Below are 224,550 nucleotides of genomic sequence, written 5' to 3'. Positions count from 1 at the left end.
GCGTGGCACCGGCAAGACCTCCAGCGCCCGCATCCTGGCCCGCTCGCTCAACTGCATTGCCCATGCGGGGCCCACACCCGAGCCCTGCGGCGTCTGCGAGCTGTGCGTCTCGATCGCCGCGGGCAATGCTCTGGATGTGATCGAGATCGACGCCGCCTCCAACACCGGTGTCGACAACATCCGCGAGCTGATCGAACGCTCCCGCTTCGCCCCGGTGCAGGCCCGCTGGAAGGTCTACGTGGTGGACGAGTGCCACATGCTCTCCACCGCAGCCTTCAACGCCCTGCTCAAAACCCTCGAGGAGCCGCCGCCACGGGTGGTGTTCGTGCTCGCCACCACTGACCCCCAGCGGGTGCTGCCCACGATCCTGAGCCGCTGCCAGCGCTTCGATTTCCGCCGCATCCCCCTGGAGGCCCTCGAGCAGCACCTGCGCTGGATTGCCGAGCAGGAGTCGATCGGCATCACCCCCGAAGCGCTGCATGTGGTGTGCCAGCGGGCTCAGGGGGGATTGCGGGATGCGGAAAGCCTGCTCGATCAGCTCAGCCTGCTGCCCCCACCGATCGAGGCCGGTGCGGTCTGGGAGCTGCTGGGGGCCGTGCCCGAACAGGAGCTGCTGGAGCTGGCCGGTGCCATGGCGACATCGGAGCCGCTGGGGGTGATCGATGCCAGCCGCCAGTTGCTGGAACGGGGCCGCGAACCGGGGGCGGTGCTGCAGGGACTGGCCGGCCTGCTGCGTGATCTGGTGCTGGCCGGCGTGGCGCCGGAACGGCTCGAACTCACCAGTTTCTCGCCCCAGTTCCGGCCCCGGCTCCCAGAGCTGGCGCGGCAGATCGGCAAGGCCCGCCTGCTGCAGTGGCAGGCGCAACTGCGCGGCAGCGAACAGCAACTGCGCCAGAGCGTGCAGCCGCGGCTGTGGCTGGAAGTGCTGCTGCTGGGTCTGCTGGCGGAGCCCACCATCACCGCCGCCGCAGTGCCCCCAAGGCCGGCCGTGGCCACGGCGACCGCGACGGGCACGGGCGCGGGCACGGGCACGGGCACAGTCGCAGGGAGCCGCACGGGATCAGCCAAACCAGCCTCCACCTCCGAGCGCCCGACCCACCCCACGGACCAGCCAGTCGCCAGCCCGACACCGGCACCCGCGGCAGCAGCCACTCCACCCCAGCCGATCGACACCACGACCGCCTTGCCGGAACTCTGGCAACAGATCCTGGCGGGGCTGGAACTGCCGTCGACCCGCATGCTGCTCTCCCAGCAGGCCCAGCTGGTGCGCCTCGACGGGCAACGAGCCGTGGTGCGGGTGGCCAGCACCTGGATCGCGATGGTCCAGAGCCGCCTGCCGCTGCTGGAGCGTGCGATCACGTCCGTTGTGGGCAGTCCGCGCCAACTGGTGCTGGAAAGCAGTGATCAGGGTCCGGCGGCCGGCGCCGAAACCAACCCGGCGGCCGCCGCTCCTTCACCGGCCCAGTCCTTCCACACCAGCGGCCGCTCCGTTCCGGGCCCATCCGCTGCCAGCGTGTCAGCAGCGCCTCGTCCCGAGGCGCTGCAAGTAAGGCCTGCGGCTCAGCCGGTTCGAGAGCCAGCTGGCTCACTGGCCCCTGATCCACAGCCGCAGGCCGCCAGCCCGGTGCCTCAGCCAACCTCACCCTCCCAACAAGCAGCGACTCCGACGCCACCCCACACTGATCCTGGTGCTGGCCGACTGGATGAGAAGGCACGGCGACTGGCCGACTTCTTCCAGGGGGAAGTGGTGGAGTTGGACGCCCCCCTCGAGAGGGAGGAACCCTCGGTTGAACGTCTGGCGACAAGCCCCTCTGAGTTGACAACCTGAGCTGCGCTCCGAGGTTGCTCGCGTCGGGTTCAAGGCCGCGCTGGAGGTGCTCTAACTGCTGACGGCCTCTTCGACACTGGCGTCATCGCCGAGGTGCAGGGTCTTGACCCAGACCAGGCGCTTCGGCAGCACAGCCATGCGCAGGGTCACCCAGGGGATCACCACGAACCAGTGCACCAGATAGAGGATGCCCAGACCCATGGCCAGCGGACCCATGGCCGGCAGGGCAGGCCCCTCGCTGGGACGCCGGCAGCCGCTCACGATCGCCAGGCCGGAGAGACCGAGGGCCACGATCGAGAGCGGCCAGATCGTGGGCAGGGTGCGGGTGATCAGAGCGCCGGCCAGATCCGCGATCGAGACCACCGGCAGCATGTACTGCAGGAGGAAGAAGCAGGTCAGATCAAGTTTCTGGCTGAAACGGAGCGGCCCGAACACCAGGCCCTGGCCGTAGTCGAAGAAGCGTTGCAGGCCCCCTTCCGCCCACCGCTGCCGCTGGCGCCAGAGGGCGGCGAGGCTGAGCACCGCCTCCTCCTCCACCGGCGGATCCCAGAACACGCCGATCGGCTGGTTGGCCAGCAGCAAGCGGAAGCTGAGATCGAGGTCGTCGGTCACCGTGGCCTCGTTGAAGCCGCCGCAGGCCTGCACGGCTTCGCGCAGCAACAGCTGGCCGTTGCCGCGCAGCTCGGGCACACCGCCCACCGACAGGCGCCCCTCCTGGATCACCGCATCGAGTGCCATCTCCATGGCCTGGGCGCGGGTGAGCAGGTTGACAGGGCCATTCACCACCGCCTTGCGCAGCTGCACCGCCGACCAGCCACCGGCCTCGGCGGCGGGAATGACCCTCTCGAGCAGGTCAGGCTGCAGGCCGGCATCGGCATCGAGCACCAGCATCCAGCGGCCCCGCAGCTGGGTCATCACCTCGTTGAGGGCGCCCGATTTGCCCCCACCCGCATCGCGGGGGCGCCGCAGCACCCGCAACAGCGGCGTGGTCTGCTCCAGCTCCCGTAGCAGCTCGGGAGTGGCATCGTCGCTGCCGTCGTCGATCACCCAGAGCCGCAACTGGCCCTCCGGATAGCGCAGCTGCCGGATCCGATCCACCAGACGACCGATGACGGCCTGCTCGTCGCGGGCGGCCACCACAAGATCCACTGCCGGCAGATCGATGGCTGGCAAGTCCCCCGCAGACGCGTCCACACTGCGGCGAGCCTGACGCAGAGCCTGGAGCAGCACCGTGCGCAGGCTGTAACCGCCCAGCAGCACCGCCAGGCTGAGCGCAGGCAGAAGGCTGCGCTCAGCTGCCAGCCAGTGGGGTGCGAGCCCGGCCCAGGTGCAGCCCAACAGGAACAGTGCCGATTTGGCGCGGCGATCTCTGCCAGTGCTGGCAATGCCAACGCCGGCATTGGCACTGTCGCTGGCAGTGGCGCTGTCGCCGGCAGCCATGGACACCCCGTGAGTGGCCAGACTTTAAGGGTGACGCTCCGGAATCACAGGCGGAGCCTCGGACTGAAGACCCGTCAGCGGCACCAGTGCCGTGCCCGGGTAGTAATGCTGCAGGATCCGCTGCAGGCCCCAGCCACGGCGCGCCAGATCAATGGCGCCGGCCTGGGACAGGCCGGCGCCATGGCCGAAGCCGCCCCCCACGACACGCCACTGGCCCGCCGCCACGGGCCGCACCTCGAACAGGGTGCTGGGCAAGGTGCGCAGGGTGCGGCGGATCGCATCGAGCCGCAGCACTGTGGAGTCGCCACTGCCGACAATCTCCAGGGCCAGCACCCGGCCACTGGGGCCCCGCTCCAGCACCCGCACACTGCGCGGCTCACCGAGCCTTGGGGCCACTCCGCGCAGAGCCGCACTGATCTGGGCGGCGGTCAGCTGGCGCTGCCAGCGGAAGACGGGATGGCTGGCTCCATAGGCGGCCCCTCCCTGGCGCAGCAGCAGGGCAAGGCCCTCCTGCTGAAGAGGCAGCGGCAGTGAGGCCTGCAACGCGGCTGGTCCATCCACGAAAGACTGCAGATACGGGAGAGGCTCTCCACTCCACCCTTCCTCGAAGCCTGCCGCTACCCCACCGTTGGTGGCGTGATAGACGGCATGAATCGGCCGGCCGGCGTAACTGAGCACCTGGTGGCGGGTGCTGGCGATCGCCTGGCGAACCGCCGCGCCGGCCTGGCGTGGATCGCTGTAGACCTGGCACTGGGTGTCAGCACAGAGGTGATAGCCATCCACCCCATAGCGATGCTGGTTGCGCAGCGCCCAGGTGCGCGCCAGCACGGCCTGGGCCGCCAGGGCTGCTGCCGGCGAACCGGCTCCGATTTCATGGGGCACCACGCCCTCGAGATAACGCTCGAGCGGCGCCTCCTCCAGCAGTGACCAGCTGCCGTAGGCATCGGGTTGCAGGCGGAAGGGACCGCCGTACACGCCGTTCTGCCAGCGCAGCCCACCAGGCGCCTCGATCCGGATCGGCTCCTGAAGTGGCCGTGCACCGTCGGCCGGCCGCAGCTCCGGTACCCAGCGACCCGGCAGCCGGCGTTCCTGCAGCCGGGGCTGCAACCCCAGGGGTGGCAGGGCGGAGGCGGGTGCCCACACCTCCCAGTCGCCCGGGTGCGCGATCACGGCTGCCACACCAAGCTGGCGCCACTGGTCAGCAGCCTGCTCGGCACTCTCGAAACTGGCGAACGGCCCGAGCACCTGGCGCCGCCAGATCCGGGGCTGGGCCAGGGGCTGCCAGCGCCAGTGCACCAGCAGATCGGCCCCCTGGACTCTGTGGCCGGCCGCATCGGTGAGGATGAGGCCACCGCGGGCGCTGCGCAGCCGCAGCGGCGGTGGCACCGGGCCAGCAGCCTGGCTTGCGGGGGCGAGCCGGGCGGCCAGGGCCACCCAGAGACGCGGATCCCGTGGATCGGGTTTTGGCGGCGGTGGCACGGGCCAGTGCAGTTCCGACTCCATGGCCACAGCCCCCGGCGGGGGTGGAGCCGCCGGGACCGCCATGGTGGGACCTGCTGCCGGGGTTGATGCGGATGAGGCGTGATCGGTGGGAAGCGAGGCCCGGCAGCCCCCTCCAGCCAGCATCAGGGGCACCAGTGCACTGACCGCGAGACCCCGCAACGGCGGTGAAGAAGAGGCAAGGAGACGGGGGGCTGCAGCCATGGATGAGTTGGGTTGCTTGGCGAATGGGAGGTTCGCGTCGTACTTTGCTTGTTTGCGTCCGCGCCGCGAGACATGCCGAAGCTCAAGACCCGCAAAGCTGCCGCCAAGCGGTTCAAGGTCACCGGCAGCGGCAAATTCATGCGCCGGCGCGCCTTCCACAACCACCTGCTCGATCACAAGAGCCCGAAGCGGAAGCGTTATCTCGGCACGATGGCCGTGGTGGATGAGCGCGACGCCGAAAACGTGGCCCGCATGATGCCTTACGCCTGAGCCAACTGCGCTCGGCTCGCCTGATTCCTGATCCTTTTCAACCCGATTCCTCCCCATGGCCCGCGTCAAGAGGGGCAACGTAGCCCGCAAACGTCGCAATAAGATTCTTCGCCTGGCCCGGGGTTTCCGCGGCGGTAACGGCTCGTTGTTCCGCACCGCCAACCAGCGGGTGATGAAGGCCCTCTGTAACGCCTATCGGGATCGCCGTCGCCGCAAGCGTGATTTCCGTCGTCTCTGGATCGCCCGCATCAACGCCGCCGCCCGCATCAACGGCCTCAGCTACAGCCGCTTGATGGGTGGTCTCAAGAAGGCAGACGTGCGTCTCAACCGCAAGATGCTGGCCCAGCTTGCTGTGGTCGATCCCAGCAGCTTCTCCAGCGTCGCCAGCGCCGTCAAGGCCTGACGGCGGCGGTCGGCCCGATGGATCTTCTTCTGCCTCAGGCTTACCTGCTCGGTCTGGTGGTGCTGCTCGGAGGTGCCGCTGTCGTGGTGACCCGCCAGATCCTGCGGGTCCGGCGGGATGAGTCAACCCTGGCCCGGCTTGAGGGTGCGGGAGTCGAACAGGATGCTGCCAATCTGTACGAGCTTGGCTCCGTGCAGCTGCGCAAACGGCTCTATGGCCAGGCGGTTGACACCCTGAAGCGGGCCCTCAAACAGGTGGATGGCGAACAATCCCCCGGTGAGGCCAGGGCTCTGATTGCCAACGCGATCGGCTTCGGCCTGGCTGCTCAGGGACAGTACAAATCCGCGATTCGTCATTACGAATCTGCTCTGCGTGCCAAGCCGGATTATCCGGTGGCACTCAACAATGTCGCTTTTGCCCTCGAGAAGCAGCAGAAACTCGAGGAAGCCTGCGAGGCCTACAAGCAGGCCCTCACTCTCGATCCCTCCAACAAGACGGCCCTGCGCCGGTTGAAGCGACTGGAGCGCAGTCAATCAGCTCTCAAGACCAGCGTTCCCAATCCAGAAACCTGAAGCTGTCACTCCCTCAGTGCAGCCGTCGGGACTGCTCATCTGTCTGCGGCCACAGAATCCAGGCGCTGCCCACAGAGTCCAGTCACCGAAGTACTCGCCCAGGGGTCGACGAGGCCACGGCCACCCCATCAGCAGGGCAGCCTGGGCCTGCGCTCTCGACTTCAGTCAGTCACCAGAGTCCGCGGATCGGCGTCCTTACGGCGGCAGGGGCTGCAGGCATGGAAACGTTGTTCACGGCAGGCTGCAGCTCTAAGCGACCTCCCATGCCGGTGAGGCGGGGGGCGTTCCATCCACTCAGCTGAAGACCCTGCAGCCCCTGGAACTCGCCACCGGCCTCCAGGCCGGCAACGTCGCATTTGCTGCAGAGCAGCAACAGATCAATCTGATCAGACTTGGCATTGAGATTCCCCTGCACAGGCCAGGTGACGGAGCCCACGGTGATCTGGCCACGCAGGTCGACCATCTGGCCGATGGCGGTGGTGGAGGCCAGGCGCAGATCCACGGAAACCGGAGCACCGCCGAAGGGCTGGTAGCTCCCGACCCAGTCCCGCGGCATCTGCTGGGCCATCACAAGGGCCCGGGCGATCGGATCAAAGGTCTCCACCGGCTCAAACACACCCAGGACCGGGGAGGACCCATAGGGCGCGGGCGTGGTGAAGGGAACGAAGTCGTTCCGGGGCGGGGCCGGCGTCGCCGTGAGAGGCATGGCGGCCAGCAACAGGGCGAGCGGCATGGAATGGGGTGGATCGTGTGGTCCAAGGCTATAGGCGGGAACCCCCTCGCGATACGGTCGATGGACCAGCTCGCCTGTTTGATCCGGCCGTGTCCCAGCCTGAGCCCAGTAACCCTCCGGCCGATGCCCTGGTGATCGGCGGGCGCACGTTCCGCAGCCGCCTGATGACCGGCACCGGCAAATATCCCAGCCTGGCGGTGATGCAGGCCAGCCTCGAAGCCAGCGCCTGCGACATCGTGACCGTCGCCGTGCGCCGGGTGCAGAGCGTGGCTGCCGGCCATGAGGGGCTGATGCAGGCGATCGACTGGCAACGCCTCTGGATGCTGCCCAACACCGCCGGCTGCGCCACCGCAGACGAGGCGGTGCGGGTGGCCCGTCTGGGCCGCGAACTGGCCAAGCTGGCCGGCCAGGAAGACAACAATTTCGTGAAGCTGGAGGTGATTCCAGACCCGAAACATCTGCTGCCAGACCCGATCGGCACCCTGGAGGCCGCCGAGCAGCTGGTCAGAGAGGGCTTCACCGTGCTCCCCTACATCAATGCCGATCCTCTGCTGGCCAGGCGGCTGGAGGAGGCCGGTTGCGCCACGGTGATGCCACTCGGGTCACCGATCGGTTCCGGCCAGGGCATCCGCAACGCTGCCAACATCGCCCTGATCATCGAGAACTCCGGCGTTCCGGTGGTGGTGGATGCCGGCATCGGAGTTCCCAGCGAAGCCGCCCAGGCCATGGAGATGGGGGCGGATGCCCTGCTGGTCAACAGTGCCATCGCCCTGGCAGGGAATCCAGCGGCGATGGCGAGGGCCATGGCCATGGCCTGTGAGGCTGGCCGGGTTGCCCATGCCGCCGGCCGGCTGCCGGTGCGGCCGGACGCAAGGGCCAGCTCACCACTGCAGGGCCGGGTGGGCAGCTGATGCCTCGACTCGCACCGACTCCAGGTGCCCCGGGGTCAAGAGCCGTGAAGTTCCATAGAGGAAGCGAAGATCCTCCCGTCGCGGTCCATAGGGTGAGTGCTCTTACCTACTCGAGGGCGTCATGCAGGTCACGGAAGAAGACGGTGGGCGACTCAACGCCTTCGCCAAGGAGCCGCGGATGGAGGTGATGGAAGCGGGGGAGGGCACCAGCCGCAGCTCCATGGCCCTGATCGTGGGTGGCAGCGTTCTGGTGCTGTTGCTGGTCGCAGTCGCGGTGGGCATCAGCTGATCCGTCACCACGGACCGGCGAGTCGGGATCCGGGCCGGATGCCTGTAGTAGCTTGCCATCCGGAGCACGTGCTCGTTCAGCAGGAGTCTGGCGTGAAGGTTTTCGTTCTCGGTGGCGACGGCTTCTGCGGTTGGCCCTGTGCGGTGAACCTGGCTGACGCCGGCCACGATGTGGTGATCATCGACAACCTCAGCCGCCGCAAGATCGACATCGATCTCGAGGTGGAGTCGCTGACGCCGATCGCGACGATCGGCGACCGCCTCAAGGCCTGGCAGCAGGTGGGCGGCAAGGCGATGCGGTTCGTCCACCTCGATATCGCCCACGAGTACACCCGGCTTCTGGATCTGCTGCGTGACGAGCGGCCGGCGGCGGTGGTGCACTTCGCCGAGCAGCGCGCCGCTCCTTATTCGATGAAGAGCAGCGCTACCAAGCGCTACACGGTCGACAACAACGTCAACGGCACCCACAACCTGCTGGCCGCCATCGTTGAGAGCGGCCTCGACATCCACATCGTGCACCTGGGCACGATGGGCGTGTACGGCTATGGATCCCACCGCGGTGCCACCATCCCCGAGGGTTACCTCACGGTGGAGGTGCCCCAGCCCGATGGCAGCCGCTTCACCGAGAAGATCCTGCACCCTGCCAGCCCCGGCAGTGTGTACCACATGACCAAGACGCTGGATCAGCTGCTCTTTCTCTACTACAATAAAAACGATCAGATCCGCATCACCGATCTGCACCAGGGCATCGTCTGGGGAACCAATACGACCCTCACGGAAAAGGATCCGCGCCTCACCAACCGCTTCGATTACGACGGCGACTACGGCACGGTGCTGAACCGTTTCCTGATGCAGGCAGCGATCGGCTACCCCCTCACCGTGCACGGCACCGGCGGCCAGACCCGCGCCTTCATCCACATCCGCGACTCGGTGCGCTGCGTGCAGCTGGCCCTGGAGAACCCCCCTCAGGTGGGCGAGAAGGTGAAGATCTTCAACCAGATGACCGAGAGCCACCAGGTGGGCGAGCTGGCTCGCAAAGTGTCAGCGCTCACCGGGGCGGAGATCAACTACCTGCCCAATCCCCGCAATGAGGCGGTGGAGAACGACCTGATCGTCGACAACCGCTGCTTCATCGAACTGGGCCTCAAGCCCACCACCCTCGACGATGGCCTGCTGGCGGAAGTGGTGGATGTGGCGCGCCGCTGGGCGGATCGCTGCGATCGCAGCCGCATTCCCTGCGTGTCCGCCTGGACCCACAAGCAGGCTGAGGCCATCCACAGCGTGCCGGTTGCCTGATCCCTTGAAGATCGCCTTCTTCACCGAAACCTTCCTGCCCAAGGTGGACGGGATTGTCACCCGCCTCACCAAGACCGTCGAGCACCTGGTCGCGGCCGGCGACCAGGTGGTGATCTTCTGTCCGGAGGGAGCACCGGAGTCCTACAGGGGAGCCCAGGTGGTGGGGGTGCCGGCGATGCCGTTGCCGCTTTACCCGGAGCTGAAGCTGGCCCTGCCGCGGCCAGCCGTGTCGGAGGCCCTGGAGAGCTTTGCGCCCGATCTGGTGCATGTGGTGAACCCAGCCGTGCTGGGGCTGGGCGGCATCTGGCTCGCCAAGACCCGGGATATCCCCCTGGTGGCGAGCTACCACACCCATCTGCCCAAATACCTCGAGCACTACGGCATGGGCATGCTCGAGCCCTTGCTCTGGGAGCTGCTCAAGGCGGCCCACAACCAGGCCCGTCTCAATCTCTGCACCTCCTCGGCCATGGTGGAGGAACTGAGCGAGAAGGGGATCCAGTCCACCGCCCTGTGGCAGCGGGGTGTGGATACGGACCTGTTCCGTCCCGCGCTGCGCAGCCCGGCGATGCGGCTCCGGCTGCTGGATGGCCGAAGCGATACTGGCCAGCTTCTGCTCTACATCGGCCGCCTCTCGGCCGAGAAACAGATCGAGCGCATCAAGCCGGTGCTGGAGGCTCTGCCCGACGCACGCCTGGCGCTGGTGGGGGATGGCCCCTACCGCAGCCAGCTGGAGCGGATCTTTGCCGGCACCCCCACCAGTTTCGTCGGCTACCTGGCTGGGGAAGAGCTGGCCTCTGCCTATGCCAGCGGCGATGCCTTCCTGTTCCCCTCGAGCACCGAAACCCTGGGACTGGTGCTGCTTGAGGCCATGGCCGCCGGCTGTCCGGTGGTGGGCGCCAACCGCGGCGGCATTCCCGACATCGTGACCGACGGTGAGAATGGCTGCCTCTATGAACCGGAGGGCGCCGACGGGGGAGCCGCCAGCCTCACCGCCGCGGTGCAACGCCTTCTCGGCGATGCAAGCCGACTGGAACAGCTGCGCCGCAACGCTCGCCAGGAGGCGGAGCGCTGGGGATGGGCCGGTGCCACTGCCCAGCTGCGGGCGTACTACCGCCAGGTGCTCGGACATCCGCAGCTGCAGCTGGTGGCCTGAGTTTCAGGAGTTCTGGTGAGACTCAGCTCTTGCGGCCGGTTGGCTGGGGAGCCGAACCCTTGAACCAGGTGGTCATCAGCGCCTTCACCATCGGAGCCGCCACAGTTCCGCCATAACCACCGCTGTTCTGTCCAAAGGCAATGATCACCAAGGTGGGCTTGTCGGCGGGGGCATAGCCACCGAACCAGGCATGGTCAGGACGGGGGGGATCTTCACCGGTGCCGGTCTTCCCGGCCACCGGAGGCAGGGAAGGGTCATTGAGGAGCGTGGCGGTGCCACTGGTCACCACATCGCGCAGCCCCTGCCGCAGCACCCGCAGGGTGTCGGGCCGCAGGCCGATCCAGGTGCGTGGTGTGGAGCGCTCCACCAGGTGGGGCGTCACCAGCCAGCCGCCATTGGCCACCGCCGCATAGAGCCGTGCCATCTGGATCGGCGTCACCGTCACCGCCCCCTGGCCAATCGCGGAGGTGATCGTGTCCACGGGGGTCCAGGGTTCGCCCAGCACCTCCTTCTTCCAGGCCTGGTCCCCCAGCAGGCCCGGGGTATCTTCTTCGATTAATTCCACGCCGCTGAGACTGCCGAAGCCCATGCGGCGGGCCGCCTTGAACAGCTCATCGGGTCCCACCTTGAGGCCCACCTGGTAGTAAAAACTGTTACTGCTCACTGCCAGGGCAAAGGGAAACCCGATCGCCCCGAAGGCGCCATGGTCGGCGTAACACTGCCCGTAGTAGCAGAACGAGTTCATCGTGGGCACCTTGGAGGCCGCGGTGTACTTACCCGATTCGATCCCGGCGATCGTGGTGACGGTCTTGAAGGTGCTGGCCGGGGGAAATCCCTGGAAGGCCCGGTTCAGCAGTGGCGCCTCCGGACGGTTGAGCGCATTCCACTGGGCCGTGGTGGGCCCATCCGAAAACACGTTGGGATCAAAGGTGGGCCGGCTGGCCAGGGCACGGATGGCGCCGGTCTGAGGATCCATCGCCACGATCGCCCCCTTGCGCACGCCGTCCAGGGCCCGTTCGGCGGCGCGTTGGAGGTCGAGATCCAGGGTGAGGCGCAAGTCCTTGCCTGCCTTGGCGGGCTTGTCTCCGAGCACGCGCTGCACCTGACCGGCGGCGTTCACCTCCAGCTGCTGGCCACCCCATTCGCCGCGAAGGTGCGACTCATACACCTTCTCGACACCGCTGCGGCCGATGCGGTCGCGGATGCGGTATCCCTCGCTGCGCAGCCGGTCGTATTCCTCGCCGGTGATGCCGCTGGTGTAACCCAGCACATGGGCCGCCAGGCTGCCATTGGGATAACTGCGCAGCACGTCAACGTCCACCTCGGCGCCGCGCAGCCGGTCAGCCTGTTCGCGGAAGCGCAGCACCTGCTGGGGGGTGAGCGGACCGGCCAGCTCGATGCGGTAGCCCTCCGGGTTGGCGCCACTGCGCCGATTCTCATCGAGCTCAGCGGCGCCAACACCCATCACCTGCACCAGCTGATCGCGCAGCGCCGGCCACCGGTCATCGTCCACCTCCCGTGGCTGGATGTAGAGGTTGTAGGTGAGGCGGTTGGTGGCCAGGACGCGGCCATGGCGATCCAGCAACCGACCCCGCATCGGGCTGCGGGGCATCAGGCGGATGCGGTTTTCATCAGCCATCTCGCGGAATTCGGGGCCGTGGAGCAGCTGCAGCCACGCCAGCCGGGCCCCCATGGCGCTGCAGCAGGCCAGCACGAGCAGCAGCAGCCAGAGGGGCTGCTGGCCCATGCCGGAATGGCGTACTGAAGCCGGACCCATCGCCATCGATCAGGAGGCCGAGTCGTCAATCCTCTGCTCCAGCAGCCGCAATCGCCCGGAGATCCGCTCCAGGGTGCGGGCCAGAGCTGCATCATCCACCGCCGTGGCCGCCGATGGCTCGGTCGGCACATCCCGCACCTCCACCTTCATCACCGGATTGCCGAGGCCAGGCTGGACGCGGTCGAGACCCTCACGCACCTGGCTGGCCACCGGCTCCCCCTCTTCGCGCAGCTGGCCAAGCGGGTCATTGGTGTCGTTGAAGGCGGCCATCACCTCAGCCGGACCGCCCTTGCGGGCCCGCTCCACCACGGCCAGGCCAACCGGCAGCACGTCCTGCATCAGGGTCAGCCGCAGCGCGTCGAAGGGATCGGCAGCCATTGCGGGTGCGGACAGAGGGCACATGCCACAGTCTGCCCCGCAAGCTTCCGCTATGGGGGCATCAGCTCAGGGCGTGGGCCGTTGCACGCCTGGAGTCACGACCACCTGCCGGCAGCTCTGCTGACTGCCCCACCACCAGCCGGCACCCACGGCCAGCACGAGCAAGGCCATCAGGGGCACCAAGGCCTGACGCGTGGTATCCAGCACAATCCATTCACTCCAGCCCCGCCAGAAGCGTTCGCGATCGAAACGGCGACGCTCCTTCTGCTCGGCCTGCTCGCGGCGACGCAGGGCCTTCTCGACCCAGCGCTCGAAACTGCGCTTCTTGGTGACGGCCATCTTGCGCTCGACCTCGAGCAGGTGGCCGGAGCCGAGCTCGGGGTTGAACGTGGTGATCAACTCCATGGTCTTGAGAAACATCTCCACCGCCCCTTCCTTGATCCTGACCTCGGCCGGATCGAGCAGGTCCCAGTCGAGCTCGGGATAGAAGCGGCTGCGGTTGACCCGGATCTGCTCCTCGGGAAGCTGGCCGGGCTGCCGCAGCCAGCGGTCGGTGTTGGCGTCGAATCGGCGCCAGTACAGGAAAGGGTTGAGGTAGACCACCTTGCCGGCCAGCAGGATGCTGTCCTGCTGCAGCCGCCGCTGGGTCTGGGAATCCGGCTCGGCAGCGGCGCCTGCAGCGGTCACACCGGAGCTGGTGACGGTCAAGGGAAATCAGCCGGGGCCCGATGCTATCGGAGCTCCCCCGCGGCGACCAGTCACCCCTATTCCCATTCGATCGTGCCGGGGGGCTTGCTGGTGATGTCGAGCACCACCCGGTTGACTCCCTTGACTTCGTTGACGATGCGGTTGGAGATGGTTTCGAGCAGGTCGTAGGGCAGGCGCGACCAGTCGGCGGTCATGCCATCTTCCGAGGAGACGCAGCGCACGACCACCGGGAAGGCATAGGTGCGCTTATCGCCCATCACGCCGACACTGCGCACCGGCAACAGCACCGCGAACGCCTGCCAGATGTCGTGGTAGAGGCCGGCATTGCTGACTTCCTCCCGCACGACGAGATCCGCATCGCGGAGGATGTTCAGCTTCTCGGCGGTCACCTCGCCGAGGATGCGGATCGCCAGGCCAGGTCCAGGGAAGGGGTGACGGCGCACGATCTCTTCAGGCAGGCCGAGGCTGCGACCCACCTTGCGCACTTCATCCTTGAACAGCCGGCGCAGGGGCTCCACCAGCTTGAACTGCAGATCCTTGGGCAGGCCACCGACGTTGTGGTGGCTCTTGATCTTCACGGCGACCCGTTCGCCGGTCTTGGGGTCGACGTTGGTGCCGGCACTTTCGATCACGTCGGGGTAAAGAGTGCCCTGGGCGAGGTAGTCAAAGGGGCCGAGGCGCTTGCTTTCCTCTTCGAAGACCCGGATGAATTCAGCACCGATGATCTTGCGTTTCTGCTCCGGATCGGTGATGCCGGCCAGCTTGTTGATGAAGCGTTCGCGGGCATTGATGTATTCGACATTGATGTGGAACTGCCGATCGAAGAACTCCACCAGGAACTCAGGCTCGCCCTTGCGCATGAAGCCCTGGTCGATGAACATGCAGGTGAGCTGATCACCGATCGCCCGGTGCAGCAGAAACGCCAGGGTGGAGGAATCAACCCCGCCCGAGAGGGCCAGCAGCACCCGCTTGTCGCCAACCTGGGCGCGGACATCGGCGATGGCTTCGTCGATGAAGGCGGCGGTGGTCCAGTCGGGCTCGCAGCCGCAGATGTGATACACGAAGTTGCGGATCATCGCCATGCCGCAGGTGGAATGCACCACCTCGGGATGGAACTGCACGCCGTACAGGTGCCGTTGGTGATTGGCGATCGCCGCTTCCGGCGTGTTGTCGGTATGGGCCAGGCGCACGAAGCCTGCGGGGAGGCGCTCCACCGAATCGCCATGGCTCATCCACATGGTGGAGCCCTGGTCCACGTTGGTGAGCAGGTCGGTGGGATCGTCCACCTGCAGCGGCGCCTTGCCGTATTCGGCCCGGCCAGCCGCCACGACGGCGCCACCGAGCTGCTGCACCATCAACTGCATGCCGTAGCAGACGCCCAGCACCGGAATGCCGAGATCCCAGATGGCGGGGTCGCACACCGGCGCCCCCTCTTCGTAGACCGAACTGGGGCCACCGCTGAGGATGATGCCCTTCGGAGCCATGGCGCGCAGCTCCTCGGCGCTGGTGGCATAGCCGAGCACGAGGGAGAACACCTCCGTCTCCCGGATCCGGCGGGCGATCAGCTCCGAATACTGGGAGCCGAAATCGAGGATCACGATCGCCGGATAGCGGGACGACTGGGAGGACTCGGACATCGGGGCCTGCGGCCGTTTGAGCATTCGGGCCAGCCTAGGTGTCGCCGCCGTGGGCACCCACCCGTTCCGGCGCCAACGGCGTTGCTCCAGCCCGCGCCCAGTGCATCGCACCCACTGGCCCCGCCGCCACGATCTGCCGCCCCCGATCGAACAGCACGGCCCCCACGGCCATGGAGTGGTGGCCGTAACGGGCCAGGTAGGCGCAGCTGCGCTGCTCCACCGTGGCGGCGATCCGCCGCCGCAGCCGGCCGGCCACGCCTGGATCCACCGCCATCAGCTCGACCAGGGCCGCCTCCACGGTGGGCGCGGCGTGGAGTGCCTCCAACTGAGGCCCTGGCAGCCCCTCCAGGGCCGCCAGGGCCGTGAGCACCTCAGCGCGTCCATCGGCCAGGTGGTGGTGGGTGTGGAAGATGCCGCCGGCCAGTTTGATCAGCTTGCCCTGGTAGCCGAACAGCAGCAGCCGCTGCGCACCCCCCTCTGCCGCAGCCACCAGCAGGGGGCCGAGCCAGTTGCCGGCCTTGATCACCTGGGCCGCGGGAAGACCCAGCCGGACGGCCAGATCCAGTCCGTTCTCGCCGATCACCAGCACGAGATCGCCGCCGCAATCAGGCGCTGCCAGGCGCTCCGCCAGTTCGGCCAGGGCCTGCTCGAGCCGATCGGGGGCGGCACTGCGCTGCACCTGGGCCTGGGTGCCGATCAAGGCGAGACCGTCCACCACCCCGAAGGCGGCGTTGCTGGTGCGCTCGGCCAGGCGCCGGCCCTCCGGCAGCACCACCTTCAGCCACAGCCCCTGCCCCTCGGGCACCAGGGGCCGCAGGGTGCGCTCGAGCAGGCCCTGGGCATAGGCCGACAGACAGAGGCGGCCACTGACCTGTTCCACCCCGGCCCCCTCACCCGCCTCCAGCCGCAACCAGTGGGGGTCGGGGGCCGTTGCGCTCGGATCAGCAGAGGCGACAGACCCTGGCTCCCACCAGCGCAGCAGGGCCCAGACGGCCAGACCACGGGTGAGATCCAGCACCTCCTCGCCGGGGTCGCAGCGGCTGATGCCCAGGGCCCAGCCATCGGCCAGCAGGGCTGCCGACTCCACGGGAATTGCCGTGGCCACGGCGACCTGATCGGGTTCCTCGAGCAGAAGCGGCTGATGAGGGCAGAACGTCTCCTCCCTCAGGGCCACCAGAGCTGCCCTGGCGGCGGCAGCAAGCCACACCGGCAGCGTGTAACCCGTGGCGGTGCCTGCAGGGCCGGCTGCATCGGCGTCAGCTGGTCTGGGAGCTGTGAAGCCAGTAGCGGTGAAGCCAGTGGCGGTGAAGCCGGCGGCCGAGGGGAGCATGGCCCTGGGAGAACGTTTTTTTACAGTGATTGATTGCGCCGCTGTCGCGTCGCGCCGCGTTTCGCCCCAGCCCCATGCAGGACAAGCTCACTCTGATGATCCCCGGCCCCACCCCGGTGCCGGAAACCGTCCTGCTGGCGATGAGTCGCCATCCGATCGGGCATCGCAGCGCCGACTTCCAGAAGATCGTCAAGCGCACCACCGAGCAGCTGAAGTGGCTCCATCAGACCAGCGGCGACGTGCTGGTGATGAGCGGCAGCGGCACCGCCGCCATGGAGGCCGGCATCATCAACGTGCTCAGCCGGGGCGACAAGGTGCTCTGCGGCGACAACGGCAAGTTCGGCGAACGCTGGGTGAAGTTGTCCAGGGCCTTTGGCCTTGAGGTGCAGGTGATCAAGGCCGAGTGGGGCCAGCCCCTGGATCCGGAGGCGTTCCGTGCCGCCCTGGAGGCCGACACCGCCAAGGAGATCCGGGCCGTGATCCTCACCCACTCCGAAACCTCCACCGGGGTGATCAACGACCTGCAGACCATCGCCGGCCACGTGCGTGCCCACGGCACCGCCCTCACCATCGCCGACTGCGTCACCAGCCTGGGCGCCTGCGATGTGCCCATGGACGCCTGGGGCCTGGACGTGGTGGGCTCCGGTTCCCAGAAGGGCTACATGATGCCTCCGGGCCTGGCCTTCGTGGGCATGAGCGATCGCGCCTGGACGGCCTACGAGCGCTCCGATCTGCCGAAGTTCTACCTGGATCTGGGCAAGTACCGCAAAGCGGCCCATGCCGACAGCAATCCCTTCACCCCGCCGGTGAATCTCTACTTCGCCCTCGAGGCAGCCCTCGAGATGATGCAGGCAGAGGGCCTGGAGGCCATCTTCGCCCGCCATGCCCGCCACCGCGCCGCCGCCCAGGCCGGCATGACGGCCATGGGCCTGCCGCTCTATGCCGCCGCCGGCCATGGCAGCCCCGCCATCACCGCCGTGGCTCCGGAGGGGGTCGACGCCGAGGTGCTGCGCAAGGCCGTGAAGGAGCGTTTCGACATCCTGCTGGCCGGCGGCCAGGACCACCTCAAGGGCAAAGTGTTCCGCATCGGCCACCTCGGCTTCGTGTGTGATCGCGACGTGCTCACGGCCGTGGCGGCCATCGAGGCGACCCTGCAGGGCCTGGGGCTGCACAAGGGCACCCCTGGGGCAGGGATGGCGGCCACGGCGGCGGCCCTGGCCGGCTGACGGGGTGCATCAGGGCGGTGGGTCCCCGGGAGGGGTCCACCTACCGTTGAGGGCCATGCGTGTTCGCGATGCGTCGCACAATGCTGGCCCTTGGGGCCGTTCTCAGCCTGGCTCTGGCCGCCTGCCAGAAGCAGGACACAGCCAAGATGGAGCAGAAGACCGAAGGGGAGATCTGCACCCAGCTGGCAGCGGTCGGTGCGGCCCTTGAGAAGACGGCGGCCCTCACCCCCCAGTCGACCGTCGGCGAGGCCGAAGCAGCCAACAAGGAACTCGGCGGCTCCCTCAAGGCCCTGGCTGACGAAGAGAAGAAGCTCCAGGAACTCCGCCTGCAGGACTTCCGCAAGCAGGTGAAGACCTTCAAGAAAGATGTGGCCACGGTGGCCAACAGCAAGAAGCTCACCCTGGAGGAAGCCGCCGGCCAGCTGAAAGGCAAGGCCCAGCCCCTGCTTGCCGCCCACAAGCAACTTACCGCCGAGGTGAACTGCAGCCCCGCCAAGCCCTGAGGCTGCAACAGCAAGCCGGGCGCCCAGAGCCAATCGATGCACGGCTTGCTAGGATTTACTCGTGCGGGTGTAATTCAGTGGTAGAATGTCAGCTTCCCAAGCTGAACGTCGCCGGTTCGAGTCCGGTCACCCGCTTCTGGTCCAGGCCTGAGATTTGCTGACCCGCCGACGATCATCTTGCTTGGTATTGGCTGGCAGCATGCCAGATCTTGACTGCGGATGACATGGGATGCCCGCCATTGGCGAAACCTTCTCACAGGGTTTCTCACCGCTGGGTCATTTCATGGCCTGATCGACCGTCCTTGATCGGTCAGAATCGCAGCAGTGGGTCGACCGAACCCGAGGTCTGGTAAGCGACCTAAGTTGAGGTAACGCTCTCCGCGTAGCGGTTGGCCCCCGGCATGCCCCAGACCATGTCGGAGATGATTAACCCCTCGAGCGGCTGCTGGTGCTGCTGCTTATGTTCGATGGCCAGGATGCCGACCCAGGAGTGGCTGAGCAGGAGGAAGTTGCTTGCATCGAGGGCAAGGGCCTGGCGCACCTGCTCCACACCTCATCAACGAAGCGCTCGCTCTTTCAGAGATCGGGATGGTTGAGGTGGGTGCTGTGATGCGAACCCAGCTGGTCGTAGCAATGGAGCTCAATGCCCGCCTGAGGCAGAACACTGTCGAACACCTCGAAAGTCTCACAGGTGCAGCCCGGTCCGCCATCGAGCAGCAACAGCTTGATGGTGGGACTGGTGCCGCTGCGCCGCATCCACACCTCAAAGGTGCCGGGGGCGGTGCACACCGGAATCCGGAGCACGCCAGCAGGACTCGGATCGGCATCAAAAGCCATGGACACTCCCGGGGATAGGCAGTGGTTCGGGAAAAGTCTGCGCCTCAACCCTCGAGGCGGAAACCGGCGGGATCCGGCAGGGCTTGCCAGGCCTCGATCTCCAGGGCGTAGGCGGCATGACGCTGGATCGCATCGTCCATGAGCAGCGCCGCCCGGATCAGCATCTCCGGGTTCAAGGAGAAGCCATGCATCGCCAGGCCGGCGGTGATGCTGTGCAGCGCCGCCAGCTGCAGGTCATGGCGTGCCTCGCTGAGCGGATAGTCGCGCACGCCACGCTGCACCAGCTCCCGGTGCCAGGCGAGAAGCAGCTCCTCGTGGTGGCTGCCCAGCCGCTGCACCTAGGGGGGCGGTTTGGCGTTCACGAATGCTCAGGTAGGCCGTGCCTGCTGGCCGTGGCGAATGGCCACGGCCCGATACTCCGACTTGGGGGCATCGGCTCGCAAGGTCGCCAGGTCCCGGTACATGGCCGCAGCCTGCCTGCCAGAGGTGAACGAAAGGAATTCTCCTTCCACCTCGAAGCGCCACCAGTGCCGCTCACCCCCCGGCACATGCAGAAGCGTGCCTGCTTCGATCGGCTGCTCCTGATGCCCCAGGCCGAACACCACCGGCCCCCTGATGACGAAGAACGTTTCATCCCAGGGATGGCAATGGGGTGCCGGTCCGGTGCCATTGTTGCCGCTGGTGTAAAAGGCCTCGAACGCCTGGGCCTCGTCTCCCGAAATCAGGGCCTGGATGTCAAATCCTGCAACCCGGTTGGGCGCTGGCCGTTGCGAGGGCGTAACGATGCGCGCACAGGTCATGGTGATCAGCCCTCTGGTCCGTTGAACCTGGTGCAGCCGGCAGCTGCCGTCAAGCGGATCGGCAGAACGACTCAGGGCGGCATCAGCGTGACGGCCTGGCCGTGACGGCGGTCCGAAGGCACTCACTGATTTCTAGGGTTCCTGGCGACGAGCCTGGAGCCTGGGTCAATGACCGAACTGCACGCCCGGCTCAGGGCCTTCCTGCGCCACCGGCGGATTCAGCTGAACGTGGTGGCCTCCAACCCCCGCCAGGGGGGCACGATGCTGCTGATCGCCCTGGGCTGCGCCCACTTGGCCGAAGGACACCAGGCGATCGGCCTGGTGAATGAGCCCGGCAATCTCGGGGTGCTGCCCGGCTGTCGTCACGACCAGGCGGATAATCCGCGCCGCGACGTGGATATGGAGCGGCTGTTGCTGATCACAGCCCAGCTGGCCTGGCTGCAGTGGCGCCTGCGGCAGCAGATGCGCACCGGCGGCTGTGAGGTCGGCTGGATCGAACGGCAGCGCGAACTGGCCCAGCGCCTGTGCCAGCCCAGGATCCATGACGCCGAGGGCCGCTACGACCCCGGCTTCGATACGAGGCTGCTGGCCGATGTGGAAGCTCTGCTGCAGAGCCTGGATGGAGGGGATGGCGGCCACCGGATCCCAGCCACCGAGCAACCGCCCCTGATCCTCACGGTCAAGGAGCACACCTACAACCGCAACGAGGCTGAGTTTCTGCGTCTGCTGACGCTGGTGCAGGAGAGCGGCGGCAGCCTGCTGTTCACCACAAGGCGGCCCAGCGACTGTTTCCACTCGTTTCTGCTGCGCCGCACCGTTCACTTTCTGAGCGCGGCCGGCACCATCACCAACCGGGAGATCGCCGCGGTGGTGAGGAGGCTGCTGCCCGCAGGGCCCGAGGCCGCTGATCCGGGGCCCGCGCTGGAGGATCTGGAGCGCTGGGCAACCGCCGGCTTCAGCAGCAGCGGCGACCGGATCGATCGGCAGCGCCTGCTCGCCTTTGTGGGCAAGGCGCCCGGCGACAGCATCGCTGCGGACGATCTCCAGCAGGCGGGCCAGCGGATCTGGGCGCACGGCCTGGACATCATCCAGATCAGCTACGCCAACACGGAGCGCTACCTGCGGCTTGCCCGCGAACGGCTGCCCGCTTCCACCAATCTGGTGGATTTCGACGCGCTGCTGGAGCAGCCGGATGCCACGCTCAGCGCGCTGGCGCGGACGATCCCCTGGATTCAGGCTTTTCGCAGCCGCGACTGGGATCCCGAATGCCTGAGGAACGTCGTGAACATCCCTGAAGCCTTCGTGCTGCCGGGCAGTGAGATCGAGCGCAACGTGTGGTTCAAGGACACTCTCTGCGCCACGGGCATCCGCCCCCGGACGGATCGGCAAACCGGGCTTGAGCTGCTGCAGGTCCTTGACCCTCAGGCCGCGGCCGACCTGGAGCGCGCCCATCAAGCCGTGCTGGCCCTTGGCTGAGGCCCCCGGCTTCCGGACGCTCAGCGCGGCATCAGGGTGACCGTCTGGCCGGTGCGTACCGACTCCACGATCGCCTCGGCGATGCGCAGACCCTCGATTGCCTGGCTCAGGGAAGCGGTGGCCGAGGGGATGCCCGAGCGGGCTGCGGTCACGAAATCGCGCAGTTCCTCCCGCAGGGCGCCCAGCACCCGGCCCTGCCGCTGGGGCCAGAGCAGCCCGTCGGGGCAGTGCTGCCGCTGCTCGCCCCAGATCTGCAGGGGACCATCCAGCAGGCGCAGCTGAGCGGTGCGGCGCGTTCCCACCACGGCCAGCTCGGCATCGATCGTGCCCTGCCACGTCTCCGTGATCACGTTGGCCGGGGCCTGGGCAGGCACGAACCAGCTGGTTTCCACAATCCCCACGCAGCCGCTGGCGAACTGGATCAGCGCGAAGCAGCCCTCAGGGGAAAGGTGGCTCCCGAAGCGCCGCTCCATCGCCATCACGCGGCTGGCCTGGCTGCCGCTGAACCAGAGCAGCAGGTCGATGTCGTGGATCAAGGTTTCAAACACGGTGTGGGCCCGATCGGCCACACTCTCAAACCAGGCGGCGCTGCAGTTGCGCTTCGCCCGCAGCGACACCAGCTCACCGAAGCCCCCCGTCGCCAGCTGCTCCTGCAGCAGGGCATGCTGCAGCTCGTAGCGCAGGATCAGGCCGGTCTGCAGCAGGCTGCCGGAAGCAGTCGCTGCCTGCCGCAGCTGCTCGGCCTCCTGCCAGGAGGCCGCCAGGGGTTTTTCGATGAACACCGGCCGGCCAGTGGCCACGGCCTGAAGGCCCTGGCTGCTGTGCTGTTCATCGGGGGTGACGATCACGAAGGCATCCAGATCCGGATCAGCGAGGAGCTCTTCGGCTGCGCTGTAGCGCCTGGGCACCCGATGCCGATCGGCCACTTCGCACCGCCGTTCGACGTTGGTATCGGCGATGGCCGCCAGTTGCACCTCTGGGAGAGCAGCCAACACCGCCGCGTGGAGCTGGCCGAAGCGGCCGACACCGAGCAGTCCGACCCGCAAGGGCGCAGAAGCGTCGATCACAGGAAGCCGCGGAGATCCAGCACCATCCATCAGCGCCATGCTCCTGGCATTCACCGGTTGGTGCTCCTGTTGACTCAGGGTGTGGAGACCGGAACGATGTCGACCACCAGAGCCCGGGCTGGGGTGGTGCCCTGATTGCGCCACCAGTGGCTGACGCCGGTGGCTTCGAAGACCGCCTCTCCAGGGCCGATCACCCTGGGGGTAAACCCAGGACCACGCCATTCCGTCATCTGGCCCTCGAGGATGTAGGCGACCCCGGGGCGCTGGTCATGGCGGTGCAGGGTGATGCTGCCTCCCGGGGCAATGGTCAGTTCCCGCAGGCGTAGCTCCCGCCCCTGCAGGGCAGGGAAGTCGTGATCGAGCGGCTGGCCGCCGAGGCGCCTGACCGCCACCCCTATCTGGGCGGTCGGAGCTCCCGTCGCCGGGGCTAGCTGTTCGTGACTTGGAGCCACGACGGGAACCTGCTGGCTGTGGGCCGGAGCGCCGCTGACGACCAGGGCGGCAACGGGCAGAAGCGCGGCGTAGAAGCCGAGCGGGCATGATGGCTGGATCATCGAACCTGCTTCCAGGCAAAGAGCCGCAAGGCCAACTGTTCCGGGACCCGGCAGCCTCGGGACGCAGGTTACGCCGCCGCTGCGGGGGCCATGCCTCCGGGATGCTCTCGTCAGGCCGTATGGAAGCTGGGGGCCAGGCCGTACACCGGCGTGTCGAGGCCGGCCAGGCGCGCCTTGAGCTGCAGGGCCAGATACAGGGAGTAGTGGCGGCACTGGTGCAGGTTGCCGCCGTGGATCCAGAGGTTGTCCACCTGGGTGGGCTTCCACATGTTGCGCAGCTCCCCCTCCCAGGGGCCCGGATCCTTGGGGGTGTCTGAGCCCATCCCCCACACCTTGCCCACCGTGTCGGCCACCTCGGGGGAGATCAGATCCGCCAGGAAGCGGTTCATCGAGCCGTAGCCGGTGGCGTACACCACCAGATCGGCCTGCAGTGCGCTGCCGTCGCTGAGCACCACCGTGTGGGGCGTGAGCCGCTCAATCTGCACGCCGCTGCGCAGCTTGATCCGGCCATCGGCCACCAGTTCCGAGGCGCCCACATCGAGGTAATAGCCCGAGCCCCGCCGCAGGAACTTCATGAATACGCCCGAGTCGTCGGCGCCGAAATCGAGCAGGAAGCCTGCTTTCTCCAGGCGCGCATAGAGATCGGCGTATTCGACGCGCATCGCGTCGTAGATCGGCTTCTGCCACTGGGGCAGCAGCTTGTAGGGAATCGAGGCGATCGTCATGTCCGACTGCTCAGGGGTGATGCCCCGCTCCAGCGCCTGCTCCGAATAGGAACCGGCGAACGCCAGCTTCTCCAGCGCCGGCACCGGCGCGATCAGCGTCGAGCTGCGCTGCAGCATCGTCACCTCCGCGGCCCCCGCTTCCCAGAGGCCGGCGGCGATGTCGTGGGCGGAGTTGTTGGAGCCCACCACCACGCAGCGCTTACCGCGATAGGCATCGGGGCCGGGGTGGGCACTGGAGTGGTGCTGCTCACCGGCGAAGCTCTCCGCCCCCGGCAGCGACGGCATCAGCGGATAGCCCGACACACCCATAGCGAACACCAAGTGGCGGGGGCGAAGCACCACCGGCTGGCCATCGCGCTCGGTGCTCACCTGCCAGCGACCTTCAGCCGGATCGAAGCGGGCACTGCGGACCGGCGAACCACCCCAGACGTTCAGCCCCATCACGCTCACGTAAGCCTCCATCCAGTCGGCCAGCTGATCCTTGGGGGTGTAGAGGGGCCAGCCCTCGGGGAAAGGGAGATAGGGGAAATGGCAGTAGTGAACGGGATCGTGCAGACAGAGGCTCTTGTAACGGCGTCGCCAGTGGTCACCCGGGCGGGGCTGCTTCTCCAGCACCAGGGCCGACACCTCCAGGTGACGGAGACGGGCGGCGAGGCTCAGGCCGGCCTGGCCGCCGCCCACGATCACCACATCCGGTTGCTCCGTCACTCCCAGGGCCTGCCGCTCCCCCTCGCGGCGCTCAGCCCACGACTGCCGCCCGGGATGGACGCCGTGCTGGGCGCCGGCCGGCCGCCGCTCGCGCACCCGCTCCTCGTGGCCCTTCAGTTCATCGAGGGCGGTGAAAAGGGTCCAGGCGCGGCCATCGCGCAGGCGCAAGTGGCCGCTGCAGCGCCCCACCCGCGTTTCGAAACCGAACCAGGCCTCCACCCGGCCGCCGGCCTCGCTGGCCTCGCCCCTGAGCTGGAAGCCATGGGGCGCCACATCCGCCAGGCGGGCCGCCAGCATGGCCGCGATGGCCTCGGGCCCCTCCTCGGTGCGGAGGTTCCAGGTGAACGCCACCAGATCGCGCCAGAAGCATTCCGGGCCAAACAGCGCCACCACGGCCTGGGGGTCGCCACCCGCCAAAGCAGCCGCGAACGAACTCAGCCACGCTTCGGCAGTGGTCGTGGGAGACGGGATCGGCGCCATTGAGAACGGAAGCGGGATGGACCAAGCCTGAACCGCCCCGCTGGTGAGATCGCCCGATGCAACCGTTCCACACAGTGGGGAAGGCGACGGATACCGGCTCCATGCCGCGGATACCCTGGCAGGCCTGAGGCCGGGGATCTGGGCACCATCGCCAGCCGCGCCCGATCGAGCATCGCAGGCTTCGGCATTGGCCCTGAGCCCACTCCCCGCACGGTGGCCACGCCGCCGCCGGGGCCGGAGGAGCAGCTGGTGGCCGAAACCCGACGGATCGAGGCGCTCTTCGCCCGAGAGAAACCCTTGGCAGCGGAGACGAGCATGGCGAAACGCCACCGCCCGGACAACCTGGCGCTCAGCCCCACAGCTGCACCAGTACCTCCCGCTGGCGCGGGCCATCAAGCCCCACCAACAGCACCGCCTGGTAACCCCCCAGCCCCAGCCGACCCGCCACCACCGGCAGGCTGAGGTGGTTGCCCAACAGCAGGGCGATCAGGTGGCTGTGGGCGTTGCGCGGCTCATCCGGGGCGATGTCGGGCCGCAGGTGCAGATCGTTGTGCAGCCAGGGCCGATCGGCCGGAACCAGCTCCAGGAAGAAGCGTTCGATATCGGCCAGCAGCCGCTCCTCGTTCTCGTTCACCACCAGTGCCGCCGAAACCCGACGGGTGGTGGTGTGCTGCCCGGCCGCCACCAGCAGGCCGTCACCCAAATCGGCGCGCTCCACCAAGGGCCTGAAGCGCGGCGGTGATGTCGTGGCAGCGGAACGGGCCGGCGGTGACCAGCTGCAGCCGGTGGGTGAGCAGGGTGGCCATGGGATGTCGCTGGTAGGCGGCATCCTCACCGGGGGAAGGCCGCGGCATCGCCGGCACGACGAGCATGGACCAGGGTTATCACAGAGAAACCGGAGAACCGCACGATGTCGCAGACCGTTCGCGTTCCTGGTCGTGCCTGCCTGCTGGGTGAACACTGCGACTGGTGGGGAGGAGCCAGCCTGACGGTGCCCCTGGAGCAGGGCATCCGGGTGAACGCCAATCCCGCCGAACGCGGCCTGCACCTGAAGACAACGCTTGAGGGCCAGACACTGGAGGGGCACTGGCCCATCGATGGCGGCGTCGATCCCGCAGGAGGTGCCCTGCGGTTCGTACCGGCAGCCGCCGCAGCGCTGCGAGCAAGGCAGATTGCCATCCCTGCCGTGCAGCTCACGGTGGAAGCCGATCTCCCCGCCGGGAGGGGGTTGTCGTCATCGGCGGCGTTCTGTGTGGCCGTGCTGGATGCCCTGGTCCGGCACGCCGGCTGCCGCCTGGAGGGTCGGGAGCTGGCGGCGCTGGCCACCCATGTGGAACGGGATCTGCTCGGCGTGGCCTGTGGCCCCCTCGATCCGATCGCCTGCGTGTCGCGCGAACCGATCCTGCTGCGCTGGGGGAACGACGGAGCCGTGTCGATCACAACGATCCAGCCGGCGCAGACCCTGCATCTGGTTGTGGCCTCTTTTGCAGCACCGCGAAACACAGACGCCATCCTGCAGGCGTTGCAAGACCACGCACGCGGCCAGGCAGCGTCAGACCTGGATCCCCAGGCGGTTGCGGCCGTGCGGGCAGCCTTGGCCACCTTTGCCGCTGAAGCCGAACAAGGAGCGGTGGCCCTGCGTGGCGGCGAGGCCACGGGCCTCGGGCGGGCGATGGATCGCTGTCAGCAGGCCTATGACCACATGGCTGCGCTGCTGCCAGCCCTTGCACGCCCCGGCCCTGGCGCGGGCCGTGCAAGGGTTGAAGGCGGGCGGAGCGCTGGGGGCGAAGTTCAGCGGAGCGGGCGGCGATGGCAGCGTGATCGCCCTCTATCAGGACCCCCACGCAGCCCGAGAGGGGCAGGCGTGGATGGGTGGGCTGGAGGGCGTGCAGGCCTGGATCTGCAGGATCCAACGCCGGCCTGGGGCTCATGCAGCGGCAGCAGGCTGACAAAACCAGCGCGCGCACCATCGGCTGGCTCGATCTCAGCCACCCCGTGCCGCAACGGATGTGGGAGCGACGGCTGCGGGGCCATCGGGCCATGGACTATGCGCAGCTTGCAGATCAGCTATCGATGGCAAGAGCCTGGTCGAAACCTTCTCACAGACCTTCTCACATCCAAGGATGAAGGAGCATGAGACTGACTGCGGCACAGTCAGTTCAGCCCATCAATCGAGAAGCTTCCCAAGCTGAACGTCGCCGGTTCGAATCCGGTCACCCGCTTCTAGTCCAGGCCTTGAAAATCTCCCGAGAAGCCAGTCAGGCACTGGCTTTAGGAATTCCAGCGGCTGACCGCGCCTGACAGGCCGTGCCAGGGTGTAGGCCCAAACATCTCACCAAACGTCTCACATGGCGCCGACCCGTGAATGGGAGGGGACGTTCCGAACCGTGCTCCCCATTCCATGGCAATGCGATCAGGTCGATGAAATTCGGGATGCAGTTGTCTAGTATCCGTTCAGGGGGCGTGACAGCTCGCGGCGAACATCGGCCCTGCTGAACCCTTGACGACAGCTTGATTTCCGGTTGCATCTCAGGTAGAGACCCGCCTGTGATGACCGCACATCCGGCTGGAATTCCAGAAGCCGACTGGCTGGAAACTCCCGCCAGCGTCAGAGCGCTGATCAACGCCCAGCAGCAGGAGATCGAGCTGTTGCGCGGCCAACTCACCTCCTTGGCCACCGAGTTGGCAAACCTGCGTGAGCGGATCGGACGCAGCTCTCGCAACTCATCCAAACCTCCCTCCAGTGATGGTCTGGGTTTTAAGCCGCCAGAACGGCGCAAGGGCAGTGGCCGCAAGCGGGGCGGCCAGCAGGGCCATCCCGGATCCGGACCAGAGCTGCTGTCGATCGAGCGGGTGGATCAGGTGGTGGATCACCACCCTGATGCCTGCCGCCGCTGTGGCACCTTGCTCCAGGGAGAGGATCTCGATCCCCTGCGCCATCAGGTGATCGAGATCCCGCCGATTACCCCGCTGGTGATCGAGCACCGGCTGCATCGCCTGGTCTGCCCCTGCTGTTCCACCAGCACCTGCGCCTCGTTGCCGGCGGATGTGGAGGCCAGTCACTACGGCCCAAGGCTCAGTGCACTGGTGGGCCTGCTGGGCAGTGCCTTTCCGTTGAGTTTCAGCAAGACCCAGGCCCTGCTCCAGCAGCTGGTAGGAGTGGAGATGAGCCGCGGCGCGATTGCACGGGTCCGCCAGCGCTTGAGTGCAGCACTGGAGCAGCCCATGCAGGAGGCCCTTGCTTTTGCCCGCGTGCAGCCGGTGGCCTACGTAGATGAAACTGGCGCCCCCACCGGCAATGCCGACGGCAACAATCCCACTGGAAAGCGGGGCTGGCAGTGGGTCATGGTCACCGCCGTGGTGACGGTATTTGTGCAAGGGCTGAGTCGATCGACGACCGCTGCCATCGAGCTGCTGGGGAACGCCTTTGGCGGGATTGTGGTGAGCGATCGCTTCTCGGCCTACAACCACCTGCCCACCAAGCAGCGCCAGCTGTGCTGGGCGCACCTGATCCGCGACCTGACGGCCATCGCCGAACGCCCGGGCGCCAGCGCTGAATTCGGAGCCCAGCTGCTGGGCCTGCAGCAGCAGCTGTTTGGCCACTGGCACCGCTACAAGGAGGGAAAGATTGACTGGCCCGCCTTGCAGCAAAGCTGCCGGCCGATCCGCCAGACCTTTGAGACCACGCTGCAGCGGGTAGTAGAGCTCGGCTACCAGCGCGGCGAGCGAACGCCTTGGGCCAGCACAGTGCGCACGTGCCAGCAGCTCCAGAAGGTGACAGGTGGGTTGTGGACCTTCCTGGAGAACGAGGGAATAGAGCCCACCAACAACGCCGCAGAACGTGCCCTGCGCCAATCGGTGATTCAGCGCAAGATCAGTCAAGGAGTCCAATCCCGCCAAGGTGCGATCTGCCGGAGCCGCCTGCTCACGGTCACCACTACCCTCAGGCAACAGGGGCGGGATGTCTGGGAGTTCCTGGAGCAGGCCTGGATCGCCCATCACCGCGATGGGGTGATGCCGTCACTGCTGAGCGATCCCTGAAGGCAGAAGAAAGGACAAGGAAGAGTCTCTGATCGCTCAGCGGTGAGCGATCAGGCTTGCATTCGTGCGGTGGGGCGTCCCGACCCCTGAACGCATACGTTGTCTATGTGTTTGATGAATTTCAGAAGGGCGTTGATCCGGATCTCTGCGTAACTCGCATCCACCGGCCGCACCATGCTGGAACCGGTGCGAGATCAGCTGCAGAAGCTCTAGGCTTGTCCACCAGCACTGGTGGTGGCTCAAAGCTCAGCGCTCCTGCCGCAGCCCTCTCGATTGAGGACTGGTCCGAGCTGATCGAAGCCTTTCGCGACTACAAGCTGATCAGCGGTGAGATCAAGGGCTCGACCTGGGAACGGGTCTATCGCCACCACATGAAGCACGTGCTGGGAGCCATGGCGATGCCCGCTCCACCGCAGAACGCCAAGCAGTTGCTTGAGGGGCTGGCAAAGATCTGGGCGGACAAACCGGGAGGCCGCACCCGCCAGATCCAGATGCAATGCACCACTGCCCTGCTGCGCTGGGCCCGTGAGGAGGAGCGGCTGGGCGAGGAATGGGATCCCCCGCAGAATCTTGCGACCTATGTGGGGCGCTCCAGGACCCCACAAGCCATCACAACACCCCTGCAGGTGGAGGACATCCTGGCTCTGGTGGATGCACTCCCTGATCCTCGCTGGCGTTTTGACTTCCAGTTGATGGCGGCCTACGGATTGCGCCCTGAGGAACTGCACCACCTTCAGCTCCGTGATGGCCGCCTCTGGTGCACCTATGAAAAGGTGGCCTCACGCGGCAAGACCAAGCCCCGCACCCCGCGCCCTGAGGCTGCTGCCCTGTGATGACTGGGCTACCCAGTGGCAACTCGCCGAGCAGTACGCCCCCGACCGGCTTCCACCCATGCGAGTGGGCTTCGCAGGAAACGACATCAGGCAGTATCTGCACCGACGCCCTCTCTGGAACAAGCTCCGTCAGGACTACGAGGCCAAGGGCGAGAAACTCGTTCCTTACTCCTGCCGTCACGGCTACGCCCACCGGGCGCACGTGATCTGCGACCTGCCACCCAAGGTCGTGGCCGCGGCGATGGGCCACAGCGTGCAGACCCACCTGGCGGCTTACAGCCGCTGGTGCGGAGATGACGTGGTCGATGACGCCTTCGCCAAGGCGGAGCAGCGTTTTCTGGCGGCATGAGGATCACTGCCTCCGCCTTCTCGAACGCCTGGGCCCAGTCCGGCCCAGCCCCTGAGGGTTGCTCAGGGCCCCATACCGCGATTCAGACTGGACCGAAGAGCTGAGCTGGGTTGTCCATGGCGCATCGCGTGTTGACCGAGATCGCCGTGAGCATCTCGGCGCACAAGAAGAACCCCATGGCCACCGTGGCAGCGGGAGATGGGATGGCCGTGGCTGTGCTCAACCGCAACGAACCAGCGTTCTACTGCGTGCCGGCCAAGACCTACGAGGAACTGATGGACCTGGTGGAAGAGCTGAAGCTGAATCGCCTCGCTGATGCTCGCCTGGCGGATGGGCACGAGCCGGTGCAGGTCAGCCTTGATGCCCTCTGACGTCGGCTTTCCTCTGCAGGCCCTGCCTCGGATTGTTGGCTTACTCCAGTGCCGGCCTCATCCCGAGGGCAGTCGCGGCTTGCTGCATCCGACTATCGAAGCTGGCCAGATGGGTGCAACGGCTGTGCAGCGCCACCGCCAGATGCAAGGCGTCACCCGGGCGCAGGCCGAGCCCCGGATCCTGGAGCAGATCCGCTGCCTGGCGAAAGCGGTCGCGATCGAGGGAGCGAAGTTCCACACCGCCCTGCAGCAGGCGCTCGAACTGCTCCCCAGCGGCCTGGCGTACTTCAGAACTGAGGCCGTGATGGCGCTGCTTGATCCCCAGGGCGCTGTGGGTCTCGGTGATCAGCCAGTCGCTGCTGATCAGGAAGTCGCGGGATTCCGCAAACCAGTCGAGCGCTTGGGCACTGCGTTCTTCCGGGGTCAGCAGAGCCACCACCACGCTGGTGTCGAGATAGATCATCGAGGGCTCAGCGTCACCAGCGTTCACCGCCGCGGCATTCCTCGATCACCGAAGGGGTGAGAGGCATGGTGGCCTGAAGCTGGCGCAGATCAGCGGCCAGGACAGAGCGATCCAGCTTGCGCAGAGGCTCCAGGCTCAGTCGGCCATCAGGGCCAACCACGATCTCGATCTGATCGCCTTCCCGCAGGCCGGCCTGACGCAGGCAATCCGTGGGGAGCCGAACGGCCAGGCTGTTGCCCCAGCGGCGGATCGCCTGCTGGAAGTGCCTACCTGGATCCGGGGAAGAGCCCTGAGGCCCGGAAGAAGTCACAGAATCCCCTCGCTGTAGATACACAACTCTACATCTGGTGGGTGCTTCCGTTGATGCAGTGGCTCATCGCAGAGGCCGGCCCGCCGAGCCACGGCACAGCTGAGCGGCAGATCGACATCCGCCAGACGATGGAGGGCCATGGCGTAATTCTCAACGACGGAACGGGCGTGTTGCAGTTTTCCCAGCCTGCACTTGGTCGCGATCTCCCAGGCGAAGGCGGTGCTGACGACGAGCGTGTTGTCACTGTCCTCCAGGGAGTTGCGCAACTCCAAGGAGAGCTTCTGAGGCTCCAACAGAGCCCAGAGCAGCACATGGGTGTCGAGCAGCAGCTTCATGAGCCCCAGCGCTCCAGCTCGTCGTCGGGCAGGGGGCCCGAGAACGCCTCATCCACGCTTCCCTGCAGGAATCCGAGTTGCCGGCGCGGGCTGGGATCGAGGGGCACCAGCTGGGCGATGGGCTTGCCATGACGGGCCAGAACGATGCGCTCACCGGCCGCGACCCTGGCAGCAAGTGCTCGAGGGACTGGCGAAGATCTGGGCAGACAAACCCGGGGGACGCACCCGCCAGATCCAGAGGCCCAAGGCCAGCAGCAACTGCTCCGGCGTCTCCGAGGGCCATCCCTCGTAGGTATACAACTGGCAGAAGGTGGAAATATGCCGATCAAGGGCTTGATCAGCCAGCATGCAAATCAGCCACAGCGGATGACTGGCCGAGATCCGCCATGCTCGGGGTACCGCGTGTTATCAGGAAGGCCTCCAGCCAGGAGACTGAAGCACCCACTAGAGGCTACTGACAACCTGATTGGCAAGAAGCAAGTGTGAAGCCTCCTACCCGGCATGTGAACACAAAACCTGGGAAAACACAAAGTAGACTCATAACTTCATCAAGCATATCTTGGAAATGATGACAGAAAACCGTCGCCCAACATCGTGACGGCTCCATCGTTAGAGGCACCATGCCATTGGCGAGCCGCACAATTTCCGGGCTCCCGATCAAACCCTTCGGTTCATGGAGCTGCATAGGGAAAGTCTGCTCCCTCAGCCAGCCAAAGCGGCTGATACTCTCTCTCGTAGATGCACCATGGCTGGGCTCGGTTGAACGCTTCTGCTGTGGTCTGAGTCAACACCCAATAGCAGAACTGTGCCGCCACATCACTTGGAATCAGGTTGATGCGGTTGCCTCGAAAGAAGGGAGCGAGGGGGAACTCTTCAGGATCCGGATCGCGCAGGCTAGCCTGCATGCCAGTGTCCACCTCACCAGGAATCAACTCAGCCACCACGATCCCCGGACCCAGATCATGCCGCAGGCTTTCTGTGACTGCATGCAGCGCCTGCTTACTCATGCAGTAGGCACCCAGACCCGGCAAGGTGGACTGCGCTGATCGACTGGACAAGTTGAGAATCCGGCCGCCTGAAGACATCAGAGGCGCAATAGCGGCAGCCAACTGCGCCGGAGCCACGGCCATAAGGCAGAGCGCCCGCAGCAAATCAGACGCGGACTGGCGTACAAGAGCTCCAAGCGGCTCAACAACTCCTGCTCCATTCACAAGAGCCGCCACCGGTCGGCCATCAAGAGCGAGATTCAGCTGCTCTACAGCAGCGCCAAGCCCTGCCTCGTGGCTGAGGTCCACGCCCAGTGGAATGAGATTCTCGGCATCGGCGCAAGGCTGTCGCGAGAGCGCAACCACCCCCCGTCCGGAGCCAAGGAAAAGCTTAACGAGCTCATGACCGATTCCACGGCTGCCGCCGGTCAGCACAACAATTCCCTCCGGTAGCTGCTTGGGATGATTCAAACGCATCACTGCCAGGAATAAAATTGAGTGTATCGGGAATCTGGAGGAACTTAGTGCTCTGTCTCAGCAGGTTGTTCAGCTGACACAGGGGGGGTGAGGCCGCAAGCGCAGCAGAGGCGCCTGATCACACCGGTTAAACAGGGGCCCACAAGAAGTCCATAGAAATTACATCAAGCCAGCGTATTAATTGCCCTGGCCAGAATCACAATAAACACGACAATCATAGCAATGTCATGCGCAATTTGGAGTAGCTTGATTGACCGTCCCACCAGCAGATGCCCCTCTGGAGGCCCAAAGCAATTGCTGCTCAAGATGGCGAAATAGGCGTAGTCCACGAAGCCCGGCTGCCACCGATCCGACTGCGATAGCTCGCGCTCCAGAGTTTCCTCTGGAAACACGATTCCGTAAGGCATGCTGAGTGTCCCTGACTCAGCATGCCGCTGCTCCCAAAGCAGACCGCGACGACGCGGCAGATTATCGACGAACCAGTACCAGAACAGAAAAATGAGGCAGATGCTCAAATAGAGCATCAACGAATCCATCAGCAACGTATAGGAAGACAGATTGACCCGATAGATCGCCAGATTCTCGGAAAGCAGATTAGCAACAGCCATTCCGGAGGCCAACTGCACCATCCGGCCCAGCTGACGCCTGGCAAGAGCAGCTCCCCGGCGCCAGACTGGGAGCACACGCAGCAGCACTAGACCACAGAACGCCAGAAAAAAGGCTGAAAACACCATCAACAGGCTGCGCTGGATGAGCAGCAGCAACCAGTGGCTATTGTCTTGAACCCGCAGCACATGCTCGATGATGCGCAGCCGCAGCCCCAGGTTGAGGACCACCGCCACCAACAGGGAGATCAGATACGGCAAAGATGAATGAAAGCTAGCGCGCACCCGGACATTAAACGCACCCACCATCCGGCACGGACACCGCTGAATGAGTCAAGTCTAGTTGACTGATCGCGATGCGGCCGCGGTAGTGCATGATCTCAGTTGGCTTCTGCTCAGCCGCCCGGATCTCAACGTCTCAGAACGCGTACCTCTCGGGTCGACAGCCAACCGAATGGCGTCGTCGGCGGCTACATGGACTTTGTCGAAGCCGACGCCATACCTACGCAGCTGACAGCAGACGAATTCTCGGCAAGACTTGCCAAGATGAACACCGTAAATTTTAAGATTGCCGCAATGCATATCCTTTAGGCGTTACAACCACAATCCTGTGCTCTCATCAAAGCAAAACAATGTCACCCGCGAAGCAAGTAGATTCACAACTGGATTACGATCCTTCGCAAGAATGTGCCGACATCCTGATAATGACTGGCCTGCATGAAGAGCTAAAGTGGCTCCAGAGAATATTCGGAGTTGAGTTTACACGCCAAGCACGTCACGGGACATCCTACATGGTCTGCGATGTGAAGCGAGCCCTGCGAAAGGTAAGGATTGTTGCACTCCGTCAGCAAGAAAAAGGGCTGACCAGCGCGGCCATCACCGCCACCAAGGCTATGTGCATTTGGAAGCCGAGATTGGCTTTGATGACCGGCATCTGTGCTGGCGTCAGAGGATCCGTGAATCTGGGAGATCTGGTCATAGTCAGCCAATGTTTTGAGCACTCCAGTGGCCAGCTCAGGGATGGGGAACTGATTCCGGTGCAGAATCGCATCTCAACACCGCCATGGGTTCTTGATTTTCTGACGTCGGTCACGGATACTCACGTTCTGCAGGAGCAGATTCCGGTAGACTTTGGCCACCCGATGCCATCTGATTCGAAACCAATCATTCATTATGGTTCGATGGCTTGCGGCCCACAGGTGATCAAAGACAAATCCTATATCGACCAGCTTAAATGCAAGGAGCATTCTCTGCTGGCCATCGACATGGAGTCTTATGGTCTTGCACTCGCCGCCTCGATGTGTAGCACGTATTCACGCTCCATTATTCCACTGGTCGTAAAAGGCGTCTGCGATTTCGCTGATTCAGAAAAAAAGATGACTGGCATGATTATTGCTCTTATGCCAGCGCTGCGTTTGTGCGTGCTTTGCTAGAACAAGCCATGGGTCGCGATAAGGTCTATAATTGGATTAAAGGTGCTCCTGATCATGAGTAATCAGCAATCCGTCGACACCCTCATTTCAGGTGGCATCGTCGTCACCATGGATATTCATCGACGCGTCATTGCCGATGGGGCCGTGGCCATTAAGGCAGGCAGAATCGTTGCCGTCGGGGAGCGTGCATCCGTCGAAGCGAGCTGCAGCCCCCAGCAGCGCATCGATGCCATCGGGCGCGCCGTCATTCCAGGGCTGATCAATGGCCATGCCCATCTGCCGATGACTCTGTTCCGTGGCCTGGCGGATGACCAGGACCTCGACGACTGGCTGCAACACACGATCTTCCCTGCCGAAGCGATGAACGTGGATGAAGCCTTCGTGCGCTGCGGCACACGCCTCGGACTCGCTGAGCTGATTCGCGGCGGTATCACCACCGTCTGCGACATGTATTACTACGAAATGGCCGTAGCCGAGGAGGTGGCAGCCGCCGGGCTGCGCGGTCTGCTTGGGCAAGCTCTGATTGACTTCCCAGCTCCCGACGCCGCCGACCATGCCACGGCGCTCAACACCATCCATCGCTTCGTGGAGCGCTGGCAGGGTCATGCCCTGATCACTCCGGCGATCGCCCCGCATGCCCCCTACACCGTGGGAGATGAGCATCTGATCGAGGCTCACCGATTCGCCCTTGAACGCGATTGCCCGCTGATCATTCACCTGGCGGAAAGCCGCCATGAGGTTTCAGAGAGCCTGCGGCTCAAGGGGGCCAGACCCGTGGAACATCTGGCGCGCCTCGGGGTGCTCAGCGAGCACATGGTGGCGGCTCATGTCGTCTGGGCAGAAGCCCATGAACTCGATATGCTGGCCCACCATGGCGTCGGCGTGGTGCATAACCCTCAGTCGAACATGAAGCTCGCCTCCGGTGTAGCACCGCTACCGCAGATGCTGTCGCGGGATATGGCGGTTGGACTAGGCACTGATGGCTCGGCCTCCAATAATGATCTTAGCCTCTGGGAGGAAATTGACACGGCAGCCAAGCTGCACAAGTTGATCACGGCTGATCCCAAGGTGGTCTCCGCACAGCAAGCGTTTGAGCTCGCTACGATCCGCGGGGCGAGAGCCCTGCATCTGGAAGCCCAGATCGGCTCTCTGGAAGTGGGCAAGCGGGCGGATGTCGTTGTGCTGGAAATGGAAGCGATCGACCAGGTTCCTCTAAGTAGTATCTATTCGGCTCTGGTCTATGCCACCAAGGCCAATGATGTCTGCGATTTATTAGTGAATGGCCGTGTGTTGATGCGTGATCGCCAGTTAATCACCATCGACGAAGCACAGGTCAGAAATGCTAGCCTTGTTCTTAGACATCAGATCATCGAACGGCTTCAAGCCGTTGCTTGACTGCCCTCTCACAGCCTGTTGATCCTGAAAGTCACTTAGGCGGCCTGAGCCGCCTTATTGCTTCCTTGGCCGGCGATCACATTGGAGCCTTTAATGAATCGAAGGGGTTGCTTCTGAATCAAGCCGTGAAGACTCGCTTCCTAGGTGTTACCAATCGGCTGGAGCCATCGCTGGGGGTGAAAGGTTTGGCCTAAGATCGACACAAAAAGCCAATCTATTCAGGATGTGGGTATCCGCCAAAGACCCACATCGACAAGCGGCAAGAGAATGAAGAGGAAGTGTGCTGGGGAGAACTGCCCGTCTTGTACCCATCGAGCTCATCGAAGCCATCGGCTGGATCGTCCTGCTCGTAGGGCACGAACTCAAACACCTGAACTACGCGTAGCTGGAAGGTCATGCCACAGCCTTTCTCTCCGTCCCAACCGTAGATGTTGAATATGACGACCACGTTGGAGCCGTTGCCGATGGCCGCGCCATCCAAGTGCTGCTTTTTCTGATCGACGATGCGGGGACCCTCGGACAGGGAGCCATGGCGCCGCTGAAACTGAGGCACCTTGACTCGAGACGAACGGTGATCTCGCTCGGCTTCTCCTTGTCGGGCTTCCAGGGGAAGCCCAAGTTTCATTGCCGCGATGCAGAGTGGCCCGAAGAGCTGGGCTGGTTGAAGACGTGGAGCTGAATCGCCTCGCTGATGCTCGCCTGGCGGACGGGCAAGAGCCGTTGCAGGTCAGTCTTGCTGCCCTCTGACTTCGAGTTTCCTCTGGAGGCTCCGCTTCGTATTGTTGATTTACTCCAGTGCTGACATCATCCCGAGGGCAGCTGCAGCCTGCTGCATCCAGCTATCGAAGCTGGGCAGATGGGTGCAGCGGCTGCGCGAGGCCACCGACTGATGAAAGCGGTCGCGATCGAGGGAGCGAAGTTCCACACCGCCCTGCAGCAGGCGCTCGAACTGCTCCCCAGCGGCCTGGCGTACTTCAGAACTGAGGCCGTGATGGCGCTGCTTGATCCCCAGGGCGCTGTGGGTCTCGGTGATCAGCCAGTCGCTGCTGATCAGGAAGTCGCGGGATTCCGCAAACCAGTCGAGCGCTTGGGCACTGCGTTCTTCCGGGGTCAGCAGAGCCACCACCACGCTGGTGTCGAGATAGATCATCGAGGGCTCAGCGTCACCAGCGTTCACCGCCGCGGCATTCCTCGATCACCGAAGGGGTGAGAGGCATGGTGGCCTGAAGCTGGCGCAGATCAGCGGCCAGGACAGAGCGATCCAGCTTGCGCAGAGGCTCCAGGCTCAGGCGGCCATCAGCTCCAACGACGATGTCGATCTGATCGCCTTCCTGCAGTCCGGCCTGACGCAGGCAATCGGCCGGGAGCCTGACCGCCAGGCTGTTCCCCCAGCGGCGGATCGCCTGCGGGAAGTGCTGGCCAGCATCAGCTGAGCGATCCTGAGGCCTGGACTGTGTCAAGGAGCATCTGCGGCCGATCACGGCCGCCTGTAGAGACATGACTCTACGTCCGACTTGTGGCATTCTGGGCTGTAGATGCCGCCGGCTCCAGCCGGTGATCCTGGCTTCCACGTTCTCGAGTTGCCACTGCAGGGGCCCCCGGCCTTGGGTGCAGCCGCAGCTGGCGGAGTGTTTCGCGGCTTATGCCCAGGGCAGCGCATGCCTCGGCGGTCGTCACCCAGACCCGGTGACGACCAGACGGGGTGGGGTCGTCTGGTTCTCCATCAGCCCAGCTCCCGCACCACGTCGACAACGGCCGGGTTCCAGAGGATCTGCTAGCCGCTATGTCCATGCCGCCAGGTGCCAGGGCTGACTGAGCCCAGGATCCCCGCGAGCAAATTGCGTAGATCCTCCAACCGCTACAACATCAAATGTCGTGCCTCCGGGTACTGCCTCGTCTACGAGGTGCGTGAGCACGAGCTGCTGGTGCTGGTTGTGGCGGTTGGCAAGCGGGAGCGTAATGCTGTCTACCGACAAACTGCCCAGCGCTGAGGCCCTGCCTCATGGCCGACTCGATGCACCCCGAGCTGGATCAGCTGCGCCGGGAGAACGCCCGCTTGATTGGGCTTCTGGAGGCCCACGGCATCGCCTGGCGATCCGGCGGCCCTGCCCCAACGGAACCCGCGCCGATTTCGCAGGCAGCACCTGCCAACGGCCCCAGTTCCACGCGGGAGAAGGTGGCGCTGTTCCGGCGCCTGTTCCGCGGTCGCGACGACGTGCATGCCCTGCGCTGGCAGAGCAACAGCAGCGGGCGCTCGGGGTATGGGCCGGCCTGTGCGAATGAATGGAAGCCGGGGATCTGCGAGAAGCCTCGTGTGGCGTGCCGCGACTGCAGCCACCGGGAGCTATTGCCGCTCAGCGATGCGGCGATCTACGGCCATCTGGCCGGAGACCACACCATCGGCCTCTACCCCCTGCTGGAGAACGACCACTGCCACCTGCTGGCCGTCGACTTTGACGAGCAGGACTGGCGTGATGACGCCCGGGCCTTTCTGGGCTCCTGCCGGCAGCTGGGCGTGCCAGCGGCCCTGGAGATCTCCCGTTCCGGAGAGGGCGCCCACGTGTGGGTGTTCTTCGAGGAGGCGGTACCGGCCCGAGAGGCCCGTCAACTCGGGGCAGCCCTGATCAGCCACACCTGCGCTGCGTCATATCAATTGCAGCTGAGCTCCTACGACCGGCTCTTCCCCAATCAGGACAGCATGCCCAAGGGGGGCTTCGGCAACCTGATCGCCCTGCCGCTGCAGAAGGAAGCCCGGCAGCGGGGTTGCAGCGTGTTCGTGAATGACGACCTGCATCCCTATCCCGATCAGTGGGCCTATCTGGCAACCCTGCAGAGGTTGCCTGTGGCGGGGCTGCAGACCTTGATCCAGAGCGCCACGTGCGGTGCCCATCCTCTCGATCTGGCGTTCATCGACGAGGAGGACATGGCGACTCCATGGAAGGCAGCGGTGCCGCTTTCGCGGCTCAGGGGACCGCTGCCCACCTCCCTCACGCTCACCCTGGCTGATCGCCTCTATGTGGAGCGCTTGGGCCTACCGCAGCCACTACTCAATCGCCTGATTCGCCTCGCCGCCTTCGCCAACCCGGCCTTCTTCAAGGCCCAGGCGATGCGACTGTCGGTGTGGGACAAACCGCGGGTGATCGGCTGCGCCGAGAACTTTCCTCAGCACATTGCCCTGCCTCGGGGCTGCCTGGAACCCGTGCAGACCCTGCTGCAGGAGCAGGGGATCAGCTGGGAGCTGGTGGATGAACGTCAGAACGGCTCACCGCTGGAGATGGCGTTCACGGGCCAGCTGCGCGCTGACCAGGAGGCCGCCGTCGAAGCGATGCTGCGCCATGACATCGGCGTGCTGCAGGCACCGACGGCCTTCGGGAAAACGGTGGTGGCGGCAGCGATCCTGGCCCGGCGGGGTGTGAACACCCTGGTGCTGGTGCATCGGGCGGATCTGCTGCGCCAATGGCAGGAGCGGCTCCACACCTTTCTGGATGTCGCTCCCGAGGCGATCGGTTGCATCGGTGGAGGCAAAGCCAAGCCCACCGGCCAACTCGACATCGCCGTGATGCAGTCGCTGGTGCGCAAGGGCGAGGTGAATCCCTTGGTGCAGAGCTACGGGCAGGTGATTGTCGACGAATGCCACCACATCGCGGCGGCGTCCTTTGAGGCCATCCTGCGCCAGGTGAAGGCCCGCTACGTGCTGGGGCTGTCGGCCACCCTGGTGCGCCGCGACGGTCTGCAGCCGATCCTGTTCATGCAGTGCGGCCCCATTCGCCACACCGCCCAGCGGCCTGCCGGAGCGCCCCAGACCCTGGAACTGGTGAGCCGCACCCATCAGCTCGAGGGGCTGCCAACCGATCTGCCGATCCAGGAGCTGATGCGCCGCTTGGCGGAAGACCCACGCCGCACCGAGCGGATCGTGGAGGAGGCTCTCGCCTGCTGGGGTGACGGCCACCGTTTGTTGCTCCTGAGCGAGCGCACCGATCACATCACGACGATCGCCGCCGCTCTGGCTGACAGGGTGGCAAACCTGTTCCTGTTGCATGGGCGGCTGAGCGCACGCCAGCGCAGCGCCACCCTGGCCGCGCTGGAAGCGTTACCTCCTGATGCACCCCGCATCGTGCTGGCCACCGGCCGTCTGGTGGGTGAAGGTTTCGACCATCCGCCGCTCAACACGCTGCTGCTGGCCATGCCCGTGTCGTGGCAGGGCACATTGCAGCAATACGCCGGCCGCCTGCATCGGCAGCAGGCTGGCAAAACCAGCGTGCGCATCATCGACTGGCTTGATCTCGGCCATCCGGTACCGCAACGGATGTGGGAGCGGCGGCTGCGGGGCTATCGGGCCATGGGCTATGCGCTGCGTGCAGATCAGCTATCAATGGCAATCACCTCATCGAAAGCTTCTCACGGACCTTCTCACATCCAAGCCTGAGGGCTTGCGAGACTCACCGCAGCGCAGGCAGTTCGGCCAATCCATCGAGAAGCTTCCCAAGCTGAACGTCGCCGGTTCGAGTCCGGTCACCCGCTTACCAGTTCAGGCCTGAAAATTTGTTGTTCCTCAATCGATCATCGCGATTGGCACTCGCTGGCAGCACGCCAGAAGCTGACTGTGAATGACAGGTAATAGCCGCGATTGGTTCAACCTTCTCACAGGGCTTCTCACCTCCGGGTCGTTTCATGGCCTGATTTGACCGTCCTTGATCGCCCCGGGTTGTCGCCGTGGATCGACCGAACCTGAGACCTGACTGGCGACCCAAGATGCGGTTCTGACCCGGACTGACCCTGTGATGGCCCACCGCGTACTCACCGAGACAGCGGTGAGCATCTCGGAACACAAGAAAAACCCCATGGCCACCGTGGCGGCAGGAGAGGGAATGGCCGTCGCGGTGCTCAACCGCAACGAGCCGGCCTTCTACTGCGTGCCGGCCAGGGCTTACGAAGAACTGATGGATCTGGTGGACGACCTGGAGCTGGGCCGCATCGCCGATGCCCGGCTGACGGACGGCCAGGAGCCTGTGCGGGTCAGCCTCGATGCTCTTTGAGCTGGCCTTTCACCCGGAAGCCCTTCGGGAGTGGCGGAAGCTGACGCCAGGAATCCGGGAGCAGTTCAGGAACAAGTTGGCCGGGCGGCTGACTGAGCCCAGGATCCCCGCGAGCAAATTGCGTGGATCCTCCAACCGCTACAAGATCAAGTTGCGGGCCGCCGGGTACCGTCTGGTCTACGAGGTGCGTGACCATGAGCTCCTCGTCCTTGTCGTGGCGGTGGGCAAGCGGGAGCACAATGTTGTCGACCAGCGTGCCGATCAGCGCTGAAGCCGACCGACGGACCCGGCCGCGCGCATCACGCCGTGCATGACAGAATGGATGACAGATCATCTGTTCATGTTGCATGCCGGCCTTCAGTCTTCGGCTCCCCCAGGACCTGGAGCGCAGACTGGGCGAGGAAGCCCTCCACTGCGGCCAGCCCCGCTCGGAGCTGATCCGCGAGGCACTGGAGGAGCTGCTGCGCCGCCGGGAGCAGCAGCGCTTCATGGCCGGGCTCGTCGCCGCCGCCGAAGCGCTGGTGAGGGATCCTTCAGCCCGCGCTGAAAGCCTGGATGTGGCGGCAGATTTCCTGCCGGCCGACTGCGAGGCTCTGGCGTTGGCGGAGGAGACGACCTCCCGGGAGCTGACCGGCCAACCGAGCCCCCAACCGTGGTGGCGCTGATGCGTCGGGGTGAGATCTGGGTGGCGCGTCTGAATCCCAACCAGGGCGCGGAGGTGGGAAAGCTGCGTCCCGTCGTGATCCTTCAGGCCGATCCGATCACCCAGGCCGGCCTGGCCACGGTGATCGTGGTGCCGCTCACCACCCAGGACCGGCCTGGCACCCGGGCGCTGCGGGTCCCGATCCGTGCCCGCGACCGCCTGCTCTGCGACTCCTTCGCCATGGCGGATCAGCTCCGCTCCCTGGATCGCTCCCGCCTTGGCGACGGCCCCCTCACCACCCTCGGCGGGGACGAACTGGCGGAGCTGGAGCGAGCGCTACTGGGGGTGCTGGGCATTGGGTTCGCCTGAGTGAGCGCATGCCGTGGCTGACTCCAGTCCCTCCGAGCTGAACCAGCTGCGCCGGGAGAACGCCTTCTTGATTGGGCTTCTGGAGGCCCACGGCATCGCCTGGCGATCCGGCGGACCTGACCCAACGGAACCCGCGCCGATTTCGAAGGCAGCACCTGCCAACGGCCCCAGTTCTACGCAGGAGAAGGTGGCGCTGTTCCGGCGCCTGTTCCGCGGTCGCGACGACGTGCATGCCCTGCGCTGGCAGAGCAACAACAGCGGGCGCTCGGGATATGCACCGGCCTGCGCCAATGAGTGGCGCCCAGGCATCTGCGAGAAGCCCAGGATCAGCTGCCGCGACTGCCATCACCGCAAGCTGCTGCCCCTCACCGATGCGGCGATCTACGGGCATCTGGCCGGCGAGCACACCATTGGCCTCTACCCCCTGCTGGAGAACGACACCTGTCATCTGTTGGCAGTGGATTTCGATGAGCAGGACTGGCGCGACGACGCCAGGGCCTTTCTGCAATCGTGTCGGGAGCTGGCAGTGCCCGCAGCGCTGGAGATCTCCCGCTCCGGGGAAGGTGCTCACGCGTGGGTGTTCTTCGAGGAGGCGGTACCGGCCCGGGAGGCTCGCCAGCTCGGGGCAGCCCTGATCAGCCACACCTGTAACGCCACGCGTCAGCTGCAGTTGAGCTCCTACGACCGGCTGTTTCCCAACCAGGACACCCTGCCGAAAGGCGGCTTCGGCAACCTGATCGCCCTGCCGCTGCAGAAGGAAGCCCGGCAGCGGGGTTGCAGCGTGTTCGTGGATGACGACCTGCAGCCCTATCCCGATCAGTGGGCCTATCTGGCAAGCCTGCAGAGGTTGTCGGTGGCCGGGCTGCAGACCTTGATCCAGAGCGCCACAGGCGGGGCCCATCCACTTGATCTGACGTTCATCGACGAGGAGGACCTGGCGACTCCATGGAAACCGCATCAGGCGGCTCCAGCGATCAGGGGACCGCTGCCCACCTCCCTCACGCTCACCCTGGCTGATCGCCTCTATGTGGAACGCTCGGGCCTGCCGCAGCCACTACTCAATCGCCTGATCCGCCTCGCCGCCTTCGCCAACCCGGCCTTCTACAAAGCCCAGGCGATGCGCCTGTCGGTGTGGGACAAGCCGCGGGTGATCGGCTGCGCCGAGAACTTTCCCCAACACATTGCCCTGCCTCGGGGTTGCCTGGAGCCGGCGCTGGCCCTGCTGCAGGAGCTGGGAATTGGCTGGGAACTGGTGGATGAACGCCAGAACGGCTCACCGCTGGAGCTGGTATTCACGGACCAACTGCGTGCTGACCAGGAGACCGCCGTGGAGGCGGTGCTGCACCATGACATCGGCGTGCTGCAGGCGCCGACGGCCTTCGGGAAAACGGTGGTGGCAGCAGCGATCCTGGCCCGGCGGGGTGTGAACACCCTGGTGCTGGTGCTGGTGCATCGGGCTGAGCTGCTGCGCCAATGGCAGGAGCGGCTCCACGCCTTCCTGGATGTCGCTCCTCAGGCGATCGGTTGCATCGGTGGTGGCAAAGCCAAGCCCACCGGGCAACTCGACATCGCTGTGATGCAGTCGCTGGTGCGCAAAGGCGAGATGAATCCCGTGGTCCAGGGCTACGGGCAGGTGATCGTTGACGAGTGCCACCACATCGCGGCGGCATCCTTTGAAACGATCCTCAGGCAGGTGAAGGTCCGCTATGTGCTGGGGCTGTCCGCCACCCTGGTCCGCCGCGACGGTCTGCAGCCGATCTTGTTCATGCAGTGCGGCCCCATTCGCCACACCGCCCAGCGGCCTGCCGGAGCGCCCCAGATCCTGGAGCTGGTGAGCCGCACCCATCAGCTCGAGGGGCTGCCAACCGATCTGCCGATCCAGGAGCTGATGCGCCGATTAGCGGAGGACCCACGCCGCACCGAGCGGATCGTGGACGAGGCTCTCGCCTGCTGGGGTGACGGCCGCAATCTGTTGCTCCTGAGCGAGCGCACCGATCACATCACGACGATCGCCACCGCTCTGGCTGGGGAGGTGCCGAACCTATTCCTTTTGCATGGCCGGCTGAGCGCACGCCAGCGCAGCACCACCCTTGCCGCGCTGGAGGCGTTGCCTCTCAACGAACCCCGCATCGTCCTGGCCACAGGCCGTCTGGTGGGAGAAGGATTCGACCATCCGCCACTCAACACTCTGCTGCTGGCGATGCCCGTGTCCTGGAAAGGCACACTGCAGCAATACGCCGGCCGCCTGCATCGGCAACAGAGCGGCAAGACAAGCGTGCGAATCATCGACTGGGTCGATCTCGGCCATCCGATCACGCAACGGATGTGGGAGCGACGGCTGCGGGGCTATCGGGCCATGGGCTACGCGCTGCTTGCAGATCAGCTATCGATGGCAGGCGTCTGAGCGAAAGCTTCTCACAGACCTTCTCACGTCCAAGCCTGAAGGCATAGGAGACCCACAGCGGCGCAAGCGGTTCGGCCGATCAATCGAGAAGCTTCCCAAGCTGAACGTCGCCGGTTCGAGTCCGGTCACCCGCTTTTAGTCAAGAACTGAAAAGCGCCGAAGATCAAGCGTGCGGCCTCTCTCCCATCGGCTGGCAGGAGTCCAGTCGGAGCTTGGCAATGACCGGCAGTGCCAAGGGGTGACATCGACCTTCTCACAAAGCTTCTCTCGCGACTGCGCCATTGATTGGTCAGGCATTCATCTGCGCGGGGTGAACTCATGGTCCGCCCAGCACTGGATCGTCCGGAATCACGACTGGGCGGAGGTTGCCAACTGAATTCGGCCCAACATCATGCCCGGAGGTGATCAGGGCAAGCCGCTTCAGCATCAACGACCGATCGCCTGACGCTGCAATAACAGGGAAAAAATGTCCCAGGACGGTCTCCAGAATCGCTGGAGATCAGCCGGGCGCCACCCATTCGATCCAGACCCGCCTAGCGACCTGTCCAGAGACCTGACTGGAGACCTAGAATGTGGTGCATTGCCTTCCTGCTCCGCTGATGGTCCACCGCGTTCTCGCTGAGACAGCAGTAAGCATCTCGGAGCACAAGAAAAACCCCATGGCCACCGTGGCAGCCGGAGAGGGGATGGCCGTCGCAGTGCTGAACCGCAACGAGCCGGCCTTCTACTGCGTGCCGGCCAGGGCCTACGAAGAGCTGATGGATCTGGTGGACGACCTGGAGCTGGGTCGCCTCGCCGATGCCCGGCTGACGGACGGCCAGGAGCCGGTGCGGGTCAGCCTCGATGCCCTTTGAACTGGCGTTTCATCCCGAGGATCTGCGTGAATGGCGACAGCTGAGCGCGGGGATTCGCGAGCAGTTCAAAAAGAAGCTGGCTGAGCGGCTGGTTGTCCCGCGAATTCCCGCCAGCAAGCTGCGGGACTCCAGTGATCGGTACAAGATCAAGCTCCGCTCCGCCGGCTTCCGCCTGGTCTACGAGGTGCGTGACCACGAGGTGCTGGTGCTGGTTGTGGCGGTGGGCAAGCGGGAGCGCAATGCTGTCTACCGCCAGGCCGATCAGCGCTGAAGCCCTATGGCTGGCTCCATGCCCTCTGATCTGGATCAGCTGCGCCGGGAGAACGCTCGCTTGATTGAGCTGCTGGAGGCCCACGGCATCGCCTGGAGATCCGGCGGACCTGCCCCAACAGAACCCGTGCCGATTTTGGAGGCAGCACCTGCCAACGGTCCCGGTTCCACGCAGGAGAAGGTGGCGCTGTTCCGGCGCCTGTTCCGCGGTAGCGACGACGTGCATGCCCTGCGCTGGAAGAGCAACAGCAGCGGGCGCTCGGGCTATGCACCGGCCTGCGCCAATGAGTGGCGGCCAGGCATCTGCGAGAAGCCACGGATCTCCTGCCGCGACTGCAACCACCGCGAGCTGCTGCCCCTGAGCGATGCAGCGATCTACGGCCATCTGGCCGGAGACCACACCATCGGCCTCTACCCCCTGCTGGACAACGACCATTGCCACCTGCTGGCCGTCGACTTTGACGAGCAGGACTGGCGTGACGACGCCCGGGCCTTTCTGCGCTCGTGCCGGGAGCTGGCGGTGCCGGCAGCGCTGGAGACTCGCCAGCCGGGGGCGGCCCTGATCAGCCACACCTGCAATGCCACGCGTCAGCTGTAGTTGAGCTCCTACGACCGGTTGTTCCCCAACCAGGACACCCTGCCGAAAGGCGGCTTCGGCAACCTGATCGCCCTGCCGCTGCAGAAGGATCCCAGGCAGCGGGGCTGCAGACCGTGATTCAGACCGCCACCAGCGGCGCCCATCCGCTCGATCTCAGCTTCATCGACGAGGAGGACCTGGCGACCCGTCAACCAGGTTGTCGCCGGATAGCCTTGGCAAACCCGGCCTTTTACAAGGCCCAGGCGATGCAGCTCTCGGCGTGGACAAGCCGCGGGTGATCGGCTGTGCGGAGAACTTTCCCCAGCACACACCGGGCCAGACTCAAGGGCAGAGGCAGGACGATCCCATGGCATGGGCCAACCGAACGGGCAGTTTGATCGCCGCTTTCGCACTGTTCTCAGGACTGGCTGGGTGGGCGCAACCGCTCACCACGCCGCAGCAGAAGGAGACGCTGCAGCAGGAGACCCTGCAGCAATCCATCCAGCGGCGCCAGGCCTTCCCCTTCCGTCCCGACTGCAACGGCAACACCCAGGAGATGGCAGCCTGTCTCTGGCAGGAGCGGGACCAGGCCGATCAACGTCTGTTGCCCCTGCTGGGCGGCAGCCTGCCGCTGGAGCGCTGGAGAAGCGTCCGCCATTCAGTGTGTGAGCGCTCGGCCCAGCGGAGTCAGGGGGGCAGCATCCTGCCGATCCTCTGGCTCACGTGTGAAAACGAGCTCAACGCATCCCTGCTCCAACAGCTGACCACCCCCCTCGGCCGCTGATACCGGCCCCGGTTCTTGCCTCCACCACCTGCGCGTACGCAACACCATGGATGAAGCCAGCCTGCGAGCCCTGTTCACCAAGCCCTACGGCACACCAGCCCCGGCAGAAGATCAATGGCGCGCCCTCTATGACGATGATGTGCACTTTCAGGACCCCACCCAGGAGCGCCAGGGGATCGCGTCGTATATCGAGGCTCAGCAGGGTCTGGTGAAACGCTGCGATGACGTTTACCTCACAGCAGGGGCGATCGCGATTCAGGGCAAGACCGCGTTCATCGAATGGGAGATGGGCCTGATGATCAAGGGCATCGAATTCATCTATCCCGGCACAACCCGCCTGTACCTGAACGACGCCGGCAAGATCATCGACCACCGTGACTACTTCGACTTCGTGGGGCCGACCTTTGCGCCGGTGCCTGTGGTGGGCGGCTTCGTCCGCTGGCTGTACCAACGCTTCGTCGACTGAGGGTGGCGCTCAGGCTGCGGCTCCGTCCGGTCCCACGGTGGCTGGCAGGTGGCCTGTCTTCACCCAGATGGTGCAGCCCGAGTCACTCCAGGGCCGATGCGCACTGCCCGGTGGATTGCGCAGCCAGCTGCCGGCCGGATAGGTGCCCTGTTCGTCCTGAAACACGCCCTCCAGCACCAGGATTTCCTCGCCACCAGGATGGCCGTGCGGTTGGAACACCGTGCCGGGCGCCCAGCGAACCAGGGCCACATGCTCCGAGCCGTAGGCGTGCAAGGGCATCACCTCCAGCCCCGGCACCAGGCCAGGCAGCCAGTCGCGGCTGGGGGTGGCGATCCCCACGGTCTGCTGATCGGCCGGGTGCATCTGGTGCAGCTTGACCAGCAGCGTGCAGCCCTCTGCGCTGAAGGGCGCATGGCTGGAGCCGGCGGGGTTGCGCAGGTACGTGCCGACCGGATGGTCGCCGGCCTCGTCGGAGAAGGTACCCTGCAGCACCAGAATCTCCTCGCCACCGCCGTGGCTGTGGCGATCGAAGTGGCTGCCGGGGGCGTAGCGCACGATTGAGGTGGCGCGGGCCACCTCGCCGCCAAGGCGATCGAGCAGGCGCCGCTCGACTCCGGCCAGGGGTGATGGTGTCCAGGGGAGGCTGGTGGTGTCCAGCATCACCCGTTGGCTCAGATCGGCACGGAGCTCCATGGGGTGATTCTGCTCAACGGCGGATCCGCAGCAACTGAATGTGAGGAGGCAACCGCGTCACACCGCCTGGGCTTGCCGCCGGCTGAAGGCAACGACTCCAGCAGCAAGGGCTGCCACCCCCAGGGCGCCACTGGCGACCAGGAACACCAGCGTCTGCAGGGCCAGCAGGAACACCCCCAGAGCCGACGCCGCCTTGATCTGAATCCTGGCCTTGATCAGCAGGGTGAGCAGCAGCAGCACCGTGGCCCGCAGCCCGGCGATCCTGGCGGCAGACAGGGGACAGAGAGGGCAGGGCAGCAGCATGGTGGAAGTGCGATGCTTCAATCCTGGCGAAGCGGTGGATGGGGTGTGGATTCGCTGCTGCCCTACGACGTGCAGTAACTGTCACTTGTATTCGTGATGGCTGAGCCCCATAGCTTCCGATGTCCCCGTTGCGGTGGTCATGACCATGGCTTGGTCTATGGGCGCCTGCTCCAGCGTTACCAGTGCCGATTCGACGGAGCATGACGTTGCAGTTTGAGGTGGTCTGGCTTTTCTGGACAGGTCCCATCGTTAACCTCTGAGGCGGGGCACCGCCCCTGAAAGGGGCTCCCACCGATGAGCAAGCGCCGTACCCACAGCCCCGAGTTCAAGGCCAGGGTCGCCATGGAGGCGATCAGTGGCCTCTATCTGAATCCACCTGACAAGGCGATGGTGCTCTGCGTTGACGAGAAGACGCAGATCCAGGCTCTGGACAGGACTCAGCCGCTGCTGCCCATGGGCCTCGGTTACGTCGAGGGCGTCACCCATGACTACATCCGCCACGGCACCACCACCCTGTTCGCCGCCTTGGACGTGGCCACCGGTGAGGTGATCAGCCAGTGCACGACCCGGCACCGGCATCAGGAGTTCCTGGGCTTCCTGCGGCAGATCGAGACGTCCGTCCCCGAGGACCTTGATGTCCACCTGATCGTGGACAACTACTGCACGCATAAGCACGCCAAGGTGAGGGCCTGGCTGGCACAACGGCCCCGCTTCCACGTTCACTACACACCCACCTACGCCTCCTGGCTGAACCAGGTGGAGCGCTGGTTCGGGATCATCACCCAGCGGGCGATCCGGCGCGGCAGCTTCTCCAGCGTCTAGCCGCAGGCTTCCGCGAAGCGGTAGGAGCTGATCGCCAAGATCGAGCAGTTCGTGGCGGCCTACAACAAGACCAAGGCCCCGTTCAACTGGACGGCGACAGCAGATTCAATCCTGGAGAAGCTCAAGCGACTTTGCTCGCAAATCTCCGGGACGGCACACTAGGCGTAAGTAAGCATAATTGCAACAATCAACGAGCGTATCCGTTCAGGGGGCGTGACAGCTCGCGGCGAACATCGGCCCTGCTGAACCCTTGACGACAGCTTGATTTCCGGTTGCATCTCAGGTAGAGACCCGCCTGTGATGACCGCACATCCGGCTGGAATTCCAGAAGCCGACTGGCTGGAAACTCCCGCCAGCGTCAGAGCGCTGATCAACGCCCAGCAGCAGGAGATCGAGCTGTTGCGCGGCCAACTCACCTCCTTGGCCACCGAGTTGGCAAACCTGCGTGAGCGGATCGGACGCAGCTCTCGCAACTCATCCAAACCTCCCTCCAGTGATGGTCTGGGTTTTAAGCCGCCAGAACGGCGCAAGGGCAGTGGCCGCAAGCGGGGCGGCCAGCAGGGCCATCCCGGATCCGGACCAGAGCTGCTGTCGATCGAGCGGGTGGATCAGGTGGTGGATCACCACCCTGATGCCTGCCGCCGCTGTGGCACCTTGCTCCAGGGAGAGGATCTCGATCCCCTGCGCCATCAGGTGATCGAGATCCCGCCGATTACCCCGCTGGTGATCGAGCACCGGCTGCATCGCCTGGTCTGCCCCTGCTGTTCCACCAGCACCTGCGCCTCGTTGCCGGCGGATGTGGAGGCCAGTCACTACGGCCCAAGGCTCAGTGCACTGGTGGGCCTGCTGGGCAGTGCCTTTCCGTTGAGTTTCAGCAAGACCCAGGCCCTGCTCCAGCAGCTGGTAGGAGTGGAGATGAGCCGCGGCGCGATTGCACGGGTCCGCCAGCGCTTGAGTGCAGCACTGGAGCAGCCCATGCAGGAGGCCCTTGCTTTTGCCCGCGTGCAGCCGGTGGCCTACGTAGATGAAACTGGCGCCCCCACCGGCAATGCCGACGGCAACAATCCCACTGGAAAGCGGGGCTGGCAGTGGGTCATGGTCACCGCCGTGGTGACGGTATTTGTGCAAGGGCTGAGTCGATCGACGACCGCTGCCATCGAGCTGCTGGGGAACGCCTTTGGCGGGATTGTGGTGAGCGATCGCTTCTCGGCCTACAACCACCTGCCCACCAAGCAGCGCCAGCTGTGCTGGGCGCACCTGATCCGCGACCTGACGGCCATCGCCGAACGCCCGGGCGCCAGCGCTGAATTCGGAGCCCAGCTGCTGGGCCTGCAGCAGCAGCTGTTTGGCCACTGGCACCGCTACAAGGAGGGAAAGATTGACTGGCCCGCCTTGCAGCAAAGCTGCCGGCCGATCCGCCAGACCTTTGAGACCACGCTGCAGCGGGTAGTAGAGCTCGGCTACCAGCGCGGCGAGCGAACGCCTTGGGCCAGCACAGTGCGCACGTGCCAGCAGCTCCAGAAGGTGACAGGTGGGTTGTGGACCTTCCTGGAGAACGAGGGAATAGAGCCCACCAACAACGCCGCAGAACGTGCCCTGCGCCAATCGGTGATTCAGCGCAAGATCAGTCAAGGAGTCCAATCCCGCCAAGGTGCGATCTGCCGGAGCCGCCTGCTCACGGTCACCACTACCCTCAGGCAACAGGGGCGGGATGTCTGGGAGTTCCTGGAGCAGGCCTGGATCGCCCATCACCGCGATGGGGTGATGCCGTCACTGCTGAGCGATCCCTGAAGGCAGAAGAAAGGACAAGGAAGAGTCTCTGATCGCTCAGCGGTGAGCGATCAGGCTTGCATTCGTGCGGTGGGGCGTCCCGACCCCTGAACGCATACCAGGCAACAGGGGCGGGATGTCTGGGAGTTCCTGGAGCAGGCCTGGATCGCCCATCACCGCGATGGGGTGATGCCGTCACTGCTGAGCGATCCCTGAAGGCAGAAGAAAGGACAAGGAAGAGTCTCTGATCGCTCAGCGGTGAGCGATCAGGCTTGCATTCGTGCGGTGGGGCGTCCCGACCCCTGAACGCATACCAACGAGCGAGGGAAGCGCAAAACCGATCAGGCGAGATAGTATAGGCAACAGCATATTTTTCGTCGGCTCATGGAGCGGGTTACATTGATTATGACTGTAAGAGAGCGCTATGAAACCACGCTCAGATCAATCATCGAGACATTGAAGACGCTGCCCCCAGGCTGCAAGCTGATTTTTGCAGATGGTGCAACGCCCAAATATGTTCGGGAGCAGATAAAACCGTACAATAAAGAGGGAGTTCTCGAGGCAATCTACTTCAAGACAAGAAAGTGGCCCAATCAGATCAGGAAAAGAGTAATAGGAAGAATCAAATCAAAGTATGTGATATTTATTGACAATGATGTTATTCCTTCAGAGGGATGGATTGAACATCTGATTGATTGCGCTGAGGTCACAAGTGCAGCAATAGTTGCCCCGCTTTATTTAATTGGCAGAGACCCATCCACCGATACTATTCATATGGCAGGAGGAAGGCTGTCGTATCAAGGATTGGGTCACACAAGATCCCTGTACGAGGAGCATAGGCTCTCAAGCTCTTCGTTTTCAAAGCATGCGCCTCATCTTTTGAGAGAAGAGGTTGACTTTGGCGAGTATCACTGCCTCTTTATGCGCACTAAGTTTGCAAAGACTGTTGATGTCTTTTTTGATGGAATTTACGCTGTGCATGAGCATATACATGCATCATTGATGGCCAAAAAGCATGGCATGGCGACATATTTTGAGCCAAAGTCAGTTGTCACTTACTGTGCTTATCAACCTCTTCGAATTCAGGATAGAAAATATTTTGTTGAACGATGGGACCCAGCCAAGGCCGATCACTCACTGGTCAAGTTTTGTGAATATTGGCATCTCGTCGATGATGGACACTGCTTTGAGGGTATCCGTGGCTTTGTCAAGCGCCATCAGCGAATGGGACAGATTTTGAATACAGAGGGCGTAGTACCTGAGTCAAGGGCATTCGTCGCTAAGATCAAGGCAAGTGATGTGGCCAATTCAAGAAGCGAACTTTTTGCTCTTGCTATGAGTTTAGGCCTCACGGAAATTGAGAGACTAAGAATTGATAGGTGTTGTGAGCTGTCTACTGTATTTATGAATGGTGGGTACAGACCCTGTGGTCGACCATTCGTGAATCATCTTATTGGTGCGGCCTCAATTCTTGCTTGGCACGGAGTGAGTACTGAAATAATCTGCGCAGGGCTAATGCATTCTTTGTTGCAAGCCTCTCCCCTTAGAGGAGACAATGAGTTCAGCAAGACTGTTGCCGCAAGTATTAGTAGACTTGCGCCGGACTCCGCCCATATAGTTGCTATTTATTCGCAATGGCAGCGCCGACTAAAGAGATATCCCTACAAAGATCCTTTAGAGGTAAAGCGAATTGTAGATGGATTGACTGTTCTGGAGGCCAAGGCGACGATTGTTTTGGCCGCAGACTTTCTGGAGATGTGTTTAAGCGGAGAGTATCTCTATAGTCGCAGAATCAACGAATTTCCCGACGAAGGATTTATTTTGTTTCTTGTTGAAACCTTGAAAGCTCTAGAGATGTTTCAATTTGCCCAGAGTTTAATCGAGATTCGTGCTGATACTGCGAGAACGCTGCGCAAGGCTAGCCCTATTCATTGCGATGCTCGCAATCTTGATCAATTGTATTCGTATAGATATGATGGTGCTACGAAGTCGCCTATGATCGCGCTGGATGTTTAGAATTTAAATTGGGTGCCTACTTAGGGACTCCTGAAAAAGATTCTCGGCCCATCGGCGCCGGATTCGTCCGTTTGCTTCGCGTTAATCAGGCCGGCAAGCGCGGTGACATCAAGTGGGCCAGATCTCAAAAGGCTGGCTTGCAGATGCCCTCAGGCGCTCTGATCGCTGACCAGGCCATAAGAAAGCTGTAGATCCACCCAAAAAGAACGACAAAAAAGAGGCGCAGCAGCCTCAAGACCTTCTCCGCGCACATCACGACAAAGGCCATCGAGATGGAGGATTCGGCACCAGCTGGTAGACGAGCCTTGATCAGATCCAGCGAATACTTGCGCTTTCCAGAGCCAAAGACGCCTTCCACTTCATTGCGTCGTGCTTGATCAGATCGGAGCTGCTGCTTGTGTGTAGTAGTGACATCAGGATCCTTGGGCGGGCGGCCCAATCGCTTGCCGGAGAGGCGAATGCCGTTCCTCGTGCAGAAATGCCTATTCTTGGCCGTGATGTAAATCCGGTCGGCGCAGATGCGCTCTGGGTATGATCCTGTATCCAGCTTGTATTTTTCCGCCTGAGCGATCAGGTCTTCTCCTTCGTTGTAGGGGTTCCAGCTGATGCGGTGCAAGAACGGAAAGCCGTTTTGAACCGAAACGCTGATCTTGGCACCAAACTCCACCGCAGCACGTGCCTTGCCTCGCACCATTGGGCGGATATGGGTCTGCACAAGATTCACCAGGCGATCTGGAATGCTGTTGGTCCGAGAGTCGAGCAGAAGGCTCTGCTGCCGCTCCAGCTCGCTGCAGGCCAGTAACTTCTGCCACCAATGCCTCTTGAGCTCGGAAAGCCTTGCCCCACAGTCGATCAGAGCGTCAATAGCCTTGAGATTCTGGCGCACATAGCCAAGCTGATGTTTAATGGAAGCCTTCACCTTGCGTCGGCGTGGCCGTTTCTGCTTCGCGACTCTGAGGAAATGAGCACGAGCAAGGCCACGGTCGTAGCGCGGTCGATGTCTCCTGAATCCCGATGACTGACTGCACAGATTATCAATGACTCGCTCGGTCGTTGTGCGAGCCTCGTTGAGGAGCTTGAGGTCTCTGGGATAGGTGATGTCGGCAGGAGTGCAACTGGCATCAATCGTGAGAGTGCCCCAATTCTTTCCTTCTGGCCAGTCAGCAGGCTTGATCAACGCATCAAGTTCTAGCTGAGCGCCTCCTCCACTCGAATCACGATCATCATGGTCGTCATCGTCTGCTGCCTGAGCAAGTGCTTCCAGAAGGATCTCTTTGCCGCGCTGCACTACCAGCTCATTGATACGGCGCAGATCCTCATCAGAAAAGCGTTTGCGAAAGTGCACCATCATCGAGGCATCAAACGGTGCTTTGGCTGTGTAGCCCGCAAAGCCGAGAAAGAACTGCACATAGGCGTTCTCTCTGATCTGATGGACAGTCTCCTCGTCGGTGAGCCCTAACTTCTGCTTGATGTAGAGAGCACCAAAGGCCATCCTCACTGATTTGGCTGGAGCGCCAATTGTGGAGCTGAATTGAGTGGCATAGGTTTCTTCCAGCTCATCCCATGGGATCAGCCCCTCCAGTTGAACCCAGCGGTTCTCGGGATCAAGTGTGCCGCCAAATGGCAGGTGGAACTCCTTGATTGAGATCTGACCGTTATTGTGCCTCCGGTACATTTGGAACGATCAGGAGTAAAGGCAATCACGGATTGCCTGATTCACGGCCACTTTAGCGGTTTCTCATGCTTGAGACAAGCTGCGGCGCAATGGATCTGGATTTTTCAGGAGTCCCTACTTAGGGCCTCCTGAGAAAGTAAGAACCAGCCCCAGGTCAGCAAAGTGGGGAGGCCCCGGCCCAACACTGAGTGTTGCTCAGGCTGCAGCCGGTTGATTGCTCAGGAGCCGCTCCTCGCCTCTTCGGATGGATTCAGTGCCGATCAGTAGCTGAAACAAGAAGGCAAAAAGAACCAAAAGAAGCCCCAGCAGCTTCTCGAGGTTCATTACCAGTACAGCCAATGCAATGGCTGATCCTTGGGTGGCAGCGAGCTTCTCACGAATCAAACCCAATCCAAATCGCCGCTTCCCCTGTCCGATTTTGCCTTCTACCGCGTTACGTTGCCGTTGATCATCAAGACACTGTCTCTTCTCTTCTGCCACAAGCTTAGGATCGCTCTTGGGCCGACCAAGGCGAGGTCCACTCAGGCGAATCCCATGACGCTGACAGAAAGCGCGGTTCGCTCGAGTCCGATAGATCTGATCGGCACAGATCACTTCTGGATAATGACCATGACGACGGCGATAGGCTCTTGCTTGAGCCTTTAGATCTTCTCCTTCATTGTAGGGATCGTAGCTCAGGCGATCTAGGTAGGTGAATCCATCACCCGTAACTGAAATTGAGATCTTGGCTCCGAATTCGACATTACATCTGGCGTAAGCATTCAGGGGTCGGGACAGCACGCGGCGAACATCGTCTCTGCTGAACCCTTGACGGCGTCCTGATTCCCGTTTGCATCTCAGGCAGAGACTGCTTGAGATGGGCGCCCCTCCTGCTGGCATTTCCGAGGTGGACTGGTTGTCGTGGCCAGCTGGTGCCAGGGAGTTCATCCTGGCTCAACAGGAGGAGATGGTGCAGCTCCGCGTCCAGCTCACCGCCCTGGCGACCGAACTGGCCCATCTGCGCGAGCGGATCGGCCGCAGCTCCCGCAATTCTTCCAAGCCTCCCTCCAGTGATGGCCAGGGGTTTAGGCCGCCCGAACGACGCAAGGGCAGTGTCCGCAAGCGCGGCGGCCAGCCGGGCCATCCCGGATCTGGGCCGGAGCTGCTGCCGATCGAGCGGGTGGATGAGGTGGTCGAGCACCACCCCCAGGCCTGCCGCCGCTGCGGCACGTTGCTACAGGGTCAGGATCCCGAGCCCTTGAGGCACCAGGTGATCGAGATTCCACCGATCACGCCTCTGGTGATCGAGCACCGGCTGCACCGCCTGGTCTGCCCCTGCTGTTCCACCAGCACCTGTGCCTCGTTACCGGCGGAGGTGGAAGTAAGCCATTACGGTCCCCGGCTCAGTGCTCTGGTGGGTCTGCTGGGTAGTGCCTTCCCGTTGAGTTTCAGCAAGACCCAGGCGCTGCTGGATCAGCTGCTGGGGGTACAGATCAGCCGGGGAGCGATGGCCACTATCCGCCAGCGCTTGAGTGCAGCACTGGAGCAGCCCATGCAGGAGGCCCTTGCGTTTGCCCGTCAGCAGTCGGTGGTCTATGTCGATGAAACCGGTGCCCCCACCGGTAATGCCGATGGGGGCAACCCCGATGGCCGGCGCGGCTGGGAGTGGGTCATGGTGACCGCCATGGGGGTGACAGTGTTCTTGCAGAGCCTGAGCCGCTCGGCTGCCGCCGCGATCGACCTGCTCGGGAATGCCTTTGGCGGAATTGTGGTGAGCGATCGCTTCTCCGCCTACAACCATCTCCCGCTGGAGCAGCGCCAGCTGTGCTGGGCGCACGTGATCCGCGATCTCACCGCCATCGCTGACCGTCAGGGCGCCAGCGGTGAGATTGGAGCGGAGCTGCTGGGCCTGCAGCAGCAGCTGTTTGCCCAGTGGCACCGCTACAAAGACGGAACGATCGACTGGTCCACGTTGCAGCAGGGCTGTCGGCCGATCCGCCAGGCGTTTGTGGGCACGCTGCAGCGGGTTGTGGAGCTGGGCTGCCAGCGCGGCGAGCGAACGCCGTGGGCCAAGACGGTGCGTACCTGCCATCAGTTGCTGCAAGTGAGCGATGGCCTCTGGACCTTCCTGGAGATTGAAGGGATCGAGCCCACCAACAACGCAGCCGAGCGTGCCCTGCGCCATTCGGTGATTCAGCGCAAGATCAGCCATGGCGTCCAATCCCGCCAGGGTGCGATCTGCCGCAGCAGGCTGCTCACGGTCACCACCAGCCTGCGGCAACAGGGCCGTGATATCTGGCAGTTCCTGGAGCAGGCCTTGATCGCCCATCATCGCGGCGGTGAGATGCCATCGCTGTTGCCGAATCCCTGAGCCGGCCGTCATCGATCGTGGTGTCTGTGGTTGCTCGTTGATCAGCGATCAAGGGTGGAATGCTGCGCTGCTGCGTCACGGCCCCTGAACGGATACCATCTGGCTTTGCCACGAACTATGGGCCTGATGTGAGCCTGGAAGAGGCTCACGATCCGATTGGGGATGCTTCTGCTGTCTGAGTGGTAGAGAATCTTCTGCTGGCGAACCAGCTCGCTGACCACCAAGAGTTTGTGATACCAGTGTCTTCCTGCGGCCAAAAGGCAGGCACTGCAAGCGATCAGGGCATCAATACTGCCAAGATTCCGTTGAAGATGGCCGAGCTGCTGCTTGATCGCTCTTCGAATCTTGCTGATGCGAGGGCGCTTCTTCTTTGCCACTGCCAAAAACTGCTGACGGGCTTTCTTTCGATGCGTACGTGGCTTCTGGCCAAACGCCTCTCTGATCGGCTGATGCATCGCATCAATCAGTTTTTCTGTAACTTCTCTGGCTTTATTGAGCAGAGATAAATCAGTCGGATAGCGGATGTCAACCGGTGCGCATGTGGCGTCAATCAAGAGTGTGCCTTGGTTGGCCGATGGCATAGACGTGTGATCATTGCTGCCATGTCCCGTGGAAGAACCGTCACCTTTGTCTGCACCTTGATCATCGTCGGCATCTGCGGCCTGGATCACATGCAGCCCATGGCGCACGATCCGTTCGTTGCAGTCGTTGATCACTGACTCCGGCAGGCGCTTCCGGAAATAGACCATCATCGATGGATCGAACGGTGCTGAGAACTGGAACGCTTCTAATCCAATGAAGAATTGCAGGTACGGATTTTCCTTGAGTTGCTCAACCAGCTCCTCGTCTGTGATCGCCATGCGAGCCCTGATGATCAGGGCACCCAATGCCATTCGAAATGGCTTGGCAGGTGCCCCAAAGCCTTTGCAGAACTGCGACGAGTACAGATACTTCAAAAGAGGAAGAACTATTTGCCCAAGAGGATCTCGGCAAGCCGCGAGTCAAGCACATTGACACAGTAATTATTGTCAGCCTCGTCTGTCGCGTTGAAAGCAGGGATAGAGAAATTGACAAAACAGGGCAGCTCAAGAAAGTCTGCTATAGGCTTGACCGAATCCTCTTTGGTCAGATCAATCACGAGGAGGTCTTGCTCTCTTCTTTGAAAATACTTCAAGATCTGATCTCGCCTCTCTATATAAAGGTGGATATAGTGTTTCTTATCATAAAGCAGAGACCAGTCGTGCACAACTCTTTGCAGTCTATCGTCGACCCTTGCAAGCCAGAAATATTCGGTCTTTGTTTTTAGGAAACCACTCCTCAAGAAAGAGAAATCCGCGATGTCCTTAGGGGACACTTCGCCCACTGCTTTTCCGATATTCTTTGCTTGAAATCTGACTAGAGACTCAAACCAAGATTCAGGATCTCTATATGTATAAATAAACTTACTCCCAGGAAAGGCTGAGTCTAGCGCAACCCATGTTAGACCGTCTGAAAATGGTGAATCCTGGAAGAAGTCGTATTGCCTAATCTTTTCGAATAATTCTTGATACAATCCATGCTGAAGCTGTTCTGAGGTTGACATCGCCATCTCCAGTTCAGGTGCGCAATCATAGCCTAAAAGATTCATGAGCGCGTTCATTGTTGTAGTACCTGTCTTGTGAGAGCCGATACAAAAACACTTGTTCCATTTCTTTGCCTTCGCATAAGGGCGCAACTTAAGCCGGACGCCTGCAACGCTTAGGCTCATTTTATAGCTAGCGATTATTGAGCCTGCAGTATACATCTTATAGCCGCTAACGGTGACTTTCAGGGAAGGTGTCACTCCTTGGCTGCCATTCAGGCGGCCTCGATTAAGGGTAGCGCGAGGATCGGATCTGGTTCCTCTGGTGGCTTGTTGATCCACACGTCTTCGGGTTGGCGCCAGCAGCGAGTGGATCGGCTCCAGCGTCTTGGATGAGCCTGGCGGGCCTTCTCGTAGACATCGGCTCGGATGAGCTGAAACGCACCAACTCCTTCCTCGATCTACACGAATCCCCTCGATCGCTGAGTTGCACATTCAGCGATCAGGGTTCATAGTGGAACGATGGAGCTGCGCAATCAGCTCCCAAGCAGTCATCCCCTGACTGCTCCTGATCACCCTCCTGAAAGGGTCACAGGACCTCCTGAGTTACACCACTCGAAGGGGCGCTATCCTGTGGTCGGCAGATAGGTGATGTCCCAGCTCCAAACCTGGTTTGGCCCATCCGCCCTGAGGCGCGGTACGGAGCGCTGTTCCTGCGGCAGCCGGGACCGTCCACGGCGGTGGCACTGTCCCGCCTGGTGCAACACCCGATAAAAGCTGCTCTCCGAACCGATAAACAGGCCCTGATCAGCCTGAGGGCATCGAGGTTGCGCCGGCGGAACTCGCTGATTCGGCTGTGGTCCGGCTGCTGGTTGCCGGTCAGCACGCGGAAAGCCAGATCCTCGTAGCAGGCCCGCTCGATCTTCCTGGAGGAGACGATGCCCACGCAGTAGGCGTAAAGCAGCAGCATCGTCATCATGCGTGGATCGAATCCCTTCTCTCCGCGGGGATCCTTGGCCTGAGCGGGAATCAGGATCTCCGAGAGATCCAGCTCATCCACCAGGTCCAGCAGGAAATACACCTGATGGTCATCGGCCAGCCACTCACGCGGCGAGGGAGGCAGCAAGGTGGTCTGATCCGGCTGCCAGGGGCGAAAGGTCTTGCGTTTCTGCATGCCCCATTCTCTCGTCCAGATCTATTGCAGTCACTGGGATCTGGGCAGATTTATGGGCGTCTGTAGGGAGGCTGGACGCTGATCTATGCGCGACAGGCTCCTAGTGTTAACGATGTCAGGGAGCAAACCTGTCCAAGAAAGGGCGCCCACCTAAGATACACTGCGGCACAGCCGCTCTGCCCTTTCTCAGGAGGCCCTTAAATAGAGATTCAGCGACCATAAAGGACATGTTGATAGAGTTGGATCTGCTAGCAAAGCAGAAATGAGACTTTCAAGTCAAGATTTGATGACAGCCAGCCCTAGGCAAGTGTATTACCTTCATGTCCCAAAGTGCGGGGGCAAGACAATAAGAAGGATCATGGGTGATCTATTCGTTGATAATTCCTTGGTGAAGAGACTTTGCGGTGATGTGAGAATGCATATGCATTTCCATGAGGCTGCTTGGGTGATGATCAGAAGCAAAGAGAGTGGAGAATGGGAAAGGACTCGACAGCTAGTCTCCTGTCGAAGTCTACTGGCTTTGGCACCAAACATCGTGGCGACGGTGAGGCACCCGCTAAAAATCTTGGTATCCGTTCAGGGGCCGTTACGCAGCAGCGCAGCATTCCACCCTTGATCGCTGATCAACGAGCAACCACAGACACCACGATCGATGACGGCCGGCTCAGGGATTCGGCAACAGCGATGGCATCTCACCGCCGCGATGATGGGCGATCAAGGCCTGCTCCAGGAACTGCCAGATATCACGGCCCTGTTGCCGCAGGCTGGTGGTGACCGTGAGCAGCCTGCTGCGGCAGATCGCACCCTGGCGGGATTGGACGCCATGGCTGATCTTGCGCTGAATCACCGAATGGCGCAGGGCTCGCTCTGCAGCATTGTTGGTGGGTTCGATGCCCTTGATCTCCAGAAACGTCCAGAGGCCATCAGCCACCTGGAGCAACTGCCGGCAGGTAGGGACTCCTGAAAAAGATTCTCGGCCCATCGGCGCCGGATTCGTCCGTTTGCTTCGCGTTAATCAGGCTGGCAAGCGCGGTGACATCAAGTCGGCCAGATCTCAAAAGCCTGGCCTGCAGATGCCCTCAGGCGCTCTGATCGCTGACCAGGCCATAAAAAAGCTGTAGATCCACCCAAAAAGAAGGACAAAAAGGAGGCGCAGCAGCCTCAAGACCTTTTCCGCGCACATCACGACAAAGGCCATCGAGATGGAGGATTCGGCACCAGCTGGTAGACGAGCCATGATCAGATCCAGGGAATACTTGCGCTTTCCAGAGCCAAAGACGCCTTCCACTTCATTGCGTCGAGCTTGATCAGATCGGAGCTGGTGCTTGTGTGCAGTGGTGACATCAGGATCCTTGGGCGGGCGACCCAATCGCTTGCCGGAGAGGCGAATACCGTTCCTCGTGCAGAAATGCCTATTCTTGGCCGTGATATAAATCCGGTCGGCGCAGATGCGCTCTGGGTAAGATCCTGTATCCAGCTTGTATTTTTCCGCCTGAGCGATCAGGTCTTCTCCTTCGTTGTAGGGGTTCCAGCTTATGCGGTGCAGGAACGGAAAGCCGTTTTGAACCGAAACACTGACTTTGGCTCCAAACTCCACCGCAGCACGTGCTTTGCCTCGCACCATTGGGCGGATATGGGTCTGCACAAGATTCACTAGGCGGTCTGGAATGCTGTTGGTCTGCGAGGCGAGCAGAAGGCCCTGTTGCCGCTCCAACTCGCTGCAGGCCAACAACTTCTGCCACCAATGCCTCTTAAGCTCGGAAAGCCTTGCCCCGCAGCCGATCAGAGCATCAATGGCCTTGAGATTCTGCCGCACATAGCCAAGCTGATGTTTAATGGCAGCCTTCACTTTGCGGCGACGTGGTCGTTTTTGCTTCGCCACTCTCAGGAAATGAGCACGAGCAAGGCCACGGTCGTAGCGAGGTCGATGTCTCCTGAATCCCGATGACTGACTGCACAGATCATCAATGACTCGCTCGGTCGTTGTGCGAGCCTCGTTGAGGAGCTTGAGGTCTCTGGGATAGGTGATGTCGGCTGGAGTGCAACTGGCATCAATCGTGAGAGTGCCCCAATTCTTTCCTTCTGGCCAGTCAGCAGGCTTGATCAACGCATCAAGTTCTAGCTGAGCGCCTCCTCCACTGGAATCACGATCATCATGGTCGTCATCGTCTGCTGCCTGAGCAAGTGCTTCCAGAAGGATCTCTTTGCCGCGCTGCACCACCAGCTCGTTGATAAGGCGCAGATCCTCGTCAGAGAAACGCTTGCGAAAGTGCACCATCATCGAGGCATCAAACGGTGCCTTGGCTGTGTAGCCCGCAAAGCCGAGAAAGAACTGAATATAGGCGTTCTCTCTGATCTGATGGACTGTCTCTTCGTCGGTGAGCCCTAACTTCTGTTTGATGTAGAGAGCACCAAAGGCCATTCTCACTGATTTGGCTGGAGCGCCAATTGTGGCGCTGAATTGAGGGGCATAGGTTTCTTCCAGCTCATCCCATGGGATCAGCCCCTCCAGTTGAACCCAGCGATTCTCGGGATCAAGTGTGCCGCCAAATGGCAGGTGGAACTCCTTGATTGAGATCTGACCGTTATTGTGCCTCCGGTACATATTGAGCGATCAGGAGTAAAGGCAATCACGGATTGCCTGATTCACGGCTACTTTAGCGGTTTCTCATGCTTGAGACCAGCTGCGGCGCAATGGATCTGGATTTTTCAGGAGACCCTACGTTTGCTTTCGGGGTCAGGCCTCCAAAGATTGAGGTGGTCTGGCTTTTCTGGACAGGCCCCATCGTTAACCTCTGAGGCGGGGTACCGCCCCTGAAAGGGGCTCCCACCGATGAGCAAGCGCCGCACCCACAGCCCCGAGTTCAAGGCCAGGGTCGCCATGGAGGCGATCAGTGGCCGCAAGACGATCCAGGAGATCGCCGCCGACCACGCCATCCACCCGATCCAGGTGAGCCAGTGGAAGCGGCAGCTCCTGGACGGTGCCAGCGAGCTCTTCACCCGAGGCAAGAAGACCAAGGACAAGGAGGAGGGGCAGGCCAAGGAGGCGGAGCTGTTCCAGCAGATCGGACGGCTGCAGATGGAGCTGGAGTGGCTCAAAAAAAAGTCTCAACTGCTCTGATGCCCGTGAACTGCGCAAGCTGGTCGATCACGACCACCCCGAGCTCAGCATCAGCAGGCAGTGTGCGCTGCTGGGGCTGCCTCGATCCACGCTGTACTACCGGCCGACACCGGTCCGTGTATCGACGCTGCGGATCATGGCCAGGATCGATGCTCTCTACCTGGAGGATCCCTGCAGCGGCAGCCGCCGGATGGTGGACTATCTGGCCCAAGATGGTATCCCGATCAGCCGAGATCGAGTGCGAAACCTCATGCGGCGCATGGGATTACGGGCGATCTACCAGAAGCCCCGGACGACGGTTCCAGGTGATCCGTCCGTGCGGTTCCCCTGCCTGGTGGACCTCACGCAGGTCACGTCGGTGGATCAGGTCTGGGCGACCGACATCACCTACATCCCTCTGCAGAAAGGGTTCCTCTATCTGGTGGCGATCATGGATCTCCATTCCAGGCATGTGCTCAGCTGGAGGCTCTCCAACAGCCTTGACACGAAGTTCTGTCTGGAGGCCCTGGAGATGGCCTTGGGAGGCGGCCGTAGGCCAGAGATCTTCCACTCCGATCAAGGCTGTCAGTTCACGTCCGCTGACTTTGTGGCCAGACTCAAAGGGGAGCGGATCCAGATCAGCTGGTCCGGCAGAAAGCGGTGCTACGACAACATCCTTGTTGAACGGCTGTGGAGGACTGTCAAGTACGAGGAGGTCTACCTACGGGCATACAGCGATGGCTGGGACGCTGAAATCAGCCTGGCCCGCTTCCTGTGGCGGTATTGCCATGTAAGACCTCACAGTTCCCTTGGAGGCAAAACTCCCCACGCGGTCTACACTGAGGCCGAACCATGTTCCACCCGTCCTGGGTTAACGATGTCAGGGGCCGGAACTGTCCAATAAAAGGCACCCACCTCAGATGTCATCGGCCATGGCCCGATGTCCTCATGACCAGAGTGGCAAGGGCGCTCTGGCCTGGCCGTGGGTGTTTCGGGCGCGAGGGCGTACGCGCGTACTGGTTCGTTTGCTGGGGATTGAATCTGCCGCGTAGCAGCTTCACCCAACATACGGAATAACTAGCCCTCAGATTTCTCTAGACATATTAAAAAATATGATCAACATTATCCCTTACTCGTTCTTCTAGCGAAGAACAAAGAGCGGCCACCCATGCCTGGTGCTCTCTTGCCAGATCAGGGACTCTGACGCCAATCCCTCCTTTGTGGCTAGGGCCAACTATCTTCCAGTACCGCTCATGCAAAGGCTGAAAAAGGGCGTATAGATAGGCGTATTCACCGGCCGTCATGAAGTCAGTTGGATTATAGGAATGTGCACTATGGCTGATGGCTTTTTGAAGGCTATTCTTCTTCCATGGCTCATCATTTACTGTCAACTCAAAAGCAAGGCTGTCATCTATCGACCTCAGCTCTTCCTCATAGATAGTAGTCTTGGCATCGCCTAAGCACTCCAGTAGCATAGTCGCTTGATTCTCGTTTCTATTGTTTGCGAATTGTCGAGAATCCAGAAGAAATCTGGCAATCTTAAGAATTGATTCCTCTCGATTACGAACAAATCCTTCGTGACTCACGATAATAAGTCGATTAGGCGGAGCTGCAATTAGGGGATTAAGAATTCGTATTATATATTGAAATGCTAGGGTGTCAATTGTGCGATGCGGCTCTTGCCATGAGCCTGGCTTTTCTTGTGAGATCTTTCTCATCGCACAAATTTGGTCAATAGGGTTGCGCATAGAGAGAATGCACTTAACACTTGGAACGGCCTTGAGCAAGTGATGTGCATATTCGCTTGACGTTATTGTCTTGTCTATGACAAATCCCGATCCCGTGCGGGCAATGAACTCCTTAGCCCTTCTCGATAGAGTTGATTCGACAACCGCGATATATAACTCAGCCAGATTATAGTTCTTTTGCGGGGAGACTATGGGCCGGAGATCTACAACGTGCTTAAGGACCCATTCAAACCTTGGATCACTCTTTCCAATGCTGTCAAATCTTTCGAGGAGGTAGCTTCCTTCATGCCTGACCTCTGGATCATGCCCAACTAACTCTGCATACTGACTAATTAAAGAGTGCTCCGGTATGCCTACGAATGGATAGTGAAGGCAAAGACTTCGCTGCAGCACTGAAGTTCCGGATCTTGCTGGGCCCATGATTGCTGCAATACCTATGCTTGGCGCCTCATGAATGATGGGCCCAGCAAATGAAGCTGCTCCGCGTGATTGTTGTTTATATTGCCTAATTATAGCTTCCCACTCTAGTGCTGAGCGCCTCGGCACGAACTTGGCGTTGATTGGCGGACAGCGACCTATCAGATAAAAATGGCCGAGGTACCAGCTTTCAAATAGAACTGTCGCATCTTCTAGCCATGCACAGGAATGATTATGAATTAGATGGTGAAACATAACGCGATCGCAGATCGGCCCATATTTCGATGGCATCTCGCTCCAAATAGAAAGTGCGGAGAAAGCAGGTCGAAAGAGTACCATGCAACTGGTGTCGACATGCGCCTTGTTTGTATCTTCTTCTAGCAGAGTTGGGATTACTTGCCCGTCTGGAAAAAATACATGTCGATAGGTAAATATAACATCCGCTTGTGTTTCTTCTCTGCGCGCAAGTGCTAGCCTGATATGGTCATCTTTGTATAGATTGTCGACATCGAGGTAAGCGATGGCATCATAGCCCTCGTTCATTGCGCAGAGGCTGCCTATCCCTCGAGGAGTATTGCCATTATCGCGATGTCCTTTGCCAAGAATGATGTGCCGGCAGTCCCAGCTATCAAGCTCTGGATTGCCAGGGCCATCGGCAATGAAAAAGTGACTACAAGAACTACTCTGTCTCAGCACGCTTTCATGACAGCGTCGCAAGATTGGTGTTGGCTCGTTGTGATAGGGAGTGATAACTGCAACTCTTGTAGACCGTTGTGATGAGCTATATCCTCTCGCAGGCTGAATAGTTCTCTCTGCAAGAGTCTTCCTAGGACTCAATAGTTGATCCATGCCTTGACTCTTGGCGAATTGTCGGCTCGTCGCTAGTGAGATCTGGTACTCTTCAAGTCTGGCGCTTGAAATAATTTCTTTCAAAAGGCTATCATCTGCTTTCTTCGGCTTGAGACTATATCTAGCATGAGTCAGTTCTCCATTTGGGAATATACTCGATTGATATTCAACGCAGGCAATGGTCTTGATCGGATCAAGCTGCGCCAACGGAAATGAGTGATTCTGCAAAATATACTCTTCTTCATTAGTCGCAGAATCCTGCTGGTCCCCGCGGATTTTGTTTAGGTGAGCCCGTTTGAAGGCTAGTGTATTGGCAGTGACCTGGTTGTGGTTGAAGGGGCCTAGTAGCCAAAGTTCTCGCTTCGGCATATTGATGATGGGTAAAGTGTCTGCGCCAGCTACGTCGTGGTCAGTGTCCATGAGGCGCTTGACTGCGTGCTCAACTCGTGATGGTGGATAATATGCAGTTTCATCCATATGAATAATGATATCTCCATCGCAATGATCGTAACTAATACTTCTTTCCCTGCCTTGGGGCTGCTTGTTTTTGGGTCGGATCAACTTTGTCTTGAGACCCGTATTTGGAGTTGGCGAAAAGATGGGCCCATCAAGATCTGAGTCATCAATGATTACCCATTCTGTAAGGAGTCGTGAATATGTCTGACTGAGAATGCATTTTTCAAGAAGCGGCAATAGGGTCGATCGATTGTGTGCTACAGTAAATAGACTAACTTTGATTTCCTCGCTTCCTTCGTCTGGAAAATTCTTCATTGTCTTATTGTGCCGAAGTCGTTCCGCTGACTGCATTGGCTCGTGTGATCTACCTGTGTAGGCGAAGCCCTTGCTACTGGAGCCAACTCGATTTTCTGATTTGTGCGTGACTGTCTTCTGTTGTTGTCTTGTAGTGCCTGCTGCAGAAACAGGTGTTGAATGGCCGATGATACTGTCTTCTCGGACATCCTGCTTTCGTGTCTTTTCTGATGTTAGAATGTATCCTTGGAAGATGTGCCTCAGTTCTTTTTCGGATATAAGGCGATTAGGGAAGCATCGAGAAGCAGTGTTCGCGCGGATGATATGCAAGCAGATTCCAATATCATCTTGGACAAAGCTGACTGATCCTTTTCTCTGTAAGACTCTTTCGACGAAATGCGAATCCTCTTCCAATTCTTGGTCTGGAAATCGAGTTTGTTCCCAGCATGACTTTCTGTACATGCATGAAAAACCATGCCCTGTTTGGAATGAACGATAGGCTGCAGCTGTAAATCTTTCAAGTCTCTTGCCAACTGGCTCGGTGCCACAGAAATTAAAATGATCGGATTCATGATCTGCTGTATCCCAGTAGCCAAGTCTCCCGCTCGGCTCATGCAGACAAAACCAGCCGGCTAACTTCACGACATCACAGCCACTGGTGCTCATCGCCTTCCACATCATCTCAAGATAATTCGCCGCGTAATAATTGTCTTCATCGAAGTGCGCAATTATATCGCCGTTGCTTCGACTGGCAAGCAGGTTGCGCTTCTCACCGATGCTTAGTCTCCTACTCGTATGCCAATAAAATGCATCACTTCGATGCTCAGCCTTGTCACGAAAAGCAGAGTCAGGGTTGTCGCTGTCATCTAGAACTAGAATCTCCTTATTGGACCAGCTTTGTCGGTCATAAAGCATTAGAAGCTGAGGCAGAGAGTGGGCTCTGTGTCTTGTTGGAACAATGACGGAGATCTTTGGTATTTCTTCGACATTTCTTGCGGGGTCGATTGGCTGCCTGCTGGGGCTGAGGTGCGATGTTTGCTGGTGTGATCTATCCCTACTCATGATCTTCCATTACGATGTCCGGACATTCGCCAGTCTGCCTTGTCGTGGCTGTGGTGTCTTCTGGGCTCGAGAAAGGCTCATTTGCCTCTGACACTCTGAGAGGTCGAATCAGTCTAAATTGTCTCGGTGTGCCACGGCGGCTATCAGGGTGCATCGACACTTCTTCGGCCAAAATGGAAAGAGACTAGCATAGATAAGTTGATTTATACTCTTGTGCAGTGCGTCGTTAGAATGCTCAAGCGGCATGGAAAGCCAAGCTAGTGTCTCAGCTTCGCCATTAGAGGACCAGGAGCCTGTCGCGCATAGATCAGCACCCAGTCTCTGCACAGCCGCCCATCAATCTGCCCTGATCCCAGTGACTGCAATGGATCTGGGCGATACACTCGGGCATGCAGAAGCGCAAGACCTTTCGCCCCTGGCCGCGGTAGCGCCCCTTCGAGTGGTGTAACTCAGGAGGTCCTGTGACCCTTTCAGGAGGGTGATCAGGAGCAGTCAGGGGATGACTGCTTGGGAGCTGATTGCGCAGCTCCATCGTTCCACTATGAACCCTGATCGCTGAATGTGCAACTCAGCGATCGAGGGGATTCGTGTAGATCGAGGAAGGAGTTGGTGCGTTTCAGCTCATGGCTACTGCCGCCCGCTTGGCCGGATCACCATCGGTGGGCTCCAACATTGCCTCGAGCTCGGGGATTTTGGCCATGGTGGCCTCGGAGAAGAAGCGGCGGCGCTCCAGCTGCCATTCCTCCTGCTGCTCCAGCAGCTGACTGCCCACCAACCGCACGATCGCGGCATCTTCCCCAATGACGGTGACTTTCAGGGAAGGTGTCACTCCTTGGCTGCCATTCAGGCGGCCTCGATTAAGGGTAGCGCGAGGATCGGATATGGTTCCTCTGGTGGCTTGTTGATCCACACGTCTTCGGGTTGGCGCCAGCAGCGAGTGGATCGGCTCCAGCGTCTTGGATGAGCCTGGCGGGCCTTCTCGTAGACATCGGCTCGCTGCTGGCACATTGCGGTGGCAGTACCGCTGTGACGCTGATGAGGCGTGACGAATTTGATGCCGCTGTGGCGGTGCCGGTGGTTGTACCAGTCGACAAACGCCGCCACCCACTCACACGCCCCCTCTTTGCTGGCAAGCGGCCTACTGGGGTAGTCGGGCCGGTACTTGACCGTGCGGAACAGGAATTCTGAGTAGGGATTGTCGTTTGAGACCCTTGGCCTGGAGAAGGATCTGAGCACACCCATCTCCCGATGGGACCTGTCCAGAAAACCAGACCACCTCAACGTGCCGCCAAATGGGACATGGAACTCTTCGATTGAGAGCTGCCCGTTATGGTGTTTTCGGTACATCTGCAGCGTTCAGCAGTTGTAGCAATCGTCAATTGCCTTGATCGAGCCCAGTTCATCGGGTCTCGGTCACTGAAACAAGTTGCGCCGCAGTCGTTCTGACTTTTTCAGGAGTCCCTAACTGGTGCGAGACCGCTGGAGCATCGAGGGCTGGCACTGGATTCCGGGCAATGGCGCCGGCGCGATGGCCACGCTGCGAACCGCAGCGATGAACCTGCTGAGGCTGGTCGGATGTCGGGCGATGCGTGCCGGGATGCAGGCGGTGATGTACGACAACATCACGGCATTGCTGGCGATGGCCACGCGCCAGCCATCCCCGGACCTATGGTGAGACTTTGAATTAGCCCTGGCTACTCATCGGCACTGAATCCATCCGAAGAGGTGAGGATGGACTCCTGAGCAATCAACCGGCTGCAGCCTGAGCAACACTCAGAGTTCAGCCGGGCCTCCCCACTTTGTTGCCCTGGGTGTGGTTCTTACTTGATCAGGAGGCCCTACTTAAAATTCTTAGTCGGGAATCGCCTTGCCTGACAAGGGCAAGGGCCATAGCCTGAAGATTGACTCCATCACACGAATCAGCAAAATACTCATGAAACATACTCCTAAAAACCAGTAATGTATCACTATAGAATATATCTTTTAGTTGGTCAACGGCTTTGACGGCAATCTCCGTATCAGCCTCAGTTATTCCAAGCCTAGAGAGCAATAGAGTGGAGAGTGCTGTATTGACCTTTGGCAGGGGAAAGTCATCAATAACTGTCGTACCTTGCATTAAGGCCAAGACCAAGGCAGTCGCCGCTATCCGAGTCAGAGTCCCTGAAGGTTGATGTGAGCCAAATTCTTCCCAGATTCTTCCAGTGCGAATTGATTCAATGACTTGCTCAGACTTTTGACTAAGTCCATAAAGCCTTGAGTATGTCCCCCCAGAAAGTGAGAACTTCACTAGTAAGTCTTCAACACCCCTGCAATAGTAATGCCTTAGTGGAAGACTCTTGCCCTGCTTTAGGGTGATGCGTGAACCCAGCCTGGACATCGTAGATGTGTGCGGCTTGACTTCCTGGACATCCGCAACTCGGACAATCTCTTTTCCGCGCGGAAACAATATAAACTGCTTCTTGTGACTTTCAACTCTGGAAAAGTCAAGCGTTGCTGTCAAGGCCCAAGGCATTGAAAGGGTCTGAATATCATGCGAAAGCAACAGCTTGACAGTGCCGGGATGGAGGTACTCGTCAGCATCAATAATTGCCGAATACTTAGTGACTATGCGTGGAAGCGCCGCGGTCATATTCTGTGAATCAATGTCCAATGGCGAAATTAGGTTGTCGACCAAGATCTGTCTGCAAAGTAGCGATTGGCCTGGTTCGAGAATAAAGTAGAAGCTTTCGATTCCAATGGACCGATGATAATCTATAAATCCTTGCAGATAAGGAGCTTCTCCATCATATAATCGCGTTAGGACTGAGAGATTGCAGGTCACGGGCGGTGAAGGCGATTGGAGGAGCAGTCGCCACAAAGGTGCTGCACTTTGTGATTTTAGAGTGAATTCTTAATTGTCGTCAAGACTTCTCTTGATTAGGAGTTTGCTGAAAACCCCGTCAAGGGCCATTCAGCTGAGGTGGTAGTACAGCGTGGATCGAGGCAGCCCCAGCAGCGCACATTGGCGGATGACACTGAGCTCAGGGTGGTCGCGATCGACCAGCTTGCGCAGTTCATGGGCATCAGAGCAGCTGAGACTTTCCTAAGAAGCACAGCGTTGCGGCGGGAATCTATGTTTGCTCTATTCACGCTTGAGTGAGCGTTAGGCCAAGGCGCTGAGCTCGTCTCTTTATGGCATTGATCTGTATCTGCCGCTGCTCAGCTTCGTAATGGCTCAGACCAGGATCAACAAGGGATATGCCATCGCGTAATGCTCGGTAATAGAGTTCGGCCAACTTGCGTGCTGTTGCAATGATTGCCTTTGGGCGACCAATCCTCGCTGCTAAACGTCTTTGAAATCCACCGAGAGATGTCTGCGTACGCGCCAAAACTTGCGCGGCCATCCAAATAGTAGTCCGGGCAGGATTGGCTCCCCACCGCTGTACCTGATGACAGAAGCCTTCCACCAGATACCTTGTTCCGCGGGGCCAGGCCAAGCCATGACGTGAAATGCTTGGCCGTTGGCCATCGCCTCATATCAGTCCCACACTCACTAATCACAGTCAAAAGAGTTCCATGGCCCATTCCAGGTAGGGACTCCTGAAAAATCCAGATCCATTGCGCCGCAGCTGGTCTCAAGCATGAGAAACCGCTAAAGTAGCCGTGAATCAGGCAATCCGTGATTGCCTTTACTCCTGATCGCTCCATATGTACCGGAGGCACAATAACGGTCAGATCTCAATCAAGGAGTTCCACCTGCCATTTGGCGGCACACTTGATCCTGAGAATCGCTGGGTTCAACTGGAGGGGCTGATCCCATGGGATGAGCTGGAAGAAACCTATGCCCCTCAATTCAGCGCCACAATTGGCGCTCCAGCCAAATCAGTGAGAATGGCCTTTGGTGCTCTCTACATCAAACAGAAGTTAGGGCTCACCGACGAAGAGACAGTCCATCAGATCAGAGAGAACGCCTATATTCAGTTCTTTCTCGGCTTTGCGGGCTACACAGCCAAGGCACCGTTTGATGCCTCGATGATGGTGCACTTTCGCAAGCGTTTTTCTGACGAGGATCTGCGCCGTATCAACGAGCTGGTGGTGCAGCGCGGCAAAGAGATCCTTCTGGAAGCACTTGCTCAGGCAGCAGACGATGACGACCATGATGATCGTGATTCCAGTGGAGGAGGCGCTCAGCTAGAACTTGATGCGTTGATCAAGCCTGCTGACTGGCCAGAAGGAAAGAATTGGGGCACTCTCACGATTGATGCCAGTTGCACTCCAGCCGACATCACCTATCCCAGAGACCTCAAGCTCCTCAACGAGGCTCGCACAACGACCGAGCGAGTCATTGATGATCTGTGCAGTCAGTCATCGGGATTCAGGAGACATCGACCTCGCTACGACCGTGGCCTTGCTCGTGCTCATTTCCTGAGAGTGGCGAAGCAAAAACGACCACGTCGCCGCAAAGTGAAGGCTGCCATTAAACATCAGCTTGGCTATGTACGGCAGAATCTCAAGGCCATTGATGCTCTGATCGGCTGCGGGGCAAGGCTTTCCGAGCTTAAGAGGCATTGGTGGCAGAAGTTGTTGGCCTGCAGCGAGTTGGAGCGGCAACAGGGCCTTCTGCTCGTCTCTCAGACCAACAGCATTCCAGACCGCCTGGTGAAGCTTGTGCAGACCCATATCCGCCCAATGGTGCGAGGCAAAGCACGTGCTGCGGTGGAGTTTGGAGCCAAAATCAGTGTTTCGGTTCAAAACGGCTTTCCGTTCTTGCACCGCATAAGCTGGAACCCCTACAACGAAGGAGAAGACCTGATCGCTCAGGCGGATAAATACAAGTTGGATACAGGATCTTACCCAGAGCGCATCTGCGCCGACCGGATTTATATCACGGCCAAGAATAGGCATTTCTGCACGAGGAACGGTATTCGCCTCTCCGGCAAGCGATTGGGTCGCCCGCCCAAGGATCCTGATGTCACCACTGCTCACAAGCACCAGCTCCGATCTGATCAAGCTCGACGCAATGAAGTGGAAGGCGTCTTTGGCTCTGGAAAGCGCAAGTATTCCCTGGATCTGATCATGGCTCGTCTACCAGCTGGTGCCGAATCCTCCATCTCGATGGCCTTTGTCGTGATGTGCGCGGAAAAGGTCTTGAGGCTGCTGCGCCTCTTTTTTGTCCTTCTTTTTGGGTGGATCTACAGCTTTTTTATGGCCTGGTCAGCGATCAGAGCGCCTGAGGGCATCTGCAAGCCAGGCTTTTGAGATCTGGCCGACTTGATGTCACCGCGCTTGCCAGCCTGATTAACGCGAAGCAAACGGACGAATCCGGCGCCGATGGGCCGAGAATCTTTTTCAGGAGTCCCCAGGTAGCTGCATCATGTCTCTGCCACAAAGAGCAGCGCACAGTGGCCTGGGATTGAAGTTCAGAGATCGAACCCGATTTCGACCGTCAAGCTTCGCACTTGAGAGCTTCTTGTCACCTAAGAAATGCTTGTTCTCCTGGCCCGTTGACTCAACCAAGGTCTGCAACAGTTCATTGATTCTATCTTCGCATCTTGAGATTCTCTCCGAATAGTAGTTGAACTAAGCCGCTTCGCGGCAGATTACAAGAATAATCATAGTCAACTTTTGTCGATTCAAGGCTCTGCGCCTTGCGGGGATGACACAGGGTGATGCTCAGGGCGAGAGCTGAGCAGTCCCCGCTGGGTTGCGGCTGGCGACTGATTCCGGGAAGACACTGAGGGATGCGCATCTACTGATGCGCTGATTCCCTTCATCTTCCCAACGGGAAGCCAGCTCAATGAATAGTACCGAACAGGAGCGCTTTGATCGCCTCTTTGACGCTAACGTAAAAGCGATGGTATCCGTTCAGGGGCCGTTACGCAGCAGCGCAGCATTCCACCCTTGATCGCTGATCAACGAGCAACCACAGACACCACGATCGATGACGGCCGGCTCAGGGATTCGGCAACAGCGATGGCATCTCACCGCCGCGATGATGGGCGATCAAGGCCTGCTCCAGGAACTGCCAGATATCACGGCCCTGTTGCCGCAGGCTGGTGGTGACCGTGAGCAGCCTGCTGCGGCAGATCGCACCCTGGCGGGATTGGACGCCATGGCTGATCTTGCGCTGAATCACCGAATGGCGCAGGGCACGCTCGGCTGCGTTGTTGGTGGGCTCGATCCCTTCAATCTCCAGGAAGGTCCAGAGGCCATCGCTCACTTGCAGCAACTGATGGCAGGTACGCACCGTCTTGGCCCACGGCGTTCGCTCGCCGCGCTGGCAGCCCAGCTCCACAACCCGCTGCAGCGTGCCCACAAACGCCTGGCGGATCGGCCGACAGCCCTGCTGCAACGTGGACCAGTCGATCGTTCCGTCTTTGTAGCGGTGCCACTGGGCAAACAGCTGCTGCTGCAGGCCCAGCAGCTCCGCTCCAATCTCACCGCTGGCGCCCTGACGGTCAGCGATGGCGGTGAGATCGCGGATCACGTGCGCCCAGCACAGCTGGCGCTGCTCCAGCGGGAGATGGTTGTAGGCGGAGAAGCGATCGCTCACCACAATTCCGCCAAAGGCATTCCCGAGCAGGTCGATCGCGGCGGCAGCCGAGCGGCTCAGGCTCTGCAAGAACACTGTCACCCCCATGGCGGTCACCATGACCCACTCCCAGCCGCGCCGGCCATCGGGGTTGCCCCCATCGGCATTACCGGTGGGGGCACCGGTTTCATCGACATAGACCACCGACTGCTGACGGGCAAACGCAAGGGCCTCCTGCATGGGCTGCTCCAGTGCTGCACTCAAGCGCTGGCGGATAGTGGCCATCGCTCCCCGGCTGATCTGTACCCCCAGCAGCTGATCCAGCAGCGCCTGGGTCTTGCTGAAACTCAACGGGAAGGCACTACCCAGCAGACCCACCAGAGCACTGAGCCGGGGACCGTAATGGCTTACTTCCACCTCCGCCGGTAACGAGGCACAGGTGCTGGTGGAACAGCAGGGGCAGACCAGGCGGTGCAGCCGGTGCTCGATCACCAGAGGCGTGATCGGTGGAATCTCGATCACCTGGTGCCTCAAGGGCTCGGGATCCTGACCCTGTAGCAACGTGCCGCAGCGGCGGCAGGCCTGGGGGTGGTGCTCGACCACCTCATCCACCCGCTCGATCGGCAGCAGCTCCGGCCCAGATCCGGGATGGCCCGGCTGGCCGCCGCGCTTGCGGCCACTGCCCTTGCGTCGTTCGGGCGGCCTAAACCCCTGGCCATCACTGGAGGGAGGCTTGGAAGAATTGCGGGAGCTGCGGCCGATCCGCTCGCGCAGATGGGCCAGTTCGGTCGCCAGGGCGGTGAGCTGGATGCGGAGCTGCTCGATCTCCTGTTGCTGCCTCTGGCACTGACTGACCAGCTCAAGAAATCCAGCCTTCACTCCCACCGGGGTAGCGGCCCAATCGGCTTCTGAAATCCCGGCCGGTGGGGTGGTCATCGCAAGGAGTCTCTTACTGAGATGCAACCAGGAATCAAGCCACCGTCAAGGGTTCAGCAAGCCCGATGTTCGTTGCGAGCTGTCCCGACTCCTGAACGGGTACGGACCTTCTGAGTTACACCACTCCACGGGACGCTGCTCTTTTCGGCGATATCGAGCCGAATTGAGCACATTCTACAGTTGAAAACTGCTCGGATCCATTGCGGCGCAGCCGCTTTCCCCTTTCTCAGGATGCCCTGATTAGATGCATCGCATCTCTTGAGGGAAGCATAGTTATCCAGTGGACACTAAAGAGAAAGAAACGTGTTTGGTAAAGGGAGAATGCTTGTCATCTTGGTGAGATTCTGCTCCAAGATCAAGTGCTGAGCAAAGCAGGATGAGGTATTGCCTCCATGAATAATGTGAATAGCAAGTCCCCTGTAATCGTCGACAAGGCCAATGCTTGCCCCGGCTGATATGCAGTCCATGGCAAGCTTGATGTCTTCGCCGTGGTTGATGTCTTCCGGGTGGTTGACTTTATTGAGAAGATCGCTCCGATAAAAATACGAAAAGCCATATCCGTATAGCGATCGATCCTTTTCTTCGCTAGAAAACAGCCTGGGAAACCTTTCGATTCCGGAAGATGATATTCGATAGGAGCAGGAGCTGTCTAGCAGGGCTGTATTGCAAAAGCCGTAAATCCTCGTTGGCGCGTGGAGCGAACACCAGCTTCGGAGCTTAACGAAGTCGTACCTGCCTGCCAAGAGGCTATTCAGCATTGTCTCAAGATAATCAGGTGCGTAATAATCATCATCGTCAAAATGAGCGATGTACTCGCCTTTGGCAGCAGCGCAGAGTCTCTTTCGCTTAGTGCCGATACTATCTCGGTGATGCTGGTGGATATAGCAGATCCTCGAATCACTCTGCGCGATTGCTTCGGCTTCAGCGCATCGTTCTCGGCTGTCATCCAAGATCAACAGCTCTTTGTTGGGCCATGTCTGAGACTGAAAACATCGGATAATATTGATCAAGTGCCTTGGTCTTTCCTTGGTGGGAATAGTAACTGAGATCATGGATAAATCTTGAGTTGCCTTGCAAGTGCCAGGCATTTGAGGTGTCCTCAGCTGAGTGGTAGTGCTGTGCCCACTCCCGATTGGTGGACTGTATAGGGTGATAAATGGAGCATGTGCATAGGATGCTCTCTGCCTAATCTGTATGGACGTCTGGGCTTGACTCTGATGATTAACTTTGTGCACATTGATTGGGTTCTGATCGTTGTAGAGATGAATCGCGGAGGGAATGTGGACAGCTCTGTGCCCAGAAATCTCCAGTAGTGGATGCATCAACGCAATATCCCCGGCCTGTTTTATAATGTTCCCATGTTCATCGCTCAGGTCGCCAATACTAAGTAGCTCCAGCAAGCCAGCCTTGAAAGTGCGCAGGTGCGATGCTCGCCAGGGTGCTTGGCGAAAGCTGTTTGTGATCACTGTCCGAGTGTCGTAAGCGCCACCAATGTGTCGTTGATCGCTGGCGCGAATGAAGCTTCCATAGGTGAGTAAGCATTGCTGGCTCTGATAAGTAAATGCCACGATCTGTAGTGCATCTTTCCCTAGCAACTGGTCATCACCGTCAAGCGTAACTAATACATCGTCGAGAGACGGCCTTAGCAATCTTGTGCCTTGAAGAAAACTTTGCAATGAGCTACCACTATTTGTGGTATTGCTGGTTATTCGAAATCGTGAATCCCCCTCGATTGCAGCACTTGCGATTGCCGCCGTGTTGTCGGTTGATCCATCATCAATAATAATCGCTTCAAGATTTCTATGGTTCTGCTCTTGAAGCGACCGAATGCAGGCTTCTATGTACCTCTCGGCATTAAACGATGGGATCACTACCTTAAAATGAATGTCCTGATCATCAAGCTCAATGATGGATCTTGCTGGGAGTCTGAGTTTCTCCTCGTCCATAGGCGGGCTCAGCTGTTGTGCGGAAGAAACTGGTCTTGTTGCTCCTGGCTGTGTCATTTCAGTCGATGTCTTGCTATTTGCATTCCCATAAGCTTTGGCGAGCTGCCTGATCAACCCGATTTGATTCGGGTCTTGTGTGGGGACACGCTGAATGCGCGTGTTTTCTACCTGTTGAATCAACTCTCGCTTGTCAATGATATTGCCGCCATGGAAGATGCTGATTATTGTGAATCTTGGTTCCAGCTGGGCCATTGGTATGGAATAGTCCTTGAGAAAACTCTTCTCTTCAAGGCAAACGGCTTCATCGTCATGGCTTGTTTGTTCCAGCAGTGCTCGCCTGAATGCGAGCGTTCCTGAGGTTGCATGATTGGGGTCATAGGGTCCCTCGACCCACAGCTCTTCATCTGGCAGAAATAGAATGGGCAGCACTGTGGATCCGGCCACCATGCATCCACTCTGCTCCAATTGGTTGACAGCGTGTTCCACTCTTTCGGGCGGATAGTAATCGTCATCATCGAAATAGATGATGATGTCTCCGCGACAGAAGGTGTGGCTGAGATTTCTTTTTTCCCCAAGTCTGAGCTTTTTTGGCAGCCTCTGATAGTTGATCGTTAGGCCGCTCTGCTCGATTGGATGGAAATCAGGGTGGTCTTCAGAGGAGTCATCCAGGATTATCCATTCAATCTTGGTAAGTGGGTAGGTTTGGTTGAGAATGCACTGTTCTACAAGCGTCAGATAAGCTTGTCTCTGATGCGTGACTGTACAGATGCTGACGCTGGGCATCATTGCTTCTGCTTGATGCCTCTCTGCCTGCGTGTTGGCCTCGGCGCTGTCATTCCTGTTAAGAGTTGCTTCTTGCTGATTCATCTCCATTGGCTTGTGCTTTTTGCGCTTTGCCACGGCCTTTGGGGATCATCACGCTCTATGGGCAGTCTACCGATCAGTCATGGCTTTGTCACTGTCCTTCTCCAAGTGCTTCGTTGGGATGATCTTCCCAGATCCGGTGAAAGCTTCTTTGTGGATGTTCCCCTGCGGATCGTTAGCTGGCCACGACAACCAGTCCGCGTCGGAATTGCCAGCCGGAGGGGGCGCCCAACCCAAGTGGTCTCAGCCTGGGATGCAGGCGGGAATCAGGACATCGTTATGGGTTCGGCCGAGGCCAAGTGCGCCGTATGCTGTCCCGCCCCCTGAAAGCTTACATTTTGCGAGAGATCTATGCTGCCTGATTGGCGTTTTCTGACTGGTCAGCGCAATGATTTCTTCGCTAAGCATGCCCTTGCTTTGTTCTAGCTGGCTGTTATCTGCTGTGATGGGTTGAGTATTCGCTGATTTGCGAGAAAGCCTGATCTCCTTCATCAACTCTCATGATACTGTGAGCCCTGAATGCATGGGCTGATGCGCTTTACGACGATACGACTATCTGGAGGCAGATGGATGGTCGCGGGTGGATTCGCGGACCGAATCCGAGGCTTGTGCTCTTGCTATTGGGTTGGCAGGATGATTGGAGAGCCTCTCGAAGTGATTTGGCCCGATCCAGACCCAATTTCAACTTATTATGCTGCTAGGCATGGGCTGGGCCTGCATTTGAGTGGGGCCATTACTTCGGAATCATTGTATCCTTTTTGCCAGTCAATTGATTTGGTTGATGGCAAGTGTGATCAGTTTCTCGGGCAGCTGGTGTCTCAGATTCCCCTTGAGACTGACTCGGATGATGTGCTGCGAATCTTGCGCCAGACATTTAGCTGCCAATCTCTTGCGACCAATATGGGTTTTGATTTGCTCTTCAATCATCCGCTGGTTCATCGACTTGTTCGGGATCAGTTGCTGTTGGCCAATCGGATCATTGCTCCTTGGCCCGCCGATGCCTGCCTCAATCTGTTTAACTCGCCAGGGAGGCGACCGTTCAGGCGTTCAAATCTGACTGGCACAACATTTGGAAATTTATTTTGCTTGCGTGAGCCATCTGAATTGCCCGCCCCGCTTTCTGCTGCGTTGGCGTCCTTTCGGGCATGGGCTTCCCGTCATGCTGGTCACAATGTGATTGGTGTGCATGCACGCCTTGGCGGCGACTCTGTTTCTTGGCAGGATCCTGCATTGAGCTCTTTGGACGAGGCTCTGGACTCACTGCAGGCGAAGTCGACTCGGTGGCTTGCCCAGCAGAAGCGGCCAGCTGTGTTTCTGTGCAGCGACTCTGAAGCCTTCAAGACTCGTGCTGCCGATATCCTCTCTTGCCATTCTATTCCTGTCTTTATGCATAGGCTAGAGCCGATTCATATTGAAAGAAGCCGGGATAGGGGGCCGGGCATGATCGGTGTTGTTGCTGATTTTGAGTCGCTTCGCCTGTGCTCTACGATTCAATACACGGCGGGTGGCTTTTCGATGCTGGCGGCAGGTGCCTCTGGTGTTTCAATTGAAAGGCTTGTTCCCGGTAGGGCAGAATCAATCTGAGGGATTGGCGCGAGTGCTGTAGCTGTTCCTCGGTGGCTGCTTGGTCTTGTGATGCACCAGATGCGGGAATGGTCTCCATGCTCCTCGGTTCGAGGATGTATCGCTGTCGTGTTCATTTTGTCAGTCAAGCAGGCCGTGCGTTCGCTGATCACGACGAGCTTGTTGTCGTGACGACGGCTGTACGACCTGGAGGGGCGCCAGTCTTTCAATGGATATCCGTTGCTTCTGTTCTCCATTGTCTCCCACCCTCCCGCTGTGATGGACCCCCATGTCCCTGGAACCAGGCCAGCATCTGCTTCCAGCCATCCTTGGCCGCGTCCGGCCGGTAGCTGGGGCGGTATCGGGTGTGGAAGCCATGGGGCGCTTCAGGAGACACCACAATCCGGCTGCGGCTGCTCGCAGCCTGGAGTGCTGCCTGCATGTGCACCTCCGTTTCCAGCTTGATGCCGTCGTCCAGTTCACCGTAGAGCCCCAGTACGGGAATCGTGCCCCCGTCCTCCGGGATTTGCATGAAGCCGGCGGTGAGGGTGCCGAGCAGCAGATCGCGGCGCCGGATCCTCCGGGCGCTCCAGGGTCGGAAGGGGTCGGGGCTATCGAAAGGAGTCGCCGGGCAGGGCAGGGTGGCACCCACGCTTCGGCTGCCGTGGATCGCGGGTGCGTTCAGGTGTCGGCCGTGATCGCCACCACCTGATCGCGGCCGCTCTGCTTGGCGTCGTACATGGCGGCATCGGCGCGGGCGATCAGGGCATCGAGTGATTCACCCTCTTGGGCCAGAGCCACACCCACACTGATCGTGATGCTCACCTCACTGTCGGTGATCGGCACCGGTTGGCTGGCCAGACGCCGCAGTTTCTCGGCGATCGTGATCGCATCGTTGACCCCCTGCACACCTGGCAGCACCACCAGCAGCTCATCGCCGCCGATGCGGGCTGCCAGATCCGACGACCGCAGGCAGGAGCGCACCCGTGCCGCCATCGCCTGCAGCACGGCATCACCGGCGTTGTGTCCGTAGGTGTCGTTCACGGTCTTGAAGTGATCGAGATCGCAGAACAACACCGCCAGTTCCTGCCCCTTGCGCTGCTGCTGGACCGTGAGGCGCTGGATCTGGCTGAACACCTCCTCGCGATTGAGCAGGGCGGTGAGGCTGTCGGTGGCGGCGCGGCGTTCCAGCTCTCGCTCGGTGGAGACCTCCACATCGATGATCCGGAAGGTGCACACTTCGCCGTCCGGTTCTTTGGCGGCGTTGAGGAAGGAGCTCCAGCGGCTTTCGATCCAGTGGCTGTGTCCATCCCGGCTGCGGATCTGATCCCGCCGGATCAAGCATTGTCCAGGCCTGGCCTGGTTGGTCAGGGGCTGGCATGGGCGGTTGCCGAAGCTCGGGATCAGCTCCCCGATCGGGTGACCGATCCAGTCCCCTGGCTCCCAGCCCAGCACCGTCTGCACCGACGGCGAGACCCACAGCACCATGTCATCGGCGGCCAGATGCACCACCACGTCAGTGGAGTTCTCGGCCAGCAGGCGGAACTGCAGCTCGGAGGCGGCCAGCTGTGCCATGGCCGTGGCCCGCTCGGTCACATCGCGCCAGGTGATGCTGAGGTTGTTATCCACCATCACGGCACGGATGTCGAAATGGCGCGATTGGTCCTGGATGTCGTGGTGGAAGATATAATCGTCCAACACCAGTGGCTCGCCGCTGATCAGGACCTCTAGATAGCGATCGAACAGTCCGCTCGTGACATGCCCGGGCCAGAATTCCCTGATTGTGGCGCCCACGAACCTGTCCAACGGCATCTGGTTGTAGGCCGCGGCGGCCGGGTTGGCCCTAAGGATGCGGAGATCGGTGATCTGGCCATCTGCGTTATGCACAGGCCCAAGGATCAAATGGGGGTCGAGCAGGGAATCGAGGGTGGTGCGGAGTCGCTGGCGCTCTGTGATGAGTTTCTCCTGCGTCTGCACAAGATCCGTCACCTCGTAGTTCACGCCCAGCATCCGCAGCGGCCGCCCCTCCCGATCGAAGCTGGTGTGGGAGGCCAGGGTTGCCTGAAAGTCACTCCAACCTCGCTCCCGCGAGCTGAACCCCGCCCAACGCCAGCATCCCTCTGATGTCGTAAGCCAGTTCCCGGAGCCCCCGTCGGATCGAGCGGTAGCCGCCGCGCCGCAGCAGGTTCATGACCACGGTCCGCAGGAACGCAAACACCGGTGCACCGATGCGATGGGTATAGCGGTGGGCGTCCTCACCGAGCTGGGTGTCGCGGGCCCAGTGCCATTCGTTTTCAATGCTCCAGCGTTGCCGGATCAGGCGCAGCAGGCCTTCTGGAGCTGTGCGAACGGTCGTGATGAACAAGTGCCTGGTGACACTGTGCTTGCCGTTGCGCTTGGTGGTCGTGGTGATCAGCTCCACGATCCAGGCGCTGCCCGGCCAGGCTTCCTTGATGTGATCGGGGGCTTCCTTGGCCCTGAGCTCCCAGCGCGTGTCACGCCCATGGCGTTTCTCCTGATCCGTTGCAGTGAAAGGGATCCGACGTTTTCCCTCGAACTGGCGGCTGATCTGCCGATGGAGCCTGGGCTGATTCGTTTTGACGGTCAGGGCGACGTCGGCTCCCTGCTCGAGGCACCAGCGAAAAACGCCTGCGTCGTGTGCAGGGCATCCGCCTGGATCAGCTTGCCCTCTAAATCCATCGTGCTCAGCAGCTCTTTGAGCGCTGCTCGCTCGCTCGATTCATGGGTGTCGTAGGCCTTCTGAGCCAAGGCGACACCGAGGGCTCGGGCGTAGACCGTCACCTGGGCGACAAAGCGGTGGTTGCCGTCATCGGTCTCGATGGCTGAACCCTTCAGGGTCTTGCCATCGCACACCAACTGCTCCACAGCCGTTGTACCGCCTGGGATATGGCTGATCATCCAGGCCTGGAGCACCTCGCCGAACTGCTGCAGGTGCGCCTTGTTGAACAGGTAGAGGAAGGTGGCGTCCGAAGGCCAGCGCTTGAAATTCAGCCCCAGGGCCTGGTTCAACACCTCCCGGTGCCGCCTGGCGAACGCCTCCAGATCGCGGGAGCTGCGGCAGTCGCTGAGGATCCCAAGCACCGCCACCAGCAGCAGGTACCACTGCGGGTAGCGCACCCCGCGGCGGTAACGGCCATCGGGGATGGCCTTGAGGAAGCTGATCAGGTCGGCATCGGCGTTGAAATCAACAGCGGGAGCAGCGGTCTGGGGCATTGCTGAGGGGCTGGTCCCGCGAGCAAACCAGGCCGCGGCAGGGGCGCCAAGGGCAAGCTGGACGGACTTTCAGGCGGCCCTGTGTGGGAGGCCGACTTGAGGTGGTGGACAGAGCCATCGGGCCAGATCACCCGAAACTGGGCTGCATAGACAGACTCACCCCGCAGGGCTGATTGGACAGCTGCCTCCGTAGCGGCCTTGTCCTGCGGATGAACCGCATCGGCCCAGACTTCATAGGCGCCAGCAAAGTCGCTGGGACTACGGCCATAGAGCCGGTACATCACCGGGTCCCAGTGGAGGACGTTTCTGGGCACGTCCCAGTCCCAGATGCCCACCACCCCTGCCGCTGCAGCGGCCTGGAGGTAGTCGGTCTTGGCCTTGAGCTCGGAGATGTCGATCAGCTCCACCAGCACCTGCTCCACCGTTCCCTCGGAGCTCTTCAGGCTGCTCACCTGCAGATCTCCCCAGATCACCGAGCGGTCGGGTCGGGTCAGGCGCAGGCGCATCTGGCAGAGGCTCTGTTCCCCGGCCAACACAGCGGCCACCTGTGCCATGGGATCCGTGTCCTGAGCCGCCGCCGCCTCAGGCTCCTGTTCGGCTTCGGCGGTGGGATCAACGATCCGAAGGGCCTGGAGCAGGCCTATGGACTTCAAGGCGGCCTCGTCCTGGCCCAGCAGGCAGCAGAGCGCTGGACTCAACATCAGGAACTGGCCGGTGCCAGGGCTGCAGATCGCCACCCCCACCCTGGCCGCCTCGATGCTGATGCGCATCTGCTCTTCGGAGCGAGCCTCGGCCAGCTCAGCTTCGACCTGCCGGGTGATGTCGATCGCCTCGCCGATGCAGAAGTCCACGCCTCCCTCGCTCCGGCGAACGCAAGCCACGCTCAGATCGATCCAGCCAGCTGTGCTGTCGGCCTTCAGAAAACGCTTTCGGAGTCGATAGCTGCTGCGCCGATTGGCAACCAGCTCCTCAAACAGGGGGAGCTCGAGCTGGATGTCGTCTGGATGGGTGAGCTCTCTCCAGTTGTGGTTTTCCAGGGTGTCGGCATCGCGACCGAACATCCTGCACAGAGCCGGATTCACCCGAGTCAGCTGTCCGTCGGCATTGGCCAGGGCGATACCGACGGAGGTGTTGTCGAGGGTGAGGCGCAGGGTCTCTTCACTGCGTTGCAGTCTGGCCAGCGTCTGGCAGCGCTGGGCCGAGAGTCTCACGGCCATCAGCGCCACGCCCGAGAGGCCCAGCAGCCGGATGACGAAATCGATCGAGGGGAAGAAACCCCAGTAATAGCCCGAGCCGATCGCCAGCACGTAGGCCTCCGCGATCAGGGGGGCCATCTGGCGCGGCGTGGCGAAACTGGCCGAGAGCACCACCACCACGAAGTAGTAGGGCAGCAGCGGGAAGGTGCGCGGCGTGAGCAGATCCAGCGGGAAGATGGCCGCCATGGCCAGCGCCAGGATCCAGAGCAGGCGGTGGTTGCGTGTCGCTGGTAACGCTGGTTCCGAACGCACTTGCCCTCTAACACCCGACGGGAATCGCTGGGATTTTCTATGGGGTCATCCTGCTACCGCTGAGGACGCATCGTGGGTGCCGATCGAGGTCTGCATCGGGCTGTCACAAAAACGCGTCTGCGCCGTGGCTTCACTGGGCAGGGGCGGGCACGGTGGCCAGCCGCTCAGCAGCCGGATCCCAGAGGATGTAGTCGAAGCAGATGGGGATGTCGCCCAGCCGCAGGCGCCTGACGCCGTTGAGCAGATGCTGATTGCGTTGCTGGCAGGCCCGCAGCCGGTAGTTGGGGATGGCGGAGCTGAGGTGGTGGATGGCGTGGCAGCCGATGTCTGCCGAGAACCAGTTGAACAGGGCCGGCAGGTCCAGATCGCTCGTGCCTTCCAGGCAGCCGGCCATTTCGCTCCAGCCCTCGCTGGCATGGGCATAGGAGCCCGGGAAGTTGTGCTGCACGAAGAAGATGCAGATGAAGATGGCGGCGGCGCAGGCCATCACCGGTGAATAGATCAGCCAGAAGGGCCCGGCGCCGATCCACCAGCCCATGCCGACCCACAGGCCGACCACCGCCAGGTTGTTGAGGGCCAGATCGCGGCATTCCTCGGGGCTGTGCCAGTGCCGGGTCGACCCCTGACGGGCGACATCCAGCAGACCCAGCAGCAGGGCCACGCGGGGCTTGATCACCAGATAGAAGAACCCGCCGGGAAACAGCATCAGCGGCTGGCGAATCCGGCCATACCAGCGCTGCTGCGACGGACTGAGCGCGCCGTAGGCCTCGGTGGTGATCAGGGCCGACGGCCCCTGATAGCGCTCCCAGTTGCCGTTGTGCCGGTGGTGAAAGGCATGGCCGCGCGACCAGGGCAGCTGCGGGATGCCGCAGACGATGCCGAGCAGAAAACCAACGGCGCGGTTCACCCTGCGGCTGCGGAACAGGGCGTTGTGGCCGCAGTCGTGCATCAGCGAGAAGCAGCGGGCCAGCAGCAGCACCATCAGGGCGATCACCGGCAGCAGCAGCAACGGCGCCTGCTGCAGGCTCCACACCGCCACCCACCAGAGCAGGCCAAGTGGCACCAGGGTGTTGAGGATCTGCCAGCTGGCGATCCAGTTGGAGGGCGTCATGAAGGGCTTGAGCTCGAAGTCGGCCCTGGTGATGCCCGTGGCGTGTGCGCTTGGCTTGGCCGGCGGCGTCTGCGCTGGCGGCAGGGGGGAGCTCAGAACTGGAGCCGTCGCGGGGCCATGGGTCAAGCGTTCTTACCGAAAAGTCCGATCCATCAGCCTAGGCAGGATTCCAGGGTCGCGTCAGTGGGGTGAGAATTGGCTCAGACCGGTGTGGCGTCGCGCACACTTTCGAACAGGTCGATGTCCCAGGCCACCAGATCGCGGCGGATCGCATCGGCGCGGGGGCGGGGCAACCGCTCGGCCAGGTCTTCGCCGGTGATCACACCGCGGAGCTCGCCGCCGTCTTCCCGCAGGAAGGCCAGGGCATGCCAGGTGAGGATCGCGGCCCCCACGGCGGTGGGATAGGAGATGTAGGTGGCACCGGCATAGGGGCTGTTGAGTAAACCGCGGTAGCGGAGATAGCTCACCCCAACAGTTTCGATCGTGCTCTGGCGATCGTTGCGCACATTTTCGGTGTAGCGGATTTCGGCGGAAGCGGCGAAGTGGGCCCGGCGAATCACCCCCTCGCGCAGATAATCCTCGATCCGCCGCGGTTTGTTCATGCCCGGCAGGATGGCGCGCACCATCGCTTCCACGGTGAGTTCGCTCTGCTGCGGCAGGGTGCGTTTCGACAGCAGATTCAGCTTGAACAGGGCCTTGACCAGCTCCACTTCCGACCCACCGGTGTAGATGCCGATCGAGTCGATCTCGGGGAAGGAGCGATGCAGCGACAGCAGTTCCTCCTGATAGAGCGGGTACTGCCGGGTGGCTGTCACCTCATGGGGAAAGCTGTGCTCGCGCGCGGCGCTGAACGGCTCCAGCACCTGCAGGCGCCCATCCCGCAGCAGGCGAGGCCGCGCCGCCAGTTCCTCCAGGGCCACCAGCGGCGACCAGGAGAAGACGATCTCGTCGGCGTCGATGTCTTCGAGCAGATAGAGATCCACGCTCTCGATCCGCAGATCCCGGCGCCGGGCGGAGCGCAGCTCGTGCAGACGCAGACCGACCAGGAAATTGGTCACCCCCGGCGAGATGCCCAGATTGATCAGGGCGGCCCGGTTGGCGGCGCGGAAGGCGTGATCCAGCCCGTATTGCGCAAAGGTGAGGCTGCGCTCGGTCTCGGCGTCGTACATGTCCGAGGCCAGATCCACGGTGTGGGCGCCCAGCCGCAGGCCCAGCTCCAGCATTGGCAGGTTGAAGATCGGGTTGGCGGCATTGACCAGCAGGTCGATGCCGGCGAAGCGGGCGGCGTGATCGCCTGCCAGGGCAAAGACCGGCGCGAAATCGCTCACCTCCAGGAAGTCGATCCGATCGAACAGGCGCTCGGCGTGGAACAGCGCATCGCGGGCCAGCTCCGTGTTCAGCACCACCACCAGGAACTCCAGCTCCACGCCATCCCGCTCGGCCAGCTCCGCCAGGCAGATCAGCAGGGAGGAGCCCACCGCCCCCAGCCCGAAGAAGGCGATCCGCAGGGTGGGGGCGGCAGGGGTGCTGGTGCCGGAGGGGAGGCTGGTCATGGAACGCTCTGCCACTGGCGCAGCAGGTCTTCGAGGGCTCCGGGGGAGGGGGGCGGCAGGCGGCGCACCCGATCGCCGGCGGGGCTGCCGCCCTGACCGGCCGCATCCCGGAAGCCATGGCGGTTCAGCACGGCACGACCCTCGGCGCCCAGAAGAAACGCCACGAAGCGGCTGCCGTCGGCTTCCCGCCCCTGGCCTTCGCCCCGGCGCACGCCTGCGGCCAGCACCGTCTCCATGGTGGGATCGGGAAACAGCATCCGGTAGCCCCCCGGCCAGCGCCCCTCGGCTTCGCCCTGGCGCTGCAGGGCCGGGGCCTCGTACACAAAGGCGAGATCCCCCTGGTTGGGTCCGCCACTGACGAACTCGCTCAGCAGGATGTCGGTGGAGCGCGCCGGCCGGTAGATGGCCCGCTTCAGCAGCGCCACCGCCTCGCTGCCCGGTTGGTCGCGGGCCCAGAGCGCCAGGGTGAGCTGGCCCGAGTTGGAGCGGAGCGGATCGGTCATGCGCAGATCGATGCTGCCCCAGGCGGGCGGACCGCCGATCGCCTGCCAGCGACCGGCCCGCGCGGCAGCCCGCAGCCGCTCCCAGGAGAACCGGCCATCGGGGAACAGCCGCTTGGCCCGTTCCGGCCAGGCCACCGCCACCAGCAGCGTGCGGGCGATCGGCTGCGGGCTGCCGCGGAAGGCCGGTCCTTCGCCCCGGGCCTGCACCGCCCCGGCGTAGCTCTCGAGCTGGTCGCGGTTCGAGGGGATCAGCACCCGCGGGCGCTCCGGGCCGCCATCGATGCTGGCGTTGATCATGTCCTGGGCACCCAGCACCCGCCAGCGCAGGTCGATGTCGCCATGGCGCGTCTCGAACAGCGGTTCGATCTGCCGCAGCGAGGCCTCCAGCTCCGATCCCACCACCACCAGCAAGGGACGCCGCAGACCCGGCACCGGGGCGGCAGCCAGCAGCACCGCCACAGCGCCGATGCCCAGGGAGAGGAAGCGGCGTCGGCTCAGACGACTCACCGGCTGATCCGGAGATGCCCGGTCAGTCTGCAGCAGAATTCCGCAGCAGAATGGGGGGCAACGGGCCGGGATTCGATGCGCTTCTCCAGCCTGGTGCCCTGCGGTGTGGTCCGCCGCCGCCCCTACTGCCACCGCCACCGCCACCGCCACCGCCACCGCCACCGCCACCGTTGTACCGCCGCCGCTCTGCTGCTGCTGGCTCCCCTGGCGGGCTGCGGCAGCGGGCCGGGGCAGGAGATCGCCATCCCGATGCTGGTGGGCAGCGCCCTGGGCGGCTTCTGCGAGCAGGCCGCCGCCGCCATCGCCCGCCAGCCGCCCCGGCTCGACGACGGCACCCGGGTGCAGTTGCGCTGCCGCGCCGCCGGCAGCGGTGATGTGGTGAGCGAGATCGAGCGCCACGCCCGGGCCGTGCTGCAGGGCGGTGCTCCGGCCGATGACCCGTCGATCCCGGTGCTGCTCTCGGTGGATGGCGAGATCTACCAGGAGCTGCTGCGCTACCGGCTGCAGCAGCTGGCCCCCAGCCGCGATCTGATTCCGGCTCCGGCCGATGCCCCGGCCCTGGCCAGCAGTCCGATGGTGTTCATGACCACCCCGGCCCTGGCGAAGGGACTGCAGCGCTCCGATCCCTACCAGGCCCTGGCCCGCAGCACCGACCACCGCCAGCTGGATCCGGCGGGGCCGTCGCAGCTGATCCGCTTCGTGCACACGGCGCCGACCCGCTCCAATTCCGGCCTGCAGACCCTGGTGGCGATGTTCGCGGAGGTGGCCGGCAAGCCCCCTGAAGCACTCACCCTGGCGGACGTGAGCCGCCATGCCGCCGGTGTGGCGGCGATCCAGCGGCACATCACCCGCTACGGCAGCTCCACCGATGAACTGGCCGGGCGATGCAGCGCAACGGCCCCTTCTGGGCGTCGGTGGCCTCGGTCTATGAGTCGTCGGTGGTGGGGGTGAACAGCCGACGCAGCGGCAGCGAGGAGGTGCTGCAGGCCGTGTACCCGGCCGCCACCTACGCCAGCACCATGCGGGCGATCCTGCCGAACGCGCCCTGGGTGTCGCCCCAGGAGAAGGCGGCGGCAGAGCTGCTGATCGAGCGGCTCCAGAGCCCGGAGATCCAGAAGCTGGCGGCGGATCAGGGGTTGCGTCCCGCCAATCCGGCCGTGCCGGCCTCCCGGGTGGTGGCGGCCTATGGCGCCGATCCGCGGGCGGTCTACGACTCCCTGCGGGCGCCGCGCCCGGCGGTGGTGGAGGCGATGATCCGCACCTGGCGGGATCTGGTCAAGAAACCCTCGCGGGTGGCCCTGGTGGTGGACAGCTCCGGCTCGATGAGCGGCGAGAAACTGCCCTCCGCCCAGCGCAGCCTGCAGGCCTACCTGGCCGCCATCGGCCCGCGCGACACCGTGGGTCTGTTCGACTTCGACAATCGCCTGCCGGAGCCGGTGGTGATCCGTGGCGGTCCGGCTGATGCCGCCAAGGGCCAGGCCTTTGTGGCCGGGCTGGTGGCCGATGGCGGCACCCGCCTGCACGATGCCGTGTCCGGTGCCCGCGACTGGCTGCGCCGCAGCCACAAGCCCGGCGAGATCCTGGCGGTGGTGGTGCTCACCGATGGGCGTGACCAGGGCTCGCGCCTCGGCCTCGACGCCCTCAAGGCCGAGCTGAAGCGCAGCGGTTTCGGCGGCGACGAGCGCATCGGTGTGTTCACGATCGGCTACGGCAACCCCGGTGATTTCGACGCTGACGTGCTGCGCCAGATCGCTGAGAGCAACGGCGGCGAGTTCACCCAGGGCAATCCCGAGAGCATCCTGCGCCGGATGGAGGATCTGCAGATGGCCTTCTGAGCCTGGATGCCCCCGTGACCCGCTCTGCCCTTCTGCCCAATCCCCTCGACGATCCCGCGGCCGTGGCCATCGCCTCAGTGGCACTGGTGCTGCTGGTGCGGCTCGGTCTGCTGCCCCTGGCACCGGCCCTGGCGGTGGCGGCGCTGTTCGGCTGGGGCCTGGCCACCCTGCGGCATCGGCGGCGCCATCGCGGCAGCCGCCTGCTGGATGCCCGCCTGCGGCTGCGGATCGATGCAGCGCTGGCGCGCTGCCGGGAGCTGGCGGGGCAGGCGGCGCTGGTGGGTGGCGAGGCGATGGCGCGCTTTCAGGATGCGGCTCACCTGGAGGCCCTGGGCCTGGTCCAGCTCTGCTGCGAGCGGCTGCAGAGCCTGCCGGAGCGGATCGAGCAGCGCCGTCCCCTGCTCGAATCCGGTGGCGGCGTGCTGCTCAGCGCCGAAGACCTGCAGCGGCGCCTCAGGCAGGAGGAGACAGCCCTGCGCCGCGAGGAGGCCGGCCCCCTGCGGCTGGAGCGCCAACGGCTGGTGGAGCAGTTGCGCCGCAACCTGGAGGCGGCCGAACAGGGGATGGACGAGCGCGAAGCCCGGTTGGTCGCCCTCTCCACCCGCCTTGAGCAGATCGATGGCGGCCTGCGGCATCTGCGCCGCCAGGTGGATCGCCAATGGCCCTCCAGCCAGGCCACCGATGCGGCGATGGCCGAGGCCCTCAGGCCCCTCGATGCAGCCCTCGATCAGATCGAACGCCTGCTCGACGAAGGCTCCCGCTGAGCGGGTTCGTCCCTCAGGATTCGGCCTTGGTCGGTGCTGCTGCCCCTTGCCGATTGACGCGGCGGCCTGCGGGACTCACCCTGGCGTTGATGGCGCCGCCTGCAATTCGTCCGTGATGCCGCCGCAACTCCCGACCCTCCAGACCGGCCTTAACGTCTGGATCAGGCGCGGGATCCGGTGTGGGATCAGGGTCTCGGCACTCAGCCTGGCCCTGGCGGCCGTCTCCGCAGCCGAGACCGTTGCGGCAGCCAAGGCCCGCCCGGTGCCAGTGCCGCTGGTGGTGCAGCCAGCCGGCTCCCGGGCGAAGACCCAGCCCCCCACCGCGTCCAAGGCGGAGCTGCCGGGCCTGGGTGCCCGTCAACCGGAGTGGCGCCTCTACGGCCCCCTGCGGGTCGACTGGTCCAGCTGGACCTCGATGGGGGGCAGTGTGGTGGCGCCCACCATCAATTCCAAGGGGCAGACCATCCATCTGTCGGTGAACTGCTCGGTGGGCAAGATCAACGTGGCCGGCGCCAATGGCGTCTGGAGGGGCTGGCAGGCTCCTCAGGTTGATTTCGAAAGACAGCTGGTGAAGGATGCCTGTGCCGCCCGGCGCAGCTGATCCCGATGGGGCGGCTGGGTCTAGGCCGACGGCCCAGTGGCTGACTCCAGCCAGCCCAGCAGTTCCGGCAGGGGCATGGGTCTGGCGATCGCGAAGCCCTGCAGGTAATCCGCCCCCAGCTCCTGGCAGAAGGTGGCCATGCTTGTGTCACTGATGCCTTCCACCACCACGGCGGCCCCGAGGCCATGGGCCATTTCGATGGCGGATCGCATCAATTGCCTGCCGCGATCATCCTCGAGGCTGAGCAGCAGCAGGGAGCGATCCAGCTTGATGAAGGCGGGCTCCAGTGTCTTCAGCAGCCTGAGGTTGGAATAGCCGGTGCCGTAGTCGTCGATCGAAATGGCGGCGCCGTGATCGATCAGGCCATGCACCACCTTCAGGGCCGCGCTGTTGTCGGGCAGCAGGATGGATTCCACCACTTCCACCACAAGGCCCTGGAGGCCGTGGACCGCGGGCCAGCTCTGCAGCAGGGAGGCGAGCTGGGGATCTTCCAGCTGCTTCACCGACATGTTCAGGCTCACCGACAGATCGCTGCGGCCGGTGGCGCTGAGGCGCTCCAGATCGGCCCGCAGCAGGCGCAGGGTGAGGGGCCCGAGCTCGCGGATCAGACCGCTCTGCTCGGCGAACGCGATGAAGTCGTCCGCATGCACCACCTGCCCGTCGCGGTGCCAGCGAATCAGCGCTTCCACCCCCCAGAGCGTTCCCTCTTTGGCCGCCACGATCGGCTGGAAATACAGCTCAAACGACTCTGCGGCGATTGCCTCCGCCAGCGCGCGCCGCAGCAGGCGCCGCTGCTCGGCGGCGGCATTCATTGAATCGGTGAAGTATTGAAAGGTGTTGCCGCCCTGGCTCTTGATTCCATACATCGCCGCATCGGCGGCACGCAGAAAGTCGTCCACCGTGGTGGCGTCTTTGCCGTAGATCGCCACCCCCACACTGGTGCCCACCTTGAGTTCCACATCCGCCGCCTGAATCGGATGCCTCAATTCCAGCATCAGCCGTTCCAGGATGGCATCGAGTTCGTGATGGTCGCTGTAGCCGGCGATGATCACGCCAAATTCATCGCCGCCCAGCCGGCCCACGTAATCCCTGCCGCCGCGGATTTCTTTCTGCAGGCGCTTGCCGATCGCGCACAGCACCTCATCGCCAGCGGCATGGCCGTATTGGTCGTTGATGTCCTTGAAGTGATCCAGATCCACCCAGGCCAGGGCCAGGGGCAGAGTCTCCCGGGAGGCCCTGGCGATCTCGCGATCGAGGGCCTCCGAGAAGCTGAGTCGGTTGAGCAGTCCGGTCGCGCCATCAAAGCGGGCCATCTGCTCCAGCTGCAGGGTCGATTCCCGCAGGCTGGTCACATCCTGCAGGATCACCAGAACCACGGCCTTGGCGATCGGTCGCGGCAGCCGCCGCACCTCGGCCGTCACCCAGGGGGTGTGGCCATCCTTGCCCTTGAGTTGCAGGGTCCGGGTGGCGGCACGGTCGTTGCCACTGAGCACGTCTGCTGCGGCGGAGACGATCTCCTGCTCGAACCCCGCCGCGGCGATCAGGCCGATCGGAATGCCCTGGATCAAGGTGGAATCCAGGTTCACCAGATTGCAGAGTGCCTCGTTGCCCATCACCACCCGATACTGGTCATCGAGGATGGCCACACCGAAGGCCTGGGTCTGGAACACCGCTTCGAAGATCGCGGACATGTCATGGGCCCGTTCTTCGGTGGCGTGCTGTTCGCTGATGTCGGCCAGGGTGCCCACCACGAAGGTGTCGCTGATCACCTTGGCCGTCTCCAGCACCCAGATGGGCTGGCCATCGCGACGGATCAGCTGATAGCGAACGTTCCACGCATCGGCCGCTTGCCTGGCCTGGTTGACGCGGTCGCGGTCGGCTGGATCGATCGCCTCATCCAGGAGTTCAGGCTGCTCGAGAAGCTCGGCCAAGCTCCAGCCGCTGAGGCTCTGCATGCGCTGGCTGACATAGACAATCTCCTTCATATTGCGGGCTCTCTTCCACACCGCCTCCTGCAGGGCATCGGCGAGCTGGGTGAAGTCCTGCAGCGCTGATTCGGCGTTCTGGCGCAGACTCACCAGCTCCGTGACATCGGTGAGCGTCACGATGGCGCCATGGCGGTCGCCGCGGTGGTCCTGATAGGGGAGGATCTGGGCCAGGTAGGCGATGCCGTCGCCTCGGGCCTCAATCGCCTCCCTGACGCCTCCCCGGATCACCCGCTCCAGGGCCTCCCGCAGGTTCGGCAGGTCCACCGTGGTGGGCACACCGGGCAGCATCTGGCCGATATCGCTGTCCACCAGGGCGAACACCCGAACGGCCAGCGGGGTGAAGCGGGTGACGCGCAGATTCTCGTCCACGATCACCATCCCCTGGCTCAATGACGACTGGATGTTCTCCATGTCGCCGTTCAGCGCCTGCAGTTCATCGGTGCGGGATCGCAGCTGCTGGTTGAGGATCCCCAGGGCCTCATTGGTGGCCTGCAGTTCCTCGTTGGAGGCCTCCAGCTCCTCATTGGAGGATTGCAGCTCCTCCGACGACGCCTGCAGTTCCTCGGAGGAGGCCTCCAGCTCCTCGTTGGCGCTTTCCAGTTCGCACAGGGAGCGGCGCAGCGAGTCCTGGCTGCTGAGCAGCTCCTTCTCCAGCCGCTCCACCTCCTGATCGAAGCTGGTGTCCCGTTCGATCAGGCGGCTCGGCAGCGGAGCCGTGGTGCTGGCGGTGTTGCTGTCGCTGGGATTGACCGCGATGAAGCTCAGAATCGTGAGGTTGCGATCACCCGCCGTCAGGGGCCGGGCTTCAAGGCGCACCTTGCCCTCCAGTCCCTCCAGCTGCAGCGGCTGGCCCATCACCGGCATGCCGTCGGCGCGGACGATCAGGAACAGGGCCCGCGCTTCGGCCTGCAGCTCCGGCCTCAGGTAGGAGCTGGCGGCGGAGGTGACCTGGCCCTCTGGCAGACGGCAGTAGGGGGTCACGTTCCCCTGCACCTCCACCAGGTCGTGGTGTTCGTCGAGGATGAGGCAGGGGTGGCACAGCTGGCGGATCAGGGCCTCCAGCAGGGTGACGTGCTGCTCCGGCACGTTCTCGCGCATGATCGCGACCCGGTTGCCCGCCGCCCCGCTGAACGCCGTCAATACCCGAGGCTGGGCTCTGCTGGCTAACGGCGGCAGCAGCCGCGTCGGGCTTTCTCCTTCCAGGGTGCGGACATAGAGGTGCTGTTCAGCGCTGGCCACCCCAAATCCCGGCGTGCGGCTGCTGAGCGATTCGGAGCCCCCCAGAAACAGCAGGCCGTCGGGCAGCAGGCCGTAGCGAAACAGGCTCAGCACCCGATCCCGCAGGGGGGTCGTGAAATAGATCAGCGTGTTGCGGCAGGAGATCAGGTCCAGCCGCGGGAAGGGCGGATCTTCCCCCACGTTGTGACGGGCGAACACGGCGCATTCGCGCAGCGTTTCGCTCAGCCCCATCTCGCCGTTGGCGAGGGTCACGAACCGCTGGCAGAGGTCCTCCGGGATCGCCTTGGCGGCCGAGACCGGATAGGTGGCCCGGCGGGCGATCGAGAGGCTCGCCTCGTCGAGATCCGTACCGAAGATCTTCAGATGGCGTGACAGATCGGCGGGATGATCCAGCACCTGGCTCACCACCATGGCGATGGAATACACCTCTTCCCCGGTGGCGCAGCCCGGCACCCAGACGCGCAGTGGATAGTTGTCCACCTGCTTGGCGAGGTACTGCCGCAGCTGACGGCCGAGCTCGGTGAAGGCGGCGGGGTCCCGGAAAAACGCCGTCACCGTGACCAGGAGGTTTTCCGCCAGGGCGTGCGCCTCAACAGGATCGGAGCCCAGCAGAGGGAGGTAATCCTCGATCGAGCTCACCTGCCGGATCGCCATGCGCCGCCGGACCTGCCGGCGCAGGGTCGATTCCTTGTAGAGGGAGAAGTCGATGCCGATGGCGTGCTTCAGCTGCCGGCTGATGGTGGAGAGCATCACAGGCTCCGGCTCCGGCAGGGCGCGGCCGATCCAGTCGGCGCCGCTGCTCACCAGGGCGGCGAGGCGCTGGCCGATCTCGGTGGCGCTGAGCACCAGCTCGGCGCCACCGAGGGAGATGGCGGCCCGCGGCATGCCGTCGAAGCGGGCGTTGTCCAGGGTCTGCACCAGGGTGAGCCCGCCGGCGGCCCGCACCGCCCGCAGCCCGCGGGCGCCATCGGAGCCGGTGCCGGAGAGCACCACCCCCACGGCCCGCTCCCCCCAGTGCTCGGCCAGGGATTCGAAGAGCAGGTCCACGCTGGGGCTGGGACCGAAGCGCGGCAGCGGCTCGGTGACAACCAACCGATTCTTCTCCACCGCCACGTCGTGGTTCGGGGGGCAGATGGCCATCGTTCCGGCCTGCAGCGGCATGCCGTCCACGGCCGCGACCACCTTGAGGCTGGTGGTATGAGACACCAGATCCACCAGCAGGCTGCGGTGGTCGGGGGCGAGGTGCTGGGCCACCACGTAGCTCACGCCCCCGCCCACCAGCAGGTGTCTCACCAGCTCCTGCAGCGCTTCGAGGCCGCCGGCGGAGGCGCCCAGGCCCACCACATAGGCAATCTCGTCGTCGGCTGGCGCGGGTTGGGGCTCTGTGGCGTCGGTGGCGCCTGGGGATCCAGCTGCTTCTGGCGGGTCAGCGGTCTCTGAAGCGCCAGGTGTGGGCGACGAGCCCGGCCGATCAGGTGGGTTGGCTGGCTGTTGGGACGCGGTTGGCTCGGCTGGCTGCTCGGGCGAGGTTGGATCGGCTGGCTGCTCGGACGAAGTTGGGTGCTCCTTGGGTTCAGATCTCTGCTTTGATCCCAACGACTGCATCCGATCCCTGCAAGAAGCTTATGCAGGGTTTCCGAGGCTGGCTTGGAGTTGTTGCCGTCACTCAGATCAGGGCCGGATCGGCGCCATCGGGGCGCTCGGCCAGCGGCAGATCAGCCAGGAGGTCGAAGTCGGCGAAGTCGAATCCCGGTCCCACGCTGCAGTAACTGAGGCTCCAGGCCCCCAGGCTGCGCGCCGCCTGCCACCAGTCGGCCGGGATCAGCTGCACAGGCTGCTGCTGGGGGTCTGCTGGATCGAGGGGGCCGAGCCGCAGGTGCTCGGTGCCGCCGCCCTGGGGTGGCAGGCGCAGCAGGTCGAGCGGTGCGCCGCCGCCGTGATACCAGAGCTCATCGGCCTGGCGGACCCGGTGCCAGCGGCTCGATTCGCCCGCCTGCAGCAGGAAGGCGATCAGGGTGAGGCCGGCCCGCGGCTGGCCGTCGTCCTGCCGCACCACCCCCACGGCGGAGCGGTGCAGTTCCCGGTACCAGCCCCCCTCCGGATGGGGTTGCAGCTCCAGCTGGCGAATCAGTTGTGCTGGATCGGAGGCCATGGGCGCCGGGTTGTTGCCCTGCCTAGCTTGCCGGGAAGGCCCCAGGTTGCAGGAGCGTTCCATGCCCGCACTCCCTCGTCCCGCTTGGCGGCTCCACGGCGCGTCAGCTGCGGTCTCAGGGGCCGTCGCTCCGATCGCCAGGTGGTCTGAGGCGTTGGACGGTGGCCTGGCTGCGCTGCGGCGGCTGGGGGGTTTGCTGGGGCTGGTCGTCCTGGTGGGGCCGCTGGCCGCAGCGCCCGCAGCGGAAGCGCAGGTGCAAGCGCAAGCCCAGGCGCGCCTGGTGGCCGCCTTGGCCCGCCTCGACACCCTCGCGGCCGACACGCTGCGGCGCACCGGCGTGCCGGGCCTGGCGGTCGCCGTGGTAGCCGATGGCGAGGTGGTGGTCGCCAAGGGCTTCGGGCGGCGCCAGGTGGACCGGCCCGATCCGGTGGATGCCGACACCGTGTTCCAGCTCGCCTCCCTCTCCAAGCCGTTGGCCACCACCGTGGTGGCGGCCCTCGTGGGAGACGGGCCGCTCGCCTGGGATACGCCCGTGCGGCGCTATGTGCCGGAGCTGCGGCTCGGCCCGCCGGCCATCGCCGATTCGGTGACCCTGCGGGATCTGTTCAGCCATCGCAGCGGCCTGCCCGACCATGCCGGCGACGACCTCGAAGACATCGGCTTCGGCCGGATCGCCGTGATCGAGCGCCTGCGGTTCCTGCCCCTGGACAACCGCTTCCGCGCCAGCTACGCCTACACCAACCTCGGCTTCACCGCAGCGGCGGAGGCCGCGGCCCGCAGCACCGGCCGCTCCTGGGAGGAGATCTCCGCCGAGCGGCTCTATCGGCCCCTCGGCATGGACCGCACCAGCTCCCGCCATGCCGACTGGCTGGCCCAGCCCAACCGGGCCGTGCTGCATAGGCAGCAGGGGGAGCGGTGGCAGGCCCTTCCAGCGGTGGTGATCCCCCAGCGCCCGCAACCGGCGCGGCCGCCTGCGGCGTACACCGGCAGCTACGCCAACGATTACGTGGGTACCGCGGTGGTGCGCCTGGCGGGCAGCGGTGTGGCGCCTGGTGGTGCTGCTGGCGCAGGCAGCAACCTGGTGCTGGAGCTCGGCCCTGCCCGCCGGCCCTTTGCCCTGGAGCACGTCAGCGGCGACACCTTCCGCTATCAGCCCACCGGTGAGAACGCCGACGGGGCCAGCGCCGTGGTCTTTGCGCCCGGACCCGGCGGCCGTGCCACCAGCGTGCGGATCGACAACCTCAACCTCCAGGGTCAGGGGACCCTGCGGCGCCAGGATCCCTGAAGCGCCGTGCCCAGCCGCCGTGACCTCCTCCTCCGTTCTGCAGGGTCCGCCCCTGGCCTGCCACACCCCGCTGGAGCAGTTGCTGCACCGCGGGCTCCAGCACCCTGATCCCAGGCGGCCGGCCCTGATCAGCCGGCGGGGGGTGATCGGCTGGCAGGAGCTCGACAACCGCAGCGCCCACCTGGCCGGCCACTACCTCCGCCTCGGCCTGCAGCGCGGCGACCGGGTCGCGTCGCTGCTGCCGAACCGGCTGGCGGTGATGCTGCATCTGCTGGCCTGTCTGCGGGCCGGCCTGGTGGCCACCCCTCTGAACTACCGCTACACGCCGGCGGAGCTCGATTACGCCCTCGAGCTCAGCGGCGCCCGGCTGCTGCTGTTCCATGCCGAGCGGCTCGCCGATGTGGCCGCCAGTGCCCAGGCCGCTGCCCTGCCCCTGGGCACCCTGATCTATGGCGCTGAGTCGGCTGGACTCGTTGGCGGTCGAGGTTGCGGTGGCGAGCCGCTGGTGGTGGAAGGCCTGAGTCGGCCGCCCCGTTGCTTCGAGGATCTGCTGCTCCCTTCGCCGGCTGGCCTGCCGCCGGAGGTTGCTGGGGCAGGCCTGGCGGATCCCACGGAGCACCACGACGACGACCCGGCCATCCTCTACTTCACCTCCGGCAGCACGGCCCGGCCCAAGGGCGTCACCCACAGCCGCCGCAGCCTCGCCGCCGTGCTCTCCAGCACCGCCCAGGGGCTGGGCTTCACGCCAGACGACAACTACCTGGCCGGCACCTCCATGGCCCACATCGGTGGCTCCACCAGTGCCCTGGCCGCCCTGCTGGCGGGCAGCACCGTGGTGCTCGCCCGCAGCAGCGACAGCGAAGAGATCCGCTGGCTGCTCGAGCAGACCAACCCCACGGTGCTGAAGCTGCTGCCGGCGGCCCTGTTCGCCCTGGTGCGCGATCCGGCGATCCGGCCCGCCGATTTCGCCAGCCTGCGGTTGTGCGTGTCCGGCGGGGATCACATCCCGTCGGAGCTGCAGACGGAGTTCCGCGCCGTGGCCGGCTTCCCGGTGAACGAGCTCTACGGCATGAGCGAGGTGGGCATGGTCATCCTCAATCCACCCGGTCAGGCCCTGCGGCCGGGCTCCCTGGGCAGGCCCGGTCCAGGCGTGGCGATGGACCTGCGCCGGCCCGATGGCAGCTCCTGCGCCCCGGGAGAAGCCGGCGACCTCTGGATCCGCACCGACGGCTGCATGAGCGGCTACTGGAACAATCCCGAGGCCACCGCCGCCGTGCTGGTCGACGGCTGGCTGGCCAGCGGCGACGTGATGCAGGCCGACGCCGACGGCTACCTCTGGTTCGACGGCCGCCGCAAGCAGATCATCGTGCACGACAGCTCCAACATCTGCCCCCAGGACGTGGAGGACGTGCTGCTCGAGCACCCCGCCGTGGCTGGCGCGGGCGTGGTGGGGATCCACGATCTGGTGCACGGCGAAGACGTGCGCGCCTACATCTGCCTGCGCGGCCCCGTTGCGGATCGGCAGGCCCTGGAGCGGGAGCTGATCGGCTTTGCCCGAGATCGCATCGGCTACAAAGCCCCTGAGCAGATCGTGGTGCTCGACGACCTGCCGCTCAACGCCACCGGCAAGGTGGATCGCCTCGCCCTCAAGCGCCTGGCGGACAACCAGACGGCCCCCAGATCCGGGGCCACTCCCATGGATCAGGTTGCACCGACGGACCTAGCCTCCACCTAAACGCCCCTTCCATGCGGTTTCTGGCCCTGGCCATCCTCCTGGCATTGCTGGCCTTTTTTGCTGCCGGGGAGCTGGCCCTGATCCGTCTGCGGCCCAGTCGGGTGCAGCAGCTGGTGGAGGCCGGTGAACCGGGCGCCGCTGCCGTGGCGCGTCTGCAGCACCGGTTGCGCCGGGCGCTGGTCGCCACCCAGCTCGGCACGGCTCTGGCCCTGGTGGCCCTGGGCTGGACCGGCCGCGATCTCGTGGATGGGATGCGGCCCTTCGCCGCCGCCGCGCCGGAGCTGCGGCCCTGGCTTCTGGCCTTGGTGTTTCTGGTGCTGGTGCTTCTGGCCACCCTTCTGGGCGGCCTGGTGCCGAAGGCCTGGGTGCTGCATCAGCCCGAGCTTTCCGCCCTTCGCCTGGCGCCGTTGCTCGAATCGGTGAACCGCACCCTGGGGCCGCTGCTGCTCCTGATCGAGCGCCTGGGAGGCCTGCTGCTGCGCCTGTTCGGCCTGCCCCGCAACTGGGATGAGCTGGTGCCGGTGCTGTCGGCAGGGGAGCTCGAGACCCTGATCGAGAGCGGCAGCGTCACCGGTCTGCAGCCCGATGAGCGCAACATCCTCGAGGGTGTGTTCTCCCTGCGGGACACGCTGGTGCGGGAGGTGATGGTGCCCCGCTCCGGCATGGAGACCCTGCCGGTGGGCGTCACCTTCGCCGAGATGATGGACGCGGTGCATGCCACCCACCACGCCCGCTTCCCGGTGATCGGCCAGTCGCTCGACGACGTCCATGGAATGCTCGATCTGCGGCGCCTCGCTGAACCGATCGCCCGAGGGCTGCTGCAGCCCGATTCGCGGCTGGATCCCTTCGTGGTGCCCGTGCAGCTGGTCCAGGAAAGTGCCTCCCTGGCTGACTTGCTGCCGCTGATCCGCAGCGGCCATCCGCTGCTGGTGGTGGTGGATGAGCACGGCGGCACCGAGGGGCTGGTCACCGTCGCCGATCTCACCGGCGAGATCGTGGGAGAGGAGGACGGATCCCAGGCCGATGCCAACGACCTGATGCAGCTCCAGGACGACTCCTGGTCGGTGGCGGGAGACCTGGAGATCTTCGAGCTCAATCGCCAGCTGGGGCTGCGACTGCCCGAGGCGGAGGGGCATCACACCCTGGCGGGCTTCCTGCTGGAGCGGCTCCAGCACATTCCATCCCCCGGGGAAGGTCTGGGTTGGAAGGGCTACCAGTTCACCGTGGTCACCATGGATGGCCCGCGCATCGATCGGGTGCGGATCAACCAGCGCCCCGGCTGAGGACTCGATGCCTGTCAGATCCTCGTGAATCCCTGCAGATCGCGCACCGTCTGCTCTCCCGGGGCCCGGGGGCCCGGTCGCGCTGCGATGATCCCGCTGTGGTGAGGCCTGCCGACATGAAGCCCGTCAAGGTTGGTGTGATCGGCATCGGCAACATGGGCTGGCATCACGCCCGCGTGCTCAGCCTGCTGCGCGACGCCGAGCTGGTGGGGGTGGCCGATCCCGATGAGGCCCGCGGACAGCTCGCTGTGGAGCAGTTCGGCTGCCGCTGGTTCGCGGATTACGCCGACATGATCGAGCACGTGGAGGCGGTGTGCATCGCCGTTCCCACCCTGTTGCACCACCGGGTCGGTCTCACCTGCCTGGAGGCGGGGCTGCACGTGCTGATCGAGAAGCCGATCGCCGCCAGCCAGGAGGAGGCGGCTGAGCTGATCCAGGCAGCCTCCGCCACGACCCGCCTGCTGCAGGTGGGGCACATCGAGCGCTTCAACCCCGCCTTCCGCGAATTGCTCAAGGTGGTGGCCGACGAGGAGGTGGTGGTGCTGGAGGCCCGCCGCCACAGTCCCAACGCCGATCGGGCCAATGATGTGTCGGTGGTGCTGGATCTGATGATCCACGACATCGACCTGGTGCTGGAACTGGCCGGGGCTCCCGTGGTGCGTCTGGCGGCTGCCGGGGGGCGCAGCGCCGATGGCCCGATCGACTACGTCAACGCCACCCTCGGCTTCGCCAATGGCGTGGTGGCCAGCCTCACCGCCAGCAAGATGGCCCATCGCAAGATCCGCAGCCTCAGCGCTCACTGCCGCTGCAGCCTGATGGAGACCGACTTCCTCAACCACAACCTGCGCATCTATCGCCGGTCCCACGGCTCGGTGAGCGCCGACCACGGCGAGCTGGTGTATCGGAACGATGGCTTCATCGAGGAGGTGAGCACCACCTCGATTGAACCGCTCTACGCCGAACTCGAGCACTTTCTCCAATGCGTGCGAGGCGTGGAAATCCCAGCAGTCGATGGCCTTCAGGCTTCCCGTGCCCTGCAGCTCGCCGACCTGATCGAGCAGTGCGTTGAGCAGCCCAACCTCTGCATGGCGCTGGATGCACCGATCTGATCCTCAGGCCGGCTGTCTGGCTTCAGCCGGCTGCTCCGCTTCGGTGAGCTCCCGCAGGGCCTGCAGTTGCCAGCGTCGGCAGGCGGCCGGCGAGGCGTTGTAGAAGCGATCCCAGGCATCAGCCTTGTGCAGGCCGTAGTCCGTGGCCGGCACATCGGGATGGTTCTGCTGCCAGCCGACGCGCACCGCATGGCCGATCACCACGTCGAGGGCGAGGTCGTCGTCGAAGTGAACCTGGGGGTTGGCCCCCACAAAGGCCATCAGGGTGATCAGGGTCTCGATGCAGAGGCGCCGGTACTCGGAGGCCTCGATCTTGCTGAGCAGGTGTTCGACCAGGGTGGCGAAGTTGCGTTCGCCGGGGGTCTTTTCACTCAGCAGCGGGGCGCTTTCCAGCCGGTTGCGGCGCTCCAGCTTGTCGCCAATCACCAGGCCGTCGCAGTGGTGCAGCAGATCCCAGATGCCGGCATAGAAATCGCGCGGCACCCGCTGCAGGGTGCCCATCCGCTGGCGGTGCTGCAACCAGCTTCCGCCCTTGGGCAGCTCCTCGAGCGGATCGGGCACTTCCCAGCGCACCCGGCCCCGAACATGCAGGTGTTCCTTGCGTTGCAGGGAGGCGCGGGCGTGCTCCACATCGGCCAGCAGGTCCCGCAGGCGGCGACGCAGGCCGTGGGGCGGCAGGCTGCAGAGCGCCTCGAAGGCATCGCTCTGGCTGAGCTCGTGTTCCGTGGCCAGCTCGCCGGTGAGCAGCAGCAGCAGCTGGCCCAGCTGCAGGGTGAGGCTGCCGCTCAGCAGGGTCGGCTCCAGCCGTGCCAGCCCGTCGAGGGCGAGCAGCAGTTCCTGCTGCAGCATCCATTCGCGGCCGTCGTCGCCGCTGTAGCGGCGGATCCGCTCGCCGATCACCAGGCTGCTGGCTGGTTCGGTGATCAGGGAGTCGTGGGTGTAGTTGCGCCCCACCACCAGTTGCTTCTGCCGCACCAGCAGGTCGGTGAGGGCATCTTCGAGCTGGGGGTGCACCAGCCCCATCACGCCGGCGCATCGGCGCACCACATTCCAGTTGCCCTCGGCCAGGGCCCGTCGGTACACCTCATCCACCAGCAGGGGCAACCGCAGGGGGGCGCCGCGGCCAGGCCCCTGCAGCACCGCGTGATTGCCGAGCCGCCGTACCAGCTGCTCCAGCACCTCACTCTGCTCCTCCAGGGAGGTGCTGGCCCAGAGACGCTCCGCCAGGCTGGAGATCGGCGTCTGCTGCAGTTCCAGCTCCTGCTCCTGCTGGGCGGTGAGCGGCTTCTGGCTGGTGCTGGCCCGCAGCGGCAGCTGGCTCGGGGGCGCCGGTGCCAGGGGGGCGGGGAGATCGGCGGGGAGCTCCACCAGGTTGAGCTGGTCCAGCACGGTCTCCAGGGGAGCCAGCTGCACCGGAACCCCCTCGATCTCACCGGACTGGAGGGCGCGTCCCAGCCGCAGGAAGGCCTCCGGGTCGCGATGGAAGGGGCCGGCGGCGACGGGTACCAGCAGCAGCGGCAACCGCTGGCTGCGCCAGTTGCGCTGCAGCAGCCGCAGCTCGCTGCACACCGCATCGGCCAGCTGCTCGGGATCGTCGGCCAGGTAGAAGGTGCCCTCCTCCAGCACGGCCGGCAGGTAGGCGTGCAGCGCGCCGGCCTGCCGGTAGAGCCGGGCCGTGGCCATGGTCTCGATCCGCACCGGTGGATGGCCGCTCAGCCCCAGCTGCGGGTTGGCACCCACCGCCGCCAGCTGGCGGCCCAGCTCCCGGGAGCTGCCCACCTGCACGCTCTCGTTGCTGCGGGTGATCGGCAGGCCCGCCTGCTCGAGCGCGGTCGCAATCGTGGCGTCGGCCGGCACCAGGCTGACCAGCACTCGATCGGCTCCGAGCTGCTGCGGCTGACGGCGGCCGCTGGGGTCGAGGTCGGCGGGGGTGATCAGCCCGTGCAGCAGCAGGTCTCCCAGCCAGGTGAGGCTCTGGGTCCAGAGCAGGGGCACATTCTCGTTCGGTTCGCGTTCCTGGCTGCCGGGAATGGCCCGTTCGGCCTCGATCGCCTGCTCCGGCACCAGGTACAGCTCCGGCAGCAGCAGCACCCCGTCCACCTCCACGCTCACGGCCCGCAGGCGCTCACGCCAGCTGCGGGCCTCTTCCCAGCGGCCTTCGCAGCAGGCCGTGACCAGCTCGTAGGCGAGGAACAGGGGCCACTCGGATTCGATGTGTTCGAACTGGGCCAGCTCCTCCCGTTCGTAGTGCAGGCGGGTCACGTCTTCCACCACCGTCTGATGGCCGTCGCGGCGGAAGCGCTTGTAGCCGTAGGCGCCGCCCAGATCGCGGCGGATGCGGTGGCGGGTCCGTTCCACCAGGTCTGGATCCTCCACCGCCCAGGCGGGGTAGCCGATCACCGACAGGCAGGCGCTGTCGGCCTCCTTGCTGGCGGATTCGCGCGGCAGCAGGTTGAGCAGCGCCTGGCGCAGGCGCACGATCGCATCGTGGGGAATGGTGAGGCAGCAGCTGCCGTCGCCGTGGGGGCCGTACAGATCGAGATCCTCCAGGGCTTCGAGGGCCGCCTTGACCAGGCCGATCGAGCTGGCGTTCCGTTCCGGCAGGCCGTGATTCCCCTTGTCACCCCGCTCCCAGATGCCGTAGTCGGCCACGCGGTAGGCCCGTGCCACGTAATACACCAGGTTCTGGATGAAATCGCGCTCGTGGCTGGTCTGCACGATCACCAGGCCGGAGCGGGTCAGCTGGGCCAGCTGCAGCAGGAACAGGGCGGTGGCGTCGAGCTGCAGATGGCCCCAGCCGTCGTCCGGCACCACCGGCTCACCGCTGTTGGTATCGAACTTGGCGTGGATGGCGTCAAGCCGGTCGAGGCTGGTCTTGAAGCGCTCCACTTTTGCCGCTTGCCGCAGCATCACGTTCAGCAGGCCGCGCATCAGCTGCAGCACCCGCTGCTGGAGTTCGTGGCCGCGGCGGGTGCTGCCGTGCAGGCGCTGGTGGGCCAGGGCCAGTCCCCAGACGCATTGGATCGAATAAACGCAATCGCGCACCCAGGCATCGCCGTAGTTGCCGTGCACCGTGTGGGCGGTGCTGGCCGGCAGCAATCCGGTGATCGGATGCTGCCGCCGCAGCACCACCTGTTCGATCTGCTGATCCAGTTCTTCGAGAAAGGCCAGAGCCTCGAGGCTGGTCTCCTCGCCGTTCGCGTCCGGCGGCAGGGGCTCCGGCATCAGGAGCCGGTCGGAGGAGGCGCTGGAGATCGTCATGCTGGGCCCTCAGCGGGTGCCGCCTCTGAATCCCCACAGGTGGGTTTCAGGGTTGAGCCATAGATTCTCTCGCGCAGCGAACCCGGCCCATGGCAGCGAAGGCGACCGATCCCCGCCGCACCCGGGTGCTGGACGTGCCGGTGGATGTGTGCCCGGATGTGTTTGAGGCGGCCCTGGCGCTGCTGCCGCGGGGCGGCGGCCAGATCGTCACCCTCAACGCCGAGATGACGATGGCGGCCCTGGCGGATCCGCAGCTGGGGGCGGCGATCGAGGCGGCGACGCTGGTGATCCCCGATGGCGCCGGTGTGGTCTGGGCGCTGGGGCGCCAGGGCTTGCGGGTGCGCCGCGCCCCGGGCATCGAGCTGGCCTACCGCCTGCTCGTTCACGCCTCCACCCACGGCTGGCGGGTGGCCCTGGTGGGCGCCAGCCCGGAGGTGATGGAACGGCTGCGAGAGCGGCTACACCGCGACCTGCCGGCTCTGCAGCTGGCTTTTTCGGTCCATGGGTTTCAGAGCACCGAAGCGTGGCCGGGCCTGCAGCAGCAGCTGCTTGATGCCAGGCCGGATCTGGTGTTGGTGGCCCTGGGGGTACCGCGCCAGGAAACCTGGATCCAGCACTTTCAAGGCCGCAGCGGTGGCCTCTGGATGGGCGTCGGCGGCAGTTTTGATGTCTGGGCCGGGGTCAAGACACGTGCACCCCGGTGGATGGGAGCGCTTCACATCGAATGGCTCTACCGGCTGATTCAGGAGCCGAGCCGCTGGCGGCGGATGCTGGCGCTGCCGGCCTTCGCCTGGGCCGTGCTGCGCCATGGAGTGAAGCGACCGCCTCAGTACTGAACGCCACCGGAGGTCCCAGGAGATGTTGGGATCACGACCGCCGGGGCGAAAGGACAGGTGCCAGAGGGGCGGCGAGCCTCCGGATCAGCGGAAACCCAGCGGGTCAGCCCAAACCCAGCCGATCAGCCGAAATCCACAGGATTCAGCGGAAACCCACCGAGGCTTGCCACACAAAGGCGAGCAGCAGGAAGAACAGGGGGATGATCGGCAGGATGTCCACCAGGGGACCGAACGCCTGGTAGGCCTCGGGCAGCTGGGCCATGGTGTGGAGGGCGGAGCCGGCCAGCAGCGAGGAGAGAGCCATCCCTGAAACAGTGTGGTGGTCGGAACCTACCACGTGTGTGCGGCCGGAGAATTCGGCTCCCACGGAGCGAAATCCTCTGAAAAACAACCGTCCTGGATCGCCTTTGCCATGGCGGAGGTGAAGCGGATCAAGGTGGTGATGTTGTGCAGGCTGAGCAGCGTGCGGCCCAGCATCTCGCCGCTCCGGATCAGGTGGTGCAGATAGGCGCGGCTGTGCTGGCGGCAGGCCAGGCAGCTGCAGCTCGGATCGAGGGGGGTGTGGTCGTGGCGGAAGCGGGCATTGCGCAGATTCCAGCGCTCGCCTCCCACCAGGGCGGTGCCGTGCCGCCCCAGCCGGGTGGGCAGCACGCAGTCGAACAGATCGAAGCCGTGGGCCACCGCGATCGCCATTTCCCGCAGGCTGCCCACGCCCATCAGGTAGTGGGGCTTGGCTTCCGGCAGCAGCGGCGCCACCAGCCGCACGATCCGGTGCATCTCCTCGGCCGGCTCGCCCACGCTCACCCCGCCCACGGCGATGCCGGGCAGGTCCATCGCCGCCACCACCCGGGTGGAGTCCTGGCGCAGGTGCGGGTAGCAGCCCCCCTGGGCGATGCCGAACAGGGCCTGATCGGCTCGGTTGTGGGTGCTCAGGCAGCGCTCCAGCCAGTGGTGGGTGCGGCGGCAGGCCGCGGCCACCTCGGTTTCACTGGCCGGATAGGGAGGGCATTGGTCAAAGGCCATGGCCACGTCGGCGCCCAGGGCCATCTGGATCTCGATCGCCCGCTCGGGGGTGAGCTGGATGCGGGCTCCGTCCCGGGGGGAGCGGAACACCACGCCGCTGTCATCGATCTTGTTGATCGCCCCGAGGCTGAACACCTGGAAGCCGCCTGAATCGGTGAGCAGCGGCCCGTCCCAGGCCATGAAACGGTGCAGCCCACCGGCCTCGGCCACCACCTGCTCGCCCGGTTGCAGGTGCAGGTGATACGTGTTGGCCAGCACCATCTGGCTGCCGGTTTCGGCCAGCTGGGGTGTGGTGACTCCCTTGATGCTGGCGGCGGTGCCCACCGGCATGAACCGGGGCGTCTCCACGACGCCGTGGGGGGTGTGGAAGCGGCCGCAGCGGGCCCGGGTGCACGGGCAGCGGGCGGTGATCGCGAAGGAGAATGGGGGCTCGATGGCGCCGTGGTGGTGCTTCGCCGACGCTACGTGCCGCGTTCTTCACCTTCTGCCGCGCCACCACCGCCCCACCCCCTCGGTCCCAACCCCGACGGACGAGACGGCTGGCTGCCGGATCTGGCCGGCGCCTGGGTCTTCTATTCGGTACTGCCGGCCTGGCCGTGGCCGCGGCCCCGCTTCAGCCGGATCGCCCGCTTCGCGTCCTGGATCGGCCTGGTGCTGGGCGGGCTGCAGGCGATGGTGTGGCTGCTGCTGGCGGGGCGAGCGCCGGCCTTCACCCAGGCGGCCCTGGTGATCGTGCTGGGCCTGGCCCTCAGCGGCGGCCTGCACAGCGATGGCGCCATGGATACCGCCGATGGGCTGGCGGCCGGCGATCGCTGCCTCGAAGCCATGGCCGACAGCCGGGTGGGGGCCAGTGGCGTGCAGGCCTTTGCCCAGTTGCTGCTGGTGCGGCTCGCCGCCCTCGTCTGGCTGGCGGCCGCCGCCGCGGCAGCCGCTCCGGCCGCCCTGGTCTGGGCCGCCTTCTGGGCGCGGCTGTCCCCCCTGATCGCCATGGACCGCTTCCCCTACCGCAGTGCCCGCGGCACGGGTGCGTTCCACCGCCATCACTGGCGCGGCCTGGCGCTGGAACTGCGTCCATCGCTGCTGGTGCTGGCCGGGGTTGTGCTGCTGGTGGCGGCCGCTGGGGCGGCGGGATTCAGCCCCGGCGCGGCCCCGCAATCCTGGCTGTCCCTGCTGGCCGGAGCGGTGGGGGTGCTGCCGGCGGTGCTGGTGCCCCTGTGGCTGGGCCGGCGGCTCGGCAGCCACAGCGGCGACAGCTACGGCGCCTGCGTGGAGTGGGTGGAGGCCCTCAGCCTGCTGCTCACGGCTGCGCTGCTGGCGCTTCTGCCGCTGCAGGCAGGCTGAGCCGGAAGCCGTTGCCCTGCGGCGGCAGGGCTGGATCGATACGGGATGGCGGGATCAGCAGCTCCAGGTCGCCGCCGATCTGGCGGGCCAGGTCCCGGCCCAGGGCCAGGCCGAGCCCGGTGCCGGCGAGTTGCTGACCGGCCGTGCCCCGCACGCCGCGCCCGAAGATCGCCTGCCGCTCCGGCTCTGGAATCGCGGGCCCGGCGTCCCACACGGTGAGGCTGAGCCGCCCGTCGCTGCGGCCGACCAGCAGGCCCACGGCCGCTCCGGCGGGGCTGTAGCGGAAGGCGTTCTCCAGAAGGTTGGCGAGGATTTCGGCCACCGCACCGCTGTCGCCACGCCAGCTCGGCAGCGACGACGGGCCCTGCCAGGGCCGCTTCTGCAGTGCCGCAGTGGCGGCGGCCCGCTGCAGAAGCGGCTCCAGGACCTCCTCCAGGGGCTGGCCTTCCGGTCCGGCGAGCACCGGAGGCAGCAGCAGGGGCGTGGTGCCGCTGCTGCCCGTCAGGGCCTCCGGCGGCGCCAGGGCACTGATGGCTTCCACATAGCGGTTCAGCTGGCGTTCCTCCGCCAGCAGTCCGTCCACCAGGGGACGGCTGCTGCTGTCCTGCTCAAGCCGGCGCCGCAGCAGCTGGGCGAAGGTGCGCAGGGCGGCGAGGGGATTGCGCAGCTGATGGATCAGCAGCCGCAGCTGTTCGTCCTGGCGCTGCTGGCGCTGCAGGAGATGTTGCCGTTCCAGATCGATCCGCAGGGCCTCGGTGAGGCAGTGGGCCACCGCCTCGAGCCGCTCCACCAGCGGCATCGGCCAGCTGAGGCTGCGACTCTCCACCTGCAGGGCCCCCAGCAGGGCCCGGTCGTGGCGCAGGGGCAACCAGCGGCGGCCTTCGGCGGGCATCTGCAGGGTGCGATCCGAGGCCACCGCCGGCAGGGCCCTGCCATCACGGGGCCATTGGCCCACCGGCATCAGGCTGAGGCGTCCGTCTGCCCCAGGCAGGGCCAGATACACCACCACAGACTTCAGGTCTTCGCGGTCGGCGAACTGGGCCAGCTGGCTGGTCAGCAGGGCCAGAAACCGCTCGGAGACCTGCATCAGCAGAGACGGCGAGGGAGTTCGCGGAAGAAGTCCGGGGAGGGCGTTGAAAATTCCAGAAAAAGTCTTAAGATCCTGGTATCGACCAATACTTCCCAGTCCGCGAGCGGACGGTAAGTCGCAGTCGTCACGGCCAACATGTTGCGCTTCTCCGCAAATGAGGCTACAGCAGAGCCAGGTTCGCCTCCCTCTCCTGGTCTGAGCTCCGCCGCCGCGGGTTCAGACGTTGTTGATGACGCGGCCACCGCAGGCGTTTTTCCGAAAACGTCTGCGGTGATCCGTTCCGGACGACAGACGTTTGGGCGTCTTCCGTGGCTTCTTTGCTGGAGCCGCGGATGACACGGTTCAGCTCGGCTTGCCGGCTGAATCTGTCGTCCCTCCTTCCCTCCTCTCTCAGCCTCCCGCCCGCGGGAGCCGTGTCATGTCGAAAAAGCGCAAGCGGATCAGCCGTCGCCGCCTCGCCGGCCAGCGTGTTCTGGCCCATGTCTCCACCCACAACCTCGAAACCGGCTCCCACAAGCCGGTCACCGCGGCGCGTCGCTACATTGCCGAAGTGGGACTGGAAGCTCCGGCCATCCTCAACGTGCGCCGCAACGAGCACACCACGGACCGCTTCTTCTGGGGTGAGAAGGGCCTGTTCAGCGCTCAGTACGCCGAAGAGAACCACTTCCTCTTCCCCTCCCTGCGTCTGATTGTCGATCAGATCGGCGAGGAGGTGCTGTTCGAAGGTCTGGAAGCCATGGCCTCGGACGACTGGGAGGAAATGGAGGAATACGAGTACGCCTTCGTTTGAGGGCGGCAGCGGAACGGAGCCAGCGGCCACGGCACCTCACGGGTCGCTGGGCTCGCTGGCTCCTGCATCACGATCCCTGGCGCTCATCACGTCCTGCATCGCGTTCTGAATCTCGGGGGCGGCTGAAGGTCACCCAAGATCACGCATGCCTCAACAGCCAGCTGTCGAGGCTTGCAGGTGCTGGGCCAGAAAGGCGCGGATCCGCGGCAGCAGGTCTTCATCGATCGTGTGGCCGCCGGCGAAAGCCAGGCGTTGCACCGGATGTTGTGCCTGTGCAACGCCGGTGAGCTGGCGCTCCAGCTCGAGGCTGGCCGCGAAGGGCACCACCGGGTCCTGTTCGCCATGGGTGAGCAGCACAGCCATGTGCAGAGGGCCTGGCTGCCAGCCGGGATGGGGGTAGCCGCTGCAGCTCACCAGCGCCGCCAGTGGCAGCCCCTCGCTGTCAGCGCTGGTGCCCACATCGATCGCCATGGCGGCTCCCTGGGAGAAGCCCAGCAGCGCCGTGTTCGCCAGGGGAACACTGGTCGCCAGTTGCTCGAGCCGCTGGCGCAGATCCCGGCGGGCCTGGGGCAACTGCGGCCATTCCGGCTGCTGCAGGTCGTACCACTGCCGCCCCTGGCCTGCGGGATGGGGATCGGGCGCCCGCAGTGCCACCACGCTCACCTCCGGGCCCACCAGCAACGCGCCCAGATCGAGCAGGTCGTCGGCATCGGCCCCCCAGCCATGCAGCAGCACCAGCCGCGTGGCCGCCTGGTCCGGGCCGAGGCGGATCTGCTCAGGGTCCGGGGAGAAGGGGCTGGTCATGGCGTCGACGGCAGGAGCGTTCCAATCATGCGGAGAGGCCCTGCAGGGCTGTCTGCACCATGCAGGGGCCGCAGGACTGGACCAAGCGATAGCGGGGCCGTGGCACCGGTGGAGCAGCCCAGGGTCTGCTGCGTAGGTTGGGCCTTACGCCCCCTCATCTGCCGCCATGGCGCCCACGGCCCTCCTGAGTGTGTCCGACAAGCGGGATCTGGTGCCCCTGGCTCAGGGCCTGCTGCAGGCCGGCTACCGGCTGATCTCCAGTGGCGGCACCGCCGCGGCCCTGGCCGCCGCTGGCCTGAGCGTCACCAAGGTGGCTGAGCACACCGGAGCTCCCGAGATCCTCGGCGGCCGGGTCAAGACACTGCACCCCCGCATCCATGGCGGCATCCTGGCCCGCCGCTCCGAGGCCTCGCATCTTGCCGACCTGGCCGCCCAGGACATCGAGGCCATCGATGTGGTGGTGGTGAACCTCTATCCCTTCCGCGAAACCGTGGCCGATCCGGCCGTGGCCTTTGAGACGGCGATCGAGAACATCGACATCGGCGGGCCGGCGATGGTGCGCGCCGCTGCCAAGAACCACGACGACGTGGCGGTGCTGACCGATCCGGACCAGTACCCCAGCTTCCTGGAAGCCCTGGCCGCCGGCCGGGTGGACCGGGCCCTGCGCCGGCAGCTGGCCCTGGCGGCCTACCGCCACACCGCTGCCTACGACGCCGCCATCAGCACCTGGCTGGCGGAGCGTCTGGCGGCTGAGCAGCCTGCGGCAGCGACCTCCGGCACGGGCGAGTCTGCGGTGGCCGCGCCCCTGCGACTGGACCTGCCGGCGCGCCAGAGCCTCCGTTACGGCGAGAATCCTCACCAACGTGCCACCTGGTACAGCGCGCCTGCCGCCGGCTGGGGCGCGGCAAGCCAGCTGCAGGGCAAGGAACTCAGTTACAACAACCTCATCGACCTGGAGGCCGCGCTGGCCACCGTGCGGGAGTTCGGCTACGGCGAGCAGCGCCAGCAGCCGGCGGCGGTGGTGGTGAAGCACACCAATCCCTGCGGCGTCGCCACCGGCAGCAGCAGCGCCGAGGCCCTGCTGCGCGCCCTGGATGCGGATCGGGTGTCGGCCTTCGGCGGCATCGTGGCGCTGAACGGCCCGGTGGATGGCGCGGCAGCGGCCCATCTCACCGGCCTGTTCCTGGAGTGCGTGGTGGCACCGGCCTACGACGCCGACGCCCGCGCCGCCCTGGCGGCCAAGGCCAACCTGCGCCTGCTGGAGCTCAGCCCAGCCGCCATCGCCGCTGCGCCGCACCAGCAGTTGCGCAGCGTGCTCGGTGGCGTGCTGGTCCAGGCGTTCGATGATCAGCCCGTGGAGGAAGACGCCTGGCAGGTGGTGAGCCGCCGCCAGCCCACGGAGGCGGAGCTTGACGACCTGCGCTTCGCCTGGCGGGTGGTGCGCCATGTGCGCTCCAATGCCATCAGCGTCGCCCGTGGCGGCCAGAGCCTCGGCATCGGTGCCGGTCAGATGAACCGGGTGGGATCGGCGCGGCTGGCCCTGGAGGCGGCCGGCGAACGGGCCCAGGGTGCGGTGCTCGCCAGTGATGGCTTCTTCCCCTTCGACGACACGGTGCGGCTGGCCGCGGCCCACGGCATCAGCGCCGTGATCCAGCCGGGCGGCAGCGTGCGGGATGGCGACTCGATCAGCGCCTGCGATGACCTCGGCCTGGCGATGGTCTGCACCGGCCGGCGCCACTTCCTGCACTGAGTTGGCGGTGAGTTGTAGCTTCGCTGCCATCCCCCGAGCCGCCCCTGAGCGGCCGAATCCCGCCATGCCCATCGCCCTTCCCAGCTCCCTGGCCTTCGGCCTCAACTTCCTGCATCCCCTGATGATGTGGGGGCTGCTGGCCCTCTCGGGCTACGCCATGCTGCTCGGCATCAAGGCCAAGAAGACCCGCACCGCCGCGGCCGAAGATCGCAAGGAGCTGATCAAGGGGCAGTTCGCCCGGCGCCACTACCAGCTCGGCAGCGTCGTGCTGGCGGTGATGGTGCTGGGCACCTTCGGCGGCATGGCCGTCACCTACCTCAACAACGGCAAGCTGTTCGTGGGGCCGCACCTGCTGGTGGGCATCGCCATGACCTCCCTGATCGCCCTGGCTTCGGCGCTCTCGCCGCTGATGCAGCAGGGCAATCTGATCGCCCGCAAGGTGCACGTGGGTCTGAACATGAGCGTGATGACCCTGTTCCTCTGGCAGGCGTTGAGCGGCATGCAGATCGTCAACAAGATCTGGACCAGCCGCTGAGACGGATCCAGATCCTGCAGGCCCAGCCCGATTCTGAGCCGGTGTGCTGCCGCCTCAGAACTGGGCACGGCGCCGCGGCGGACAGGCGAGCCCGTGGGTGGCGTGGAAATCCTCCTGCACCTTCCAGGTGAGGCGACGTGAGATCTGCCGCACGATCTGGCGGAGCAGATGGTCGCCGCTGCTCTGCACCAGTGAGTCCGGCAGCAGGGTGATCACCTTGGGCAACCGGATCCAGACGCTCAGATCCAGCTCCCAGCGCACCAGGGTGAGTGGACCGTCTTCCTCGTTCTCTGGCGTGGTTTCATCAAGCCGCAGGGCGGCGTTGAAGTCGACGTCGTAGAGGCCCTCCAGCCCTGTTCCGGCCATCACCTGCGGTGGCAAGGTCACGATCCGGTAGACGCCTTCAGCCTGGGGGAGCAGTTCCAGGCCGATCGTGGGCTCCACCTCAAAGCCGAAATTGCCGAAACGCCCCAGGGTGAGCACATAGCCGTTGCTGCCATGGGGCTGAACGGTCATCGGGGCGGCGCAGCGCCGGAACCAGCCTTCGTGGCGATCCAGGTACTGGCCCACCTGCTCGGCAGGAGCCCGCATTTCCATCAGGTCGGCGAAGGTGGAGGCATAGCGCCGCACCCGATCATCGTCGCCATCCCGCAAGCTCACCTCTGGGGCCATCGGCTCGAAACCCTCGGCGGCAGCGGCGTCGCTCATGGGGTTGGAGTGGAGATCGCTCAGGGCGGTCGTCGTCAAAGCGGGACAGGCAACGGACGAAGCGGCAGCCCCACCGGCCAAGCCATCAAACAATGTAAAGGAATCCTTGCCATCGAGGCCCTTCTGCGGTGGTTCCCCGATTTCAGAGGCTGCTGCCGCTGCAGAGGCAGCACGGTCATCGGGTGATTCAGGTGATCAGGCCTGTGGGTGATTCAGGAGGTCAGGCCGATCAGCCGCTCGATCACGTCTTCCACCACCCGGTCCGGCGTGGAGGCGCCTGAGGTGATGCCCACCCGGATCGGCCCGTCCGGCAGGAAGGGATCTTCCACCGCCAGCTCGGCGCCGAGGGGCATGTGCTCGATCCGGTTGCCCGGTCCGATCCGCTCGGGGGTGTCGATGTGGAAGGAGCGGATGCCGCGGCTGACCGCGATCTCCTGCAGGTGGGTGGTGTTGGAGGAGTTGTAGCCGCCGATCACCACCATCAGATCGAGGGGCTCATCCACCAGGGAGAACATCGCGTCCTGCCGTTCCTGGGTGGCGTCACAGATGGTGTTGAAGGCCAGAAAATGCTCGTTCAGTTCCACCGGACCGAAGCGCTCCAGCATGGTGCGCTCCACCAGGCGGCCGATCTCCTCGGTTTCGCTCTTGAGCATGGTGGTCTGGTTGGCCACGCCCACCCGGAACAGGTCACGGTCGGGATCGAAGCCGGGGGAACAGGCCTTGGCGAAGCGGGCCATGAAGGCGTCGCGGTCGGCGGTGCCGCGGCCGAGGATGTAATCGCAGACCATCTGGGCCTCGGCCAGGTCGAGCACCACCAGGTAGGTGCCCGCAAAGGAGCTGGTGGCGAGGGTCTCCTCGTGTTTCACCTTGCCGTGGATGATCGAGGTGAAGGCGTGCTTCTTGTGCTTCTCCACCGTGTTCCACACCTTCGAGACCCAGGGACAGGTGGTGTCCACGATGTGGCAGCCGCGCTCGTTGAGCAGCTGCATCTCCTGCACGGTGGCGCCGAAGGCGGGCAGGATCACCACGTCGCCACGGGCCACGTCGGAGAAGTCCTTGACGCCACCCTCGACCGGGATGAACAGCACGTTCATCTGCCGCAGGTGATCGTTCACCGAGGGGTTGTGGATGATCTCGTTGGTGATCCAGATCCGTTCGCTTGGGTAATGGCGCCGGGTCTCGTAGGCCATGGCCACGGCCCGCTCCACCCCCCAGCAGAAGCCGAAGGCTTCGGCCAGCCGCACCGTCAGGCGGCCGCGTTGCAGGGTGTGGCCGTTCTCGCGCAGGGTGGCGATCAGATCGCTCTGGTAAGCCGTCTGCAGGCTGCCGGCCACCTCCTCGCCGAGGCCGAAGCCGCGGCGGTTGTAACGCTCCGAGTGATGCAGCGAGCGTTTGAAGGCGCGGGTATCCACAGCGGCCTGGCACGGGTTGGGCAACTCTATGGGGGGTGCCGCGGCTGGTGGGGCCGGCAGCGGGGCCTCACCCCCCGTCGTCGCTGTGGGGCTGTACCGCGGCCAGGCCGCGCCAGCGCACCCCATCGGCCTGCACGTCGTAGATGCAGGGCAGCACCTCCACCCCCGCCGCCAGGGCCTGGCGGAACAGCTCGCCGTAGCGGGGATCGGCTGAATCACCCGGCGCGAAGCGACGCACGTCGGAGCGGCTCAGGCAGGGCAGCAGCACGGCCCGCGCCTCGGGCAGCACCCCGATCAGTTCCTCGAGGTGCTTCTGACCCCGCTCGGTCACGGTGTCGGGGAAGAGGGCCAGATCGCCGCGGGTCCAGGTGGTGTTCTTCACTTCCAGGTAGATCGGGCGGGGATCGGCGCTGCCCTCGGCCGGGGTGAGCAGCAGGTCGATGCGGCTGCGCCGCCCCTGGCCATAGGGCACCTCGGCCCGTACCGATGCGATCGGCCCCAGCCAGGGCTCCAGCAGGCCCGCTTCGATCGTGGCCCGCACCAGGCGGTTGGGCAGGGCCGTGTTGATGCCCACCCAGAGCGGCGTCCCCTCGGCCCCCGGCACCTCCGCCTGCTCCCAGGTCCAGGCGAGCTTGCGGCTGGGGGAAGGGGCGTAGCGCAGCCGCACCCGGCCACCGGGATGGAGCACGCCGGTCATCGGGCCGGTGTTGGCGCAGTGGGCCGTGACCACGGTGCCGTCGTCGAGCTGCACGTCCGCCAGGAAGCGCTTGTAGCGCTTGAGCAGCACCCCCTGCCGCAGGCCCTCGAAGGGCAGCACCAGCTGGTCCAGGCCCCGTGTTGGCAAGGCGGGCGACAGGTCAGGCGGCGTGGCCTGCGACACCGATTGCTTCGAAGCCAAGGGTTGCGCCGCCACTACCGGGATTCTGTGCCGGCCCCGTCGCCGGCGCGGTCAGGGGGGGCGGCACAGGACAGCGGTGGAGAATCCCCCGCAGTTCTGGCCCTGGATCGAACCGGATGGCGAAATCCCTGCGCCGCATCGCCCTGATCGTGGCCGTGGCCACAGGCCTGAGCAAAGTGGCGGGGCTGGTGAGGCAGCAGGTCATCGCCGCAGCCTTCGGCGTGGGGGCCGCCTACGACGCCTACAACTACGCCTATGTGTTGCCCGGCTTCCTGCTGATCCTGCTGGGGGGCATCAACGGGCCTTTTCACAGCGCCATGGTGAGCGTGCTGGCGCGTCGACCCCGCCAGGAGGGCGCCCACGTGCTGGCGGCGATGAACACCCTGGTGGGCGTCGGACTGCTGGGGGTGACCCTGATTCTGGTGATCGCGGCCAATCCCTTGATCGACCTCGTTGGGCCGGGCCTGGAGGCCACCCGCCACGACATCGCCGTGCAGCAGCTGCGCTGGATGGCGCCGATGGCCCTGTTCGCCGGTCTGATCGGCCTTGGCTTCGGCGCCCTGAACGCCGCCGATGAATTCTGGCTGCCGGCGGTGAGTCCGCTGCTCTCCAGCGTGGCCGTGATCGGTGGCATCGGCCTGCTCTGGTGGCAGCTGGGGGCGGCAATCACCCTGCCGGCCACGGCCCTGATCGGCGGCATCGTGCTGGCGGGCAGCACCACGCTGGGGGCGGTGTTGCAGTGGCTGATTCAGCTGCCTGCCCTGGCCCGCCAGGGCCTGGGCCACTTCCGCCTGGTGTGGGACTGGCGCGATCCGGGCGTCCGCGAGGTGCTCCAGGTGATGGGGCCGGCGACGCTCTCCTCGGGAATGCTGCAGATCAATGTGTTCACCGATCTGTTCTTCGCCTCCGGGATCGTGGGGGCTGCAGCGGGTCTGGGGTACGCCAACCTGCTGGTGCAGACGCCCCTGGGCCTGCTCTCCAACGCCCTGCTGGTGCCGCTGCTGCCGGTGTTCGCCCGGCTCACCGCTCCCGCTGATCGGCCTGAGCTGATCGCCCGCATCCGCCAGGGTCTGATGCTCTCCAACGCCAGCATGCTGCCGCTGGGGGCGCTGATGGTGGCCCTGGCCGGGCCGATCGTGGCGTTGATCTACGAGCGTGGCGCCTTCGATGCCGGCGCCGCCGCCCTGGTGGGTGGACTCCTGATGGCCTACGGCGTGGGCATGCCGGCCTATCTGGCCCGCGATGTGCTGGTGCGGGTGTTCTATGCCCTGGGCGACGGCACCACGCCGTTCCGCTTCTCGATGGCCGGCATTGGCCTCAATGTGGCGTTCGACTGGCTTCTGGTGGGTGGCCCCAGCCCCTGGGGTCTGCAGCTGCCGGCCCTCAACTTCGGGGCACCGGGCCTGGTGCTCGCCACGGTGGCGGTGAATCTGATCACCTGCGCCGGCCTGCTGCTGGCCCTGCAGGCACGGCTGGGGGCGATGCCGCTGCGCCTCTGGGCGCGAGACACCCTGCTGCTGCTGCTGGCGGCCCTGGCTGCTGCACTGGTGGCCTGGGCCCTGTCGGTGTGGGTGGCCTGGCCGGCGGGCCTGTTGGGACGCCTGCTGCAGACCAGTCTCTGCGCCGGGCTGGGGCTGGCGATCTATGGCCTCGCTGCCAGTGCCGCTGGGGTGCCGGAGGCGCGCCAGATGCAGAGGCAATTGCTGGCACGCCTGCCCGGCGGGGGGCGTTAAGAGCTTGCTGAAAAACCCCGTCAAGGGCCATTCAGCCCGGGAACGCCTGACTTCGAGCCCAGTGTTCACGGGCGCTGCGCCCAAAGGTCAGGCTCAAGGCATGACGGCCTCGGGGCTTTTTCAGCAAACTCTTAAGAGTTTGCTGAAAAACCAACCCACGAGCCAGTTTTCCACAGGCATCAGTGGATTTCCGGCTCAAAAAGACGGATCGGCGGCTATCAGAGCCGCAAACAGCCCGATTTCGGCATCGTTGGCCTCTCTGCAAGGCATTGGTTGAGGCCTATTGGGCACACCTCTGGACAACGGGCTGTTCATGCCGCCTCCATCGCGGGCTTGAGCAGGTTGCCCAGGCGGATCAGGTTGTAGGCGATCACATGCAGGCCAAACACGGCGCCGACCTTCTCGGTACCGCGCAGTTTGAACTGGCGCAGCCCTCCGAACGCCTTGATCCAACCAAACACCTTTTCGATCCCCCGGCGGGCGTTGATCGATTTGGAGTAGCCCACGTGACGGGTGGTGCGGCCATCAATGGCTGAGCCACCGCTGCGGGCCGTGTTCTGGGCCACGTGGGGCGTGACACCGATCCGCCGCATCTCAGCGACAAACCCTTTGGTGTCGTAGTTCTTGTCGGCGCCGACGGTCTTCTGGTGGGCACCGGTGAGGTCTGCTGCCATCTCTTTGGCGGCATCCCGCTCACCGGTGCCCGTGGCCTGGGTGACGCGGCAATCGACGATCAGGTCGTGGCGGTTGTCCATGAGGACATGGCCCCGATAGCTCAGCTGCGCTGGATGGGCATTCGATTTCCGGGCCAGCCGTGCCTCAGGATCGGTGCTGGAGCGGTGGGTCTCGTTGCTGAGCTTGATGCCGCGAAAGTCCCCTTTGGCGCGCTTCTTTCCCTCTTTGGGAGCACCGAATCCTTCGCCAGGACCTGTGGGCGGAGGCGGAGGATCCTCCTGGCCATCGATCCGCTCCAAGGAAGCGTGTGACGCCCAGGCCTGGAGCAACGTGCCGTCCACCGAAAAGTGCTCGTCACTGAGCAGCGGTTTGACCTCGGGTGCTCCCATCAGCTTCTCCAGGAACAGCCCCATGACGTCGTCAGTGAGGAGCCGATCACGATTCTTGGTGAATGTGGTCGGATGCCAGATCGCATCGTCAGGGCTCAAGCCCACAAACCAGCGGAACAGCAGGTTGTAGTGGACCTGCTCCAGCAGCAGCCTCTCGGAGCGGATGCCGTAGAACGCCTGCAACAACGAGGCCAGCAGCAGCTGCTCTGGCGGCACCGATGGTCTCCCTTCTGAGGCATACAACCTGCAGAAGGTGGGATTGAGTCGATCGAGGGCCTGATCCGCCAGCTTGCGAATCCGCCTGAGTGGATGGCTGGTCGGGATCCGCTCCTCGATCGAGACGTAGGAGAACAAGGAGCCGCTGCGCTCCTGCTGACCTCGCATCAAACCTGGGGCAGTTGCCCTATTTTCGCAGAGGCGGCGGGGTTTTTCAGCAAACTCTTAAGCGTTCGCTGAAAAAAACGCCAGCTCCGCGCCTGAATCTGCTCAAGGATTACTTGCGACGAATCGGGCCGGAAGTCTGGGCGTCGGAATCAAACCAACGGCTCTCATTCCTGATCTTTGGATCGCCTTGAATCGTGAAGGTGATGAAGCCGGTTTTGAACACCAGGGCCCCATCACTGAGCCTGCTGGCCACAGGCTTGCCGTTGACAACCACCTGATTCTTGTTGTCGATTTGGATGGCGGCGACGGTCTGTCCAGTTCCGCTGTTCTTGGCGACCCAGCGACCGGCGTAGGTCGATGCTGTGGCAGCCGGTGCCGTTCCGAAGCCCGCTTTGGCGTTTTCGGCCTTGGTCTTGTTGATGTCGCAACCCTGCATTTCTGTGGCCTGGGTGCAGCCTGATTGTTCGAGCTTCTTCGCATACGCCGGGTCCATCGCATGGGAGGCAAGCGGAAGCAGAACGGCTATGGCGGCGACGCTGCAGGCGACACGATGGTTTGTGCGGTTCATTCGGAGCTTCTGCGCGTTGCGCGACACAATGTTGTGATCGGAGGCGTTGAGCGCCGCGGGCACGATTGCCATTCTGACGGACAGATTTGTTAGTCTGCCATGGCTACTGCTGTCAGTCGGCAGCCACGGCTCCGGCAACGGCCTTCAAGATCCCGACGCCATGGATCTGCTCGTGCCGCTGTTCGTCGGCAAGCCCCAGGCCATTCTGCTGGTGGCCGTGGTCTTCATCGCGGTTGATCTTGCCCTGCGGTTCCGCTGGCCCGGTCTTGCCCGCCATCCTGGCGCGCTGCGGATCGGGGCCATCGCCTGGGGGGTTTATGCCGGCTGGGAATGGCTGGTGCAACTGAGAACGCCGGAGGCGAACATCAGGGTCGATCTCCTGCTGATCTGGCCCGCGTTGATGATCCTCTCGGCCTGGGCGCTCCTGCGCACATTGCGAGCGTGAGCGCCGCCGCCTTTCGGATCTGCTGTTCCGCGCTGTGCTTCTTCTCTCGCTGGGTGGAATGGGTCTTCTGGGACTGGACAGCTATCGCTTCCACACGGTGCCCGAGCACAGGCAGGTGCAGCGGATGACGATCATCCTGGTGCCGATGCTGCAATCGACCCTTGCGATCGCGATCGGTCTGATGCTGCAGACCAGTCGGATCGTGTGACACTGACTGAAGCTCCTGGCCCTCATACCGCATGAACCGCTCAGCACTCGCCGCGCTGGCCGTCGTCGTCAGCACCACCCCGGCCTTGGCCGACTCGACAGTGGCGTATTGCGAGATGGTTCGCGACAACGGCGAGATGCTCAAAGGACGCTGTATCTGGTCTCAGATGCAGGGCAATGTCTACATCAACGATTTCAATCATTATGCCTTTGCCTTTCCTGCCGCTGAGCAGGGCAAGACCTATGAACGCACCAACCGTGAGGGTGCAGGTCCCTCCTTCAAGCGCCCTGGCTACGTGATCAATGTGTACTGGGACAAGCCGGCCCGTGAGCCTGGCGGTCTCTGAGGGGGTCTCCAGTTCCCCGGCTTCGGTGGTGCATGAGGGCGGTTTCAGCTGGGAGAGGCGGCCTGTTTGTAGGGCTGTTGGCCGGGCGTTGGTCCGGACGTCCCAAGGCTCCCTGTGGCTGATCACCGCACGAGCAGTGTGATCACGCTTGCCGCACAATGCCTCTTGCGAAAACGCTTGGCCCTCATTCTGGATCCGGCAGTCGCACCTGCCGCTCCTCGCGTACGTGCAGGGGGATCTCGAGGCGGGAGCGCCCCACCATCTGGGGCCCGTCGATCGAGAAGATGCGCGCCTCGATGCCGAATTCCTTGAAGGCGCTCTCAAGTTCCTGGATCAGCACCTTCTCCACCTGGGCCTCGGCATCCACCACCTTGCCGATCAGACGGCTTCCGAGGCGGCCGATGCGCTGCCGCACCACGTCGCGGGCGTTGGTGACCTCAATGACCAGCACGTCCCGTCCGCAGGAGCGGCAACCCTATCGGCCTCGCCAGCATCAGCCAAACTCCTGCAGCACGTCTTCCAGGTCGCGCAGCTGGCCGGGGGGGATCAGGCGGGCCAGGGGCAGGCGGGTGCTGCCGCCGCCGATCGGTACCTGCACGGCCTCCAGGGCCTGACGGGCACAGACGCCGGGTCCCTGCTCCAGCCGGGCCACGCATTCGATCGCCAGGGTCTCGGCCAGGCCCGCATCGCCCAGATAGAGGTGCCAGCCGGCCACCTGCAGGTAGAGCCGATCGGCCAGGGCCTCAGTCAGCTGTCGGATCGTGGCGGCGTCCATGCCCATGGCGGTGTCCGGAATCGGTGGGGGGATCTGAAGCAGGTGGAGCAGCAGCCGGGTCCGCTCAGGCCGGATCCTGGCGGGGCGGGCGCAGGGCGATCACCACGCCGCCGTGCACCAGCAGCATGGCTCCCCAGGTGAGGGTCACCAGGTCGAGGTGGCTGAAGGGATGGCGCAGCTCCTGCAGGAACCAGAGGCCGCTGTTCACCGCCGCGAACACGGCGCCGTGCAGGGTGAGATTCACGATCCGCTCGAAATGGCGGTAGGTGGGGTCACCCGGGTCGGCGGGGCCGTACCAGCGGATCGGCATGGGTCTGGGGGAGGGCGAGGTTCCGCCGCGGCGGGTCGGAACGGGATGGCCCGATTCTGGGGGGCGCCCTTGCACTCCGCTCCGGCGCCGCGGCGGGGCCGCTGGTTGGGGGCGGCTGCTGGAGGCGGTTGGTTGACGGAGGGGCCCCCCGTGCGGTCAAAATGCCTGCACACGCGCTTGTAGCTCAGCGGATTAGAGCATCTGACTACGGATCAGAGGGTCGGGAGTTCGAATCTCTCCAGGCGCGCTTCTTCACCGTCCCAAAAGGGCGGTTTTTTTTTGGCCGGCCTCCGCGCCTGGCTTGGTGAGGGTCTGTCGCGCCAGGACTGCCGCTGCAGGTTTGTGACGGCAGACGAACCCCTCCGTTTCATTACGATGAGCAACCCCCGCATCCGGCCCATGGCGGACACCTCGGCAGCGCTCAACCAGCCCCTGGTCGCCGGGGATCCGGCCGTGGCGGCCCTGATCGGCAAGGAGCTCCAGCGCCAGCAGACCCATCTGGAGCTGATCGCTTCGGAGAACTTCGCCTCCCGCGCTGTGATGGAGGCCCAGGGCTCGGTGCTCACCAACAAGTACGCCGAGGGGCTGCCCCATAAGCGCTACTACGGCGGCTGCGAGCACGTCGACGCGATCGAGGAGCTGGCGATCGAGCGGGCCAAGCAACTGTTCGGTGCCGCCTGGGCCAACGTGCAGCCCCACAGCGGCGCCCAGGCCAATTTCGCTGTCTTCCTGGCCCTGCTCCAGCCCGGCGACACGATCCTGGGTATGGACCTGAGCCATGGCGGCCACCTCACCCACGGCTCGCCGGTGAATGTGAGTGGCAAATGGTTCAAGGCGGTGCACTACGGCGTGGATCCCGAGACCCAGCAGCTCAACTACGACACGATCCGCACCCTGGCGCTGCAGCACCGGCCGAAACTGATCGTCTGCGGCTACTCCGCCTACCCCCGCACGATCGACTTCGCCGCCTTCCGCGCCATCGCCGATGAGGTGGGTGCCTGGCTGCTGGCGGATATGGCCCACATCGCCGGTCTGGTGGCGGCCGGCGTGCATCCCAGCCCGGTGCCCCATTGCCATGTGGTCACCACCACCACCCACAAGACCCTGCGCGGTCCGCGGGGCGGCCTGATCCTTACGGGCGATGCCGAATTCGGCCGCCAGTTCGACAAGGCCGTGTTCCCCGGCAGCCAGGGCGGCCCGCTGGAGCATGTGATCGCTGCCAAGGCGGTGGCCTTCGGTGAGGCGCTGCAGCCCGAGTTCACCGCCTACAGCAAGCAGGTGATCGCCAATGCCCAGGCCCTGGCGGAGCGCGTCCTCGAACGTGGCATCGATGTGGTGAGCGGCGGCACCGACAACCATCTGGTCCTGCTGGACCTGCGCAGTATCGGCATGACCGGCAAGGTGGCCGATCTGCTGGTCAGTGACGTGCACATCACAGCCAACAAGAACACCGTGCCCTTCGACCCCCAGTCCCCCTTCGTGACCAGTGGCCTGCGGCTCGGCACCGCCGCCTGCACCACCCGAGGCTTCGATCAGGAGGCCTTCCGGGAGGTGGCTGATGTGATCGCTGATCGTCTGCTCAGTCCGGAGGATGGCGCCATCGAGCAGCGCTGCCGCGACCGGGTGGCCGCGCTCTGCGATCGCTTCCCCCTCTACGCTTCCGAGCGTCAGCTGCAGCACGCCTGAGCAGGCTCTGAGTCCATAAGGTGGCCCGCGAAGGCCCGCTCCTGGCACCCCCACCGGCCCCGTTGCTGTGACCCTCGCCTACAGCCCCAACGCGGCGGCCCTGCTCACCTTCTTCGCCGCGTCGGTGCTCACGGCTCTGATCGTGCCCGTTGTGCGGCGCCTGGGTCTGCGCTGGGGGCTCACCGATCAGCCTGATCCCCGCAAGCAGCACACCACGCCGATGGTGCGCCTCGGCGGCATCGGCATCGTGGCTGGTTTCAGCCTCGGGCTCATGCTCACCTGGGCCTTCGGTGGCTTCGCCGAGTTGCCCGTCAGCAAGGACACGGCGATCTGGACCACCCTGGCCGGCTCGCTCTGCTTCTTCGTGATCGGCCTGGCGGACGATCTCTTCGCTCTGCCGCCCCTGCCGCGTCTGGTCGGTCAGGTGGCCGTGGCCACGGTGGTCTGGGGTGAAGGGGTGCGGATCGGTACGATCGAGCTGCCCTTTTCCTTCGGCGATGCCCTGGCGCCGGTGCTGGTGCTGCCCGAACCGCTGAGCCTTTTGGCCACCGTGATCTGGCTGGTGGGGATCACCAATGCGATCAACTGGCTGGATGGCCTCGACGGCCTGGCCGCCGGGGTGAGTGGCATCGCCGCCGTGGGCCTGCTCTCGGTCAGCTTCAGCCTGCATCAGCCGGCGGCGGGCCTGCTGGCTGCGGCCCTGGCGGGGGCCTGCCTGGGCTTTCTGCGCCACAACTTCAACCCCGCCCGCATCTTCATGGGCGATGGCGGCTCCTACTTCCTCGGTTTCGCCCTGGCGGCGATCAGCATCGTGGGCCCGGCCAAGGGCCTCACCAGCGTCAGCCTGCTGCTGCCTCTGCTGATCCTGTCCCTGCCGCTGGCCGACATGTCGGCCGTGATCATGGGACGCCTCAGCGAGGGGCATTCGCCCTTCTATCCCGATCGTCGCCATCTGCACCACCGCCTGCTCAGGGCCGGCTTCAGCCATCGCCGCACCGTGGTGCTGATCTATGCGTTCACCCAGTGGCTGGCTTCCCTGGCCCTGGTGCTGGCCAATGCCGAACTGCGCTTCCTCTGGCTGGCCCTGGCCACCGCGATCCTGATCGGGGTGGTGGTGGCCAGCCGCCGCCTGCAGGAGGAACCGTGGGATGGGGCGGAGCCGGGCGAGCCCTCCTCTCTCCCCGAACGTCCTTCCCATGGCCAGCGCTGAGGTTCTCTGCGTCGGGACCGAGCTGCTGCTCGGCAACATCACCAACGGCAATGCCCGCTGGCTTGCCGAAGCCCTGGCCGGCCTGGGAATCCCCCACTTCCGCCAGGGGGTGGTGGGTGACAACAGCGAGCGCCTGATCGCTGCCGTGCAGGAGGCGGCGGGTCGCTGCCGGTTGTTGATCACCACCGGAGGTCTCGGTCCCACCCCCGACGACCTCACCACCGCCGCCATCGCCGCCGCCTTCGGAGCACCGCTGATGGAGCATCCCGAGGTCTGGGATGACATCCAGGCCAAAGTGGCCGCCCGTGGTCGGCCCCTGTCGGACAGCCTGCGACGCCAGGCCCTGCTGCCCGAGGGGGCAGCTGTGCTGCCCAATCCCACCGGCACTGCGCCGGGGATGATCTGGACCCCCGATCCGGTCGGGCTGCCGTTCCCCGTACAGCCGGGTTTCACGCTGCTCACCTTCCCGGGTGTGCCAAGCGAGCTCCACGCGATGTGGCAGCAGACCGCCGTTCCCTGGTTGCGGCAGGAGGGCCTGGCCGCCGGGGTGTTCGCCAGCCGGCTGCTGCGCTTCTGGGGGATCGGTGAATCCACGCTGGCCGAGCAGGTGCACGACCTGCTGGCCCTGGAGAACCCCACGGTGGCCCCCTACGCCGGCACCGGTGAGGTGAAGCTGCGGATCACGGCCTGCGCTGCCACGGCCAGCGAAGCCGAAGCCCTGCTGGCGCCGGTGGAGGCGGAGTTGCGTCAACGCACCAGCACCCTGTGCTATGGCGCCGACAGCGACAGCCTCGCCTCGGTGGTGCTGGCTCTGCTCCGCAGCCGCGGCGAGACCCTGGCCGTGGCTGAATCCTGTACAGGCGGCGGGATCGGCGCGGCCCTGGCGGCGGTGCCGGGGGCGTCTGAGGCCTTCCTGGGTGGGGTGATCGCCTACGCCAATCGCGTCAAGCAGGACCTGCTCACGGTGCCCGCCGCCACGCTGGAGGGTGATGGGGCGGTGAGCGATCCGGTGGCGATCGCCATGGCCGAGGGGGTGCGCCGCATCACCGGGGCCACCTGGGCCATTGCCGTGAGCGGTATCGCCGGTCCGGGCGGCGGCAGCGTCGACAAGCCCGTGGGCCTGGTCCACATCGCCGTGGCCGGACCGGATGGCAGCAGCAGCGAGGGGGTGCGGTTCGGCGCCAGCCGCGGCCGCGGCTGGATCCAGGCGCTCACCGCCGGCGAGGCCCTGAATCGTCTGCGGCTGCGGCTGGAGCTGCCCGGGGATAGAGCCAGCGCTTCAGCAGGCGCGTGAGCCGGGGCATGACGCCGTAGGTGAGCAGCAGCACGGTGAGGCCGCTGGTGATCAGCAGGGCCAGCCAGGCCGGCAGGGGATGGAGCAGCGGGGCCAGCACCTGGCTCAGCAGGCGGATCAAGGTGTACACGGCCACCCAGGTGACCAGGGCCATCTTGTGGCGCGACGGCGGTGGCAGCACCTCCCCCGGCAGCGAGAACCAGGCCTCCAGCCCCGAGATGTGTCGGACCTGGGGATCGCTCGCCACCAGCGGCTCGGCCCGCTCGATCCAGCGCCGGCGCGCCTCGGAGGTCATCCAGGCGCGGAAGTGGTCGTCGGTGTCGAAGCGGAAGATCACCACGTACTCCGGCCGCACCCCGGGCTGGGGCCGGATCACGTGGGTTCCCATGTGGCCAGTCCAGGCGCTGCTCTCGCGGATGATCCCGCTGATCCAGGCCTCGTAGTCGTTCTCCCGACCGGGCCGCACCCGCTGGGCGATCACGGTGGTGATGGGGTCCTGCGGCTGCACCGGCAGGCGGCTCCGATGACCAGTTGAATGGCGGCACCGTACCGCGACAGACTGGGCCGCAACTGCTCTGCGAGCCCTTGGAGCGTTGATGGACAGTCCTTCGCCGCGCTGGGTCCGCTGGCGGCATGGATGGGCCCCCTGGGCCCTGCTGCTGCTGTTGCTGCTGCTGGTGGCGCTGATTCTGCTGACGCTGCAGGGTGAGGCCCAGGTGCCGCTCGGGCCGGAGGGCCGCAGCCACATCCAGCGGCTGGCCCAGGTCCGCCGCTACCGGCATTTCGATCTGATCGGCACCGCTGCCTTTGCCCTCGCCGGTTTTCTGCGGGCACTGCAACGTCGCTACGACCTCTGGGGCACCTTTGTGCTCACGCTCCTGCCGGCCGTGGGCGGTGGCGTGATCCGGGATCTGCTGATCGGCGGTGATCGCCTGCCGCTGGGTCTCTTCCGTGAGCCCGTCTATCTCGTGATCGTGCTGATGGTGCTGCTGCTGGGCACCGTTCTGTCCAACCTGATCAGCCCCAGCCGGCTGGCGTCGCCGGTCTGGGGTGCGGTCTTCACGGTGTGCGACAGCATCGGCCTGGCCACCTTTGCCGTGATCGGCACCCGGGTGGCATTGCTGGCCCAGCTCGACTGGTGGTGGCTGCCCCTGTCGGCGGCCCTCACCTGTTCTGGCGGCGGGGTGATCATGGATGTGGTGAGTGGCCGCGAACCGCGCAGCTTCCAGGGTGAGCCCTACGAAGAGCTGGCGATCCTCGGCAGCCTTGTGCTGATCCTGCTCTGGTCCTTCGCCGGCCGCTTCGAGCCGCTCACCTGGCCGATCACCGCGGCGATGGGATGCACCTGGTGGCTGGTGTTCCTGTTGCGGTTGCTGGTGGTGCGCTTCGGCTGGCGTTCCTGGCGCCTGGGGCCGGCCCGCTGATCTCGCACCCGCCCGTCTTAGGCTGGACTTTCGATGGAAACAGGCACACCCTTGAGCGCCGGCACCCTCTACGACAAGGTCTGGACCCTGCACCAGGTCGCCGAGCTGCCCGGTGGTTCCACCCAGCTGTTCATCGGTCTGCATCTGATTCATGAGGTGACCAGCCCGCAGGCCTTCGCCGCCTTGCGGGATCTCGGTCTGGGCGTGCGCCATCCGGAGCGCACCGTTGCCACGGTGGATCACATCGTGCCCACCACCTCCCAGGCGCGGCCCTTCGCCGATCCGCTGGCCGAGGAGATGCTCGCCACGCTCGAGCGCAACTGCGCCGAGCACGGCATCACCCTGCACGGCCTCGGCAGCGGCCGCCAGGGGATCGTGCACGTGATCGCTCCGGAGCTGGGTCTCACCCAGCCCGGCATGACCGTCGCCTGCGGCGACTCCCACACCTCCACCCACGGCGCCTTCGGGGCGATCGCCTTCGGGATCGGCACCAGCCAGGTGCGCGATGTGCTGGCCAGCCAGAGCCTGGCGATGGGCAAGCTCAAGGTGCGCCGGATCTGGGTGGACGGAGCCCTGCAGAACGGTGTGTATGCCAAGGATCTGGTGCTCCACATCATCCGCAGCCTCGGCGTCAAGGGCGGCGTGGGCTACGCCTATGAATTCGCCGGTCCGGCGATCGCGGCGCTCTCGATGGAGGAGCGCATGACCCTCTGCAACATGGCGATCGAGGGCGGTGCCCGCTGCGGCTACGTCAACCCCGACGCCACCACCTTCGCCTACCTCCAAGGCCGTCCCTGCGCCCCGAGCGGCGAGGCCTGGGATCGGGCCGTGGCCTGGTGGAGCTCCCTGGCCAGCGGCCCTGATGCCGTCTTCGACGACGAGGTGCGCTTCGATGCCACCAGCATCGCCCCCACGGTCACCTGGGGGATCACGCCGGGCCAGGGCATCGGCGTGGATGAAGCGGTGCCCACCCTGGAGCAGACCGAACCCGACGAACGCCCCCTGGCGCAGGAGGCCTATCGCTACATGGACCTCACCCCCGGCGCCCCGATCGCGGGCCTGCCGGTGGATGTGTGCTTCATCGGCAGCTGCACCAACGGTCGTCTCAGTGATCTGCAGGCTGCCGCCGCGGTGGCGAAGGGACGCCACGTGGCCCCCGGCATCAAGGCCTTCGTGGTGCCCGGCTCCGAGCAGGTGGCCGCCGCAGCCGAGGCCGAGGGCCTCGATCGGGTGTTCCGCGAGGCTGGCTTCGAGTGGCGCGAGCCCGGCTGCTCGATGTGCCTGGCCATGAACCCCGACCGGCTGGAGGGCCGCCAGATCAGCGCCAGCTCCAGTAACCGCAACTTCAAGGGGCGCCAGGGCTCGGCCTCCGGGCGCACCCTGCTGATGAGCCCGGCGATGGTGGCCGCTGCCGCCATCAGCGGCCAGGTGAGCGATGTGCGCACCCTGCTGGACACGGCCGGCACCAAGGCGCCGGATCGGGCACCGGTTCCGGCGGCCGCGGGCTGAGGTGATCCGGCCGGAGTGCTGCCGCGCCGGCCCGCTCCAGCCGCCTCCCCTGCTGCCGCTGGCCGTTCTCCTGTCCCTGCCGCTGCCCCTGCGCCGCACCGTTCCGCCTTCCCCTGTCCCCAGGCCTCTGGCGGGCACCCTTGTTCCGTCCTGTTCCGCTTTCGCTCGCTTCGCCTGCCGCCATGACCAGCATCAGTGCCCCCTTCCCCTTCGGAGCGATCGCCTCGGTGGTCGGCACCGCCGTGGCGGTGCGCGGCGACGACATCGACACCGACCGGATCATCCCGGCCCGCTTCCTCAAGTGCGTCACCTTCGAGGGCCTGGGGGAGCAGGCCTTCGCGGACGACCGCGCCGAGCTCAAGGGTGCCCATCCCTTCGATCGCCCCGAGCACCAGGGGGCCACGGTGCTGGTGGTGAACCGCAACTTCGGTTGTGGCTCCAGCCGTGAACATGCTCCCCAGTCGCTGATGCGCTGGGGGATCCGGGCCGTGATCGGTGAGAGCTTCGCCGAAATCTTCTACGGCAACTGCCTGGCCCTGGGGATTCCCTGCCTCAGCGTCAGCCACGCCGATGCCCTGGCTCTGCAGGCCGCGATCGAGGCCGATCCAGCCTCGAGCGTCGTGGTGGACCTCGACACCCTGAGGGTCAGCCTGAACGCAGCTGCCGACTCCGCTGCGGTGATCTCGGAAGGCGCTTCCTGGCCCCTCACCCTGGCCGATGGACCCCGCCGCATGCTGCTCAGCGGCCAGTGGGATGCCACCTCCCAGCTGCTCGCCCACGATGACCAGCTGCGGGCCACCGCAGCCCGGCTCCCTTATCTCACGTCCTTCTCGGCGGCCTGAGCCGCCCCTGGTTCCGCGAGACGTCTCTGCATCCCGAGCCGTTGATGCTCAGTGGGCCGGTGTTGTTCAGGCGATCAGCAGCTCAGGCGATCAGCAGCTGATAGGCGGCATGAATCCGCTGGAAGGACGCGGCGTTGCCGCCCCGATCGGGGTGATGGGTCTTCACGAGCCGGCGGTGGGCCTGCTTCACCGCTTCGCGGCTGGCACCCCACCTCAGCCCCAGCAGATCCAGGGCCTCAGCCCTCTGCCGATCCATGCCGACCCGGTTCTCCGCCGGTGGCCTGTGCGTCTGTCTCTGCTCTTCCTGGTGCCGCTGTTGCTTCTGCTTGGTCTGCGTTTGCTGCTGCCGCGCGTTCTGTTTCTGCCTTCGCGTCTGTTCCTGTTTGTCCTCCTGCCGCTGCCTCTGCGTGTGCTGCTGCGCTTGCTGCTCTGTGCGCGCGGCGGCCTCCAATCTGGTGATCCGATCCAGGAGGTCGTCCACCACCCGCATCGGGGCTTCGTTGAGCCACTCCGGCGCGCGCACGCTGTAAAGCGCGAAGGCAGCCTTCACCGCCAGTCGGGCCTTGCTCTGGGGCCCGCGCAGGGCCTGGCGCAGCTCGGTGCCGAGCCCTGGCGAGCGGCGATTGAGCTCCTGCTCCAGATCGGCGCGGGGAGCCTGCCCGTGGCGGCGACGCTCCTCGATCAGGCCCCTCAGGCCGCTGAACACCAGGGTGTCGGGCTGGCGCAGAGAGGTCCCGACGCGCAGCGCGCTCCAGCGGGGATGGTCTGCCATGGCCTCGCCCCAGCGCCGCACCTGCTCCACCGTGATGCGGGGTGATGGGCCGGTGGTCTCCTCCGGGCGGGATGGCTTCACGCCGGAGCGGAATCCCCGGGTCTGGAGCTGGGCGAGCTGCTGGCGTAGCTGCAGCACCTCCTGCCGCAGGGCCTCGTTCTCGGCCAGCAGGGAGTCGATATTGCAGGTGACCTGACGGCCCGGAGATGGTGTGCGGGCCCAGCTGCGTGGATCGAAGCCCATGGGTCAGGGTTCGTGGGGGCGGTGCAGACGGGATTCGAGCAGTGCGGACGGGCTCAGAAGGGTCTGCGCGGAGTGGCCTGGGCTGGATGGAAGGGCACGAAGGGTGTGCCGGGGCCCTTGAAATTGAAGTCGTTCAGCTTCACCCGGATGCCGCCCAGCTGTTCGTAGGGGCTGTAGAACACGCCAATCTCATAGGCCCGCCGCTGCCAGCGCAGTTCCACGTAGGAACCGGTGACATCGCCGTAGAACTCGGAGTTTGGGTCCACGTTGAGGCCGATGCCGCCACTGAGCACCAGCGGACCCACCAGCTGCTGGGTGAGGCCCACGCCCAGGGTGCCCAGGTCTACGGCCCGATCGAAGCTCAGGGGGCTCACCCCCTCCCGCAGGGTGCCGCCGCCGGTGATCGAGAACACGGTGTAATCGAGGAAGGGCTTGCTGAAGTGCCCCAGGGTGAACGTGGGGCCGCCGGAGAGGGACAGGGTGTTCTGGTTGGTGCCGTCGCCGAAGTAGGCCACCGTGCCCGTCAGGTTGGCGTTCAGCCGCACGCCCGGCACCACGGGCGTGGCGGAGTAGGGGTTGGCCTGACCCTCCAGCGGGCCGGGCGGAAGGGCCTGGCCGGTCCAGAGGGGCAGGCTGGCGTTGATGGCCACGATGGCGTTGCCGCGCCAGAGATCCAGCAGGTTGCTGCTCTGGAAGGCATTGGCCTGGTAGCGGCCCACGCCGAAGCGCCAGAAGTAGTTGCCGCTCAACTGTCCCCAGGCGGGCAGCTTGCCCTTGTCCTCCAGGGAGATGCCGTAGGCGCTGTAGATGTCCTGCTCGCCGAGGGAGCCGTTCCAGACGCGGTAGCGGTAGGCGCCGAACAGCCGCAGGGTTCCTTTCCCCACCAGCGGCAGGTCAAGCTTGCGGCTCAGGTCCCCCCAGCTGCGGGTGCCGTCGGGGATGTTCTCCGGGTTGAAGGTGGACATGTCGAGGTTGGCGTTCACCCCGAAGCCGAGCAGCTTGCTTTCGAGCTGGGCCTCGAGGCCGAACATGTCGGCGCCGGTGATCCCCTGCTCTTGGGGGGAGGCGCCGGCTGGCTCACCGGGCAGGGGATAGCTGTCGGTGCGGCCTTCGATCGCCCGCTGCACCAGGAACTGGGGCTGAAGTGTCAGGGTGGTGTCCGTGCCGATCTCCAGCGGCCGGATCTTGTAGCCGATGAAGAAGCCGTCGCGATCCTCGCCGTCGTTGCCGAGTACCCAGCGGTTCTGCACCTCCTCCTGCTTCTGGATCCGGGTCTCGCGGGTCACCGGGATCGGCAGCCGGTCTTCCAGGATCAGCCGGTTGCGGCCCGCGCGGATCAGGGTGTCGCCGTTCGGCTGCAGCGTGGCCACCACCTGCTCGGAATCCAGCCAGTTCTGGGCCGGCGTGTAGGGGTCGTTGGTGAAGGAGGCCCGGTCGGCCCGCAGTTCGCCGGGGGCCAGGCGCACCTGCTTGGCCTGGAAGCGCCAGCGCGTGATCGTGCCGGTTACCAGCTGGCGGTTGCTGCGTGCGTTGAGATCCTGAAGCTGCGGAGGACGGACGGCGCCGAAGTCGTTGCTCAGCTGGGTCGTGCCCTCGCTGTCGGTGTCGCCGAAGGAGCGGCGCCGCTGCGCCGTGAAGCTCTGCTGGAACTGCACCTCGCTGACGCGCTGATCGATCCCGGCGATCACCTGGCGCCGCTCTGCCTCCCGTTGCCGTGCCTCCTGCCAGACATTGGCCGGCGCCTTTCGGCGCACAGGCGTGGAGGGAGGGCCTTCGGGCTCGCTGGTCCCCACATCCTTGACCTGGGTGGGGCCCATGGCCACGTCTTCCAGGCTTTCGGCCAGGCTGGGCGATTGATCGCCAGTGGGTGGAGCGCTGCCCGGGCAGCCCAGGGAGGGCGGCATCGGCACATCCAGCCGGGCGAACTGGCGGGAGGGATCCCGCTGGCCGAAGCGATAGCGGAAGCCCAGCAGGTAGGCGTTGCTGCCCTCCTTGACGCCGCTGTAGGTGCCGTAGGCGCCGGAGCGGTGATGGATCCGCCCCACCACCGACCATTGGGGATGGACGAGGGCCTCTGCCTCGAAGGCGAGGTAGTTGAGGAACTGGGCGAAGTTCTCGCGGAAGGTCTTCTCGTAGTTGCTGACGCTGGTGTTGAAGCTCACCCCTTCCACGAAGTAGAGGTTCAGCCAGGGCCGCAGCCAGAAGCGCAGGCCGATGCCGGCTGTGATCTCGCCGAAGCTCTGGGAGGGCGTATCGGCGAAGGGCACGGCCTGGTTGAAGCCGCCGCCGGGCTGCTGGGCGGCGCGGTGGCCCATCAGGTTGGTGTCCAGCTCGAGGGCCAGCGGGCCGCCATCCAGGAGGCGCCGCTGCAGCCCCAGGCCCATCAGGTACTCGGGCCGCCAGTTGCCCTGAAAGACAAAGGTGTCGCCGAAGTTGGCATCCACCATCTGGCCGCCCCAGGCGGTCACGGCCCAGGGGTAGGGATGCCAGTCCGGCAGCGGCGGCATCTGGGGCGTGCAGCTCACCGGCTCCGGCGGTGGCAAGGGTGCAGCCGGCGCCGTTTCCAGGTCGAGATCCTGCTGGGTGCTGTCGAGATCGAGAACGCCGTAGACGTCCTCCAGATCGCCGACCAGCTCCAGCAGGTTGTATCGCAGCCGGCTGGCCTGCAGATACTGCTGTCCTCGCTGGAAGCGAACGCTGCCGATCGCGTAGAGAGTGCGGCCGTCGATGTCGTATTCGATCCGATCGGCGAGCACCCGTCCTCCGGCGATCAGGGCGCTGGCGTTGCCGATCGCCACGAAGCGGTTCAGACGGGAGTCGTAACCCTGTTCATTGGCGCTTACCTGCAGCTCGAGGGGAGGCTCCTGTTCGGCACCGGCGGGGCCGTCGATGCGAGCGGGTCTGGGGGCGGCCGCGTCGGGAGGAGCACTGATTGCCTGGGCGGCGGGAGCCAGGGAGGCGGCAGGATCCCGTGCGGCAGAGGACTCTTCGGGATCGCCAGGCAGGCCGGTGGTGGATGGTTCGGAGGACTGCCCAACCGGTGCGGCCGGAAGTGCCAGAGGCTCGGCGGGCAGCCGCGGGCTCGCTGCTGGTTCAGCGGCCAGGGCGGCGGGCAGGCCGGCACTCAGCCACAGAACCACCGCACCGCTGGCGCCACGGGCCCATTGCACTGGCCGGGGGGTGGGCGCCACGGGGTGATGCGAAACGGGGCAGATCCTGACACGGGAGACTGGCCGCTCAGGCTTCGCGGCGGCCGGTTGGTGTCACGGCAGGAGGAGCGGCCCCAGGGCTCGGGTCAATCCTCGAGGTCCTTGCGGCTGGGGGTACGGCTGGGATCGCTCGCCAGGAAACCGAACACGAAGATCCCGATGAAGAAGAAAACGACGGAGTAAACCGAGATCTTGAGGGCGAGCATGGTCTGACCTGCTGGGGCAGGGGCGAGGGAGACAACGGGTGACAGGGAGTGACAGGCTCCGGGAGGTGCCTCGCAGGCCCTGCGGCAGCCGCATCATCCTATGGGTCCTGGCCGGCCATCCAAAATGCCCGAGGGCCCTGAGCAACAGGAATCCCCCCGGATTGAAACGTTTCAGTCATGTTCGCGCCTGGAGCTTCAGCCCCTCTGGCTCTGCCCCTGGCCCGATGGCTCTGAAGCTCCGGCCCTGGCCCACCCGTGGGCGCCGCAGGCCCGGCCCGACTGGACAGCCCGCGGCCTGATCGTCTGGCCGCGGGGCCAGCAGTGGTGGCGGCTGCGGCTGCGCCTGAGCTGTCCTTCCGCCTGGGTTGACCTGGCTGGGGCGGCGGAGGCCCGTCTGGTCCTGCGCTGGTGGGCCGATCGCGCCGAGCTGTGGGTGAACGGCACATGCCGGCACCGCGGTGATCTGTTCGACACCGCCTGTCGCTGGCTTCTGCCGCGCTCCTGGTGGCAGGGCGAGCCGCTGGAGCTGGAGTTGCGGCTGCGCAGCCCCCTCCACGACGACGGCGCCCTGATGCACAGCCGCCTTGAACTCGAACCGACCGACCCGGCCGATCCCCAGGGGCTGCTTGCCGAGACGGCCGCCGCTCTGGTGAAGCTGCGCCAGGGGCGGACGCTGCCGCTTGCCGCCCCAGTCTCCCTGGAGCCAGGCCAGCCGGGGTTTCATGTGCTCGGCCATGCCCACCTCGACCTGGCCTGGCTGTGGCCCGTGGCGGACACCTGGCAGGCGGCCGAGCGCACCTTCGCCTCGGCCCTGGATCTGATGCAGCGCTTCCCGCAGCTGCATTTCGGCCATTCCACCCCGGCGCTCTACGCCTGGTTGGAGCGGCACCGCCCGGCCCTGTTCGAGCGCATCCGCGCCGCCATGCGGGCCGGTCGCTGGGAGCCGCTCAACGGTCCCTGGGTCGAGACCGATTGCGTGCTGGTGAGCACGGCCTCCCTGCTGCGCCAGTTCCAGGAGGGGCAGCACTACAGCCAGGCCGCGTTCCCCGAGTGGGAGCACAGCCTCGCCTGGTTGCCGGACAGCTTCGGCTTCGGGGCCGGTCTGCCGGCGGTGGCGGCCGCCACCGGAGTGCGCTGGTTCTGCACCCACAAGCTCGCCTGGAATGCCTCCACTCCCTTCCCCCACCGACTGTTCCGCTGGCGCAGCCGCGGCAGTGGTGAGGTCCTGGCGCTGATGACGGCGCCGATCGGCACCGATGGCGATCCGGAGGCGATGGAGCGCTACCGGCTGGAGTGGCAGCAGGCCACTGGCCACGCGACCGCCCTGTGGCTGCCGGGGGTGGGTGACCACGGCGGCGGCCCCACCGCCGAGATGCTCGAGCAGCTGGCCCTCTGGCAAGCCCAGCCCGAGGCGGCGCCCCAGCGCCACGGCAGCCTGCGCCAGTACCTGGCGGATCTGGCGCCGTTGGCGCCGACGCTGCCGGTGTGGCGCGACGAGCTCTACCTGGAGCTGCACCGTGGCTGCCCCACCAGCCGGCCAGACCAGAAGCGCCACAACCGCAGTCTGGAGCGCCTGCTGCGGGAGGCGGAGCTGGCCCAGGCGCTGCTGCAGGGTGGCAAGGCAGACGGAGTTCAGACCGAACGAAGCCAGCTGGCGGGGGCCGAAACGGACCTGCCGGACTGGCGCGACCTGCTGTTTCAGCAATTTCACGACATCCTTCCCGGCAGCTCGATCCCGGAGGTGTTCGAGCAGGCGGAGCCCCAGTGGCGCCGCGCCCGCCGCAGGGCGCGCCGGCAGCGGGATCAGGCCCTGGGGCGCTGGCTGGGGGCTGCAGTGGCGGGGGAGGCTGGGTCGGTTGGCTCGGCCACTGGAGCAACGAGTCAAGATTCGGCGGCGGCCGGCCAGAGGGACGACCAGGCGTCCGACCACACGGCCGAACAGAAGAATGACCAGAGGTGGTGGATCGCCCAGCTCCAGCCCCTGGCTGCGGCCTCTTGCACCGTGCGGTTGCCTGCGGGCCAGTGGAGCCTGCCGGGGCCCGCAGGCGATCAGCCCATCACCAGCCAGCCGGCCGCGTCCGGTGGGGTGTGGGTGCAGCTGCCCGTTCCGGCAGGTGTGACGGCCCTGCCCCTGTGGCGAAGGCCACCGGGGCGAAGCACGGTCGGACCGGACCCCGCCCCGCGCCCTGTCGCCTCCGGTGTCGAGGCGCTAGCCCTGCGGGATCCTGTACGGCTGGAGCCCGATCCGGAACGGGGGAGCGACCGCTGGCGGCTTTCCAATGGACTCCTGAGTGTGGCGGTAGGGCCCGCGGGTGTGGAGCAGCTCTGGGATGCCAGCGGCGCGGCCCAGCTCGCTGCGCCGCTGGCCTGGCGGCGCTATGGCGATCGCGGTGAGTTCTGGGATGCCTGGGATCTGGCGGCCGACTACCGCGACCATCCCCTGCCCTGGATCTGGGACGGGCCGCCGCAGTGGCTGGAGCGGGGGCCCCTCTGCGCGGCGTTCCGCTGGCGGGGCCGCTGCGGTACCAGCCCACTGCGGCTCGATGGGCGCCTGCGCGCTGGCAGCCCCTGGCTGGAGCTCAGCCTCGCGGTGAACTGGCGCCAGCGCCATGAACTGCTGCGACTCGAGGTGCCGCTGGCCTGGCCTGCCGTTCGCTGGGCCACCGACACCAGCGGCGGCGTGATCGAGCGTCCAGCCGAGCCCCAGACCAACCGCGAGCGCAGCCGCTGGGAAGTGGCGGCGATCGGCTGGCTGGCGGCGATCGGTGCCTCGGCTGCTGGGGGGGGCGAGCCTGGGATGGCGGTGCTCCTCGATGGACCTCAGGGGGTATCGGCCAGCCAGCAGGCGCTGGGGGTGTCGTTGCTGCGGGGCCCCACCTGGCCCGATCCATCCGCCGACAACGGCTGGCAACGCCAGCAGCTGGCGCTGATGCCCTGCGCCGGAGGCTGGCGCCGCGGAGGAGTGCCGGCGGAGGCCCTGCGGCTGCGCGAGCCCCTCTGGGGGCGCCCCACGGCTACGGCCGGAGCCCCCAATCCGCCACCCGGTTTTCCCGCCCTGGCCGAAGATCTGCAGATGATTGCCTTGGCGCCCGATCCGGAGCTCGGCGTGGTGCGCCTCACAGTGCAGAACCTGGGCCCTTGCCGGCGCTGGCTCGATGTCGGGCCCGACTGGCAGCTGCTGGAGCGGGGCGACGGTCTGTTTCAGCCGCTGCCGCAGGAAACGGGAGATTGGGTGCAGGCAGCGGTGCTGGGGCCCTGGGAGTTCGGCTTCTGGCGAATCCGCCGGCGGGCCTGAAGGTCAGGGTTGGCGCTGAGCTGAGAACTGCACTGGCGACACCGGTGACGATTCCGGGAACCGGTGTTCAGTCCTCGTGATCGTCGAAGGGATCGGTGAGTTGCTTCGAGGGCGGCCCGAAGGCCTGGTAGACGCCGAAGCCTGTGAGGGCCAGTAACACTGCCAGCACGGTGAGGGCAATGGAGAGGGCGGGCGAACCTGTGGATTCCATACGAGTCTCGAAAGCTGTCGCAGGCGGCCCTGGTGTGACCTTTAGAGTACCCGTCACGATTCCTTGATCGAGAGGACTGAGCTCCATGGCCCAACGCACCCCCCTCGGAAATCTGCTGCGACCCCTGAATTCCGAATACGGCAAGGTCGTTCCCGGCTGGGGCACCACCCCGGTGATGGGGGTGTTCATGCTCCTCTTCCTGGTCTTCCTCCTCGTGATCCTGCAGCTCTACAACAAGTCGCTCCTGCTCGAGGGCATCACCGTCAACTGGAACGGCGTCGGCTGATTCCTGACCCAGCCGCTTTTCCTGCATGAATTTCTTCGGTATCGGCTTGCCCGAACTTGCGGTGATCGCCGCTATTGGCCTGCTGGTGTTCGGGCCCAAGCGGCTGCCTGAACTGGGCAAAACCCTGGGTCGGACGCTCAAGGGTTTTCAGTCGGCCTCCCAGGAGTTTGAGAAGGAGTTCCGCTCCGCGATCACCACCGAGCCGGAGCCGTCTGCGACCCCGGCGTCACCGGCGCTTCCTGAGGGGTCTGCGCCTGCAACGGCCAGTGGAGAGGTTGGGTCTGCCATGGCCAGTGGGGAGTCAGCCACGCCAATGGCCTGAAGCCTTGCCACTCCTTGTCACAAGCCTTTCGAAAGGTTGTGCTGTCTTCTCGAGGGGCTGAGCGGTGTTGCCCATCCCCCGCGCCGTAGCCTCGGGCAGACTTTTTCGGGGGATGTTTCCCTGCAATCCGTGAGTCCAACGCCTCCGGTGACCACCGAGACCACGCTGCCCGGAGTGGACCTGCGGCTGCTGGTCGGCTTGGGAAATCCGGGTTCCAAATACGTCGACACGCGTCACAACGTGGGCTTTATGGCCCTCGAACACCTGGCACGCCAGGAGGGCGTCGGGTTTCGCCAGCAGGCCAAGCTTCACGGCTTGCTGGCGGAGGTGGGCCATGGCGATCGGCGCCTGCGGCTGCTCATGCCGCAGACCTTCATGAACGACAGTGGACGCTCGATTCGTGCAGCCCTCGACTGGTTCGACCTGAAACCCTCCCAGATGCTGGTGGTGGTGGACGACATGGATCTGCCCTTCGGTCGTCTGCGCCTGCGTGCCAGCGGAAGCGCCGGTGGACACAACGGCCTGCGCAGCACGATCCAGCACCTCGGCGCTCAGGAGTTTCCGCGGCTGCGCATCGGCATCGGCGCTCCAGCGGAGCATCCCGTCGAGCGCCGGGCCCGCACGGTGTCCCACGTGCTGGGGCGCTTCTCGGCGGACGAGCAGCCTGGCCTGGCCGCAGTGCTCGATGAGGTGGTGGCCGGCATCGACCTGATCCGCCGGCTCGGGATCGAGCGGGCCGGCAACCGCCTGAACAGTTTTTCGCTTCAGGCTGCGGCAGCCTGATGTCTGCCATGGGCTTTTGTCAGCCTTGATCTGCCTGTCGTGAGCCCTTCGCCGTGATGTATCCCTCGTGAGCCGCCTGCCCGCCACCACCGCCCAGCTGCGGGTCCTGCGCCAGAGTTTCAGCCAGCGGGTGCTGGAGGGTGAGGTGTCCGCCGGCGGGTTCCAGTGGACCTTCTGCTGGGCCTTCGATCGTGGTGAACTCAACGTGGAGCCCTCCCTGGGCCGCGCCCTGATCCAGGACGCTCTGCTGCGCTTTCTGCTCCAGGCCGATTACCAGCTCGAGGCCGGCGGCGACTACGCCTTCACCGTGCGCGCCAGTCTCTGAAATCGGGCTGGGCATCCCGGGCTCAGCGCGGAGCCGGACCTCCCCTTCTGGATCAGGAGCGCGGCAGGGTTCGACCCAGGAACCGTTCGAGCAGCAACTGTGCCACCACATCATCCCAGTCGCGGGGCGGCTGCCGCAGCCCTCGGGGCAGGCAGCGCCGCCAGCCCCGAGGCGGGAACAGCTCCCAGAAACGCTGCCGCGCCGCCAGGGTGCTGCCATGCTCCTCCACCACATGCACAGCAGCGATCGTCGCGAGTCTTGTCTGCCAGTGCCGGCAGCCGGTGCCGTTGCCCAGCACGATCTCAGCCACCAGCCCCTCGGCGCACCAGCTGTTCAGTTGGTGCCAGGTCGCTTCCGGGGTCAGCACCGCCGCCGCCACAATCCGCTGCCCCGTGGCATCGGTGCACACCAGGCCGCACTTGCTGCGGCCCGGATCCAACCCCGCCAGTCCGGCTCGCTGCTGCGGTGCATCGCCGTGAGGGATTCGATCACTCGGCTCGGGTGAGGCGTGGGTGGCCATGGCACGGCGTTCAGGGGCGTCCGTTGCGTGGCCGGATCCAGCGGAGCTCCACCACGATCGGATCGGGAGTGTCGGCATCCTGCACGGCCACGGCTTCCAGCTGGGCCGCCTGATCTTCCGGTCGCTCGCTCAGGGAGCGGGCCAGCTGGTTGAGCAGGGCCGCGTCGAACTGCAGGCCATCGGTGATCGAACCCTGGCGCTGCACCTTGGCGTAGGCGGCAGCGAGCAGCAGGTTCAGCCGGCTGTTGACCTGCTGGGGGCTGTGCACCTCCGGTTCGAGGCTGGTGGTGGCCAGCACGTCGCCCGCCCGCGCCACGGGGCGGTTCGGCCGCAGGTCTGGAAAGGCCAGCACCTGCTGCTCACCGCGCAGCACGTTGGCGGCCGAGAGCAGGCTCACCACCCAGGAGCCGGGGCGGGCCAGCAGAGTCTCCAGTTTGGCGATGTCGTTCCTTGGCACCAGAAGGATCTGGCGGTCCGGCGGCTCCCCCGGCAGCACCCGCTGGAACGCGAGCCGGTTGGCCTGCTGCAGCAAGGTGTTGATCACGTCCCGGGCCTGTTCCGGTCGCTCCAGAGTCACCTTGGCGGTGGCCAGGGGCTGGCCGCTGCTGATCACCACATCGCCGCGGCGCAGGGCGATGATCTTGGTTTCAAGGCCCTGGAGTTCCTTCTCCCCTTCCTTGATCTGCTCCTGCACCGCCGCCAACTCGGTTTCGGTGCGGCGGATCTCCTGGTCCCGGTTAGCCACATCGCGGCTGAGGCGATCGCGCTCGGCCTCCAGCCGGGCACGCTGCTGCTGCAGGGGCAGCAGTTCGCGCCGCAGTTGTTGCAGCCGCTTCTCCGCTTCATCCCGCTGGGCCTGGGCCCGTTTTCGCTCCCCTTCCACCCGCTTGGTGGCCGCCTGGGCTCGGCGGCTGGCCTGCTGGGCGGTGGCGCTGGCGGCCTGGGCACCGACCAGGTCGCGGCGGCTGCGTGCCAGATCGTCGCGGCTCTGCTGCAGCCTCTGCTCCAGCTGGTCCAGTTCGAACAGGCCCACCCGCAACCTTTGGCTCACCAGAAGCATCAGGCCCAGGGACATGGCACTGATCAGCGATCCGGTGAGCACCGTGATCAGCACGGCGGTGCGGCGCGGTCGCAGGTTGAACAGGCTGAGGCGCGCCTTGCCCACGCGGCTGCCGAGCCGATCACCGAGGGTGGAGAGCACGCCGCCCAGCACCAGCAGGACCAGGATCAACAACCAACCCGTCATCGCTGCCTCACCACGCCGTCGTTCCGCTGTCAGCCTTCGGATCCGGGGGATCCGAAGGCTGCATCCTGCAGCACAGACCCCGTCGTCCGACACGGTGCGGACAGTCTGGGGAGGCGTCCCGCCGGGTCTGATCCTTGGCCTGTTCCGGTGTCTGTGGTCCGGTCGGTGCTTCTGGGTCGTTTAATGTCTGGCCCGCCCGGCTTGCACCGCGATGGTTCCGGACTTCATGGTGATCGGGGCCCAGCGTTCCGGCACCACCTGGCTGCACAGGGTTCTCAGCCAGCATCCGGATCTGTGGCTCACGCCGGTCAAGGAGCTCCACTACTTTGACAAGCCCCAGATCCGCTTCGGCGTGTTCGACGCCGATGAGCGGCGACGCGCCAGGTTCTGGGACCTGAAGCGTTTCGCCCGCGATCCCCGCTGGTTCGGCCGCTACTGGTTCCTGCCGCGCAGTGATGCCTGGTATTGCCGCCTGTTTGGTCAGGGACGTCGCCAGGGCAAGCGGGTCGGCGAGATCACCCCCGCCTACGCCACCCTGGAGCGGCCGGTGTGGGAGCGGATGCAGCGTCTGGCACCGGAGCTGAGGCTGGTGTTCGTGATGCGCGATCCCGTGCTGAGGGTCTGGTCGGCGATCCGCAACCGGGTCCGCAAGGGCCAGTTCGACGGTGAGGCCGACATTGCCGCTCTGCTGGAGCAGGCCCGCATGCCCGGCGCCGTGAGCCGTTCCAACTACCTCCGCACCATCGAGACCGTCGAGGCGGTGTTCCAGCCCGCTCAGTTGCACTGCTGCTTTTTCGAACAGCTCATCAGTGATCCTGCAGCCTTCGCCGACGACCTGTTCGACTTTCTGGCCGCGCCCCCTTTGAACGAGCGACTGCGTCTGCCGCCGGCCGTCAACGTGGCCGCCGGCGGCCGGGAACCCCCCTTGGGCTTTCAGCGGGAGATGGCGCGCGACTATCTACCGATGGTGGAGCGTCTGGCAGAGCGTTTCGGTGCGGTGCCGCGGGGCTGGCTGGATCGCTACCGCAATCTGCTCAGCTGACCTGGTTGGAGTGGAGGCGGTCAGCTGAAGCGTTTGGCCAGGGCGATCGGGTCGAAGACCGTGATCTTCTTGCGATCCACCTGCACCAGCCCGTCGTTGCGCAGGTCGCCCAGCAGCCTCGTGATCGTCACCCGGGTGGAGCCGATCGCCTCGGCGATCGCCTGGTGGGAGAGGCGCAGGTCGATCGTGATCCCCTCCTGACTGGGCACACCGAAATCGCGGCAGAGCACAAGCAGAAAGCTCACCAGCCGGGAGGACATGTCCCGGTGGGTGAGGGTTTCGATCATGGTTTCGGTCTGCAGGATGCGGGAGGACAAGCCCTGCAGCAGCAATAGCCCGACGCTGGCATCGCGCTCAATGGCCTGGCGGACCGAGGTGGCGGGAGCGGTCACCATCTCCACGCGGGTGAAGGCGATGGCGTGATAAAAGCGATCGGATCGCTGCCCGGTGAGCAGCGACAGCACACCGAACAGACTGTTTTCCCGCAGCAGTGCCACGGTGATTTCTTCACCGGATTCGTAGACCCGCGATAACCGCACGGCGCCGCGACGCAGCAGATAGACCCGTTCGGCCGGATCTCCGGGAAAGAAAATGGTTTTGCCACGCTCCACGGTCTCGACGCTGCTGCCGCCGAGACCGCGCATCACTTCGAGAAGGGTGGCTCCGGCTCCGCCGGACACACCCGACCCGGTGCCAGCGGAGCCGCTGGGGGGAGGGGGGGCGTAACGGCTGAAGCCGCGAGTAGCGCCGACCATGACGGCGGGGCAGGAACTGGGAAGCTACGGAGCGACCCTGCTCTTTCTTGTAGCAACCAACACGGTTGCTGTCAGGGCCTCCGCTTCCGCTCCCGCTCGCCAGCCCCTGGCGCTCTGGGCCTGTGCGGCTGTTGACGCCTGTCGCAGCCTGTGCCGCCGTTTCTGCGAAACCGTCTGTTCCCACCAGGGATGGTGTGTGTGGCTTGTCCAGGGCGCAGATGCCGCTACATTCAGGTTTCAGCGCAGCGTCCGATCCCATCGCTTCGGTCCCTGTCCAGGTCGGCCGGAATGATCCGCTCGCCCGGCCCCATCGCCCTCCGGGATGTCCATGACCGCCAGTCTTGCCAGCCCCCAGGGCAGCCATCGCCCCTCCCAGCGGGGTGACATCTCTGTTCGGGGTCAGCGGCTGGAGGCCCGGCCTGAGCAGCGAACTGACCCTGTCCGCCCAGCGACTCGCGCTGTAGTGCCCCTTCGGCCCGTGCCTCAGGCCGAAGGGCTGCTTCAGGTGCACACAGCCCCTTTCCGCGGCAGCTTCGGCGCCGTGTTCAGCCAGGCCCTGCGCACGGCGGGTCTGGGCAGTCGCGTCCTGGTGAGTCAGTTTCTCAAAGGTGGCGTGGATCAGGGGCTGGGCCGCAGTCTCTGGCTTTGCGGCCGCCTGCAGTGGCTGCGGCCGGCGGTGCCCGCCTGCCTTGCGGCTCCCCTGCAGGCTGAAGCCGAGCAGGACCCTGCCCTGGCGGCTGTCCGGGAGGTGTGGGATTTCAGCCGCCAGCAGCTGCTGGCGGGCGCCGTGGATCTGATGGTGCTTGATGAACTGGGGCTGGCGATCGAGCTGGGTTATCTGTCTCTTCTGGATGTCACCGAGGTGCTGGAACAGCGGCCGGCTCAGCTGGATGTCATCCTGACGGGCCCGGCGATGCCCGCCGCTCTGATGGCCATGGCCGATCAGGTCACCCAACTGCGCCGCGGCTGATGCTCAAGAACGACCGCTGGATCAAGGAGCGGGCCGATGCCGGCATGATCCAGCCCTTTGAGGGCCATCTGGTGAGGCATCTCGAACCCGAGACCTCCAGCGCGCCGGTGCTCAGCTTTGGTTGTTCCTCCTATGGCTACGACCTGCGTCTGTCGTCGCAGGAGTTTCTGATCTTTCGCCATGTCCCCGGCACGGTAATGAACCCGAAGCGGTTCAATCCAGCCAATCTGGAGCCGGCCCCCCTGCATGAGGACATCGATGGCGCCTTTTTCATTCTGCCGGCCCATTCCTATGGCCTTGGCGTTGCGATGGAGAAGCTGAGGGTGCCGCCCAACATCACGGTAATTTGCCTGGGAAAGAGCACTTACGCCCGGCTTGGCATCATCGTCAACACCACACCCGCTGAAGCGGGGTGGGAGGGCCATCTCACGCTTGAATTCAGCAATTCTTCCGGCGCAGATTGCCGCATCTATGCCAACGAAGGTATCTGTCAACTGCTGTTTTTCGAAGGCGATCCCTGCGACACCACCTACCAGGATCGTGCCGGAAAGTATCAGGATCAGCCCGAGCGGGTCACCCTGGCCAGGGTCTGAACCGACTGGTAGCCCGGGCAATGAAGAGCCCGTCATCCTGCTGCTCTGCGGTCCTCATGGCCTGGCAGTCCATGAGGATCAATGGCGCCATTCTCTGTTCCGTGAGCGTCCGTTCAACCCCATGGCTCGCTGAATAGCGCCCAGGCAGGGAAAACCGCTGCTGCACAGGAGGACGGGCTGGTCGTTGATCCAGAACACTGGATCTGAGCCTGTGGTGGGTGCTGCCACTGCCGCCCCGGAGGTCTCGACCGGGGGGGTGCTGCTGCTCCCTGAGCTCGCGGCACTCTGTGAATTTCTGAGTGTTGCCCCGGACTCGTTGGAGAGGCGCTGGCGAATCTTGTCCAGGACTTGGCCATAGACTGCCCCACCCTGCTGCTGCAGAATGCCTTGGACCGATCCGGCTCCTGCCGCATCCAGAAGCATCTGGGCATGGCCTGCCGATCCGGCCAGCCCGCCTGTGGCCACAGCCATCCCGAGCAGGGTCAGGAGCAGTGAGTCGCGGACGGGAGGGAACACGGGAGCTGCCAGGTAGAGAGGCGATCAGGCAACTTCAAGTTTGGCGAAGGATCGCTGCTCAGGGGGCAAGACGGGCCTTGTGCAGCCGGCTTTTCGCGTACCAGTCAGCAAATTCAGGTGCCCATCGCTCCAGGTGGGGCCACATCAGATCGCAGAGGGCGCGGATTTCCTGTTGGGCATCGAGCTTGGCCCGCAGATCGAGAAAGTGGAGGAAGGCCCGCAGCGAAAAGCTCACCACAAAGTGCTGGCGGTAATCGAACGGCAGGATGCCGCGGGCATGCTCTTCGGCAAAGCCAGACGCCAGCAGGTCGCGGTAGCGCTCAGCGGCCTGCTGGCAGAGGTGCAGATCGATCGCCCGCTGCTCCTCGCTGTAGAGGTAGCGCTTGCCCTGACGGTCGCTGTAAGAGCCCACCGGCCGCAGGTAGAACACCTCCTCCAGCTCCATCGCCCCATCGGCGGCGCGGCAGATGCGTTCGCCCGTGTAACGCATCGATTGCACATCGAAGCTCACACCCACCCGATGGGTGCGGGCCTGCTGCATCACCGAGTGGGGGAACCAGCCCACATTGAGAACAATCTGCGCATGCTCCAGTGGTCCGAAGTGGCCGCGCTCACCTGCCAGCAGACGCTTGATGCAGATCTCCCCGGCCTTGGCCTCCTCGGGCCAGCTGCCGGGGTCGGCGGCGACGAAGCCCTCGCTGTAGTCCTGATGCATGGCCGCATAGACGCACCGCTGCGGCTCGGGAGTGGCGGCGATCAGGGCGACCCGGAAGCGGGGATCCATGGGGAGGGGCGTGGGTGCTTGGGTGGGCAGGGCGTCAGCCGTGGCTGCGGGGATCCGCCATCACGGCCGGTGCCTGGGCCGTGTCGGCCAGAGTGCTCACGGCGCCGACGCCGGCCAGGCGCGGCAGCGGCGTGCCATCGATCAACGCCTCGACCAGGGCGTTGAGCTCAGGGGCGCTGCGGGCTCCGAGGGAGCGGCCCACGGATTGCCCGTTGTTGTCGAACAGTTCCAGCTGGGGAATGCCATTCACCTCGTAGCGCTCGATCTCCGGCAGCCAGCGCGGATTATCGACATTGAGCAGCACCACGTTGAGGCGATCACGATGCTGCCGCTCCACCGCCTCCATGGCCGGCGCCATCGATCGGCAGGCCTCGCACCAGTCGGCGTAGAACTCCACCAGGCTGGGCCGGCCATTGCTCAGGGCCACCGGCAGATCCAGCGACCGGCGGGCCAGCTGCTCCAGCGGGGCTTCCGGATGGAGACCTCCCCTTAACCACACTAACGCCACCGCCAGTGCCGCGGCGATCATCGCCAGCAGCACACGCTCGCGTCGGCCCAGGGGGATCGAGGGCGGGGAAGGATCGCTTGGGTTCGCCATCTGCCGCAGGGAGCCGACCGGCACTCTGGCAGTTCAGCGTCAGCCCTGACCTGAAGACCTTGCTAGCGTCCGACTCGAAGGATGCGGCCCCGTGAAACGACGTCTCACGCTGCATTTCCCGCGGGAAGCGGTGCACCAGCCGATCACCTACCGGCTCGCTGTGGATTTCGACATCGCCGCCAAGATTCTGCGGGCCCAGATCGCGCCCAACCAGAGCGGCACCATGGTGGTGGAGCTCTCCGGCGACATCGACGAACTGGAGGCTGCTGAGGTCTGGCTGGAGAGCCAGGGGCTGGCGCTCAACCGTGCCCCTGGGGAGATTCGGATCGACGCGGATCGTTGCGTCGATTGCGGCATCTGCACCGCCATCTGTCCCAGTGGTGCCCTGCGCTGCGAAGCACCGGCCTGGAGGCTGAACTTCGAGGCGGACCGCTGCCTCGTCTGCGAGCAGTGCATCCCCAGCTGCCCGCTCGAGGCCATCGCCCTGGTGCTGGATCAGCCATGACCCTGGATCGGCCATGAATTCAGTGCTGCGCCTGATCGCCCTGCCGTTCCGGGCTCCCCTCGTGCTCCTGCTGATCGGGGTGAGTGTCTATCTCGGAATGCACTGGACCCTTACCCTGCCGGAATTGAGCCAGCGCTTTTCAAGCCCCGGCCATTTCATCCTGCTGGTGGAGTACCTGCACGCCGTTGTGGTGGTGGTGATCTGCACGATGCCGGATCTGCTCCTGTTCCGTCTGTCGCAGCTCATGGCCGCCAGCCGGGTGGTGAGCCTGGTGGTGAGCCTGCTGCTGGTCACCCTGGCCGGTCTTTATCTCCTGCACCTCAACATCCTGGCCAACGTGCTGATCCTGGCGCCGGCCGTGCTGCTGGCCCGTCTGGATCTGGTGCGGATCCGGGTGGTGCCCTCCTCCACCACCATGGTTCTTGTGCTCAACATCCTGGTGCTGGGAGGGCTCATGGCAGGACGCTGGCTGAGCACCCACGGCCAGGCGTTGGGGGCTTCGGCCTGATCGTGGCAGTCCCCTGGCTGTAACTCCAGAGGTTGCCCAGCACCTTCTTCACGTAGAGCCGCGTTTCCGGATAGGGGATCGCCTCCACCCAGAGTTCCGGTTCGTCCCGCAGGCGGCGCCGTTCAGCCGGGTCGGCCAGCCAGCCGGTCACGGCCCCCGGGCCGGCGTTGTAGCTGGCGATCATCGGCAGGAGCTGCTGATCCCACTGGCGAGCCAGTTGGTGCAGATAGAGGGCGCCGAGGCGGGTGTTGAGGCCGGGATCCTCCAGCTCCCGGCTGCTCATCGGCCGGCCCGCCAGCTCTGAAGCGGTACTGGGCAGCAGTTGCAGCAGCCCCACGGCGTCAGCGGGAGAGTGCACGGATGGGGTGAAACGTGATTCCTGCTTGGCCACCGCCAGCAGCAGGCTCACGGGCAGCCCTACGGGGGCTGCCGCCATCTGAAATTCCGGCAGGAAGCGCTTGGGGTGGAGGCTGCGCTCCAGCAGGGGCTGCAGCCCGCAGGGATCCGGGGCGAGCCGCAGGGAGGCCAGCTCCAGCTGCCCGAGGCCTGTCCAGTCGTCGCCGACACCCTGGCGCAGCCGCCCCTCCACCAGCAGGGTGGCGCTGTCGCCGGGCGGCACGTTGCCACGGCGCTGGCGCCATTGCTCCCAGGCCTCGAGCCGTTGATCGAGGCGCCAGAGGGTATCGAGCCCGGGATCACCGCTCCGCAGGGGCCACCAGGGCTCGCCGCTGGCGGCAGGTTCGCCGGGGTTGGGCAGGGGGGTGGCCTGTGTGTCCAGCAGGGTGTCGGCAGCGGGATCTCCCAGCTGGGCGGCGGCCCGCCAGGCGTAGTAGCCCCCGGGCCACTGCCGGCGCAGCTCCTGCCAGCGGATGAGCCCCGCCTGGCGGTCCCCCTGGCGGACCTGGGCGTAGCCCAGCCAGAAGCTGGCCCGGGCCGCCAGCGGTGCCGGCAGGGTTTCCGGGGTGATCGTGCTCAGCAGCTGGCTGGCGTCGGCCCATCGCCCCGCCAGCAGGGCGGCGCGGGCCAGCTCCCACTGCAGATCCCAGCTGGCCCGATCCGTGGGCCAGCGCCGCAGCACCGCCTGGGCGCCACGGCCTCCGCCTGCCAGGACCGCGTGAGCCTGCACCGGCGCACTGGAGCGCCAGCGGGGTGGCAGTTGCGCCAGCAACGCGTCGGTCTGCGGCTGCAGGACCAGCAGCCGCACGGCTTCATCGGCCTCGGGGGCCTGCGGGGCGCGGCGGACCAGCTCCAGCAGGCGCCCCTGGCCCAGGGCGTTGTCGGTGGCAGTGCCCCGTAGCAGGGCCTGGGCCAGGCTCAGCTCGGTGGCGTTGGAGCCGCGGCCACCCCTCAGGCAGGCCAGGGCGGCCTGGCCGTCGCCCAACTGGGCGAGGCCGCCGGCCAGCTGATCCCGTTGACCCGCGTTGGGTGCTGGATTCTTGAGGGCACAGGCCGCGCGGATCGGCCCGATCGCGCCGGGCCAGCGGGCTCCCCAGCGGGCCAGATGGCTGGCGCCATCCAGCAGGGCCTGGCCCTGATCGCCGGCCTCAAGGGCGGCGGCCAGGGCCGCTGGATGGGCGGGGAAGCGCTGCCGCAGCCGTTGACGCTGGATCGGCTGTTCCCTTCCGAGGGCGTAGAGGGCATCGGCACTGCTCGGGGCGCCGGGGAAGCGGCGCAGTTGTTGCTGCCAGAGCTGGGTGGCGGCGTTGCTGTCGCCCAGGGCTTCCGCGGCCAGGGCGTCCTGTTTGAGCACCACGGCGGCGAGGGGATCGGCTCCCCAGCCCTGGTGGCGCAGGAGCTGCCTCCGTTGGCGTGGCTCCTCGCCCAGGCGGGCGTGCAGCAGGAGCGCCGCCTCCCGCCGCCGCCAGGGATCCGGGTCCCAGCGCGCCGCCCTGGTCAGTGCAGCACTGGAGACGGCGGGAGTCAGGGGTGGGCGCAGCCACTGCAGCAGGGCGCCGCCACCGAGGAGCGCCGCGCCGGTCCCCAGGGTGGTCGCCGCGATCAGCAGGGGGAAACGGGGCACGGCGTGCGGGCCAGCTGCCGGCATTCTGGGGATCCCTCCGCCGCCGGTGCCGCCGGCTCGGTCGATGCCGCGGTTGCCGTCCCTGCCGCCCTTGCCGCCGTTGCTCACCACCCTGCCGGGAGCGGCCCAGCGGCGGCGCACCCTGCAGCTCTGGGCGGTGGCAGGGGTGGTAGTGCTGCTGCGGCCCTATCCGCCTTTCCGCTGGTTGCCGGGCTGGAGTGTGGGCCTGCTGCTGCTCTGGGCGGTGGCGGAGCTGCTGCGCTGGGCCTGCTGGCCGCGTCGCTGGCGCTGACCCGGAGTCGTGCCGCTGGCGGTGATGGCGAGGGCGGGGCGGGACACGGCGCTTAACCTGCTGCCCGCCATCGATCGCGTTGCCATGCCCGGGCCGCTGCCCCCTCCGATCGGTGCACCCCTGGGTGACGCCGTCACCGGCTTCGGCACAGACGGAATCCGCGGCCGCGTCGGCACCTGCGTGACCCCGGCCCTGGCGCTGCAGGTGGGCTACTGGTGCGGGCGGGTGCTGCGCACCGACGGCCCGGTGGTGATCGGCAGTGATTCGCGCACCAGCGGACCGATGCTGGTGGCAGCCCTCACCGCCGGTCTGACCGCCGCGGGTCGGGAGGTCTGGAACCTGGGTCTCTGCCCCACACCGGCGGTGCCCGGCACGATCCGCCGCCTCGGGCTGGCTGGTGGGCTGATGGTCTCGGCCAGCCACAACCCTCCCCACGACAACGGCATCAAGGTGTTCGGGGCTTCCGGCGCCAAGCTCAGCCGCGACCAGCAGGAGGCGATCGAGCGCGGTCTGCGGGGCACGCCGGAGACTGAGGCCGAAGCTCCGATCGGCGGCCCCAGCACTAGCGGCAACATTGCCAGCGGCTCCGAGACGTTCGGCTCTGCCTATGAGCGGGGCGACCTGCTGGAGGTCTATCGGCAGGGTCTGCTGGCCAGCGTCGAGGGGAGGCGACTGGATGGGTGCCCGGTGGTGCTCGACCTCTGCTGGGGATCGGCCGCCGCCTGTGGGGAGGCGGTCTTCCGTGACCTCGGTGCCGCGGTGACCGTGCTGCACGGCGAGCCGGATGGCCACCGCATCAATATGGGCTGTGGCAGTACCCATCTCGAGCCGCTGCGGCAGGCCGTGCTCGCCAGCGGTGCCGCCATGGGATTCGCCTTCGATGGCGATGCCGACCGCATGCTGGCCGTCGATGGCCAGGGTCGGGTGGTGGACGGCGATCAGATCCTCTACCTCTGGGGCACGGCCCTGCAGGAGGCCGATCAGCTGCCCCAGAACCGCATTGTGGCCACGGTGATGTCCAACCTGGGCTTCGAGCGTGCCTGGCAGGCCCGTGGCGGGGTGCTGGAGCGCACCGCCGTGGGGGATCAGTACGTCCACCAGGCGATGGAGGAGCTGGGGGCGGGTCTCGGTGGTGAGCAGTCGGGTCACATCCTCTCGGCCCGCCATGGCATGAGCGGCGATGGCCTGCTCACCGCCCTGCAGGTGGCCACCCGCCTGCACCAGGCCGGCCTGAGCCTGGCCGATTGGCTTGAGAGCAGCTTCCGGCCCTACCCCCAGCGGCTCGTCAACGTGACCGTGCCCGATCGGCAGCGGCGGCAGCAGTGGCAGCAGTGTGAGCCGCTGCGTCGTGCGGTGGAGGCGGCCGAGCAGGCGATGGAGGGTCAGGGACGGGTGCTGGTGCGGGCCAGCGGCACCGAGCCCCTGCTGCGGGTGATGGTGGAGGCGGCCGAACAGGTCCAGGTGGATCACTGGACTCACCACCTGGCGGCCGAGGCCGAAGCGCACCTCTGTGCGGCCTGAGGGCTCAGGCTGCCTGGTCCGCCAGCTGCTGGGCGAGATGGAGGGCACCGGCGCAGGCATCGCCCCGCGGGCCCACCAGATGGGCGCCGCCCAGACGCTCCTGCAGCCGCTGGGCGAAACGCTGGTGCAGGCCCTCCAGGTGGCGCAGGGCCCCGCCGCTGGTCACCACGGCCGGGTTCTGCAGCGCAAGGGCCACGGCCACCGCCGTGACCATTGCCGCCAGGGCGGTGGCGTTGGCCTCAAGGATCGCCGCCGCCCCGGCATCGCCGTGCCTGGCCAGGTCGTGCACCACAGGCGCCAGGGCGGCGAAGCCAGCGGCGCCGAACTGCGGCTGCACCACCAGGGTCTTGATCCGCTGAGGCGCCTGGGGATCCTCCACACCCAGGTCCAGGGCCTGCCACAGGGCCCGCCGTAGCTCGGACTCCGGGGCGCGGCCATCGGCCATGCGCAGGCTCAGGGCCAGGCCATCGCGGCCGATGTCCATCGCGGAGCCGGCACCATCGAGCAGCCAGCCCCAGCCGCCGCAGCGGTGGCTGCGGCCCTGGCCGTCCTGGCCCACGGCGATCGTGCCGGTGCCGCTGATCACCAGGATGCCGGCCCCACCCGCGAAGGCGCCATGCAGGGCGGTGCGCTCATCGCCGGTCACCTCCAGCCGTTCCAGGGGCAGCTGCAGGGCCTGGGCGGCGAGGCGTCGGCCCTCCTCCTGCACGGCGGTTCCCTGCTCGATCCCGCTGGCGCCGATCGCCGCCGCCAACAGGGGCTGCCGACCTGCCTGGGCCTGCGCCTCGGCCGGCAGCCGTTCCAGAGCGCTCTGAAGGCTGAGCTGCAAGGCCGCACGGAAGCGCTCCGGACCGTCCGGTGCCGCCAGGTGGCAGACGCCCGGCCCCTCGCCTTCCGCCAGGAGCAGGGCCGCCGGATGGGGCAGGGCCAGGCGGCAGCGGGTGTGGCTCTGGCCCGCGTCGAAGCCGGCGATCAGCCCTGGCGATGGCTCTGGTGCTGGCGAGCCGGTCATCAGGGGCGATCCGTGCCCCGGCCCGATGCTGGAGCGGCCGCGAGGGTGGCCAGGCAGAACCAGGCGATCAGCTGCACCTCCGGCCGGAAGAAGATCGTGTCGGTGAGGCCCTGCACCATCAGCCCGGCGATCACCGCCACCGAGGCCAGGCAGGGCAGGGCCAGCACGCCGGACTGACGCCACTGGGCCAGCCCTGCCCTGATGCTTGCCAGAGCGAGGCCGATGCCGGCCAGCAGACCGGGAATCCCCGCTTCCACGGCCAGCTCCAGGGGGATCGAGTAGGTGCTGAGGGCGTTGAACTTGGGTTGCTGATAGAGCGGGTAGATCAGGTTGAAGGCCGTGTTGCCCGGCCCGATCCCCAGCCATGGCCTGTCGCGGATCATGTCCAGGGCCGCCAGCCAGACGTTGATGCGGAAGTTGTTGGAGCTGTCCTCGCGGCCCACCAGCAGGCTCATCGCCCGCACCCGCAGGGGCTCCACCTGGGTGACGAGCAGCACCAGAATCAGGGCCCCGCCTCCCAGCAGCAACAGCGGAAACAGGCGCCGCCACAGCAGGGGCCAGGTCTGGGTCTGGCGGATCGCCAGCAGCAGGCCGATCACGGCAAGGGAGGCCACCATCCCCATCCAGGCGCCGCGGCTGTAGGTGAGGACCAGAGCTGAAGCACCCAGCACCAGGGAGGCGAGAGCATAGAGCTTGCGGGCCAGGCCGGGCCAGCGCAGCAGGGCCACGATCGCCAGGGGCAGGATCGGCAGGAGATAGCCCCCCAGCAGGTTGGGGTTCTCCAGGGTGCTGTAGATCCGCACCGTTCCGCTGGCCACTGAGTTCGGATCGGCCCAGCGGGCCAGTTCGCTGGTGTTGGCGTAGAGCTGCCGCAGGCCGATCACGCTGGTCACCAGCTCGCCGGCCAGCAGCGCTACCACGATCCGGTCCCACCACACCGGAGCGGCGGCCAGCAGCTGGCGCATCAGGGCATAGACGGCCATGTAGCTGAGCAGTTTCAGCAACCCCTTGGCTGCGGCAGCCGGGACCGGCGAGAAGCCCGTGGCCAGCACCGCCAGGGCCAGCACCACCAGCAGCCAGCCATTGATCGGGCTCAGGCCCCGCGCCGGCGTCCGCAGGGCCCACACCAGCCAGAGCAGGCCGCTGGCCAGGATCAGCAGGCTCAGCCCTGCGCGGGTCACCAGCGGCAGGCCGGCCATCAGGGCGCAGAGCACCACCCCCGCCACCAGGGGCATCCGGCTGCTGAGGGGGCCGGCGGGGGTGTTGGCCAGAACCCCCTGCCAGCGCAGCAGCCAGGGGGTGGGGGCAGGGGAGGTCAAGGGGCTGGTGGCTCCGCGGCGCAGGAGTCGGTGGTGTGCACCGGCTCAGTGGCGGGATTATCGGCGGCCAGCGCCACCCTCTCCTCCAATCCGGGGGCGGGCGTCAGGGCGCGTTGATAGAGCACGCGGTACACCGGAAGCCCCTGCTCCAGCACCAGTCGCTCCCGTTCGGTCGGCACCGGCAGGGGGTTGTGGTCGCGCCAGGGGCGCCGGTCCTGCGGCGGACGGGTGAAGCAGGCGCTGGCCTCGATCAGGTCCACCATCGGCTCGATCACGGCCAGCACGTCGCTCTGGATGAACAGCTCCCGGCCCGGCGCCAGGGCGGCTGCGATCGCGTGCAGCAGGGCGGGCTGCAGCACCCGCCGCTTGTGATGCTTCGTCTTGAACCAGGGGTCGGGGAACTGGATCGTGACCCGCTCCAGCCTGCCCTCCGGCAGGGCCCTGAGCCAGTCCTGCAGGCTCACATTGGCGTTGCAGAGCAGGAAGTGGAGGTTGCTGAGGCCCAGGACCTGGCGGTCGGCCTCGGCGGCCTCCACCAGGGGCCTGCGGATCTCGACGCCGAGATGGTTCCAGCCCGGATCCACCTGGGCCAGGGCCAGCAGGAAGCGGCCGCGGGCCGAGCCGATGTCGAGCCGAAGCGGCAGGGACGGATCGGCGAACAGGTCGTTCAGCGGTGGCAGGGTCCGCGGCAGCTGGTGGCGGCGGCTGAGGGGATTGACGTGTTGACGCACCATGGCGGCAGTGTCGCTTCCGGCGCTCAGGCCGCTGCTTCGGCTGCTGAGGCGACCGGGTCCACGGGTTCCTGGGGCACCAGGAAGCCGATGCTGGCGGTGTAGCCATGCAGGTGCGTGTTGCCCGCCACCGGCCCGATTTCGCCGTTGCAGAACGCTCCGGCGATCGGCACCGTCGCGAAGGCGGCGCGGCAGAGGCTCACATCCCCGTCCGGGCGGCCGTAGAGGCCCTGGCCCCGGCCCAGACAGGCAAAGACCAATGCCGCCAGTGGCTCCGGCTCCCGTTCAGCCTGGCTGGCCAGCAGCTGGCGCAGCTCCTGGCTGGAGGCGGCGGCATCACGCAGCTGGAACTGCACCTGCTGGCCCACCCGCATCCGCTCCGCCACGGCCACGGCGCCATTGCGGGGATCGACGCCGATCAGGTTGCGCACCAGGAAGGCCGCCGAGTCTTTGCTGCTGCTGCTGAGGCTGAAGTTGCTGCGCCCCACACCCAGGAACAGGGAGTGCTTGACCAGCTCCCGCTCCTCCGGGGTGAGGGCCGTGAGGATTTCCTGCAGGGCGGCCACGGGGGTGTTGCGCCGCTGGCCGAGGCTCACTTCCAGCACCACGTTGCGCTGGGCCTGCTCCACTTCGAACACCGGGCCGATCGGCCGGCAGCCCTGAGCCACCACCGCATCGAGCCGCCAGGCTCCTTCGATCAGACAGCCCACCGCGCCGGTGCAGACCGAGCCGTCAAACAGCAGGGAGCCATGACTGGCGCTGTGCTGTCCGGCGATGCCTCCCACCTTGTCGACCCCCGCATAGGCGTAGTCGAGGCCACTGATCAGGTCGTTGATGGCCGGACTGGAGGGATCCACCAGCAGCAGCATCGAGGCAGACGCGCTCGCAGCCGTGCCCACCAGGTCGTTCCAGGGTTCGGCGGGGCCGTCCAGATCAGGCAGCTGGCTGGTGTCGATCTGGAACGGGTGCAGCCTTGCACCGGGCAGGCGCAGCAGGGTCACGCTCAGGGCCGGCTCGCGCTCCAGCTCCCGCGGCACCCCGGCAGGGTCGGTGCCCACCACACCGCCGCCGACACATCCGAGCCAATGGTTGGAGCGCAGCCGCTGGCTGAGCAGTGGCAGCAGACGTGGCAGGTCACTGGCGTAGGCGCTCGAGACAAACACCAGGGCCAGATCGGCTTCTTCCTTGCTGCTCAGTTGGCCGGCGACGGCATCCACCGCGGCCTCGAGGGAGGCCTCCTGGGAGAGCGCGCTGCGACACCAGGCAGCCGGCTCAGCTGGCTCGAGCCAGCGCAGGAATGGGAATGCGGCCATGGGCGGACCCTATCGCCTCAGGCAGGCTGCGGATAATGGCGTCTTCCCGTACCGCCGCCGCCGTGTTCGAGTCCGATCTCCTGTATCGCTCGCTGGTGTGGCTGGATGTGCGGCTCGCCAGCGTGTTCGCCCTGGGGCTGCCGCTGGTGCTGCTGGTCTGGGCGGCGCTGCGTCGGGAGACGGCCCTGGTGCGGCTGCTCACGATCTACTGGAAGGTGGCCAGCCTGCTGCTGGTGGCCCTGCTGCTGCTCACCGATCGCCGTCCGCTCGGCTACGCCCTGCTGGTGATTGCGCCGCTGCTGATCGTGGCGTCCCTGTGGTTCTGGGTCGATCTCAACGAGGAACTGGCCGACCTGCCGCCCTGGCGTCCCTTGCCGCTCACCCTGCGCCTCTGGCGCTGGAGCCTCACGGTGCTGGCCCTGCTCGGGGCGGGCCTGGCGACCACGGCGCTTCCCTGCCTGGGGGGTGGGGCTGCCCTGGAGCGCACCCTCTGCCGTGCCTGGCTGGAGGCGCCGCAGGGCATTCATGGGGGCGTCGACCGGGTCTTTGACTTCGTCTTCGGCGCCGACTGGACGCCGGCGGTGGCGGCCTTCGTGGGCTACCTGGCCCTGGTGGGCTATGGGGTGGGGCTGTTGCAGTGGCTGCTGGTGCGGCTGCCCAAACAGGGGAGGGTGGCCGGTGAGTTCTGAGACGGGCGCTGCCGGCTGTGGGGTGCTGGCCAGGCTGGAGGAGATCAGCCGGGACCGGCCCGATCGGGTGCTGCGGCTGCGGGGTTCCCTCGGCGAGAACCCCCTGGAGCTGCTGGTGTTCCGCGGATTTTCCAGCAGCACCACGCACCCCACAGAGGTCGATCCCGACCAGTCGGCGTTGCCGCCGGGCGCACGGATCGAAGCCGCCGAACTGCTGGTGGGCCCCCTGCGGCCCGGTGCCGAGCAGGTGCTGCTGGGGCCGGTGCCGATGGAGCTGCTGTTGGACCCGGCCCGCTGGTGCTGAGGTGCCTGGCCGGCTGAACTCCGGCTCAATTCAGGTGGTCAGCACCGCCACGCAGCGGCCGCAGAGGCTGGGGTGCAGGGTGTGCTGGCCGATGTCGGTTTCGTAATGCCAGCAGCGCTCGCATTTCTCGCCCTCGGCCCGGGCAATCCGCACCTGGATGCCGCCTGCGCTGGCCTCGGCCAGCACCGCGTCAGGGGGAGCACCGCCCAGCTGCAGAGCTGAGACCAGCAGCCAGTCGGCCAGGTTGTCGACGCTTGGCGCGGCTGAACCCGCCAGCCAGTCGAGGCAGGGTTGCAGGGCCGCTGCGGCCTCACCGGCGCCGAGCTCCAGGTGCACCTGGGCTTCAAGGGAGGCACCGAGCTTCCCTTCGGCCCGGCAGCTCTCCAGCTGGCGGTTCACCAGGGCGCGCAGCTCGAGAATCCGCTCCATGGAGCTCTCCAGTTCGGGTGCGGCCCAGTCCGCTGGCGCCGTGGGCCAGCCCCGCTCAAACACCGAGACCTCGGCCACGGGGTAGGGAAGGTTCTGCCAGATGTCTTCAGCCATGTGGCAGAGCACCGGTGCGATCAGCCCCGCCAGACGCTCCAGCACCAGGCTCAGCACGGTCTGACAGCTGCGGCGGCGGAATTCGGCAGCGCCGCTCACGTAGAGCCGATCCTTGGCGATGTCGAGGTAGACGTTGGAGAGATCCACCACGCAGAAGTTCTGCAGCGCCTGAAAGAAGCGGTAGAACTCGAAGCGCTCGAAGTCGCCCGTCACCGCATCGATCAGGGCGGCGGTGCGCTGCAGCATCCAGCGGTCCAGCAGCGGCAGCTCGGCGTAGGCGATCGCATCGCCGCCCTCGGCCACGGGCCGCGGATCGAAGTCGTGGAGGTTGCCCAGCAGATAGCGGGCCGTATTGCGCACTTTGCGGTACACATCCGCCAGTTGCTTGACGATCCCCGGACCGAGGGGCACGTCGGCCGAATAGTCGACCGAACTCACCCACAGCCGCAGGACATCGGCCCCATAGGCGGGATCCTGCTTGGCGTTCTTGCCGCCTTCCACCAGGACCGCCGGGTCGACCACGTTGCCCAGGGATTTGCTCATCTTGCGGCCCTTCTCATCCAGGGTGAAGCCGTGGGTGAGCACCCGCCGATAGGGGGCGTGGCCATTGACGGCCACCGAGGTGAGCAGGCTGCTCTGGAACCAGCCGCGGTGCTGGTCCGAGCCCTCCAGGTAGAGGTCGGCGGGATAGTTCAGGGGCGAGGCCTCCGCCGGGGCGTCAGCGGCGGCAAGGCCGCCGAGCACGCCGGCCCAGGAGGAGCCGGAATCGAACCACACATCCATGGTGTCGCTGCCCTTGCGCCATTGATCGGCCTGGTCGGCATAGGCGGGTGGCAGCAGGCCTGCCTCATCGCGCTCCCACCACACGTCGGAGCCGTGCTCGGCGATCAGGGCCTGGATGTGGTCGAGGGTGTCGGCGTTGAGCAGCACCTCACCGCTGCTGCGGTGATAGAACACGGGGATCGGCACACCCCAGGTGCGCTGGCGCGAGATGCACCAATCGCCCCGGTCCCGCACCATCGCCTCGATGCGATTGCGGCCGCTCTCGGGCAGCCAGTCCACGGCGGCGATCGAGGCGAGGGCCTGGTCGCGAAAGCCGTCCACTGACGCGAACCACTGTTCCGTGGCCCGGAAGATCGTCGGTTTCTTGGTGCGCCAGTCGTAGGGATAGCGGTGTTCGTAGCGCTGCTCCGCCAGCAGGGCGCCGGCATCCCGCAGGGCGGTGATGATGGCCCCATTGGCCTCCTTCAGCACATTCAGGCCGGCGAATGGACCGGCTTCGGCGGTGAGGTTGCCGGCCTCATCGACCGGGCAGAGCACCGCCAGGCCGTACTTGCGGCCGGTGTTGAAGTCGTCCACGCCATGGCCGGGGGCGGTGTGCACCAGGCCGGTGCCTGCTTCGGTGGTGATGTACTCGCCGCCGATCACCACCGGGCTGCTGCGATCCAGCAGGGGGTGCTGGTAGGTGATGCCCTCCAGCTCCGCGCCCTTGACCCGAAGGATGGGTTCGAGACTCAGCCCCAGGGTGTGCTCCAGGCTGGCGGCCAGATCGGCCGCCACCACCAGGTGGGCAGCGCGGTGTTGGCTACCGCCTCCGCCCTGGCCGATGCGGCAGATGGCGTAGTCGAGTCGGTCGTTCACCGACACTGCCAGGTTGGCCGGCAGGGTCCAGGGCGTGGTGGTCCAGATCGCCACCGCCAGGGAGCCAGCGCCTTCAAGGGTCACGCCGGCGTTGTGCAGGCCCTTGCGCAGCGGCTCGGGCAGCTCCACCACCGGAAAGGCGACGAAGACGCTCGGGGAGGTGTGCCCGTCGGGGTACTCCAGCTCGGCCTCCGCCAGGGCGGTGCGGGAGCTGGGGCTCCAGTGCACCGGTTTGAGCCCGCGGTAGATGTGCCCGGCCAGCACCATCTGGCCGAACACGCCGATCTGGGCCGCCTCATACGACTTGTGCAGGGTCAGGTAGGGCTGGTCCCAGTCGGCCCAGATGCCCCAGCGGCGAAACCCGGCCTTCTGGCCCTCCACCTGCTCGAGCGCATAGGCGTGGGCCTTGCGCCGCAGCGCGATCGGCGTGAGGGCCTGGCGTTCGCTGCTGCTGAGGCTCTGCAGCACCTTCAGCTCGATCGGCAGGCCGTGGCAGTCCCAGCCCGGCACGAAGCGGCAGCGCCTGCCCTGCAACAGGGCGGTTTTGTTGATGATGTCCTTGAGGATCTTGTTGAGGGCGTGACCCACGTGCAGGGCGCCATTGGCGTAGGGCGGCCCGTCATGCAGGGTGAAGCGTTCTCCCGGATTCTCTCGGCTGAGACGCTCGTAGATCCGCTGCTCGACCCAGAAGCGCTGCAGCTCCGGCTCCCGCACCTTGGCATTGGCCCGCATGCCGAAGGGCGTCTGCAGGAGGTTGAGGGTGTCCTTGTAGGACACCTCTGCGGTGGGGCCCGCGGCCGCAGCCGGATCGGAGGACGAGGGGGAGGCCGGGCTGGCGGTCACGACGCCTCGGTGCAGCAAGGCGCGATTATCCCGTCCCGCTGCATTTGCCCCGGCGTGACGGCGCTCTGGCACGCCGGTGTCTTCGGTGTCAGGGTGCTTCTGGCGTGGAGCGGAGCAGCGCGTCGACATCCTCGAAGCTGCGCACCACTGGGGCCGATCCCACCTCGGCCTTGACTTCGGCTTCGGTCTTGGCTTCGTCAGCTTCGGGGCCGGCTTCAACCTCCTCCGATGCTGTCGCCTCCTGATTCGAAGCCTGGTCCTGAACCGAAGCCGGCAGTTGCGGTTCTGATGGTTCCCGGGTGAGGTCGGAGGGGGTCAGATCGTCCTCCGGTGCAGGGCTGGGCGCTGCAGCTGTCCCCGCCGGCTGGGTTTCGGCCTCATGCCTGGGGGCAGTCAGGGGAGGGATCGATCCGTCGGACTCTGGGCTGTTTTCCAGCGCAGGCTGGTGCTCGGTGGCCCCATCGGTCTCGGGGCTGTGCTGGGGCGCGGGCTCCTGGCCCTGCAGGCCATCAGCACCGGGGTTGCGCTCGGCCCCAGGGTTGGAGTCCATGTCGGCGCTGGCTTCCTGGTCAGAACTGTCCCTTGAGCTGTCCGTGGCCCCAGGCTCCTGCCGCACCCAGCGCTTGGTGACGCTGCGCGGTTGGCGCCGCTCCTGGATCCAGCTGGCCAGTCCCGTTGCCAGGCCCATCACCAGCTCGATCAGCTTGCCGACCGCCACCAGCAGTTGCTGCAGGCTGGTTCGCCACCGCTCCAACGACCAGAGCCGCTGCTGCTCTTCGGGGGTGAGCTGACGCCAGCGGGCCTGGCCCACCTCGCTGCCGAGGCGGCCGATCAGCAGGCCGCCGCAGAGCACGGCCACCATCGGCGCTCCCACCAGGCGGTCGGCGCTGGTGACCAGCACCAGCCCCAGCAGCAGCACCACCGCCCCCCACACTGCGTCGCGGGGACGGCTCAGCTCCTGGGCCAGCAGCGGCAGCAACAGAACAGCCAGCCCCAGCAGCAGGGCCAGGCTTCCCCCCAGGGTGGCGAGCATGGCGGTGTGGCGTACGGCCCCCATTGTGGAAGCTGTTCCCCGACACTCCCTAGAGTCGCCACACGCCCACCTGGCGGAATTGGTAGACGCGCTGGGTTTAGGTTCCAGTGGCTCAGGCTGTGGGGGTTCAAGTCCCCCGGTGGGCATTCCCGGTTTTTTAGGTTGTGCGACCTTTTGGCCTCAGGTGCATCAGCAGACGATGATGGAATCTCCGCTGGCGACTGAGGCGCGTTCGATTCAGACCCCTGCCACCCAGGTGCTGAGGCGTTCCCCTTCCAGTGCGGTGCCGCGAGAGTTCCTCGACCCGCCGGATGCCTGGAATCCCACCGTGGGGTTGTTCCTGGGGGGCTATGCCCTGGCAGGGCTCACCATCTGGGGCTGGTTCGGCGCCGGTTGGCCCCTGCCGGTGCTGCTGGCCCTCGGCTTCCTGGCTCTGCATCTGGAGGGCACCGTGATTCACGATGCCTGCCACAACGCCGCCCATCCCAGCCGCTTCTGGAACGCGGTGATGGGCCATGGGGCGGCGATGCTGCTCGGCTTCAGCTTTCCGGTGTTCACGCGGGTGCATCTGCAGCATCACGCCCATGTGAACGATCCCAAACACGATCCCGATCACATCGTCTCCACGTTTGGACCGCTGTGGCTGATCGCACCGCGTTTTTTCTATCACGAGGTCTTCTTCTTCCGGCATCACCTCTGGCGCCGCTATGAATTACTGGAGTGGGGTCTGGCTCGCGGCCTCTTCTTTGCCATCGTGCTGGCGTCGTTGAAGTATGGCTTCAAGGATTTCGTCTTCAACTGCTGGTTCGCACCGGCGCTGATGGTGGGGGTCACCCTGGGTCTGTTCTTCGATTATCTGCCTCACCGGCCCTTTCAGTCGCGCAACCGCTGGCACAACGCCCGCGTTTACCCGGGCCGGTTGATGAACCTGCTGATCATGGGGCAGAACTATCACCTGATTCACCATCTCTGGCCATCGATTCCCTGGTTTGAGTACCAGGACGCCTATCACGCCACCCGCCACATTCTTGACGCCAAGGGATCACCTCAGCGTCTCGGTTTGTTCGAGACCCGCACCGATGGTCTCAATTTTCTCTACGACATCTTTCTCGGCGTGCGCAGCCACAAGAAGCGCCGCAGTCGACTCAGGCCTCTGGCTGCTCTGATGCCGACCCGCCATGCCCGCCGCAGGGTGTTGGAGCTGCTGCATCGAACGGCGGTGTCGCCGGTCCGCTGAGCCCTTACTCAGCCAGGATGCGCGGCACGCGGAAGAAGTCGCCCTCGCGCTGTGGCGCCAGATCCAGAAGCTGCTCGCGCTCCGCAGTGGTGTCCACCGCATCGGCTCGGGTCACATTCACCACTTCGACGGCCCGGGTGGTGGGCTCAACGCCTTCGGTGTCGACCTGCTGGAGATGGGCCACGTAATCGAGAATGCGCTCGAGCTGGCCGGTGTAGGTGGTGATCTTCTCCTCGGGGAGATCGAGGCGGGCCAGGTGGGCCACCTTGCGTACATCGTCGGCCGTGATCCTGCTCATCGCTGCACCCGGGTCGGGGGGGAGGCTGAGGGGGAACTTACTCGGCCAGGAAGGCGGTGAGATCCTCCGCCAGGGCCGTGGCCGCCAGATCCAGAAAGGTCTTGCCGTGGTCAGGACTGGCCAGGAAGGGATCGGAACCCATGCGGCCATCGGGATGGCGCCGGCGGAAATCGGCTGGGCCATGAATCGGGCCGGCCGGCGCCGGTTCCGGCAGGGGCCGCTGCTTCTCCACCAGGCTCGGCTCCAGGTGCAGGGTCAGGGCGATTTCGCTGGGGGTGGCGTGATGGCCTTCCTTCTCGCCATAGCGTTGCCGGGCTTCACGCATCACCGGTGCGGCGGTGAACCAGTTGGCCAGACGGCAGCGCAGCCGTTCCGGGTGGGGCAGCCCCCGGGCGGTGGCGGTGCCGTAGGCCTGGGCGAAGGCGGCCCGTGCCGTGGCGATGTTGCCGCCGTGGCCGTTGATCACGAAGATCCGCTCAAAGCCATGGCGCGCCAGCGACAGCACCACGTCGTGGAGCACAGCCAGCAGCGTGGCCGGCTGCAGGCTGATCGTGCCGGCGAAATCGAGGTGGTGCTCCGCCATGCCGAAGGCCTGGGTCGGCGTGACCAGCACACCGGTGCGGCGGCCCACTTCCAGGGCCACGGCTTCAGCGGTGAGGGCATCGGTGCCGATGGCGCCCGTGGGTCCGTGCTGCTCCGTGGAGCCGAGCGGCACGATCACCCCCTTGCAGTGCGTCAGGTAGGTCTCCACCTCCGGCCAGCTGCGCAGCTGCAGGCGGATGGCTTCGGTGCTGGGGGAGATGGTCATGGTGAACAGCGGCAACCTGGATGGATCTGCTTAGGATCAATGGGCCTGCAGCCCGGAGGGACCATGCTGCACCGCAAGCTCCAACAGTTCTGTTGTGAGAAGCGCCCGGTGTGGGTGTTTCTGCGCGATCAGCAGCGCTGGATCGAAGAGGCGCGCATCCTGGAGATCGATGGTGATCTCGTCACCCTGCGCTACGACGCCGAAGACGACGACGAGCTGCACAGTTGGGAGGAGAGCGTGCGTCTCGATTCGATCGGCGCCGTCAGCACCCGACTGGCCTACGTGTGCCGCACCAACACGGCCGACGATCTTCTGACCTCCGAGGACTGCCCTGAAGCGGAACGGCTCGGCAGCCAGGGCTCCTGAACAGCCCCCAGGTGGGGTCAGTGGGCCGTGCCGTTGCCGTCGTAGGCGTCGGTGTCGTAGTAGCCGCCCTTGGTGCCGAAGAACAGGGTGGTGAGACAGAACAGCACGCTCACCACCAGCACCACGAGGCCTGGATTGAAGCTGGAGCTCGGATCGGTCACGGGGGCACTCGCTCATTGATGGCCCCAGTCTGTCGACAGACGCTGCCGCTGTGTGGACTGCGGTCAGGATGGTGGCGTCTCGTGACCTCGCGCCTGTGACCCGGCTGCCGGCACCCCTGCCCCAGGGGTTCTTTGTGCGCCCGGCCGAAACGGTGGCGCCGGAGCTGATCGGCAGCCTGCTGGTGCGGCGCTTGCCGGATGGAACCGCGCTGCGGGGGCTGATCGTGGAAACGGAGGCCTACTGCCAGAGCGAGCCGGCCTGCCATGGTCATCGCCGCCGTAGTCCAGCCAATGCAACGCTGTTCGGTGAGCCTGGGCGGTTTTACGTCTATCTCACCTACGGCCTGCACCACTGCGTGAAGGCGGCCTGAGCATTTCTGCTTACTGTTCTGGCCTGACTTCTGAAGGTCTCGGCGGGGTCAAAAGCCAATGCCCAAGCCGCTTCCCAAGAATTTCCCAGATTTTTCCTCCCAGGTGACCCCCAGGGCTACATAGGGCTACGAAATGGGCTGAGGGGATTGGCCGCGGCCATGGGTCGGCCATAAGCCAGAGGTCTGAGCAGGACCATCAGACCCATGAGGAAAGCACCATCGCTGAGGAACAACAACGGGGCGCTGCAGGTCAGGGTGCGCCTGGGTGGGCGGGATGTCTTCATCAACCGTCTGGGTCGCTGGGAAGACCCTGTGGCAGTGGCGAGGGCGCAGGCCATCAGTGCCCAGATATGGAGCGATTACCAGGAGGGGACGTTTGACCGCTCCCTGCTGCGCTACACGCCGCTGGTGAAGGGTCAGCAGGTGGGTCTGCTGGAGGCGATGCAGGCCCTGGCCGACAGCACCCACAACGCCCGCTGCATCCATGCCCTGAGAGTGGTCAAGGGATACGGCAAGCCGCTGCGAAACCGCAGTGATGTGGAGGACTTCGTGCGGTGGATGCAGGCCAAGCCCCTGGCCAACCGCACCATCGCTGGGATTCTGCAGGTGTGCCGCAACGCCAACCCCAGCAACCGCCAACTGTTTACCTACCGCCTGCCCCTCAAGCAGCGGTCCGTGCAGAGCGATGTGCTGAGCATTGAGGAAATCGGTCTGGTGCTCAGGGACATGAAGGAGCACGAGAGCTGGTTTTACCGGCCGCGTCCCTTGGCGTGGTGTAAATCCCGAGGCCCGATTGCCCTGGACTGAGGGAGAACAGGGGTGAATGACGGGCTGTCATTCTCGAGGCGCATGTGCACCTCATTATTTCACGATGAATCCAGACGATTGACTTGTCAAGTCTTTCGTCTGGATTGCCGATCGGTTGTGGGCTACACCTGCAATCTTGGTCGTGACGTCTGCGGTGCCGGCCCCCGGGCGGTGATCGCCGCCGCTGCGCCCTGTGGGGGCGCTACGGCGCGATCTCCTGGGGCCTGAGGCTCAGGCCGCTGCTTCTTGCAAGGAAGGCTGCGTGGGCAGCTCCGCCAGTGAGGGGATGGCGGCCATGCTCTCGGCGGAGAACATGCGCCGGCCCTCCAGCTGCCAGTGCTCGTCCTGCTCCAGCAGCACAGCCCCCACCAAGCGGGTGATCGAGGCGTCATTCGGGAAGATGCCAACCACCCGAGTGCGGCGTTTGATCTCCTCATTGAGGCGCTCGAGCAGGTTGGTGCTCCAAGTCTTTTTCCAGTGTTGAGGCGGGAAGTGACGGAAGGCGAGCACGTCTTCCCGGGCGTGCAGCATGAGCTCAGCAGCCTTGGGGAAGCGATCCACCAGTGAGCTGGCCAGATCGTCCCAGCGGGCCTCGATTTCGTCCGTTTTCTCCTGGGCGAACACCGAGCGCAAGGCAGCGGTGACCATGCCTTGGTGGGCCTTGGGCACCCGTTGGAGCAGGTTTCTGGCGAAATGGACCCTGCAGCGCTGCCAGCAGCTGCCCTGCAGCATCCGCCGGATCGCCTTGGTGAGGCCCACGTGCGCGTCGCTGATCACGAGCTTGACCCCAGTGAGGCCGCGCTCCTTGAGCGAGCCAATGAACTCGCTCCAGAAGCTCTCGGTTTCGCTGTCGCCCACCTTGATGCCGAGCAGCTCGCGGCGACCATCGGCATTGACGCCCATGGCCACCACCACAGCCCTGGAGCAGACCTGCATCGCCTTGCCGAGACGCCCGTGGAGATAGGTGGCATCGAGGTACAGGTAGGCGTAGCCGGTGGCCTCAAGGGGGCGGTTCAGGAAGGCCTGCACCTGGATGTCGATGTCAGCGCAGATGCGGCTCACCTGAGATTTGGAGATGCCGCTCTGGACTCCCAGGGCGGCCACCAGGGCGTCGACCTTGCGCGTTGAGATGCCGCCGACATAGGCCTCCATCACCACGCCGTAGAGGGCCTGGTCCACACGGCGGCGCGGCTCCAGGATCGAGGGCAGGTGGCTGCCGGAGCGCAGTTTGGGGATGCGGAGATCGATGTCCCCCACCTGGGTGGCCAGGGTGCGCGGCCGGTAGCCGTTGCGGTAGCCGAGCCGCTCCTCGCTGCGCTCATGGCGCTCTGCGCCGAGCACGGCAGCGACCTCCAGCTCGATCAGCTGCTGCAGGCCGTGGCGCACCAGCTCGGGGATCAGCTCACCGGCGCTGCTGCCATCCAGTAGCGGCGCCAGCTCAATTGCGGCACGATTGGACGTGGGCGTGTGTCACGAGTCAGCAGGTGAAAGCCAAGGCTGATGAAACTGCATCGGGGATGGGAGTGTGGCCTCCCGGGATCGGCCTGCAGGGGCTGGTACCAAACCACCCCGTGCTGCTGCGTTCAAAAGACGTGGTGGTGAGCGACGGGGAAACGGCGGACTGGATCCGTCAGGTGTGCGACGAGAAGGTGAGCGCAAGCGAACCGTTGATGACGCGCCGATATCTATTTCAGACGCTGCCAAAACGGGAGGCGGCCCAAATCTCCTGGATCAGTGTGGACAGAGCCTGTCTATGGACCACACGGCAGCCGGCGTATAGACGGCACGAGCTCATCGCAGGCCCTGATGCGGAACGTGAGAACCTGCCATGGAATGCCAAGGGAACATCCCAAGTGGTCACCACCATGAGGGTCAATACCGATGTCTGTGGCAGGGGCGGAGCAACCCGTAGTAGCGATGATGGGTCTGTAACGGACTCGGAGCCAAGGGGTTGCATCATCCCGTTTGGAGTCTCCCATCAACTGCCTACGGCAGGAGGAATGGGATGACAACAGACAAGCCGCTACCGATTACCAAGGTGATGGTCTGGAAGGCCTATCAACAGGTGAAACGGAACGGACAGGCGGCCGGTGTGGATGGCCAAAGCCTGGACGACTTCAACAAGGATCTGGAGAATAATCTCTACAAACTCTGGAATCGGATGGCATCAGGAAGTTATCTTCCGCCACCAGTTCGGCGTGTGGAGATTCCCAAATCCGGTGGAGGCGTCAGGCCGCTGGGTATCCCGACGGTTGCTGATCGCATCGCACAGATGGTGGTCAAGCAGGTGCTGGAGCCAGAGCTGGAGCTGATCTTTGATCAGGATTCCTACGGCTACAGACCGGGCAAGTCAGCGCATCAGGCAGTAGAGGTCTGCCGTCAGCGCTGCTGGAGGTCCAACTGGGTTCTCGATCTCGACATCAAGGGGTTTTTCGATGCTATCGATCACGACCTGTTGATGCGCGCGATCAAGGCCCATACCTCCGAGCGCTGGGTGGTGCTCTACCTGCAACGATGGCTGCAGGCACCGGTTCTGTTGCCGGATGGCACGCTCCATCCCAGGGACCGGGGCACACCGCAAGGTGGTGTCATCAGTCCACTGCTGGCCAATCTGTTCCTGCACTATGCGTTTGATGTGTGGATGCGCCGGAGCCACCCGGCCATTGCCTTTGAGCGCTATGCAGATGATGTGATCTGTCATTGCCACAGCGAGAAGGAAGCTCGGCGGTTGCTGGAGGCATTGCAGGATCGCTTTGCGTCCTGTGGCCTCCAGCTTCATCCCCAGAAGACCCAGGTGGTCTACTGCAGGGATAGCAACCGCCGGGCACCGTTTGCTGATGTCACGTTCACGTTTCTTGGTTTCGCGTTTCGGCCACGTGTGTCTCGCAATTCTCGCGGAGTCATCTACACAGGCTTTTTGCCGGCAGTGAGTCCGCAGGCTCTCCAGCGTATGCGGGAGAGGATTAGGTCGATAGGGCTTCCATCGCTCGTGTATCTGTCGCTTGAGGAGATCGCTAAAGTGCTGAATCCAGTGATTCGTGGCTGGATTCAGTACTACGGTCGTTTCTATAGGACAGAACTGATCAGGAAGTTGTATCGCTACCTGGATGACAGAATTGCAGCCTGGTTACGGCAGAAGTACAAAAGGCTGCGGGGTCGTCGGCTCCAAAGCTGGCGAGTACTTGCCAGGATCAGGTCTGGACATCGTGATCTGTTCGCGCACTGGCGTCGAGTCAGTGAAGTGGCATGTGGATGATGGGAGCCGTATGACGCGAGAGTGTCACGTACGGTTCTGTGAGCACCTCGGGGGGAAGTTCCCCGGGGTGACTCGACATGGTTCGTCTGGTTGAGGTAGTGCTCAAACCAGGGTCACGGGCCTGCCCACCCCTTGCAACGCTGGCCGCTGAGCGGAACGTCTGAGGTGCGCGCTCAACCCCGGCTACGCCGGGGTTGAGGTCCCCAGGGATTTACACCAACACAGGGGACGCAAGCGTTTTACCCGCTGTTTCTGCTCTGGCTGAGCACGGGGCTACGGAGTGCCGAGCTTCGGGGACTGACGTGGGACTGCATCCGCTGGAGCGACAAGGAGCTCCTGGTCTGTAAGTCGCTGAGACGGGATGGGTATTCCAGCGGGAAGGTGGTTTGGGCGACGACCAAGACGGGCAAGGAGCGCGTTGTGCCCCTGAGTGACGCGGTGATGGAGACCCTGCTGGAGCACCAGTGCCAGATGCAGGAGAAGGGGCTGTATCAGAGAGAGGGGCTGGTCTTCCTCTCCCCTGACACCTACACGAATGTGTATGACCACCTGTTGGGTCGTGTGTGGCATCGGTCTCTGCAGCGGTGCGGACTGAAACCAAGACGGCTGTATGCCCAACGCCACTCATTCCTCAGTCATGCGTTGGCGATGGGGAATTCACCCGCAGACCTTGCTCAGATTGCTGGTCACTCCACTGAGATGCTGCTGAAGACCTATGCGAAGCCAACAGGCCGCGTGAAGTTGCCGATTTTGAGGTGGTCTGGCTTTTCTGGACAGGCCCCATCGTTAACCTCTGAGGCGGGGTACCGCCCCTGAAAGGGGCTCCCACCGATGAGCAAGCGCCGCACCCACAGCCCCGAGTTCAAGGCCAGGGTCGCCATGGAGGCGATCAGTGGCCGCAAGACGATCCAGGAGATCGCCGCCGACCACGCCATCCACCCGATCCAGGTGAGCCAGTGGAAGCGGCAGCTCCTGGACGGTGCCAGCGAGCTCTTCACCCGAGGCAAGAAGACCAAGGACAAGGAGGAGGGGCAGGCCAAGGAGGCGGAGCTGTTCCAGCAGATCGGACGGCTGCAGATGGAGCTGGAGTGGCTCAAAAAAAAGTCTCAACTGCTCTGATGCCCGTGAACTGCGCAAGCTGGTCGATCACGACCACCCCGAGCTCAGCATCAGCAGGCAGTGTGCGCTGCTGGGGCTGCCTCGATCCACGCTGTACTACCGGCCGACACCGGTCCGTGTATCGACGCTGCGGATCATGGCCAGGATCGATGCTCTCTACCTGGAGGATCCCTGCAGCGGCAGCCGCCGGATGGTGGACTATCTGGCCCAAGATGGTATCCCGATCAGCCGAGATCGAGTGCGAAACCTCATGCGGCGCATGGGATTACGGGCGATCTACCAGAAGCCCCGGACGACGGTTCCAGGTGATCCGTCCGTGCGGTTCCCCTGCCTGGTGGACCTCACGCAGGTCACGTCGGTGGATCAGGTCTGGGCGACCGACATCACCTACATCCCTCTGCAGAAAGGGTTCCTCTATCTGGTGGCGATCATGGATCTCCATTCCAGGCATGTGCTCAGCTGGAGGCTCTCCAACAGCCTTGACACGAAGTTCTGTCTGGAGGCCCTGGAGATGGCCTTGGGAGGCGGCCGTAGGCCAGAGATCTTCCACTCCGATCAAGGCTGTCAGTTCACGTCCGCTGACTTTGTGGCCAGACTCAAAGGGGAGCGGATCCAGATCAGCTGGTCCGGCAGAAAGCGGTGCTACGACAACATCCTTGTTGAACGGCTGTGGAGGACTGTCAAGTACGAGGAGGTCTACCTACGGGCATACAGCGATGGCTGGGACGCTGAAATCAGCCTGGCCCGCTTCCTGTGGCGGTATTGCCATGTAAGACCTCACAGTTCCCTTGGAGGCAAAACTCCCCACGCGGTCTACACTGAGGCCGAACCATGTTCCACCCGTCCTGGGTTAACGATGTCAGGGGCCGGAACTGTCCAATAAAAGGCACCCACCTCATTTGGCCTGAAATGGAAAAGTGAAAAAGAATGCTTATTTCATAGGCTACAAAAGTGGGTGCGTGGGTGAGAAATGTGATTTAAAAGCAGCTTGTGCTTGTTGTCGTCGTCTTGGACTGTGAAAAATCAGAAACTCGTATAAATAGAAATTGTTATTTGCAGGGTTTACAGGGAAGACATAAGAGCGCCTGGCGTTGCCATTGAGAAATCTCAGCCAGCCAGTGATTGGGAATCCAGTTGGCGGTGCGTTGGAAGAAGTGATGAGGTGAGACCTGAGGTTTTTCGCCTGTATCCCTTGATGTCCTCAGATGACTCAAAAATTTCCAAAGAAAATCAATATGAAAAATCAAAAACTGATACAAGCCAACGAGCAGATACTCCATCGGCAACTCCAACGAGGATTCAACCCCCGTATCCGTTCAGGGGGCGTGACAGCTCGCGGCGAACATCGGCCCTGCTGAACCCTTGACGACAGCTTGATTTCCGGTTGCATCTCAGGTAGAGACCCGCCTGTGATGACCGCACATCCGGCTGGAATTCCAGAAGCCGACTGGCTGGAAACTCCCGCCAGCGTCAGAGCGCTGATCAACGCCCAGCAGCAGGAGATCGAGCTGTTGCGCGGCCAACTCACCTCCTTGGCCACCGAGTTGGCAAACCTGCGTGAGCGGATCGGACGCAGCTCTCGCAACTCATCCAAACCTCCCTCCAGTGATGGTCTGGGTTTTAAGCCGCCAGAACGGCGCAAGGGCAGTGGCCGCAAGCGGGGCGGCCAGCAGGGCCATCCCGGATCCGGACCAGAGCTGCTGTCGATCGAGCGGGTGGATCAGGTGGTGGATCACCACCCTGATGCCTGCCGCCGCTGTGGCACCTTGCTCCAGGGAGAGGATCTCGATCCCCTGCGCCATCAGGTGATCGAGATCCCGCCGATTACCCCGCTGGTGATCGAGCACCGGCTGCATCGCCTGGTCTGCCCCTGCTGTTCCACCAGCACCTGCGCCTCGTTGCCGGCGGATGTGGAGGCCAGTCACTACGGCCCAAGGCTCAGTGCACTGGTGGGCCTGCTGGGCAGTGCCTTTCCGTTGAGTTTCAGCAAGACCCAGGCCCTGCTCCAGCAGCTGGTAGGAGTGGAGATGAGCCGCGGCGCGATTGCACGGGTCCGCCAGCGCTTGAGTGCAGCACTGGAGCAGCCCATGCAGGAGGCCCTTGCTTTTGCCCGCGTGCAGCCGGTGGCCTACGTAGATGAAACTGGCGCCCCCACCGGCAATGCCGACGGCAACAATCCCACTGGAAAGCGGGGCTGGCAGTGGGTCATGGTCACCGCCGTGGTGACGGTATTTGTGCAAGGGCTGAGTCGATCGACGACCGCTGCCATCGAGCTGCTGGGGAACGCCTTTGGCGGGATTGTGGTGAGCGATCGCTTCTCGGCCTACAACCACCTGCCCACCAAGCAGCGCCAGCTGTGCTGGGCGCACCTGATCCGCGACCTGACGGCCATCGCCGAACGCCCGGGCGCCAGCGCTGAATTCGGAGCCCAGCTGCTGGGCCTGCAGCAGCAGCTGTTTGGCCACTGGCACCGCTACAAGGAGGGAAAGATTGACTGGCCCGCCTTGCAGCAAAGCTGCCGGCCGATCCGCCAGACCTTTGAGACCACGCTGCAGCGGGTAGTAGAGCTCGGCTACCAGCGCGGCGAGCGAACGCCTTGGGCCAGCACAGTGCGCACGTGCCAGCAGCTCCAGAAGGTGACAGGTGGGTTGTGGACCTTCCTGGAGAACGAGGGAATAGAGCCCACCAACAACGCCGCAGAACGTGCCCTGCGCCAATCGGTGATTCAGCGCAAGATCAGTCAAGGAGTCCAATCCCGCCAAGGTGCGATCTGCCGGAGCCGCCTGCTCACGGTCACCACTACCCTCAGGCAACAGGGGCGGGATGTCTGGGAGTTCCTGGAGCAGGCCTGGATCGCCCATCACCGCGATGGGGTGATGCCGTCACTGCTGAGCGATCCCTGAAGGCAGAAGAAAGGACAAGGAAGAGTCTCTGATCGCTCAGCGGTGAGCGATCAGGCTTGCATTCGTGCGGTGGGGCGTCCCGACCCCTGAACGCATACCAACCCCCAATGGTATGTGGTCTATCACCTGAATGATGGATTCAACAGCCGCCACCAGCAGCAACGCAGAATCAACCCAGATGAGGTGAGTAAGGATATTGCCTTCCACAAGCACACGCTCTACCAGTGGGTCTACGGCAACCGTCGCTGGGCGAAGATTTCCGATAGGGCACGGTCACTGTGGAGCATTGAATACGGGAGAAACAGGGAGCGACCCCATATAAATATGTTGATAGAGGCATTGCCGTCTCCATTTGATTGGCATGAGCGGCTTGATGACTTCTTTAATCTGACTCTTCCGCTTAGAGCAAAAAGCGTCCTGTTTGATTCCGCCCATATCCAGCCTGTCACTCCCAGCACTGAGATGATGCTGCTGCGATATCTCTGTAAGGAGACCAGGCAGAGCAATGCCTCTATTGACTACTATTCAACCGATTGGATTCTATGAAGAGAAATCAGTTAACCGTCACCTATCCAACAGCTGATTCCCAGCAGCTCCACCAGGCACTGCTCCACCTGAAGAGAAGCCGTTGCCTGAATATCTCAGCATTTTGTAGAGAAGCGATTGCCGAGAAACTGGCGCGACTGGAGGCAGTCTAATGAAGACCATCATCATTCGCCTACCTGATGTGGAAGCGGCGATGCTGGTTGAGGTGCAGAAAAAGAGGCGAAATCTTAGAAGCTTAGAGAATATATTAACCGAGCTTATTAGGCGTGAATATTCAAGATTGAACTAGCCGCCTACGAGTTTGTCCTTGTTGACTCATTGCAAATTAGTGCTATGCTGAATTTTTAAGCTAGAGGCGCTCACCTCAGTGGAAGCATTAAAGCGTGTGTATAAAGGTATTCGTTCCAAGTCTCGGGCACTTCTCGCTGCTCGTCTTAGGTCAAGGGTATTGGCTCACAAGCGATTTCTGAGTGAGGCGGCATTCAGGTATTCTGCGTATCAGAACGTCGCCTTCGTCTTCCAGGTTTTTAATAAGGCGAAGAACTGTGATAAAATCCTCGCTACTTTCCTTGAGAAAGGGTGCAGCAATGTGATTGTTTTTGCTGATGGATGTATTGACGGCTCTGCACTTGCATGGCACAGAAGGCTAGCTGGGAAAAATCATCTCGTTATCTCAGCAAACGATTTGCATGAGATACAAAACTATAGACTTTCCATAGAGATTGCCAGCCACTGGGGCTGTTCCCACGTGGTTCTACTTCAGGATGATGATGTTTATGATGAGAGGCTATTTGATTGGTTGGATTCAGCTCTAGGAGCATCGTCTCAGTATGGTGCGGCTATTGTTGGCGGCAATGGAGGCTCAGACCTTGACCCTTCTTTCTCCTATCAGCGTGCAGATTCTGGGCTGCTGAGTGCAGAGTTTGTCGTGGGTTCTTCAGGTCAATCCAACTCTTTCTATTCATTGGGTTGTTATAAGCGCATGCTTCTTCCGTCTGGATTCGTTGCTGCCAACGGTATGATGCCTCATAGATTCGTTGCCAACGTCAATCGGGCGCCCCAGTTAATTAGCGTAGAGTCAGCAAGGCAGCTATCTTTTTTCCCAAAGGAGCTTGAGCCTTATCAATATGACGATTATTACAATTGCTTTAAATCTTGGCTAAATGGTCGCCCTGTTGTTCTGATGCCATTTGGAAAAGTTGCTACCGATGTCGGGATTGGCGGCATGCGTCTTTATAATGATGTGAATATAAGGAGCCGCCCTCTGCACTTTGTTGAAAACTGGAATTTCGTGCTGGATCATTTCTCTGGCTCATTCGCTAAAATTGATGATCTTGTATCGGGCTCTAATCGCAGGTGGTTGACTTAGCCTAATCTGGCTGGTCTCAGTAGGGTGAATTCTAATGTTTTGGCATTTGAGATCTCAAAGATCCATCCCATCCCTCAAGCCACTCCCATAGCCACCACGACCACCCAAGACCTCCCAGGGCTGACCCAGGCTTTCTTCGCCCGCCCCGCAGAAGAAGTGGCGCCCGACCTCATCGGCTGCCTGCTGGTGAAACGCCAGGCGGGTAGAGACCTGCTCAGCGGCGTGATTGTAGAAACGGAGGCGTATTGCCAATCCGAGCCCGCCTGTCACGGGCATCGGCGCCGCAGCCCCAGCAACGAAACCCTGTTTGGTGCGCCAGGGCAGTTTTATGTGTATGTGAGTTATGGCATTCACCACTGCGTCAACGTGGTGACCGGCCGCAGAGACTGGGCCAACGGCGTGCTGCTGCGGGCGGTGGCGCTGCCCGGCGAACCGGAGCGGGTGGCGGCAGGCCCCGCTCTGCTGGCCCGCCGTTTCGGCCTGGATCGCAGCCTGGATGGCCGCTCCGTGGCGCCTGAGTCGGGGGTGTGGCTGGCGCCGGTTCCCTCGCGGCTGCAGGACTGGCTCGATCAGTGCCGCAGCCGTGGGGAAGACCCGTTGTGCCAGTGCCCCCGCATCGGCATCTCTTCCGCCCAGGAGCTGCCCTGGCGCTGGTATCTGCGCGGCAGTCGCAGTGTCAGCCGCCGCGTGCGCGGTGATCGGAAGCCGCCGCTGGCGTTTGCCCTGGATCCGGCCGTCCTGCTGGATGTCTGAGCCCTGCTGCTCGGCAGAGCCCTACCTTGTGGGGTGTTCTGCGCGACCGCGGCCCCTTGAGCGGCTGGAACCACCGCCATGTGATCGACCTGGCGGCGTTCTCGCTGCAGGATTTCGCCACCGTGCTGGAGCTGGCTCAGCGCTTTCGTTCCCTGCCTGATGCCGGCGCTCGCAAGCTGCCGGCGCTGCAGGGCCGGTTGATGACCACCCTCTTCTTCGAACCGAGCACCCGCACGCGCAGCAGCTTCGAGCTGGCCGCCAAGCGCCTCTCCGCTGACGTTCAGAGTTTCTCCCCGTCCTCCAGCTCGCTCAGCAAGGGCGAGAGCCTGCTTGATACCGCCCGCACCTATGTGGCGATGGGATCGACGGTGCTGGTGGTACGCCATCGCTGCGCCGGCGTGCCTGCCTGCCTGGCGCGCGATCTCGATCAGTCCGGCGAAAGGGTGGCGGTGCTCAATGCCGGCGATGGGCTGCACAGCCATCCCAGCCAGGGTCTGCTGGATCTGTTCACACTTGCCCGCCACTTTGATCCGCTGGCCCCATCGCCCGAAGGCCTGCGGGGCAGGCGGGTCGCGATCGTGGGAGATGTGATGCACTCGCGTGTCGCGCGCTCCAATCTCTGGGCCCTCACCGCCTGTGGCGCGGATGTGGTGCTTTGTGGTCCGCCCACTCTGGTACCCGAGGCCTTCGCCGACTTCGTGGCGGCTCCGCCCCCTGGCCAGCATGAGGATCCTGTGCCCCGACGTGGCTCGATCCAGGTGGTGCGCTCCCTTGAGGAGGCGTTGCCTGGGGCCGATGCGGTGATGACCCTGCGTCTGCAGAAAGAGCGGATGCAGCAGCAACTGCTCTCCAGCCTCGACACGTACCACCGCCTCTATGGCCTCAGCCGCGATCGCCTGGCCCTGTGTGGCCAGCCGGTTCCCCTGCTCCATCCCGGCCCGGTCAACCGTGGCGTGGAAATGGCCGGCGATCTGCTCGACGATCCTGGGGCCAACCTGGTGGAGGAGCAGGTCCGCAATGGCATCCCGGTGCGGATGGCCCTGCTCTATCTTCTGGCCGCCGGGGATGGGGCCGGAGCTCAGAACAGCTTGAAGCCGTCCAGCAGCAGGCCGTAAAGCAGGCCGATCCGGCCCATGTCCAGCAGTTCCAGCCCCAGATGATCACCACGCTGCCGCAGCAACCAGCGGCGGGCCCTGATGGCGAATTCCATCGCGATCACGCAGAACAGGGCCGCCAGGTGGTCAATGATGGAGAGGGCACCGCAGATGGTGCCGACGCCACCGCCGATCACGAAGCCGAGCAGCAGGACGATCAGCAGCAGGGCCAGCCGTCGCCAGGGATTACTGGCCCAGCCGGTCAGGGCCGCGCCTGCGTCGACCACCCGGCTCTGCAGGCGTGTCGGTCGTGGTCGCAACGATCCTGCTTCGGGGGTCTGCTCGATTCGCTGGGCGGGGCTTGAGTGGCGAGCCGGGAAGGGAGTTCGCATCGGGCGACCGTTACCAGGTCCAGTGAGCCGGAGCCCAGTGAACCGCACGGCAGAGCGGCAGGATAGCCGTCACATTGGGTGGGCCTCAGCCTGAGACCTGCCCTGCGTGCTGACGGGCTGGTCGCTGGAAGCCGGGATCAGCCCTCGCTGTCTTTCTTGCGGGAGCCCTTGCCTTCCAGCAATTCGAGCAGGGCCTCCATCTGGGCCATGACACCCCTCACCTCACCAGCTTCAGGAAGCAGTCCGTCTTCCATCACACCTTGGTGCATCTCGCGCAGTTCCTGGCGGATGTAGCGCAGATGACTGACCACCTGCTCACGCTTGGACTGCGACATCGCAACGGTAGGGAACGGATCAGACCTCTCTTTTACCCCATCGCCCTTCCCACCACGGCTGGGCGTGAGGGAGCCGGGATCGGATCAGCGCGGGCCAGGTCCGCTCACTTCTGGCCGAACTGTGCCTTGGCCTGCTCGTAGAAGGCAACCTCGATCCGCTCCAGGCCCGCATCGGCGGCGAGCCGTTCGATGCGCCGGCGCACCGCTGGCCGAACGAAGAAGGGGACCTCCTTCAACTCAACTTCAGCATCTGAACTCCATTCCAGAGCAGCCATGGCCTTGTGCGAGGTGTGAAGAGGAGTGCTTTGAGATCAGAGTAATCGAACCGATCAGAGACGTCGCGAAAGGATGGGACTCAATTCGGAACTCTGATGCGGTCGACTTCTCTCTGATCAATGATTAAGAGTTCAAATGCCTTTGCTCCGAAGGCGGCCGGAGCCGTTAAGATAAAATGACTTCAAAAATGGCTCATGGCTGCTTCCCCGATCCAAAATCAGCAAATTCTCGGCCCTGATGGTAGATGGGATTTTTCCAACCTGGCTGATACCGTATCCCTTGAGAACTTCCCTGATTCTCTTGGTCAGCCCACCAGAATGAATGGTGGAGACGATCAGGTTACCGGCTCGAGCATTCCCATCCCTGGCTGGTTTAACGATGTAAACGGAAACCTCGGCAACGATTTTTTGGTTGGCGGCACCGGGCGAGACAAATACCTTGGCGGCAATGAAAATGATTTCCTTGCCGGCGACGCAGGGGCGGATTGGCTCAACGGGAATGTTGGTAACGACAATGTCAGTGGCGGGGCTGGTAATGATATTGTTCGAGGTGGTGCAGGTAACGATTTTGTTTTCGGTGAAGCAGGAGACGATATTGTCACCGGTGATCTAGTGTGCCGTCCTGGAAATAACAGCTAAAATCAGGGGTGTCACCCGAGGTGCCCTGTGGCGCTTGGTCGTCCGATGCCTCCGCTGGTCCTCAGCGAGGACGAAGCTCAGCAGTTGCGGGCCCTTGCGAATTCCCGGTCGCTGCCGCATTCGATCGTGCAGCGAGCCCAGATCGTCCTGGCCTGCGGAGCAGGCGAAACCAATACGGCGATCGCCAAACGAATGGGACTGACGGGGATGACCGTTGGCAAATGGCGCAAGCGGTACCGGGACCTTGGACTGGAAGGGCTCCATGACGAGCTGCGGCCCGGCCGGCCCCGCACCTATGAAGACGACAAGGTGGCTGAGGTGATCAACCGGGCTCTGCAGACCAAGCCCGCCGATGGCAGCACCCACTGGAGCGCACGGACCTTGGCTGCAGCGACTGGGATCTCCAAGACCACGGTTCACCGCTGGCTGCAGACCTTCTCGGTCCAGCCCCACCGGCAGAAGCACTTCAAGCTCTCGACCGATCCGTTCTTTGTCGAGAAAGTCCGCGACATCATCGGCCTGTACCTGAATCCGCCCGACAAGGCGATGGTGCTCTGCGTCGACGAGAAGACCCAGATCCAGGCCCTGGACCGCACCCAGCCGCTGCTGCCCATGGGCCTGGGCTACGTGGAGGGGGTGACCCATGACTACATCCGCCACGGCACCACCACCCTGTTCGCGGCCCTGGATGTGGCGACTGGTGAGGTGATCACCCAGTGCAGGCCCCGGCACCGGCACCAGGAGTTCCTGGGGTTCCTCCGGCAGATCGAGAAGTCGGTTCCCGAGAATCTGGACGTGCACCTGATCGTGGACAACTACTGCACGCACGAGCACGCCAAAGTCCGGGCCTGGCTGGCGCAGAGGCCCCGCTTCCACGTGCACTACACCCCCACCTACGCCTCCTGGCTCAATCAGGTAGAGCGCTGGTTCGGGACCATCACCCAGCGGGCGATCCGGCGGGGCAGCTTCTCCAGCGTCAAGGAACTGATCGCCAAAATCGAGCAGTTCGTGGCCGCCTACAACAAGACCAAGGCCCCGTTCAAATGGACGGCAACAGCCGACTCAATCCTGGAGAAGCTCCAGCGACTTTGCTCGCAAATCTCCGGGACGGCACACTAGGAAACCTAATGCCGCTCTGACCCAGCGAGGCCGGCTCCGGCTTGTGAACCAGCACTTGGAGCATGGCCGCAGACTCTCGGAGCTGGCGGACGAAAACGGGATCAGCCTGCACTGTGCCTACCTCTGGCTGACCCAGTATCGCTTCGGTGGCCCAGCCTCACTGTCGATTCATCGCAGCATGAGCCACACCCAGCGGCGGGCGCTCAATCCGCTGGGGTCACGTCAGTTTGGAGGAATTACGGGAGCTACGAACGATCCCTTCCCGCAGCCGGGCCAGTGAAGTGGCCATGTCGATGATCTGGAGCTGCAGCTGCAGCTCCTCATTGCGTTGGCTGAGTTCCTGAATCTGCTGCTGCTGAGCAAGGATCAGGCCGCGTCCCTTGGCGTGGTGTAAATCCCGAGGCCCGATTGCCCTGGACTGAGGGAGAACAGGGGTGAATGACGGGCTGTCATTCTCGAGGCGCATGTGCACCTCGTTATTTCACGATGAATCCAGACGATTGACTTGTCAAGTCTTTCGTCTGGATTGCCGATCGGTTGTGGGCTACACCTGCAATCTTGGTCGTGACGTCTGCGGTGCCGGCCCCCGGGCGGTGATCGCCGCCGCTGCGCCCTGTGGGGGCGCTACGGCGCGATCTCCTGGGGCCTGAGGCTCAGGCCGCTGCTTCTTGCAAGGAAGGCTGCGTGGGCAGCTCCGCCAGTGAGGGGATGGCGGCCATGCTCTCGGCGGAGAACATGCGCCGGCCCTCCAGCTGCCAGTGCTCGTCCTGCTCCAGCAGCACAGCCCCCACCAAGCGGGTGATCGAGGCGTCATTCGGGAAGATGCCAACCACCCGAGTGCGGCGTTTGATCTCCTCATTGAGGCGCTCGAGCAGGTTGGTGCTCCAAGTCTTTTTCCAGTGTTGAGGCGGGAAGTGACGGAAGGCGAGCACGTCTTCCCGGGCGTGCAGCATGAGCTCAGCAGCCTTGGGGAAGCGATCCACCAGTGAGCTGGCCAGATCGTCCCAGCGGGCCTCGATTTCGTCCGTTTTCTCCTGGGCGAACACTGAGCGCAAGGCAGCGGTGACCATGCCTTGGTGGGCCTTGGGCACCCGTTGGAGCAGGTTTCTGGCGAAATGGACCCTGCAGCGCTGCCAGCAGCTGCCCTGCAGCATCCGCCGGATCGCCTTGGTGAGGCCCACGTGCGCGTCGCTGATCACGAGCTTGACCCCAGTGAGGCCGCGCTCCTTGAGCGAGCCAATGAACTCGCTCCAGAAGCTCTCGGTTTCGCTGTCGCCCACCTTGATGCCGAGCAGCTCGCGGCGACCATCGGCATTGACGCCCATGGCCACCACCACAGCCCTGGAGCAGACCTGCATCGCCTTGCCGAGACGCCCGTGGAGATAGGTGGCATCGAGGTACAGGTAGGCGTAGCCGGTGGCCTCAAGGGGGCGGTTCAGGAAGGCCTGCACCTGGATGTCGATGTCAGCGCAGATGCGGCTCACCTGAGATTTGGAGATGCCGCTCTGGACTCCCAGGGCGGCCACCAGGGCGTCGACCTTGCGCGTTGAGATGCCGCCGACACAGGGTTGCCTGAAAGTCACTCCAACCTCGCTCCCGCGAGCTGAACCCCGCCCAACGCCAGCATCCCTCTGATGTCGTAAGCCAGTTCCCGGAGCCCCCGTCGGATCGAGCGGTAGCCGCCGCGCCGCAGCAGGTTCATGACCACGGTCCGCAGGAACGCAAACACCGGTGCACCGATGCGATGGGTATAGCGGTGGGCGTCCTCACCGAGCTGGGTGTCGCGGGCCCAGTGCCATTCGTTTTCAATGCTCCAGCGTTGCCGGATCAGGCGCAGCAGGCCTTCTGGAGCTGTGCGAACGGTCGTGATGAACAAGTGCCTGGTGACACTGTGCTTGCCGTTGCGCTTGGTGGTCGTGGTGATCAGCTCCACGATCCAGGCGCTGCCCGGCCAGGCTTCCTTGATGTGATCGGGGGCTTCCTTGGCCCTGAGCTCCCAGCGCGTGTCACGCCCATGGCGTTTCTCCTGATCCGTTGCAGTGAAAGGGATCCGACGTTTTCCCTCGAACTGGCGGCTGATCTGCCGATGGAGCCTGGGCTGATTCGTTTTGACGGTCAGGGCGACGTCGGCTCCCTGCTCGAGGCACCAGCGAAAAACGCCTGCGTCGTGTGCAGGGCATCCGCCTGGATCAGCTTGCCCTCTAAGAGTTTGCTGAAAAACCCCGCCGCCTCTGCGAAAATAGGGCAACTGCCCCAGGTTTGATGCGAGGTCAGCAGGAGCGCAGCGGCTCCTTGTTCTCCTACGTCTCGATCGAGGAGCGGATCCCGACCAGCCATCCACTCAGGCGGATTCGCAAGCTGGCGGATCAGGCCCTCGATCGACTCAATCCCACCTTCTGCAGGTTGTATGCCTCAGAAGGGAGACCATCGGTGCCGCCAGAGCAGCTGCTGCTGGCCTCGTTGTTGCAGGCGTTCTACGGCATCCGCTCCGAGAGGCTGCTGCTGGAGCAGGTCCACTACAACCTGCTGTTCCGCTGGTTTGTGGGCTTGAGCCCTGACGATGCGATCTGGCATCCGACCACATTCACCAAGAATCGTGATCGGCTCCTCACTGACGACGTCATGGGGCTGTTCCTGGAGAAGCTGATGGGAGCACCCGAGGTCAAACCGCTGCTCAGTGACGAGCACTTTTCGGTGGACGGCACGTTGCTCCAGGCCTGGGCGTCACACGCTTCCTTGGAGCGGATCGATGGCCAGGAGGATCCTCCGCCTCCGCCCACAGGTCCTGGCGAAGGATTCGGTGCTCCCAAAGAGGGAAAGAAGCGCGCCAAAGGGGACTTTCGCGGCATCAAGCTCAGCAACGAGACCCACCGCTCCAGCACCGATCCTGAGGCACGGCTGGCCCGGAAATCGAATGCCCATCCAGCGCAGCTGAGCTATCGGGGCCATGTCCTCATGGACAACCGCCACGACCTGATCGTCGATTGCCGCGTCACCCAGGCCACGGGCACCGGTGAGCGGGATGCCGCCAAAGAGATGGCAGCAGACCTCACCGGTGCCCACCAGAAGACCGTCGGCGCCGACAAGAACTACGACACCAAAGGGTTTGTCGCTGAGATGCGGCGGATCGGTGTCACGCCCCACGTGGCCCAGAACACGGCCCGCAGCGGTGGCTCAGCCATTGATGGCCGCACCACCCGTCACGTGGGCTACTCCAAATCGATCAACGCCCGCCGGGGGATCGAAAAGGTGTTTGGTTGGATCAAGGCGTTCGGAGGGCTGCGCCAGTTCAAACTGCGCGGTACCGAGAAGGTCGGCGCCGTGTTTGGCCTGCATGTGATCGCCTACAACCTGATCCGCCTGGGCAACCTGCTCAAGCCCGCGATGGAGGCGGCATGAACAGCCCGTTGTCCAGAGGTGTGCCCAATAGGCCTCAACCAATGCCTTGCAGAGAGGCCAACGATGCCGAAATCGGGCTGTTTGCGGCTCTGATAGCCGCCGATCCGTCTTTTTGAGCCGGAAATCCACTGATGCCTGTGGAAAACTGGCTCGTGGGTTGGTTTTTCAGCAAACTCCTAAATCCATCGTGCTCAGCAGCTCTTTGAGCGCTGCTCGCTCGCTCGATTCATGGGTGTCGTAGGCCTTCTGAGCCAAGGCGACACCGAGGGCTCGGGCGTAGACCGTCACCTGGGCGACAAAGCGGTGGTTGCCGTCATCGGTCTCGATGGCTGAACCCTTCAGGGTCTTGCCATCGCACACCAACTGCTCCACAGCCGTTGTACCGCCTGGGATATGGCTGATCATCCAGGCCTGGAGCACCTCGCCGAACTGCTGCAGGTGCGCCTTGTTGAACAGGTAGAGGAAGGTGGCGTCCGAAGGCCAGCGCTTGAAATTCAGCCCCAGGGCCTGGTTCAACACCTCCCGGTGCCGCCTGGCGAACGCCTCCAGATCGCGGGAGCTGCGGCAGTCGCTGAGGATCCCAAGCACCGCCACCAGCAGCAGGTACCACTGCGGGTAGCGCACCCCGCGGCGGTAACGGCCATCGGGGATGGCCTTGAGGAAGCTGATCAGGTCGGCATCGGCGTTGAAATCAACAGCGGGAGCAGCGGTCTGGGGCATTGCTGAGGGGCTGGTCCCGCGAGCAAACCAGGCCGCGGCAGGGGCGCCAAGGGCAAGCTGGACGGACTTTCAGGCGGCCCTGGCCGCCGACATAGGCCTCCATCACCACGCCGTAGAGGGCCTGGTCCACACGGCGGCGCGGCTCCAGGATCGAGGGCAGGTGGCTGCCGGAGCGCAGTTTGGGGATGCGGAGATCGATGTCCCCCACCTGGGTGGCCAGGGTGCGCGGCCGGTAGCCGTTGCGGTAGCCGAGCCGCTCCTCGCTGCGCTCATGGCGCTCTGCGCCGAGCACGGCAGCGACCTCCAGCTCGATCAGCTGCTGCAGGCCGTAACGGGCCAGCTCGGGGATCAACTCACCGGCAGTGCTGCCATCCAGTAGCGGCGCGAGGTCGGGTGCGGCACAGTAAGTCTTGGGCGTGTGTCACGAGTCAGCAGGTGAAAGCCAAGGCTGATGAAACTGCATCGGGGATGGGAGTGTGGCCTCCCGGGATCGGCCTGCAGGGGCTGGTACCAAACCACCCCGTGCTGCTGCGTTCAAAAGACGTGGTGGTGAGCGACGGGGAAACGGCGGACTGGATCCGTCAGGTGTGCGACGAGAAGGTGAGCGCAAGCGAACCGTTGATGACGCGCCGATATCTATTTCAGACGCTGCCAAAACGGGAGGCGGCCCAAATCTCCTGGATCAGTGTGGACAGAGCCTGTCTATGGACCACACGGCAGCCGGCGTATAGACGGCACGAGCTCATCGCAGGCCCTGATGCGGAACGTGAGAACCTGCCATGGAATGCCAAGGGAACATCCCAAGTGGTCACCACCATGAGGGTCAATACCGATGTCTGTGGCAGGGGCGGAGCAACCCGTAGTAGCGATGATGGGTCTGTAACGGACTCGGAGCCAAGGGGTTGCATCATCCCGTTTGGAGTCTCCCATCAACTGCCTACGGCAGGAGGAATGGGATGACAACAGACAAGCCGCTACCGATTACCAAGGTGATGGTCTGGAAGGCCTATCAACAGGTGAAACGGAACGGACAGGCGGCCGGTGTGGATGGCCAAAGCCTGGACGACTTCAACAAGGATCTGGAGAATAATCTCTACAAACTCTGGAATCGGATGGCATCAGGAAGTTATCTTCCGCCACCAGTTCGGCGTGTGGAGATTCCCAAATCCGGTGGAGGCGTCAGGCCGCTGGGTATCCCGACGGTTGCTGATCGCATCGCACAGATGGTGGTCAAGCAGGTGCTGGAGCCAGAGCTGGAGCTGATCTTTGATCAGGATTCCTACGGCTACAGACCGGGCAAGTCAGCGCATCAGGCAGTAGAGGTCTGCCGTCAGCGCTGCTGGAGGTCCAACTGGGTTCTCGATCTCGACATCAAGGGGTTTTTCGATGCTATCGATCACGACCTGTTGATGCGCGCGATCAAGGCCCATACCTCCGAGCGCTGGGTGGTGCTCTACCTGCAACGATGGCTGCAGGCACCGGTTCTGTTGCCGGATGGCACGCTCCATCCCAGGGACCGGGGCACACCGCAAGGTGGTGTCATCAGTCCACTGCTGGCCAATCTGTTCCTGCACTATGCGTTTGATGTGTGGATGCGCCGGAGCCACCCGGCCATTGCCTTTGAGCGCTATGCAGATGATGTGATCTGTCATTGCCACAGCGAGAAGGAAGCTCGGCGGTTGCTGGAGGCATTGCAGGATCGCTTTGCGTCCTGTGGCCTCCAGCTTCATCCCCAGAAGACCCAGGTGGTCTACTGCAGGGATAGCAACCGCCGGGCACCGTTTGCTGATGTCACGTTCACGTTTCTTGGTTTCGCGTTTCGGCCACGTGTGTCTCGCAATTCTCGCGGAGTCATCTACACAGGCTTTTTGCCGGCAGTGAGTCCGCAGGCTCTCCAGCGTATGCGGGAGAGGATTAGGTCGATAGGGCTTCCATCGCTCGTGTATCTGTCGCTTGAGGAGATCGCTAAAGTGCTGAATCCAGTGATTCGTGGCTGGATTCAGTACTACGGTCGTTTCTATAGGACAGAACTGATCAGGAAGTTGTATCGCTACCTGGATGACAGAATTGCAGCCTGGTTACGGCAGAAGTACAAAAGGCTGCGGGGTCGTCGGCTCCAAAGCTGGCGAGTACTTGCCAGGATCAGGTCTGGACATCGTGATCTGTTCGCGCACTGGCGTCGAGTCAGTGAAGTGGCATGTGGATGATGGGAGCCGTATGACGCGAGAGTGTCACGTACGGTTCTGTGAGCACCTCGGGGGGAAGTTCCCCGGGGTGACTCGACATGGTTCGTCTGGTTGAGGTAGTGCTCAAACCAGGGTCACGGGCCTGCCCACCCCTTGCAACGCTGGCCGCTGAGCGGAACGTCTGAGGTGCGCGCTCAACCCCGGCTACGCCGGGGTTGAGGTCCCCAGGGATTTACACCAACACAGGGGACGCAAGCAAGGATCAGCATTCGGATCCTTGCTGGAGTTACCAAGCAGTCCACTGCTGGAATCCGGGCCGGAGGTGTCCTCATCGCAAGCGCTCCCAGCCTAAGTTGATGCCGGAATTCAGGGAGGCGTAAGGGGTTCAGCAGAGTCGGCCTTCCCCTAGTGCTGTCCCGCTTCCCTGAACACTTAAGAAACCGAGCTTGGATTCGGGTCGAGCCCCCCCCTGAAGGTGTCGACCAAGCTGAGCTTCAGACAGCGGAGATGTTACTAACTTCAACCGAAACTCCTTGACAACGCACCATCGCTGGGAGCCACTGAAAGTATCGCGAGGCCGGAGTATCCAGTTGCCGCAATGGATCATGCTCGCGCATGAGGGGAGAAGACGACTCAGCGCCAGGAGACATCGGCCGTTTCGCACATGACAGCCGCTGTCATGTCCCTTGACTATTCCAGGTACAATGCCCTCAAGAAGCACTCGAAGACGTTTCTGTTCAAAGCATCGACCTCATCCATCGAACTCAAAGGAGGAAACATGGCAAAACAATTCATGGTTCAACGAAACTATTTTAGTTTCAACTCTCCACCAAACAAGAAGTCACGATCTCAGAGCCGAACCAAGGCAATCCTTGCAGGCCCGCATGCAGAGAAGGTTTCACAACCGCCGGGTAGAAAATGGAAGTCTTCGCTGCTGCTCTTGGCCATCTTGCTGCTGACGGAAACCATACTCTCAAGCTGCGCTATGGCCAGGTCATTCCAGCGCCGCATGCAGGGCGGCCCTAGGCAGTCTGCAGCAGCTAAACCAGTCAATGTATCAACAGGTGGATGGCCCTATTCAGCATTGATTCCAGGGGCTCCTGCAGGCAGCAATACTCTCGAAATATTTGCTTGCAGGCAGTCATCTGGGCCTCCTTGTCCGACACTTGTATATATTCATGGAGGATCTCTGATGAGAGGCGATAAAAGGAGTGTCGGATCCATGCCCGAGCTGCTGAATCGCAATGGCTTCTGCCTTGTCTCCTTAAACTATCCAGTGTATGGACGCCCGATCGAGGGGCTGATCGCGCAGCAGATGAGTGCAGTTGCTTCCGCCACAGCATGGCTTGAAGGCAATCTAAGAAGAACCTCACCTTCATGCACCATGAAAGATGCATCCATGATTGGGCATTCAGCAGGGGCCTATCTAGCAGCACTTACCCTCACAAGTCCATCCTATCGGAAAACAGCAGACATCTATAGCAAATTTATCCTGAACGACTCCAATTGGTATACAGGCAAAGTTCGTCGATACAAGGATAGCCTTGTCGCAATTTTTGGGCAGAGTGCCGTAAGCGAGCCAGGCAAGAATTCCCTTATTGCAGAATGGGTTCCTGCTCAACTTGTCAGGACATCATGTCCAAAGAAATCATCTCCGACTGAGGTGATGGTCATGTATTCAACCCAGCGGCCAGAAAAACAGCAGGACGAAATCAGGTCGTTCGCGAGTGCCCTCAATGAATGCTCGGCGTTCAACGCCTCGGTCTCGTCTCATCCTTATGACCACAAAGAGATGCACACGAGCATCGGAGAACCTGGAAGCAGCACAGGAGCGGCCATCCTTGGAGCCCTAAAACATTGACATGTATCCGCGTACTTCCAAATGCCCATCTATCCGTCAATCGCATTCGCCAATCTGCACAGACTGAACATGACCACGACTGCACTGCTTCTCGTGGATCAATAGCTGAGGTCTGCAGTGCTGGCAGATGTCAGACTCATCGGTTTAGAGCAATGAATATAAGATAAGTTCTTGGGATCGGAAGTCCCTTCGTTACAGAGCAGTTCAGCTTGCTCAGTGCAGCATGAAAGAGCCTGCGTCAGCACCGCAGCCGATGGTGGTGCAGACAGGGAGGGATTACTTGAGTGCGAAGGCGGCGTGCCTACAGTCTGCACTGCTCATAATCATGCTAATCTGAAAGACAGCTAAAAGAGTTCGATGCAGGGCTACGCAATTGTAGGCATGGCATGCAGATATCCAGGGATCAAGGACACCTCATCTTACTGGCAAGCACTTGTTAGAGGGGAATCACTCCTAAAGGAGATGACTGATCCTTGGGCCAGTCTTTACTACAGCAAAGACCAGGACAGGTCCAACCCACGAGAATCCTACTCCACGATATACACCAAGAAATATGGGTCAATCGCCGAAAATAGCTGGATAGATTGCCTTCGGTTCGCATTTCCTCCAAACCTTGTTGAAGGCGATCCATCGCAGTACCTTTGCCTCCAGGTGGCCGCCGAGGCAATGGCTGACGCATTGCGCGGACGGGCACCGGAATGGATTCCCCATGAACGGACCGGAGTGGTGGTCGGCATGGGTGACCATCCTCATCGAGGCATCGTCGGGGCGTTGATGAATGGGATGATCTTGGAGCATTTCATTGATGTTCTTGCAGATTCCGTGGGTGCAGTTCTCAAAGGAGCGCGAAGGAAGCAACTTCGATCACTGCTTTCGTCCGCTTTTGAGCTGGTTACTGACCCCGCAATAACGCCCAATCTCATCTCTAACGTTGTTTCTGGGACGATTGCGAACAGGCTTGGCCTACTTGGTCCAAACTACCTTGTAGATGGTGCCTGCACTTCGGGCATGATCGCAGTAGATCATGCAATCAAGCAACTAGATTCTGGCGACGCTGATCTAATGCTTGTTGGCGGAGTTCAGGCCACGATGAATTTCCCAATTTACCAGTTGTTTTGCACAATTAATGCCTTATCGGAAGAAGGAATATTCCCAATGTCAAAGTTCGCATCCGGAACACTGCTTTCCGAAGGAGTTGGCTTCATTGCTTTGAAGCGTTTGTCAGATGCAGTAGAATCTGGCGACCCGATATATTCTGTTATCCGTTCAGTCGCCTTGGCCAGCGATGGCAAAGGTGAGGGTTTGCTTGCACCAAATCGTCAAGGACAGGTGCTGGCAATGAAGAGAGCATATCAGAAATGCGACATTAAGCCTTCAGATGTTTCACTAGTAGAAGTTCATGCTACAGGAATTCCGCATGGTGACAACACCGAACTTTCATCGATGCTGGAAGTCTTCGAGGGCTGTCATCGTGGCCTATCCACAATTGCCGTTGGATCAATCAAATCTCTGATTGGCCATACAATTCCCGCCTCTGGCGTTGCCAGCCTGATCAAGGCCTCGCTCGCCCTTCAGAATAAACTACTTCCACCATCAGTTTGTCCAGATCCGTTAGAAGCTGTCGCTGATCACTCCACCCCTTTCTATATTAATCGCACGCTTCGACGTTGGTTCCATTCACCCGCAAAGCCGCGTATTGCAGCCATTAATTCCTTCGGCTTTGGAGGAATCAATGGGCACTTACTGCTTCAGGAATTCACGGATTCTAATCAGCAGGCTGGATCGCCCGTCATTCTGTTCCCATATACGGCCTCAAAGTCGCCAGATCTCCTTGCTGATACTGATCCAAGCATTGGCAATGATTCATCTGGAAAGACTTACCGTGGATTACTCAAATATCAGCACCAAGGCTATACCACAACTGGTCGAGCTATCTTTCTTGAGGCAGACTCGCGCTCTGAATTACAAGACTTAATTGCTGGTCTTGAAGTTGACAAGATACATCAGGCAGTCCTGTTCAAATCGACCCATAGCAACAACCAGTCATCGAGAGCTGCAACCCGACTAGTTATCTTTGCATCATCGCACAGAAATCTTGGCGAGGGTCTGCAGGATGCCTCATCTTGGCTGGCATCCAATCCATCGTCATCAAGTCATCGTGGACGTCACTTTATTTATTCTGAGTCGGCAGATTCACGAGGAAAGATAGCATTCCTAATTCCTGGAGAAGGAGTACAATCGCCTGAAATGCTCGGCGACCTGACAACGAACATTGATTTATTTGCGTATTGGTATAATTTCATGGATGAGGCTTTGGGCCGTGAGATCCCACTCGGATTAGTCACTTGCTTGCCGAATGCTGACTTAGACTGTGCCAGATCAGCCAATGCAAGGCGAATTGAGCTTCTTTATGCTCAGGATTCAGCCACGCAAATTATTGCTGCGTGCCTGATGTCCTTCTATGAAATTGCCTCTCGCATAGGACTGCGGCCAGATCAGCTGGTTGGACATAGCCAAGGAGAGTCTAATGCAGTGATGCTGTCAGGTAGCCTAGCCACAATGAAGAATCAGGATGACCTTAGGACAAGGATAAAGCAAATTCATGAGTTCTTCTCGAAAGCCGATTCGATCGATGAGTTCCCTGAGGGGTCGACGTTTGCAATCTCTGGACTTGAACTAGGCCAACTTAATACTATTTTAAAGATGCGATCTGAATGGTCGTTAATTTCTGACAACTGTCGCTCACAGCGCGTCGTATTTTCTGAGGCTGACTTCTGCGAGGAGCTGGTTGAGCACATAGTTGCTGCTGGAGGCAACATCTTGCCGACCCCATTAACACGACCATATCATACGCGATACTTCAAAAATGGTGCCGAAACGCATCGTAGACTCTATAGAGAGTTTCCTCATTCGATACAATTCGAATCACATCATGCAGTCGCATACAGCTGCTTGACAACCAAGCCCTATCCCTCTGACTATGAGCAAGGGATGCAGATTTTTATCGATCAGTGGCTCAATCCTGTCAGGTATGAAGAGACGATCCGAAATATGTATGCCGACGGAGCCAGATACTTTATTGAGCTGGGGCCAAATACTACGCTCACTAGTTATACGAAGGAAGCACTTTCTGAATTCCCAGACATTGTTGCTGTCTCGCTAGGGACCTCCCGTAAAGACAGCACCACTGCCTTTCTCCAGTCGGTGGCAATCCTGTGGACATCGGGGCTGGACCTCAATCTGGGAGCTCTCGATGGCCTTTTCATCGAACGCTATCGAACAGGCCTGGCGACCGTGATCAAGCCAGCAACCGCAGTCCCGGTTCATTCAGAAATTCCTCAATATAACTCCGTCGGGCTCAGGGACTTTCTGACCTCACTAGCTTCAGACGTCGTCCCCCCTTCTTCAGGAAGCCGAAGTGAGTCGTCTAGCCAGACCGTGTCTGCCCAGGACCCTACCTCCATGGCGGTTATCAGTGATCCCACCTCCTCTGGAGCCAGATCCACATCCAGCCCGAACGCATTACCTGTCCCGGTTGTCAAAGAGCAGGATCCTGTGCTGGGCCAACAACTTCTGCTGGAGCACAGCCGAACCATCTTGACGATTCTGGCCAGCGCAGAAGCCAGCTCAAAGCAGATCCTAAAACAGGTTGATTAATCAATGTCAATGCTACTGGCAAAGGCACCTGACACACTGTTATGCCAGTATCTTTCCGAGAAGTATTTATCCGATCAAGAGAAGTGGTATGTTTCTAGGCTTCGTCATAACAAGCGAATAGCTGACTATGTGGCCAGCCGTCTAATGGGCAAGCTTCTGTTGCAACAATGGCTGAAACATGGTTCTATTGCTGCATCTCAACTGGAGCTCTACGGTCCGCCTGCCAGCCCACCCAAGCTTTATTACTGCCAGCAGAATCTCCACGGTCTATTTGTATCTGTTTCACATTCTCGTGGACTGGTGCTCGTTGGCATTACAGATCACTCTGCAATCGGTCTAGACATCGAACATGTCGCAGGCCATGATTGGCAAGCCATTTTTGCTTACATGCGGTGGCCCATGCCTGTACCAGCAAATCAGTTGCCAACTGAGATTGTATGTTGTTGCATCTGGACAATCTTTGAAGCTGGCTTCAAGTTATATGGTGGTCTCGTTTCCGAAGCCGACTTTCGTCTATTGTCCATCAGCTTCTACACAGGTGAATCAGTGGCTTGGCCCTGCACATTTTCATTTGAAGCAGCTTTTCAAGACCATTACTATGGCGGGAAAGGAATAGCCGAGGCTGACTGGACTATTTCCGTGGCCAAGCAGCGCTTGTAGTACTGTGACTGCTTGACTGAACCCTCTTTAATTCGACAATCATAGACATAAGGACACGTGAATCATACGAATTCCCACCCCATAAGGCCAGTCTCTCAGCCATCCAGCAGGCCATTACATAGGGACTCCTGAAAAAGATTCTCGGCCCATCGGCGCCGGATTCGTCCGTTTGCTTCGCGTTAATCAGGCCGGCAAGCGCGGTGACATCAAGTGGGCCAGATCTCAAAAGGCTGGCTTGCAGATGCCCTCAGGCGCTCTGATCGCTGACCAGGCCATAAGAAAGCTGTAGATCCACCCAAAAAGAACGACAAAAAAGAGGCGCAGCAGCCTCAAGACCTTCTCCGCGCACATCACGACAAAGGCCATCGAGATGGAGGATTCGGCACCAGCTGGTAGACGAGCCTTGATCAGATCCAGCGAATACTTGCGCTTTCCAGAGCCAAAGACGCCTTCCACTTCATTGCGTCGTGCTTGATCAGATCGGAGCTGCTGCTTGTGTGTAGTAGTGACATCAGGATCCTTGGGCGGGCGGCCCAATCGCTTGCCGGAGAGGCGAATGCCGTTCCTCGTGCAGAAATGCCTATTCTTGGCCGTGATGTAAATCCGGTCGGCGCAGATGCGCTCTGGGTATGATCCTGTATCCAGCTTGTATTTTTCCGCCTGAGCGATCAGGTCTTCTCCTTCGTTGTAGGGGTTCCAGCTGATGCGGTGCAAGAACGGAAAGCCGTTTTGAACCGAAACGCTGATCTTGGCACCAAACTCCACCGCAGCACGTGCCTTGCCTCGCACCATTGGGCGGATATGGGTCTGCACAAGATTCACCAGGCGATCTGGAATGCTGTTGGTCCGAGAGTCGAGCAGAAGGCTCTGCTGCCGCTCCAGCTCGCTGCAGGCCAGTAACTTCTGCCACCAATGCCTCTTGAGCTCGGAAAGCCTTGCCCCACAGTCGATCAGAGCGTCAATAGCCTTGAGATTCTGGCGCACATAGCCAAGCTGATGTTTAATGGAAGCCTTCACCTTGCGTCGGCGTGGCCGTTTCTGCTTCGCGACTCTGAGGAAATGAGCACGAGCAAGGCCACGGTCGTAGCGCGGTCGATGTCTCCTGAATCCCGATGACTGACTGCACAGATTATCAATGACTCGCTCGGTCGTTGTGCGAGCCTCGTTGAGGAGCTTGAGGTCTCTGGGATAGGTGATGTCGGCAGGAGTGCAACTGGCATCAATCGTGAGAGTGCCCCAATTCTTTCCTTCTGGCCAGTCAGCAGGCTTGATCAACGCATCAAGTTCTAGCTGAGCGCCTCCTCCACTCGAATCACGATCATCATGGTCGTCATCGTCTGCTGCCTGAGCAAGTGCTTCCAGAAGGATCTCTTTGCCGCGCTGCACTACCAGCTCATTGATACGGCGCAGATCCTCATCAGAAAAGCGTTTGCGAAAGTGCACCATCATCGAGGCATCAAACGGTGCTTTGGCTGTGTAGCCCGCAAAGCCGAGAAAGAACTGCACATAGGCGTTCTCTCTGATCTGATGGACAGTCTCCTCGTCGGTGAGCCCTAACTTCTGCTTGATGTAGAGAGCACCAAAGGCCATCCTCACTGATTTGGCTGGAGCGCCAATTGTGGAGCTGAATTGAGTGGCATAGGTTTCTTCCAGCTCATCCCATGGGATCAGCCCCTCCAGTTGAACCCAGCGGTTCTCGGGATCAAGTGTGCCGCCAAATGGCAGGTGGAACTCCTTGAGGGCACCTCGAAAAATAGCCTCTACCAAGACGGAGCACTCAAGCCACGCCTGACGGGACAATGAGTCTCAATTGCCGGATCCAGCAGATCCCGAATTTTTCGAGGTGCCCTTGATTGAGATCTGACCGTTATTGTGCCTCCGGTACATTTGGAACGATCAGGAGTAAAGGCAATCACGGATTGCCTGATTCACGGCCACTTTAGCGGTTTCTCATGCTTGAGACAAGCTGCGGCGCAATGGATCTGGATTTTTCAGGAGTCCCTACATATTGCCTAACAAATGGGCGATGTCCCTGCCAATCTCGCTATCTGGGTAGGCTATCTCTCGCGAGATATCCACATGGCTGAGCGGGTAGGCTTTGACCGAAGCATGCATGTTCAACTTACTCTTAAGAAGTGATGCAAGGACAGTGGAACTGTCAAGACTGAAACGCTTCCTCGTAGTTGCGAGATAGACCCAACCCATGTCGGGACCAGGGCCACCTGCAGGGCATTGCAGCAGATTACTTACGGGAGAATAGGCACTGATGAGCTCATCTAGGCTACCTTTATTGCCATCCTCATAGCCGACTAGGCGTTCTATCTCAAGCCTAACATTCGGACGAGCCGCCCCATATCGCTTAGACAAGTCATATGCCGCTGAATCAACAAGAATAAATGATGTACGAGGATTGCAGAAGAGCCCCTTGGAGACCGCCAATGCGAGCAAGTATGCGCCTGCCGAATGCCCCAGGAAGATGACTGGCGAAGAAGGTTCGACTTGAGAAAGTGTACGCAACTCGGTTCCGACCCACTTGTCAAGTGATCGCAGAGCCAGCAGCTGGTCATCGATCAGACAAGCAGTACATTCAGCGGACAAAGGATAGTTGCATGAGACAAAGTTATAACCGAGAGAGTTAAAGTATAAATCCTTGCCTAGGACATGCTTCTTGGATCCCCTCCTAAGCCCTCCTCCATGCAGAAAGATAACAGCTCCCTTGGCAGGCGTAGACGCAAGCTTAAAGACATCAAGGGTCACCTTGTCACCATGAGAGGCCTTGAGCGACGGCGCGTAACAAATATCACTATGACAATGAACAGAAACCTCTGAGGGCAAGCGTGATGACGATAGCTGAGAGGACGGCTTACGAAGAAATCGCTTGCAACGGAGCAAAGACTTCCAAAGGTTAGATGCCATGAATGCTTGTGCCAGTAATTAGCCAGACAAAGACGGAGAAAGACCTAGCAATTGCCAAATGTATCAACCATGAATAGACAGGAGCAAAGGGCAACATTCGGAGCGCGTGGTGCGCTCAGCTGGGCGAACCATCAAGATAGCGGCCATAAGCCGAGCAAGATGTGACGTGCCCAGGGCCTATTAGAAGTCTGTCCCTGTAGGCCTGGACCGGTAGCCCCGGCTACGGTGTCGTGCGCGGGAACCGCCCTGCAGCCTTGCCGTCACTCCCTGCTGAGCCCGCCGCCGCTGGCGATCTGATCAGCTTTCTCAAGGCGCTGCCTGATTGCCGCATGCGCCGCGGCGTTCGTTTCCCTCAGTGGTGGATGCTGCTGGTGGCGATCCTGGCGATTCTGAGCAACGAGGGTTCTCTGGTCGGCATCGAGCGGTTTGCCCGACGTCACCGCGAGGTCCTCAACGAGCTGCTGGGCACCGATTTCGGCAAGGAGCCCTCGGATTCCACCTTCCGCCTGCTGCTCTCGCAACTGGACGTGGCTGGCTTTGAAACCCTGTTGCGCCAATGGATGTCGGCCCAGCCCGGCGTCGCTGATGACTTCGACACACTTGTGTGTGACGGCAAGACGCTGCGGGGCTCGATCGCTGAAACCGACTCTGGCGCAGCGACATTCATTGCTCAGGTCAGCCTCTACTCCCAGAGTCTGGGCGTTGCGATCGCCCAGACCACCTACGCCACTGATGCCGGCAGCGAAACCCAGGCATTGCGGCAGCTGCTGGAGGCGATCGAGCTGGAGGGCGTGCTGGTTCAGGCGGACGCGTTGCATGCCAACCGCCCTTTTTCCTGTTCCTCGCCCAGCGCGGTGCCGACTTCTTGATTGCGGTCAAACACGGACGCCGCAAAGGGTTTCGGCTGATCCGTGATCGCCTGACCTACAGCCGCAAGGTGCCCTGGGAAACCAGCCACCATGAAGCTGGCCATGGCCGCGACATCGTCTGGACGCTGCGGGCGATGCCAGCACCAGACTGGGTGATCGAGCAATGGACCGGCAGCGCCACGATCATTGCCGTGTGCAGCCAGGGCATTCGCGATGGCCGGCCCGTCGACGAGACGCGTTACTACGTCACCAGCCTGCGGACCAGCGCAAAAGCACTGCTACGCCTCGTGAGAAACCGCTGGAGCATTGAAAATTCCTGGCACTGGGTGCGTGACGTCGCGCTGCGGGAAGACGCCCACCGCTACCGGGAAACCAACGGCGTTCAGATCGTCGCCATGCTCCGCACCATGGCGATCAACAGCCTGCGGTTGAACGGGATCTGGTCGGTGACCGAGGGCATTGCCGCCTTGGCTCACGACATCAAGGGACTGCTGCGTCTGCTGGGGTGGCGTGCACCAGCAGAGCCGAGCCCTTCTGGATGACTTCTAATAGGCCCTGACCCCCACCCCGGCGTAGCCGGGGTGGGCCGCGCACCTCAGGCGACCGGCCCAGCGGCTGGTGTTGCAAGGGGTGGGCAGGCCCGTTTCCCTGGTTTGAGTCCTACCTCAACCAGACAGACCATGTCGAGTCACCCCCGGGGAACTTCCCCCCGAGGTGCTCACAGAACCGTACGTGACACTCTCGCGTCATACGGCTCCCATCATCCACATGCCACTTCACTGACTCGACGCCAGTGCGCGAACAGATCACGATGTCCAGACCTGATCCTGGCAAGTACTCGCCAGCTTTGGAGCCGACGACCCCGCAGCCCTTTGTACTTCTGCCGTAACCAGGCTGCAATTCTGTCATCCAGGTAGCGATACAACTTCCTGATCAGTTCTGTCCTATAGAAACGACCGTAGTACTGAATCCAGCCACGAATCACTGGATTCAGCACTTTAGCGATCTCCTCAAGCGACAGATACACGAGCGATGGAAGCCCTATCGACCTAATCCTCTCCCGCATACGCTGGAGAGCCTGCGGACTCACTGCCGGCAAAAAGCCTGTGTAGATGACTCCGCGAGAATTGCGAGACACACGTGGCCGAAACGCGAAACCAAGAAACGTGAACGTGACATCAGCAAACGGTGCCCGGCGGTTGCTATCCCTGCAGTAGACCACCTGGGTCTTCTGGGGATGAAGCTGGAGGCCACAGGACGCAAAGCGATCCTGCAATGCCTCCAGCAACCGCCGAGCTTCCTTCTCGCTGTGGCAATGACAGATCACATCATCTGCATAGCGCTCAAAGGCAATGGCCGGGTGGCTCCGGCGCATCCACACATCAAACGCATAGTGCAGGAACAGATTGGCCAGCAGTGGACTGATGACACCACCTTGCGGTGTGCCCCGGTCCCTGGGATGGAGCGTGCCATCCGGCAACAGAACCGGTGCCTGCAGCCATCGTTGCAGGTAGAGCACCACCCAGCGCTCGGAGGTATGGGCCTTGATCGCGCGCATCAACAGGTCGTGATCGATAGCATCGAAAAACCCCTTGATGTCGAGATCGAGAACCCAGTTGGACCTCCAGCAGCGCTGACGGCAGACCTCTACTGCCTGATGCGCTGACTTGCCCGGTCTGTAGCCGTAGGAATCCTGATCAAAGATCAGCTCCAGCTCTGGCTCCAGCACCTGCTTGACCACCATCTGTGCGATGCGATCAGCAACCGTCGGGATACCCAGCGGCCTGACGCCTCCACCGGATTTGGGAATCTCCACACGCCGAACTGGTGGCGGAAGATAACTTCCTGATGCCATCCGATTCCAGAGTTTGTAGAGATTATTCTCCAGATCCTTGTTGAAGTCGTCCAGGCTTTGGCCATCCACACCGGCCGCCTGTCCGTTCCGTTTCACCTGTTGATAGGCCTTCCAGACCATCACCTTGGTAATCGGTAGCGGCTTGTCTGTTGTCATCCCATTCCTCCTGCCGTAGGCAGTTGATGGGAGACTCCAAACGGGATGATGCAACCCCTTGGCTCCGAGTCCGTTACAGACCCATCATCGCTACTACGGGTTGCTCCGCCCCTGCCACAGACATCGGTATTGACCCTCATGGTGGTGACCACTTGGGATGTTCCCTTGGCATTCCATGGCAGGTTCTCACGTTCCGCATCAGGGCCTGCGATGAGCTCGTGCCGTCTATACGCCGGCTGCCGTGTGGTCCATAGACAGGCTCTGTCCACACTGATCCAGGAGATTTGGGCCGCCTCCCGTTTTGGCAGCGTCTGAAATAGATATCGGCGCGTCATCAACGGTTCGCTTGCGCTCACCTTCTCGTCGCACACCTGACGGATCCAGTCCGCCGTTTCCCCGTCGCTCACCACCACGTCTTTTGAACGCAGCAGCACGGGGTGGTTTGGTACCAGCCCCTGCAGGCCGATCCCGGGAGGCCACACTCCCATCCCCGATGCAGTTTCATCAGCCTTGGCTTTCACCTGCTGACTCGTGACACACGCCCAACGCCTACTTTGCCGCACCTGAACTGGCCTCGCTACTCGATGGCAGCAGTGCCGGGGAGCTGATCCCCGAGCTGGCCCGCTATGGCCTGCAGCAGCTGATCGAGCTGGAGGCCTCCGCCGTGGTCGGTGCTGACCGCCATGAGCGCACCGAGGAGCGGCTCGCTTACCGCAACGGCTACCGGCCCCGCACCCTGACCACCCAGGTGGGGGATCTGGAGCTGCAGATTCCCAAACTTCGCTCGGGAGGCTTCCTGCCCACGATCCTTGAGCCCCGCCGCCGGGTGGATCAGGCCCTCTATGCGGTGATCATGGAGGCCTACATCGCTGGGGTCTCCACCCGCAAGGTCGATGCCCTGGTGGCTGCCCTTGGCTCCCAGAGCGGCATCTCCAAATCGCAGGTGAGTCGCATCTGTCAGGAGATCGATCAGCAGGTGCAGGCCTTTCTGAGCCGGCCGCTGGAGAGCAGCAGCTACGCCTACGTCTACCTCGATGCCACCTACCTCAAGGGACGCCTCGGCAAGGCCCTGCAGGTCTGCTCACGGGCTGTGGTGGTGGCCATGGGGGTGAATGCCGACGGCCGCCGTGAACTCCTTGGGCTCAAGGTGGGCGACAGCGAGAACGAGGCCTTCTGGGCGGAGTTCATCTCCCACCTCAAGGAGCGGGGCCTGGGTGGCGTCAGGCTGGTGATCTCGGACGCCCACCTGGGCCTCACCAAGGCCATCCGCAGGCAGCTGCAGGGCTGCGTCTGGCAGCGCTGCCAGACGCAGCCCTGCAGCTGCTGCAGCGGGTGCCCAGGGCCCACCAGGGCATGGTCACCGCGGCCCTGCGATCGGTGTTCGCCCAGGAGAGCGCTGAGGAGATCGAGTCCCGCTGGGACGATCTGGCGGCCTCACTGGCGGAACGCTTCCCCAAGGCTGCCGCACTGATGCATGAGGCCAGGGAGGACGTGCTGGCGTTCCGCCACTTCCCCAAGGACCACTGGAAAAAGGTCTGGAGCACCAACCTGCTGGAGCGCGTCAACGAGGAGATCAAACGCCGCACCAGGGTCGTGGGCATCTTCCCCAACGACGACGCCATCACCCGTCTGGTGGGGGCGGTGCTGCTGGAGCAGCACGAGCACTGGCAGCTGGAGGGCCGCCGCATGGTCTCCGCCGAGAGCATGACCGCCATCCCGGAGCTGGATGACATCCCTGCCCTGCAGGCCGCCGGCGCCTGAGAGCTGCAAGGACGCAGGCCCCAGGTGATCGAGGCTGCAGCGCCCCACAGGGCGCAGCGGCCTTGATCACCGCCCGGGGGCCGGCCACGGCCACCTCCGGCAGCACAGACCACTGCAGATCACAACACATCCGCAATCGGGCGAAAGACTTGACAAGTCAATCGCCCTGATTCAACGTGGAACAACGAGGTGCATCTGCGCCTCCGGGATGACAGAGCGTCATTCCACCCTGTTCGCCCTCTGATCAGGGCATTCGGGCCTCGGGTTTTACACCACGCAAAGGGACGCGACCGGCTGAGCTGCAGCGGCTGGGCCTGACAGAGGAGGATCTGGCGGCTGACTTCAAGACTTGGAGGCAGGACCAGCCGTCACAGCTCCAGCCCTGATGGCAGAACGCAAGCGTCTTCTTTGGCCCTGATCTCCCAGCGGGTATCGCGCCCATGGCGCTTCTCCTGATCCGTTGCCGTGAAAGGGACCTTGCGCTTTCCCTCCAACTGACAGACGATCTGACGGTGGAGGGTCTTCTGGTTGGATTTGACGCTCAGGAGCACGTCGGCCCCTGCTCCAGGCACCACTGAAAAACGGTCGGGTGGTGTGCAGGGCATCCGCCAGGATCAGCTTGCCGTCCAGATCCATCGTGCTCAGCAGCTCTTTGAGCGCTGCCCGCTCGCTGGATGCGTGGGTGTCGTAGGTCTTCTGGGCCAAGGCGACGCCCAGCGCCCGGGCGTAGACAGTGAACTGGGCAACAAAGCAGAGATGGCCGTCCTCGGTCTCGATCGCTAGACCCTTCAAGGTCATGCCAACCGCTTCGCGGAAGCCAGAGGCTATACAGACCAGCTGCTCGAGAGCCGTTGCCCCACCAGGGATCTGGCTGATCATCCAGGCCTGGAGCACCTCCCCGAACTGCTGGAAGTGAGCCTTGTTAAAGAGGTAGAGGAAGGTGGCATCGGAGGGCCAGCGCTTGAGGTTCAGACCCAGCGCCTGGTTCAGCACCTCGCAGTGCTGCTCGGAAAGGCCTCCAGGTCGCGAGAGCTGCGGCAGTCACTGAGGATGCCGAGCACCGTCACCAGCAACAGGTACCACTGCGGGTTTCGCACCCCGCGGCGGTGACGGCCATCCGGGATCGCCTTGATGAAGGTGATCAGATCGGTGTCGGCGCTGAAATCAACGGCGGGAACACCGGTCTGGGACATCGCGAACAGAGAGTACAGGCTGGCCCTGGGAACCAACCGGGCATCAGCGACGGGGCCAAGGGCGGGCGGGACAGACTTTCAGGCTGCCCTGAGGCGGGAGCAGTCTTTTGCCCGTTTCACAGAGGCCGTTCACCTGGCAACGCGTCACGAAATCCAGAATTTCAGGTAGCCGTGGGACCTGAGGGAACTCCCATGCAATGATTGTACTATGTGATCGCTTAGGCTATGACGCGCACTGCTGCCCCCAAAAAAAGTGTTGCCCTGAACAACAAGCTGACAGCGATACAAAACCGATTGTTCGAAAGGGCTCACGCCGAACCCATGGAGTTGAAGTTCCTTGGGATTGCACTGAGCAACCAGGGAATAATTGGCAATGCACTATATGCCAATCCAAATATGATGCCTCTGCCGCTGCAGCGATGCGAGCACCTCAAGTCACTGAGCAGTCGACAGGTCGCAATTTTAACGGCCTGTTTTTTCGCCAGTTTCTACAAGACTGTGGCCAACAGTGAATCACAGACTCTGGTTTCCAATATGGCGGCTGCCGAGAAGTTGTTTGACCCTTACTCAGATGAGTATATGATTCTCCACCAGGAAACAAGTGAGGAGATGGATCACATCTGGACCTTCCGCGCCGCCTATAATATGGTTGCCAGAGAGACAGGGACATCTGAGCCCTTTGACGCACCTGGATTCTTCAGAGGCGTGGTTGGCTCTATCCCCCAGCGTGATTACAATTCTATTGATACTCAGTTCACCCTCACTGAAGAGCACTTACGCATTCTCGAGTTGCTCCAAAAAAATGGAGGCTTGCAAGTACTCCTGAACGAAATGAAACAGGGCGGTCGTGATTTTCGCTATCGTGTTCAACATTTCCTGATTGGCGACGCTATGCGTCTTCTGCCTTCCAACGAAGTCCTGGCTCTTGGCCTGGGAGGCTTATGGCTATTGATCCGATATATTGCAAATGTTGATCTAAAGCAGGCTGAATCATATCTGTTTGCAGACCAAGAAAAATTCAACTACGAGCCCCTGGCTTATAGCATTAACCAAGGTCACCTCCATGACGAAGCGCGCCATTTCACTACGTCCTTCGATATCGGCCTAGCCCTATACCAGGCGGCCAGCCCCGAAGCTCAGGCGTTCATCCGAGAGTTAACAAGGATGACGATAGAAGACTACATTAAAGGCCAGTTTCTAATCTTTCCTGAAATGCTAGATGCGGACAAAAAAGGAATCTTGACCGTTACTCTTCATTCCTGCAAACAAATTTTAACAATGGCCTTGTCCCACCCCGAGCTCTCAGACAAGCAGACGAATATTGATGACCTAATGGCGTCTTGGGGGCAGATGGAATGGCCTATGAAGTTACCTCCTTTCGGCGCCGGACTGCTCACGCAGAAGCGCTGGCGCTACATTGCCCAGCAGTATGAGCGCATTAGGAAAGCAATGAACTTCGACTTTGACGCCTCTAATCTGGGAAATCTGTTGCAGCGGTACCATGACATCCTCGCCCGGGAAAATCTGACTGACGTCTTTACCCTTGCATAAATCTAAAGCTTACATTCGCTTGCCATGGCCAACATATCACCCATCGCCATCACATTCGAAGACACTGGCCTGGTGGTGTCCACCAGTGCTGGCCGTTCCTTCATGGAAATCTGTGATGAATTCAACACTCCAGTTCTCATTGGTTGCCGCTCAGCTTCCTGCGGAACCTGCCTAGTGCGGATTACTGCCGGCGGAGACAATCTCTCACCCACCTCGGAGACTGAAGCGATCCTTCTCAGTGTCCTAGCTGATGGTGATCCCCAGGCTCGCTTGGCCTGTCAATGCACCGTTCACGGACCGATCTCGGTGCGAAGCTTCTGAATCCCTGCAGCCAAGGAACGCACAGCACAGCGAGGGTGACCTGCGTTAGTTGGGCCCTTCAAACGGACGACCTCTGAATACAGACCTCTATGTGTACCATCATTGAACCAGCCAATAGCGATCCGGCAGTCTGGCCAGCACTAGCGACCTTGAGGCGTCCCTGTACCTCCCCAGGATAAGCGTGGAGCCCCCAGCTGCTCGATCAACACGTCGGCAATCAGCCGTGCGTGGCGACCGTTCCCGTTCGGGAAGGGGTGGATGGTGACCAGGCGGTGATGGAAACGCACGGCGATCTCATCCACCGACGCCACCCGATGTTCCACCTGATAAGCGATGTCAGCCAACAGGGCCGGGACCTGCATCCGGATCTGCCGCCAGTCGGCACCAATGCTTTTGTCGCTGGTGCGGTACTGGCCGGCCCACCGCCCAGGGCCTATTAGAAGTCTGTCCCTGTAGGCCTGGACCGGTAGCCCCGGCTACGGTGTCGTGCGCGGGAACCGCCCTGCAGCCTTGCCGTCACTCCCTGCTGAGCCCGCCGCCGCTGGCGATCTGATCAGCTTTCTCAAGGCGCTGCCTGATTGCCGCATGCGCCGCGGCGTTCGTTTCCCTCAGTGGTGGATGCTGCTGGTGGCGATCCTGGCGATTCTGAGCAACGAGGGTTCTCTGGTCGGCATCGAGCGGTTTGCCCGACGTCACCGCGAGGTCCTCAACGAGCTGCTGGGCACCGATTTCGGCAAGGAGCCCTCGGATTCCACCTTCCGCCTGCTGCTCTCGCAACTGGACGTGGCTGGCTTTGAAACCCTGTTGCGCCAATGGATGTCGGCCCAGCCCGGCGTCGCTGATGACTTCGACACACTTGTGTGTGACGGCAAGACGCTGCGGGGCTCGATCGCTGAAACCGACTCTGGCGCAGCGACATTCATTGCTCAGGTCAGCCTCTACTCCCAGAGTCTGGGCGTTGCGATCGCCCAGACCACCTACGCCACTGATGCCGCTTGCGTCCCCTGTGTTGGTGTAAATCCCTGGGGACCTCAACCCCGGCGTAGCCGGGGTTGAGCGCGCACCTCAGACGTTCCGCTCAGCGGCCAGCGTTGCAAGGGGTGGGCAGGCCCGTGACCCTGGTTTGAGCACTACCTCAACCAGACGAACCATGCCCACGTCCAATCGTGCCGCAATTGAGCTGGCGCCGCTACTGGATGGCAGCAGCGCCGGTGAGCTGATCCCCGAGCTGGTGCGCCACGGCCTGCAGCAGCTGATCGAGCTGGAGGTCGCTGCCGTGCTCGGCGCAGAGCGCCATGAGCGCAGCGAGGAGCGGCTCGGCTACCGCAACGGCTACCGGCCGCGCACCCTGGCCACCCAGGTGGGGGACATCGATCTCCGCATCCCCAAACTGCGCTCCGGCAGCCACCTGCCCTCGATCCTGGAGCCGCTGCCCGATGTCAACTACGTAGGCGGGTCGCGTCAATTACGTAGGCGGGTTACCCCGGGTCCTCCCCCTGCCATGGCAGGGGGAGGCGACAGCGAAAAGTGAGCCACCCTGGCCCGGTCCTCTGCCATGGAGTCTGAGGTGGTCTGGCTTTTCTGGACAGGCCCCATCGTTAACCTCTGAGGCGGGGTACCGCCCCTGAAAGGGGCTCCCACCGATGAGCAAGCGCCGCACCCACAGCCCCGAGTTCAAGGCCAGGGTCGCCATGGAGGCGATCAGTGGCCGCAAGACGATCCAGGAGATCGCCGCCGACCACGCCATCCACCCGATCCAGGTGAGCCAGTGGAAGCGGCAGCTCCTGGACGGTGCCAGCGAGCTCTTCACCCGAGGCAAGAAGACCAAGGACAAGGAGGAGGGGCAGGCCAAGGAGGCGGAGCTGTTCCAGCAGATCGGACGGCTGCAGATGGAGCTGGAGTGGCTCAAAAAAAAGTCTCAACTGCTCTGATGCCCGTGAACTGCGCAAGCTGGTCGATCACGACCACCCCGAGCTCAGCATCAGCAGGCAGTGTGCGCTGCTGGGGCTGCCTCGATCCACGCTGTACTACCGGCCGACACCGGTCCGTGTATCGACGCTGCGGATCATGGCCAGGATCGATGCTCTCTACCTGGAGGATCCCTGCAGCGGCAGCCGCCGGATGGTGGACTATCTGGCCCAAGATGGTATCCCGATCAGCCGAGATCGAGTGCGAAACCTCATGCGGCGCATGGGATTACGGGCGATCTACCAGAAGCCCCGGACGACGGTTCCAGGTGATCCGTCCGTGCGGTTCCCCTGCCTGGTGGACCTCACGCAGGTCACGTCGGTGGATCAGGTCTGGGCGACCGACATCACCTACATCCCTCTGCAGAAAGGGTTCCTCTATCTGGTGGCGATCATGGATCTCCATTCCAGGCATGTGCTCAGCTGGAGGCTCTCCAACAGCCTTGACACGAAGTTCTGTCTGGAGGCCCTGGAGATGGCCTTGGGAGGCGGCCGTAGGCCAGAGATCTTCCACTCCGATCAAGGCTGTCAGTTCACGTCCGCTGACTTTGTGGCCAGACTCAAAGGGGAGCGGATCCAGATCAGCTGGTCCGGCAGAAAGCGGTGCTACGACAACATCCTTGTTGAACGGCTGTGGAGGACTGTCAAGTACGAGGAGGTCTACCTACGGGCATACAGCGATGGCTGGGACGCTGAAATCAGCCTGGCCCGCTTCCTGTGGCGGTATTGCCATGTAAGACCTCACAGTTCCCTTGGAGGCAAAACTCCCCACGCGGTCTACACTGAGGCCGAACCATGTTCCACCCGTCCTGGGTTAACGATGTCAGGGGCCGGAACTGTCCAATAAAAGGCACCCACCTCAGACATGACAGCGGCTGTCATGTGCGAAACGGCCGATGTCTCCTGGCGCTGAGTCGTCTTCTCCCCTCATGCGCGAGCATGATCCATTGCGGCAACTGGATACTCCGGCCTCGCGATACTTTCAGTGGCTCCCAGCGATGGTGCGTTGTCAAGGAGTTTCGGTTGAAGTTAGTAACATCTCCGCTGTCTGAAGCTCAGCTTGGTCGACACCTTCAGGGGGGGGGCTCGACCCGAATCCAAGCTCGGTTTCTTAAGTGTTCAGGGAAGCGGGACAGCACTAGGGGAAGGCCGACTCTGCTGAACCCCTTACGCCTCCCTGAATTCCGGCATCAACTTAGGCTGGGAGCGCTTGCGATGAGGACACCTCCGGCCCGGATTCCAGCAGTGGACTGCTTGGTAACTCCAGCAAGGATCCGAATGCTGATCCTTGCTCAGCAGCAGCAGATTCAGGAACTCAGCCAACGCAATGAGGAGCTGCAGCTGCAGCTCCAGATCATCGACATGGCCACTTCACTGGCCCGGCTGCGGGAAGGGATCGTTCGTAGCTCCCGTAATTCCTCCAAACTGACGTGACCCCAGCGGATTGAGCGCCCGCCGCTGGGTGTGGCTCATGCTGCGATGAATCGACAGTGAGGCTGGGCCACCGAAGCGATACTGGGTCAGCCAGAGGTAGGCACAGTGCAGGCTGATCCCGTTTTCGTCCGCCAGCTCCGAGAGTCTGCGGCCATGCTCCAAGTGCTGGTTCACAAGCCGGAGCCGGCCTCGCTGGGTCAGAGCGGCATTAGGTTTCCTAGGAGCCTGTCGCGCATAGATCAGCACCCAGTCTCTCCACAGCCGCCCATCAATCTGCCCAGATCCCAGTGACTGCAATGGATCTGGGCGATACACTCGGGCATGCAGAAGCGCAAGACCTTTCGCCCCTGGCAGCCGCAGCAGGCCACCCTGCTGCCGCCGTCACCGCGTGAGTGGCTCTCAGAAGACCACCAGGTGTATTGGCCGCGTCCCTTGGCGTGGTGTAAATCCCGAGGCCCGATTGCCCTGGACTGAGGGAGAACAGGGGTGAATGACGGGCTGTCATTCTCGAGGCGCATGTGCACCTCATTATTTCACGATGAATCCAGACGATTGACTTGTCAAGTCTTTCGTCTGGATTGCCGATCGGTTGTGGGCTACACCTGCAATCTTGGTCGTGACGTCTGCGGTGCCGGCCCCCGGGCGGTGATCGCCGCCGCTGCGCCCTGTGGGGGCGCTACGGCGCGATCTCCTGGGGCCTGAGGCTCAGGCCGCTGCTTCTTGCAAGGAAGGCTGCGTGGGCAGCTCCGCCAGTGAGGGGATGGCGGCCATGCTCTCGGCGGAGAACATGCGCCGGCCCTCCAGCTGCCAGTGCTCGTCCTGCTCCAGCAGCACAGCCCCCACCAAGCGGGTGATCGAGGCGTCATTCGGGAAGATGCCAACCACCCGAGTGCGGCGTTTGATCTCCTCATTGAGGCGCTCGAGCAGGTTGGTGCTCCAAGTCTTTTTCCAGTGTTGAGGCGGGAAGTGACGGAAGGCGAGCACGTCTTCCCGGGCGTGCAGCATGAGCTCAGCAGCCTTGGGGAAGCGATCCACCAGTGAGCTGGCCAGATCGTCCCAGCGGGCCTCGATTTCGTCCGTTTTCTCCTGGGCGAACACCGAGCGCAAGGCAGCGGTGACCATGCCTTGGTGGGCCTTGGGCACCCGTTGGAGCAGGTTTCTGGCGAAATGGACCCTGCAGCGCTGCCAGCAGCTGCCCTGCAGCATCCGCCGGATCGCCTTGGTGAGGCCCACGTGCGCGTCGCTGATCACGAGCTTGACCCCAGTGAGGCCGCGCTCCTTGAGCGAGCCAATGAACTCGCTCCAGAAGCTCTCGGTTTCGCTGTCGCCCACCTTGATGCCGAGCAGCTCGCGGCGACCATCGGCATTGACGCCCATGGCCACCACCACAGCCCTGGAGCAGACCTGCATCGCCTTGCCGAGACGCCCGTGGAGATAGGTGGCATCGAGGTACAGGTAGGCGTAGCCGGTGGCCTCAAGGGGGCGGTTCAGGAAGGCCTGCACCTGGATGTCGATGTCAGCGCAGATGCGGCTCACCTGAGATTTGGAGATGCCGCTCTGGACTCCCAGGGCGGCCACCAGGGCGTCGACCTTGCGCGTTGAGATGCCGCCGACATAGGCCTCCATCACCACGCCGTAGAGGGCCTGGTCCACACGGCGGCGCGGCTCCAGGATCGAGGGCAGGTGGCTGCCGGAGCGCAGTTTGGGGATGCGGAGATCGATGTCCCCCACCTGGGTGGCCAGGGTGCGCGGCCGGTAGCCGTTGCGGTAGCCGAGCCGCTCCTCGCTGCGCTCATGGCGCTCTGCGCCGAGCACGGCAGCGACCTCCAGCTCGATCAGCTGCTGCAGGCCGTAACGGGCCAGCTCGGGGATCAGCTCACCGGCAGTGCTGCCATCCAGTAGCGGCGCGAGGTCGGGTGCGGCACAGTAAGTCTTGGGCGTGTGTCACGAGTCAGCAGGTGAAAGCCAAGGCTGATGAAACTGCATCGGGGATGGGAGTGTGGCCTCCCGGGATCGGCCTGCAGGGGCTGGTACCAAACCACCCCGTGCTGCTGCGTTCAAAAGACGTGGTGGTGAGCGACGGGGAAACGGCGGACTGGATCCGTCAGGTGTGCGACGAGAAGGTGAGCGCAAGCGAACCGTTGATGACGCGCCGATATCTATTTCAGACGCTGCCAAAACGGGAGGCGGCCCAAATCTCCTGGATCAGTGTGGACAGAGCCTGTCTATGGACCACACGGCAGCCGGCGTATAGACGGCACGAGCTCATCGCAGGCCCTGATGCGGAACGTGAGAACCTGCCATGGAATGCCAAGGGAACATCCCAAGTGGTCACCACCATGAGGGTCAATACCGATGTCTGTGGCAGGGGCGGAGCAACCCGTAGTAGCGATGATGGGTCTGTAACGGACTCGGAGCCAAGGGGTTGCATCATCCCGTTTGGAGTCTCCCATCAACTGCCTACGGCAGGAGGAATGGGATGACAACAGACAAGCCGCTACCGATTACCAAGGTGATGGTCTGGAAGGCCTATCAACAGGTGAAACGGAACGGACAGGCGGCCGGTGTGGATGGCCAAAGCCTGGACGACTTCAACAAGGATCTGGAGAATAATCTCTACAAACTCTGGAATCGGATGGCATCAGGAAGTTATCTTCCGCCACCAGTTCGGCGTGTGGAGATTCCCAAATCCGGTGGAGGCGTCAGGCCGCTGGGTATCCCGACGGTTGCTGATCGCATCGCACAGATGGTGGTCAAGCAGGTGCTGGAGCCAGAGCTGGAGCTGATCTTTGATCAGGATTCCTACGGCTACAGACCGGGCAAGTCAGCGCATCAGGCAGTAGAGGTCTGCCGTCAGCGCTGCTGGAGGTCCAACTGGGTTCTCGATCTCGACATCAAGGGGTTTTTCGATGCTATCGATCACGACCTGTTGATGCGCGCGATCAAGGCCCATACCTCCGAGCGCTGGGTGGTGCTCTACCTGCAACGATGGCTGCAGGCACCGGTTCTGTTGCCGGATGGCACGCTCCATCCCAGGGACCGGGGCACACCGCAAGGTGGTGTCATCAGTCCACTGCTGGCCAATCTGTTCCTGCACTATGCGTTTGATGTGTGGATGCGCCGGAGCCACCCGGCCATTGCCTTTGAGCGCTATGCAGATGATGTGATCTGTCATTGCCACAGCGAGAAGGAAGCTCGGCGGTTGCTGGAGGCATTGCAGGATCGCTTTGCGTCCTGTGGCCTCCAGCTTCATCCCCAGAAGACCCAGGTGGTCTACTGCAGGGATAGCAACCGCCGGGCACCGTTTGCTGATGTCACGTTCACGTTTCTTGGTTTCGCGTTTCGGCCACGTGTGTCTCGCAATTCTCGCGGAGTCATCTACACAGGCTTTTTGCCGGCAGTGAGTCCGCAGGCTCTCCAGCGTATGCGGGAGAGGATTAGGTCGATAGGGCTTCCATCGCTCGTGTATCTGTCGCTTGAGGAGATCGCTAAAGTGCTGAATCCAGTGATTCGTGGCTGGATTCAGTACTACGGTCGTTTCTATAGGACAGAACTGATCAGGAAGTTGTATCGCTACCTGGATGACAGAATTGCAGCCTGGTTACGGCAGAAGTACAAAAGGCTGCGGGGTCGTCGGCTCCAAAGCTGGCGAGTACTTGCCAGGATCAGGTCTGGACATCGTGATCTGTTCGCGCACTGGCGTCGAGTCAGTGAAGTGGCATGTGGATGATGGGAGCCGTATGACGCGAGAGTGTCACGTACGGTTCTGTGAGCACCTCGGGGGGAAGTTCCCCGGGGTGACTCGACATGGTTCGTCTGGTTGAGGTGGTACTCGAACCAGGGAAACGGGCCTGCCCACCCCTTGCAACGCCAGGCGTCTGAGGTGTGCGCGCTCAGCCCCGGCTACGCCGGGGCTGAGGCCCAGGGGATTTACACCACTGCTGGGGACGCCAGCCGCAAGAGGCGGGCCGGCCTCAGCCTCCGACCGGGGGCCGGCCGCTCAAGCCTGCGCTCCTGATCAACGCGCGATGACGATCAACATCCGATCTCGAAGCCCATGATCCTCCATCCGGAGTAGGCTTTCGAAGGTGCTCAGATCAGTACCCCGAGCGGACATCTTTGCTGATAGGCGCCGCCTGAGCAATCAACCGGCTGCAGCCCGAGCAACACTCAGAGGTCAGCCGGCCCTCCCCATATTGTTGCCCTGGGGGTGGTTCTTACCTTCTCAGGAGGCCCTACCTCGACGCCACCTACCTACACGGCCGCCTCGGCCGCAACATGCAGGTGGTCTCCCGGGCCGTTGTCGTCGCCATCGGCATCAATGCCCTCGGCTACCGCGAGGTGTTGGGCATTGCCGTCGGCGACAGTGAGGCCGAGGGCTTCTGGAGGCAGTTCCTTGGTTCACTTGCCCGATGTCAACTACGTAGGCGGGTCGCGTCAATTACGTAGGCGGGTTACCCCGGGTCCTCCCCCTGCCATGGCAGGGGGAGGCGACAGCGAAAAGTGAGCCACCCTGGCCCGGTCCTCTGCCATGGAGTCTGAGGTGGTCTGGCTTTTCTGGACAGGCCCCATCGTTAACCTCTGAGGCGGGGTACCGCCCCTGAAAGGGGCTCCCACCGATGAGCAAGCGCCGCACCCACAGCCCCGAGTTCAAGGCCAGGGTCGCCATGGAGGCGATCAGTGGCCGCAAGACGATCCAGGAGATCGCCGCCGACCACGCCATCCACCCGATCCAGGTGAGCCAGTGGAAGCGGCAGCTCCTGGACGGTGCCAGCGAGCTCTTCACCCGAGGCAAGAAGACCAAGGACAAGGAGGAGGGGCAGGCCAAGGAGGCGGAGCTGTTCCAGCAGATCGGACGGCTGCAGATGGAGCTGGAGTGGCTCAAAAAAAAGTCTCAACTGCTCTGATGCCCGTGAACTGCGCAAGCTGGTCGATCACGACCACCCCGAGCTCAGCATCAGCAGGCAGTGTGCGCTGCTGGGGCTGCCTCGATCCACGCTGTACTACCGGCCGACACCGGTCCGTGTATCGACGCTGCGGATCATGGCCAGGATCGATGCTCTCTACCTGGAGGATCCCTGCAGCGGCAGCCGCCGGATGGTGGACTATCTGGCCCAAGATGGTATCCCGATCAGCCGAGATCGAGTGCGAAACCTCATGCGGCGCATGGGATTACGGGCGATCTACCAGAAGCCCCGGACGACGGTTCCAGGTGATCCGTCCGTGCGGTTCCCCTGCCTGGTGGACCTCACGCAGGTCACGTCGGTGGATCAGGTCTGGGCGACCGACATCACCTACATCCCTCTGCAGAAAGGGTTCCTCTATCTGGTGGCGATCATGGATCTCCATTCCAGGCATGTGCTCAGCTGGAGGCTCTCCAACAGCCTTGACACGAAGTTCTGTCTGGAGGCCCTGGAGATGGCCTTGGGAGGCGGCCGTAGGCCAGAGATCTTCCACTCCGATCAAGGCTGTCAGTTCACGTCCGCTGACTTTGTGGCCAGACTCAAAGGGGAGCGGATCCAGATCAGCTGGTCCGGCAGAAAGCGGTGCTACGACAACATCCTTGTTGAACGGCTGTGGAGGACTGTCAAGTACGAGGAGGTCTACCTACGGGCATACAGCGATGGCTGGGACGCTGAAATCAGCCTGGCCCGCTTCCTGTGGCGGTATTGCCATGTAAGACCTCACAGTTCCCTTGGAGGCAAAACTCCCCACGCGGTCTACACTGAGGCCGAACCATGTTCCACCCGTCCTGGGTTAACGATGTCAGGGGCCGGAACTGTCCAATAAAAGGCACCCACCTCAGCCGGGATCTTCTGATCGGCCCCAGGCGTCAAGCCCGTTGGCCGGTGCTCTTGCTGCTGTCCCGCCTGAGCGCTGCAGCGGAGCGCACGAGCCGGCGGACCCCACGGTCCGACGGCAGCGCGGAGCTCATCACCGGCACCTGGCGCCAGGGGTTGGCTTGTGGTTGGCGGGTAATTGACGCCTGGTCGCGGCGACGAATCAGCCTGCGCTGGAGCGGTCAATCCGCCGTGCCCGTTTGCGGCGGTAGCTCTCGCCATTGATCTGAATCAGCGTGCTGTGGTCCACCAGCCGGTCCACCGCTGCCACGGTCATGGCGCTGGTGGAGAAGACGTTCTCCCACTCGCTGAACGGCTGGTTACTGGTCACCAACAGGGATCTGCGCTCGTAGCGGTGCATCACCAGCTCGAACAGCACCGAGGTCTCGGCCTCGTCCTTGCGGACGTAGCCGATGTCATCGATCACCAGCAGGGCAAAGCGATCCAGTCGGGTCAGGGCCTTAGCCAGGGCGTAATCGGCTTTGGCGCGCTGCAGCTCCTGCACCAGCGTGGTGGCGGAGAAAAACCGCGCCGTGCGGTCCAGGGCGATCAGGCTGCGGCAGATGCCTGCTGCCAGGTGGGTTTTGCCCACACCGCTGGGACCGAATAGCAGCAGGTTCTCGGCCCGATCCAGCCAGCCGGTGTCGTGGGCGAGCTGCTCGATCTGAGGACGCTCAAGATCCGGGATGGCGTTCCAGTCGTAGTCCGCCAGGGTCTTGGGGACCGGCAGCTGGGCCTCATGCAACAGCCGCCGTTGACGGGCTTGATGCCGCTGCTGGTGTTCCTGCTCTGCCAGCACATAGAGGTAGCTGGCTGGACTCCAGCCAGCGGCTGTGGCCTGCTGCTCGGCCGCCTGCCACTGGCTGCGGAACTGGGGCAGTTTCAACTGTTTCAACACCGATGGCAGAGCCGTTTCCAGTGCCGGCCTGCTCGGGGGTTCCAACCAGGAGTTCGTCATAGCTGCTGAGGGTGTGTTCGGGGATGTCGAGCTGGGGCATGGCCGCCAGGCCCCGGGGGGGCCGCAGGCCGTAGTGATCGCGCAGGGCCGTGAGGTTCAGCTCACCGCGGCGGAGCTGACGCCGCAGATACCGCTCCACACCGGCCAGATCGTCCGTCCGGGCAGCGACATGGAGGGCGTCCACCATGACCTTGGCGGCCTCATCCGGCGGCAGGGCCGCCAAAAGCAAGCGCCACAACTGACGCCAGGTCTCTCCGGGGAGCAGGTCGGACTGCAGCTGGGCACGCAGCAGCGCCCGGGGTTTGCGGCGCAGACTCTCGATCACGTGGCGGAAATCGATCCGCCGCAACGGCCCGCTTTCTCCCGCTCGCCGATGCAACCGTGGCAGGGTCTCCACGAACTTGCTGCGCAGGAACAGATCCAGCCGGTCATGGCGCAAGTGCACCGTCAGCTGCTGGCCGATCAGCCGCGAGGGGACGCTGTAGGTGACCGAGCGCACCTCGATCGTGCTGGTGCTCCGCACCCGCGCCACCACCGGCTCGTAGTCGGCAAAGCGCTCCACCGGCAGGGGCTGGAGATGCAGCTGCTCAATCTCCAGGTTCCCCTGCACCTGGTAGCGGCTGTTGAGCGTGTTGGTGACCTGGGCGACGAGCTGCCGGTAGTCGGCCTCGGTGGCGAAATCACGGCTGCCGCGCTGGATCAGCTGCTGCTCCAGCCGATGTTTCCAGTGCCGGTGCGGGCCCTCGATCGCGCCGTTCTCGTGGGCAACGCCGCGGTTGTTGCGGGTGGCGATCACCCCCAGGTGGGCGCACAGCTCGCGGTAACGGCTCGTGTAATCGCCGGCGTAGCTGCCGTCGCGGTTGCGGAAGCAAGCACTCAGGCTGTCGGTGCGGTGCTCCGCCGGCACCCCACCGCAAAGAGCGAGAGCGTTTTGCAGGGCCTCGGATAGGGCGACAAAGCTTTCGCCGCCGTGGATCACCGCCACATGGCACCAGCCCGAATAGGGCAGGCGGAAGTGGAACAGCCGGTGCTCCAGCACCTCCCCCGCCACGGTGATCGGCTCACCTTTGAGCAACGTGAAATCCGAGATCCCCAGTACACCGGCCCGGTGCTGCTGCAGGAACATCACCTCCTGGGCCGGGCCGTGCAGGGCCCGCCACTGCTCGACGCGGCGCTGCAGGGTCCGCTTGCGCCGGTACCACTCCTCGCCAGGCCTGAGCTGTTCCAGGTGAAGCAGCAGGGTCTGGGGTTCCAGTTGCGGCGCCTTCTCAAGCATCGGCACCAGCACGCTCTCCCAGACCTCGGCCAGGGGATCGGCTCGGGTGCGCCAATGGCGACCCCGCTGCTGCTGTTGCCCCTCGGGCTGCAGCTCACCCCGATCGATCCGTTGCGCGCTGCGCACCGAAATCCCCGCCGCATCAGCCGCCACCTGTTGGCTGAGCCCATTGGCCCGTTTTGCCATGTACCGCTCCTTGATCCGCAACGACAGAGGGGCGGGCATGGCAGGGCTCCAGACCGGAATCGGAACCCTGTTGTCGCGTCCTGAGACCCGCCTATGTAGTTGCGCGGACCCGCCTACCTAATCGTCGCCGGACAGTTCACTCAAGGAACGAGGCCTGGACGGCACCCGGCTGGTGATCTCGGACGCCCATCTGGGGCTGACGGCGGCGATCAAGCGGATGTTCCAGGGCTGCTGCTGGCAGCGCTGCCGGGTGCACTTCCTGCGCAACCTGCTCTCCCACGTGCCCAAAGCTGGCCAGGACATGGTGGCCGCTGCCATGAAAGCCGTGTTCGTGATCCAGGCCCCCGATCAGGTGCGCGCCCATTGGCAGCGGGTCACCGAGATGCTGCGCAAGCAGTTCCCCTCCGCCGCGCCGATGAAATCTGCTCGGATCCACTGCGGCGCAGCCGCTTTGCCCTTTCTCAGGAGGCCCTAGGTAATATCGCCGAACCGCTGTCCTGACGGCAGGGCCGGAACGCCTTGCGGGTTCTGCCATTGAGCTGTGCACGTCTCATGAGCCGGGCGACGCGGTGACGAACAACCCTGTGGCCGGAAGCCATCAGTTCACGGTGCAAGCGCGAGGAACGGTAGTAGTCACGATGCTGCTCGAAAACCAACTGAATCTCAGCGGTGATCAGAGCGTTCTGAGTTACCTGCATTCCCGGCGTCTCCTGCCGTTGCCACTAGACATAGAAGCCACATATGGCAAGGAGCATAACTGCAGATATAATGCAATCTACACATTACGACGAGAAATTCAAAACTTAACTTAAGGTATGAGCGAGTTGCAAATCAGAAAAGTTGTGACTTGGCACGAAGGTTATGAAGTGAAAAAATCATTTAAGAAATAAACAGCTGAGCGATCAACTCGAGAGGAAAAAAAGAGGGTTTGGGAATGATCAAGATGATGAATAAGCATCGGCACAAGGTCATGATCACGATGCACTACTTTATCGACTAAAACAAATGTAGAACCATTGTCAGATGAACAATACATAGAAGTTGTCGTATAATCTAGGCTTAATACACAAAGCATGTTAGACTGACAAACCTTAGATGACAAGTCACAATCATGTGAAGCGGCTAAGACTAAGCCTAGTGATGGGTGAACTAAGCCTGACGCAGAAGGTGCTATCGATAATGAATTATCAATGGAGAAGAGAGAACGTCCAAGAACAAGGGTTGGCTTAGCCGAGCCCTTACAGGCAAACAGTCTGGATTCAACCCCACAACTCAAAGTTCTTATAGAAGAATCATTGGCTATAAGTACAACCGAATGATCACGGAGCTCAATAGCATCAACAAGTGACAGGTACGGATAGTGAGATTGAAAGACGGAGATTGCGTTGGCAATGCTTGAATTGCATTCATAACAAGATGATATTGGCAATGTAATATTTCTAATAGATAATACATCGCGATAACTATGGAATGGAACACAAACAGAAGTTAAGGTAGCCTCGTTGAGCGCATTATCATTAAGTAAAGGAGAATTATTCAAAGTAGAAGAACCTGCCAGGTCAATACGAGGCTTACAGTATTTAAGTAGTTCATTCAAATGACTGGGCTTAAACTTAATATTAACGTTAGTCACCTTGATGCCAAAAGAAGGATCATAATTTATAATATACAATAAGGATTTAGCGCCCTCGGTCTCATCAGTCATGAAAAATAACTCACCATTGAGCGATGAACCAAAATAAACAAAATTGTACGGAAGTACAAAGCATGCATCAGAACTAGATGATGTACAGTAGACAAGAGTGCGAGAAGAAGTCGTAGAAAGAAGAATCCACATTCCGACAGAATTAATTGACTGATGGACAGCCAATATTTGCTGAGTATCGTTGGTCCCTCCAGGGAGGGGAATAGAAAGTAAATTCATTCGTTCAGGCGTAGCCAAGTTGTGCTTCAATATCTAAGACTAATTCAAGTAGCGACTGATTCCAATCTTGTAAACGTGAAATATCTGCGTCGCTACTAGACTTCTCAATATAATAACGAGTAAAGTTTGAGCGATCATTAGAATTCAGGTAAGTCCTTACTTGTTCAGAGGAATATTCTTTTCTGCGCATTGGTCTAAATTCAGGATTGGTAATAAACTTTGGATCATTACCACATGGAGCCATACGGGGCCCAAAGAAGGCATACGGAGAATTCTCTGGATGGAGCATCTCATCAATGCTTCGCTCGTCAGTCGACACTCCTAACCACTCACATATTTGAGGAAGCACTGAATGTGGCTCGGTCAGGATAGACTCACCCTTGACTGTGAGGAAATTGGAGGGAGGTATAATCGAACGAAATTTCAATATGCTCTTGTGGGTAGCATACCACATTAAAGCATAGTTATCTTTAACAAGTGGATGTCGGAGACTCTTGCGCTCACCTTGGTTTGAGTCACGATGCTCAAAAAACTCCTTAAGTGACTTAGAAGAGCCCACGACGCTCCGAGTAAGATGAATGAATTTGGCTTTGGGATAAAATTTGAAAAGTCTTATCATTCGATCAATTGATCGAGTATTTCCAGGCGATTTCTCGATGCATAGCTTGGGTTCATGAGCCTTACATAAATAATCAAACAATTCCATGGTAGATAGAGATCTATGATTAGCAAGCCACATCCATGCCCGACTGCAGGAAGCGCTATTCTGAACCTGCTCATGAATCTGTGCAATTGCTCGTAACAGTCCACTAGGAGCAAAACGAGATTGAGTAATATTAGATTTACTCGAAAGAACATGCTCTACATCATCGCGCCATAACAGATGCAACTCCGGAAAACAATAGAGTTGGGGATGTTGTCCAATTATCGACGATACAACGGAAGAAAAGGAGCGAGGGGGACTTAATAAGAAGATAGGTTCACTCATGAGATTGAATATTAAAAAGATTTCTCTTAATAACGTTGTAACGATGCTGCATTCGGTCCTTCAGGTTCTGAAGATCATTAATGAGTTCAGTGGAAAGAATCAAATCAGATGACTGGTCATCTTGAGAAGAAGGATCAATTGGCTCAAACAAGAATTTAAATAATGCTACATGAGCATTTTCAGACTCCATCTCGCTGAAGGGCTCCGCTACAAGCTCAGAGCTTGATGGCTGAGGTTCAAGCTGATGCTCTGCATCTTCGTCATCGGAGACGTCAACGTAAGATTGATCAGCATCTTTTCGGGAAACTGAAACAATCTGCGTCAGTGTATTGTATTCAATACTATTTTCTCGACCAGCAACAGTGCTGTCAAGATTAGCTCGTTCCATCAAGACTTCAAGATAAGAGTCGATGGAATTGGCGATCTCGTGCTGCGAATCTTCATTGTCATGAGGTTCATGAGAAGAGTTGTCCACAGATGTAGGGTGAAGGAAATTAAAAAACGGGGAGGTCTTCATTGTTGAATCGATTAAGTTCAATTAACGCGAGTAAATACTCATTAAAAAGGCACTAAAATTGAATGATGGTTGGCAATAACTGCAGATAAATATAACTTATTGAAGTCATCAAGCTTTTCGGAATCGAACGTCAAGCAGTCATGTGATTTTAAGGGGGGCAAGGGCCTTGTGTCAATGACAACTTGACTGGATATGATATCTTCTAGTTTAGATGACTCCGTGAGTACGCTAATATTCTGTAATCCAAGAAGTGTTGAATGGTATAGACACATTCTCGAATGTCTATCTTCAGCATGGACAAACATTTTATAACGACTTCTGGAGGTTCTTGCCTTGATCCCGGTCCAGGAAGAAGGAACATGCTGGTATGAATCAGCTGGTCCTGAAATGAGCAGTACGCCGTTAAGACTGTTATCCATAGCAATAACTGCGGCGTGCCCTGCTCCTTGACTATGGCCAATGATTAGTGTTTGAGAAAGGATCTCATGATCAGAAATTGATTTGCCATGACGTTTCCTAACTTGCCCTAAAAATGATCCAATGACTGACTCCTCATAGGCAATCGAAAGTCTTGAATCTGATGTTGATTGGCTACCATAGATTAGTTCACGACGGACCTGTAGTAAACAGTCTGAAACATAGAACTCAGAGTTTAACTTGGCTACAGTAGAGCTAATCGGATAATCAACAGTATAAAAGTCGCTATTATGAGCCAAGCATTTACTCAACCAGACATAATCTGAACTGCGGCGAAAACTGCCAGGCAGGAAAAGGGTAAACATGGATACTGTGGATCACAGATTAAAATTAAACCAGGATTGGTGAGGGCTCACCATTCGTGCTGACAATCAAACAAGGGGAAGGCCGCGCTTCGAACAGTCCTTTCAGAACGGGAAACGAGCAATAGAGACGCCGAAACGACGGCTGATGCTCAGATAGCATGGCATGGCTGAGTTCAATATGGCATCCATTGTTCCACTTCGGCGATCTACCGAGATCAGCACGCAGTGATTATCCAGTGGTTGAGGCAGAGGCCGACCAGGTTGATTATACTGATTGACGCTTGTCTGAGCGATGCTGAGAATTATTCAGATTAGGTCGGACTGATCAAGTTATTGCGTCTGCTATTTGAAGTGATGCTACGCCCAAGACCAACAAGACAGGCATAGACATTGTCTTTGCATCCCATTAGTTAGAGGCAAATAATATTTGGGTTAATATAAGCTGCCATGAATAGACATACGTCAAAAAGTATAGCTGCTTTAACGTAATGTTCATTTTAGATGAGTAATTGATGTGTGTTCGACTCGACACATCTTAACTTGCGCAACTACGCTAATCTCGATTGACTATGCTTAGGGTTCAAGCTCACGAGAAGAGCAACCTAGCAACAAACTTGCAAGCGAGGAAGCCAAGGATATTGTTCACTCGAACAGACGAGCTTTGGCAAAGTCAATCAATGGTGGTTGTCGAACGGTGTGTTTTTCTTTAGGGACTCCTGAAAAAGATTCTCGGCCCATCCGCGCCGAATTCGTCCGTTTGCTTCGCGTTAATCAGGCCGGCAAGCGCAGTGACATCAAGTGGGCCAGATCTCAAAAGGCTGGCTTGCAGATGACCGCAGGCGCTCTGATCGCTGACCAGGCCATAAGAAAGCTGTAGATCCACCCAAAAAGAAGGGCAAAAAAGAGGCGCAGCAGCCTCAAGACCTTTTCCGCGCACATCACGACAAAGGCCATCGAGATGGAGGATTCGGCACCAGCTGGTAGACGAGCCATGATCAGATCCAGGGAATACTTGCGCTTTCCAGAGCCAAAGACGCCTTCCACTTCATTGCGTCGAGCTTGATCAGATCGGAGCTGCTGCTTGTGTGCAGTGGTGACATCAGGATCCTTGGGCGGGCGGCCCAATCGCTTGCCGGAGAGACGAATACCGTTCCTCATGCAGAAATGCCTATTCTTGGCCGTGATATAAATCCGGTCGGCGCAGATGCGCTCTGGGTAAGATCCTGTATCCAGCTTGTATTTTTCCGCCTGAGCGATCAGGTCTTCTCCTTCGTTGTAGGGGTTCCAGCTGATGCGGTGCAAGAACGGAAAGCCGTTTTGAACCGAAACACTGATTTTGGCACCAAACTCCACCGCAGCACGTGCTTTGCCTCGCACCATTGGGCGGATATGGGTCTGCACAAGGTTCACCAGGCGGTCTGGAATGCTGTTGGTCTGAGAGGCGAGCAGAAGGCCCTGCTGCCGCTCCAACTCGCTGCAGGCCAACAACTTCTGCCACCAATGCCTCTTGAGCTCAGAAAGCCTTGCCCCACGGCCGATCAGAGCATCAATGGCTTTGAGATTCTGCCGCACATATCCAAGCTGATGTTTAATGGCAGCCTTCACTTTTCGGCGGCGTGGCCGTTTTTGCTTCGCCACTCTCAGGAAATGAGCACGAGCAAGGCCACGGTCGTAGCGAGGTCGATGTCTCCTGAATCCCGATGACTGAGTGCACAGATCATCAATGACTCGCTCGGTCGTTGTGCGAGCCTCGTTGAGGAGCCTGAGGTCTCTGGGATAGGTAATGTCGGCAGGAGTGCAACTGGCATCAATCGTGAGAGTGCCCCAATTCTTTCCTTCTGGCCAGTCAGCAGGCTTGATCAACGTATCAAGTTCCAGCTGAGCGCCTCCTCCTCTGGAATCAGGATCATCATGGTCGTCATCGTCTGCTACCTGAGTAAGTGCTTCCAGAAGGATCTCTTTGCCGCGCTGCACCACCAGCTCATTGATACGGCGCAGATCCTCGTCAGAAAAGCGTTTGCGAAAATGCACCATCATCGAGGCATCGAACGGTGCCTTGGCTGTGTAACCCGCAAAGCCGAGAAAGAACTGCATATAGGCGTTCTCTCTGATCTGATGGACAGTCTCTTCGTCGGTTAGCCCCAACTTCTGTTTGATGTAGAGAGCACCAAAGGCCATCCGCACTGATTTGGCTGGAGCGCCACCCCCAGTGTCAGCAAACGAACCAGTACGCGCGTACGCCCTCGCGCCCGAAACACCCACGGCCAAGCCAGAGCGCCCTTGCCACTCTGGTCATGAGGACATCGGGCCATGGCCGATGACATCTTTGGAGGCCTGACCCCGAAAGCAAACGTGGCCTGGGATTCGAATTGCGCTCCCTGCCCTGGCGACGGCTCGACTGACCAATGAGTTAGTCGGCCGATCCCGATTAGGAATTTGCTGATTTTAGTGCGCGAATCCTGCCTGATGCCCTCCCGATCACCTAGTGAGTCCTTAAGCCATGGGAGAACCAATTTCAGCAGGCAAGCGCCGAGCTCGTCTGAAAGTCATTAACCCTCGTTCCGCTGGAATTGATGTCGGCAGTAGATTCCACGTTGTTGCTGTTCCTGTCGAGCTTGATCCGAATCCCGTCCGCAAGTTTTCAAGCTTCACAAAGGATCTAATCGCACTCGCCGAATGGCTGCTGGCAGTTGGAATTAGCACCATTGCCATGGAGTCCACTGGAATCTACTGGGTTCCGCTTTACGAGATTCTCTCTGGCAAAGGCATTGACGTCTTTCTTGTTAATGCCAGGCACGCCAAGAATGTTCCGGGCCGCAAGACGGATATCAACGATGCACAATGGCTTCAGCAGCTCCACAGCTACGGCCTGGTGAGAGCAAGCTTTCGTCCAGACCAAAAAATCACAGAACTACGCTCATATCTGCGGCAGCGTGATCAACTTGTTCGATACCGCTCGTCTCATCAGCAACACATCCAGAAGGCGCTGATGCTTATGAATCTTCAGCTTCATCATGTTGTCAGAGATATCAGCGGACTAACCGGTAGGCGAATCATCGATGCCATACTTTCAGGTGAGAGGGACCCCGAAAGACTCGCTTCTCTCCGAGACAGACGCTGCAAGGAGAGCGCGGCAACAATTGCGGCTGCTCTTGAGGGGAACTACCAAGACGATCACTTGTTCTCTTTGAAGATCGCAGTTGAGCTCTTTGACACCTATTCAGAGAAGATCAGGGCCTGCGAGCTTGCGGCACAATCATTGATGACAGAGCTTGCCGGCTCGGACTATCAAGATCCAGGCAGTCAACCTGGGGATTGGAAGATATGCGGACATGGCTTTGCATTTAACCCAACCCACCTAATTCAAGCCTTGTCAGGCCACAATCTTCTAAGGCTTCCGGGATTAGGACCAACAACAGTTCTCACGCTCATTAGTGAGTGTGGGTTGGACATGAAGCGCTGGCCCAGTGCCCAGCATTTTGTGTCATGGCTGGGACTCAGTCCTCAGAACAGGATCTCAGGGGGAAAGGTACTTTCTTCACGAACACGACAGGGCACTACGCGAGCAGGTAGTGCCTTTTGGATGGCTGCCGTACCGCTGGGAAGAACGAATACTGCACTGGGTGCTTTTCAACGTCGTCTGGCAGCACGTGCCGGAAAGAGTAAAGCATTAATTGCTACTGCCCGAAAGCTTGCCATTCTTTACTACAAGACGCTCCGTGATGGTTTGGTATATCAGGATCCCAGTGCTGCCGCATATCAGGAGGAATCAAGGGATCGTCAGATTCGTGGTCTCCAGCGACGCGCCATTGCCCTTGGTTTTCAACTTGTTGCCTCTGCTTGAGGTGTGGTCAGTCAGCCGAGATCCCTGTTGGCCGTTGGTGTTTCTTAGGAAGAAGTCCGCTCGGTTTGACCCGTCCACCTGGGGGCCCAACCGACGACTATGCAACCGCCCTATGACGCCGCTCTGCGGGAAGCCGTCCGCCTGCGGATGAGCCCTCCGAACCTTGAGAGCGTGGCTGAGATCGCCCGCGACACCGGGATCACGGCGCAGACCATCTACAACTGGCGGAGCCAGTGGCAGAAGCAGGGCCAGCTGGTGCCTGCCACGAACCGGCCGCCGGAGCAGTGGAGCGCTGCCGACAAGCTGGCAGCCGTGATCCAGGCCGCAGGACTGAACGGAAGCGAGCTCGGGTCGTTCTGCAGGGAGCGGGGGCTGTACCCCAAGCAGGTTGCCCGTTGGCGCCAGGCCGCCGAGGATGCCAATGGCCCCAGCGCGCCGAGCATGGCTGATCAGCGGGAACTGCAACGCAAGAATCAGGAACTGGTCCGGCGGAATCGCCAGCTGGAGCGTGAATTGCAGAAGAAAGAAAAAGCACTGACAGAAGCGGCGACGTTGTTGATGCTCTCAAAAAAGTTCAACCAGATCTTTCAACCGGACGAGGATCCTTGATTCCGTCTGGCGATCGCGGTGCGATCGTCGCGCTTCTACAGGAAGGCATCAGTCGTGGCCTTTCGGCCAAGGCCATTGCTGATCTTTTCGGCCTGGCGACACGCACGCTGAGGCGATGGGGCTTGATGATTCGGACCCAGGGATTCAGCTGCGATCAACGCAAGGGAGCGTCCAGGCATGTCATGCATCGTTTCAGCGAGGAGGAGCGCCAACAGGTGTTGTCCACTGTCAACGATCCACGCTTTGCCGATCTCACGCCTGGTCAGATCGTGGCGATCCTTGCCGAGGAGGGAGTCTACGTGGGATCGGAGTCAACGATTTACCGCATCATGCGCCAGGAAGGCCTGTTAAATCATCGCGGCAGGAGCCGCCCACCGCGGGAGCCAAGAGAGCCACCCGTGCTGGAGGCAACGGGCATCCATCAAGTGCTGGCCTGGGATATCACCCTGTTGCCGGGGCCTGCGAAGGGTCAGTTCTACTACCTTTATATGGTGATGGATGTGTGGAGCCGGCGCATCCTTGGCGTTGAGGTGCACGATCGTGAATGCGGCGAACTGGCCAAGCACTTCTTTGATCGTGTCTGCCGTGATGAAGGGATCAGCTCAGGGTCGACCACGATCCTGCACGCCGATAACGGAGCACCCATGCGCTCCTACACCTTGGCCGCGAAGCTGGCCGAGCTCGGCATTGCCCTGTCATTCTCGCGGCCGCGGGTGAGCAATGACAACGCCTACGTTGAGTCATGGTTCCGAACCATGAAATATCACCAGAGCTATCCAGTGCGTCGTTTCCGGGATCTTCTCTCAGTGCGTGCCTGGGTCGATGGTTTTGTTGACTGGTACAACGCTGAGCATCGTCACAGCGGCATCAAGTATGTGACGCCCAATCAACGTCACTACGGAGAAGCTGACGCGATCTGCAGAGTCCGTCAGCAGACCTATGAGCAGGCGCGTGCGCAACATCCACGCCGCTGGGCCAGGCCACCTCGCGATTGGGCTCAGCCAACAGTCGTGCGGGTCAACCATCCCAGACCGCAGGACACTGTCGCTGCTTGAAGATCAGAAACCCAGGCCCCAGGGGGTTGTGGTTGGACCGCCCGCAAGAGGCGGGCCGGCCTCAGCCTCCGACCGGGGGCCGGCCGCTCAAGCCTGCGCTCCTGATCAACGCGCGATGACGATCAACATCCGATCTCGAAGCCCATGATCCTCCATCCGGAGTAGGCTTTCTGAGGTACTCAGATCAGTACCCTGAGCGGACATCTTTGCTGATAGGCGCCGCCAATTGTGGCGCTGAATTGAGGGGCATAGGCTTGTTCCAGCTCATCCCATGGCATCAGCCCCTCCAGTTGAACCCAGCGATTCTCGGGATCAAGTGTGCCGCCAAATGGCAGGTGGAACTCCTTGATTGAGATCTGACCGTTATTGTGCCTCCGGTACATCTGGAGCGATCAGGAGTAAAGGCAATCACTGATTGCCTGGTTCACGGCCACTTTAGCGGCTTCTCATGCCTGAGACCAGCTGGGGCGCAATGGATCTGGATTTTTCAGGAGTCCCTCTTTAAGTTCTAAAGCAGCTCAGAATTCACTGGAAAAGGAATTCATGCAACCTTAAAGCGGATAAAATCTCCCTGTTGAGCATTCTAAAAACTCAGATTTTCAGATTGTAATTATATCTTAGATCAACGCCAGGCATCCGGAGTTGACTGCCGCTCGTTCACGGTGCTAAAATGCACGTGTTTAGAAATGCTTAACAATG

General features: G+C 63.0%; 219 protein-coding genes, 3 tRNA genes and 11 pseudogenes (2 of these 233 running past the window's edge). 123 read left to right on the top strand and 110 right to left on the bottom strand.

Translation table 11 applies throughout. The annotated features are described in order from the left end of the window. Nucleotides 1-1,828 carry the 3' portion of a DNA polymerase III subunit gamma/tau gene (locus H8F26_RS03505; protein WP_197157500.1) on the top strand. Its footprint begins 143 nt before the window's first position, so 1,828 of the gene's 1,971 nt are visible here — the last part of the coding sequence; the start codon falls outside the window, past its left edge; its stop codon occupies nt 1,826-1,828. Nucleotides 1,829-1,879: 51 nt separating this feature from the next. Here the strand turns inward: H8F26_RS03505 and H8F26_RS03500 are convergent, their stop codons facing one another. Further along, nucleotides 1,880-3,268, bottom strand: coding sequence for a glycosyltransferase family 2 protein (locus H8F26_RS03500; RefSeq protein WP_197157498.1), 1,389 nt, complete (start codon nt 3,266-3,268; stop codon nt 1,880-1,882). A 24-nt stretch (nt 3,269-3,292) separates the two neighbouring features. Beyond that, a complete protein-coding gene (locus H8F26_RS03495; protein WP_197157496.1) occupies nt 3,293-4,813 on the bottom strand; it encodes a SpoIID/LytB domain-containing protein in 1,521 nt (506 codons plus the stop codon). A gap of 231 nt (nt 4,814-5,044) precedes the next feature. On the opposite strand from H8F26_RS03495, the gene rpmI reads away from it, so the two are divergent. Genes rpmI through H8F26_RS03480 form a run of 3 tightly spaced genes read left to right on the top strand, consistent with a single transcriptional unit; the run spans nt 5,045 to nt 6,217 of the window. Continuing rightward, complete coding sequence (rpmI, locus tag H8F26_RS03490; protein WP_197157494.1) at nt 5,045-5,242, top strand: 50S ribosomal protein L35; 198 nt, start codon at nt 5,045-5,047, stop codon at nt 5,240-5,242. Nucleotides 5,243-5,297: 55 nt separating this feature from the next. Further along, the gene (gene rplT / locus H8F26_RS03485; RefSeq protein ID WP_197157492.1) at nt 5,298-5,645 is read left to right on the top strand and encodes a 50S ribosomal protein L20; all 348 of its coding nucleotides are present in this window, start codon (nt 5,298-5,300) and stop codon (nt 5,643-5,645) included. Between the two features lie 17 nt (nt 5,646-5,662). Continuing rightward, entirely contained in the window at nt 5,663-6,217 is a 555-nt protein-coding gene (locus H8F26_RS03480; RefSeq protein WP_197157490.1) for a tetratricopeptide repeat protein, read from the top strand. 169 nt (nt 6,218-6,386) lie between these two features. On the opposite strand, the gene H8F26_RS03475 is transcribed toward H8F26_RS03480, so the two are convergent. After that, nucleotides 6,387-6,950 (bottom strand): hypothetical protein, encoded by a 564-nt coding sequence (locus tag H8F26_RS03475; RefSeq protein WP_197157488.1) that lies wholly within the window; start codon nt 6,948-6,950, stop codon nt 6,387-6,389. Between the two features lie 164 nt (nt 6,951-7,114). Here H8F26_RS03475 and H8F26_RS03470 point away from each other — a divergent pair, with 164 nt between their 5' ends. The 4 genes from H8F26_RS03470 to H8F26_RS03455 all read left to right on the top strand — a co-directional run bounded on the left by H8F26_RS03470 (nt 7,115) and on the right by H8F26_RS03455 (nt 10,598). Continuing rightward, nucleotides 7,115-7,861, top strand: coding sequence for a thiazole synthase (locus H8F26_RS03470; RefSeq protein WP_231598244.1), 747 nt, complete (start codon nt 7,115-7,117; stop codon nt 7,859-7,861). Between the two features lie 121 nt (nt 7,862-7,982). Continuing rightward, nucleotides 7,983-8,150: a photosystem II assembly protein Psb34 gene (gene psb34 / locus H8F26_RS03465; RefSeq protein WP_197157487.1), complete on the top strand. Its 168-nt coding sequence runs from the start codon at nt 7,983-7,985 to the stop codon at nt 8,148-8,150. A 92-nt stretch (nt 8,151-8,242) separates the two neighbouring features. Next, nucleotides 8,243-9,445 carry an NAD-dependent epimerase/dehydratase family protein gene (locus tag H8F26_RS03460; protein ID WP_197157485.1) on the top strand — a complete coding sequence of 401 codons (1,203 nt, stop codon included), beginning with the start codon at nt 8,243-8,245 and terminating at the stop codon, nt 9,443-9,445. Between the two features lie 4 nt (nt 9,446-9,449). Then, a complete protein-coding gene (locus H8F26_RS03455) occupies nt 9,450-10,598 on the top strand; it encodes a glycosyltransferase family 1 protein (protein ID WP_197158949.1) in 1,149 nt (382 codons plus the stop codon). A 22-nt stretch (nt 10,599-10,620) separates the two neighbouring features. On the opposite strand, the gene mrdA is transcribed toward H8F26_RS03455, so the two are convergent. The 5 genes from mrdA to cbiD all read right to left on the bottom strand — a co-directional run bounded on the left by mrdA (nt 10,621) and on the right by cbiD (nt 16,428). Then, nucleotides 10,621-12,381 carry a penicillin-binding protein 2 gene (gene mrdA / locus H8F26_RS03450; RefSeq protein ID WP_197157483.1) on the bottom strand — a complete coding sequence of 587 codons (1,761 nt, stop codon included), beginning with the start codon at nt 12,379-12,381 and terminating at the stop codon, nt 10,621-10,623. 3 nt (nt 12,382-12,384) lie between these two features. After that, nucleotides 12,385-12,753 (bottom strand): hypothetical protein, encoded by a 369-nt coding sequence (locus H8F26_RS03445; protein WP_197157481.1) that lies wholly within the window; start codon nt 12,751-12,753, stop codon nt 12,385-12,387. A gap of 66 nt (nt 12,754-12,819) precedes the next feature. Then, the gene (locus H8F26_RS03440) at nt 12,820-13,461 is read right to left on the bottom strand and encodes a hypothetical protein (protein ID WP_370594668.1); all 642 of its coding nucleotides are present in this window, start codon (nt 13,459-13,461) and stop codon (nt 12,820-12,822) included. A gap of 56 nt (nt 13,462-13,517) precedes the next feature. Beyond that, nucleotides 13,518-15,098, bottom strand: a complete 1,581-nt coding sequence (gene guaA / locus H8F26_RS03435) for a glutamine-hydrolyzing GMP synthase (protein ID WP_197157479.1) — start codon at nt 15,096-15,098, stop codon at nt 13,518-13,520. Between the two features lie 34 nt (nt 15,099-15,132). Next, nucleotides 15,133-16,428, bottom strand: a complete 1,296-nt coding sequence (gene cbiD, locus H8F26_RS03430) for a cobalt-precorrin-5B (C(1))-methyltransferase CbiD (protein ID WP_197157477.1) — start codon at nt 16,426-16,428, stop codon at nt 15,133-15,135. A gap of 74 nt (nt 16,429-16,502) precedes the next feature. Between cbiD and H8F26_RS03425 the strand changes: the two genes are divergently transcribed. The 3 genes from H8F26_RS03425 (at nt 16,503) to H8F26_RS03415 (ending at nt 18,292) form a co-directional block, all read left to right on the top strand. Further along, entirely contained in the window at nt 16,503-17,654 is a 1,152-nt protein-coding gene (locus H8F26_RS03425) for an alanine--glyoxylate aminotransferase family protein (RefSeq protein ID WP_197158947.1), read from the top strand. 68 nt (nt 17,655-17,722) lie between these two features. After that, complete coding sequence (locus H8F26_RS03420; RefSeq protein WP_197157475.1) at nt 17,723-18,157, top strand: hypothetical protein; 435 nt, start codon at nt 17,723-17,725, stop codon at nt 18,155-18,157. A gap of 63 nt (nt 18,158-18,220) precedes the next feature. Beyond that, nucleotides 18,221-18,292: transfer RNA gene (locus tag H8F26_RS03415), tRNA-Gly, on the top strand. A gap of 223 nt (nt 18,293-18,515) precedes the next feature. Here H8F26_RS03415 and H8F26_RS03410 read toward each other — a convergent pair. From H8F26_RS03410 to H8F26_RS03395, 4 genes are all read right to left on the bottom strand, one after another. Beyond that, complete coding sequence (locus tag H8F26_RS03410) at nt 18,516-18,698, bottom strand: hypothetical protein (protein WP_197157473.1); 183 nt, start codon at nt 18,696-18,698, stop codon at nt 18,516-18,518. A 35-nt stretch (nt 18,699-18,733) separates the two neighbouring features. Continuing rightward, entirely contained in the window at nt 18,734-18,961 is a 228-nt protein-coding gene (locus tag H8F26_RS03405; protein WP_231605439.1) for a hypothetical protein, read from the bottom strand. 77 nt (nt 18,962-19,038) lie between these two features. Continuing rightward, nucleotides 19,039-19,332, bottom strand: a complete 294-nt coding sequence (locus H8F26_RS03400; RefSeq protein WP_197157469.1) for a hypothetical protein — start codon at nt 19,330-19,332, stop codon at nt 19,039-19,041. A gap of 30 nt (nt 19,333-19,362) precedes the next feature. Further along, nucleotides 19,363-19,794, bottom strand: coding sequence for a cupin domain-containing protein (locus tag H8F26_RS03395; protein WP_197157467.1), 432 nt, complete (start codon nt 19,792-19,794; stop codon nt 19,363-19,365). A 168-nt stretch (nt 19,795-19,962) separates the two neighbouring features. Here H8F26_RS03395 and H8F26_RS03390 point away from each other — a divergent pair, with 168 nt between their 5' ends. Beyond that, nucleotides 19,963-21,270, top strand: coding sequence for a hypothetical protein (locus H8F26_RS03390; RefSeq protein WP_197157465.1), 1,308 nt, complete (start codon nt 19,963-19,965; stop codon nt 21,268-21,270). A 20-nt stretch (nt 21,271-21,290) separates the two neighbouring features. Here H8F26_RS03390 and H8F26_RS03385 read toward each other — a convergent pair whose 3' ends face one another. From H8F26_RS03385 to H8F26_RS19195, 5 genes are all read right to left on the bottom strand, one after another. Next, nucleotides 21,291-22,391, bottom strand: coding sequence for a Gfo/Idh/MocA family protein (locus tag H8F26_RS03385; RefSeq protein WP_197157463.1), 1,101 nt, complete (start codon nt 22,389-22,391; stop codon nt 21,291-21,293). A 20-nt stretch (nt 22,392-22,411) separates the two neighbouring features. Then, nucleotides 22,412-22,891 (bottom strand): cupin domain-containing protein, encoded by a 480-nt coding sequence (locus H8F26_RS03380; protein WP_197157461.1) that lies wholly within the window; start codon nt 22,889-22,891, stop codon nt 22,412-22,414. Nucleotides 22,892-23,001: 110 nt separating this feature from the next. Next, nucleotides 23,002-24,804 carry an NAD(P)/FAD-dependent oxidoreductase gene (locus tag H8F26_RS03375; RefSeq protein WP_197157459.1) on the bottom strand — a complete coding sequence of 601 codons (1,803 nt, stop codon included), beginning with the start codon at nt 24,802-24,804 and terminating at the stop codon, nt 23,002-23,004. Nucleotides 24,805-25,153: 349 nt separating this feature from the next. Further along, complete coding sequence (locus tag H8F26_RS03370; protein ID WP_231598168.1) at nt 25,154-25,522, bottom strand: secondary thiamine-phosphate synthase enzyme YjbQ; 369 nt, start codon at nt 25,520-25,522, stop codon at nt 25,154-25,156. Continuing rightward, complete coding sequence (locus H8F26_RS19195) at nt 25,500-25,676, bottom strand: hypothetical protein (RefSeq protein WP_231598167.1); 177 nt, start codon at nt 25,674-25,676, stop codon at nt 25,500-25,502. The genes H8F26_RS03370 and H8F26_RS19195 overlap by 23 nt, the downstream gene beginning before the upstream one ends. A 38-nt stretch (nt 25,677-25,714) precedes the next feature. Here H8F26_RS19195 and H8F26_RS20060 point away from each other — a divergent pair. From H8F26_RS20060 to H8F26_RS03345, 6 genes and pseudogenes are all read left to right on the top strand, one after another. After that, nucleotides 25,715-26,134 (top strand): annotated as a pseudogene (locus H8F26_RS20060) (galactokinase family protein); the annotation flags it as partial. Beyond that, nucleotides 26,070-26,753 (top strand): hypothetical protein, encoded by a 684-nt coding sequence (locus H8F26_RS20055; protein WP_370594731.1) that lies wholly within the window; start codon nt 26,070-26,072, stop codon nt 26,751-26,753. The pseudogene H8F26_RS20060 and the gene H8F26_RS20055, both read left to right, overlap by 65 nt. 601 nt (nt 26,754-27,354) lie before the next feature. Next, nucleotides 27,355-28,845 carry an IS66 family transposase gene (locus H8F26_RS03360; RefSeq protein ID WP_197153750.1) on the top strand — a complete coding sequence of 497 codons (1,491 nt, stop codon included), beginning with the start codon at nt 27,355-27,357 and terminating at the stop codon, nt 28,843-28,845. A 215-nt stretch (nt 28,846-29,060) separates the two neighbouring features. Further along, entirely contained in the window at nt 29,061-29,678 is a 618-nt protein-coding gene (locus H8F26_RS03355; RefSeq protein ID WP_197157455.1) for a hypothetical protein, read from the top strand. A gap of 58 nt (nt 29,679-29,736) precedes the next feature. Beyond that, a complete protein-coding gene (locus H8F26_RS03350; RefSeq protein WP_197157453.1) occupies nt 29,737-30,027 on the top strand; it encodes a hypothetical protein in 291 nt (96 codons plus the stop codon). A 116-nt stretch (nt 30,028-30,143) separates the two neighbouring features. Beyond that, nucleotides 30,144-30,398 (top strand): type II toxin-antitoxin system Phd/YefM family antitoxin, encoded by a 255-nt coding sequence (locus tag H8F26_RS03345; RefSeq protein WP_197157451.1) that lies wholly within the window; start codon nt 30,144-30,146, stop codon nt 30,396-30,398. A 40-nt stretch (nt 30,399-30,438) separates the two neighbouring features. Here H8F26_RS03345 and H8F26_RS03340 read toward each other — a convergent pair whose 3' ends face one another. The 5 genes from H8F26_RS03340 to H8F26_RS03315 all read right to left on the bottom strand — a co-directional run bounded on the left by H8F26_RS03340 (nt 30,439) and on the right by H8F26_RS03315 (nt 33,883). Further along, a complete protein-coding gene (locus H8F26_RS03340) occupies nt 30,439-30,861 on the bottom strand; it encodes a type II toxin-antitoxin system VapC family toxin (RefSeq protein WP_197157450.1) in 423 nt (140 codons plus the stop codon). A gap of 13 nt (nt 30,862-30,874) precedes the next feature. Next, on the bottom strand, nt 30,875-31,171 hold the full coding sequence (locus tag H8F26_RS03335; protein ID WP_197157448.1) for an AbrB/MazE/SpoVT family DNA-binding domain-containing protein: 297 nt from the start codon (nt 31,169-31,171) through the stop codon (nt 30,875-30,877). Continuing rightward, entirely contained in the window at nt 31,168-31,506 is a 339-nt protein-coding gene (locus H8F26_RS03330; RefSeq protein ID WP_197157447.1) for a type II toxin-antitoxin system VapC family toxin, read from the bottom strand. The genes H8F26_RS03335 and H8F26_RS03330 overlap by 4 nt, the downstream gene beginning before the upstream one ends. Before the next feature lie 671 nt (nt 31,507-32,177). Beyond that, nucleotides 32,178-32,969, bottom strand: a complete 792-nt coding sequence (locus H8F26_RS03320; protein ID WP_197166680.1) for an SDR family oxidoreductase — start codon at nt 32,967-32,969, stop codon at nt 32,178-32,180. Between the two features lie 164 nt (nt 32,970-33,133). After that, nucleotides 33,134-33,883: a hypothetical protein gene (locus H8F26_RS03315; RefSeq protein ID WP_197157443.1), complete on the bottom strand. Its 750-nt coding sequence runs from the start codon at nt 33,881-33,883 to the stop codon at nt 33,134-33,136. Nucleotides 33,884-34,206: 323 nt separating this feature from the next. Between H8F26_RS03315 and H8F26_RS03310 the strand changes: the two genes are divergently transcribed. Together H8F26_RS03310 and H8F26_RS03305 are read left to right on the top strand one after the other, a co-directional pair. Further along, nucleotides 34,207-35,007: a hypothetical protein gene (locus tag H8F26_RS03310; protein WP_197157441.1), complete on the top strand. Its 801-nt coding sequence runs from the start codon at nt 34,207-34,209 to the stop codon at nt 35,005-35,007. Between the two features lie 54 nt (nt 35,008-35,061). Beyond that, on the top strand, nt 35,062-36,402 hold the full coding sequence (locus H8F26_RS03305) for an amidohydrolase family protein (protein WP_197157439.1): 1,341 nt from the start codon (nt 35,062-35,064) through the stop codon (nt 36,400-36,402). Nucleotides 36,403-36,616: 214 nt separating this feature from the next. On the opposite strand, the gene H8F26_RS03300 is transcribed toward H8F26_RS03305, so the two are convergent. The 3 genes from H8F26_RS03300 to H8F26_RS03290 all read right to left on the bottom strand — a co-directional run bounded on the left by H8F26_RS03300 (nt 36,617) and on the right by H8F26_RS03290 (nt 37,862). After that, nucleotides 36,617-37,027, bottom strand: coding sequence for a hypothetical protein (locus H8F26_RS03300; RefSeq protein ID WP_197157437.1), 411 nt, complete (start codon nt 37,025-37,027; stop codon nt 36,617-36,619). Between the two features lie 162 nt (nt 37,028-37,189). Then, on the bottom strand, nt 37,190-37,552 hold the full coding sequence (locus H8F26_RS03295) for a type II toxin-antitoxin system VapC family toxin (RefSeq protein ID WP_197157435.1): 363 nt from the start codon (nt 37,550-37,552) through the stop codon (nt 37,190-37,192). A gap of 13 nt (nt 37,553-37,565) precedes the next feature. After that, a complete protein-coding gene (locus H8F26_RS03290) occupies nt 37,566-37,862 on the bottom strand; it encodes an AbrB/MazE/SpoVT family DNA-binding domain-containing protein (protein ID WP_231594931.1) in 297 nt (98 codons plus the stop codon). A gap of 378 nt (nt 37,863-38,240) precedes the next feature. Here H8F26_RS03290 and H8F26_RS03285 point away from each other — a divergent pair, with 378 nt between their 5' ends. The 13 genes from H8F26_RS03285 (at nt 38,241) to H8F26_RS03225 (ending at nt 47,805) form a co-directional block, all read left to right on the top strand. Next, complete coding sequence (locus H8F26_RS03285) at nt 38,241-38,393, top strand: type II toxin-antitoxin system RelE/ParE family toxin (RefSeq protein WP_231605438.1); 153 nt, start codon at nt 38,241-38,243, stop codon at nt 38,391-38,393. Between the two features lie 11 nt (nt 38,394-38,404). Then, nucleotides 38,405-40,828 carry a DEAD/DEAH box helicase family protein gene (locus H8F26_RS03280; protein ID WP_231605437.1) on the top strand — a complete coding sequence of 808 codons (2,424 nt, stop codon included), beginning with the start codon at nt 38,405-38,407 and terminating at the stop codon, nt 40,826-40,828. Nucleotides 40,829-41,183: 355 nt separating this feature from the next. Continuing rightward, on the top strand, nt 41,184-41,438 hold the full coding sequence (locus H8F26_RS03275) for a type II toxin-antitoxin system Phd/YefM family antitoxin (protein WP_197157429.1): 255 nt from the start codon (nt 41,184-41,186) through the stop codon (nt 41,436-41,438). Beyond that, nucleotides 41,428-41,709 (top strand): type II toxin-antitoxin system RelE/ParE family toxin, encoded by a 282-nt coding sequence (locus H8F26_RS03270; RefSeq protein WP_197157427.1) that lies wholly within the window; start codon nt 41,428-41,430, stop codon nt 41,707-41,709. The genes H8F26_RS03275 and H8F26_RS03270 overlap by 11 nt, the downstream gene beginning before the upstream one ends. A 76-nt stretch (nt 41,710-41,785) precedes the next feature. Beyond that, on the top strand, nt 41,786-42,103 hold the full coding sequence (locus tag H8F26_RS03265) for a ribbon-helix-helix protein, CopG family (RefSeq protein ID WP_197157425.1): 318 nt from the start codon (nt 41,786-41,788) through the stop codon (nt 42,101-42,103). Then, on the top strand, nt 42,103-42,450 hold the full coding sequence (locus H8F26_RS03260) for a type II toxin-antitoxin system PemK/MazF family toxin (RefSeq protein ID WP_197157423.1): 348 nt from the start codon (nt 42,103-42,105) through the stop codon (nt 42,448-42,450). The genes H8F26_RS03265 and H8F26_RS03260 overlap by 1 nt, the downstream gene beginning before the upstream one ends. A 13-nt stretch (nt 42,451-42,463) precedes the next feature. Then, entirely contained in the window at nt 42,464-44,854 is a 2,391-nt protein-coding gene (locus H8F26_RS03255; RefSeq protein ID WP_231605436.1) for a DEAD/DEAH box helicase family protein, read from the top strand. A gap of 599 nt (nt 44,855-45,453) precedes the next feature. After that, complete coding sequence (locus H8F26_RS03250) at nt 45,454-45,708, top strand: type II toxin-antitoxin system Phd/YefM family antitoxin (RefSeq protein WP_197157421.1); 255 nt, start codon at nt 45,454-45,456, stop codon at nt 45,706-45,708. Next, entirely contained in the window at nt 45,698-45,979 is a 282-nt protein-coding gene (locus H8F26_RS03245; protein WP_197157419.1) for a type II toxin-antitoxin system RelE/ParE family toxin, read from the top strand. Before H8F26_RS03250 ends, H8F26_RS03245 begins: the two co-directional genes overlap by 11 nt. A gap of 18 nt (nt 45,980-45,997) precedes the next feature. Further along, nucleotides 45,998-46,576, top strand: a complete 579-nt coding sequence (locus H8F26_RS03240; protein WP_197157417.1) for a hypothetical protein — start codon at nt 45,998-46,000, stop codon at nt 46,574-46,576. Nucleotides 46,577-46,689: 113 nt separating this feature from the next. Continuing rightward, the gene (locus H8F26_RS03235; RefSeq protein WP_197157415.1) at nt 46,690-46,854 is read left to right on the top strand and encodes a hypothetical protein; all 165 of its coding nucleotides are present in this window, start codon (nt 46,690-46,692) and stop codon (nt 46,852-46,854) included. Nucleotides 46,855-46,922: 68 nt separating this feature from the next. Next, entirely contained in the window at nt 46,923-47,339 is a 417-nt protein-coding gene (locus H8F26_RS03230) for a lysozyme inhibitor LprI family protein (RefSeq protein ID WP_197157413.1), read from the top strand. Nucleotides 47,340-47,385: 46 nt separating this feature from the next. Beyond that, the gene (locus H8F26_RS03225; protein ID WP_197157412.1) at nt 47,386-47,805 is read left to right on the top strand and encodes a nuclear transport factor 2 family protein; all 420 of its coding nucleotides are present in this window, start codon (nt 47,386-47,388) and stop codon (nt 47,803-47,805) included. 9 nt (nt 47,806-47,814) lie between these two features. On the opposite strand, the gene H8F26_RS03220 is transcribed toward H8F26_RS03225, so the two are convergent. Both H8F26_RS03220 and H8F26_RS03215 read right to left on the bottom strand, forming a co-directional pair. Next, nucleotides 47,815-48,498 (bottom strand): cupin domain-containing protein, encoded by a 684-nt coding sequence (locus H8F26_RS03220; RefSeq protein WP_197157410.1) that lies wholly within the window; start codon nt 48,496-48,498, stop codon nt 47,815-47,817. A 57-nt stretch (nt 48,499-48,555) separates the two neighbouring features. After that, entirely contained in the window at nt 48,556-48,801 is a 246-nt protein-coding gene (locus tag H8F26_RS03215; protein WP_197157408.1) for a hypothetical protein, read from the bottom strand. Between the two features lie 351 nt (nt 48,802-49,152). Between H8F26_RS03215 and H8F26_RS03210 the strand changes: the two are divergent. The 3 genes and pseudogenes from H8F26_RS03210 to H8F26_RS03200 all read left to right on the top strand — a co-directional run. Then, nucleotides 49,153-49,785: pseudogene (locus tag H8F26_RS03210) on the top strand (IS630 family transposase); the annotation flags it as partial. A 138-nt stretch (nt 49,786-49,923) separates the two neighbouring features. Next, nucleotides 49,924-51,414 (top strand): IS66 family transposase, encoded by a 1,491-nt coding sequence (locus H8F26_RS03205; protein ID WP_197153750.1) that lies wholly within the window; start codon nt 49,924-49,926, stop codon nt 51,412-51,414. Nucleotides 51,415-51,849: 435 nt separating this feature from the next. Continuing rightward, entirely contained in the window at nt 51,850-53,409 is a 1,560-nt protein-coding gene (locus H8F26_RS03200) for a glycosyltransferase (RefSeq protein ID WP_231605435.1), read from the top strand. Between the two features lie 124 nt (nt 53,410-53,533). On the opposite strand, the gene H8F26_RS03195 is transcribed toward H8F26_RS03200, so the two are convergent. Next, nucleotides 53,534-55,084: an IS5 family transposase gene (locus tag H8F26_RS03195; RefSeq protein ID WP_197154850.1), complete on the bottom strand. Its 1,551-nt coding sequence runs from the start codon at nt 55,082-55,084 to the stop codon at nt 53,534-53,536. 278 nt (nt 55,085-55,362) lie between these two features. Beyond that, nucleotides 55,363-55,834, bottom strand: a pseudogene (locus H8F26_RS03190) (transposase); the annotation flags it as partial. 106 nt (nt 55,835-55,940) lie between these two features. Here H8F26_RS03190 and H8F26_RS03185 point away from each other — a divergent pair. Next, nucleotides 55,941-57,434 (top strand): IS66 family transposase, encoded by a 1,494-nt coding sequence (locus H8F26_RS03185; protein WP_197155527.1) that lies wholly within the window; start codon nt 55,941-55,943, stop codon nt 57,432-57,434. Between the two features lie 98 nt (nt 57,435-57,532). Here the strand turns inward: H8F26_RS03185 and H8F26_RS03180 are convergent. The 5 genes and pseudogenes from H8F26_RS03180 to H8F26_RS03160 form a co-directional block, all read right to left on the bottom strand. Then, nucleotides 57,533-58,390, bottom strand: a pseudogene (locus H8F26_RS03180) (transposase); the annotation flags it as partial. 11 nt (nt 58,391-58,401) lie between these two features. Further along, complete coding sequence (locus H8F26_RS03175; RefSeq protein WP_197157404.1) at nt 58,402-59,256, bottom strand: sulfotransferase; 855 nt, start codon at nt 59,254-59,256, stop codon at nt 58,402-58,404. Between the two features lie 328 nt (nt 59,257-59,584). Then, nucleotides 59,585-60,121, bottom strand: coding sequence for a transposase (locus H8F26_RS20050; protein ID WP_197157402.1), 537 nt, complete (start codon nt 60,119-60,121; stop codon nt 59,585-59,587). 712 nt (nt 60,122-60,833) lie between these two features. Further along, a complete protein-coding gene (locus tag H8F26_RS03165; protein ID WP_197157400.1) occupies nt 60,834-61,151 on the bottom strand; it encodes a transposase in 318 nt (105 codons plus the stop codon). Nucleotides 61,152-61,223: 72 nt separating this feature from the next. Further along, nucleotides 61,224-62,774 carry an IS5 family transposase gene (locus H8F26_RS03160; RefSeq protein ID WP_197157398.1) on the bottom strand — a complete coding sequence of 517 codons (1,551 nt, stop codon included), beginning with the start codon at nt 62,772-62,774 and terminating at the stop codon, nt 61,224-61,226. A gap of 228 nt (nt 62,775-63,002) precedes the next feature. Here H8F26_RS03160 and H8F26_RS19175 point away from each other — a divergent pair, with 228 nt between their 5' ends. Together H8F26_RS19175 and H8F26_RS03155 are read left to right on the top strand one after the other, a co-directional pair. After that, complete coding sequence (locus tag H8F26_RS19175) at nt 63,003-63,290, top strand: transposase (protein ID WP_231597691.1); 288 nt, start codon at nt 63,003-63,005, stop codon at nt 63,288-63,290. A 10-nt stretch (nt 63,291-63,300) separates the two neighbouring features. Next, nucleotides 63,301-64,173, top strand: a complete 873-nt coding sequence (locus H8F26_RS03155) for an IS3 family transposase (RefSeq protein ID WP_231598222.1) — start codon at nt 63,301-63,303, stop codon at nt 64,171-64,173. A 199-nt stretch (nt 64,174-64,372) separates the two neighbouring features. Here the strand turns inward: H8F26_RS03155 and H8F26_RS03150 are convergent, their stop codons facing one another. The 3 genes from H8F26_RS03150 to H8F26_RS03140 all read right to left on the bottom strand — a co-directional run bounded on the left by H8F26_RS03150 (nt 64,373) and on the right by H8F26_RS03140 (nt 69,337). Then, the gene (locus tag H8F26_RS03150) at nt 64,373-67,948 is read right to left on the bottom strand and encodes a glycosyltransferase (protein WP_231605434.1); all 3,576 of its coding nucleotides are present in this window, start codon (nt 67,946-67,948) and stop codon (nt 64,373-64,375) included. Nucleotides 67,949-68,711: 763 nt separating this feature from the next. After that, nucleotides 68,712-68,924 (bottom strand): hypothetical protein, encoded by a 213-nt coding sequence (locus H8F26_RS03145; protein WP_197157394.1) that lies wholly within the window; start codon nt 68,922-68,924, stop codon nt 68,712-68,714. Nucleotides 68,925-68,938: 14 nt separating this feature from the next. Continuing rightward, complete coding sequence (locus tag H8F26_RS03140; RefSeq protein WP_231605433.1) at nt 68,939-69,337, bottom strand: integrase core domain-containing protein; 399 nt, start codon at nt 69,335-69,337, stop codon at nt 68,939-68,941. A 226-nt stretch (nt 69,338-69,563) separates the two neighbouring features. Between H8F26_RS03140 and H8F26_RS03135 the strand changes: the two genes are divergently transcribed. Then, nucleotides 69,564-69,770 carry a hypothetical protein gene (locus H8F26_RS03135; RefSeq protein WP_197157392.1) on the top strand — a complete coding sequence of 69 codons (207 nt, stop codon included), beginning with the start codon at nt 69,564-69,566 and terminating at the stop codon, nt 69,768-69,770. A 153-nt stretch (nt 69,771-69,923) separates the two neighbouring features. On the opposite strand, the gene H8F26_RS03130 is transcribed toward H8F26_RS03135, so the two are convergent. Both H8F26_RS03130 and H8F26_RS20045 read right to left on the bottom strand, forming a co-directional pair. Then, entirely contained in the window at nt 69,924-70,724 is an 801-nt protein-coding gene (locus tag H8F26_RS03130) for a hypothetical protein (protein WP_197157390.1), read from the bottom strand. Between the two features lie 596 nt (nt 70,725-71,320). Then, nucleotides 71,321-71,659, bottom strand: coding sequence for a transposase (locus H8F26_RS20045; protein WP_370594730.1), 339 nt, complete (start codon nt 71,657-71,659; stop codon nt 71,321-71,323). Nucleotides 71,660-71,782: 123 nt separating this feature from the next. On the opposite strand from H8F26_RS20045, the gene H8F26_RS03120 reads away from it, so the two are divergent. After that, on the top strand, nt 71,783-73,333 hold the full coding sequence (locus H8F26_RS03120) for an IS5 family transposase (protein WP_197157387.1): 1,551 nt from the start codon (nt 71,783-71,785) through the stop codon (nt 73,331-73,333). Between the two features lie 694 nt (nt 73,334-74,027). On the opposite strand, the gene H8F26_RS03115 is transcribed toward H8F26_RS03120, so the two are convergent. Both H8F26_RS03115 and H8F26_RS03110 read right to left on the bottom strand, forming a co-directional pair. Then, entirely contained in the window at nt 74,028-75,542 is a 1,515-nt protein-coding gene (locus H8F26_RS03115; RefSeq protein ID WP_197154287.1) for an IS66 family transposase, read from the bottom strand. A gap of 287 nt (nt 75,543-75,829) precedes the next feature. After that, nucleotides 75,830-78,388 carry a glycosyltransferase gene (locus H8F26_RS03110; protein ID WP_197157386.1) on the bottom strand — a complete coding sequence of 853 codons (2,559 nt, stop codon included), beginning with the start codon at nt 78,386-78,388 and terminating at the stop codon, nt 75,830-75,832. Between the two features lie 597 nt (nt 78,389-78,985). Here H8F26_RS03110 and H8F26_RS03105 point away from each other — a divergent pair. Next, entirely contained in the window at nt 78,986-79,936 is a 951-nt protein-coding gene (locus tag H8F26_RS03105; protein ID WP_197157385.1) for a hypothetical protein, read from the top strand. A gap of 205 nt (nt 79,937-80,141) precedes the next feature. Here the strand turns inward: H8F26_RS03105 and H8F26_RS03100 are convergent, their stop codons facing one another. The 8 genes from H8F26_RS03100 to H8F26_RS03065 form a co-directional block, all read right to left on the bottom strand. Continuing rightward, nucleotides 80,142-80,567 (bottom strand): dienelactone hydrolase family protein, encoded by a 426-nt coding sequence (locus H8F26_RS03100; protein WP_197157384.1) that lies wholly within the window; start codon nt 80,565-80,567, stop codon nt 80,142-80,144. 29 nt (nt 80,568-80,596) lie between these two features. Continuing rightward, the gene (locus tag H8F26_RS03095) at nt 80,597-81,925 is read right to left on the bottom strand and encodes a diguanylate cyclase (protein ID WP_197157383.1); all 1,329 of its coding nucleotides are present in this window, start codon (nt 81,923-81,925) and stop codon (nt 80,597-80,599) included. A gap of 58 nt (nt 81,926-81,983) precedes the next feature. Then, complete coding sequence (locus H8F26_RS19810) at nt 81,984-82,523, bottom strand: ISAs1 family transposase (protein ID WP_197158914.1); 540 nt, start codon at nt 82,521-82,523, stop codon at nt 81,984-81,986. Next, entirely contained in the window at nt 82,520-83,149 is a 630-nt protein-coding gene (locus tag H8F26_RS19805) for an ISAs1 family transposase (RefSeq protein WP_197154053.1), read from the bottom strand. Before H8F26_RS19805 ends, H8F26_RS19810 begins: the two co-directional genes overlap by 4 nt. Then, nucleotides 83,098-84,657: a PAS domain-containing protein gene (locus tag H8F26_RS03080; protein WP_197157382.1), complete on the bottom strand. Its 1,560-nt coding sequence runs from the start codon at nt 84,655-84,657 to the stop codon at nt 83,098-83,100. Before H8F26_RS03080 ends, H8F26_RS19805 begins: the two co-directional genes overlap by 52 nt. Nucleotides 84,658-84,787: 130 nt before the next feature. Then, entirely contained in the window at nt 84,788-85,894 is a 1,107-nt protein-coding gene (locus tag H8F26_RS03075) for a fatty acid desaturase (protein WP_231598171.1), read from the bottom strand. Nucleotides 85,895-85,968: 74 nt separating this feature from the next. Beyond that, the gene (locus H8F26_RS03070; protein ID WP_197157381.1) at nt 85,969-87,321 is read right to left on the bottom strand and encodes a hypothetical protein; all 1,353 of its coding nucleotides are present in this window, start codon (nt 87,319-87,321) and stop codon (nt 85,969-85,971) included. Beyond that, nucleotides 87,318-88,331: a substrate-binding domain-containing protein gene (locus H8F26_RS03065; protein ID WP_197157380.1), complete on the bottom strand. Its 1,014-nt coding sequence runs from the start codon at nt 88,329-88,331 to the stop codon at nt 87,318-87,320. The genes H8F26_RS03070 and H8F26_RS03065 overlap by 4 nt, the downstream gene beginning before the upstream one ends. 75 nt (nt 88,332-88,406) lie before the next feature. Between H8F26_RS03065 and H8F26_RS03060 the strand changes: the two genes are divergently transcribed. From H8F26_RS03060 to H8F26_RS03045, 4 genes are all read left to right on the top strand, one after another. After that, entirely contained in the window at nt 88,407-89,282 is an 876-nt protein-coding gene (locus H8F26_RS03060; protein WP_197157378.1) for a substrate-binding domain-containing protein, read from the top strand. Further along, complete coding sequence (locus H8F26_RS03055) at nt 89,216-90,166, top strand: VWA domain-containing protein (protein ID WP_197157376.1); 951 nt, start codon at nt 89,216-89,218, stop codon at nt 90,164-90,166. The genes H8F26_RS03060 and H8F26_RS03055 overlap by 67 nt, the downstream gene beginning before the upstream one ends. Before the next feature lie 14 nt (nt 90,167-90,180). Then, the gene (locus H8F26_RS03050; RefSeq protein ID WP_197157375.1) at nt 90,181-90,930 is read left to right on the top strand and encodes a hypothetical protein; all 750 of its coding nucleotides are present in this window, start codon (nt 90,181-90,183) and stop codon (nt 90,928-90,930) included. A gap of 115 nt (nt 90,931-91,045) precedes the next feature. Continuing rightward, nucleotides 91,046-91,531, top strand: coding sequence for a hypothetical protein (locus tag H8F26_RS03045; protein ID WP_197157373.1), 486 nt, complete (start codon nt 91,046-91,048; stop codon nt 91,529-91,531). A gap of 20 nt (nt 91,532-91,551) precedes the next feature. On the opposite strand, the gene H8F26_RS03040 is transcribed toward H8F26_RS03045, so the two are convergent. Both H8F26_RS03040 and H8F26_RS03035 read right to left on the bottom strand, forming a co-directional pair. Further along, nucleotides 91,552-96,102, bottom strand: coding sequence for an EAL domain-containing protein (locus H8F26_RS03040; protein WP_231605432.1), 4,551 nt, complete (start codon nt 96,100-96,102; stop codon nt 91,552-91,554). 322 nt (nt 96,103-96,424) lie between these two features. Next, nucleotides 96,425-96,910 carry a cupin domain-containing protein gene (locus H8F26_RS03035; protein ID WP_197157369.1) on the bottom strand — a complete coding sequence of 162 codons (486 nt, stop codon included), beginning with the start codon at nt 96,908-96,910 and terminating at the stop codon, nt 96,425-96,427. 154 nt (nt 96,911-97,064) lie between these two features. Here H8F26_RS03035 and H8F26_RS03030 point away from each other — a divergent pair, with 154 nt between their 5' ends. From H8F26_RS03030 to H8F26_RS03015, 4 genes are all read left to right on the top strand, one after another. Beyond that, the gene (locus H8F26_RS03030) at nt 97,065-98,195 is read left to right on the top strand and encodes a serine hydrolase (RefSeq protein WP_231605431.1); all 1,131 of its coding nucleotides are present in this window, start codon (nt 97,065-97,067) and stop codon (nt 98,193-98,195) included. Nucleotides 98,196-98,214: 19 nt separating this feature from the next. Further along, the gene (locus tag H8F26_RS03025; protein ID WP_231605430.1) at nt 98,215-99,930 is read left to right on the top strand and encodes a class I adenylate-forming enzyme family protein; all 1,716 of its coding nucleotides are present in this window, start codon (nt 98,215-98,217) and stop codon (nt 99,928-99,930) included. 11 nt (nt 99,931-99,941) lie between these two features. Next, the gene (locus H8F26_RS03020) at nt 99,942-101,213 is read left to right on the top strand and encodes a hemolysin family protein (RefSeq protein ID WP_197157365.1); all 1,272 of its coding nucleotides are present in this window, start codon (nt 99,942-99,944) and stop codon (nt 101,211-101,213) included. Between the two features lie 116 nt (nt 101,214-101,329). Next, nucleotides 101,330-102,322: a Gfo/Idh/MocA family protein gene (locus H8F26_RS03015; protein ID WP_197157363.1), complete on the top strand. Its 993-nt coding sequence runs from the start codon at nt 101,330-101,332 to the stop codon at nt 102,320-102,322. A 3-nt stretch (nt 102,323-102,325) separates the two neighbouring features. On the opposite strand, the gene H8F26_RS03010 is transcribed toward H8F26_RS03015, so the two are convergent. Beyond that, nucleotides 102,326-105,583, bottom strand: coding sequence for a glycoside hydrolase family 15 protein (locus H8F26_RS03010; protein ID WP_231605429.1), 3,258 nt, complete (start codon nt 105,581-105,583; stop codon nt 102,326-102,328). Between the two features lie 89 nt (nt 105,584-105,672). Here H8F26_RS03010 and H8F26_RS03005 point away from each other — a divergent pair, with 89 nt between their 5' ends. Next, on the top strand, nt 105,673-106,419 hold the full coding sequence (locus H8F26_RS03005; RefSeq protein WP_197157362.1) for a WecB/TagA/CpsF family glycosyltransferase: 747 nt from the start codon (nt 105,673-105,675) through the stop codon (nt 106,417-106,419). Nucleotides 106,420-106,561: 142 nt separating this feature from the next. On the opposite strand, the gene H8F26_RS03000 is transcribed toward H8F26_RS03005, so the two are convergent. Together H8F26_RS03000 and tgt are read right to left on the bottom strand one after the other, a co-directional pair. After that, nucleotides 106,562-106,723 carry a photosystem II reaction center protein K gene (locus tag H8F26_RS03000; protein WP_370594667.1) on the bottom strand — a complete coding sequence of 54 codons (162 nt, stop codon included), beginning with the start codon at nt 106,721-106,723 and terminating at the stop codon, nt 106,562-106,564. A 26-nt stretch (nt 106,724-106,749) separates the two neighbouring features. Then, entirely contained in the window at nt 106,750-107,877 is a 1,128-nt protein-coding gene (gene tgt / locus H8F26_RS02995; protein ID WP_370594729.1) for a tRNA guanosine(34) transglycosylase Tgt, read from the bottom strand. A 108-nt stretch (nt 107,878-107,985) separates the two neighbouring features. Between tgt and H8F26_RS02990 the strand changes: the two genes are divergently transcribed. Continuing rightward, nucleotides 107,986-108,783 carry an adenosylcobinamide-GDP ribazoletransferase gene (locus H8F26_RS02990; protein WP_231605690.1) on the top strand — a complete coding sequence of 266 codons (798 nt, stop codon included), beginning with the start codon at nt 107,986-107,988 and terminating at the stop codon, nt 108,781-108,783. Here H8F26_RS02990 and H8F26_RS02985 read toward each other — a convergent pair. Further along, complete coding sequence (locus H8F26_RS02985) at nt 108,740-109,870, bottom strand: sensor histidine kinase KdpD (protein WP_197157361.1); 1,131 nt, start codon at nt 109,868-109,870, stop codon at nt 108,740-108,742. The two genes, H8F26_RS02990 and H8F26_RS02985, sit on opposite strands and share 44 nt — an antisense overlap. Nucleotides 109,871-110,291: 421 nt before the next feature. Between H8F26_RS02985 and H8F26_RS02980 the strand changes: the two genes are divergently transcribed. Then, nucleotides 110,292-110,663, top strand: a complete 372-nt coding sequence (locus H8F26_RS02980) for a DUF3155 domain-containing protein (protein ID WP_197157360.1) — start codon at nt 110,292-110,294, stop codon at nt 110,661-110,663. A gap of 150 nt (nt 110,664-110,813) precedes the next feature. Here H8F26_RS02980 and H8F26_RS02975 read toward each other — a convergent pair whose 3' ends face one another. Further along, nucleotides 110,814-111,467, bottom strand: coding sequence for an alpha/beta hydrolase (locus H8F26_RS02975; protein ID WP_197157359.1), 654 nt, complete (start codon nt 111,465-111,467; stop codon nt 110,814-110,816). A 166-nt stretch (nt 111,468-111,633) separates the two neighbouring features. On the opposite strand from H8F26_RS02975, the gene purH reads away from it, so the two are divergent. Both purH and H8F26_RS02965 read left to right on the top strand, forming a co-directional pair. Beyond that, entirely contained in the window at nt 111,634-113,217 is a 1,584-nt protein-coding gene (gene purH / locus H8F26_RS02970) for a bifunctional phosphoribosylaminoimidazolecarboxamide formyltransferase/IMP cyclohydrolase (RefSeq protein WP_197157358.1), read from the top strand. Nucleotides 113,218-113,281: 64 nt separating this feature from the next. Beyond that, a complete protein-coding gene (locus tag H8F26_RS02965) occupies nt 113,282-113,752 on the top strand; it encodes a DUF4079 domain-containing protein (protein ID WP_197157357.1) in 471 nt (156 codons plus the stop codon). Nucleotides 113,753-113,806: 54 nt separating this feature from the next. Here the strand turns inward: H8F26_RS02965 and H8F26_RS02960 are convergent, their stop codons facing one another. The 3 genes from H8F26_RS02960 to sfsA form a co-directional block, all read right to left on the bottom strand. Beyond that, nucleotides 113,807-114,460, bottom strand: a complete 654-nt coding sequence (locus tag H8F26_RS02960; protein WP_197158937.1) for a DUF1997 domain-containing protein — start codon at nt 114,458-114,460, stop codon at nt 113,807-113,809. A gap of 212 nt (nt 114,461-114,672) precedes the next feature. Next, nucleotides 114,673-115,872, bottom strand: a complete 1,200-nt coding sequence (locus H8F26_RS02955; RefSeq protein WP_197158936.1) for a 4-hydroxy-3-methylbut-2-enyl diphosphate reductase — start codon at nt 115,870-115,872, stop codon at nt 114,673-114,675. 67 nt (nt 115,873-115,939) lie between these two features. Continuing rightward, nucleotides 115,940-116,716 carry a DNA/RNA nuclease SfsA gene (gene sfsA / locus H8F26_RS02950; RefSeq protein ID WP_197158935.1) on the bottom strand — a complete coding sequence of 259 codons (777 nt, stop codon included), beginning with the start codon at nt 116,714-116,716 and terminating at the stop codon, nt 115,940-115,942. 170 nt (nt 116,717-116,886) lie between these two features. On the opposite strand from sfsA, the gene murJ reads away from it, so the two are divergent. Next, a complete protein-coding gene (gene murJ, locus H8F26_RS02945; protein WP_197157356.1) occupies nt 116,887-118,503 on the top strand; it encodes a murein biosynthesis integral membrane protein MurJ in 1,617 nt (538 codons plus the stop codon). 311 nt (nt 118,504-118,814) lie between these two features. Here the strand turns inward: murJ and H8F26_RS02940 are convergent, their stop codons facing one another. Continuing rightward, nucleotides 118,815-119,951, bottom strand: a complete 1,137-nt coding sequence (locus tag H8F26_RS02940; RefSeq protein WP_197153730.1) for an IS5 family transposase — start codon at nt 119,949-119,951, stop codon at nt 118,815-118,817. A gap of 109 nt (nt 119,952-120,060) precedes the next feature. After that, nucleotides 120,061-120,582, bottom strand: a complete 522-nt coding sequence (locus H8F26_RS02935) for a hypothetical protein (RefSeq protein WP_197157355.1) — start codon at nt 120,580-120,582, stop codon at nt 120,061-120,063. Here H8F26_RS02935 and H8F26_RS02930 point away from each other — a divergent pair. The 3 genes from H8F26_RS02930 to H8F26_RS02920 are packed head-to-tail and all read left to right on the top strand — an operon-like array spanning nt 120,566 to nt 121,518. Continuing rightward, nucleotides 120,566-120,964, top strand: coding sequence for a hypothetical protein (locus tag H8F26_RS02930; protein ID WP_197157354.1), 399 nt, complete (start codon nt 120,566-120,568; stop codon nt 120,962-120,964). The two genes, H8F26_RS02935 and H8F26_RS02930, sit on opposite strands and share 17 nt — an antisense overlap. A gap of 58 nt (nt 120,965-121,022) precedes the next feature. After that, entirely contained in the window at nt 121,023-121,172 is a 150-nt protein-coding gene (locus tag H8F26_RS02925) for a hypothetical protein (RefSeq protein WP_197157352.1), read from the top strand. 31 nt (nt 121,173-121,203) lie between these two features. Continuing rightward, nucleotides 121,204-121,518, top strand: coding sequence for a hypothetical protein (locus H8F26_RS02920; RefSeq protein WP_197157350.1), 315 nt, complete (start codon nt 121,204-121,206; stop codon nt 121,516-121,518). 184 nt (nt 121,519-121,702) lie between these two features. Here H8F26_RS02920 and H8F26_RS02915 read toward each other — a convergent pair whose 3' ends face one another. The 3 genes from H8F26_RS02915 to H8F26_RS02905 are packed head-to-tail and all read right to left on the bottom strand — an operon-like array spanning nt 121,703 to nt 122,603. Next, the gene (locus tag H8F26_RS02915; RefSeq protein ID WP_197157348.1) at nt 121,703-121,969 is read right to left on the bottom strand and encodes a cytochrome-c oxidase; all 267 of its coding nucleotides are present in this window, start codon (nt 121,967-121,969) and stop codon (nt 121,703-121,705) included. Nucleotides 121,970-122,011: 42 nt separating this feature from the next. Beyond that, nucleotides 122,012-122,299 carry a DUF3181 family protein gene (locus H8F26_RS02910; protein ID WP_197157346.1) on the bottom strand — a complete coding sequence of 96 codons (288 nt, stop codon included), beginning with the start codon at nt 122,297-122,299 and terminating at the stop codon, nt 122,012-122,014. A 58-nt stretch (nt 122,300-122,357) separates the two neighbouring features. Then, the gene (locus H8F26_RS02905) at nt 122,358-122,603 is read right to left on the bottom strand and encodes a hypothetical protein (RefSeq protein ID WP_197157344.1); all 246 of its coding nucleotides are present in this window, start codon (nt 122,601-122,603) and stop codon (nt 122,358-122,360) included. Nucleotides 122,604-122,776: 173 nt separating this feature from the next. Here H8F26_RS02905 and H8F26_RS02900 point away from each other — a divergent pair. The 4 genes from H8F26_RS02900 (at nt 122,777) to H8F26_RS02885 (ending at nt 126,793) form a co-directional block, all read left to right on the top strand. Further along, nucleotides 122,777-122,850, top strand: a tRNA-Arg gene (locus tag H8F26_RS02900). A 152-nt stretch (nt 122,851-123,002) separates the two neighbouring features. Further along, nucleotides 123,003-124,289, top strand: coding sequence for a serine hydroxymethyltransferase (glyA, locus tag H8F26_RS02895; RefSeq protein ID WP_197158934.1), 1,287 nt, complete (start codon nt 123,003-123,005; stop codon nt 124,287-124,289). 67 nt (nt 124,290-124,356) lie between these two features. After that, on the top strand, nt 124,357-125,499 hold the full coding sequence (locus H8F26_RS02890) for an MraY family glycosyltransferase (RefSeq protein ID WP_197157342.1): 1,143 nt from the start codon (nt 124,357-124,359) through the stop codon (nt 125,497-125,499). Further along, nucleotides 125,486-126,793, top strand: coding sequence for a competence/damage-inducible protein A (locus H8F26_RS02885; RefSeq protein ID WP_197157340.1), 1,308 nt, complete (start codon nt 125,486-125,488; stop codon nt 126,791-126,793). Before H8F26_RS02890 ends, H8F26_RS02885 begins: the two co-directional genes overlap by 14 nt. On the opposite strand, the gene H8F26_RS02880 is transcribed toward H8F26_RS02885, so the two are convergent. After that, complete coding sequence (locus tag H8F26_RS02880; RefSeq protein WP_197157338.1) at nt 126,711-127,301, bottom strand: antibiotic biosynthesis monooxygenase; 591 nt, start codon at nt 127,299-127,301, stop codon at nt 126,711-126,713. The genes H8F26_RS02885 and H8F26_RS02880 overlap by 83 nt on opposite strands. An 88-nt stretch (nt 127,302-127,389) precedes the next feature. Between H8F26_RS02880 and H8F26_RS02875 the strand changes: the two genes are divergently transcribed. The 3 genes from H8F26_RS02875 to H8F26_RS02865 all read left to right on the top strand — a co-directional run bounded on the left by H8F26_RS02875 (nt 127,390) and on the right by H8F26_RS02865 (nt 130,568). Then, a complete protein-coding gene (locus H8F26_RS02875; protein WP_197157336.1) occupies nt 127,390-128,217 on the top strand; it encodes a trimeric intracellular cation channel family protein in 828 nt (275 codons plus the stop codon). A gap of 51 nt (nt 128,218-128,268) precedes the next feature. Further along, a complete protein-coding gene (gene leuC / locus H8F26_RS02870; protein WP_197157334.1) occupies nt 128,269-129,726 on the top strand; it encodes a 3-isopropylmalate dehydratase large subunit in 1,458 nt (485 codons plus the stop codon). A 182-nt stretch (nt 129,727-129,908) separates the two neighbouring features. Beyond that, nucleotides 129,909-130,568 (top strand): 3-isopropylmalate dehydratase small subunit 2, encoded by a 660-nt coding sequence (locus tag H8F26_RS02865; protein WP_197157332.1) that lies wholly within the window; start codon nt 129,909-129,911, stop codon nt 130,566-130,568. Between the two features lie 82 nt (nt 130,569-130,650). Here the strand turns inward: H8F26_RS02865 and H8F26_RS02860 are convergent, their stop codons facing one another. The 3 genes from H8F26_RS02860 to H8F26_RS02850 all read right to left on the bottom strand — a co-directional run bounded on the left by H8F26_RS02860 (nt 130,651) and on the right by H8F26_RS02850 (nt 134,998). Continuing rightward, the gene (locus H8F26_RS02860) at nt 130,651-131,583 is read right to left on the bottom strand and encodes a J domain-containing protein (RefSeq protein WP_197157330.1); all 933 of its coding nucleotides are present in this window, start codon (nt 131,581-131,583) and stop codon (nt 130,651-130,653) included. 53 nt (nt 131,584-131,636) lie between these two features. Then, nucleotides 131,637-134,774, bottom strand: a complete 3,138-nt coding sequence (locus tag H8F26_RS02855; RefSeq protein WP_231605428.1) for a DUF3769 domain-containing protein — start codon at nt 134,772-134,774, stop codon at nt 131,637-131,639. Nucleotides 134,775-134,878: 104 nt separating this feature from the next. Beyond that, a complete protein-coding gene (locus tag H8F26_RS02850) occupies nt 134,879-134,998 on the bottom strand; it encodes a photosystem II reaction center protein I (RefSeq protein WP_006172424.1) in 120 nt (39 codons plus the stop codon). A gap of 124 nt (nt 134,999-135,122) precedes the next feature. Here H8F26_RS02850 and H8F26_RS02845 point away from each other — a divergent pair, with 124 nt between their 5' ends. Next, nucleotides 135,123-138,293, top strand: coding sequence for an alpha-mannosidase (locus H8F26_RS02845; protein WP_197157328.1), 3,171 nt, complete (start codon nt 135,123-135,125; stop codon nt 138,291-138,293). A 67-nt stretch (nt 138,294-138,360) separates the two neighbouring features. Here H8F26_RS02845 and psbN read toward each other — a convergent pair whose 3' ends face one another. Next, nucleotides 138,361-138,504 (bottom strand): photosystem II reaction center protein PsbN, encoded by a 144-nt coding sequence (gene psbN, locus H8F26_RS02840; protein WP_197157326.1) that lies wholly within the window; start codon nt 138,502-138,504, stop codon nt 138,361-138,363. 85 nt (nt 138,505-138,589) lie between these two features. Here psbN and psbH point away from each other — a divergent pair, with 85 nt between their 5' ends. From psbH to H8F26_RS02820, 4 genes are all read left to right on the top strand, one after another. After that, the gene (psbH, locus tag H8F26_RS02835) at nt 138,590-138,790 is read left to right on the top strand and encodes a photosystem II reaction center phosphoprotein PsbH (protein ID WP_197157324.1); all 201 of its coding nucleotides are present in this window, start codon (nt 138,590-138,592) and stop codon (nt 138,788-138,790) included. A 25-nt stretch (nt 138,791-138,815) separates the two neighbouring features. Beyond that, nucleotides 138,816-139,112 carry a TatA/E family twin arginine-targeting protein translocase gene (locus H8F26_RS02830; RefSeq protein ID WP_197157322.1) on the top strand — a complete coding sequence of 99 codons (297 nt, stop codon included), beginning with the start codon at nt 138,816-138,818 and terminating at the stop codon, nt 139,110-139,112. 120 nt (nt 139,113-139,232) lie between these two features. Then, the gene (gene pth, locus H8F26_RS02825) at nt 139,233-139,895 is read left to right on the top strand and encodes an aminoacyl-tRNA hydrolase (RefSeq protein ID WP_370594728.1); all 663 of its coding nucleotides are present in this window, start codon (nt 139,233-139,235) and stop codon (nt 139,893-139,895) included. Between the two features lie 67 nt (nt 139,896-139,962). After that, entirely contained in the window at nt 139,963-140,220 is a 258-nt protein-coding gene (locus tag H8F26_RS02820) for a DUF3146 family protein (protein WP_197157320.1), read from the top strand. Between the two features lie 52 nt (nt 140,221-140,272). On the opposite strand, the gene H8F26_RS02815 is transcribed toward H8F26_RS02820, so the two are convergent. Together H8F26_RS02815 and H8F26_RS02810 are read right to left on the bottom strand one after the other, a co-directional pair. Then, on the bottom strand, nt 140,273-140,740 hold the full coding sequence (locus H8F26_RS02815) for a resolvase (RefSeq protein ID WP_231598177.1): 468 nt from the start codon (nt 140,738-140,740) through the stop codon (nt 140,273-140,275). Nucleotides 140,741-140,750: 10 nt separating this feature from the next. Continuing rightward, nucleotides 140,751-141,986 carry a DUF3084 domain-containing protein gene (locus tag H8F26_RS02810; RefSeq protein ID WP_197157318.1) on the bottom strand — a complete coding sequence of 412 codons (1,236 nt, stop codon included), beginning with the start codon at nt 141,984-141,986 and terminating at the stop codon, nt 140,751-140,753. A gap of 211 nt (nt 141,987-142,197) precedes the next feature. Here H8F26_RS02810 and H8F26_RS02805 point away from each other — a divergent pair, with 211 nt between their 5' ends. Continuing rightward, the gene (locus H8F26_RS02805; RefSeq protein WP_197157316.1) at nt 142,198-143,028 is read left to right on the top strand and encodes a sulfotransferase; all 831 of its coding nucleotides are present in this window, start codon (nt 142,198-142,200) and stop codon (nt 143,026-143,028) included. Between the two features lie 20 nt (nt 143,029-143,048). Here H8F26_RS02805 and ntcA read toward each other — a convergent pair whose 3' ends face one another. Beyond that, nucleotides 143,049-143,783: a global nitrogen regulator NtcA gene (gene ntcA / locus H8F26_RS02800; RefSeq protein WP_197157314.1), complete on the bottom strand. Its 735-nt coding sequence runs from the start codon at nt 143,781-143,783 to the stop codon at nt 143,049-143,051. 328 nt (nt 143,784-144,111) lie between these two features. Here ntcA and H8F26_RS02795 point away from each other — a divergent pair, with 328 nt between their 5' ends. Together H8F26_RS02795 and dcd are read left to right on the top strand one after the other, a co-directional pair. Then, nucleotides 144,112-144,753 (top strand): cob(I)yrinic acid a,c-diamide adenosyltransferase, encoded by a 642-nt coding sequence (locus H8F26_RS02795; RefSeq protein WP_197157312.1) that lies wholly within the window; start codon nt 144,112-144,114, stop codon nt 144,751-144,753. After that, complete coding sequence (gene dcd / locus H8F26_RS02790) at nt 144,753-145,346, top strand: dCTP deaminase (protein WP_197157310.1); 594 nt, start codon at nt 144,753-144,755, stop codon at nt 145,344-145,346. Before H8F26_RS02795 ends, dcd begins: the two co-directional genes overlap by 1 nt. Before the next feature lie 574 nt (nt 145,347-145,920). Here the strand turns inward: dcd and thyX are convergent. After that, entirely contained in the window at nt 145,921-146,646 is a 726-nt protein-coding gene (thyX, locus tag H8F26_RS02785) for an FAD-dependent thymidylate synthase (protein WP_197157308.1), read from the bottom strand. Between the two features lie 34 nt (nt 146,647-146,680). After that, nucleotides 146,681-147,244 carry a thioredoxin domain-containing protein gene (locus tag H8F26_RS02780; protein WP_197157306.1) on the bottom strand — a complete coding sequence of 188 codons (564 nt, stop codon included), beginning with the start codon at nt 147,242-147,244 and terminating at the stop codon, nt 146,681-146,683. A 91-nt stretch (nt 147,245-147,335) separates the two neighbouring features. Here H8F26_RS02780 and H8F26_RS02775 point away from each other — a divergent pair, with 91 nt between their 5' ends. Together H8F26_RS02775 and H8F26_RS02770 are read left to right on the top strand one after the other, a co-directional pair. Further along, nucleotides 147,336-147,749 (top strand): NIL domain-containing protein, encoded by a 414-nt coding sequence (locus H8F26_RS02775; RefSeq protein WP_197157304.1) that lies wholly within the window; start codon nt 147,336-147,338, stop codon nt 147,747-147,749. A 13-nt stretch (nt 147,750-147,762) separates the two neighbouring features. After that, nucleotides 147,763-148,257 (top strand): hypothetical protein, encoded by a 495-nt coding sequence (locus H8F26_RS02770; protein WP_197157302.1) that lies wholly within the window; start codon nt 147,763-147,765, stop codon nt 148,255-148,257. Here H8F26_RS02770 and H8F26_RS02765 read toward each other — a convergent pair. Continuing rightward, a complete protein-coding gene (locus H8F26_RS02765; protein ID WP_231605427.1) occupies nt 148,202-150,277 on the bottom strand; it encodes a lytic transglycosylase domain-containing protein in 2,076 nt (691 codons plus the stop codon). The genes H8F26_RS02770 and H8F26_RS02765 overlap by 56 nt on opposite strands. Nucleotides 150,278-150,341: 64 nt before the next feature. On the opposite strand from H8F26_RS02765, the gene H8F26_RS02760 reads away from it, so the two are divergent. Both H8F26_RS02760 and glmM read left to right on the top strand, forming a co-directional pair. Further along, nucleotides 150,342-150,569 (top strand): hypothetical protein, encoded by a 228-nt coding sequence (locus H8F26_RS02760; RefSeq protein ID WP_197157298.1) that lies wholly within the window; start codon nt 150,342-150,344, stop codon nt 150,567-150,569. 84 nt (nt 150,570-150,653) lie between these two features. Beyond that, a complete protein-coding gene (gene glmM, locus H8F26_RS02755; RefSeq protein WP_197157296.1) occupies nt 150,654-152,090 on the top strand; it encodes a phosphoglucosamine mutase in 1,437 nt (478 codons plus the stop codon). A 4-nt stretch (nt 152,091-152,094) separates the two neighbouring features. On the opposite strand, the gene H8F26_RS02750 is transcribed toward glmM, so the two are convergent. Genes H8F26_RS02750 through H8F26_RS02735 form a run of 4 tightly spaced genes read right to left on the bottom strand, consistent with a single transcriptional unit; the run spans nt 152,095 to nt 156,465 of the window. Beyond that, nucleotides 152,095-153,102: an N-acetylglucosamine kinase gene (locus H8F26_RS02750; RefSeq protein WP_197157294.1), complete on the bottom strand. Its 1,008-nt coding sequence runs from the start codon at nt 153,100-153,102 to the stop codon at nt 152,095-152,097. Beyond that, nucleotides 153,102-154,421, bottom strand: a complete 1,320-nt coding sequence (locus tag H8F26_RS02745) for an IctB family putative bicarbonate transporter (protein ID WP_197157292.1) — start codon at nt 154,419-154,421, stop codon at nt 153,102-153,104. The genes H8F26_RS02750 and H8F26_RS02745 overlap by 1 nt, the downstream gene beginning before the upstream one ends. Then, nucleotides 154,418-155,152, bottom strand: a complete 735-nt coding sequence (trmB, locus tag H8F26_RS02740; protein WP_197158930.1) for a tRNA (guanosine(46)-N7)-methyltransferase TrmB — start codon at nt 155,150-155,152, stop codon at nt 154,418-154,420. Before trmB ends, H8F26_RS02745 begins: the two co-directional genes overlap by 4 nt. Nucleotides 155,153-155,178: 26 nt before the next feature. Then, nucleotides 155,179-156,465, bottom strand: a complete 1,287-nt coding sequence (locus tag H8F26_RS02735; RefSeq protein ID WP_197157290.1) for an FIST N-terminal domain-containing protein — start codon at nt 156,463-156,465, stop codon at nt 155,179-155,181. Between the two features lie 35 nt (nt 156,466-156,500). On the opposite strand from H8F26_RS02735, the gene H8F26_RS02730 reads away from it, so the two are divergent. Both H8F26_RS02730 and H8F26_RS02725 read left to right on the top strand, forming a co-directional pair. Continuing rightward, nucleotides 156,501-157,154 carry a DUF3177 family protein gene (locus H8F26_RS02730; RefSeq protein WP_197157288.1) on the top strand — a complete coding sequence of 218 codons (654 nt, stop codon included), beginning with the start codon at nt 156,501-156,503 and terminating at the stop codon, nt 157,152-157,154. Then, the gene (locus H8F26_RS02725; RefSeq protein WP_231605426.1) at nt 157,144-157,458 is read left to right on the top strand and encodes a hypothetical protein; all 315 of its coding nucleotides are present in this window, start codon (nt 157,144-157,146) and stop codon (nt 157,456-157,458) included. Before H8F26_RS02730 ends, H8F26_RS02725 begins: the two co-directional genes overlap by 11 nt. A 30-nt stretch (nt 157,459-157,488) precedes the next feature. Here the strand turns inward: H8F26_RS02725 and ileS are convergent, their stop codons facing one another. Together ileS and H8F26_RS20040 are read right to left on the bottom strand one after the other, a co-directional pair. Next, a complete protein-coding gene (gene ileS, locus H8F26_RS02720; RefSeq protein WP_304623235.1) occupies nt 157,489-160,374 on the bottom strand; it encodes an isoleucine--tRNA ligase in 2,886 nt (961 codons plus the stop codon). A gap of 199 nt (nt 160,375-160,573) precedes the next feature. Beyond that, nucleotides 160,574-161,518 carry a Ycf66 family protein gene (locus H8F26_RS20040; protein ID WP_197157286.1) on the bottom strand — a complete coding sequence of 315 codons (945 nt, stop codon included), beginning with the start codon at nt 161,516-161,518 and terminating at the stop codon, nt 160,574-160,576. 64 nt (nt 161,519-161,582) lie between these two features. Between H8F26_RS20040 and H8F26_RS02710 the strand changes: the two genes are divergently transcribed. Beyond that, nucleotides 161,583-161,664 (top strand) — tRNA-Leu (locus H8F26_RS02710). A gap of 56 nt (nt 161,665-161,720) precedes the next feature. Beyond that, on the top strand, nt 161,721-162,755 hold the full coding sequence (crtR, locus tag H8F26_RS02705; RefSeq protein ID WP_370594727.1) for a beta-carotene hydroxylase: 1,035 nt from the start codon (nt 161,721-161,723) through the stop codon (nt 162,753-162,755). 4 nt (nt 162,756-162,759) lie between these two features. Here the strand turns inward: crtR and gatC are convergent, their stop codons facing one another. Both gatC and H8F26_RS02695 read right to left on the bottom strand, forming a co-directional pair. Then, nucleotides 162,760-163,053: an Asp-tRNA(Asn)/Glu-tRNA(Gln) amidotransferase subunit GatC gene (gene gatC / locus H8F26_RS02700; protein WP_197157282.1), complete on the bottom strand. Its 294-nt coding sequence runs from the start codon at nt 163,051-163,053 to the stop codon at nt 162,760-162,762. 37 nt (nt 163,054-163,090) lie between these two features. Then, nucleotides 163,091-163,861 carry a creatininase family protein gene (locus H8F26_RS02695; protein ID WP_197157280.1) on the bottom strand — a complete coding sequence of 257 codons (771 nt, stop codon included), beginning with the start codon at nt 163,859-163,861 and terminating at the stop codon, nt 163,091-163,093. 63 nt (nt 163,862-163,924) lie between these two features. Here H8F26_RS02695 and H8F26_RS02690 point away from each other — a divergent pair, with 63 nt between their 5' ends. Next, a complete protein-coding gene (locus H8F26_RS02690) occupies nt 163,925-164,227 on the top strand; it encodes a DUF6679 family protein (protein WP_197157278.1) in 303 nt (100 codons plus the stop codon). Between the two features lie 17 nt (nt 164,228-164,244). Here the strand turns inward: H8F26_RS02690 and H8F26_RS02685 are convergent, their stop codons facing one another. Further along, on the bottom strand, nt 164,245-164,388 hold the full coding sequence (locus tag H8F26_RS02685) for a hypothetical protein (protein ID WP_197157276.1): 144 nt from the start codon (nt 164,386-164,388) through the stop codon (nt 164,245-164,247). Between the two features lie 68 nt (nt 164,389-164,456). On the opposite strand from H8F26_RS02685, the pseudogene H8F26_RS02680 reads away from it, so the two are divergent. Continuing rightward, nucleotides 164,457-164,747, top strand: a pseudogene (locus H8F26_RS02680) (DNA-3-methyladenine glycosylase); the annotation flags it as partial. Nucleotides 164,748-164,963: 216 nt separating this feature from the next. Beyond that, entirely contained in the window at nt 164,964-165,566 is a 603-nt protein-coding gene (locus H8F26_RS02675; RefSeq protein ID WP_197157272.1) for a hypothetical protein, read from the top strand. A 231-nt stretch (nt 165,567-165,797) separates the two neighbouring features. Here H8F26_RS02675 and H8F26_RS02670 read toward each other — a convergent pair whose 3' ends face one another. Further along, on the bottom strand, nt 165,798-167,009 hold the full coding sequence (locus tag H8F26_RS02670) for an IS256 family transposase (RefSeq protein WP_197158927.1): 1,212 nt from the start codon (nt 167,007-167,009) through the stop codon (nt 165,798-165,800). Nucleotides 167,010-167,571: 562 nt separating this feature from the next. Here H8F26_RS02670 and ltrA (H8F26_RS02665) point away from each other — a divergent pair. The 9 genes from ltrA (H8F26_RS02665) (at nt 167,572) to H8F26_RS02630 (ending at nt 176,627) form a co-directional block, all read left to right on the top strand. Next, nucleotides 167,572-168,822 (top strand): group II intron reverse transcriptase/maturase, encoded by a 1,251-nt coding sequence (ltrA, locus tag H8F26_RS02665; RefSeq protein WP_231597922.1) that lies wholly within the window; start codon nt 167,572-167,574, stop codon nt 168,820-168,822. 246 nt (nt 168,823-169,068) lie between these two features. Continuing rightward, nucleotides 169,069-169,638 carry a site-specific integrase gene (locus H8F26_RS02660; RefSeq protein WP_370594726.1) on the top strand — a complete coding sequence of 190 codons (570 nt, stop codon included), beginning with the start codon at nt 169,069-169,071 and terminating at the stop codon, nt 169,636-169,638. Between the two features lie 15 nt (nt 169,639-169,653). Then, nucleotides 169,654-169,941 carry a transposase gene (locus H8F26_RS19160; RefSeq protein ID WP_231597691.1) on the top strand — a complete coding sequence of 96 codons (288 nt, stop codon included), beginning with the start codon at nt 169,654-169,656 and terminating at the stop codon, nt 169,939-169,941. A gap of 10 nt (nt 169,942-169,951) precedes the next feature. After that, complete coding sequence (locus H8F26_RS02655; RefSeq protein WP_231598222.1) at nt 169,952-170,824, top strand: IS3 family transposase; 873 nt, start codon at nt 169,952-169,954, stop codon at nt 170,822-170,824. Nucleotides 170,825-171,353: 529 nt separating this feature from the next. Next, on the top strand, nt 171,354-172,844 hold the full coding sequence (locus tag H8F26_RS02650; RefSeq protein WP_197153750.1) for an IS66 family transposase: 1,491 nt from the start codon (nt 171,354-171,356) through the stop codon (nt 172,842-172,844). 114 nt (nt 172,845-172,958) lie between these two features. Continuing rightward, nucleotides 172,959-173,390: a hypothetical protein gene (locus tag H8F26_RS02645; protein WP_197157271.1), complete on the top strand. Its 432-nt coding sequence runs from the start codon at nt 172,959-172,961 to the stop codon at nt 173,388-173,390. A gap of 448 nt (nt 173,391-173,838) precedes the next feature. Then, complete coding sequence (locus tag H8F26_RS02640) at nt 173,839-174,759, top strand: hypothetical protein (RefSeq protein WP_197157269.1); 921 nt, start codon at nt 173,839-173,841, stop codon at nt 174,757-174,759. Between the two features lie 87 nt (nt 174,760-174,846). Further along, nucleotides 174,847-175,512 carry a DNA-3-methyladenine glycosylase gene (locus tag H8F26_RS02635; protein ID WP_197158926.1) on the top strand — a complete coding sequence of 222 codons (666 nt, stop codon included), beginning with the start codon at nt 174,847-174,849 and terminating at the stop codon, nt 175,510-175,512. A gap of 56 nt (nt 175,513-175,568) precedes the next feature. Further along, nucleotides 175,569-176,627 (top strand): aspartate carbamoyltransferase catalytic subunit, encoded by a 1,059-nt coding sequence (locus H8F26_RS02630; protein WP_197158925.1) that lies wholly within the window; start codon nt 175,569-175,571, stop codon nt 176,625-176,627. Here H8F26_RS02630 and H8F26_RS02625 read toward each other — a convergent pair. The 3 genes from H8F26_RS02625 to H8F26_RS02615 all read right to left on the bottom strand — a co-directional run bounded on the left by H8F26_RS02625 (nt 176,591) and on the right by H8F26_RS02615 (nt 177,599). Continuing rightward, complete coding sequence (locus H8F26_RS02625; RefSeq protein ID WP_197157267.1) at nt 176,591-176,998, bottom strand: DUF565 domain-containing protein; 408 nt, start codon at nt 176,996-176,998, stop codon at nt 176,591-176,593. The two genes, H8F26_RS02630 and H8F26_RS02625, sit on opposite strands and share 37 nt — an antisense overlap. A 137-nt stretch (nt 176,999-177,135) precedes the next feature. Further along, complete coding sequence (locus H8F26_RS02620; protein ID WP_197157265.1) at nt 177,136-177,333, bottom strand: hypothetical protein; 198 nt, start codon at nt 177,331-177,333, stop codon at nt 177,136-177,138. 104 nt (nt 177,334-177,437) lie between these two features. Continuing rightward, nucleotides 177,438-177,599: a PCP reductase family protein gene (locus tag H8F26_RS02615; protein ID WP_197158924.1), complete on the bottom strand. Its 162-nt coding sequence runs from the start codon at nt 177,597-177,599 to the stop codon at nt 177,438-177,440. A gap of 204 nt (nt 177,600-177,803) precedes the next feature. Here H8F26_RS02615 and H8F26_RS02610 point away from each other — a divergent pair, with 204 nt between their 5' ends. From H8F26_RS02610 to H8F26_RS02600, 3 genes are read left to right on the top strand one after another with little or no spacing between them, the layout of a single operon-like run. Further along, nucleotides 177,804-178,247, top strand: coding sequence for a calcium-binding protein (locus H8F26_RS02610; protein ID WP_197157263.1), 444 nt, complete (start codon nt 177,804-177,806; stop codon nt 178,245-178,247). A gap of 45 nt (nt 178,248-178,292) precedes the next feature. Then, on the top strand, nt 178,293-179,366 hold the full coding sequence (locus H8F26_RS02605; RefSeq protein WP_197157261.1) for an IS630 family transposase: 1,074 nt from the start codon (nt 178,293-178,295) through the stop codon (nt 179,364-179,366). Between the two features lie 43 nt (nt 179,367-179,409). Further along, nucleotides 179,410-179,646, top strand: a complete 237-nt coding sequence (locus H8F26_RS02600) for a hypothetical protein (protein WP_197157237.1) — start codon at nt 179,410-179,412, stop codon at nt 179,644-179,646. On the opposite strand, the gene H8F26_RS02595 is transcribed toward H8F26_RS02600, so the two are convergent. The 3 genes from H8F26_RS02595 to H8F26_RS02585 all read right to left on the bottom strand — a co-directional run bounded on the left by H8F26_RS02595 (nt 179,584) and on the right by H8F26_RS02585 (nt 181,485). Further along, nucleotides 179,584-179,832 (bottom strand): hypothetical protein, encoded by a 249-nt coding sequence (locus H8F26_RS02595; protein ID WP_197159379.1) that lies wholly within the window; start codon nt 179,830-179,832, stop codon nt 179,584-179,586. The genes H8F26_RS02600 and H8F26_RS02595 overlap by 63 nt on opposite strands. Before the next feature lie 187 nt (nt 179,833-180,019). After that, nucleotides 180,020-180,949 carry an IS256 family transposase gene (locus tag H8F26_RS02590; protein ID WP_231605425.1) on the bottom strand — a complete coding sequence of 310 codons (930 nt, stop codon included), beginning with the start codon at nt 180,947-180,949 and terminating at the stop codon, nt 180,020-180,022. Then, complete coding sequence (locus H8F26_RS02585) at nt 180,946-181,485, bottom strand: ISAs1 family transposase (RefSeq protein WP_197158914.1); 540 nt, start codon at nt 181,483-181,485, stop codon at nt 180,946-180,948. Before H8F26_RS02585 ends, H8F26_RS02590 begins: the two co-directional genes overlap by 4 nt. On the opposite strand from H8F26_RS02585, the gene H8F26_RS02580 reads away from it, so the two are divergent. After that, a complete protein-coding gene (locus tag H8F26_RS02580) occupies nt 181,381-181,629 on the top strand; it encodes a hypothetical protein (RefSeq protein ID WP_197159378.1) in 249 nt (82 codons plus the stop codon). The genes H8F26_RS02585 and H8F26_RS02580 overlap by 105 nt on opposite strands. After that, complete coding sequence (locus H8F26_RS02575) at nt 181,629-182,765, top strand: IS5 family transposase (protein ID WP_197153730.1); 1,137 nt, start codon at nt 181,629-181,631, stop codon at nt 182,763-182,765. Before H8F26_RS02580 ends, H8F26_RS02575 begins: the two co-directional genes overlap by 1 nt. A 165-nt stretch (nt 182,766-182,930) precedes the next feature. Here H8F26_RS02575 and H8F26_RS02570 read toward each other — a convergent pair whose 3' ends face one another. Then, nucleotides 182,931-183,485 (bottom strand): transposase family protein, encoded by a 555-nt coding sequence (locus H8F26_RS02570; protein WP_197157259.1) that lies wholly within the window; start codon nt 183,483-183,485, stop codon nt 182,931-182,933. Continuing rightward, a complete protein-coding gene (locus H8F26_RS02565) occupies nt 183,457-183,837 on the bottom strand; it encodes a transposase (RefSeq protein WP_370594666.1) in 381 nt (126 codons plus the stop codon). Before H8F26_RS02565 ends, H8F26_RS02570 begins: the two co-directional genes overlap by 29 nt. A 604-nt stretch (nt 183,838-184,441) precedes the next feature. Here H8F26_RS02565 and ltrA (H8F26_RS02560) point away from each other — a divergent pair. From ltrA (H8F26_RS02560) to H8F26_RS02545, 4 genes are all read left to right on the top strand, one after another. Next, nucleotides 184,442-185,692, top strand: coding sequence for a group II intron reverse transcriptase/maturase (gene ltrA, locus H8F26_RS02560; protein ID WP_231597922.1), 1,251 nt, complete (start codon nt 184,442-184,444; stop codon nt 185,690-185,692). Nucleotides 185,693-186,350: 658 nt separating this feature from the next. Beyond that, the gene (locus tag H8F26_RS02555) at nt 186,351-187,532 is read left to right on the top strand and encodes an alpha/beta hydrolase (RefSeq protein WP_197157257.1); all 1,182 of its coding nucleotides are present in this window, start codon (nt 186,351-186,353) and stop codon (nt 187,530-187,532) included. 357 nt (nt 187,533-187,889) lie between these two features. Continuing rightward, the gene (locus tag H8F26_RS02550; RefSeq protein WP_197157255.1) at nt 187,890-191,189 is read left to right on the top strand and encodes a beta-ketoacyl synthase N-terminal-like domain-containing protein; all 3,300 of its coding nucleotides are present in this window, start codon (nt 187,890-187,892) and stop codon (nt 191,187-191,189) included. A 129-nt stretch (nt 191,190-191,318) separates the two neighbouring features. Continuing rightward, entirely contained in the window at nt 191,319-191,849 is a 531-nt protein-coding gene (locus H8F26_RS02545; RefSeq protein WP_197157253.1) for a hypothetical protein, read from the top strand. Between the two features lie 222 nt (nt 191,850-192,071). On the opposite strand, the gene H8F26_RS02540 is transcribed toward H8F26_RS02545, so the two are convergent. Both H8F26_RS02540 and H8F26_RS02535 read right to left on the bottom strand, forming a co-directional pair. Continuing rightward, a complete protein-coding gene (locus H8F26_RS02540; protein ID WP_197157251.1) occupies nt 192,072-193,616 on the bottom strand; it encodes an IS5 family transposase in 1,545 nt (514 codons plus the stop codon). A 234-nt stretch (nt 193,617-193,850) separates the two neighbouring features. After that, the gene (locus H8F26_RS02535) at nt 193,851-194,684 is read right to left on the bottom strand and encodes an alpha/beta hydrolase (protein WP_231605424.1); all 834 of its coding nucleotides are present in this window, start codon (nt 194,682-194,684) and stop codon (nt 193,851-193,853) included. Nucleotides 194,685-195,094: 410 nt separating this feature from the next. On the opposite strand from H8F26_RS02535, the pseudogene H8F26_RS20035 reads away from it, so the two are divergent. Continuing rightward, nucleotides 195,095-196,176: pseudogene (locus tag H8F26_RS20035) on the top strand (ISAs1 family transposase). Between the two features lie 218 nt (nt 196,177-196,394). On the opposite strand, the gene ltrA (H8F26_RS02520) reads toward H8F26_RS20035, so the two are convergent. Continuing rightward, nucleotides 196,395-197,645, bottom strand: a complete 1,251-nt coding sequence (ltrA, locus tag H8F26_RS02520) for a group II intron reverse transcriptase/maturase (RefSeq protein WP_231605423.1) — start codon at nt 197,643-197,645, stop codon at nt 196,395-196,397. 568 nt (nt 197,646-198,213) lie between these two features. On the opposite strand from ltrA (H8F26_RS02520), the pseudogene H8F26_RS02515 reads away from it, so the two are divergent. Then, nucleotides 198,214-199,406 (top strand): annotated as a pseudogene (locus H8F26_RS02515) (IS256 family transposase). A gap of 342 nt (nt 199,407-199,748) precedes the next feature. Here H8F26_RS02515 and H8F26_RS02510 read toward each other — a convergent pair. Beyond that, on the bottom strand, nt 199,749-200,399 hold the full coding sequence (locus tag H8F26_RS02510; protein ID WP_197157247.1) for a hypothetical protein: 651 nt from the start codon (nt 200,397-200,399) through the stop codon (nt 199,749-199,751). Then, entirely contained in the window at nt 200,393-200,599 is a 207-nt protein-coding gene (locus H8F26_RS02505) for a hypothetical protein (RefSeq protein WP_197157245.1), read from the bottom strand. Before H8F26_RS02505 ends, H8F26_RS02510 begins: the two co-directional genes overlap by 7 nt. A gap of 225 nt (nt 200,600-200,824) precedes the next feature. On the opposite strand from H8F26_RS02505, the gene H8F26_RS02500 reads away from it, so the two are divergent. Both H8F26_RS02500 and H8F26_RS20030 read left to right on the top strand, forming a co-directional pair. Further along, nucleotides 200,825-202,150 carry a hypothetical protein gene (locus H8F26_RS02500; RefSeq protein WP_197157243.1) on the top strand — a complete coding sequence of 442 codons (1,326 nt, stop codon included), beginning with the start codon at nt 200,825-200,827 and terminating at the stop codon, nt 202,148-202,150. A gap of 24 nt (nt 202,151-202,174) precedes the next feature. Beyond that, complete coding sequence (locus H8F26_RS20030; RefSeq protein ID WP_197169572.1) at nt 202,175-202,471, top strand: 2Fe-2S iron-sulfur cluster-binding protein; 297 nt, start codon at nt 202,175-202,177, stop codon at nt 202,469-202,471. A gap of 140 nt (nt 202,472-202,611) precedes the next feature. Here the strand turns inward: H8F26_RS20030 and H8F26_RS20025 are convergent, their stop codons facing one another. Continuing rightward, entirely contained in the window at nt 202,612-202,860 is a 249-nt protein-coding gene (locus tag H8F26_RS20025; RefSeq protein WP_370594725.1) for a Fic family protein, read from the bottom strand. A gap of 121 nt (nt 202,861-202,981) precedes the next feature. On the opposite strand from H8F26_RS20025, the gene H8F26_RS02485 reads away from it, so the two are divergent. The 5 genes and pseudogenes from H8F26_RS02485 to H8F26_RS02470 all read left to right on the top strand — a co-directional run bounded on the left by H8F26_RS02485 (nt 202,982) and on the right by H8F26_RS02470 (nt 205,872). Next, a complete protein-coding gene (locus H8F26_RS02485) occupies nt 202,982-203,527 on the top strand; it encodes a transposase family protein (protein ID WP_197157239.1) in 546 nt (181 codons plus the stop codon). 94 nt (nt 203,528-203,621) lie between these two features. Then, a pseudogene (locus H8F26_RS02480) lies at nt 203,622-203,897 on the top strand (transposase); the annotation flags it as partial. A 217-nt stretch (nt 203,898-204,114) separates the two neighbouring features. Then, nucleotides 204,115-204,402 carry a transposase gene (locus H8F26_RS19150; protein WP_231597691.1) on the top strand — a complete coding sequence of 96 codons (288 nt, stop codon included), beginning with the start codon at nt 204,115-204,117 and terminating at the stop codon, nt 204,400-204,402. Between the two features lie 10 nt (nt 204,403-204,412). After that, entirely contained in the window at nt 204,413-205,285 is an 873-nt protein-coding gene (locus tag H8F26_RS02475; RefSeq protein ID WP_231598222.1) for an IS3 family transposase, read from the top strand. A 431-nt stretch (nt 205,286-205,716) separates the two neighbouring features. After that, nucleotides 205,717-205,872 carry a hypothetical protein gene (locus H8F26_RS02470; protein WP_197159377.1) on the top strand — a complete coding sequence of 52 codons (156 nt, stop codon included), beginning with the start codon at nt 205,717-205,719 and terminating at the stop codon, nt 205,870-205,872. On the opposite strand, the gene H8F26_RS02465 is transcribed toward H8F26_RS02470, so the two are convergent. Further along, entirely contained in the window at nt 205,810-206,046 is a 237-nt protein-coding gene (locus H8F26_RS02465) for a hypothetical protein (protein ID WP_197157237.1), read from the bottom strand. The two genes, H8F26_RS02470 and H8F26_RS02465, sit on opposite strands and share 63 nt — an antisense overlap. A 147-nt stretch (nt 206,047-206,193) precedes the next feature. Between H8F26_RS02465 and H8F26_RS02460 the strand changes: the two genes are divergently transcribed. Further along, a complete protein-coding gene (locus H8F26_RS02460) occupies nt 206,194-206,346 on the top strand; it encodes a hypothetical protein (RefSeq protein ID WP_197157235.1) in 153 nt (50 codons plus the stop codon). Nucleotides 206,347-206,577: 231 nt separating this feature from the next. Here the strand turns inward: H8F26_RS02460 and H8F26_RS02455 are convergent, their stop codons facing one another. Next, nucleotides 206,578-207,771, bottom strand: a complete 1,194-nt coding sequence (locus H8F26_RS02455; protein WP_197158922.1) for an IS256 family transposase — start codon at nt 207,769-207,771, stop codon at nt 206,578-206,580. A 580-nt stretch (nt 207,772-208,351) separates the two neighbouring features. Between H8F26_RS02455 and ltrA (H8F26_RS02450) the strand changes: the two genes are divergently transcribed. From ltrA (H8F26_RS02450) to H8F26_RS02440, 5 genes and pseudogenes are all read left to right on the top strand, one after another. After that, entirely contained in the window at nt 208,352-209,602 is a 1,251-nt protein-coding gene (gene ltrA / locus H8F26_RS02450; protein WP_231597922.1) for a group II intron reverse transcriptase/maturase, read from the top strand. Between the two features lie 153 nt (nt 209,603-209,755). Beyond that, the gene (locus H8F26_RS19800) at nt 209,756-209,890 is read left to right on the top strand and encodes a hypothetical protein (RefSeq protein WP_255518580.1); all 135 of its coding nucleotides are present in this window, start codon (nt 209,756-209,758) and stop codon (nt 209,888-209,890) included. 218 nt (nt 209,891-210,108) lie between these two features. Continuing rightward, nucleotides 210,109-210,279 (top strand): annotated as a pseudogene (locus tag H8F26_RS02445) (transposase); the annotation flags it as partial. A gap of 212 nt (nt 210,280-210,491) precedes the next feature. Beyond that, entirely contained in the window at nt 210,492-210,779 is a 288-nt protein-coding gene (locus H8F26_RS19145; RefSeq protein ID WP_231597691.1) for a transposase, read from the top strand. Nucleotides 210,780-210,789: 10 nt separating this feature from the next. Then, nucleotides 210,790-211,662, top strand: a complete 873-nt coding sequence (locus H8F26_RS02440) for an IS3 family transposase (RefSeq protein WP_231598222.1) — start codon at nt 210,790-210,792, stop codon at nt 211,660-211,662. Nucleotides 211,663-211,875: 213 nt separating this feature from the next. Here H8F26_RS02440 and istB read toward each other — a convergent pair whose 3' ends face one another. Together istB and istA are read right to left on the bottom strand one after the other, a co-directional pair. Beyond that, the gene (gene istB, locus H8F26_RS02435) at nt 211,876-212,670 is read right to left on the bottom strand and encodes an IS21-like element helper ATPase IstB (protein ID WP_231597868.1); all 795 of its coding nucleotides are present in this window, start codon (nt 212,668-212,670) and stop codon (nt 211,876-211,878) included. Nucleotides 212,671-213,292: 622 nt separating this feature from the next. Then, nucleotides 213,293-214,132, bottom strand: a pseudogene (gene istA, locus H8F26_RS19140) (IS21 family transposase); the annotation flags it as partial. Between the two features lie 136 nt (nt 214,133-214,268). Between istA and H8F26_RS02425 the strand changes: the two are divergent. Next, nucleotides 214,269-214,607 (top strand): annotated as a pseudogene (locus H8F26_RS02425) (transposase); the annotation flags it as partial. Here the strand turns inward: H8F26_RS02425 and H8F26_RS20020 are convergent. The 6 genes from H8F26_RS20020 to H8F26_RS02395 form a co-directional block, all read right to left on the bottom strand. Further along, nucleotides 214,594-214,830: an IS3 family transposase gene (locus H8F26_RS20020; protein WP_197157231.1), complete on the bottom strand. Its 237-nt coding sequence runs from the start codon at nt 214,828-214,830 to the stop codon at nt 214,594-214,596. The pseudogene H8F26_RS02425 and the gene H8F26_RS20020 sit on opposite strands and share 14 nt — an antisense overlap. Nucleotides 214,831-214,991: 161 nt before the next feature. Further along, the gene (locus H8F26_RS02415) at nt 214,992-216,086 is read right to left on the bottom strand and encodes a hypothetical protein (RefSeq protein ID WP_197157229.1); all 1,095 of its coding nucleotides are present in this window, start codon (nt 216,084-216,086) and stop codon (nt 214,992-214,994) included. Beyond that, entirely contained in the window at nt 216,061-217,044 is a 984-nt protein-coding gene (locus H8F26_RS02410) for a sulfotransferase (protein ID WP_197157227.1), read from the bottom strand. The genes H8F26_RS02415 and H8F26_RS02410 overlap by 26 nt, the downstream gene beginning before the upstream one ends. After that, nucleotides 217,037-217,561 carry a hypothetical protein gene (locus H8F26_RS02405; RefSeq protein WP_197157225.1) on the bottom strand — a complete coding sequence of 175 codons (525 nt, stop codon included), beginning with the start codon at nt 217,559-217,561 and terminating at the stop codon, nt 217,037-217,039. Before H8F26_RS02405 ends, H8F26_RS02410 begins: the two co-directional genes overlap by 8 nt. A 41-nt stretch (nt 217,562-217,602) precedes the next feature. After that, nucleotides 217,603-218,343 (bottom strand): hypothetical protein, encoded by a 741-nt coding sequence (locus H8F26_RS02400; RefSeq protein WP_197157223.1) that lies wholly within the window; start codon nt 218,341-218,343, stop codon nt 217,603-217,605. An 810-nt stretch (nt 218,344-219,153) separates the two neighbouring features. Next, nucleotides 219,154-220,521 (bottom strand): IS5 family transposase, encoded by a 1,368-nt coding sequence (locus tag H8F26_RS02395; protein WP_197157221.1) that lies wholly within the window; start codon nt 220,519-220,521, stop codon nt 219,154-219,156. Between the two features lie 322 nt (nt 220,522-220,843). Here H8F26_RS02395 and H8F26_RS02390 point away from each other — a divergent pair, with 322 nt between their 5' ends. From H8F26_RS02390 to H8F26_RS02380, 3 genes are all read left to right on the top strand, one after another. Continuing rightward, nucleotides 220,844-222,187, top strand: a complete 1,344-nt coding sequence (locus H8F26_RS02390) for an IS110 family transposase (protein WP_231605419.1) — start codon at nt 220,844-220,846, stop codon at nt 222,185-222,187. A 99-nt stretch (nt 222,188-222,286) separates the two neighbouring features. Beyond that, nucleotides 222,287-222,796, top strand: coding sequence for a transposase (locus H8F26_RS02385; protein WP_197157219.1), 510 nt, complete (start codon nt 222,287-222,289; stop codon nt 222,794-222,796). Further along, the gene (locus tag H8F26_RS02380; RefSeq protein WP_197157217.1) at nt 222,793-223,851 is read left to right on the top strand and encodes an IS3 family transposase; all 1,059 of its coding nucleotides are present in this window, start codon (nt 222,793-222,795) and stop codon (nt 223,849-223,851) included. The genes H8F26_RS02385 and H8F26_RS02380 overlap by 4 nt, the downstream gene beginning before the upstream one ends. 179 nt (nt 223,852-224,030) lie before the next feature. Here H8F26_RS02380 and H8F26_RS02375 read toward each other — a convergent pair whose 3' ends face one another. After that, a complete protein-coding gene (locus tag H8F26_RS02375) occupies nt 224,031-224,234 on the bottom strand; it encodes a hypothetical protein (protein ID WP_197157215.1) in 204 nt (67 codons plus the stop codon). Between the two features lie 313 nt (nt 224,235-224,547). Here H8F26_RS02375 and H8F26_RS02370 point away from each other — a divergent pair, with 313 nt between their 5' ends. Continuing rightward, nucleotides 224,548-224,550, top strand: the 5' end (the start) of a protein-coding gene (locus H8F26_RS02370; RefSeq protein WP_197157213.1) for a lipopolysaccharide assembly protein LapB. The gene runs 1,029 nt beyond the window's last position; the window shows 3 of its 1,032 coding nt (coding positions 1-3); the start codon lies at nt 224,548-224,550; its stop codon lies off the right edge, out of view.

It is taken from the genome of Synechococcus sp. CBW1006 (genome assembly GCF_015840525.1).
Lineage (GTDB): Bacteria > Cyanobacteriota > Cyanobacteriia > PCC-6307 > Cyanobiaceae > CBW1002.
The sequence above is the reverse complement of the archived record's forward strand: the minus strand, read 5'-3'. Positions and strand labels throughout refer to the sequence as shown.

Bases quoted from the DNA above. Each gene is read 5' to 3' on its own strand.
- H8F26_RS02805 (WP_197157316.1), top strand. From the start codon at position 142,198: ATGGTTCCGGACTTCATGGTGATCGGGGCCCAGCGTTCCGGCACCACC.
- H8F26_RS02795 (WP_197157312.1), top strand. From the start codon at position 144,112: ATGACCGCCAGTCTTGCCAGCCCCCAGGGCAGCCATCGCCCCTCCCAG.
- H8F26_RS03500 (WP_197157498.1), bottom strand. From the start codon at position 3,268: ATGGCTGCCGGCGACAGCGCCACTGCCAGCGACAGTGCCAATGCCGGC.
- H8F26_RS02830 (WP_197157322.1), top strand. From the start codon at position 138,816: ATGAATTTCTTCGGTATCGGCTTGCCCGAACTTGCGGTGATCGCCGCT.
- H8F26_RS03260 (WP_197157423.1), top strand. From the start codon at position 42,103: ATGCGTCGGGGTGAGATCTGGGTGGCGCGTCTGAATCCCAACCAGGGC.
- H8F26_RS03320 (WP_197166680.1), bottom strand. From the start codon at position 32,969: ATGCGTTTGAATCATCCCAAGCAGCTACCGGAGGGAATTGTTGTGCTG.
- H8F26_RS19195 (WP_231598167.1), bottom strand. From the start codon at position 25,676: ATGCTCGTCGTGCCGGCGATGCCGCGGCCTTCCCCCGGTGAGGATGCC.
- H8F26_RS03265 (WP_197157425.1), top strand. From the start codon at position 41,786: ATGCCGGCCTTCAGTCTTCGGCTCCCCCAGGACCTGGAGCGCAGACTG.
- H8F26_RS03240 (WP_197157417.1), top strand. From the start codon at position 45,998: ATGCCCTCTGATCTGGATCAGCTGCGCCGGGAGAACGCTCGCTTGATT.
- H8F26_RS02610 (WP_197157263.1), top strand. From the start codon at position 177,804: ATGGCTGCTTCCCCGATCCAAAATCAGCAAATTCTCGGCCCTGATGGT.
- H8F26_RS02460 (WP_197157235.1), top strand. From the start codon at position 206,194: ATGCAGAAGCGCAAGACCTTTCGCCCCTGGCAGCCGCAGCAGGCCACC.
- H8F26_RS02905 (WP_197157344.1), bottom strand. From the start codon at position 122,603: ATGCCGATCCGCTGGTACGGCCCCGCCGACCCGGGTGACCCCACCTAC.
- H8F26_RS02910 (WP_197157346.1), bottom strand. From the start codon at position 122,299: ATGGGCATGGACGCCGCCACGATCCGACAGCTGACTGAGGCCCTGGCC.
- H8F26_RS02860 (WP_197157330.1), bottom strand. From the start codon at position 131,583: ATGGGCTTCGATCCACGCAGCTGGGCCCGCACACCATCTCCGGGCCGT.
- H8F26_RS02960 (WP_197158937.1), bottom strand. From the start codon at position 114,460: ATGAGCGACGCCGCTGCCGCCGAGGGTTTCGAGCCGATGGCCCCAGAG.
- H8F26_RS03060 (WP_197157378.1), top strand. From the start codon at position 88,407: ATGCGCTTCTCCAGCCTGGTGCCCTGCGGTGTGGTCCGCCGCCGCCCC.
- H8F26_RS03250 (WP_197157421.1), top strand. From the start codon at position 45,454: ATGGTCCACCGCGTTCTCGCTGAGACAGCAGTAAGCATCTCGGAGCAC.
- thyX (WP_197157308.1), bottom strand. From the start codon at position 146,646: ATGGATCCCCGCTTCCGGGTCGCCCTGATCGCCGCCACTCCCGAGCCG.
- H8F26_RS03035 (WP_197157369.1), bottom strand. From the start codon at position 96,910: ATGGCCTCCGATCCAGCACAACTGATTCGCCAGCTGGAGCTGCAACCC.
- H8F26_RS02550 (WP_197157255.1), top strand. From the start codon at position 187,890: ATGCAGGGCTACGCAATTGTAGGCATGGCATGCAGATATCCAGGGATC.
- H8F26_RS03045 (WP_197157373.1), top strand. From the start codon at position 91,046: ATGCCGCCGCAACTCCCGACCCTCCAGACCGGCCTTAACGTCTGGATC.
- rplT (WP_197157492.1), top strand. From the start codon at position 5,298: ATGGCCCGCGTCAAGAGGGGCAACGTAGCCCGCAAACGTCGCAATAAG.
- cbiD (WP_197157477.1), bottom strand. From the start codon at position 16,428: ATGCTCCCCTCGGCCGCCGGCTTCACCGCCACTGGCTTCACCGCTACT.
- H8F26_RS03120 (WP_197157387.1), top strand. From the start codon at position 71,783: ATGTACCGGAGGCACAATAACGGTCAGATCTCAATCAAGGAGTTCCAC.
- H8F26_RS03020 (WP_197157365.1), top strand. From the start codon at position 99,942: ATGCGGTTTCTGGCCCTGGCCATCCTCCTGGCATTGCTGGCCTTTTTT.
- mrdA (WP_197157483.1), bottom strand. From the start codon at position 12,381: ATGGCGATGGGTCCGGCTTCAGTACGCCATTCCGGCATGGGCCAGCAG.
- H8F26_RS02580 (WP_197159378.1), top strand. From the start codon at position 181,381: ATGGCGTTTCTCCTGATCCGTTGCAGTGAAAGGGATCCGACGTTTTCC.
- H8F26_RS03310 (WP_197157441.1), top strand. From the start codon at position 34,207: ATGTCACCCGCGAAGCAAGTAGATTCACAACTGGATTACGATCCTTCG.
- H8F26_RS19805 (WP_197154053.1), bottom strand. From the start codon at position 83,149: ATGCCCCAGACCGCTGCTCCCGCTGTTGATTTCAACGCCGATGCCGAC.
- psbN (WP_197157326.1), bottom strand. From the start codon at position 138,504: ATGGAATCCACAGGTTCGCCCGCCCTCTCCATTGCCCTCACCGTGCTG.
- H8F26_RS19150 (WP_231597691.1), top strand. From the start codon at position 204,115: ATGAGCAAGCGCCGCACCCACAGCCCCGAGTTCAAGGCCAGGGTCGCC.
- glyA (WP_197158934.1), top strand. From the start codon at position 123,003: ATGGCGGACACCTCGGCAGCGCTCAACCAGCCCCTGGTCGCCGGGGAT.
- H8F26_RS02985 (WP_197157361.1), bottom strand. From the start codon at position 109,870: ATGCAGGTCTCCGAGCGGTTTCTGGCCCTGCTGACCAGCCAGCTGGCC.
- H8F26_RS03375 (WP_197157459.1), bottom strand. From the start codon at position 24,804: ATGGCGCCGATCCCGTCTCCCACGACCACTGCCGAAGCGTGGCTGAGT.
- H8F26_RS03475 (WP_197157488.1), bottom strand. From the start codon at position 6,950: ATGCCGCTCGCCCTGTTGCTGGCCGCCATGCCTCTCACGGCGACGCCG.
- H8F26_RS03195 (WP_197154850.1), bottom strand. From the start codon at position 55,084: ATGTACCGGAGGCACAATAACGGTCAGATCTCAATCAAGGAGTTCCAC.
- H8F26_RS03105 (WP_197157385.1), top strand. From the start codon at position 78,986: ATGATTGGAGAGCCTCTCGAAGTGATTTGGCCCGATCCAGACCCAATT.
- H8F26_RS03165 (WP_197157400.1), bottom strand. From the start codon at position 61,151: ATGGGCCGAGAATCTTTTTCAGGAGTCCCTACCTGCCGGCAGTTGCTC.
- H8F26_RS02625 (WP_197157267.1), bottom strand. From the start codon at position 176,998: ATGCGAACTCCCTTCCCGGCTCGCCACTCAAGCCCCGCCCAGCGAATC.
- ileS (WP_304623235.1), bottom strand. From the start codon at position 160,374: ATGCGGGCCAATGCCAAGGTGCGGGAGCCGGAGCTGCAGCGCTTCTGG.
- H8F26_RS19145 (WP_231597691.1), top strand. From the start codon at position 210,492: ATGAGCAAGCGCCGCACCCACAGCCCCGAGTTCAAGGCCAGGGTCGCC.
- H8F26_RS02780 (WP_197157306.1), bottom strand. From the start codon at position 147,244: ATGGCGAACCCAAGCGATCCTTCCCCGCCCTCGATCCCCCTGGGCCGA.
- H8F26_RS03230 (WP_197157413.1), top strand. From the start codon at position 46,923: ATGGCATGGGCCAACCGAACGGGCAGTTTGATCGCCGCTTTCGCACTG.
- H8F26_RS02850 (WP_006172424.1), bottom strand. From the start codon at position 134,998: ATGCTCGCCCTCAAGATCTCGGTTTACTCCGTCGTTTTCTTCTTCATC.
- H8F26_RS02395 (WP_197157221.1), bottom strand. From the start codon at position 220,521: ATGGCCTTTGGTGCTCTCTACATCAAACAGAAGTTGGGGCTAACCGAC.
- H8F26_RS02695 (WP_197157280.1), bottom strand. From the start codon at position 163,861: ATGACCATCTCCCCCAGCACCGAAGCCATCCGCCTGCAGCTGCGCAGC.
- H8F26_RS03220 (WP_197157410.1), bottom strand. From the start codon at position 48,498: ATGGAGCTCCGTGCCGATCTGAGCCAACGGGTGATGCTGGACACCACC.
- H8F26_RS20045 (WP_370594730.1), bottom strand. From the start codon at position 71,659: ATGGGCCATGGAACTCTTTTGACTGTGATTAGTGAGTGTGGGACTGAT.
- glmM (WP_197157296.1), top strand. From the start codon at position 150,654: ATGCCCGGGCCGCTGCCCCCTCCGATCGGTGCACCCCTGGGTGACGCC.
- H8F26_RS03270 (WP_197157427.1), top strand. From the start codon at position 41,428: ATGCTCTTTGAGCTGGCCTTTCACCCGGAAGCCCTTCGGGAGTGGCGG.
- H8F26_RS02400 (WP_197157223.1), bottom strand. From the start codon at position 218,343: ATGTTTACCCTTTTCCTGCCTGGCAGTTTTCGCCGCAGTTCAGATTAT.
- H8F26_RS02505 (WP_197157245.1), bottom strand. From the start codon at position 200,599: ATGTCCCAGACCGGTGTTCCCGCCGTTGATTTCAGCGCCGACACCGAT.
- H8F26_RS02760 (WP_197157298.1), top strand. From the start codon at position 150,342: ATGCCGCGGTTGCCGTCCCTGCCGCCCTTGCCGCCGTTGCTCACCACC.
- H8F26_RS03115 (WP_197154287.1), bottom strand. From the start codon at position 75,542: ATGACCACCCCACCGGCCGGGATTTCAGAAGCCGATTGGGCCGCTACC.
- H8F26_RS02410 (WP_197157227.1), bottom strand. From the start codon at position 217,044: ATGAGTGAACCTATCTTCTTATTAAGTCCCCCTCGCTCCTTTTCTTCC.
- H8F26_RS02925 (WP_197157352.1), top strand. From the start codon at position 121,023: ATGGGTCTTCTGGGACTGGACAGCTATCGCTTCCACACGGTGCCCGAG.
- H8F26_RS03005 (WP_197157362.1), top strand. From the start codon at position 105,673: ATGGCAGCGAAGGCGACCGATCCCCGCCGCACCCGGGTGCTGGACGTG.
- H8F26_RS03300 (WP_197157437.1), bottom strand. From the start codon at position 37,027: ATGAAACTTGGGCTTCCCCTGGAAGCCCGACAAGGAGAAGCCGAGCGA.
- H8F26_RS03010 (WP_231605429.1), bottom strand. From the start codon at position 105,583: ATGACGATCTCCAGCGCCTCCTCCGACCGGCTCCTGATGCCGGAGCCC.
- H8F26_RS03395 (WP_197157467.1), bottom strand. From the start codon at position 19,794: ATGACCTGTGCGCGCATCGTTACGCCCTCGCAACGGCCAGCGCCCAAC.
- H8F26_RS02385 (WP_197157219.1), top strand. From the start codon at position 222,287: ATGCAACCGCCCTATGACGCCGCTCTGCGGGAAGCCGTCCGCCTGCGG.
- H8F26_RS02620 (WP_197157265.1), bottom strand. From the start codon at position 177,333: ATGTCGCAGTCCAAGCGTGAGCAGGTGGTCAGTCATCTGCGCTACATC.
- H8F26_RS03015 (WP_197157363.1), top strand. From the start codon at position 101,330: ATGAAGCCCGTCAAGGTTGGTGTGATCGGCATCGGCAACATGGGCTGG.
- H8F26_RS02750 (WP_197157294.1), bottom strand. From the start codon at position 153,102: ATGACCGGCTCGCCAGCACCAGAGCCATCGCCAGGGCTGATCGCCGGC.
- H8F26_RS03055 (WP_197157376.1), top strand. From the start codon at position 89,216: ATGCAGCGCAACGGCCCCTTCTGGGCGTCGGTGGCCTCGGTCTATGAG.
- H8F26_RS03480 (WP_197157490.1), top strand. From the start codon at position 5,663: ATGGATCTTCTTCTGCCTCAGGCTTACCTGCTCGGTCTGGTGGTGCTG.
- H8F26_RS20030 (WP_197169572.1), top strand. From the start codon at position 202,175: ATGGCCAACATATCACCCATCGCCATCACATTCGAAGACACTGGCCTG.
- crtR (WP_370594727.1), top strand. From the start codon at position 161,721: ATGGAATCTCCGCTGGCGACTGAGGCGCGTTCGATTCAGACCCCTGCC.
- H8F26_RS19175 (WP_231597691.1), top strand. From the start codon at position 63,003: ATGAGCAAGCGCCGCACCCACAGCCCCGAGTTCAAGGCCAGGGTCGCC.
- psbH (WP_197157324.1), top strand. From the start codon at position 138,590: ATGGCCCAACGCACCCCCCTCGGAAATCTGCTGCGACCCCTGAATTCC.
- ltrA (WP_231597922.1), top strand. From the start codon at position 167,572: ATGACAACAGACAAGCCGCTACCGATTACCAAGGTGATGGTCTGGAAG.
- H8F26_RS03070 (WP_197157381.1), bottom strand. From the start codon at position 87,321: ATGACCAGCCTCCCCTCCGGCACCAGCACCCCTGCCGCCCCCACCCTG.
- H8F26_RS03130 (WP_197157390.1), bottom strand. From the start codon at position 70,724: ATGACCGCGGCGCTTCCACGCATAGTCACTAAGTATTCGGCAATTATT.
- H8F26_RS02500 (WP_197157243.1), top strand. From the start codon at position 200,825: ATGACGCGCACTGCTGCCCCCAAAAAAAGTGTTGCCCTGAACAACAAG.
- rpmI (WP_197157494.1), top strand. From the start codon at position 5,045: ATGCCGAAGCTCAAGACCCGCAAAGCTGCCGCCAAGCGGTTCAAGGTC.
- H8F26_RS03340 (WP_197157450.1), bottom strand. From the start codon at position 30,861: ATGATCTATCTCGACACCAGCGTGGTGGTGGCTCTGCTGACCCCGGAA.
- H8F26_RS03390 (WP_197157465.1), top strand. From the start codon at position 19,963: ATGACCGAACTGCACGCCCGGCTCAGGGCCTTCCTGCGCCACCGGCGG.
- H8F26_RS02690 (WP_197157278.1), top strand. From the start codon at position 163,925: ATGCTGCACCGCAAGCTCCAACAGTTCTGTTGTGAGAAGCGCCCGGTG.
- H8F26_RS02980 (WP_197157360.1), top strand. From the start codon at position 110,292: ATGTCGAAAAAGCGCAAGCGGATCAGCCGTCGCCGCCTCGCCGGCCAG.
- gatC (WP_197157282.1), bottom strand. From the start codon at position 163,053: ATGAGCAGGATCACGGCCGACGATGTACGCAAGGTGGCCCACCTGGCC.
- H8F26_RS02730 (WP_197157288.1), top strand. From the start codon at position 156,501: ATGGCGTCTTCCCGTACCGCCGCCGCCGTGTTCGAGTCCGATCTCCTG.
- H8F26_RS02555 (WP_197157257.1), top strand. From the start codon at position 186,351: ATGTCCCTTGACTATTCCAGGTACAATGCCCTCAAGAAGCACTCGAAG.
- H8F26_RS02405 (WP_197157225.1), bottom strand. From the start codon at position 217,561: ATGAAGACCTCCCCGTTTTTTAATTTCCTTCACCCTACATCTGTGGAC.
- purH (WP_197157358.1), top strand. From the start codon at position 111,634: ATGGCGCCCACGGCCCTCCTGAGTGTGTCCGACAAGCGGGATCTGGTG.
- H8F26_RS03215 (WP_197157408.1), bottom strand. From the start codon at position 48,801: ATGCTGCTGCCCTGCCCTCTCTGTCCCCTGTCTGCCGCCAGGATCGCC.
- H8F26_RS20040 (WP_197157286.1), bottom strand. From the start codon at position 161,518: ATGCTCGCCACCCTGGGGGGAAGCCTGGCCCTGCTGCTGGGGCTGGCT.
- H8F26_RS03140 (WP_231605433.1), bottom strand. From the start codon at position 69,337: ATGGGTGTGCTCAGATCCTTCTCCAGGCCAAGGGTCTCAAACGACAAT.
- H8F26_RS03495 (WP_197157496.1), bottom strand. From the start codon at position 4,813: ATGGCGGTCCCGGCGGCTCCACCCCCGCCGGGGGCTGTGGCCATGGAG.
- H8F26_RS02885 (WP_197157340.1), top strand. From the start codon at position 125,486: ATGGCCAGCGCTGAGGTTCTCTGCGTCGGGACCGAGCTGCTGCTCGGC.
- murJ (WP_197157356.1), top strand. From the start codon at position 116,887: ATGGCGAAATCCCTGCGCCGCATCGCCCTGATCGTGGCCGTGGCCACA.
- H8F26_RS03295 (WP_197157435.1), bottom strand. From the start codon at position 37,552: ATGATCTATCTCGACACCAGCGTGGTGGTGGCTCTGCTGACCCCGGAA.
- H8F26_RS03275 (WP_197157429.1), top strand. From the start codon at position 41,184: ATGGCCCACCGCGTACTCACCGAGACAGCGGTGAGCATCTCGGAACAC.
- ntcA (WP_197157314.1), bottom strand. From the start codon at position 143,783: ATGGTCGGCGCTACTCGCGGCTTCAGCCGTTACGCCCCCCCTCCCCCC.
- H8F26_RS03315 (WP_197157443.1), bottom strand. From the start codon at position 33,883: ATGGTGGGTGCGTTTAATGTCCGGGTGCGCGCTAGCTTTCATTCATCT.
- H8F26_RS02975 (WP_197157359.1), bottom strand. From the start codon at position 111,467: ATGACCAGCCCCTTCTCCCCGGACCCTGAGCAGATCCGCCTCGGCCCG.
- H8F26_RS02605 (WP_197157261.1), top strand. From the start codon at position 178,293: ATGCCTCCGCTGGTCCTCAGCGAGGACGAAGCTCAGCAGTTGCGGGCC.
- H8F26_RS03380 (WP_197157461.1), bottom strand. From the start codon at position 22,891: ATGATCCAGCCATCATGCCCGCTCGGCTTCTACGCCGCGCTTCTGCCC.
- H8F26_RS03225 (WP_197157412.1), top strand. From the start codon at position 47,386: ATGGATGAAGCCAGCCTGCGAGCCCTGTTCACCAAGCCCTACGGCACA.
- H8F26_RS03360 (WP_197153750.1), top strand. From the start codon at position 27,355: ATGACCGCACATCCGGCTGGAATTCCAGAAGCCGACTGGCTGGAAACT.
- H8F26_RS03160 (WP_197157398.1), bottom strand. From the start codon at position 62,774: ATGTACCGGAGGCACAATAACGGTCAGATCTCAATCAAGGAGTTCCAC.
- H8F26_RS03205 (WP_197153750.1), top strand. From the start codon at position 49,924: ATGACCGCACATCCGGCTGGAATTCCAGAAGCCGACTGGCTGGAAACT.
- H8F26_RS02770 (WP_197157302.1), top strand. From the start codon at position 147,763: ATGAATTCAGTGCTGCGCCTGATCGCCCTGCCGTTCCGGGCTCCCCTC.
- H8F26_RS03470 (WP_231598244.1), top strand. From the start codon at position 7,115: ATGACCGGCACCGGCAAATATCCCAGCCTGGCGGTGATGCAGGCCAGC.
- H8F26_RS03425 (WP_197158947.1), top strand. From the start codon at position 16,503: ATGCAGGACAAGCTCACTCTGATGATCCCCGGCCCCACCCCGGTGCCG.
- H8F26_RS03350 (WP_197157453.1), top strand. From the start codon at position 29,737: ATGCGAGTGGGCTTCGCAGGAAACGACATCAGGCAGTATCTGCACCGA.
- H8F26_RS03280 (WP_231605437.1), top strand. From the start codon at position 38,405: ATGGCCGACTCGATGCACCCCGAGCTGGATCAGCTGCGCCGGGAGAAC.
- H8F26_RS02735 (WP_197157290.1), bottom strand. From the start codon at position 156,465: ATGGCCGCATTCCCATTCCTGCGCTGGCTCGAGCCAGCTGAGCCGGCT.
- H8F26_RS03445 (WP_197157481.1), bottom strand. From the start codon at position 12,753: ATGGCTGCCGATCCCTTCGACGCGCTGCGGCTGACCCTGATGCAGGAC.
- H8F26_RS03345 (WP_197157451.1), top strand. From the start codon at position 30,144: ATGGCGCATCGCGTGTTGACCGAGATCGCCGTGAGCATCTCGGCGCAC.
- guaA (WP_197157479.1), bottom strand. From the start codon at position 15,098: ATGTCCGAGTCCTCCCAGTCGTCCCGCTATCCGGCGATCGTGATCCTC.
- H8F26_RS02940 (WP_197153730.1), bottom strand. From the start codon at position 119,951: ATGCGAGGTCAGCAGGAGCGCAGCGGCTCCTTGTTCTCCTACGTCTCG.
- H8F26_RS03305 (WP_197157439.1), top strand. From the start codon at position 35,062: ATGAGTAATCAGCAATCCGTCGACACCCTCATTTCAGGTGGCATCGTC.
- H8F26_RS19160 (WP_231597691.1), top strand. From the start codon at position 169,654: ATGAGCAAGCGCCGCACCCACAGCCCCGAGTTCAAGGCCAGGGTCGCC.
- ltrA (WP_231597922.1), top strand. From the start codon at position 208,352: ATGACAACAGACAAGCCGCTACCGATTACCAAGGTGATGGTCTGGAAG.
- H8F26_RS03000 (WP_370594667.1), bottom strand. From the start codon at position 106,723: ATGGCTCTCTCCTCGCTGCTGGCCGGCTCCGCCCTCCACACCATGGCC.
- H8F26_RS02470 (WP_197159377.1), top strand. From the start codon at position 205,717: ATGCTGATCCTTGCTCAGCAGCAGCAGATTCAGGAACTCAGCCAACGC.
- H8F26_RS02865 (WP_197157332.1), top strand. From the start codon at position 129,909: ATGACCAGCATCAGTGCCCCCTTCCCCTTCGGAGCGATCGCCTCGGTG.
- H8F26_RS02570 (WP_197157259.1), bottom strand. From the start codon at position 183,485: ATGCCCCAGACCGCTGCTCCCGCTGTTGATTTCAACGCCGATGCCGAC.
- H8F26_RS02920 (WP_197157350.1), top strand. From the start codon at position 121,204: ATGAACCGCTCAGCACTCGCCGCGCTGGCCGTCGTCGTCAGCACCACC.
- H8F26_RS02650 (WP_197153750.1), top strand. From the start codon at position 171,354: ATGACCGCACATCCGGCTGGAATTCCAGAAGCCGACTGGCTGGAAACT.
- H8F26_RS02815 (WP_231598177.1), bottom strand. From the start codon at position 140,740: ATGGCCACCCACGCCTCACCCGAGCCGAGTGATCGAATCCCTCACGGC.
- H8F26_RS02965 (WP_197157357.1), top strand. From the start codon at position 113,282: ATGCCCATCGCCCTTCCCAGCTCCCTGGCCTTCGGCCTCAACTTCCTG.
- H8F26_RS02875 (WP_197157336.1), top strand. From the start codon at position 127,390: ATGGACAGTCCTTCGCCGCGCTGGGTCCGCTGGCGGCATGGATGGGCC.
- H8F26_RS02595 (WP_197159379.1), bottom strand. From the start codon at position 179,832: ATGCGCCTCGAGAATGACAGCCCGTCATTCACCCCTGTTCTCCCTCAG.
- dcd (WP_197157310.1), top strand. From the start codon at position 144,753: ATGCTCAAGAACGACCGCTGGATCAAGGAGCGGGCCGATGCCGGCATG.
- psb34 (WP_197157487.1), top strand. From the start codon at position 7,983: ATGCAGGTCACGGAAGAAGACGGTGGGCGACTCAACGCCTTCGCCAAG.
- istB (WP_231597868.1), bottom strand. From the start codon at position 212,670: ATGACGAACTCCTGGTTGGAACCCCCGAGCAGGCCGGCACTGGAAACG.
- H8F26_RS02675 (WP_197157272.1), top strand. From the start codon at position 164,964: ATGAGGAAAGCACCATCGCTGAGGAACAACAACGGGGCGCTGCAGGTC.
- ltrA (WP_231605423.1), bottom strand. From the start codon at position 197,645: ATGACAACAGACAAGCCGCTACCGATTACCAAGGTGATGGTCTGGAAG.
- ltrA (WP_231597922.1), top strand. From the start codon at position 184,442: ATGACAACAGACAAGCCGCTACCGATTACCAAGGTGATGGTCTGGAAG.
- H8F26_RS02375 (WP_197157215.1), bottom strand. From the start codon at position 224,234: ATGTACCGGAGGCACAATAACGGTCAGATCTCAATCAAGGAGTTCCAC.
- H8F26_RS02575 (WP_197153730.1), top strand. From the start codon at position 181,629: ATGCGAGGTCAGCAGGAGCGCAGCGGCTCCTTGTTCTCCTACGTCTCG.
- H8F26_RS03420 (WP_197157475.1), top strand. From the start codon at position 17,723: ATGCGTCGCACAATGCTGGCCCTTGGGGCCGTTCTCAGCCTGGCTCTG.
- H8F26_RS20020 (WP_197157231.1), bottom strand. From the start codon at position 214,830: ATGCAGGTAACTCAGAACGCTCTGATCACCGCTGAGATTCAGTTGGTT.
- H8F26_RS03245 (WP_197157419.1), top strand. From the start codon at position 45,698: ATGCCCTTTGAACTGGCGTTTCATCCCGAGGATCTGCGTGAATGGCGA.
- H8F26_RS02810 (WP_197157318.1), bottom strand. From the start codon at position 141,986: ATGACGGGTTGGTTGTTGATCCTGGTCCTGCTGGTGCTGGGCGGCGTG.
- H8F26_RS03150 (WP_231605434.1), bottom strand. From the start codon at position 67,948: ATGCTTTATGACCGACAAAGCTGGTCCAATAAGGAGATTCTAGTTCTA.
- H8F26_RS20055 (WP_370594731.1), top strand. From the start codon at position 26,070: ATGCCCTGGTCCGGCACGCCGGCTGCCGCCTGGAGGGTCGGGAGCTGG.
- H8F26_RS02390 (WP_231605419.1), top strand. From the start codon at position 220,844: ATGGGAGAACCAATTTCAGCAGGCAAGCGCCGAGCTCGTCTGAAAGTC.
- H8F26_RS02845 (WP_197157328.1), top strand. From the start codon at position 135,123: ATGCCCGAGGGCCCTGAGCAACAGGAATCCCCCCGGATTGAAACGTTT.
- H8F26_RS03330 (WP_197157447.1), bottom strand. From the start codon at position 31,506: ATGAAGCTGCTGCTCGACACCCATGTGCTGCTCTGGGCTCTGTTGGAG.
- H8F26_RS03185 (WP_197155527.1), top strand. From the start codon at position 55,941: ATGGGCGCCCCTCCTGCTGGCATTTCCGAGGTGGACTGGTTGTCGTGG.
- H8F26_RS03095 (WP_197157383.1), bottom strand. From the start codon at position 81,925: ATGCTGGGCGTGAACTACGAGGTGACGGATCTTGTGCAGACGCAGGAG.